Raw genomic sequence first — 224145 nt, 5'->3', positions numbered from 1 at the left:
GCTCGGGCACCGGATAGATCAGGTGCGAGAACGGCACCCGGCCCGCGTAGCTGAAATACACGCCGCGGGCAAAATGCGCCTGCGGCAGACCGCGTGACGACGCCGGCAGTTGGCCGGCAAGGCGGACCGCGTCGAGTCCCGCCGCGTTCACGACGCAGCGCGCCTGCAAGGTCATCGGTGCCTCGCCGCCCGTCTGCAGCACGATGCCGCCAGCCTCGGCCCGGCCGCCGAGCACCGGCGTGTCCAGCACCAGCGTCGCGCCATGGCGCTCCGCGTCGCCGAGCAGCGCAAGCATCAGCCCATGGCTGTCCACGATGCCGGTGGCGGGCGAGAACAGCGCCCCGCAGCTGTCGAGCGCGGGTTCGATCTCCTTCACCGCCCCGGGCTCCAGCCACAGCAATTCCTCCACGCCGTTGGCGAGCGCGCGCGCCCGGATGCGCGCAAGCGCCGGCAGCGCCTCGCGCTGCGCCGCGACCACCAGCTTGCCGCAGCGCCGGTGGGCGACGCCGCGCGACTCGCAATAGGCGTAGAGCATGCGGCCGCCGGCAACGCTGAGACGCGCCTTGAGCGAACCCGGCGGGTAGTACAGCCCGGCATGGATGACCTCGCTGTTGCGCGAGCTGATGCCGGTGCCGAACGCGCGTTCGCGCTCCAGGATCAACACCTCGCGGCCGCTCGCCGCAATCGCCCGGGCACAGGCCAGCCCCACCACGCCCGCCCCGACGACCACGCAATCGACTGTCTCCATCGCCACCTCCTCGCTCCGCCGCAGCCTCGCCTTCGCCGCGGGACCGCCGTTTTATCAGATTGCGCGGACGGCGGATATGGTTCCGCACCCACACCGGAGCAGGGGGCAGGGCAACGCAGTGCGAAAGCCCGGAATGCCGCGCCGGCGCCGTTCCGGAATTCCGGAACCCGTTACCCAGGCATCGGGCCGCGCGAAAATATCCACGTTTTTTCCGCTACTTATAAGCGCCTGGCCATTTGCGTACCGCGGGCACGACCCTTGCACAACGAGGAAGCCCACCGGGCACATACATCCAATAATCAGGAGACACGTCATGCCTTCCTTCGTCCGCAAGTGCGCGGTCGGCGCGCTTTTTGCCGTCAGCACGGCCGCCGTTTCGGCCGCCACCTTCGTCAACGTTCTCACCGGCGGCACTAGCGGGGTGTATTACCCGCTCGGCGTCACGCTGTCGCAAATCTATGGCGAGGTGATCCCGGATTCGAAGGTGCAGGTCCAGGCGACCAAGGCCTCGGCCGAAAACCTCAACCTGCTGCAAGGCGGCCGTGGCGAGATCGGCTTCTCGCTGGCCGACTCCGTATCCGACGCATGGAAAGGTGACGCCGACGCGGGCTTCTCCAAACCGCTCGACAAGCTGCGCGCGGTGGCTGCGGTGTATCCCAACTACATCCAGATCGTTGCGCTCGCGGACGCCAACATCAAGTCGCTGGCCGACCTGAAGGGCAAGCGCATCTCCGTCGGCGCGCCGCGCTCGGGCACCGAGATCAATGCTCGCGCCATCCTGAAGGCCGCCGGGTTGTCCTACTCGGACTTCGCCAAGGTGGAATACCTGCCGTTCGGTGAATCGGTGGAGCTGATGAAGAACCGCCAGATCGACGTCACGCTGCAGTCGGCCGGTCTCGGCGTGGCCGCGCTGCGCGACCTCTCCACGGCGGTGAAGGTGAACTTCGTGCCGGTGCCGGCCGACGTGGTCGCCAAGGTGGGCGACTCCGCCTACCGCTCCGCCCCCATTCCGCCCAACACCTACGACGGCCAGACCACCGAAGTGCCGACGGTGGCGATCAACAACCTGCTGGTCACCCACGACAAGGTGCCGGCCGAGGTCGTGTATCAGATGACCAAGGGCATCTTCGAGAACCTGCCGCGGCTGGGCAACTCGCACGCCGCGGCACGCCAGATCAAGCTCGAATCCGCCGTGGACGGGCTGCCGATCCCGCTGCATCCGGGGGCGGAGAAGTATTACCGCGAACGCGGCCTGATCAAGTAAGCGCAACGCGCCGGGGGCGGCCCTGCCGCTCCCGCTTCGGTCCTTCGTGAGCGCCCGCCGCGGTCTTGCCGCGCCGGCGCCCCCCATTCCAGCCGCTCACTTGCAGCGGTATTCCGCGGAGTCTCCATGACTACCTCCGTCTCCGAACCGCTCGCCGCCGGCGGGCGAACGATGCTGCGCGTCGTCTTCTGGGCCGCCATCGCGTTCTCCACCTTCCAGATCGTCACCTCGGCCTTCAGCCCGCTGTCCAGCACGGTGGTGCGCGCGCTGCACGTCGGCTTCCTGCTGCTGCTCACCTTCCTGCTCTATCCGCTGCGCGGCGGCGAGGGCAAGCCCACTCATCTGCTGACCAAGCTGGTCGGCTTCGGCGCACTCGGCCTCGCGTGCTACCACTGGCTGTTCGAAGCCGACCTGGTGCAGCGTGCGGGCGAACTCACCACCGCCGACATGGCCGTCGGCATCGTCACGCTGGTGCTGGTGTTCGAAGCCGCCCGCCGCATCATGGGGCTGGCGCTGCCGCTGATCTGCCTCGGTTTTCTCGCCTACGCGCTGTTCGGCGAACACCTGCCGGGCGCGTTCGCCCATCGCGGCTACGGGCTCGATCAGGTGATCGGCCAACTGGCCTTCGGCACCGAGGGCATCTACGGCACGCCCACCTACGTGTCGTCGAGCTACATCTTCCTGTTCATCCTGTTCGGCGCCTTCCTGGAGCAGGCCGGGATGATCCAGCTGTTCACCGACTTCTCGCTCGGCACCGTGGGCCACACCAAGGGCGGCCCGGCGAAGGTGGCGGTGGTGTCGTCGGGGCTGATGGGGACGATCAACGGCTCGGGCGTCGCCAACGTGGTCACCACCGGGCAGTTCACGATTCCGCTGATGAAGCGCTTCGGCTACCAGCCGGCCTTTGCCGGCGCGGTGGAGGCGACCAGCTCGATGGGCGGCCAGATCATGCCGCCGGTGATGGGCGCAGTGGCCTTCATCATGGCCGAGACCATCAACGTGCCCTACGTCGAGATTGCCAAGGCGGCGGCGATTCCCGCCCTGTTGTACTTCTTCACGGTGTTCTGGATGGTGCACCTCGAAGCCGGCAAGCGCGGCCTGGTCGGCCTGCCGAAGGCGGAGTGCCCCGACCCCTGGGCTGCGCTGAAAGCGCGCTGGTTCCTGCTGCTGCCCTTGATCGCGCTGGTGTACCTGCTGTTTGCCGGCTTTACGCCGATGTTCTCCGGCATGGTCGGCCTTGCGCTCACGGTGGTGCTGATCTTCGGCAGCGCGGTGGCGGGATGGCTCAACGGCACCTCGCTGCGGCTGCTGTTCTGGATCGCGCTCGGGCTGGCGTGCTCCGCATTCGCCAAGGTCGGCATCGTTTCCGTAATGGCGGCCATCGCGGTGCTGGTCGTCCTGCTGCTGCCCCGCCGCGACGGCCGCGCCACGCTGGCCCTCGCGGTGCGCGCGCTGGTCGATGGCGCGCTGCATGCACTGCCGGTCGGGGTGGCGTGCGCGCTGGTCGGCGTCATCATCGGCTCGCTCACGCTCACCGGGGGCGCCACCGCCTTCGCCGGTTACATCATCCAGCTGGGCGGGCACAGCATGTTCCTGTCGCTGGTGCTGACGATGCTGACCTGCCTGGTGCTCGGCATGGGCATTCCGACCATCCCGAACTACATCATCACCAGCTCGATCGCCGCCCCTGCGCTACTGGAGCTGGGCGTGCCGCTGATCGTGTCGCACATGTTCGTGTTCTATTTCGGGATCATGGCCGACCTGACCCCACCGGTGGCGCTGGCCGCCTTCGCCGCCGCGCCGATCGCCAAGACGTCCGGCCTCAGGATCGGCATCCGCGCGGTGCAGATCGCCGCAGCGGGCTTCGTCGTGCCCTACATGGCGGTGTACGCGCCGGAGTTGATGCTGCAAGGCGACAAGGGGCTGGCGGCGACGCTCTACGTGGTATTCAAGGCTGCGCTGGCCGTCCTGCTGTGGGGCAGCACGGTGATCGGCCACTTCCGCTCACCGATGAACGTGGTCGAACGGGCGCTCGCCTTCATCGCCGCGGCGCTGCTGGTGATCGCGGCGCCGATCACCGACGAGCTGGGCTTCCTGCTCGCCGCCGCGGTGATCGGCGGCCACCTGTGGCGGGCGCGCCGCATGGCACCGGTGACGCTCTGATGGCGGTCTGTCTGGCGACGGCCGCGGCGACCGCGGTCGTCGCGGTCCACAGCTTCACGCTCGCCTGGACGCACTCCATCGAAAAGCAGCGCTGGGAGGAAGACTGGGCGGTGCGCGGCGAGGGCGCCGTCGCCGCCCTGGTACTGGAGCGCGTGCGCGTGCGCGGGCACGGCGCCGGCATGGAGCCCCCGGCGGGCGCCCATCTGCGCGACGGCGTATGGGAGTGGCAGCCAGGCACGACGCACGCCGTGCTGCGGCTGACCCGCTCCGGCTTTACCGCCGACTACAGCTGGTGCCCCGACGGCGGGCACTGCGTTCCGCTGGGGGACATCCTGCCCAGCGATGGTGGCGTGACCGAGGTCCGCGCGTGTTCAATGTCGGCCAAGGAGGAGGGCGCTTCCACCGAGTCGCCCTGACAACGATGAACATGCGGCCCCGCCTGCCGTTTCCGACCCTGCCACGCCTCGCCCCCGCCGCGGCGCTGCCCGCGCGCTGGAAGCTGGCGCTCGCGGTACTGCTCGCGGCCCCGCTGCTCGCCGGCATTTACCTGCACCGCTTCCAGACCGGCATCGATGAACTTGCGGCGCAGGCGCAACAGCGGCTGGCGCTGCTGTCGGCCAGCCTCGACGCCGAGCTGCTCCGCAACGAAAGCCTGCCCACGGTGCTCGCGCCGCATCCGCTGCTGAAGGACGTGCTGCTGGGCCACGGCGGGCCGGATGCCCCGGCGCGCGCCAACGCGCTGCTGGCCGAAGTGCGCGAGCGGACCGGCACCGGCGTCATCTACCTGATCGCGCCCTCCGGCATCACGCTGGCCGCCAGCAACTGGCGCGAGCCCGAGAGCTTCGTCGGCGAGAACTACGGTTACCGCCCGTATTTCCGCGACGCCCTGGCCGGCCGCACCGGCATGTTCTTCGCGGTCGGCGCCACCACCCGCATCCCCGGCTTCTTCATTGCCCAGCCCGTGCGCGACGGTGAGCGGGTAATCGGCGTACTCGCGATCAAGGTGGAACTGACCGGGCTGGAGAACACTTGGGCCGAGAGCGGCGAGGCGCTGCTGGTGGTCGACGGCCACGGGGTCGTCGCGCTGTCGTCTCGCCCGCAATGGAAGTTCGCCACCCTCGGACCGCTCGGCGCTCCGTCGCGGACCACGCTCGCCGCCACCCGGCAGTACTACACCGCCAGCCTGCAACCGCTGCCTCTGCGCTGGGACGGCGGCCAGCGCCTGACGCTGGCGGGGCGCGACTACGCGGTCGGCGTGCGCGCGCTGCGCTGGGCAGACTGGCGCATGCTGATGCTGGTGGACACCGCGCCCGCCGCCACGGCCGCGCGCGCGCAGGCGCTGGCGGTGGCGCTCGCGCTGTGTCTGGCCGCCATCGGCGGCCTGTTCTGGGTGCAGCGCGCACGCCGGCTGCGCGAACGGCTGGCGGTACAGGCGATGCTGGAGGACACGGTGGCACGGCGCACCGCCGATCTCGCCGCCGCCAACGCGCGCCTGCGCGAGGAAGTGGCGGAGCGGACTGCCGCCGAGGACAAGCTGCACAGCGCCCAGCGCGCGCTGATCGAAGCCAACCGCCTTGCCGCCCTCGGCCAGATGGCCGCCGGCGTCGCCCACGAACTCAACCAGCCACTGCAGGCGCTGCGCGGCTTTGCCGGCAACAGCCTGGTGTTTCTCGAACGCGGCCGGCTCGAGCCGCTGACCGACAACCTGCGCCAGATCAACGAACTGGTGGAACGCATGGCGCGCCTGACCGCGCAGCTGAAGGTGTTCGCATCGCGCCAGCAGTCGGCCGCCGGTTCCGCCCCGGCCGCCGCCACGCTGGCGCGCGTCGCCGGCTGGTTTGCCCCCCGCCTCGAAGCCGCCGCGATCCGCCTGGTGCAGGAGGTGAATGTGGAACGCCTGCCGCTCGACCCGCAGGCCCTGGAGCAGGTGGCGTCCAACCTGCTGGGCAATGCGATCGACGCACTGGCAGGCCGCGACGGCGGCGGCCAGATCGACGTACGCGCCGGCGAGGACGAACAGGGCTGCTGGCTGGAGGTGGCCGACAACGGACCGGGCATCGCCCCGGCGCTGCGCGAGAAGGTGGCGCAGCCGTTTTTCTCGACCAAGCCGCTGGGGCACGGGTTGGGGCTCGGGCTGGCGATTGTCGGCGATTTGATCGAAGCTTCGGGCGGTAGCCTCGACATCGGCGCATCCGACGCCGGCGGGGCGCGAATCCGCGCGTACTGGGCCCGGCCCGCCACGCGCGCCTAGGAGGAGACGAATGACTGCAATCCCGCTCCGCGTGCTCTACGTGGAGGACGATGAGGCGGTACGCATGGCCGGCTGCCAGACTTTTGCGCTGGCCGATCTAGCGGTCGAAGGCGTCGATCGCGCCGAGGCGGCGCTGCCCAGCCTTGCCTCCGACGCGCGGCTGGTGCTGGTAACCGACGTGCGGCTGCCCGGCATGGACGGCATGGGCCTGCTGCGCCGCGCGATGGAGATCGATCCCGACCTGCCGGTGATCCTGGTCACCGGCCATGGCGACGTGGCGATGGCGGTGGAGGCGATGCGGGCAGGCGCCTACGACTTCATCGAGAAGCCCTTCGCCCCCGAGGCGATGGTGGAGGTGGTGCGGCGCGCCCTGGAAAAACGCCAGCTGGTGCTGGAAAACCGCGCGCTCAAGGCCCGTCTGGCCGAAGACATCGCCATCGAGGGGCTGCTGGGCGACAGCGCGCCGATGCAGCAGGTGCGCACGCTGATCGCCGAACTGGCCGACACCGACGTGGATGTGCTGGTGCTGGGCGAAACCGGAACCGGCAAGGAGAAGGGGCGCGCGGGCTGCACGAGGCCGGCCGCCGCCGCAGCCGGCAACTTCGTCGCGATCAACTGCGCCGCGCTGCCGGAAAGCGTGTTCGAAAGCGAGATGTTCGGCGTGGAGCCGGGAGCCTATACGGGCGCAACCCGCAGCCGCGCCGGGAAGATCGAACACGCCACCGGCGGCACCTTGTTCCTCGACGAGATCGAGGGCATGCCGCTGGCGCTGCAGGCCAAGCTGCTGCGCGTGCTGCAGGAGCGCGTGGTGGAGCGCTTGGGGTCGAACCGGCTGATACCGGTGGACTGCCGCATCGTCGCCGCGACCAAGGTGGACCTGAAGGCCGAGAGCGAAGCCGGACGCTTTCGTGCCGACCTGTACTACCGCCTGAACGTGGTGACCGTGGCGCTGCCGCCGCTGCGCGAGCGGCGCGAAGACATTCCGCGCCTGTTCCAGGCCTTCTGCCTGCGCGCCGCGGAACGCTACCGGCGACCGCCGCCCGTCATCGACACCGTGCTGGCCGACTGGCTGATGAGCGCGGACTGGCCCGGCAATGTGCGCGAGTTGCTGCACGCGGCCGAACGCCACACGCTGGGCCTGTGGCAGCCGCTCGCGGAGACGCCGGCGGAAGCCGGGCGGACGATGCCGCAGCGCATTGCCGCCTTCGAGCAGTTCCTGATCGAAAGCGCGCTGGCCGAAACCGGCGGCGACGTTGCTGCCGCGGCGCTGACGCTGGGGGTGCCGCGCAAGACGCTGTACGACAAGCTCGCGCGCCTGAACCTGCCGCCGCGCCGCTTCCGTCTCGTGCAGTAGGGTTCAGCCGCGGCCGGCGTCGGCCAGCATCTGCTGCGCCACGGCCTCGGCCACGCGGATGCCATCCACGCCGGCCGACAGGATGCCCCCCGCGTAGCCCGCGCCTTCCCCGGCGGGGTAGAGGCCCTTCACGTTGAGGCTCTGGCAATCTTCACCGCGGGTGAGGCGCAGCGGCGACGAGGTGCGGGTCTCGACGCCGGTCAACACCGCATCGTGCATCGAGAAGCCGCGAATCTGCCGCTCGAAGGCCGGAATGGCCTCGCGCATCGCCTCGATCGCATAGGCGGGCAGGGCGGTGGAGAGGTCGCCGAGCGTGACGCCGGGCTTGTACGAGGGTTCGACCGAACCGAGTCGGGTCGACGGCCGGCCGGCGATGAAGTCGCCCACGAGTTGCGCCGGTGCGTTGTAGCCGCCGCCGCCGAGCACGAAGGCGCGCGACTCCAGTTCGCGCTGGAAGGCGATGCCGGCCAGCGGCCCGCCCGGGTAGTCCTCGGGCGTGATGCCGACGACGATGCCCGCATTGGCGTTGCGCTCGTTGCGCGAATACTGGCTCATGCCGTTGGTGACGACGCGGTTGGGCTCGGAGGTGGCCGCCACCACGGTGCCGCCGGGGCACATGCAGAAGCTGTAGACCGAGCGTCCGTTCTTCGCGTGATGCACCAGCTTGTAGTCGGCGGCGCCAAGCAGCGGATTGCCGGCGTACTTCCCGAGCCGCGCCTTGTCGATCAGCGACTGCGGATGCTCGATGCGGAAACCCACCGAGAACGGCTTGGCCTCCATGAACACGCCGCGCGAATGCAGCATCTCGAAGGTATCGCGCGCGCTGTGGCCCAGCGCCAGCACCACGTGGTCGCTACGCAACTGCTCGCCGCTGGCCAGCACGACGCCACGGATGTGGCCGTCCTCGATCAGCACGTCGGTGACGCGCTGCTGGAAGCGGATTTCGCCGCCCAGCGACTCGATCTCGGCGCGCATCTGCTCGACCATGCCCACCAGCCGGAAGGTGCCGATGTGCGGCTTGCTGACGTAGAGGATTTCTTCGGGTGCTCCGGCCTTGACGAACTCGGCGAGCACCTTGCGGCCGTAATGCTTGGGGTCCTTGATCTGGCTATAGAGCTTGCCGTCGGAGAAGGTGCCGGCGCCGCCTTCGCCGAACTGCACATTGGACTCGGGATTGAGTTCGTGCCGCCGCCACAGGCCCCAGGTGTCCTGCGTGCGTTCGCGCACCGCCTTGCCGCGCTCCAGCACGATGGGACGGAAGCCCATCTGCGCCAGCACCAGCGCGGCGAAGATGCCGCAGGGGCCAAAGCCCACCACCAGCGGCCGCGGGCCAAAATCCGCTGGCGCATGGGCGACGAAGTTGTAGCGCACGTCCGGCGCGGGGGCGACGTGCCGGTCACCCGCAAACCGCTTCAACACCGCGGCCTCATCGCGCACGCTGAGGTCGATGGTGTAGATGAAGGTCAGCGCGTCCGACTTGCGTGCATCGTAGCTGCGCTTGAACACGGTGAAATCCAGCAGGTCTGCGACGTCGATGCCAAGGCGGCGGGCGATCGCCGGCGCCAGCGCATCGGCCGGATGTTCGAGGGGAAGCCGGAGTTCGGTCAGTCGCAGCATGGGATGTCCGTTTTTGCCTGCAGGATGCGCCGGCGGCCTGGGAAGATGCCGCCGGACGAAGGCGGGGGATTCTACAGGATGGCCCGGCGACGGCCGAGCCTTGCCGAAGCCCGATACGCCCCTGCGCAATGCGGATGGCGGGGCAGCGCATGTACGGCAAAAGACGCGACCGCCACATCGCCCTTGCATGCTGCATTGCGGCACCGGACCGGCGTAGCGCAGGACGAGGCTGTTACAATCGGCGCCTTCCGAAATCGCCGCGGCGCTGCCGCCCTGTCATGAAACGTCTCGAAACCCTGTTTGAACACGTCCTCTTCAGCAGTCGCTGGCTGATGGCGCCGGTCTATTTCGGGCTGGTGCTGGCGATGCTGGTGTTGCTGGTGAAGTTCGCCAAGGAAATCTTCGGCCTGCTCGGACACATCACCACCGCGTCCGGCGGGGAGATGATCATCGGCGTGCTGTCGCTGGTCGACATCGCGCTGATCATGAATCTGCTGATCATCATCATGCTGAGCGGCTACGAGAACTTCGTCTCCAAGATGGAGGACCTGCACAGCCACCAGGACCGCCCGGACTGGATGGGACACATCGGCTTCTCGGACCTGAAGATCAAGCTGATCGGGTCGATCGTCGCGATCTCCGGGATCGAGCTGCTGAAGGCCTTCATGAACGTGGATAACCTGACCGACCGCCACCTGGCGTGGATGGTCGGCATCCACGTGACCTTCCTGTTCTCGGGCGTGTTCTACGCGCTGACCGACAAGCTGGCCGCCAAGGACCACTGAGCCTCGTCGCACACGGAACGGGGCCGGGCGCGTGAGCGTCCGGCCCCGTTTGCTTTCGTACTAGAGCTGCAGGCGGTCCAGCAGTTCGCGTTCCAGACGCAGCACGTGGGCGTCCTGCGACAGCCCTGCGCCAGTGAGCAGGAAGGTATCCTCCACCCGCTCGCCCAGCGTGGCGATCTTGGCGGTCTGCAGGCTGATGCCGTACTTGGCCAGCACCTCGGCCACGTCGAACAGCAGCCCCGGGCGATCGGCCGCGACCAGCGACAGGATGTAGTGGCGGCCGGCATCGTCGGGACGCAGGCTGACCTCGGGCGTGATCGGGAAATGCTTCACCTGGCGCGACAGCCGGCCGCTGGAAGGCCGTTCGAGGGCGCCGCCCTTCTGCAACCGCAACGCAAGCTCGTGCTCGATCAAGGCGACGACGTCGCGGTAGGGCGCCGCGTTGCCGGGGTCCTGCAGCATGAAGCTGTCGAGCGCGTAGCCGTGCCGCGTGGTGTGCACCTTGGCGTCGAGAATCGTGAACCCGATGCGGCCGAAAAAGCCGGTGATGCGGGCGAAGAGATCCTTTTCGTCGCGGGTGAACACCATCACCTGCACGCCTTCCTCACCTTCGGACACGCGCGCCTTCACAACCGGCTCGTCCACCTCCGGGCGGAAATAGAGCAGGCGGGTGTGCCACGCAATCTCTTCCGGCGAATGCCGCATGAAATAGACGGCATCGAGCTGTGCCCACAGCGCGTCCTCGACTCCCGGCCGCAGGCCGTGGTAGCGCAGCAGCCGGCGCGCGTCCTCCTGGCGGTCGTCCAGACCAAGGGCCTGCTGCGGCGTGGCGCCGCGCAAGAGGCGCTGGGTGGCGAAGAAGAGGTCTTCGAGCAGCTTGCCCTTCCAGCCGTTCCACACCTTGGGGCTGGTGCCGCGGATGTCTGCGTGGGTGAGCAGGTAGAGCGCAGTGAGCTTGCGCTCGCTGCCCACGGTGTCGGCGAAACGGCGCACGACTTCGGGGTCGGAAGTGTCTTCCTTCTGCGCCACGTGCGACATCGTGAGGTGGTGCTCGACCAGCCAGACGACGAGTTCCGTGTCCTCCGCCGACAGGCCATGGTCTTCGCAGAACTCGCGCGCGTCTTCCATGCCGAGCTTGGAATGGTCCCCCCCGCGGCCCTTGGCGATGTCGTGGTACAGCGCGGCCACGTAGAGCAGCCAGTGCCGTTCGAAGCCGAGGATGAGCCGCGTCATCAAGGGGTATTCGTGCGCGTGCTCGCCCATGGTGAAGCGGCGCATGTTGCGCAGCACCATCAGGATGTGCTGATCCACCGTGTAGACGTGGAACAGGTCGTGCTGCATCTGGCACAGGATCTTGCGCCACGGCGGCAGGTAGCGGGACAGCACGCCGTACTGGTTCATGCGCCGGAACTCATGCACGATCCCGCGCTTTTCCTGCAGGATCTGCAGAAACAGCGCGCGGTTGGCGGGATCTGCGCGAAACGCCGCATTGATGCGGTTGCGGTTGAGCCACAGCGCCCGCAGCGTACGCGCGGTCATGCCCTTCAGCTCGGGACGCTGCTGCATCAGCAGGAAGCATTCGAGCAGGGCCGAGGGATGGCGCTCGAACACCGTCTCGTCGCGGATGTCGAGCAGTTCGCGCACTGCCTGGAAGCGGGCGTTGATGACGATCGCGGCGCCGCCGCGGTCGGGGAAGATTTCGGTACCGTAGTTCTGCAGCAGGATGGCGTTGATCTGGGTGACCTTCTTCGCCGTCAGGTAGTAGCGCTGCATGAACACTTCGGACGCGCGTTTGCCCACCGTGGCCTCGACGCCCATGATGCGCGCGAGCTTTTCCTGGTGGTCGAACAGCAGGCGGTCCTCGGCGCGCCCGGTGAGGTAGTGCAGCCGGATGCGCACGTGCTGCAGGAAACGCTCGACGCTGCGCAGGTCACTGGCTTCCTCGCCGGTGATCAGGCGGCGGCGGGCGAGATCGCGCCAGTTGCGCCCCAGCCCGGCCGCCCGCGCGATCCAGCCCAGCATCTGCAGGTCGCGCAGGCCGCCGGGGCTTTCCTTGCAGTTGGGTTCGAGCGAGTAGGGCGTGTCGTTGTAGCGCGTGTAGCGCTGCTCCTGCTCAAGCTGCTTGGCCTTGAAGAAGGCGCGAACATCGAGCGTTTCGTTGTAGCGCGCCTGGAAGTCGGCAAACAGCTCGGCGTCGCCGGTGAGCAGGCGGGCTTCCAGCAGGTTGGTCTGCACGGTGATGTCGGACATTGCCGCGTCGAGGCATTCCTCGACCGTCCGCACGCTGTGGCCGATCTCGAGGCCGGTGTCCCACAGCGCGCCCACCAGGGTCGACAGCCGCGCCTGCAAGGCGCCATCCGCAGGCTGCGCGAGCAGGATCAGCAGATCCACGTCCGAACAGGGATACAGCTCGCCGCGCCCGTACCCACCGACCGCGACGAGTGTGGCCTCCGGCGGGATCGCGCAGGCGCGCCACAGCCGCAGGATGGCCTGATCGACGAGACGGGCGCGCCCCTTCAGCAGCGCGGCGGTCAGAGGATGGGCCTCGTAGGCGCTGCGCAGCGCGGCGCTGCCCTCAGCCAGCTCGCGCCGCGCCTCGCCGATCGCGCCCTGCAGCGCGTCGATGGAGATCACCATGTCGTTCATCGCGGAACCCGGCGGCAAGTCAGGCAAACGACGCCGCGACCAGGGGCGGGGGCGGCGGGCACTTGGCCGACAGGGTCAGCACCTCCACGCCCGTCTCGGTCACCAGAATGGTGTGCTCCCACTGCGCCGACAGGCTGCGGTCCTTGGTCACGATGGTCCAGCCGTCGGGCAGTTCGGAAATCGCCGCCTTGCCGGCATTGATCATCGGCTCGATCGTGAAGATCATGCCGGGCTTCAGTTCCACGCCGGTGCCGGCCTTGCCGTAGTGCAGCACCTGCGGCTCCTCGTGGAACTTGCGTCCGATGCCGTGACCGCAGAATTCGCGCACCACCGAAAAACCATTGCCCTCGGCGTGCTTCTGGATGACCGCGCCGATGTCGCCGAGCCGCGCGCCCGGGCGCACCGCGGCGATGCCCAGCCACAGGCATTCGAACGTCACCTGGCACAGGCGCTTGGCAAGGATGGCGCCGTCACCGCCGACGATGAACATCCGGCTGGTATCGCCGTGAAAACCGTCTTCGGTGATGACGGTGATGTCGAGGTTGACGATGTCGCCTTTCTTGAGCGCCTTGTCGCCGGGAATACCATGGCAGACCTGGTGGTTCACCGAGGTGCAGATCGACTTGGGGTAGGGCGTGTAACCCGGCGGCGCGTAGTTGAGGGGGGCGGGTACCGTGTGCTGGACGTTCACCATGTACTCATGGCAGATCCTGTCCAGTTCGGCCGTGGTCACGCCGGGTTTCACGTAGGGCTCGACGTGGTCGAGCACTTCGGCAGCCAGGCGGCAGGCCAGCCGCATCTTTTCGATTTCTTCTGCGGTCTTGAGGGTAATGCTCATCGGGGTGGGGGCTCAAAAGGTCACAAGGCTAGCGCATGGGCAGTGTTCGGGCAAACGCAGCGGCCGGCCGCCTTGAGCGGCTTAACCCGCGCGTGCTAACATCTCGGGCTTGTCTGCTAGCGCAGGCAAAATCCGCACGCCCACCAGAACAGGGTCCGCGACGCACTGTATTCGCTTTGAACAGGCAGCGCGGCAAAAGTTGGACGCGAGACGTCGCCGAATGGCCGCTCGCCTCCAGCGCTGAGGGGCGGAGGTTCAACCCTAGTACTGGAGTTTCAAATGACTGTCACGATGCGTCAGATGCTCGAAGCGGGCGTCCACTTCGGCCACCAGACCCGTTTCTGGAATCCGCGCATGGCCCCGTACATCTTCGGCCAGCGCAACAAGATCCACATCGTCAACCTCGAAAAGACGATGGTGAAGTACAACGAAGCGATGAACTTCGTGCGCAAGCTCGCCGCCAACCGCGGCACCATCCTGTTCGTCTCCACCAAGCGCCAGGCGCGCGAGATCCTCGCCGAGGAAGCCCGCCGTGCCGGCATGCCCTACGTTGACGAGCGCTGGCTGGGCGGCATGCTGACCAACTTCAAGACGGTCAAGCAGTCGATCAAGCGCCTGAAGGAAGTCGAGGCCATGATCGAGGACGGCTCGATCGAGCGCCTGTCCAAGCGCGAAGCCCTGACCGTGACCCGCGAACTCGAAAAGCTGCAGAAGAGCATCGGCGGCATCAAGGACATGGGCGGCCTGCCGGACGCGATCTTCATCATCGACGTCGGCTACCACAAGATCGCCGTGACCGAAGCCCAGAAGCTGGGCATCCCGGTCGTGGGCGTGGTCGATACCAACCACTCGCCGGAAGGCATCGACTACATCATCCCGGGCAACGACGACTCCTCGCGCGCCATCCGCCTGTACGCCCGTGGCGTGGCCGACGCCGTGCTGGAAGGCCGCAGCCAGGTGCTGCAGGAAATCGTCGCCGCCGGCGGTGACGAATTCGTCGAAGTCGAAGAAGGCAGCCAGGAACAGCAGGGCTGATTCCTGCCCCGGCGCGCTCGCAGTGCGAGCGTGCCGGGCATCACGTGAAATTCCCCGCGCGGCGGCCGCGTCTTGTGACGGGCGGTCGCGCCCAGCAATCCAGGAGCTAACATGGCGGAAATCACCGCAAGCATGGTCAAGGAACTGCGCGAGAAGACCGACGCGCCGATGATGGAATGCAAGAAGGCACTGACCGAAGCCGGCGGCGACATGGCCAAGGCTGAAGAAGTGCTGCGTATCAAGCTCGGCAACAAGGCCTCCAAGGCCGCCGCGCGCGTCACCGCCGAAGGCATCGTCGGCACCTACCTGTCGGCCGACGGCAAGCTGGCCGCGATGGTCGAACTGAACTGCGAAACCGACTTCGTCGCCAAGAACGACGACTTCATCGGCCTCGCCGGCTCGCTCGCGACCCTGGTTGCCACCAAGAACCCGGCCGACGTCGAAGCGCTGTCCGCGCTCGAACTCGACGGCCAGACCGTCGAAGCCTTCCGCACCGCGCTGGTCGGCAAGATCGGCGAAAACATCACCGTCCGCCGCTTCTCCCGCATTGAGGCCAAGGGCCAGGTGGCGAGCTATGTCCACGCCGGCGCCAAGATCGGCGTGCTGGTTGATCTGGTCGGTGGCGACGAGCAACTCGCCAAGGATCTGGCCATGCACATCGCCGCGTCCAAGCCGAAGTCGCTGGATGCCTCCGGCGTGTCGCAGGAACTGATCGAATCCGAGCGCCGCATCGCGGTCGAGAAGGCGCGCGAAGCCGGCAAGCCGGAAGCCATGCTCGAGAAGATCGCCGAAGGCACCGTGCAGAAGTTCCTGAAGGAAGTGACCCTGCTCGGCCAGCCCTTCGTCAAGGACGACAAGCAGACCGTCGAAGCCCTGCTGAAGGCGCGTGGCGCCTCGGTGGCGTCCTTCGTGCTGTACATCGTCGGCGAAGGCATCGAGAAGAAAGTGACCGACTTCGCCGCCGAAGTGGCCGAGCAGGCTGCCGCGGCTGCTGCCAAGAAGTAAGGAGCACTACGTGACCGCTGCCGCTTACAAGCGCATCCTGCTGAAGCTTTCCGGCGAAGCCCTGATGGGGGACGACGCCTACGGAATCAACGAAGATGTGGTGAGCCGCATCGTCTCGGAGATCGCCGAGGTGACGCGTCTGGGCGTGGAAGTGGGTGTGGTAATCGGCGGCGGAAATATCTTCCGTGGCATGAAAGGCGCGGCTTCCGGCATGGACCGCGCCACCGCGGACTACATGGGCATGCTCGCGACGGTCATGAACGCGATGGCACTCGCCGACGCGATGCGCCGCAATGGCGTCGAGGCCCGGGTCCAGTCCGCGCTGCGGATCGACCAGGTGGTCGAACCCTACATCCGCGGCCGCGCCATCCGTCATCTTGAAGAAGGCCGCGTGGTCATCTTCGCTGCCGGCACCGGCAACCCCTTCTTCACCACCGATACCGCGGCTGCACTGCGGGGGTCGGAGATCGCCGCCCAGATCGTCCTGAAGGCGACCAAGGTCGATGGCGTCTATACCGCCGACCCCAAGAAGGACCCGGCCGCCCAGCGCTTCCACCGCATCAGCTTCGACGAAGCGATCGGCCGCAACCTGGCCGTGCTCGACGCCACCGCGTTCGCGCTCTGCCGTGACCAGAAACTGCCGATCAACGTGTTCTCGATCTTCAAGCCGGGCGCGCTCAAGCGTGTCGTGATGGGTGAAGACGAAGGGACGCTGGTCCATTCCTGAGGAGTCGCGCATGATTTCCGATCTCAAGAAGACGACTGAGCAGAAGATGCAGAAGTCGATCGACGCGCTGAAGACCGACCTCGCCAAGATCCGCACCGGCCGTGCCCACACCGGTCTGCTCGATCACGTGATGGTCGAGTACTACGGCTCCATGGTGCCGATCAACCAGGTCGCCAACATCACCCTGATCGACGCCCGCACCATCGGCGTCCAGACCTGGGAAAAGCCCATGCTCGGCAAGGTCGAGAAGGCCATCCGCGACTGCGACCTCGGTCTCAACCCCGCCAACATGGGCGAGATCATCCGCGTGCCGATGCCGGCGCTCACCGAAGAGCGCCGCCGCGACCTCACCAAGGTGGTCCGCCAGGAAGGCGAAACCGCCAAGGTCGCCGTCCGCAACCTGCGCCGCGATGCCAACCAGCATCTGAAAGACGCGGTGAAGGACAAGACCATCTCCGAGGACGACGAGCGTCGCTCCCAGGATGACATCCAGAAGCTGACCGACAAGTACGTCGCCGAAATCGACAAGCTGCTCGCCCAGAAAGAGCAGGAACTGATGCAGATCTGATCTCCGGATCGACTGTTCCCAGAGCGGACGAGGCGAGGAGGCGGACGATGGCCGATATCGGCTTTACCAGTTCGACCCGGGCGATCCCCGAGGTCAGCACCGTACCGCGCCACGTCGCCATCATCATGGACGGCAACGGGCGCTGGGCGCGCAAGCGTTTCATGCCGCGCATTGCCGGCCACACCCGCGGAGTGGAGTCGGTCCGCACCACGATCCGCGCCTGCATGGACCGCGGGGTGGAATACCTGACGCTGTTCGCCTTCAGTTCCGAGAACTGGCGGCGCCCGGCCGACGAAGTCTCCTTCCTGATGCAGCTCTTCATCAAGTCGCTCAAGAAGGAAGTCGGCCGGCTGCACCAGAACGGCATCCGGCTGCGCATCGTCGGCGACCTCGAACGCTTCGACGCGCCCCTGATCGCCGCCATCCGCGAGGCGGAGGCGCTCACCGCGGCCAATGACCGTTTCACGCTGACCATCGCCGCCAACTACGGCGGGCGCTGGGACATCCTCAATGCGCTCAACCGCCTCGTGGCGCGCCACCCGGAACGGCAGGGCGCGTTTTCCGAGGAAGAGCTTGCCAGCGAGCTGTCGATGAGCTTCGCACCGGAGCCGGATCTCTTCATCCGCACCGGGGGCGAGCAGCGCATCAGCAACTTCCTGCTCTGGCAGCTCGCTTACGCGGAACTGTACTTCACCGACACCCTGTGGCCCGACTTCGACGCCGCGGAACTCGACAAGGCCATCGCCTGGTACGGCGCCCGCGAACGTCGCTTCGGCCGCACCAGCGAACAGGTCGCCGGGGCCAGCCCCGCCCAAGCCACCGTCGCGGGTACCGAACCTCATGCTTAAGACGCGGGTCATCACCGCCCTGGTGCTGCTGTGCGGCCTGCTCGGTGCGCTGTTTCTGCTTCCGGCCGCGTTGTGGCTCGCCTTCGCAGCGGTGGTATGCGCGGCTGCAGCGTGGGAGTGGGGCGCGCTCGCCGGTTTCTCGCCCACCCTGCGCACCGCATTCACCGCCTTTGCCGGCCTCGTGAGTGCCCTGATCGGTCTCGCCGCAGGGTTCGGCCACGACACGCCCCAGGCTGCGGCCTTGCTGCCGCTGTATGTCTGCAGCGCCCTGTTCTGGCTGGTGGCGATCCCGCCCTGGCTCGCGCGCAAGTGGCGCATTTCCGGCGCCGGTGCCGGCATCGCCATCGGCCTCGTCGTGCTCGTCCCGGCCACGCTCGCCCTCGCGCATCTGCGTCACCTGGGCCCGTGGGTGCTGCTGGCGGCCATGTCGGTCGCGTGGGTCGCCGACATCGCAGCCTATTTCGCCGGTCGCGCGTTCGGCCGCCACAAGCTGGCGCCGCAGATCAGCCCGGGCAAAACGTGGGAGGGCGCGGTTGGCGCAACGCTGGGCGTCGTGGTGTTCGGCCTGATCCTGGTCGCAAGCACCGGGGCGCTTCCGCTCACCGCCGCCGTGCTCGCAACGCTGGTGCCCATGCTCGTTGCCCTGACCGCGGTCAGCATCGTCGGCGACCTCTTCGAATCACTGCTCAAGCGCCAGGCCGGTCTGAAGGACAGCGGCGCGCTCCTGCCGGGTCATGGCGGAGTCCTGGACCGCATCGACAGCCTCACTTCAACGCTTCCGCTCCTGGGCCTTGCCGCACTGTGGCTGGCCCGCTGAGCCTCCGGCCCGCCCTATGCCCGCATCCCCTGTCCAGCAGATCACCATCCTGGGCGCCACCGGTTCCATTGGCGCCAGCACGCTCGACGTTGTAGCCCGCCACCCCGACCGCTTCGCCGTTTTCGCCGTCAGCGCCCACCGTCAGGTGGAGCGGATGGTGGAGATCTGCCTGCGCCACCGCCCGCGCTACGCGGTCATGGTCGATGCCGATGCAGCCACGCGCCTCCAGCGGCTCCTGGTCCAGCAGGGCTGCCGCACCGAGGTCCTTGCCGGCGCGGCAGCCCTGGAGGACGTCGCCGCACATGGCGACGTTCATGCGGTGATGGCAGCCATCGTCGGCGCCGCCGGACTCAAGCCCACGCTCGCTGCGGCCCGCGCCGGCAAGAAGGTGCTGCTGGCGAACAAGGAAGCGCTGGTGCTGTCGGGCCGCCTGTTCATGGACACGGTGGCGGCCAGCAACGCGGTCCTGCTTCCGATCGACAGCGAACATAACGCCGTCTTCCAGGCGCTGCCGGTCGACTATCGGCGGATTCCCGACGCGGCCGGCGTCCGCCGCATCCTGCTGACGGCGTCCGGCGGTCCGTTCCGCTCGACGCCGCTCGAAGCGCTCGACGCAGTCACGCCGGACCAGGCTTGCGCTCACCCAAACTGGGTCATGGGCCGCAAGATCTCGGTGGATTCCGCGACGATGATGAACAAGGGGCTGGAGGTGATCGAAGCCCATTGGCTCTTCGGCGCACCGGCTTCCATCATCGAGGTGGTGGTGCACCCGCAGAGCGTGATCCACTCGATGGTGGATTACCTCGACGGCTCGGTTCTCGCCCAGCTCGGCAATCCCGACATGCGCACCCCGATCGCCCATGCGCTTGCGTGGCCGGAGCGGATCGACTCGGGCGTCGCGCCGCTCGATCTTTTCGCGATCGGCCAGCTTGCCTTCGAGCGCCCCGACTTCCACCGCTTCCCCTGCCTCGCACTCGCGTACCGCGCCCTGGAAGAGGGCGGTTCTGCAGCGGCCACGCTCAACGCCGCCAACGAAGAGGCCGTCGCCGCCTTCCTGGAAGGACAGCTCGGCTTCCGCGGCATTCCGGCCGTCATCGAAGCAACGATGGAACGTGCGGGGCAACATGCGGTCGATTCGGTCGAAGCCGTGCTTGACGCGGATCGCCACGCCCGCCGGATCGCGCGGGAAGAAATACAGACCCGCCGGATCCCCTGATGAATCTTCTCGATTACCTGATTCCGTTTGCGTTCGCACTCGGTCTGCTGATCCTCGTTCACGAACTCGGCCACTACCTGGTGGCGCGACGCTGCGGCGTGAAGGTATTGCGCTTTTCGATCGGCTTCGGCAAGCCGCTGATCAAATGGCGCGCCGGACGCGACGGCACCGAATGGGCGCTCGGCGCGTTTCCGCTCGGCGGCTACGTCAAGATGCTGGATGAACGCGAAGGGGAGGTGGCACCTGCCGAGTTGCACCGGGCCTTCAACCGCCAGCCGGTCGGCCGCCGGTTTGCAATCGTCGCCGCGGGGCCGCTCGCCAATTTCGCGCTCGCCATCCTGCTCTACTGGGCCATCTTCGTCGCCGGCACCGATGAACTGCGCCCCCGTCTCGCCCTCACCGAGGTGAATACCCCCGCAGCGGCCGCCGGAATCATGGAAGGCGATCTCGTGCTGTCGGTGGATGACGAGGCGGTCCGCAGCTGGCAGGAGCTGCGCTGGGCGCTGTTACGCCACGCGCTCGACAACCGTCGCATCGTCCTCGCGGTCCGCACGATCGACGACCTCACCACCACCCGCGCGCTGGATCTTTCCGGCATCGCAGTCGACGACGGCAAGACCGACCTCATCGCCCGCATCGGGCTCAAGCCCTGGCGGCCACCGGTGCCCGCGGTGCTGGGCAAAGTAGCCCCGGAAGGCGCGGCCGCGCGCGCGGGCCTGCTGAGCGGCGACGAAGTCATCGCGGTGGACGCGCGCGCCGTGGCCGAGTGGTCGGACATGGTTTCTGCGGTACGCGCTTCGCCGGGCAAGCCGCTGTCCTTCACCGTGCGCCGCGACGGCCGCAACCTGACCCTGGAGGTGACGCCCGACGCCGCTACCGACAATGGCGAGCAGATCGGCCGCATCGGCGTCGCGGTGGCTGAACCGCTCGTGGGCGGCGCCTCGATGTTCGCCAAGGTGAGCTACGGCCCCTTCGAAGGATTCGCGAAGGCTGTCCGCCAGGCCTGGGAAACCAGCGTGCTGAGCCTGCAGATGATGGGCCGCATGCTGACCGGCGAGGTATCGTGGAAGAACCTTTCCGGCCCGGTCACGATCGCCGATTACGCCGGCCAGACCGCACAGCTCGGCCTCAGCCACTACCTGAAGTTCGTGGCCCTCATCAGCATCAGCCTGGGGGTGCTGAACCTGCTGCCCATCCCGGTGCTGGATGGCGGGCATTTACTGTATTATCTGGTCGAAATCGTCAAAGGCGGCCCGATTCCGGAACGCATCATGGAGATCGGTCAACAAATCGGTCTCGTCCTCCTCGCAATGCTCATGGCATTCGCCTTCTACAACGACATAACCCGTCTCATTTCCGGCTAGTGACCCGCATGAAACACAAGCTTCTCTCAGGGCTCGTGATGGCCCTCTTTGCCGCTGCGCCGGCATTCGCCTTCGATCCCTTCGTGGTCAAGGACATCCGTGTCGAAGGCATCCAGCGCACCGAGGCGGGCACGGTTTTCAGCTATCTGCCGGTCAAGGTCGGCGACACGTTCAACGAAGCTCAGGCGGCCGAGGCGATCCGGGCGCTGTTCGCCACCGGCTTCTTCCGCGACGTCAAGATCGAAGTCGAAAACCAGGTGCTCGTGGTGCTGGTGGACGAGCGGCCGGCCATCGCCCAGATCGACTTCGTCGGCATCAAGGAATTCGACAAGGACGCGTTGAAGAAGAGCCTGCGCGAGGTCGGTCTTGCCGAGTCGCGCATCTTCGACCGCGCGCTGCTCGACCGCGCCGAACAGGAACTCAAGCGCCAGTACCTCTCGCGCGGCAAGTACTCGGCGACGATCACGACCACCGTCACGCCGCTGGAGCGTAACCGCGTCAGCATCAACTTCAACGTGGATGAAGGCGATGTCGCGCGCATCCGCCAGATCAGCATCGTCGGCGCCAAGGTGTTCGACGAAGACGACCTCCTCGCACGCTTCCAGCTCACCACGCCGGGCTGGCTCACCTGGTACACCAAGAACGACCAGTATTCGCGCCAGAAGCTTTCGGCCGACCTGGAAAACCTGCGTTCCTACTACCTCGACCGCGGCTACCTCGACTTCAACATCGACTCCACCCAGGTGTCGATCACGCCGGACAAGAAGGACATCTACATCACGGTGAACATCACCGAGGGCGAACGCTACACGGTGACCGGGGTACGCTTCACCGGCGACCTGATCCTGCCGGAATCCGAATATCTCGGCCTGACGACGGTAAAGCCGGGCGACACCTTCTCCCGCGAGCGTCTGACCGAAACCACCAAGGCGATCACCGACCGCCTCGGCAACGAGGGCTACGCCTTCGCCAACGTCAATGCTGCCCCCGAAGTCGACAAGGACAAGCGTGAAGTGTCTTTCACCGTGTTCGTCGATCCGGGCCGCCGGGTGTACGTGCGCCGGATCAACGTCGGTGGCAATACCAAGACCCGCGACGAAGTCGTGCGCCGCGAGTTGCGCCAGATGGAAGGTGCCTGGTACGACGCCGCTGCCATCAACCGTTCCCGCACCCGTGTCGACCGCCTCGGCTTCTTCGACGAGGTCAACGTCGAAACGCCGCCGGTGCCCGGCACCACCGACCAGGTGGACGTGAACATGACGGTGAAGGAGCGCGCGACCGGCAACCTGATGCTCGGCGCCGGCTTCTCCAGCTCCGAAAAGGTCGTGCTGTCGGCGTCCATCTCGCAGCAGAACCTGTTCGGCAGCGGCAACGCGATGACGCTCGGCCTCAACACCAGCAGCTCCAGCCGCACCTACGCACTGTCCTTCACCAATCCGTACTACACCGTCGATGGCGTCAGTCTCGGTTGGGATCTCTATCACCGCACTTACGACCCGTCGGAGTCCTACTCGGTGTCGCCGTACAAGACGGTCTCCACCGGCGCCGGCCTGCGCCTGGGTTACCCGATCGGTGAAGACGACAACATCAACTTCGGCCTCACCGTCGACCGCACCAAGATCACCACCTACGAGGAAAGCCCCGAGCAGTACAAGGGCTTCTGCATCGACTACGGCTGCAGCAGCGACGACGGCATCGGCAACGTCACGGTCAACAGCCTTACTGCCAGTGCCGGCTGGGCGCGTGACAGCCGCGACAGCTACCTCTACCCCCGCCAGGGCGTCTATCAGCGCATTCATGGCGAAGTGGCAGTGCCGCCGGGCAAGCTGCGCTACACCAAGCTCAATTACCAGTACCAGCACTGGTTCCCGCTCGGCCGTGACTACGCGCTGATGCTGAATGGCGAAGCCGGCTGGGCCAAGGGTTACGGCGGCAAGGAAGTGCCGTTCTACAAGAACTTCTACGCCGGCGGTATCGGTTCGGTGCGCGGCTTCGAACAGAGCACGCTGGGGCCGAAGGATTCCGAGGGCGACGCGCTCGGCGGCACCCGCAAGCTGATCGGCAACGCGGAGTTCTTCTTCCCGATGCCGGGCGCCGGCACCGACCGCTCGTTCCGGATTTCGGCCTTCGTCGACGCCGGCTATGTATGGGGCGAGGATCAAAAGCTCAAGTTCGGCGACTTGCGCTACAGTACCGGGCTTGCGTTCGCGTGGAGTTCGCCGATCGGCCCGCTGAAGTTCAGCCTCGGCATGCCGATCAAGAAAGACAGCGGCGACGACATCCAGCGGTTCCAGTTCCAGTTGGGCAGCATTTTCTGATTGCGGCCAGTTCGAGATTTGTTGGAGGCATAAGTGAAAGTCAGCACCATTTCCGTGCTCGCGTTGGCCCTGATCGGCATCAGCCAGGCGGCACAGGCAGAGACCAAGATCGGCTTCGTCAATTCGGACCGCGTCATGCGCGAAGCCGCGCCGGCGATGCGGGCCCAGCAGCGGCTGGAGAAGGAGTTCGAAAAGCGCGACCAGGAACTGCAGCGCATGGCGAACGACCTCAAGTCGATGCAGAACGAGCTGGAAAGCGCATCCACCACGCTGGCCGAATCCGACCGCCGCAACAAGGAACGCGCCTTCAACGACCTGAACCGCGATTTCCAGCGCAAGCAGCGCGAGTTCCGTGAAGACCTCAACCAGCGCCGCAACGAAGAACTCGCCTCGGTGCTCGAGAAGGCCAACCGCACCGTCAAGCAGATCGCCGAAGCGGAGAAGTTCGACGTGATCCTGCAGGAAGCGGTCTACGCCAGCCCGCGCATCGACATCACGGACAAGGTCATCAAGTCCCTGTCCGAAGGCAAGTAAGCGCTTCGCCCCGATGTTTCGCCTCGATGAGCTGGCCGCGCGGCTGGGCGGGGATGTCGTCGGCGATCCGGCGACCACGGTGCGGCGCGTCGCCACGCTGGAACAGGCAGGGGAGGGCGACCTCTCCTTCCTCGCCAATCCCAAGTACGTCGGCCGGCTGAAGTCCAGCCACGCCAGCGCCATCATCGTCGCCGACAGCGCGCGCAGCCTGCTCGGTGAAAAGGCCGGCATCGTCACCCGCGACCCCTATCTGTATTTCGCCCGCGTCGCCCAGCTCTTCAACCCGCCCGAAGCGGTCGCACCCGGCGTTCATCCGCTCGCGGACGTGGCGGTCGCGGTTCCCGCCAGCGTATCGGTGGCGGCGGGTGCCAGCATCGGCGCGGGCGTCGAACTGGGCGAAGACGTGGTGATTGGCGCGGGGAGCAGCATCGGTGCGGGCGTGCGCATCGGCGCCGGCACCCGGCTCGCGCCGCGCGTCGTGATCTACCCCGGCTGCGTGATCGGCGCGAACTGCCTGATCCATGCCGGCGCGGTCATCGGCTCGGACGGCTTCGGTTTCGCGCGCGAGAAGAGCGGCGCCTGGGTCAAGATTCCGCAGGTCGGCCGCGTGGTGATCGGGGACGACGTCGAGATCGGCGCCAACACCACCATCGACCGCGGCGCACTCGATGACACGGTGATCGGCAACGGGGTCAAGATCGACAACCAGATCCAGATCGGTCACAACGTGCGGATCGGCGACTACACCGCGATCGCCGGCTGCGTCGGCATCGCCGGCAGCACCCAGATCGGCGCCCGCTGCATGATCGGCGGGCAGGCGGGCATCATCGGCCACCTCACCATCGCCGACGACGTCGTCATCTCGGCGGGCACGCTGGTCACCAAATCCATCCACAAACCGGGCGTCTATACGGCCAACCTGCCTGTCCAGCCCCACGCCGACTGGGTGAAAAACTTCGCCCACCTGCGCCACCTGGACAGCCTCGCCGCTAGAATACGCGCCCTCGAACAATCGCCGGACCACCCGGAATCAGCCTGATCGCCATGGATATCAACGAAATCGTCCAGTACCTCCCGCACCGTTACCCCTTCCTGCTGGTGGATCGGGTGCTGGAGCTGGAAGAGAACAAGCGCATCCTCGCGCTGAAGAACGTGACGATGAACGAACCGTTCTTCCCGGGCCATTTCCCGCATCACCCGGTGATGCCCGGCGTCCTCATCGTCGAGGCAATGGCTCAGGCCGCCGCGGTGCTGTCGTTCAAGAGCATGGGCGTGAAGCCCGACCAGAATTCGGTCGTTTACTTCGCGGGCATCGACGCCGTGCGCTTCAAGCGCCCGGTGGTACCGGGGGACCAGTTGCTGATGGAAGTCGAGATCACCCAGAGCAAGCGCAACATCTACAAGTACAAGGGCGTAGCGCGCGTGAATGGTGAAATCGCGACCGAAGCCGAACTGATGTGCGCACTCAAGACCCTGTCATGATCCACCCGACCGCCATCATTCACCCCGGCGCACGGCTGGGCGCCAATGTTGCCGTCGGTGCGTATTCCATCATCGGCGAACACGTCGAGATCGGCGACGGCACCCGCATCGGGCCCCACGTCGTCGTCGAGGGCCACACCCGCATCGGCCGCGACAACGAGATCTTCCAGTTCTGCTCGATCGGCGCCTCGCCGCAGGACAAGAAGTACGACGACGAAGCGACCCGCCTCGAGATCGGCGACCGCAACACCATCCGCGAGTTCTGCTCCTTCAACGTGGGCACCACGCAGGATGCGCACGTCACCCGCGTCGGCAGCGACAACTGGATCATGGCTTACGTGCACATTGCGCACGACTGCCAGGTGGGCGACCACACCATCTTCGCCAACAACGCCACGCTTGCAGGGCATGTGCATGTCGGCGACTGGGCCATCCTCGGCGGCTTCACCGGCGTGCACCAGTTCTGCCGCGTGGGTGCCCATAGCTTCTGTGGCGTCGGCACGGTACTGCTGCAGGACCTGCCTCCCTTCGTCACGGTTGCCGGCAACCCTGCTGCGCCGCACGGCATCAACAGCGAAGGCCTGAAGCGCCGCGGCTACTCCGCGGACGCGATCGCCGCGATCAAGCGCGCCTACCGCGCCTTGTACCGCTCCGGTCTCAAGCTCGACGAGGCGCGCGAGCGCATTGCGGAAATCGTCGCCGAGCACGCGGACGTGGCGCCGTTCGCCGACTTCATCGCCCAGTCCTCCCGCGGCATCGTCAGGTGACGGCATGGCGCCGCGAATCGCCATGGTCGCCGGAGAAGCCTCCGGCGATCTCCTCGCCAGTCACCTGATCCGCGCGATCCGCGCGCGCGTGCCCGACGCGGAATTCTTCGGCATCGGCGGCCCCAAGATGCAGGCCGAAGGCTTCGATGCCCGCTGGCCCTGCGAACTGCTTGCAGTGCACGGTTATGTCGACGCGCTGAAGCGCTACCGGGAATTGTCGGGCATCCGCAAGAAGCTGCTGAAGCAGGTGCGCCGCGAGCGCCCGGACGCCTTCATCGGCGTCGACGCGCCCGATTTCAACCTGTGGCTCGAAGGCAAGATCAAGGCCGCCGGCATCCCCGCCATCCATTTCGTCAGCCCGTCCATCTGGGCCTGGCGCGGGGGGCGGATCAAACGGATCGCGCGTTCGGTGACACGCATGTTGTGCATGTTCCCGTTCGAGCCGGAACTCTACGAGCGCGCCGGCGTACCGGTCAGCTACGTGGGGCATCCGCTGGCCGACGTGTTTCCGCTCGAACCGGACCGCGCCGCGGCGCGGGAGCGGCTGGACATCGCCCCTGAACGCAAGGTCGTCGCCCTGCTGCCGGGCAGCCGCCAGTCCGAAGTGCGCAATCTCGGCGAACTCTTCATCGAAACCGCGGCGATGCTCGCCCAGCGCCATCCCGACGTGCTCTTCCTGGTCCCGTTGGCCACGCGCGAGACGCGCGAGTTGTTCAGCGCGGCGCTTGCGCGCAACAAGGGCGACGAATTGCCGCTGCGCATGCTGTTCGGCCACGCCGTCGATGCGATGACCGCGGCGGACGCGGTGCTCGTCGCAAGCGGCACGGCCTCGCTGGAGGCGGCGCTGCTCAAGCGGCCGATGGTGATCACCTACCGCATGGGCAAGTGGCAGTACCGGCTGATGAAGCGCATGGCCTATCTGCCCTGGATCGGCTTGCCCAACATCCTGTGCAGGGAAGGGCTGGTGCCGGAACTCGTGCAGGACGACGCGACGCCGCCGAAGCTGGCGGACGCGCTGGAACGCTGGCTCGTCGATCCCGCCGCCTGCGCTGCATTGACCGAACGCTTCACCGCACTCCATCACAGCCTGCGGCAAAACACCGCCGAAAAGGCCGCCGCAGCCGTCCTGCCGTATCTATCGAGTAGCGCATCGTGCCAGCCAGTCAGCGTCTCCGCCTGATCTGCGGTGTCGACGAGGCGGGCCGCGGCCCGCTATGCGGCCCGGTGGTCGCCGCGGCGGTCATCCTCGACCCCGCGCGCCCGATCGACGGCCTGGCCGACTCCAAGAAGCTCACCGAACGCGCGCGCGATCGCCTCGCGCCCTTGATCCGCGAGCGGGCGCTGGCCTGGGCCGTGGCCGAGGCCAGCGTCGAGGAAATCGACCGCCTCAACATCCTCCACGCCACCATGCTCGCCATGCAGCGCGCGGTCAGCGCGCTGTCGGTGCTGCCCGGCGAGGTCCTGATCGACGGCAACCGCTGCCCCACGCTGGCGGTACCGGCTCGCGCGGTAGTGGGCGGGGACGCCAGCGAACCTGCGATCTCCGCCGCGTCCATCCTCGCCAAGACGGTCCGCGACGCCGGCATGAAGGCATTGCACGAGCAGTACCCGCACTACGGCCTGGCCGACCACAAGGGCTACCCGACGGCGGGCCATCTCGCCGCGCTCCGCCGCCACGGCATTGCGGACTTCTATCGCCGCAGCTTTGGCCCGGTGCGCGAACTGCTGCAGAACCCGCCCCTGTGGGTCGAGGAAGAAAGCGCATGACCTTCCACCACCTCATGCTTTTCCTGCATCTGCTCGGCGTCACCGTATGGGTGGGCGGCATGGCTTTCGCGTGGGGCTGCCTGCGGCCCGCCGCCATGGCGCTGCCTCCCGCGCAACGGCTGGCCTTGTGGGCCGCGGTACTGCGAACCTTCTTCGCCCTGGTGTGGGCCGCGATCGGGCTGATCCTGCTGTCCGGCGTCTCGATGCTGCTGGAAGTGGGCATGGCGGGTGCGCCGAAGGCCTGGCACCTGATGGCGCTGACCGGCGCGGTGATGATCGCGGTGTTTGTGTCGATCTGGTTCGGCCCCTGGCGCGCCCTGCGCGCGGCGGTCGCACGCGAAGACTGGGCGCAGGGTGCGATCGCCATGCAACGCATCCGCGCACGCGTTGCCTTCAATCTCGCGCTCGGCATCGCCACCATCGCGCTGGCCACACTCGGCCTCGGCTGGTAGGCGCACGCAGGCATGAAATCGATCACCTCGCGCGACAATCCGGCGGTCAAGCACCTGCACGGACTCGCCCATAACGCGCGTGACCGCCGCAAGGCGGGCGAAACCCTGTTCGATGGCCCCCATCTGATCGGCGCGGCACTCGACGCAGGCTGGCCCCTGAAGCGCCTGGTAGTCTCCGAGAGCGGCTACGCCCGCGCGGAAATCCGCAGCCTGCTCGAACGCGCACCGGCCACCATTCCCGCGCTCAAGCTCGACGACAGCCTCGTCGCGCATGTCAGTCCGGTCGATACGCCCACCGGCATCCTTGCGGTTGCGGATATCCCGCCCGCGGCGCCCGCACCGGCCGCCGGTGCTTCGCTGGTGGTGCTCGACGGCGTGCAAGATCCGGGCAACCTCGGCACCATCCTGCGCACTGCGGCCGCGGCGGGCGTGGAAGATGTCGTCCTGACCGGCGGCTGCGCGCAGCCTTGGTCACCGCGCACACTGCGGGCCGGCATGGGCGCGCATTTCCACCTGCGTATCCACGAATGCACCGACCTGGCCGGGCTTCTTGCCACTTACCCGGGGGCGGTGCTTGCGACCGCGCTCGACGCGCGGGCGAAGTCGCTTTACGAAACCGATCTGCGCGGCCCGGTCGCATGGCTGTTCGGGGCCGAAGGGCAGGGCCTGAGCGAAGCGGCGAAGGCGCTCGCAACCGGTACCGTGCTGATTCCGATGGCGGCGGGGATCGAATCCCTCAACGTCGCGGCGGCGGCCGCAGTGTGCCTGTTCGAACAGCGCCGCCAGCGCGCTGCGCGAGGCTGATCCTCAGCCCGGCAGCACCAGCCGGCCGGCAACCGCCGCCGCATCGCGATCCGGCTGGTGAGGCAGCACGCCGAGCAGTGGCGCGGTGATCCCGGCTCGCAGCGCGGCAAGGTTTTCATCCCTGCGCAGCATCTCCGGTGCAATCTCGTTGGCGATCCATCCGGCCAGCGGCAAGCCGCGCGCGGCGATCGCTTCGACCGTCAGCAGGGCATGGTTGATGCAGCCCAGGCGCAGACCGACCACCAGGATCACCGGCAACCCGAGCTGCACCGCGAGGTCGGCCGTGTCGTAACCCTGCGCGAGCGGCACGCGAAAGCCGCCCACGCCTTCGACGAACACACAGTCCGCGAGCGCGCGAAGCTGCGCAAAGGCGTCGATCATCACCGCGGGATTCAAGGTCACGCCTTCCTCGGCCGCAGCGATGTGCGGCGCGACCGGGCTGCGCAGGCAGTAGGGATTGAGCAGCGCGAGGCCGGGGTCGAAGCTGCCCGCCGCACGCAGGCGCGCGGCGTCCTCATTCACCCATTCACCGGCCACCCGCTCCGCGCCGGCGGCAACCGGCTTCATCCCCACGGTGCGCAAGCCCTTTGCACGGGCGGCGTGGATCAGCGCACAGGTGGCGAAGGTCTTGCCGACTTCGGTATCGGTGCCGGTAACGAACCAGGCGTTGGCGTGAGCGGAAGCAGTCATGGGCGGAACAGCGCGAGCAGGATGAGATCGTAGGTGGCGGGCAGGCGGCCGTCGGCGTCGCGGTAGGCCTCGTAGGCGTGCTCCAGCCGCCGCCACGCGCTGCGGCCAAGCGGGGCACGGCGACGATCGCCGGGCACGGTCTGCGCGCCGACCGCCTTGATGTTATGCAGCAGCGTGCGCAAGTCGGGCGCGTGCGCCTGCAGATCAGCGCTTTCGCACGCAAGCACAGCCAGGCCCGCCCCCCGCGCCGCGGCGCACCACACCGCGGCGTCGTGCATGTCGAGCACATGGGCGGCACCATCCACTTCGGCGAAAGCCGCCCGCAACTCGTACAGGGTGCGCGGACCCAGCGTCGCAATCCAGCCTGCGCCACCGGGCCGCAGCACCCGCGCGCACTCGGCCAGCACCCGCGCCGGCGTACACCACTGCATCGCCAGGCTCGACCACAGCGCGTCCGCACAGCCGGTGGCCAGCGGGAGCGCCTCGATATCCGCGCACACCGGCGCAACCGCCCCGGCAACCCGCCTCATCCGCTGCAGCATCGCCGGCGCAAAGTCCACGCCGATCCGGCTGGCGGCGGGGCACAACGCCGCGAGCGCAGCCGCGCCGTAGCCCGTGCCGCAGCCGGCGTCGATCACGCGCGTAGCACCGTCGGCAGGCGGATGACGGTGTGCCAGCACGGCCAAGCGGTCGCAGGCTGCGCGCTGGATGTCCGCGGCGCGATCGTACCCGTCGGCCGCGCGGTCGAACGCGCGCCTGACCGCCGCTTTGCGTGCCGTGGGTTCAAGCATCGCCAAGCGCCCCCAGCAGGGCGACGAAGCGCTCGGGATCGGACAAGAAAGGCGCGTGGCCGCTGTCGGCGAAAACCTCCAGGCGCGCGTGCGGCAAGGCTTCAGCCAACCAGTGCGCGGCGTCGAGCGGCATCAGGGCGTCGCCGTCGCCGTGGACCAGCAGGGTCGGCGCGGTAATGCGGCCAGCCAGCGCGCGCAGGTCGGTCGAAACCAGCACGTCGAGCGCGGCCGCGAGCGCTGCGGCGTCTCCCGCCTCCAACGCATCCGCCGCGACGGCGGTGGCGCCCAGCGCCTGCAGCACCGGCTTGCGCCTTGCCTCGCCCTGCACCTGCAGGCTCAGGAAACGCCGTAGCGTCGGCGCGGGCGACGCGCGAAACCCTTCAACGAAGGCGGTCACCGTGGCGGCATCCAGCGCGGCCCCCCAGCCGGGCGCGGCGACGAAGCAGGGCGTTGCACCCACCAGCAGCAACCGTCTTACCTTGTGCGGATGGCGCAGCGCCAGCGTCATCGCCAGTTGCGCCCCGAGCGACCAGCCGCACACCAGCGCGTCATCCGGCAAGCCGCCGGCGATCGCATCGGCCCATGCAGGCAGCGCTCCCGTCGTGACTTCACTGCCGAGGTGACAGGGCAGGGGCGGGGCGGATACGGCGAAGCGCTCCCGCAGCGCCGGTGCGAGCCCGTCCCAGACCGCCGGCGTCATGCCCCAGCCGTGCAGCAGCACCAGCGGCGGCAGGCTGGACATCCCGATCTCAACCATGCGCGGCGTGCTCCAGGCGGTTCAGCGTCCGCGCAAGGCGAAGCACGTCGGCTTCGGTATGGGCAGCGGTCAGCGACACCCGCAGGCGGGCACTGCCTGCCGGAACCGTGGGCGGACGAATCGCGGGCACCCACAACCCTTCATCCCACAGCGCGCGGGCGACCGCCAGGGCTTCCTCGTTGCCACCGATGCGGATCGGCTGGATCGGCGTGCGCGAGGGCAGGCGCTGCCAGCGGCTCAGCGTCAGTTCTGCGCCAAAGCGTTCGATGAGGCCGGCGAGATGCGTGCGACGGTCGTCGGCGGCCTCGATCAGGTCAAGGCTGACCAGCAGCGCTTCCGCCAGCGCCGGCGGTGCGCCGGTCGTGAAGATGTAGGTGCGCGCCTTCTGCAACAGCCATTCCACGAGTTCGCCGTGACCGGCGGCAAACGCGCCGGAAACGCCCGCGGCCTTGCCCAGCGTGCCGACGTAGATCAGCCGCCAGTGCTGCAACCCCGCGTCCGCCAGGGCACCGCGCCCCTGCGGCCCCAGCACGCCGAAGCCGTGCGCGTCATCCACCATCAGCCAGGCGTCGTGGCGCTCGGCGAGTTCGAGCAGATCGGCGAGCGGTGCCACGTCGCCGTCCATGCTGAACACGGCATCGGTGACGATGAGCTTGCGGGCCGCGCTGCTGCCGGCGAGCTGACGTGCCAGCACCGCCAGATCGCCGTGCGGGTAGCGGTGCATGTCGCCACGCGACAGCAGCACGCCATCGACCAGCGAAGCGTGGTTGAGACGGTCTGCGAACACCGCGTCCCCCCGCCCCACGAGCGCCGGGACGATGCCGGCGTTGGCCATGTAGCCGGTGGAAAAATAGAGCGCGCGCTCGGCGCCGACGAAGGCCGCCAGGCGGTGCTCCAGCGCGTCGTGCACTGCATAGTGGCCGCTGACGAGGTGCGATGCGCCCGAGCCCGCGCCCCACCGGCTGCTCGCCTGCGCCAGCGCCGTCGCCAGGGCGGGTTCGGCGGCGAGGCCAAGGTAGTCGTTGGAACAGAAGGCGAGCATCTCCCGTCCGTCGACCAGGGCGCGCGGCGCGCAGGGCACGGCGTTGCTGCGGCGCACCCGCCGCAGGCCCTGGCCGGCAAGCGCGGAGAGGTCGGTGCGCAGGCGGTCCAGCAGGGCGGACATCAGCGCAGCGCCCGCTCTAGCGCGGCGGCCGCGCCGTCGACGAGGTGACGCAGTTCGTCCTCGCCCAGCACGTAGGGCGGCATGAAGTAGACCGTGTTGCCGATCGGCCGCAGCAGCAGGCCATGGTCCAGCGCCGCGGCGAAGAAGCGGCGCGCAAACTCGCCCGCACCGAGCGTGCCGGTATCGACATCGAAGGCCAGGATCATCCCCTGCTGGCGCAGGTGACGGACCGCCGGATGGTTGGCGAAACGCTCGTCCGCCTGTCGCCGCATGCGCTCGGCGCGGCCCCGGTTCTCGGCCACGACGTCGTCCTCGCGGAAGATGTCCAGCGTTGCCAGCGCGGCGCGGCAGGCCAGCGGATTACCCGTGTAGGAGTGCGAATGCAGGAAGGCGCGCGTGCTGCTGTCGTCGTAGAACGCGGCGTAGATATCGTCGCTGGAGAGCACCAGCGACAGCGGCAGATAGCCGCCCGAAATGCCTTTGGAGAGGCAGATGAAATCCGGCCAGCCCGCCGCGTCATCCGCCGCGACCTGCTCCCACGCGAAGAAGGTGCCGGTGCGCCCGCAGCCCACGGCGATCTCGTCGGCAATCAGGTGCACCCGGTAGCGGTCGCACAGCGCACGGGCCTGGCGCAGGTACTCGGCGTCGTACATCACCATGCCGGAGGCCCCCTGCACCAGCGGCTCCACGATCAGTGCGGCGGTTTCGGCGTGGTGCTCGGCCAGGTGCGCTTCCAGCGCTTGCGCCGCGCGCCGGGCCAGGCTGGATGCCGATTCGCCCGCCACCGCCAGGCGGATGTCGGGCGTGGGCACGGTCGCGCCCGGCCGCACCAGCGGCGCATAGGCGTCGCGGAACAAGGCCACATCGGTCACGGCCAGCGCGCCGGCGGTTTCGCCGTGATAGCTGCCGGCGAGGCTGATGAAACGGTTCTTGCCGGCTTCGCCCCGATTGCGCCAGTAATGCACGCTCATCTTCAGCGCGATCTCGGTCGCCGAGGCGCCGTCGGAAGCATAGAAGGCGTGGCCCAGACGGTGGCCGGTCAGCGCGGCCAGCCGTTCGGCCAGTTCTACCGCGGGCGGATGGGTGAAGCCGGCCAGCATCACGTGCTCCAGCGTTTCCAGCTGTTCGCGCAGCGCGGCGTTGATGCGGCGGTTGCAGTGTCCGAAGAGATTGACCCACCACGAGCTGATGCCGTCGAGCAGGCGGCGTCCGTCGGCGTCGATCAGCCAGGCGCCTTCACCGCGGACGATGGGCACCAGCGGCAGCGTTTCGTGGTGCTTCATCTGGGTGCACGGGTGCCAGACTGCGGCGAGCGAGCGCTGCAGAAGGTCGGAACTGGACTGGAAGGGCATCGGATGCAGGGTCTGGGGCAGGGCGAAACCGGCCAATGGTGCGCAATCGGGAAGGGGCTGTCAAACCGCCGACTTTGCTAACATCGCCCCATCCATCCAGATTTCCTTCCGTCCATGATCTTCGTCATCTCGCCCGCCAAGGCGCTCGACTACGAGACGCCGCCTGTCACCGCACGCTTCACCACGCCGGACTTCCTCGACGACGCCGCCGAACTCATCGACATCCTGCGCACCTGCACGCCGGCCGACATCGCCGGCCTGATGAGCCTCTCCGACAAGCTCGCCAGCCTCAACGTTGCGCGTTATGCGACCTGGTCACGCCCGTTTGCGCCGGACAACGCCAAGCAGGCCATCCTTGCCTTCAACGGCGACGTCTACGAGGGTCTTGCCGCCACCACGCTGGGCGAGGACGGTCTGGCCTGGGCGCAGGATCATCTGCGCATCCTGTCCGGGCTGTATGGTGTGTTGCGTCCGCTCGACCTGATGCAGCCCTATCGGCTGGAGATGGGCACGCGACTCTCCAACCCCCGCGGCAAGGACCTCTACGCCTTCTGGGGCGAACGCATCACCACCGAACTCAATCGCCTGCTCGATCTCGAGCGCGCCGCTGGCCGCGAAGCGGTGCTGGTGAATCTGGCCTCCGAGGAGTACTTCAAGTCGGTCAAGCCCAAGCTGCTCAAGGGCCGCCTGGTGACCCCGACCTTCGAAGACTGGAAGGACGGCCGCTACAAGATCATCAGCTTCTACGCCAAGCGCGCGCGGGGCCTGATGAGCCGCTACGCGATCGAGCGGCAACTGGACGAGGTCGAGGACCTGAAGGCATTCGACAGCGACGGCTACACCTTTGTGGCCGAAGCGTCGGACGAGCACAGCTGGGTATTCCGCCGGCGGCAGAACTGAGCGCGGGCGGGGGACGGGGGGGCGGCACCATGAAGATCAGTTCCAATTTCGACGCCGGCGCGATCGAGGTCGTCAGCCTGGCCGACCCGCAGGACATTCGCCTGCGCCTGCGCGCGGACAACGCCGCGGCCTTCTGCCAGTGGTTCCATTTCCGGCTTCAGGATGCGGCGGGCACGCCGGTCCGGCTGGTGTTCGAGAACGCCGATCGCGCCGCGTATCCGGACGGCTGGACCGATTACCGCTGCGTGGCGTCCTACGATCGCCGCAACTGGTTCCGCATTCCCACCACGCATTACCAGGACGGCCGCCTCGTCGTCGAGCACACGCCCGAGCGCAACAGCATCTACTACGCGTATTTCGAGCCCTACTCGTACGAGCGCCATCTCGACCTGATCGCCTGGGCCGACGCCTCGCCGTTTGCCGAATGTCGTAGCCTCGGCGCCACGGTGGAAGAACGCGACCTCGACCTCGTCACGGTGGGGCGCGCACTACCCGGGCGCCCCGTGGTGTGGATCGTCGGCCGCCAGCACCCCGGCGAAACGATGGCCGAGTGGTTCATCGAAGGCCTGCTCGAACGCCTGCTGGACGCGGCCGACCCCGTGGCACGCCGGCTGCGCGAGCACGCCACCTTCCACATCGTGCCCAATGCGAATCCGGACGGCGCGGTCCATGGCAACCTGCGCACCAATGCCGCGGGGCGCAACCTCAACCGCGAATGGCTGGCCCCGGACGAAACCAGCAGCCCCGAGGTGTTCCATCTGCGCGCGGCGATGGAAGCGAGCGGCTGCGACCTGTTCCTGGACATCCATGGCGACGAGGCGCTGCCCTACGTGTTCTTCTCCACCGCCGAGGAGGTACCGGGCTTCACCGCTGCCACCGCAGCCCGGCAGGCCGCCTTCGTCGAGGCTTTCGCCGCCGCCAGCCCGGACTTCCAACGGCAGCACGGCTACCAGCCCGGCCGTTTCGGCGAGGAATTGCTGACCCTGGCAAGCAAGTGGGTGGCGCATCGCTTCGGCTGCGTCTCGCTGACGCTGGAAATGCCGTTCAAGGACAACGCCAACCTGCCGGATGGACTGGTCGGCTGGAACGGTGCGCGCAGCAAGCGGCTCGGCGCCGCGATGCTCAACGCCATCCTCCGCCATGTCGGCGGCTGAAGGGGCGGGCCTCAGCGCTCCAGGCGGGCGAGGATGCCGGTGGCGCAGGCCACGCCCGAGCGCACGGCCGTTTCCAGCGTGGCCGGATAGGGCGACTCGACGTAATCGCCCGCAAGCCACAGGCCGGGCAGCGGGGTACGGATGTCGGGTCGAAAAAGGCCCGGCCGGCACGCGAAGGTGGCCCGCTTCTCGACGATCACCTGCGACCAGCTCAGCGCCGGCAGACGGCGGCCAAGCGCGGTTTCCAGCTGGCGGTGGGTTGCAAGGATCAGTTCGTCGCGGGGCATCGCCTCGTGCGGGCCGCTGGCACTGATGACGCAGGCCAGCAGACCTTCGCGCCCGCCAAGCTGGCCGCGGTCGAACGCCCACTGCGCGGGACCGCCCGCCAGGCCGATCATCGCCTCGGGCAGACGCACGCCTTCGCCGAACGCGAGATAGACGGTGACGATGGGCTCGTGCGGCAAGGCCTCGATCTGCGCCGCCAGCCGCTCGCACGCGCCGGTGGAGGCCAGCAGCGCGGCGGCGTGGTAGGGCGCGGTCGCCACCACCACCTGGCTCCACGGGCGCCGCCCGGGGTCGCCTTCCAGCATGAAGCCCGCGTCGCCAGGCGTGATCGCGTCGATCGCGTTGCCGGTACGCAGCGTGCCGCGCCGGGTGGCGAGAAAGCGCGCCGCAGGAACCGGGAACAGCTCCGACAGATCGACCCGCGGGATCAGCAGCTCGCTTGCCGCGGCGCCAGAGGCAAGGCTGTCACGCAGTACCGCGGCGAACACCCGCGCGGAAGCGGATTCGGCCGGCGTGTTGAGCGCGGCTACGCACAGCGGCACCCACACCAGCTCGGTCAGTTTCGGCGTCTGGGCAGTGGCGAGCAGCATGTCCGCCACCGTCATCGAGGGGTCCGGGGCGAAGGACTGCGCCTTCAGCCAGCGCATCAGCCGCAACATCGCGAGCCGGTCGGCGCCGCTCAATCCGCGTGCCAGCAGCAAACCCACCGCGAGATGCAGCGGCGCCGGCAGGCTGGCCGCGCGCAGGTGCAGGTGGCCGGGCACGTGCAGCGTCAGCGGCAGGCGCTCGAGCTGCTTGGGCGAGCCGCCCGTGAGGCGCAACAGGCGCGTGAGTTCGGTGTAGGCACCAATCAGGATGTGCTGGCCGTTGTCGACCTCCCAACCGTCCTTGCGCACCACCCGCGCCCGACCGCCCAGCGTGTGAGAGCGCTCGAACACGGACACATGCACGCCCCGGCGCGCCAACTCCACTGCGCACGCAAGCCCGGCGTAACCGGCGCCGATGACGGCGACCGCGGGAACGGACGCGCTCATCGGCTCAGCCCTTGACCCACGTCCAGCCGGCCAGCCACACCTTGCGCAGCGGCGTCAGCGAGGTCCGGCGGTCGAGCACTTTGAAGCCGTCGCGGCGGATTTCATCGAGCAGCGCGCGGTAGATCGCGGCCATCACCAGACCAGGGCGCTGGCTCTTGCGGTCGGCCGCGGGCAGCTTTGCGAATGCGCTGTGGTAGTAGCCCTCGGCGCGTTCGGCCTGAAAGGCCATCAAGGCCACGAAGCGGTCGGAATGGCGCGCTTCGAGGATCTCGTTGGCCGGCACCTGGAAACGTTGCAGGTCTTCGATGGGCAGATAGATGCGGCCGCGGCGGGCATCCTCGCCCACGTCGCGGATGATGTTGGTGAGCTGGAAAGCCAGCCCGAGGTCGTGCGCGTAGTCGAGCGTGCGGGGGTCGGTGTAGCCGAAGATCTCGGCCGCGAGCAGCCCCACCACGCTGGCGACGCGGTAGCAGTAGAGCTGCAGCCCCTTGAAATCGAGGTAACGGGACTGGCTGAGATCCATCGCCATCCCGTCGATGATCTCCAGCAGGCGCGCCTGCGGCAGCCGGAAGCGGGCGGTCACGTCCTGCAACGCCAGCCCTACCGGATGAGTGGGCGTGCCGCCGAACACGCGGCCGACCTCCTGCCGCCACCAATCGAGCTTGATGTGCGCAAGCGAGACGTCGTGGCATTCGTCCACGACGTCGTCCACTTCACGGCAGAAGGCGTACAGCGCGGTGATCGCCTGGCGCCGCTCCGGCGGCAGGAACATGAAGCTGTAGTAGAAGCTGGAGCCGCTCTTGGCGGCCTTGTCCTGGCAATAGTCGTGCGGATTCAAGCCGCCACTCCGAAAAGAAGGGAACCGCTGGCGGCAGCGGCGGGGGAGGTGGATGAGGGGCGCGCGGAGCACGGGGCCGGCGCGCCCACCGAGGCGGCGCTCACTGACCGACCCGGAAGCGCAGGCTGCGCAGTGCGAGCATGGCCCAGTCGCGCTTGCCCAGCACCGGACGCGCGCGGAACACGTCGTAGCCGGCGGCTTCGATGCGTTCGAGGATGCGCAGCCCGCCGAGCACCACGAGCCGCAGTTCCCAGCCGAGGCGACCGGGCAGGCGGCGGGCCAGTGGCGCGCCGCTCAGCATCAGCCGGCGCGCCCGATCGACCTCGAACGCGAGCAGCGCGCGCCAGCGTTCGTCGCAACAGGCGGCGGCGATGTCCGCCTCGGTCACGCCGAAGCGGCTGAGGCTGTCCTGCGGCAGGTAGATGCGCGCCTTGCGCCAATCCACCGCAACGTCCTGCCAGAAATTGATCAGCTGCAGGCTGGAGCAGACCGCGTCGGACATCCGCAGATTGTCCGGCGTGGCCGCGCCATACAGATGCAGCAGCAGGCGACCGACCGGATTGGCGGAGCGGCGGCAGTAATCCAGCAACTCGTCGAAGTCGGCGTAGCGCGTCTTGCCGACGTCCTGGCTGAAGGCATCGAGCAGATCGCGAAACAACTGCAGCGGCAGGCCGAACTGGCGCACGTTGCGCGCGAGGCGCTCGAACAAGGGCCGCAGTTCGCCGTCCACCGCGCTGCGGGCGATGTCCTCACCGCGCCCGATCGCGTTGAGGGCGAGGCGGTAGTCGTTGAGCCGCGCCAGGCGCGCCACCGCGGGCGCATCACCTTCATCGGCCACGTCGTCGGCACCGCGCGCGAACGCATAGATCGCCTCCACCGGCTCGCGCAGGCGGGCGGGCAGCAACAGGGAGGCGACGGGGAAATTCTCGTAGTGTTCGACAGGCATCGGCACGGCTTGGCGCGGCGGGAGCGCCCGGAGTATAAGCGAATGTCGCTGCCCCCAAACCGCACAGCCACCCGCCGCCGCCACGCTCGCCGATGATCGCCGTCTCCCAGCTCAACAAGTCCCTGCCGGGCACGCCGCCGCGGCGGCTGTTTGCCGCGCTCGATCTGCAGGTGCGCGCGGGCGAATGCGTCGCCATCGTCGGCGAGTCGGGCAGCGGCAAGTCGACGCTGCTCAACTGCATCGCCGGCCTTGAAGATCATGACGGCGGAGAAATCGTCGTGGCCGGCCAGCGCCTGGAAGGGCTGGACGACGACCGCCGCGCCCGCCTGCGCCGTGCGCACGTCGGCTTCGTGTTCCAGGCTTTCCACGTGCTGCCGCATCTACGGCTCGCCGACAACGTGGCGGTTCCGCTGTGGCTGCAGGGGGTGGAGGCTCGAGCCGCGGCACAGCGCGCGGCGGCGATGCTGGAGCGCGTGGGCCTCGGCGATCGCAGCGAGGCCTGGCCGCGCCAGCTGTCGGGCGGCGAATTGCAGCGGGTCGCAATCGCGCGCGCCCTGGTCCATCGCCCCCGCGTGCTGCTGGCGGACGAGCCCACCGGCAACCTGGACCCGGCCCACGCCAGCGAAGTGCTGGAACTGCTGCTGGCGGCCAGCCGCGAGGCCGGGGCGGCCTGCGTGGTCGTCACGCACTCCCACACCGCCGCCGACCGCGCCGACCGCATCCTGGAATTGCGCGACGGACGGCTGGCCGCGGTTGATCGCCGACGATGACGCTGCCCCCGACCTTTCTGCCGCTGTTCCTGGCAAGCCTGCTGCGGCGGCGCCTCGCCAGCGCGCTATCTCTGCTCGCGATCGCGCTTGGCGTCGCGCTCGGGCTGGCGGTGCAACTGATCCATGACGCAGCGCTCGACGAGTTCGGACGCGGCAGCCGCCAGCTCGCCGGCGAAGCCGACCTGCAGGTGGAGGGCGGGGCGGATGGCTTCGATGACGCGCTCTATGTCGAACTCGCGCAGCGCCCCGAGATCTCCGCGGCCAGTCCGGTGCTGACCGTGCGCGCCAAGCTGCCGGGTCACAGCGAGACCCTCGAGATCCACGGCATCGACATCTTCCGCGCGGCCGAGGTCCAGCCCCGTCTGCTGCCGCGCGCAGCCGGGGAGGGCGAGCGCTTCGCCGCTTTCGAGGAGGACGCGCTGTTTCTCAGCGCCGCCGCCCGCCACTGGCTCGCGCCCCTGATGGCGCAGGAGCGCATCACCGTGCAGGTCGGCCTGCAGACGCGCACGCTGCACTGGCGCGGCGACGTGCCGGGCGCGGAGGGTGGCCAACGCTGGGCCGTGATGGACATCGCCGCCGCGCAGCGGACCTTCGACCGTATCGGCCGCCTGAGCCGGATCGACCTGCGGCTGGCTCCGGGGCAGGACCGTGCGCGCGCCGAAGCGGCACTGCGCCCGCTGCTGCCCGCCGGCGTGCAGTTGCGCAGTCCGGAGGCCGCCAGCGGCGAACTCGGTGCGCTGTCGCGCGCCTACCGGGTAAATCTGACCATGCTGGCGGCGATCGCGTTGCTGACCGGCGGCTTCCTGGTGTTCTCCACCCAGTTCCTGGCGGTGTCCCGGCGCCGGCGCGAATTCGCCCTGCTGCGCGCGCTCGGGCTGGTGCGGGGCGAGCTGTTCCGCGGCCTGATCCTGGAGGGGGCGATGCTCGGCGCGCTCGGCGGCCTGCTCGGCGTGGCGCTCGGCTACGCACTGACCGCGCTCGCATTCCGCCACCTCGGGGGCGACCTCGGCGCGGGCTACTTCCGCGGTGTGGTGCCGGAACTGCGCTGGCAGGGCGCGCTGGTGCTCGGGTATCTGTTGCTCGGTGTGCTGGCCGGTGTCGCCGGCACGCTGTTCCCGGCACGGGCCGCGGCGCGCATTGCGCCGGCGCGGGCGCTGCACGCGGGCGAGAGCGAAGCCGCCTTGAGCCTGCAGGCGCAGCCGCGCGCCCGGTGGATCCTGGGGCTGGTGGCCGCCGCCGTGGCGGCCAGCCTGCTGCCCCCTGCCAACGACATTCCGCTCGGCGGCTATACCGCCGTGTTCGCGGCACTGTGCGCCGCGGTTCTGCTGTTGCCGGCCAGCGCGCGGCGGCTGCCCGCGCTGCTTGGCACCGCGGCCAGCGTGCCGGCGCGGCTGGCGCGGGCGCGCCTTGCCGCGGCGCCCGGGCAGGCGGTGGTGGCAGGGGCGGGCGTCGTGGCCAGCGTCGCTTTGGCCGCCGCGATGGCGATCATGGTCAGCTCCTTTCGCGCTTCGGTGGACGACTGGCTGACCCAGGTGCTGCCGGCGGACCTCTACGTGCGCGCATCCGGGGCAAACGCCAGCGGTCACATCGACGACGCCGCGCTTGAGCGCATCGCCGCCACCCCCGGGGTGGCCGCGGTCGACGCCGCGCGCGTGGTGGAGCTTCGACTCGAAGCCGACCGCACCCCGGTGGTGCTGATGGCCCGCGCGGTTGAAGGCGGCTGGCGTCTGCCCCTGGTGGCGGGCAGCACGGCGAACGCGGGCGCAATGCCGGTCGCGTGGCTGTCCGAGGCGGTGGCGGATCGCTACGGCAAGCGTCCGGGCGATCACATGGTGCTGCCGCTCGCTGGCGCGGATCACGACTTCGTGGTGGGCGGCATCTGGCGCGACTACGCCCGCCAGCAAGGCGCGATCGTCATCGAGCGCAGCGCCTACCTTGCACTGACCGGCGATAGTCGGATCAATGACCTCGCCTTGCGTCTCACGCCGGGCCACGACCCCGAGGCCGTCGCCGGGGCCTTGCAGGCGCAGTTCGGAACAGGCGCGCTGGAGATCGCGCTGCCGGCGGAGCTGCGGCGCATCACGCTGGCGGTGTTCGACCGCACCTTCCTCGTCACCTACCTGATGGAAGCGGTGGCGGTCGTCATCGGCCTGTTCGGCGTCGCCACCACCTTCGCCGCCCTCACCACCTCGCGCCGCGGAGAATTCGGCATGCTGCGCCACCTGGGCCTTACACGCGCCGAAGTCGGCCGCATGATCGCGCTGGAAGGCACGCTGACCGCCTGCTGCGGGGTGCTCGTGGGGCTGGTCGCCGGCGCAGGGATCGCGTGGATCCTGATCGAGGTGGTGAACCGCCAGAGCTTTCACTGGAGCATGGACCTCCACCTGCCGCTGGCCCCGCTCGCGGGTTTTGCGCTTGCGCTGGTCATGCTTGCCGCGCTGGTGGCCCGGATCGCGGCGGCACGGGCAATGGAGAACTCCGCGGTGCAGGCGGTGAAGGAGGACTGGTGATGGCGGTCCGTGCGGGCCTTTTCGGCATGGCGATCTGCGCCGCGCTTGCCACGGTGGTGGCCAACGGGCCGAGCCGGGCGGAGCCGGCGCCGCCGCACGCCACCGCTGCGCCTTTTACCCCGGTCGTGCCCGGCCGGGCACTCAGTTTTCCGCGCGACCACGGCGCCCACCCCGACTATCGTACCGAGTGGTGGTACATCACCGGCTGGTTGCGCGGCGAAGACGGTGTCGAGCGCGGTTTCCAGGTGACCTTCTTCCGCGTGGGCACCGGCCTTGCGGCGGACAACCCGAGTCGATTCGCGCCGCGCCAGTTGATCCTCGCCCATGCCGCGATTGCCGACCCGGCCCACGGCCGGCTTCGCCACGCCGAGCGCTCCGCGCGCGCGCTGCCGCCACTGGCCGGCGCCAGCCTCGAACACACCCATGCCTGGATCGGCAATTGGTCGCTCGCGTGGCGCAACGGGCGCTACCACGCGCAGGTCGACGACGCCGACTTCGCCTTCGACCTCGACTTCTCGCCGGGGGGGCCGCCGCTGCTCAATGGCGACCAGGGCTACAGCCGGAAGGCGCCGCAAGCGGGCCACGCAAGCTACTACTACAGCCGGCCGCAGATGCGGACGAGCGGACAGCTCCGTCTGGCGGGCCAGACGCAGCGCGTCGAGGGCCATGCCTGGCTCGACCACGAATGGTCCAGCACGCTGATGCCGCCGGAAGCGCGCGGCTGGGACTGGATCGGCATCAACCTTGCCGACGGCGGCAGCCTGATGGCGTTTCGCATGCGCGACGCGGAGGGCCGCGACCTGTGGGCGGCGGCGACGCTGATCAATGCCCAAGGAAGAACGCGGACGTTGCCGCCCGACGCCGTGCGCTTCCAGCCGCTGCGGCGCTGGCGTTCGCCGCGCACCGGGGCGGACTACGCGGTGAGCTGGTCACTGGTGCTCGCGCTGCCGGAAGGCGAGCGCCGCTTCCGGCTGGAACCGCTGCTGGACGACCAGGAACTCGACAGCCGCCGCTCGACCGGCGCGGTGTACTGGGAAGGCGCGGTGCGTCTGTTGGATGAAGACCGCGACCATACCGAGGCGGGGCGCGGTTACCTGGAAATGACGGGCTACGCGGAACGTCTGCGCATGTAGGGTTCGTCAGCGTTCCAGCGGGGTGGTGGCGGCGATGAGGGCGCCCTGCGCAAAATCGAAACCGAAGTCGCGCAGCGAGTCGCGCAACAGGTCGTCTTCCACCTCGGACGCCACGCTCCGGATCGACAGCGCCGCAGCCATGCCGCACAAGGCCTGAGCCAGATTGCAGCCGGCCTCCAGCCCGTAGGTTTCGACCAACTGCTTGAGGCTGATCTTGACGTAGTCCGGGTGCAGGGTCTTCAGCAGCGCGACGGCGCCACCATCCATGCGCTCGAGCGCGATCCGGCAGCCGACGCGGCGTGCCTCGCGGGCGAGATGGCGCGACTCCTCCGGCGCCTGCTCCACCATCGAGGCGGGGAATTCCAGCACCACCAGGTCCGGATCCAGCGTATGGCGCTTGAGCTGGGTTTCGAGATGGGCGACGTAACGTCCGGATGCGAGCACCGCACTGCGACTGAGATTGAGGCTGACCCGCTGCAAGGGGGCGCCCGCCGCGCCCCGAGCCAGCACGGCGCATACCTGCGCCGCTACCCACTCGTCCAGTTCGATCAGGTGCCGGCCGGGCTCCAGCCGGGCGAGCAGGTCGGAGGCCGAACCGACTTCTCCAGTGGGGCCGACCACGCGCAGCAGAATCTCGCTCCAGCTCTCGGTGGCGGCATCGCCCACCGGCACCACCGCCTGAGTGTAGAGCAGCAACTGATCGTAGGGGATGGCGGCCGGTTGCACCGCTTGCACGGCGGCATCCCCGCTGTCGCCCGCACCGCCGACCGGACCGTCGTCGTGCTCCACCACCCGGTTGCGGCCGCTCTTCTTGGCGGCGTAGCAGGCCAGGTCCGCCGCCACGAGAACGTCGGAAGCGGTGGCGAGCGAGCCATCGATGCGGACCAGCCCGATGCTCGCGCCGACGGAGAAGCGCCGCCCCTCCCAGGTAAAGCGGAAGGCCGCGACGGCTTCGCGGATGTTCTCGGCAATCCGGTGCGCGTCCTCCGGCCCGCAGCCATGCAGGATCAGCGCGAATTCGTCACCGCCGATGCGGCAGATCAGGTCCTCGGCCCGGACGCGCTGGCGGATCAGGCGCGCAATGCGCCGCAGCAGTTCATCGCCGGCGGCGTGGCCGCAGGTGTCGTTGACGATCTTGAAGCGGTCCAGGTCGATGAAACACAGCACGCCGCTGTCACCGGCACGCCGCGAGGCCGTCACCGCGTCTTCCAGCGCCTGCTCGAAGGCGCGGCGATTGGGGAGGCCGGTCAAGGGGTCGTGCAGCGCCTGATGCGCGAGGAGTTCCGTCGCCTCGTCCACCCTCGCCTGCAGCGTCTTGTGGGCGTCGGCCATGGTGCGCGCCATCGCGTTGAAGCCGGTTTCCAGTGCCTGCAGTTCCGCGCCGGCCCCGCTGTCCGGCACCGACACTTCGAGGTTGCCGGCGGCCATCTGCTTGACGGCCTCGACCAGCCGGGCCAGGGGCTCTGCGACCGACCGCGCGAGACGCAGCGCGAAGGCCGCGGTGAGGGCGAGGCCCAGCACGACGATGGCCAGCGTGCCAAGCACCAGGTCGCGCTTGCGCTCGATCAGCGAACGGGTATCGACCTCCACGTACACCCATCCCAGCGGTCCGCCGCCCGCGGCCGCCGTCCCATCGACATCGCCGCCGGGCAGGTCGTCGATCACGAGCGGGGTGGGCTGCACTGGCGCCGCAAAGGAAATACGGTCGTCGCCGCGTTCGAGCGTGGTGGGTCCGTGCGTCCGCCGCATCGTCGACACATCGTCCAGCCGCGGTTTGCCACTGACGGCAAGCACGCTGCCGTCCGGGTTGTAGATCGCCACCGCCGCCACGTCCCGCTGGCCCAGCACGGCCTGGAGGAGGGCGGTGAGGTTGGTGCGGTTGCCTGAAATGACGCCGTACTCCGCCGCGGGAGCGAGAAAGCTGACGATGGCGATGCCACGCTCGGTGGCCGCGTCGTCCAGCGCCTGCGTGTCGCGGATCAACAGCAGGCCGGAGATCGTCGCCGCCAGCACGGCGGCCGGCACCAGCACCACCATCAGCAGGCGCTGCTTGAGCGACAGCGCGGTGAATACCTTCATCGCCCACCTCCCGAGCCAATCGCGCGCACAAGCGCAAGATCTTCCGCCACGGTGAGCCCGAGCGAACGTGCAACCTGGCGGTTCACCGCCACCCCGAAGCGCGAGGGCGACCGCGCCGCGGGCAGCGAAACGCTGCCACCGCCCTGCGTCGCCAGCCAGTCGGCGACGTCGAGCGCGACGTCGGACGGGCTGCTGAACACGGCCGCGAGCGCGCCGGCTTCAACATAGGCCTGCGAATACGCCAGCATCGGCCGGCGGAAGCGGTAGCTGCTCAGCAGCACCGCGCGCGCAGAAGCCGGATTGGTCGCGACCGGATCGGGAATCGCCAGCAAGGCATCACTGGCGTCGAGCAGCCGTTCGGCGGCGGCCAGTACGTCGCCCGACTGCAACACCTGCTGGCTGCGCAACTGAAGGCCTTCACCCGCGGCGGCGTCGGTCAACTCGGTTTCGAGCGCGCCGCTTTCCGGCCCCAGCAGCACGCCGACGCGGGTGGCGTTGGGCAGCACCGCGCGCACCAGCTTGAGTTGGCGCCGCAAGGGCTGGTCCAGCACGATGGCGGACATCGGGGCAGTGGGGTAGCGGGCGCGGAGATTGGCAAACTGCTGCCGACTGAGGAGTACGGCAAGCATGGGGCGCCGGGTGCGGCTGGCGACCGCCTCGGCGGCGGCCACGCCTGCTGCCAGCACCACATCGGCCCGTGCGAGTGCGGCTTCGTTAAGACCCGCGTCCACGGCGCCTGCCAGCGTAAGACGGTGTTGGCTCTCCGGCAGCACGCTGCGCAAGGCATCCGCGAAAGCCCGCGGCGTTCCCTCCGACTGCGCAAGCACCACGGCGACGTCGAGCGCGAGCGCGGGCAACGACACCAGCCCGCTCAGGGCGGTGCACAGCAGCAAGGCGAAACGGAGAAGGCCGGTCGTCATAAAGGTCCGAGCGCCCCCGGGGATGACGGCGGCTTGGCGACATTATCTGTTACACGTGGGCGGGAGGCTAGGTATAGATGGCCGGATTGACAAGGGCGGTGCACGTTTGCCTCCCACTTCGCGGGCTTAGAACACCGCCGCTCCCCGAACCCGTCTGTCTGACGGGAGAGTTTCCACGATTCGATATAATCGCCGCTTGCCGCTGCGCGGCCCCTCTGGACCTCCCACATGATTCTCGTCACAGGTGGCGCCGGCTTCATCGGCGGAAATTTCGTGCTCGACTGGATCGCCGAAACCGGCGAGCCGGTTCTCAACCTCGACGCGCTCACCTATGCCGGCAACCTTGAAACCCTGGCTTCGCTGGCGGACGACGAGCGGCACGTGTTCAAGCGCGGCGACATCTGCGATCGCGAGTTGGTCGATGGCCTGCTGCAGACCTACCGCCCGCGCGCCATCGTGCACTTTGCCGCCGAGAGCCATGTCGACCGGTCGATTCACGGTCCCGGGGAATTCATCCGCACCAACGTCCAGGGCACCTTCACCCTGCTCGAAGCCGCGCGCGCCTACTGGAACGGGCTGAACCCGGACGCGCGCGCCGGATTCCGTTTCCTGCACGTCAGCACCGACGAGGTCTACGGGTCGCTCGGACCGCAAGCGCCTGCGTTCACCGAACGTCATCCCTTCGAACCCAACAGCCCGTATTCCGCGAGCAAAGCGGCGTCCGACCACCTCGTACGCGCCTGGTATCACACCTACGGGCTTCCGGTGCTCACCACCAACTGCTCCAACAACTACGGCCCGTTCCACTTCCCGGAGAAGCTGATCCCCCTGATGATCGTCAACGCGCTCGCCGGGCGGCCGCTGCCGGTGTATGGCGACGGCCTCAACGTGCGCGACTGGCTGTACGTGAAGGACCACTGCAGCGCCATCCGGCGCGTGCTGGCCCAAGGGCGGTTGGGTGAAACCTATAACGTCGGCGGCTGGAACGAAAAGCGCAACATCGACATCGTGCATACCGTCTGCGCGCTGCTCGACGAAATGCGCCCCGACCCCGCGGGTAGCTATGCACGACTGATCACCTTCGTGCAGGACCGTCCCGGCCACGATCGCCGCTACGCGATCGACGCCAGCAAGATCGAAAACGAACTCGGCTGGCGGCCCGCCGAGACGTTCGAAACGGGTATCCGCAAGACGATCGCCTGGTACCTCGAAAACCCCGGATGGGTGGAACACGTCCAGAGCGGTGCGTACCGCAACTGGATCGACACAAACTACGCGTCGCGGCAAAACGGCGGAACGGCATGAAGATCCTGCTGTTGGGCAAGAACGGGCAGGTTGGATGGGAACTGCAGCGCGCGCTGGCGCCCTTGGGCGAAGTTCTGGCGTTGGACCGGCACGGTAGCGACGGTTTGTGTGGCGACCTTTCCCGCCCCGAAGAACTGGGCGACACGGTGCGCGCAGTAGCGCCGCAGGTCATCGTTAACGCGGCGGCATACACCGCGGTGGACAAGGCCGAGTCGGACGCCGCGCTCGCGCAGCGGATCAATGCGGATGCCGTCGCGGAACTCGCGCGCCAGGCGACGCAACTCGGCGCGCTGCTGGTTCATTACTCCACCGATTACGTCTTCGATGGCAGCGGCAGCACCCCCTGGCGCGAAGATGCGCCGGTCGCCCCCTTGTCGGTCTACGGCACCACCAAGCTGGCGGGCGAAACGGCGATTCGCGCCTCGGGCTGCCGCCACCTCATTTTCCGCACGTCCTGGGTGTATGCGGCCCGCGGCGGCAACTTCGCCAAGACGATGCTGCGGCTTGCGGCCGAACGGGACACCTTGAAGGTGGTCGCGGACCAGATCGGCGCGCCCACGGGTGCCGATCTCATCGCCGATGTGACCGCCCACACGATCCGCGCCTGCATCCCGTCCGCCAACGACCTTTCCGGCACGTATCACCTCGCCGCGGCGGGCGAGACCAGTTGGCATGGCTACGCCTGCCACGTCATCGACACGGCGCGCCGGTTGGGACACCCGCTGAAGGTCGGCCTCATCGAACCGCTCGCAAGCGCAGACTACCCAACCCCCGCCCGCCGGCCGGCCAACTCCCGGCTCGACACTGCGTTGCTGCGCACGACGTTCGCCCTCAACCTGCCTGACTGGCGCAGCGGGGTCGACCGCATGCTTCAGGAAACCCTTTAAGGACCACTCAATTGGCACGCCGCAAGGGCATCATCCTCGCCGGAGGCTCCGGCACACGCCTGCATCCCGCAACGCTCGCGGTTTCAAAGCAGCTGCTGCCGGTTTATGACAAACCGATGATCTACTACCCGCTCTCCACGCTGATGCTGGCGGGCATACGGGAAATCCTGATCATCTCCACGCCCCAGGACGTACCGCGCTTCGAGCAACTGCTCGGTGACGGGAGTCGCTGGGGCCTGGAGTTGTCCTACGCCACGCAACCCAGCCCGGATGGGCTGGCGCAAGCCTTCATCATCGGCAAGGACTTCCTCGCCGGCGGTCCCTCCGCGCTGGTGCTGGGCGACAACCTCTTCCACGGCCATGAATTTGCCGATGATCTGCGCAGGGCAGGGGAGCACAGCACAGGCGCCGTTGTCTTCGCCTACCCGGTCCAGGATCCCGAACGCTATGGCGTCGTGGAATTCGACGGGGCGGGGCGCGCCATCAGCCTGGAAGAAAAGCCCCTGCGCCCCAAGAGCCGCTACGCGGTCACCGGTCTCTATTTCTACGACGAACGGGTCGTCGATGTTGCAAGCGCATTGAAGCCCAGCGTCCGCGGCGAACTCGAGATCACCGACGTCAACAAGCAGTACCTCGCCTGGGGCGAACTGGATGTGCAGGTCATGGGCCGGGGCCACGCCTGGCTCGACACCGGTACCCACGAGAGCTTGCTGGAAGCCAGCCTGTTCATCCAGACCATCGAGAAGCGGCAGGGGCTGAAGATCGCCTGTCCCGAGGAAATCGCCTGGCGGCTCGGCTGGATCGACTCGGCGGCACTGGAAGCACTGGCAGCGCCGCTGGCCAAGAACGGCTACGGCCAATACCTGAAACGTTTGCTCGAAGACAAGGTGTTCTGATGCGCGTGATTCCCACCGCGATTCCCGAGGTGCTGCTGCTCGAACCTCAAGTGTTTGGCGACAGCCGCGGCTTTTTCCTTGAAAGCTTCAACGCCAACCGGTTCGAGACGCTCACCGGCCTCTCGCTGACCTTCGTCCAGGACAACCACTCCCGCTCCAGCCGTGGCGTGCTGCGTGGAATCCATTACCAGATCCGCCAACCCCAGGGAAAACTCGTCCGCGTCGCCCGGGGCAGGGTGTTTGATGTGGCCGTGGACCTGCGTCGGAGTTCGCCGACGTTTGGCAAGTGGATCGGCGCGGAACTGAGCGACGAAAATCAACGGCAATTATGGGTTCCACCCGGATTCGGGCACGGATTCGTCGTGCTGAGCGATACCGCGGACTTTCTCTACAAGACCACCGATTACTATGCCCCGGAAGCAGAACGTTGCGTCCTGTGGAACGACCCTGCGCTGGGCATCGAGTGGCCGATCTCGGAACCGCCGCTGCTGTCAGCGAAGGATCAATCGAGCAAGCTTCTGGCCGAAGCAGAGTGTTTTCCCTGATCAGGAAGCCGCCAGTAGCGGCGACCATGCCCTCGCAGCCGCCGCTACCTGCAATTCCGGCACGAGAGATAGACGCGCCGTGACGAAGACGCAATGAAGCCAGTGGTGCGAGGGAAGAGAGAATCGACCTGATGCGCTGCGCCGCCTCTTCCGTTGGCGCAGCACGAGCGGCGGCCTCGCCCGCCTTCTCCAACCGCATCCGCATGGCGGACTTGGTCAGGGGGTGACCGGTTTCCGGGACCAGCAATGAGAGGCTGCGCAAGCCCGGCATGGAGCTCTTCCTCTGTCGAATTCGGTCCAGGAGGTCGGAAAGCGCACCAACGACCTCGATTCGGCGTTTGACAGCCGTCTTCTGCTGCGTGACGTGGAGACGGTTGTCGCACACGTCGGTTTCCCTGAACGCGCGCAGATCGCAAGGCCGCTGGCCGACGAGATGGGCGAGTTCGATCCCCTCTTGCATCGGCGCGCCGGCGTGCTCGATGAGCAGCCGCATCTCGTCATCTTCCACGTAGATGTCCCGGCCGGACTCCTTGTTCCGCTTCACCCCGGCGCACGGATTCATGGCGCGCGTGAGGCCGTTAGAACGCCCCCAGTTCCACCCGGCGGATAGCCCCGCAACCTTGCGATTCGCGCGCACCGCCCCGGCATTGTGCGGAACGGCCAGCGGCTTCCTCCCCTCCTTGATCCGCTTCTCGTTCGCTTCGGCCTTCGCGGCTCTCGTCGTCTTTAAACGCCACGCCAAGTATTGCGTTATGTGCACGGGCTCGACCTGGTCCAGCGGAGCGGCGGCCGGCGCGCTGAAGAACTTGATCAGGTTGGGGAGGGCATAGGCGATATCGTCGAGCGTCACCACACTGGAACGAACATGCAAACCCATCTCGTCGGGCGGGACACCTACGTCCGTACCACGCAGGCCTGCGGCAAGTCGGCCAGGTTCGGTAACTCGGCCGGGATCGTCGAAGGCGTCGCCGCGGCGCTGCAGATCCCGATCACGCTGGTGCCGCCGGCGGCCTGGAAGAAGTCCCAAGGGCTGGTGGGCAAGGGCAAGGACGCGGCGCACACCCGGGCGGCGCAGATTTACCCGGGCGAGCGCAGGTTCGATCTGAAGGGGAAAGGCCAAGCGCTGGCCGACGCAGTATTCATCGCACGGCACGGAGCAGGAATCCGGCATGCACAGTGACAAGTCGGCCCTCGAACGCCTCTCGGCCGCCATGACCCCCGACGACCTTTCCCACAAGCCGCGGGCATGCGACGTGGACTACGTGGGCGCGCTCGGGATGGCCGGCACGCATAACCGCCAAGGTGCGGGGGCGGCCTACGAGGCATTCAAGGCAACGGTCGAGTTGGTCCGCCACATCGGCCAGCGCCGCGCGTGGGTGCTCACCCCGATCAAGGTGCGTCGCATCGCCGAGGGCGCGCTGCGGCACTACCTCAAGCCGGCGTGCGGGTGCTGCAAGGGGAGAGGGATGCTCGGACTCGACCGCGACCAGGTCGGGAAGGCGGAGCGCGTGCGCCCGTGCGACAAGTGCGGCGGCACAGGGCGCGCTCCGCTGCCGGTCAAGAACCAGCGCGAGATCCGGGAGGTGCTGTACCTGATGGAGCAGCGCCGGCAGACGGTCGGGCAGCGGGTGCGCCGGAAGATGCGGGTGAGGGCGGAGGTGGAGTAGAAAGAGGAAATTCCTGTCGGTTATGCCACCCGGAAAATAGTTCTTGAAGCAAAGGGGCTGCCCGTCTAATACCTCAAATACAAGGCCATAACCACAGAGGGAGGATGTCATGAAGGTGCTTGCTTTGGGTGCTGCATTAGCGGTTGCCGTGGGGTCTAGCGGGTGCGCGCAATGGAATACCGCCTATCGTTCCATGGATTTCAGAGACAACTCGGGGGTAATGGTGGATGTGAAGCAGCGCGCCATCATTCAGGGAAAACGAAGTGGTAACGGGCACGCTGACGACGGGAATGGCGCTACCGTGATATGTGCTGAGCCCAGCCCGGACGCCATGTCCGCAGCCGCGGTCGAGATTGCAGCAGAAGGACAGTCACCAACTGGAAGTGGCGGGGGGCTTGGAATTGCAACCCAGGAGGGTGCCGCCTTTATCGGACTGCGAACTCAGAGTATCCAGGCGATGCGGGACCAAATGTATCGCTTGTGCGAGGCGTACCTGAACGGAGCAATCTCCAAGGGCCAGTTTGAACTTCATAGCCGTCGGCATCAGCGCTACATGGTAGCGATCATGGCAATCGAGCAGCTTACGGGAACGATCCGCTCCCCGGGTGCAGTGATCTCGACGGAAGCAAAGCTGTCCCTATCTAAGTCGATTGAGGCGTACCGCGCAGAACTGGGCAGAGTTGAAACGGACATTGCTGGACTCTCCGCCGCGCCATCTGGGGAAACCGCGGCCGAAAAGGATCTGCGCGAGGGAAAGCTAAAGCGTCTGGAAGCGGACAAGGGGCTCCTCGAAGCAGCGATTCGTGAAGCAAGGGGGGTGATGTTGGGTGGCAGCGCGGCAGGAGCGCTTTACCAGACGACAGGAGGGGCGCAAGGCGACCCTGGAGTAGCCGTTTCAAGCGCGGTAGAAGGAATCGTGCTCTCGATATTGAATGTCGACGATATGGGGGCGATGTGCCTTGAGTTCTACAATCGCTGGGGAAAACCGGGGGACGGTAGCGCAGAGGTCTTCGCTGCCTGCAACTATCATTTCCAGCGGACTAGAGACCATGATCGTCGATATGACCAGCTATTCGCTCTTGCACTGACAAAGCTGAACGCCGGCGGGCTCTCCGACGCCGAAAGAGAATCATGGCTAAGCGTCGTCGGGGGCACTGCCGGCGTGACGGCAGCGGCCGCTCAAGCTGGCGGAGCAGGGCCAGCGCTTGGGGTGCGTAACAGGCAGGTCCAAGGGGGCACCCCCCTGCAGCCGCCAGGGCTGTTCAATCTGCCCATCCCCCTGAAAGCATTGCCGCCGCCTGTCCCGGGCTCATGATTTACCGGCAACTGATCCATTAGGCAAAAGGCATAACGCCGGTATTGTAGGATTCATCTGTCCGCTTAGGCGACCTCTCTTTAAGACGACCGGCCATCGAATAACAACAATCTGCACCCTCCGGCGAGGATCATTCGCCCGGATTTTCGGTGGCTTCGCTCGCCCTCAGTTTTCGCAACGCCCGTCATGGTTCGCCCAGGCGGGCGTTTGCTTTTCGGTGCCCGCTTCGCCGCGGCGCCCTCGGATGCGTCACCCTGAGAGGAGGTGATTCCGTCCGGTTGGGATGAGAGGCCCGACAGCGCCGAGAGGCGAGTTCATCCCGCAGCCGGATCCCGACTCGACGAAGGGCATTGCCATGATCGAAGCCGACGACGACAACTGCGGCGGTTGCCGCTTCTTCAGCCGGGACGACCAGGATGGAGGCGAGTGCCGTCGCAACCCGCCTACGCCGATGTCCGATTAGGACGGCTGCTTAGCGCCTTTCCGGCTGTTCCGGTGTCGTGGTGGGGCGGGGAGTTCGCCCGGCGCTTGAACTGGGGCATCACCGTGCCGGCGCGGTTGGTACGAGACCGGGTGCTCAACTGCATCCTTATGGCGATATGGTTGTGGTTCGCGCGGTCGCGCGACTTCTTCGCCGTCCGCCGATCCCGCTGGTTCGCCGGTCCGATCCCGCACACCGCGGACGCGCGCTTTCGCCGCCGCTACGCCTGGTGCATGGTAACGGAACCTCGGTGAGGCGATCCGCCAGCGGGCCAAGTCGAAGATTGCTGCAATCGACGTTCAAGAGCGGGTCGCGCATCAGCGCACGAATCACCGCAGAAACCGGCGGCGCTGATTCAGGAGGCGATTGAACAAGCGTCCGACGTTGCGGCCGGCGTGATCGTCCGCCACCGCGCGGATACCAGTGCCAGAGCTTCGCCGTCTTCAGCGGTTGGTGCTCGGCATTCCCCACGACCCAGCCGTCAATGATCAAGGTTCCGAACACCCCGGGGTCCGAGCGGCACTCGTCGCGTGAGCGACGAACGCCGTCGATGTTCAGGCGGACCAGACGGACCTTCATACCCGCGCATTACTGTATAAAATTACAGGTTAGCGCAGTCGGTGTAGGCAGGCTAGGGGTGTTGTGCCCAACGGGCGCTCTGAATTTTGTAGAGCAAGCTGAGAATTGTAGAGCGCGGGCGAGTGTGGATAACCGGCTGAAAGCCAGTGGTGCGAGGGAAGAGACTCGAACTCTCACGCCTTGCGGCGCTGGAACCTAAATCCAGTGCGTCTACCAATTCCGCCACCCTCGCGGTTCGACGCGCGCCGCGCGCCGAGCGCGTGATTATAGCCGTGGAAGACATCAAACGGCTGTCGCACGGCGCGCCTTGACCGACTAGAACGGGGCTGGACATTCGCACGCCACGCGTTCGCCCGAGTGAGGATGCCCAAACGCCAGGAATTCGGCATGCAGCAGCAAGCGTTCCGCCTGGGCCTGCGCTGAGGGCGGCGCGTAGAGCGCATCTCCCAGGATGGGGTGGCCCAGGGCGAGCATGTGGACGCGCAGTTGATGCGAACGTCCGGTCTCCGGCATCAGCGCGATGCGCGACACCCCGCGATCCCCGTACCGCGCAATCACCTCAAAACGCGTTAGCGACGGTTTTCCAGCGTCGAAGTCAATCTTTTGCCGGGGCCGGTTGGGCCAATCGGTGAGCAGTGGCAGGTCAATCTGCCCGCTGTCGGACGTCGGCAAGCCGTCGATCATCGCGACGTAACGCTTTTCCACCAACCGATCCTGAAACAAACCGCTCAAGCGCCGGTGCGTATCCGCGTCTCGCGCGAGCACCATCAGCCCGGACGTCTCCATATCCAGCCGATGCACGATCAGCGCATCGGGAAAGTCGTGGACGACGCGACGCCACAGACAATCCTGTTTCTCTGCGCCACGCCCCGGCACGGACAGCAAACCGGACGGCTTGCTTACGACCACGAAGTGCGGATCGATGTGCAAATACTGAAGGGGATGCTCAGGCGGAGGGAGATAGACCGGATTCGACATCGGGGTGGGAATGGTTGAAGACGGGCAAGGATAGCCGTTCCGGGACATTTCGCGATTTGCTGATCAAAACCCGATACTGCCATAATTTGTATTATGTAAACTTCGACGTGCGCGCGAGTGGTTCAGGAGGCACGTCGCAATCGCGGTGGCAACGACCCCAGCTTAGGATTGCGCAGATACCTGCAAACCGCGTGAAGGTCGAACGGATCAACGCCCGCCGCTCTCAGGCGGGCTTTTTCTTTTCTGATCCGACGATACCAGGTGGAAGCAGTTGGCCGAGATGCCGGGCGCGTCATCCGCAACCGCCAGTACAGATGACGCAGATTGACAGACCATTCAGGCATCACGAAGCCCTGTCACGGTAGAGACGTTCAAGCGCACGGCGGCGGGCCTCGGGCTCCGAAATGCTCGGGGCGCGCTCCCGCTCAAAAGCTACAAGCCGGGAAACCAAAGGTGCGTCGTGGTAACAAGCGCGGTCGAGTTCATCGGGTTCGCGACAAGGCGTAGAAGATGAAGCGGGCTTGAAACCCTTTGGGATGTCCCAAGGACCGGGCTTCGGCGTGCGATTACGGGTGAAGAAATGGAGCAGACCCACACCGGCTGCGATCACCAAAAAAATAAGAAGCATCTCCATTGCATACCCCGGAACAAAGAGATGGATTCTATGGAGTGCGGAGAAAGGCGCCGTGTGATGACCGTCACAAAGCGGCCGCTGGCCGTGAAAAGATGAAAGGAACTGGACCATCTACACCATTCGGCCAAGTCGCCGGGAAAGTGATCGAACAGAGGGAACGGGCTGGATGCTGGCCCGGAAAAGCGACCGGACCAGCCCCGGCTAAATCACCCTTTGCCCGTCCCCTCCGGGGCCAGCCAAACGGCTCAAGCCGGCCCTGCCGGGTCCATCCTATGATTGCTGCCCTGCCGGATTTGGTCTGCAGCAGGCAGGTGATTGATGTGATCCGATCAATCCCGAATAGCGTTGATGCTCATTCGACAGCAGCAAGGAGAGACGCATTCGACGGCCCCGCCGGCGTGCCCGGCGCCGTGGCCGTCGAATGTCCGGGATCGTGCCAAGGGTTGAAGGGCGGGTTACGGATCAACTCCCTGCATGCTGCCGGCTCGATAAACGCATCGGTGCCCTGCTGGGTGTAGCACTTGCACTGATCACGCATCGAAACGCAGCCGGCCACGACGGGCATTGCCTTCACCTGTCTGATCGGATCATAGATCGGTGCCGTTTCCGGGCGAGTGCGAATCCTCGGCTCGAAGTCCGCCGGCGTGACGGCCCCTACCCCGGTGCCTTGCACCGTCGAACGTGTCACCGATGACGACTCTTGGCTTTTCGCCTTCGGGTACTGCTCGACCTGCGGGGGCGCGACATTACCACCGATCGCATCCGTGACGCGGCTATAGGCATTCGACCCCAGCCACGCGACAAGGCCCAAAGCTCCGACGACCAATCCCAGCTGCCAAGGCATCCGCCGAGACTGCTTGACGTGAAGCGAAGCCGACTTATAGAGGCCGAACACGTGCTTCGGGAGTTTGTAACTGCGAGTCGTCGCGGCGTCCCTGTTGGTCCGGCTGCTAGCATCCGTGGTTTCCGGCCACTCGTAGAGCTTGCGACCCGACCACATCGAACGAAGATGAATATGCTTCCCGACTAGCTCGCGGACATTCTTATCGATCAGAGTCTCCGACTGGGTGACAAGCCAGAAATCCAAACCCTTGTGACGGTGCTTTTCGAAAGCGGCCACGTGCGGCGGAACCTTGCTGCCCGAGGCCCGAGGGCGATAGACCTTCTGGGCCTCGTCTATGAAAACCAACGCGCCATCCGGGAAGGTGAAAACCGCCTCCTCAAGCTCCGGGTCCTCCTCCGAAGGCACAAGCGTAGCCCACTGAGACACGGGAGGAGCGACCTCGTGCTCGATCATCAGGTCCGGAACCCCCATGACGAACACCGGCCGAGGCGGCTCGCCAGTGCGCTCAGCCCTCGCCTTCTCGGATTGGACGAACTCATAAAGCTGGGCAATGGCGTACGCCGTCTTGCCCGCGCCGGGAGTCCCGGTAATGAGCGTGATCATGACTGCAAAACTCCGAGGCGCTTAATGGTAACCAGCGATATCGCGGTAGTAACGGCGCCGAGCCAGATGCCGACGCCATCGACAAATCCCCCGAGGGCGAGGACTGCATACACGTCGCCGGGAAGGCCACCCCACGCGTTTTGAATCAGGTTCGAGAGCTGATCCTTGACGGCCTGAAAACCCACGAAGGTAACGAACCCCACCCCGAGAGACACGGCGGCTTTTTTGGCCCAAATGCCAACACCCGCACTGATGAATGAAGCCCAACTCATGAGGCTTTCCCCGAAACGTAGAAGATGAACAGCAAAGCACCGAGAGAGGCGAGAATAAGAACGATAGGCCGCATTGAGGTAGCCAGCTGGCAAACCGGGTCCCAAGTCAAAGTGAAGGTCTGACCCGCGTGTGAAAACGTCTTTGGAGACGGACAGCTTCCGCTTGCACCGCCCTCTTGCGACCACGAAACTTCCCGCTCGTCACTGCCCAACTCCGCATCGTCTTGCGGATCGCCAAGCTCTTCACAAGCAGACGCGTCCGGATTTTCCTCGCAAGGATTCTTTTCCTCTTCCGGCTCCGCCGGAACCTGACCCGGCGCTGGCGCCGTCGTCGTCGTCGTGGTCTCGGTCGAGCCGTCCGGATTCGTCTTCGTCTGCGTATCCGTCTGAGTGATCGTTACCGTGTTCTGGCTGTAGGTAATGTTGTATGTCGTGTTATTGACAACCGTCGTGACACCGGACGGAGACGAATTCGTGGTGGTCGTGGATGGACCCGGTACGGATGCGGGACCCGAAGCAACCGGGGCTGTCTCCTCGATCACGCCGCCCCCGTCCCACGTCCTCCGAGCAACGTCAGGAGCGCCCTGCGGCGTCGATAGCAGACCGTCCCGAATCGACGTTTCAATCTCCGAGTCCGTCGCCGTGCGCGTCTCCGGAATGCACGTGCCTTGAGACCGGATATAGCCTGCAGGACAACTCAAATCGCCAGAGGACCAGTTCGTACCGACCCCGACCGATATCGTGTAAGGGTCCGGCGATCGCGTAAATACCGCCGTCACAGAACAGGACGGCGCAGGAGCGGACCCCGACGTCCTCGCCCCACAAAAAGCGCCAGCAGGCGTAGGGCCGGACACCTGCGAGGTCCATGTGTAATTCACCCCGTTCAGAGATGAATAGAGAGTCGGCCCCGGACCCGAAACCATCGCGGTAATCGTTGCCGTCTGCTCATTGACGTTATCGACTGAAATCACCGTTCCGGTAAGCCGCGCAACCGTGTAATCCCGCAAAGCGCGCTGGTACTTATCCGTCTCCGAGATGGTTCCAACGCCCGTAAAGGCGAGATCGTATTTCTTGTCCGCGTCCGCCTCTTGCGGCACCAACCAACGTTTCGAAACTTCGTCCCAAACCAGATCGATGACAATCGCAGAAACAACGCCTGGCCCCAACGCCTTGGCGACGCCCACGGCGCCCTTAGCAATCTTGCCGGCCGTCATCTGACTTTTCGAATTGATCGGAATCTCTATACCACCGAGCTTGAACCCGCTAGAACCCGTACGATCAACCCCACCGAAATTCGCAGGATCGCCTGGCCGCCACGGCTGCTCAAGAAACGGACCTAGAGCGCCCGCCGTCGCACTCCCGTTTGTCACAGTCGGAGCGAGAGACTGAGGCGCCCCGAACGCCACCGCAGAAGCAGAAGCAGACCAGAGCACCAACGTGGCGCCGAGCATCCACCCTAGCAACAGATAAACGACCGCCCGCACAGTCACATCCTGTTAGAAAGAATCCAGCAGGCCCCAGCCACCGAGGCGAAGCCAAGCCAGAAGAAAGGATCGACGAAAGAGCTCATCGAGCAGCCCTCCGCAGTGCAACGAATGTCCAGACCGTGAGCCAGACCAAACCGACCATGCCGCCCAACTCCATCCCGTCCCGAACAACCGAAGCTGGATCGCAGGCGAGAAAAGAAACATCCGGGACCGGTTGGACCTGAACGACAGCCACCCCCTGACGAGTGACCAGCTGCCAAGCCGTGTCGAATTCCACCGTCGTAATAAAAGGGGGTGACCCCGGCGTAACAACCGGAGCCACCCCGGACCACATGACAGACGCCGCATCGGTGGCGCTGCTGTAGCAGATACCGTCGAGGCGGGCGCCCATCGTGTTACTTGACCGCCCGACGCATCCAAGCGAAACCGACGATCGCGATCAGGATCGCAAACGCCAGCCCGGCGATGGTCAGCGCATCAGCCTTGGCATCGGTAAGCGCGGTCGTGACGCCCGCCGGAACTTCCGCGAAGGCGTTGCCCATGGCAACACCGAGAACAGCCGGAACGGCAGCGATGCGGGCGCCGTACTTGCGGCAGATATTGCGAGTGCTGTGCAGCATGGTGTTTCTCCGAAGGCCCAAGGAAAGGGGGCGCGATGGTCGGGCCAGCCCCGTCGCGACCGGATTGGTTGGCCGTCGTCGGCACCGCGTGCCGCCGCCGGCCCCGAATCAGGCGGCTTGCGGGGCGGACTTCTCCGCGACTTTCACCGGCAGGATCGAACGGACTTCCGCCACGATCCGACGCTCCCGATTGACGCGGATATCGAGTTCCATGGCGTAGGGACCGGGCTGGTAATGCAATTCGCCTTGGAGGAACGCTTCGGTGTAGGTCCGGTTACCATCCGGCAGCGTGACGATGCCCTCGGCGATGGTGTATTTCTTGGTACGGTCCTGTTTGCCGCTAATGATCTTGTAGGACATGAGTTCGAAAGGAAGGCGCATTTGTCATACTCCGGTGGCCGCAAGGTTAGGAACCCAAGGCGGTGCGGCTGCGTCGCTTCGGGTGATTCGGCCGTTGGTGCCAAAGCCGACTTGGAAAGGGGCGCGCTGCAGGCGCATCGCGAGGTAAAGCTCTTCGATTTCGTCGCCCGTCGCGGGCCTCGCCCATGCAGGGGCGATGACTTCGGTATAGGTACGTTCGGACTCGTCCAGCGCAAGAAAGGCCCGAATCGGTGCCACCAGCTTTTTCGGTAGCTGAGGAACGTGAATAGCCGCTAGGGCTTCTTCGACCGAGTGCCCAAGGGTCAGCAGCGCATGCACTGCCCTGCCCGCCTGCTTACGAGCGTGTTCGACGGTACGACGGATATGCGCCTCCGCGACGTGGCGGACGGTCTTAATCTGGCGCTGTTCGAGGTCATGATGTTCGAGACAGGCATAAGCACCCGCGAAGTACGGCCCGGGGTCCCTGATAGCGTCGGTCGGAATAGGTTCTCGGTTGCGGTTGCGCGTTTCGACTTCCAACCGAAACCAATTCGAATCCGGGTCGCCCTGCTCTTTCCCCTTCTCGTACCCGCGAAAAAGCCGACCCGATTCACGGCTCCCAACATAAAACGTCTTGCCCTTCCCGGAACCCATGTCATCCCACAGATGCGCCTTCGGCTCCGGGCCGCGCTTCGGCTTAAAGCCGCCGTCGCTGTACTGCTGTTTGCACCAATCGATGCTGTAGTACTGACCGTCGAAGTCATCCACAGCCAAATCAAGACGAGTGATACGGCCTTCGAGCAAATCAAGGGAATCAGCCACCTCGTCCCACGACTTGACCTGCATACAACCGGCGCCCGTCAATTCGATATGAACCGTATTGCTGTTCCCGCCGAAAGCGACAAGCCCGACCCCTTCAACGTCCATGCGGTGGGCATACCCGTTCCAGCCCTTGCCCGTTTCGATGATCCGGGTTTCAACGCCGAGCCAGCCCCGCAAAAGAATCTCGATGGTTGCTTTGACGTTACTCGGGTCCATGTGAAAGGTGACGCCGAGGAAATCAATGAAGGCGGTACTCATAACGCCAACCAACCCATATCCGACGCCACGCCGAGCAACCCGACAGCCATCCCGAACATTGCAATACCGACACCCAGCGAGAGCTCTTCAAAGACCTCAGCACAGACAAACGCGACAATCAAAGCCACCAACATGAAGAAAAAGGCACTCATTTCGCGGCCCTCGTGCGCGCATCCTGATCTTCACGCTCAATCGCATCCGCGAGATCGGAGAGCCATTGCGCATCACGGCGCAACTCATCGACCCGAATTCGCAGCTGACGAACGCTGTAGTTGATGCCCCCCGCGACCGCTTTCGCGGCCGGGAGGTGCGGGGGGCGTTGATCGTCTTGAGGCTTGCTCATGGTTCAGTTCTCCCAAACTGGTTTGAATTGGAACCGCCGCGCTACCGTCGAATCGATCGCGGCAGTGCAAGCGCAGCGCTACCGAATCAGGCCCGTATTACTAGACGGGCCTTCACGCTTGCGAGCCCTCCCCCAAATCACCTACCCCTAGGGGCGGGGGGTTTTGTTGCCGTTCTGGCAACGGTTCGCAAGTTGCCACGATGGCAACTTGTTGTCAAGCCGGCAACTGCGATCTATCGTGCGAGTCGTGCCGAAATGCCTAGGAGGTCTGAATGATCCCGATACGCCGATACTTAGACGAAGCCATCGACAAAGGCATCGTCAAGAACGACGCAGAACTTGCCGCCAAGCTGGGAGTGGCGCGCTCGACCGTGTCCAGGTGGAGAGACGGCGACCGCGCGCCGGATGAAGATCAGGCCGCAGGGCTGGCCGCTCTGTTGGATAAACCGGAAATCCTCGCAGCTTGCATGGCAACCCGCGCGAAGGTTCCAGAACACCGCGCGATGTGGGAGAGAGCCGCAAAAACCTTGAGTATGGCGGCGTCATTTACTGCCGTCATCGCTGCCAATTTGTTATTGGCACCCTCGCCCGCCAAAGCCGCGCCGTTGCTGGAAACGCAGGTACAACAGTTTGTATTATGTAAACTTCAGGATCACGCCACGGAACTCGATCAGCTCCTCGGTCAGAGTTCCCCTCGACCCCACTTCTCGGATCAGCGCCCATAGCCGCCGACCAGACACCGAACTCCTGCCTGCTATGCTGTCGGCCCCTGATTCAACGGCGGCCACATCTTGAAGAGCGCTCTCTTCGTCGACTTCGACAACGTCTATTCCGGTCTGCGCAAACTCGATCCCAGACTTGCCGATCTGTTCGCCCAGCGGCCTCAGGACTGGTTGCAGTGGCTGATCTCGTCGCTGGGGCTGCCCGACGATGCGCCGGTTGATGCCAAGCGCCGGGTGCTGGTGCGGCGCTGCTACCTTAATCCGCAGGCCTATCAGCGCTTTCGCTGGTCGTTCAACCTGGCCGGGTTCGAGATCATCGATTGCCCGGCGCTTACCAGCGAAGGCAAGACCAGCACCGACATCCACATGGTGCTCGACACCATCGACCTGCTGCAGCACGAAGCCCACTACGACGAATTCATCATCTTCTCGGCCGATGCGGACTTCACGCCGGTGCTGCGCAAGTTGCGGCGGTGGGACCGCAGGACGACCGTGCTCGCCATTGGCTTTCCGTCGGCCGCCTACCGCGCGTCGGCGGATCTGCTGATCGATGTCGACACCTTCGTGCGTGATGCGCTTGGTTATCGCGCCGAAGAAGCCGCTCCCGCCACCGCGCCGGAACCGGCGCCCACCCGCCCCAGCCAGCAGGACCTTACCCAAGGTGCCCTCACCGTCACCCTGCGCATGCTGGCCGAATCCGACGGCGCGGTGCCGCTCGCGCGCGTCGCCGCCACCATCCTTGCCCAGGTGCGGGGCATCGATGCCGAGTCGTGGGCGGGCTACGGCAGTTTCCGCAAGCTGGTCGAAAGCTGGGGGGCAGATGCGGTGTCGGCCGACTGGCGCAGCGACGGCGTCCTCTTCGATCCCAAGCGCCACCATCCCGCCAAAATGGACCCGGAACCCGTCGCCGCCGGTCTGGCGGAACTGCCCGAACTGATCAAGCAGGAGGTGGCCCGCTCGCCGGAACCGGTGCCCTGCGCGCGTCTCGCCCAGGTGCTGATGACCCGCAGCGCCGGCATCACCGCGGACTGGAACGGCATGGGCTCGTTCCGGCGCTTCATCGAATCCCTCGATTTGTCGCCGCTGCGCTTCAACTGGAGCGGCTCGGGCGGGCACTGCTACGACCCCGCGCGCCACGGCAATGCGCCCGGCACCGGCGCCGAGCGGGAATCCGCCCCCACGCCCTGGAGCAACGACACCGACCTGCTGCCGATCGCAACCCAGATCCACGATGCCACCGGCGCACCGCTGTTGCCCCCGCAAACCTACAAGGCGCTGTTCCAGCACATTGCCAGCGATGTCGCCGCGTCCGCGTTCGAACTCAACGAGACCGGCAAGCGCGTGCGCGACCAGATGCGCGCCGACGGCTACGTCATCGCCCGCTCGGACGTCACCTGGGTGTTGCGCGGCCTGCTGTTCCGCAGTCATGTTTTCGGCCGGGACGACGACGCGCCCGAAAACCTCGCGAAGAAGACCGCCAACAACATCCGCTCACTCTGTCTGCGCGAGCAGCTGGTGCTCGATCAGACGGTCGAAGGCGCGATCGTGCGCTGGATCCGCAACGGCGCCAGCGTCTAGCGCGTCCACGCAAAAAATCCCATCCGGCACCAAAGCCGGATGGGCAGAAAACCGACGGTCACAGTGAGAGGAGAGGGAGAGAAGCGTCCGCCGGTCGATAAGCCAGTTGTGTCAAGGCGCCTGTCGGGCGCGCGCCGCAACCTCCGCCTGCCGCATCACACTGCCCGGCACGCCGCCGATGGCCCAGTTCTCCGGCGTCACCGGCACGATGCCGCCGCGCACCAGCGCGCGGTCAACACCGAGCAGCCGCTCGACGATGTCGGTAAAGCCGGTCAGCAGGCGCTGGCGATCCGCCAGCGAGCGCCCTTCCATGACGATGAAGCTGAAGTACGGTGCCCGGCGGTCCTCGCGGCACAGCGGCACACCGCCCACCGCCACGAGTTCCGGCCGGTACAGCTGGATGAATACCCGCACGCGGTCGATCGGGCAGGCGAGCACTTCGGCGAAGAAGCGGCTGGATTCCGCCAGCAGCGCCTCGTGCTGTTCCACCGTGTACTGCCCTTCGGCAAGATGAAAATGCAGGATGGGCATCGCCGCCTCCTCAGGGCAGGCCGCGGCGACGGCCGGCGTCCAGCATCAGCGTGGAACCGGTCATCGCGTCGGCTTCGGGCGCCAGCAGCAGCGATACCGCCCAGGCCACCTGCTCCGGCGTGGTCAGCGCGCCGATCGAGGATTCACTGCGCATTTCATCCAGCACCGCATCCACGCTGATGCCGCGCAGCGCGGCCCGGTCGGCGGCAACACGGTGCAGGCGCTCGGTGTCGGCCGGGCCGGGGGCGATGGTGTGGGCGGTGATGCCGCGCTCGCCGTAGGCCAGGCTCAACTGGCGCACCACGTTCATCAGCGCCGCGTTGGCCACCCCGGCGGCCGCCGCATAGGCGGTTGGCTCCAGGCCATAGTGCCCGCCGATGGCGACGATGCGCCCTCCCCTCGCCAGCCGGTCATCGACCGCCCGCACCAGGCGCAGCAACCCGCCCACCTTGATGTTCACCGCCTCGGTCATCGATGCCGTCGGTGCGCTGAGGATGCCGCCCGCCACCGCCACCCCGGGGCCGTGCACCACCATCCGCACCGGCCCATCGACCGCGGCGCCGATCGCCGCGATGGCGCTGTCCGACGCGATGTCGGCGGCGCACGCCCGCAGGCCCGGGCAGCGCTCGCGCAGTGCGTCCAGCGCATCCACCGAGCGCGCCACCGCCACCACCGCCAGCCCCTGCCCCACCAGCCGCGAGACGATGGCCTGGCCGAAAGCGCCGGTGGCGCCGACGACAACCGCCGTTTCCTGTTGTGATTTCATGCGTTTTCGTCCTTCCGGTGGCAACTCAGGTGAGCACGGTCAGGAAGCTTTCGCGCGGGATGTTGTCCTGCGCAAAGGTCGCCGCCCCCAGCTCGCTGGTGTCCCAGGTCAGCGTCGGCGTGTCCGGGTAATGCACATAGCCGCCGGAGAAAACCTCGTTGCGATTGCCCGAGGGGTCGAAGAAATAGATGGTCGCGCCGCGGGTCACGCCGTGGCGATTCGGGCCCACGTCGACCGGAATGCGGTACTTGCCGATGAGGTCTGCGGCGTGGATCACGTCGTAGGTCGATTCCAGCAGGAAGGACACATGATGGAAGCGCGCCTCCTCCGGCTGCAGCACGAAGGCGACGTCGTGCGGCTTGGTGGAACAGCTGAGGAAGAGCGCGAGCGAGGCCTCGCTATCGACGTCGATCAGGCGCTCGCTCAGGTCGAACTCGAACACCTCGCGGAACAGCCGCGCGTTCTGGTCGATGTTGGGCCCGCCCAGCAGGCAGTGGTCCAGCCGGTTGATGCGGAAGCCACGGATCACGCCTTCGTCCGGCATCACGCCCGGATTGCGTGTGCCCAGCGTGTTGCCGATCTGCTCCTTGTGGGCGTAGAGCTGCATCAGGTGCCCGCTCGGCAGGCGGAACTGCAGCCGGCGCCCGGAGTACGGATACACGCCCGCGGCGATGTGCTCCACCTTCAACCCGAAGGCCTCGATCTTGGGCGCCAGTTCGGTGAGCGTGGCGTCGTCATAGACCTTGAAGGCGAAGTAGTCCATGCCCGCGGAATCGGCCTCGCGCAGCACCAGGCAGTGGTGATCGTGCTCGTCCCACGCCTTGTAATAGACCCGCCCGCCCTCGCCCTGCATGACTTCGTGCAGTCCCAGGCGGCGACCGTAGTGTTCGCGTGCGGCGGCCAGGTCGAGTACGCGGATCGCGACTTCGCCGAGCCGCAGCAGACCTCGTAGTGCCATGTTGTTGTCTCCTCTGTTGTTGGTTTGGATGCGCAATGCGTCCCGGCACCGCCGGTTGCCTTTCCCCCTCCCCTTCAAGGGGGCGTAGGCGGGGTTTCGCAGAGCACCGCTCTGCGCCGCCGGAGCGAAGCGGAGACTCCTGGCTGGGGTGGGGATGGGGTTAATCAGCGCCTGTTAGAACCCCATCCCCATCCCAACCTTCCCCTTGAAGGGGAAGGGGCTACACCCGTGGCCCGCTGAAGTTCATCCTCAATCCAGCCAGCGCTTCCGGCTGTGTCAGGCCGCACTCACCCCGCGCTCCCGCGCCATCGTCATCGCGGTGTCCTGGATCATGTCTTCCTGCCCGCCGATCATCTTCTTTCTGCCCAGCTCGACCAGGATGTCCCGCGCCGGCACCCCAAAGCGCTCCGCCGCACGCTTCGCATGCAACAGGAAGGTGGAATACACCCCCGCAAACCCCAGCGTCAGCGATTCCCGATCCACGCGGACCATGTGGTCCATCATCGGCACGATCACGTCCTCGGCCACGTCCATCAGCTTGAAGAGATCGACGCCGGTTTCGATGCCCATGCGCTCGCACACCGCGGCGAACACTTCCAGCGGCGTGTTGCCGGCGCCGGCGCCCAGGCCGGCCACCGAGCCATCGATGCGAGTCGCGCCGGCCTCGATCGCGGCGATCGAATTGGCGATGCCCATGCCCAGGTTGTGATGGCCGTGGAAGCCGATCTCGGTTTCCGGGTTCAGCACCTCGCGCAGCGCGCGCACGCGGGCGGTGACGTCGGCGGGCAGCATGTAGCCGGCGGAGTCGGTCACATACACCGTGTTCGCGCCGTAGGACTCCATCAGCTTGCCCTGCTGGGCGATGCCGGCGGCGTCGTTGAGGTGGGACATCATCAGGAAGCCGGTGGTGTCCATGCCCAGCTTGCGGGCGAAGGCGATGTGCTGGGGCGCGGTATCGGCCTCAGTGCAGTGGGTGGCCACGTGCACGCTGCGGGCGCCGGCGTCATAGGCGGCCTGCAGCTCGCGCATGGTGCCCAGGCCGGGAATCAGCAGCACCGACACCTTGGCCTGCTTCATCCGCGACGCCACCGCGGCGATGTATTCCTCGTTGCTCGCCAGCGCAAAGCCGTGCTGCAGCGAATTGCCGCCCAGGCCGGCCCCGTGGGTCACCTGCAGGTAGGGAATGCCGGCGTCGTCCAGCGCGGTGGCCACCTTCACCATCTGCTCCACGCTGATCTGCTCGCGCTTGGCGTGCATGCCGTCGCGCAGACACATGTCGTGCAGGACGACCTTGCGCCCCTTCAGGTTCGATTCGCTCATCACGCCACCTCCACGGTCTTCAGCTTGATCTTTCCGGCGAGGATCTCCTCGGCGAACATCTCGGCGGTGCGGGTCGCGGCCGCGGTCATGATGTCCAGATTGCCGGCGTACTTCGGCAGGTAGTCGCCCAGGCCGGCGACCTCCATGAACACCGAGACCTTGTTGCCGTCGTAGCTCGGCCCGTTCACCAGCCGGTAGCCGGGCACGTATTTCTGCACTTCACCGATCATCTGCAGGATGGATTCGGTGATGCGCGCCTGGTCGGGCGCCGACTCGGTGAGGCAGTAGATGGTGTTGCGCATGATCAGCGGCGGCTCGGCCGGGTTGATGATGGCCAGCGCCTTGCCCTTCTTCGCGCCGCCGACCTTCTCGATGGCCGACGAGGTGGTGTAGGTGAATTCGTCCAGATTGGCGCGGGTACCGGGCCCCACCGACTTCGACGCCAGGCTGGCAACGATTTCGGCGTATTCCACGCCCTGCACGCGCGACACCGCATTGACGATGGGAATCGTCGCCTGCCCGGCGCAGGAGATCATGTTCACGTTCATCTCCACGCGGTCGGCATGCTGGCGCAGGTTCACCGGCGGCACGCACAGCGGGCCGATGGCGGCGGGCGTCAGGTCGATCATCATCACGCCCAGCTCGTTGAGCTTGCGCGAGTTCTCCGCATGCACATAGGCGCTGGTGGCGTCGAAGGCGATCTGGATGCCATCTTCCAGCACATGCGGCAGCAGGCCGTCCACGCCCTCGGCGGTAGTCTTGAGGCCGAGTTCGCGGGCGCGGGCCAGTCCCTCGGACGCCGGGTCGATGCCCACCATCCACACCGGCTCCAGCACCGGGCTGCGCTTCACCTTGTAGATCAGGTCGGTGCCGATGTTGCCCGAGCCGATCAGGGCGCACTTGATCTTCTTCATTGCTGTTCCTCCGCGGCGGCGCGCTGTGCCGCTGCGCGCTGGGCCATGTTCATGCCGCCGACGAAGAACTCCTCGTCGCCGTGTTCGGTAATCAGGATCCGCACGCTGTCGTGCTTCACCCCCAGGCTGCGCGTCACCGCCTCGGTAACGGCCTGCGCCACCGCCCGCTTCTGCTCGACGGTGCGCCCCTCCATCAGGTGCATCTCGATGATTGGCATGTCTCCCCCTTGAAATCGCTCAGGCCACGAAGCGCATCGACACGCTGCCCAGTTCCTGGAAGCGCGCGACCACGCTGTCGCCCGGCTGCACCGCAATCGCCTCGGTAATGCCGCCGCTCATCACGAAGCTGCCGGCGGGCAGCGTCTCGCCCAGGTCGGCGAGGATGTTCACCAGCATCGCGATCGCCTCCGCCGGATGGCCGAGCACCGCCGCCGAGGCGCCCATCGCGACGATCTCGCCGTTCTTTTCCAGCACCACCCCGAGCGTGCGCAGGTCCAGTTCCTCGACATAGCGCGCCCGCCCGCCGCCGACGAAGCGCGCCGACGAACCGTTGTCGGCGATCACGCTGGGCAGGTCGAACTTGAAGCCGGCAAAGCGCGAATCGATGATCTCCACCGCCGGCAGCACGTAGTCGGTGGCCGCCAGCACGTCCGCCGCGGTGCAGCCGGGGCCGCGCAGTTCGCGCTTCATCACGAAGGCCACCTCGCACTCGACGCGGGGATGCACCAGGTCGGCGGTGGAAATCGCGGCGTTCTCCGGGCGCGCCATGCGGTCGGTCAGGAAGCCGATGGAGGGCACATCCACGCCCATCTGCTTCATCTTCGCCTTCGAGGTCAGCCCCGCCTTCCAGCCCACCAGCCGATGGCCCTGGGCGAGGTAGCGGCGGCGCAGTTCGCTCTGCACCGCGTAGCCGTCGGCGATGGTCATCGCCGGGTATTCGTCGGTGAGTTTGGGGATGGCGTAGGCGCGGGTCTGCGCACCTTCCACGCGTTCGCACAGGCGCACGATGTCCTCGCGCGACAGGGTCAGGTTCTGGCTCATACCGCGCTCCTCCCCGCGAACTTCACCCGGCAGCTACCGAGCCCGCCCACGGTGCACACCAGTTCGTCGCCATCGGCCACCGGCACCAGCGCCGACTGCGAACCGGACAAAATCACCTCGCCGGCCTTGAACGGAATCCCCAACTCGCCCAGCGTGTTGGCCAACCAGGCCACCGCATTGGCCGGCGAACCCTGCACCGCGGCGCCGACGCCGGTGGAGAACAGCTCGCCGTTCTTCTCCAGCACCATCCCGGCCAGCGTGATGTCCAGCTTGCGCGGGTCGCCCTTGGTCTTGCCGAGCACATACACCCCGCAGGAGGCGTTGTCCGCCACCGTGTCCTGGATGCGGATCTTCCAGTCGGTGATGCGCGAATCGACGATCTCGAAGCAAGGCACCACGTAGTCGGTGGCGCGGATCACGTCCATCGCGGTCACGCCCGGCCCCTGCAGGTCCTCCTTCAGCACAAAGGCCAGCTCGGCCTCCGCCTTGGGCTGGATCAGCGTATCCAGCGGCAGCGTGTCACCTTCCTGATAGACCATGCCCGAGGTGAGCTGGCCGAAGTCCGGCTGGAACACGCCCAGGAAGTCCTGCACCGGCTTGCTGGTCACGCCGATCTTCTTGCCGACGATGGTCTCGCCGGCCTGCACCCGCCGCGCCACGTAGCGCTGCTGGATGCGGTAGGCATCGTCCAGGGTAATGTCCGGCTCCTGCTCGAGCAGCGGCGGAATGGTGCGGCGCGCCCGCCACGCTTCGTAGAGCGCGTCGCCGTAGTGCTGGATCTTTTCCTCGTTCATGAGTCCCTCTGTGGGTGGGGGATGGAAGTGGTGTGGGTTTTCCCCTCCCCCTTCAAGGGGGGCGGAGCAGGGGTTTCGGCAAGCACTGCTTGCCGCCTGCGGAGCGGCGAGGCGTAGCCGAGACTCCTGGTTGGGAGGGGGACGGGGTTGGGCGGACTAGGCTGATCCGTGGCGTCGGGCGAGAGGTCGGTTTTGCTCCTCCCCTTTCAAGGGGGAGGTTGGGAGGGGGATGGGGTTGGGTTGGCGCCCGTCTAACCCCATCCCCACCCCAACCCGGGAGCCTTCGCTTCGCTTCGTCGTTCAGCAGGCGGCAAACGATGTTTGCCGAAACCCCTGCTTCACCCCCTTGAAGGGGAGGGAGCTGTCTTCACCCCACGCCTTTGGGAATTGCTCGAAAGCAGTGCCCAAGCCCACCCGAAACCCTAGCGCCCCAAATCAACCGCCCCCACCCGCCCCTACAACTTCACGCAAACATTCCGCGTCTCCGTATAGAACTCCAGCGAATGCACCCCGCCCTCGCGCCCTATACCGGACTGTTTCGAACCACCAAACGCCGTCCGCAAATCACGCAGGAACCAGCTATTGATCCAGGTAACTCCCACCTCCACCCGCGCCGCAACACGGTGGGCACGGGCAAGATTGGTCGTCCAGATCGTGGTCGAAAGCCCGTAGTCGGTGGCATTCGCCAGCGCCACTACTTCCTGTTCGCTGTCGAACGGGCGGATGTGGCAGCAGGGGCCGAAGATTTCCTCGCGCACCACCGCGGCGGTTTCGGGCAGGCCGGTCCAGATCGTCGGCTGCACCCAGGCGCCTTCGGCCAGTTCGCCCGGCATCTCGGGCACACCGCCGCCGGTCACCACGGTGGCGCCCTCCTCCACCGCCTTGGCGTAGTAGGAGAGCACCTTGCGCTTGTGCTCCTGGCTGATCAGCGGGCCGTAGTTGGCTGCGTGGTCCTCCGGGCGGCCGTACTTCACCGCCTCGGCCTTCAGCTTCAGCGCGTGCACGAAGCGCTCGAAGATCGGCCGCTCCACATACACCCGCTCGGTGCCGAGGCAGACCTGCCCGGTGTTGAGGAAGGCGGAGCGGAAGATGCCATCCACCGCGGCGTCGAAATCCGCATCCGCGAACACGATGCCGGCGTTCTTGCCGCCGAGCTCGAAGGACACATCGCGCATGCCCTCGGATGCCGCCTTCATGATCGCCGCGCCAGTGCGGGTCTCGCCGGTGAAAGTGATCGCATCCACGCCCGGATGCTGGGTGAGGAATGCGCCGGCCGAATCCGGCCCGAAACCATTCACCACGTTGTACACACCCTTGGGCACGCCCACCGCGTTCATCACCTCGCCCAGCAAGGCGGCGGTGTTGGGGGTTTCCTCGGAAGGCTTCACCACCACGGTGTTGCCGCAGGCCAGCGCCGGGCCCAGCTTCCAGGTCATCAACAGGAAGGGCGCGTTCCACGGGCAGATCACGCCGATCACGCCCTTGGGCACGCGGATCGCGTAGTTCAGCGCCCCCGCGCCATCCGGCGTCGCCATCTGGAAAGCCTCGGTCGGCACGTTCTTCACCACGTCGGCGAAGACCTTGAAATTGGCCGCGCCGCGCGGAATGAACACATGGCGCATCACATGCGAAGGCTGGCCCGTGTCGGCCATCTCGGCCTCGACGAAGTCCTCGAAGCGGCGGGTAATCTCGTTGGCCACGCCATACAGCAGATCGACGCGCTGGTCGGTGGTCAGCCCGCCCCATTCGCCTTGCAGCGCCGCGCGCGCCGCCTGCACCGCCGCATCCACCTCGGGCCGGCCGGCCTCGCTGATCGAGGCGATCACCCTGTTATCCACCGGCGACCGCTTCTCGAAGCGCCGCCCGCTGGCCGCGGCCACGTACTCGCCGGCGATGAAGTTCTCGATCTGACGCATCTGCTCCTCCGTTATCCGCCCCGCCGCCGCGCTGCCTTGGCAAGCGGCGGGATGGCGTTGGGTTCTATTCGAAACGGAGTCTAAGAAGCGTGAGAAATACCGTCCAATACCTTATTTTTGGAAAATTGATACCTTAAGAGTATCGGAATGCACCGCCCTGCCCTGGGGGCGGCGGCTGCGCTTCCGGGGCGTTCATCGCCAGCCCCTGCCCCGGCAAGCGGCCCGGCCCCGCCGCCCCTAAAAGGCGTCCACTACGCAACCCGAGTGTCGTCCCCACATGCGCGCAGAACAGACGCGCAATGGCGCTCACATACTGGTAGCAAACCCGGTTGGCCACCGCGTCCACTGTCGCGCGCCACCGCAGCTATAACCGTAGCCGCCTCGCCGGCAAGCGCGCAATTCACGCCTTCTTCCTGGGCGCCCACGAGCAAAACCCGCCGCATCTGCTTGCGCTGGACGGCCATACGCCGCAGGTTTTGCCATACGTCGAGCACTTCGATGAGCAGCAAAGGCCGAGAGCAGGTGTCTGAGCGCTGCTACAACATTCCTGCAACACCCTAAGTCGGCAATCAAGTCGCCCTTAAGCCGACAGCCGGCCCACGCCAAGCGAATGGCCGAGGCCAGCCACGAGCAATACGTCACAGTTAAACTTCATACGTTCGACATAGAGTGTTGCCGACGCCTCGCCGGGTTTGGGCACCCATTTAGGACTTTCTATAACCGGCGACACAGACAAAAGTCCTTATGAGTCAGTTTGTTACTACTGCGGGATTTCTCGATTTATACCGCAGCGTCCGAGATGAGTCCGCGGATTTGCGGGCTAGAACACGTTATACATTCCCGGAGACAAGCCAATGTGGCTTCCAGATACAGACGCAGTAATTTCAGTGCATGAAGGCTTGGTGCAGTTGTTTGTAGATGAGGCGGATCCAATCTCACCGGCCGGTGTGAAGTCACAAGGGATGCTTGAGTCGGCCTGCTCTCGTCCGCATACAGGGCTGGGAAGCGTGCAGAAGTACGAAACACTTGAGGCCAAGTTGGCAGCGCTCTTTCACTCACTCACGAAAAATCATCCATTTCATAACGGCAATAAAAGAACAGCTCTGGTGTCACTACTCACGGCCCTTCATCGCAATGACCGCAGGCTCAACACCTCGGTCACAGACGATCAGATTTTTGATTTCGTTGTGGCGGTTACGGCTGATCAATTCCCAACTCATGAACATGACTTGGATGCAGACGATGTGGTGAGTGAAATAGCAGTTTGGATTAGGAAGTTTAGCGTTTCTACCGTTAGTGCCGTTCCAACAATGAAGACGCGGCACTTTCTCGAAAAATGCACAGCAGCCGGTGCCGCAGTGAAACCAAGTAAAGGCGGATCACACGTTATTTCTCATGCCGGCGCCAGCATTCGTATCAGCAAGAGCACTCGCCAATTGAGTGGCCCAGCCATAAAGCAGTATTTGCGAAAGTTGCACCTAAACGAATCACAAAGTGGCATTTCCACTGACGAGTTTCAAGATGGCGCATCTGACGAAAAAGCACAAATTTATCGGTTCATTGCAGCCCTTAAGCGCCTAGCCAAGACTTGAACTGTATAACACTACAATGCACCGGACCGCCAAAAGCTGCGCTTTTGCCGTCCGCTGATTTCCACGTTAGGCATCAGGGGTGTTGAGCCGTGGCAAGAGCTGAGGAAATCCGTTCGCGGCTGGCTGGACTCCTCTCGGAGCTTTACGCCACGCCTCCTGATCCGATACCAACCTACTTGCATGTTTGCGAGTGGATTGGATTTGCAAAGCATTACAGCGAAGCCGCTAGCTTCCTCGCGTCAAAAGAGCTTGGGCAGCCAAGCCTCCCGCGAGTCCTTGTCGCGGGGCATGCCGTAGAGTGCGCCTTAAAGGCTTTTCTACTTGCTAGGGGCGCGAGTGCCCCACACATCCATGATCTTGTTGACTTGGCAGATCGCGCCATTGACGTCGGCGCCAGATTGCAAGAGCCTGAACTTGTCGCAATCGTCCATCTAAACAATGTCTTTTCTCGAGATATTGTTTCGCTCCATAAGTTTCCTGTGCGATACCCAGCTAAGACCGTCGGAGCTAGCGTCAAGACTCATGCCCCGCAGCTTCTGCTTGCGAGAATTGTCGACTCCCTAGTTGAGCAGGCAAGATCAGCCAATGATACTCACAATAGGCATCAGTGGTCTGGAATAGGACCTGATGCCTAACATTTCGTCAAGCGGACCAATCAATCGCTTCGCGATTGATGTGGCCGCTTAGCTCAGGCGATGTGCTCTGGAGAGCGTAATGGAAGTGTCGGCAGAAGAAGAAGTTAGACAAGTCGAAATGCAAAGGCCGCACCTGGTCATTCTTGGTGCTGGGGCTAGCTATGCTGCATTTCCGAAAGGCGATCGGCATGGCAGAAAGTTGCCATTGATGAACAACCTAGTAGAGACATTAGGTCTGGAGCACCTGCTGGCGGAAACAAGGGTAGAGTTCTCATCGCGCAACTTCGAAGACATTTATGCGCAAATACATGAACGCTCCGACTTGACCGATATCAGGGAGAGACTGGAGCGTGAGGTATACCGCTATTTTGAGGAAATGGAGCTTCCAGATCACCCCACCATATATGACCACTTAGTGTTGTCGTTAAGAGAAAAGGACGTCATCGCAACGTTCAATTGGGATCCTTTTCTTGCTCAAGCCATAAAGCGCAACCTTCACAGATGCAAGCCGCCAATGGCGATTTTCTTGCACGGCAATGTCCAAATTGGCGCATGCCCACAAGGGCACATGATGGGCATAAACGGCGTGATTTGCATGAGTTGCGGTGAGCACTTTGTGCCGTCGCGACTGCTCTATCCGATAACCGAGAAGAACTATGAAAAGGATCCATTCATCTCGAAACAGTGGAAGGTCATGGGGATGGTGCTAAAGAATGCCTTTATGGTCACCATCTTCGGGTATGGCGCTCCTGTGTCCGATGTGGGCGCCATAAAGCTGCTTAAGGATGCCTGGGGAACTGTCGACGCACGCAACATGGAAGAGATTGAAATCATAGATATTCGAGATGAAGGTGATCTGCGAGAGATTTGGTCGCCCTTCATTCATACCCACCACTACGAGGTCTCGAAGAATTTCTATCAGTCATGGCTAGCCAATCATCCGAGGCGCACCGGGGAAGCGTACATTAATCAGTTTCTGCGCGCGAAGTTCATTGAGGGCAATCCACTACCGAAAGATGCTGGCTTCCAAGAGCTTTGGAGTTGGTTTGACAAGTTCCACACAGCAGAAGCAGAAGCCAATGCGAAGCGCACATAACCAGTCGCTCCATCGGACGCCAAAAAGGCTAGCGCCTTTTCGGCGCCGCTGAGCTTCGCGTTGGGCCCTATCGACCTTGCTCATGCAACCGTATGCATTCATTCGAACGTAAATCTCTGGCGCCTGATTGGAGGATGTTCGGCCTTGACTCCATTCAAGGGTATCTTGAACTACCGGAGTGGTACGCCAAAGGCGGCGTGATTCTGTGCTGCGATCCCGTCGATGAGAACCAATTTTGTTCTATGTACTACCAGCTCTTACAGCTTGAGAAGGGCGAATTGATCCGTGTCGAATGGGAGTCCACGACGGGGCACGACGAAAAGCTCCTGCTCGTGCTAAAGCAGATCGGACTAACAACGGCCGGACACAAGCTTCTCGGCGAGCTTAGGGCGAAGAGCCGATTTGGTAAACTGAAGGAGAGGCTCGGCACGCTGGCATGGGCCATTATTGCGTCCGTAGCCACGACGCTAACGGTGCTTGCCATAAAGGGAGCATAGCTGTGCCCAACCCTGCAATACACCGAACCGTCAAAAAGCTGAGCTTTTTGCCGTCCTGTAATTATCAACGTTAGGCATAAGAACCCATGCCCCGCAAACCGTCGCTAGAAGAACGTAAGCTAATTCTCATGCGGGATCAGAGACGAAAATACGGTGCTCGTCTCGTGTTTCAGGTTCAGCGCGCTCACCACATTGGTGAACTTGAGAACGTCACATTGCTCATCGATGACGGGACACTGGCCACAATCGGCCCGGAACGAGTTCTCGAATGGGAAGGAGGAAAGCGCTACCACGTTGAGGTCAACGGGTTTCCCACAGCAAGCGAGGCAGAAGATGCAGGAATGCGAACAGCCCAAGCTTTGCTTTTGACGGCGGTTAGTTTGAACTTCGGCCTGCGTCTCAATTACCACTCACACGAACCTCCGACTGTATTCGATAGGACAATTAGCACAGGACTTAGCGGTTGGGGTGAAGGCTTTGCATCCTGGCCACAAAATGTAGTTCTCGACGAACTGACAAAGGCACTCAAGGTGCCCTTGAAAGATCGACGGCTTCTACTGTGCATGGAACTCTTCGTTGCAGCGGCTCTTGAGTCCAATGATCGGGCCAGATTTGTCATGGCGGTCTCTGCATTAGAACCTCTTGCAGCGCAAGCAGACCTTGGCCCCGAAGTCGCACGCATCATTGACGGTCTTTCAGAACAGCTTAGTCGCGAGGTAAACCTTCCTGCCGATCTGAGGAATTCATTACAGGGCCGCCTTCTTCAACTAAAACGAGAGTCCGTGCGTCAGGCACTAAAGCGCCTTTGTGCTCAGTGGTTACCGAATGATCGTGAGGCATGGCGGAGGATCGATAAAGCCTATGCTCTGCGAAGCGAAATGTTGCACGAGGGGCGTCCGAGTGATCTCGACATTCTGTTGAGGGAAGAGACAAACACAGTTTCAAGTCTGCTTCGTCGCATCTATCAGAAAACCTTTGACTTCCCACTCCGAGCAGCGATTGCCGCCTAACATGGCGTATATGGACTCCCCCGTAAATCAAGACAGACCGTGCTTCTGACTTTCCGGGATGAATCACCTGCAGTCGTATATCCGGCATCTGTGGTGGGTTCTGAATGACCCGTGCCGACATGGAATCTGCCCGCGATACCCAATCGGCACAAGCAGGTGCAGGTGAACCGGAGGTGTGATCGACATCGAAGGCAGCGCGTTCGAGCTTCCTGTCCGCGTGCGGCGACCGGTCGCCATAGGCGAACGGCCCTAAGCCCCTCAAATCGCCTTAAACAACGGACTCCTCACCTGCTGCGCATCCGCCGCGGAAATGAACTTCTCCATATAGATATCCCGCTCGAACAGCCGCCCCTGCATCAGCGTCGTAATACACGCATCGATCATCAACGGCGGCCCGCACAGGTAAGCCTTGTGCCCGCGGAAGTCGTTGTCGAACGCGGCCTTGGCCGCGTCATGCACGAAGCCGCGGAAGCCGTTCCAGTCCGATCCTTGCGGCTCGTGCGACAGCGCCGGCACGTAGCGGAAGTTGGGGTGGCGCTCCGCGAGCGCCAGGAATTCGTCGTGGTAGTACAGCTCGGCGCGGCTGCGCTGGCCGTACACCAGGGTGATCGGTAGGTCGAAGCCTTCTTCCAGCAGATCGAGAATCATCGAGCGCGGGCTGGATAGTCCGGAGCCGCCCGCCATGAACACCACCGGCAGCTTGGCCGATTTCTTGACGAAGAAGCGTCCGTAGGGGCCGGTGATGCGGATCGGGTCGCCGGCCTTCAGGTGTTCGTGCACATAGCCGGTGCCCTGCCCGCCCGCGACGATGCGGATGTTGAGTTCGATTTCGTTGGCTGCCGAGGGTGCGCTGGCGATGGAGAAGGCGCGGGTGCCGATGCCGTCCGGCAGGTGCAGGTTGATGTACTGGCCGGCCTGGAAGCGCATGCCTTCCGGCGCGTCCAGCTTGATCCACACGCCCTTGATGGTGGGCGTGAGGCTTTCGATGCGGCTCACCGTGCCGTCGAAGTCACGCACCGGCAGGTTGAGCGCATCCGGGTCGTCTTCGATTTCGGCTTCGATCACCAGGTCGCTTTCGGCGGTGGCGCAGCAGGCGAGGCATTTCTGTTCGTCGCGCTCGAAGTCCATCAGCGCAAAGCTGGAGGCGGCGCCGTGTTCGACTTCGCCGTCGACCACCTGCACCTTGCAGGTGGCGCACAGACCGTGGCAGCAGGCGTGAGGCAGGTAGATGCCGGCGCGCAGCGCGGCGTCCAGGATGGTTTGCCCCTCTTCGATTTCGATGGTCTGGCCGAGGGGTTCTATCGTCAGTTCGTAACTCATGGTTCCTCCGTGGGGTGCTGCCGGCGGGCGCGCGGCTCGCGGCCCGCCGCGGTGCTCAGGCGGCCGGGGCCAGGCTGTTGAGGCCGGCGGTGCACATGCGCAGCTGGTCCTTGTGGCCGATGCCGTTGGCGGCGAGGCTGGCGTCGAAGTCCGGCGTCCACGGCTGGTTGGACTTCAGCCATTCGACGCGCTGCCAGTCGATGGCGGCGGCATCCGGGTCGGGCGAGACCAGCGCCTTCAGCGGGCCTTCGACGAGCTCGCGGAACGGGGTTTCCGGCGGCAGGCAGATCAGGAACGGCGCGGCGAACAGCAGGTGGCGGTCCCAGCTCACATACACGAGCTGTTTGCCGTGGAAGTTGGCGACCTGGTCGCGCGGCACGGCGACGTATTCCTTGATGGCGGTGACGGGCATTTCGATTCTCCGGGCGTGAGTGCTCCCACCCGGGGCACCGGCCCCGGGGCGGAAGCTGCGATTCGTGGGATGGGCGGCTTACTGGTTGGAGGTCGCCAGCCCGCGCCATTGCTGGAAGTTGCGCTGGTCGGCGGAGCCGGCGTAGTCGCCGTTATCGACGCCGTCGCCCAGGCTCACCCACGCCATCCAGGCGCCGATGTCGCCCTGCTGTTCCTGGAACAGCGCCGGCATCGGCAGCCAGGCCTGGATGTACTTCTCCGGCTCGCGCTCGAATACGTCCCGGCAGCCGTCGGAGCAGAAGTGGTACTTCTCGCCCTTGTAGGTGGTTTCGCGGTTGCAGAGCATGGTCGGGTCGTCCGGCTCGGTGAACACGATGGGCAGCTGGCAGCACTGGCAGAGCTTGGCGAGGCCGAAGTTCTTGTACGGCGTGCCGGCGGCGGCGAGCTTCTTGATGTGGTTCCAGCGCGGGCGGTAGTGCTTGTCGAAGGTGGCCGGGTACTTGGCGGACAGCCAGTCCATGTCCTCGTCGGACGGAATCCAGCTGTGGAAGGCGGTGCCGAAGCTCCACTGGTACAGGCCCAGCATCAGCTGGTGCGACATGTGGTCGATGGCCTTTTCGGCGTCGTCCCAGCCCTTGGGCGGGCGGATGCCGTAGCGCGCCAGGTCGCGGAACAGCGCGCCGCCGTTCTCCACGCCGTAGATTTCCCAGGCCTCGCGCCAGGACATCACGCGCTTGGGCAGCATGTAATCCATCATCGTGCTCACCAGCCCGAGCACGCGGAAGCCGCGCCAGAACCACTTGTCGATCCATTCCTGCACGATGGGCAGGTTGTCCGGGTCCTGCTCCAGCATGAACTTGATGCACTCCAGGCCCAGCGTCATGTGGCGCGCTTCGTCGGATTGCGCCGAGAAGCCGAAGGTCACCGTGGCCATGTCGCCGTTGTAGGCGGCGCCGGACATGAAGGGCACGAACAGCAGGTTGGTCAGCACGTATTCGAAGCTGAAGCCGATCGCGATCATGAATTCGAACGGGCCGGCCGCCATCGCGTCGTCGAAAAAGGAGCGCGCCACCGAGGTGTACCAGATGCGGTCGCGGGCGTCCGCGAAGGCGTGGAAACCGTTGTAGTAGCGGTTGTAGTTGGACATCGCGTGGATCTGCGTCTGCGCGTGGCGGATCTCGTCGATCGCCTGCATCTGGCAGGCCACCTGGGTGCCGACCCCGGCGAACTCGCGGCCGACGCGGGCGAAGCCGCGGTGCGCGGCGTATTCGCCCGGGCTGATCGCCTGCAGGAAGATCTTCAGCGCGGTGAGGTAGCGCGCGTCGGTGATGTTGAGGTGGCCGTTGTTCTGGGTGTGGGCGTCGATGATCGCGTAGAACTTGCGCTCCTTCTCGGCCTGGTACTTCCAGTAGGCGTCCATGGTGAGGCGGAAGGGGTCTTCCCACTTGTCCCAGTCGTGGACCTTCAGGCCCTCGTACTTCACATACGGGTAGATCTCGTCCTTGCTGTGGTAGCTCGGCTCCCAGCCCAGGTCGCGGGTCAGCAGCTTGTACTTGTCCTTGAGGTTGAGCTTTTTCTTGTCGACTTTCATGTCCATGGCGGGTCTCCGGGGTCAGCTGTTCCAGCGCAGGGTCAGGGTTTCGTCGTCTTCATCGACGTTGCCCGAGAGGGTGATCAGGTTGATCTGCAGTTCCTGCAGGTCGAAGGCGCGGCCGAGCTGCTCTTCGATGGTCTGCTTGCGGATCACCAGTTCGTCGGGGGCGTCGATCTTCACCATCGCCGGCTGGCGATGGACCACCGCCTTGGGGTTGTCGAGTTCGATGGCGTCGATGATCGGGCGGGTTTCTTCGTTGGCTTGCAGGGCAATGAATACGGTGGACATGGCGTGCCTCAGAGCGTGATGCCGATCTTGTCGAGCCGCTGCTTCAGGCCCGCGAGCTGTTCGCAGACGGCCTCGTCCGCTTGGGCGCCAAGCGCAAGCTCAACCACCGGCAGCAGCGCCGCCGCCGCGCGGCTGCTCCATGCCTGCACCCATTCATTGATCTGCGCCTGGTTGTGGGCAGATTCGGCAGCGGCGACCTTCACCACCGCATCCACCCACTTGCGCGTTTCGGCAAACCAGTCGGTCATGAACTGGGTGAGCATCGCTACCGCCGAGCCGCCGCGCACCGAGAGTTCGTCATCGACGATGCGTTCGTAGATCAGCGGATACAGCAGGCCGTCCAGCGCCAGGTTCTGCGCGATGAAGAGTTCGAAGGGGTCGCGCACCACCAGGCAGTCCTCGACATAGCGGCGCAGCGGCTGCCAGGCGGCGCCGTCCATCCACGCGCGCTTGCCGGCTTCCAGCGCTTCGGTGCCGCCCAGCAGCAGGCCGAGGCGCGACAGGTACTGGGCGATGCCGAGGTTGTCCATCGCGTGGTACATGCAGGGCTGGGTGAAGGCGGCGCCGTAGCCGTAGCCGCAGATGAAGCTGTTGTGCTGGTTCGCCCCCCAGGCGGCGTGGCGCAGCGGCACCAGCACCGCCAGCGCGGTATTGCGTAGCGCCTCGGGCAGCATGTCGGCCAGGCCGCGGCTGTCGACGAACTCGAAGTTGGCCTCGGCGGTGTCCTGCTGGCGGGCGCGGGCCAGGGTGTAGGTGTTGTAGTAGTACTGGCGCGGATCCTTCAGCGCATACCAGTCCTGCATCACGATCCTGGTGATGGAAGCGTCGTAGAGCTGCTGCTCCGGCGCCCAGGTGGGGCGGTAGTGCAGGTTCTCGGCGGCCTGGATGTCGTAGCTCGCCTCCTGGTAGCGCGACGCGGGCTTGTCGCCGAAGCGGCGCGCGAGGTGGTCGAAGGTGTTCCGCAACGGCTGGATGCTGACCGTGCGCAGGTCGATCTGCATGGATGTCTCCTTGGCGGACGCGCTGTGGCGGCGTCCTGTTGTGGGTTACTGCGGCTTGAAGCGGGTGCGGGTGGCGTCGGCGAGGCGCCAGTTCCAGTCGTCGGCACCGCCCTCGCCCGCCGCGGCGTCCAAGTGCTCGACGCGGTTGGCGTGGCAGAACTCGGCGAAGGCGGCCGGCGGCAGGATCATCTCGACGAAGATCTCCGGCTCGCCGACGGCGAAGTCGAACTCGACAAAGCCGTCGGGGCGCTCGCCGGTGACGCGGACGTAGCGGCGGGTGGTGTCGAAGGAAAGGGGTCGTTCCATCTCAGGTCACCACGCTCAGGAAGCTCTCGTGCAGCTTGCGCTGCGGGTAGTCCAGCCCGCCGCCGGCGCCCAGCCCGTCGAAGGTCCAGGTGGTGGGCTCGTAGTCCGGGTAGGGCTGGTAGCCGCCCATGAAGGTCTCGAAGCGGTTGCCGGACGGGTCCCAGGCGTAGATCGTGCAGCCGCGGGTGACGCCGTGGCGGGTCGGGCCGATATCCACCTGCACGTTGTTCATCGCCATGATGTCGGCCGCGCGCAGCACCTCTTCCCAGCTTTCGAGCAGGAAGGACAGGTGGTGCAGCTTGCCCGGCTCCGGGTGCTCGACGAAGGCGATGTCGTGCACCTTGTGCGAGCACGACATCCAGATCGCCGCGTTGCCGGCGCCGTCCGGGGTCAGCACCCGCTCCACCAGGTAGAAGCCGAGCACGTCGCAGAAGATCTTCTGCACCTCGGCGATGTTGGGGCCGTAGAGCAGACAGTGGTCGAGGCGCACCGGCGCGATGCCGTTCTCGGAGGCCTTGGTCCACGGCGCCGGGTTGAGCACCTGCAGGCCGTTGCCCACCGCCTGCTTCTCGGCATAAAGCTCGATGTCGTGCCCGGACGGCAGCCGGAAGCGCACCCGCTCGCCGGTGGCCAGCAGCTCGCCGGCGGGGATGCGCTCGGTGGCGAGGCCGTAGGCGCGCAGGTCGCCTTCCAGCTTGTCGAGCGTCGCCTTGTCCAGCACCTTGAAGCCGACGAAGTCGATTCCGGCCCGGTCGGCCTCGCGCAGCACCAGGCTGTTGTGGTCGCGTTCGTCCCAGCACTTCAGATACACCCGGCCTTGTTCGTCGCGGCCGGTTTCCACCATGCCGAGCACGTCGCGGTAGTGGTGCACACCTTCTTCCAGGTTCAGCACGCGCAATTGCGCGTGACCCGGGCGCAGTACGCCAGTCAATGCCATCTGGTACTCCTCCTCGTTATTGGAATGAAACGCCGCTCAGCCCTTGGCGGCCGGGCGGCAGACGCTCTTGTGCATGCGGCCGAGCACACGCAATGAAACGTCGGAAAGCGGATAGGCCTTGCAGGCGAGCAGGCAGCCGCGCGCCTCTTCGTCGGCGCTGACATGGGCGCGGCTCATCACCCCGGTGGTCACCGCGCCGCGGGTGATCTCCACCTTGCAGACCCCGCAGCCGCCGCCGTGGCAGCCGGATGGAATCCCCCGCCGCCCGAGCCGCAGCATCGCCTTCAGCAGGGATTCACCCGGCACGCAGTCGTAGCGCTCGCCGGTGTCCTCGATATGCACGCTCACACCCATGTAGGCCTCCTTTGTCTGCCCTGCCCTTTTTGTCACGCCGGGCTTTTGATTAGCTCCGCTGATGGACAGGTAAGCATTGCTAATGCAGAGGGCGTGCCATGGAGATCAAGTTGTTGTTTTTATTGGGGGTGAGGGAAGAGGCGGGAAACGGGGCGGGGAATGGGACGAGGATCGGCCTTACAAATTGGTAAGGCGGGGGTTTTGGTGGACAAAAACGTCGAGGTGCACTGCAGCAGGGGTGAAGGGCTTTGCCCCCTCCCCTTCAAGGGGAGGGTTGGGGTGGGGATGGGGTCCGCGGCGCCGATTAACCCCATCCCCACCCTAGCCCTCCCCTTGAAGGGGAGGGAACAAAACAAAAACGCCCCATCGGCTCTGAACCGATGGGGCGTATCCAAATGCGCCAAGACCCTCGAGAAACCCTGTACCTGATTCCCGCGCCCGCGCCCTCCCCTACTCCGCCGCGGCCGTGTTCTGCTTCAACCGATAGGCCAGCTGCCGCCGCGTTATCCCCAGCGCCCTGGCCGCATGCGTGAGATTCCCCTTGGCCTGCTGCACGGCCAGTTCGATCAGCCGCGCCTCGTGCGCTTCGAGGTTGAAACCCTCCTTCAGCAGCGCCTCGCACAGCTTGTTGTGCGAACTCTCTCTCGCATCGCACAGATGCCCGCCGGTATCGAGTTCCACGCCGGCAGGCACCACCGACTCCGCGCCGGCGAACAGGTGCTGTTCCTCCAGCCGTCCGCCGGGCGGTGCCAGCAGCACGCCGCGTTCGATCACGTTTTCCAGTTCGCGCACGTTGCCCGGCCAGGGGTAATCGACCAGCGCGCGGATGGCGCGGTCGGTGATGCCCTGCAGCTTCTTGTGATAGACCGCCTCGTACTTGCCGAGCAGGGCCTGGGCGAGCAGCGGGATGTCGCTGCGGCGGTCGCGCAGCGGCGGAATGGCCACCGGGTAGGTGGCCAACCGGTAGTAGAGGTCGGCGCGGAAGCTGCCCTGGCGGATCGCCTGCGGCAGATTGACGTTGGTGGCCGCCACCAGGCGCACGTTCACCTTGCGCGTCTGGTCGTCGCCGAGGCGTTCCACCTCGCCGGACTGCAGCACCCGCAGCAGCTTCACCTGCGCCGCCGGCGACAGGTCGCCCACTTCGTCGAGGAACAGCGTGCCGCCGTCGGCGCGTTCGAAGCGGCCGGCGCGGGATTGCTGGGCGCCGGTGTAGGCGCCCTTCTGCACGCCGAAGAGTTCGGCTTCGATCAGGTCGTGCGGGATCGCCGCGCAGTTGATCGCGATGAAGGGCTTGTCGGCGCGGTCGCTGTGAGCATGCAGCCAGCGCGCGAACACCTCCTTGCCGACGCCGGTTTCGCCGAGCAGCAGCACGTTGATGGTGCTGCCCGCGGCCTTGCGGACCAGGTCGAAGGCCGCCTCGAAGGCGGGGGAATTGCCGATCAGGTCGTCGCGCCGGCAGGCGCCGCCGAGCGAGGCCCGCAGGCGCGCGAGTTCTTCGCGCAGTTCGGCGAGTTCGCCCTCGATGTTGCCGGGGCGGAAGTAGTCGAGGTAGCCGTCGGCGTTGTCCCAATCCTCGGCGGGCTTGCCGACCAGTACGCACTGTTCGTCGCCCTTGCCGACGCAGTGCGTCTCGCGGAACACCACGAAGCGGTTGAAGAAGCGGGTGACATAACCGGAGGCATAGCCGATCAGGCTCCAGCACACCGGGTCGTCGCCGACGCCGAATTCGCGGATGTGGGACTCCGCCTCCCAGGAGTTCTCCCAGGTGACGTCGCCGACGAAGCTGCCTTTTTCCCAGTCCAGCTTCGCGTCGCGGATACGCGCCCGCACCAGGCCTTCGAAGGCGTGCAGTTCCGGCCCGAGGCGGAACACGTCGTAGGGTTCGCCGTTGCCGAACAGCTTGCGCGCGAGGTCGGCGTCCTGCTGCCCGGAGACAAAGCCCATGCGCACCAGCAGGCCGCGGGCGCGCTCCACGCCCAGCGAGCGGAACAGCTCGGTGCGCAGGGCGCCCATCGCCTGCGCGTGCAGCAGCAGCATGCGGCTCTCATCCAGCCAGATGTTGCCGCCGTCGATATCGAAGCGCAGCCGCGAACGCAGGTTGAACTGCTCGACCAGCCCGTGTTTTTCAGTCCCCATCACGCCTCCGGGTCGCGCCCCTCTGCCGGGGGCCTGACCGTGTTCTTCCATAGGCCTCGCACTTTACCGCGATCGTAATAGCCTCGCGCTGCCCGCCACGGTCTTTCGGGATCACGCGGCGGCCGCGGCGAGCGCGGCGTAGGCCTCCTTCACCGCCTGATAGGCGGGCCGCACCTGGGCCGGCGCCAGCTTGCGCGTTTGCTCCAGATCGCCGCTGCGGGCATGGGCGAGCGCGTCGTCACGCACCCGGCGGTAGGCGGCCAGCCTGTCGCGCAGCGTGCGCAGCGGCAGCGCCAAGGCCGCCGCATCCAGGCGGGCGAGCTGGGTGTCCATCTCGCGGTCGAGCGCTTCGATGCGTTCGATATGCGGCAGCGCCTGCGCGGTCGTGCGCGCGTTGAGCACCATGATGTTGTTCACCCGGGTTTCCTCGATCGCGTCGAGCACCGCGCCGAGCGCGTCGTGCTGCACCTCCAGCCGCCCGGCCAGCGCCTTCATGTCGACCAGCTTGAGCATCAGCCCGCGCAGGCCGTCGTTGCAGAGGTTGATGCGGTCGTCGAGCATGCGCGCCAGCGTGTCGACGCCGGTCATCGCCTCCACCACCGCGCCGCCGGTCTGCGCCCCGGCGGTGGCGCGCGCGGCGATCTCGGCCACCGCGCTTTCACTGTCGCGCGCGGCGGCGGCGATGCCTTCCAGCGTCGCCATCGCCTCGCCGCTGCGCGCGACGCCGTCGTGCGCCATGCCGGTCACCGCGTCGATGCCGTGCTTGAGATGGTCGAAACCGCGGCCGATGCCGTCGATGATCTCGTCCACGCTGACGGTCGCCGTCGCGGTGCGTTCGGCGAGCTTGCGCACCTCGTCCGCCACCACCGCGAAGCCGCGCCCCTGCTCGCCGGCGCGGGCCGCCTCGATGGCGGCATTCAAGGCCAGCAGATTGGTCTGCCCGGCGATCTCCTGGATGATGCGGACGATCTCGCCGATGCGCGCCACCTGGCCGCGCAGGCCGTCAAACTCGCGGCCGACACCGGCGATCACCTCGGCGAGTTCCTTCACCCCGGCGGCCACCCGCGCCACCCGCTCGCCGCCGTTGGCGGCATGGCTGCTGACCTGGGTAGCGAGGCCCACCAGATGCGCCGCGCCCGCCGCCACGTCGTCGGCCGCGCCCGCCATCGCCACCACGCTGCCGACCGCCTCGCGCGCCAGCGCGGCCTGGCGGTCGGTGGCGTCCACCACCTCGGTGAAGGTCGACACCTGGCTGCCGCTGAAGGCGGCGAGTTCGCGCGCCAGCCCGCCCATGCGGGTGGCGTAGCCCACCTTGTCCGCCAGCAGTTCGTTCAGGCGGGCCACCGAGGCGGCCGGATCGGCAATCGCCTGCGGGTCTTCCAGCAGCGCGCGGATCGCGTCCACCGCCCCGCCCACCCGCCGGTGCGCGTTCCACGCAATCCACAGCGCCGCCAGCGCGCAGACGACGCCGACCGCGACTGCCGCCCAGCCCGCGCTGCCGCCCACGGCGCCACCCAGGCCGGTCACCGTCAACCCGGCCAGCAACAGCGACGCCTGCGCCGCGCGGCCGCCCGTTCCGCCCGTCACGGCGCTAGTCCTGTGCAACGCGGGCGACCAGCACCGGCAGCCGGGCTTCCGCCAGCAGCCGCGCCGTTACCGAGCCGAGCATCAGCCGCTGCAGCCCGCTGCGGCCGTGCGAGGCGATGAAGATCAGGTCGGCGCCGAGCTTTTCCGCCTGTTGCAGGATGGCCTGGTGCGGATGGTCGGAGACCGCCCACAGTGCCTCCCACACGACACCGGCGGCGGCGCCGGCCTGCTCCGCCGGCTCCAGCACCGCGCGCGCCTCGTCGGCCAGGCGCTGGGCGAAGGCGGCCGGGTCCAGGCTGCGCTCCAGCGCGCCGGCATCGGTGGCGCCGAAGTCGGCCACCGCGTGGAAGAAGGTGACGCGGGCGCCGACCGCGGCGGCGAAATCCAGCGCCTGGCGCGTCAGCGCGGCGGAGATCGCGGAACCGTCCAGCGGGACGAAGAGGTGTTGGTACATGGTTGATCCTCGCGTGGGTCAGGCGGCCTTGGGGCGCAGCAGGAAATGGCCGAGCGCGGGCAGCAGGATCAGCGCGCCGAGCATGTTCCAGATGAACATGAAGGCGAGCAGGATGCCCATGTCGGCCTGGAACTTGATCGGCGAAAACGCCCAGGTCGCCACCGCGATGCCCAGCGTGACGCCGGTCAGCACCACCACCTTGCCGGTGAAGGTGAGCGCCTTGTAGTAGGCCTCGGACAGACTCATGCCGTCGCGCATGCGCGCCAGCGTCACCGTCATCACGTACAGCGCGTAATCCACGCCGATGCCGACGCCGAGCGCGATCACCGGCAGCGTCGCCACCTTCACGCCGATGTTGAGCCACACCATCAGCGCCTCGCACAGCACCGAGGTCAGCGCCAGCGGCAGCACCGCGCACAGCACCGCCCGCCACGAGCGGAAGGTGATGAAGGCAAGCACCGTGACCGCCGCATACACCAGCAGCAGCATCTCGCGGTTGGCCTGGCGCACCACGATGTTGGTCGCGGCCTCGATGCCGGCGTTTCCGGCGGCATTCAGATAGCGCACTTCGCCGTTGCCGTACTGCGCGGCGAAGGCCTCCACCGCGTCGACCACGCTCGCCAGCGTGTCCGCCTTGTGGTCCTTGAGGTAGGCGTAGACCGTGAGCAGGTCGCAGTTCTGGTTGAACATCTCGCGCGGCGCGCGGGTGATGATGGCGTTGAGCACGCCCTGCGAGCGCGGCACTTCGTACCACTTCAGGCTGCCTTCGTTCATGCCGGCGGCCGACACCTTGGCCAGCCCGGCGAGCGACTTGGTCGATTCCACCCCCGGCAGCTGCTGCAGCGCCAGTTCCAGCGCATCCACGCCCATCAGCGTGTCGTAGGCGGCGCAGCCGTACTGGGGCGTCTTCACCATGACGATGTACACATCGCTGCCGGCGGCGTAGTTGGCGACGATGTAGCTGTTGTCGCGGTTGTAGCGGGAATCCGCCCGCAGCTCCGGCGCGCCGGGGTCGGTGTCGCCGATCTTGAGCTGGAAGCTGAGCACCAGACCCGCAACGCCCATCACCGCCGCCACGGCCACCGCAATGCCCGCCCACTTGCGCTGGGTGAAGAGGTCGAGGAAGGCCCAGAACGGATGCTTGCGATGCGCGCTGTCCGCCGCCTCCATCAGCTCCGCCTTCAGGCTGCGGCGCGCGGCTTCCGGGCTGACCCCGGTGTAGGACAGCAGGATGGGCAGCAGCACCAGGTTGGTGAAGATCAGCACCGCCACGCCGATGCTGGCGGTGACCGCGAGGTCCTGGATCACCTGGATGCGGATCACCATCAGCACCGCGAAACCGACCGCGTCCGCCAGCAGCGCGGTGACGCCGGCGAGGATCAGGCGGCGGAAGGTGAAGCGGGCGGCGACCAGCTTGTGGGTGCCGCGGCCGATGTCCTGCATGATGCCGTTCATCTTCTGCGCGCCGTGGCTCATGCCGATGGCGAACACCAGGAAAGGCACCAGCACCGAATACGGATCCAGCTCATAGCCCAGCGTCGGCAGCAGCCCGAGCAGCCACACCACCGCCACCACCGAGCACGCCACCACCAGCACGGTGCTGCGCACGCAGCGGGTGTACCAGTACAGCACCGCGGTGCAGATGCCGATGGCGAGCAGGAAGAACAGCGCCACCTGGCGCAGGCCGTCGATCAGGTCGCCGACCACCTTGGCGAAGCCGGTGATGTGGATGCGCACATGCTGGCCGTCGTAGCGCTGGCGCAGCTCTTCCAGGCGCTGGCCGAGGTCGCCGTAGTCGATGCGGCCCGTGCCGTCGGCGCGCGCTTCCTGCAGCGGCACCAGGATGATGCTGGAGGCGAAGTTGCCCGCCACCAGCTGGCCGATCTCGCCGGAGCGTTCGACATTGAGCCGCACCTGCTCGACGCTTTCGGCCGAGCCGTCGTAGTCGTCCGGGATCACCGGCCCGCCGTCCAGCCCGTCTTCGGTGACGCCGGTCCAGCGCACGGCCGGCGTCCACAGCGACTTCATGAAGGGCCGGTCCACCTCCGGGAACAGGAACAGCTCGTCGGTGATCTTGCGCAGGGTGTCGAGGTATTCCGGCGTGAAGATGCTGCCGTCGGTGCTTTCCACCGCAATCCGCAGCGTGTTGCCGACGCCGGCCAACTGGGCGCGGTTGTCGAGGAAATTGGCGATGTAGGCGTGCTGCGTCGGAATCATCTTCTCGAACGCGGCGTTGAGCCGCAGGCCGCCGATCTGCCACGCCAGCAGCAGCGTCGCCAGCGCGCACAGCGCGACGACCACCAGGCGATGGTTGAACAGCAGGCGCTCGATGCGCGAACCGGACTCGCGGTCGAAGTCTTCGAGGCGCATCACCACGGCATCGGCCGCGCCGGTATGACTGGGGTTCATCACTTGCCTTCCGTACTGGAATCAATCGGGGCGAGGCGCAGCGGGCCGCGCACGCTGGCCATCACCAGGGTTTTGTCGGCGCCCTCGGCGAGCGCGGTGAAGCGCGGCCCGGCGCTGGCCGGCAGTTCGTCGAAGCGGGCGCCGCCGTCGCTGCTGCGCAGCAGGCGGCCGGCCTCGTCCACCAGCACCAGCGCGCCGTCGGCGAGCCGCGTGCCGGCGACCACCGATTCGCCGCGGCCGGTGTTCACCTTGGTCCACGTGGCGCCGGGCGCCGGCTGGTGGAAAAGGTTGCCGCGCAGGCCGAACACCACCGCGCCGTCGCCGGCAAGCAGCGCGCCGAAGAAGGTGCCGTTGTAGGGCGAGGCGAGCGGCGCGAAGCTGGCGCCGCCGTCTTCCGACGCGAACATCGCGCCCTGCTCGCCCACCACCAGCAGGCGCGCACCCTGGCGGGCGATGGCGTAAAGATGGCGGCCGCGCGGGTCGCCGATGCGGTCCATGATCGAGTGCCAGCTGCGGCCGCCGTCCTCGGTCGCCAGCGCCAGGCCGTAGGCGCCGACCACGAAGCCGCGCTGCGCATCGACGAAATGCACGTCGAGCAGCGGCTTGTCGGGGCCGTCGTCGACGAGGCGCTGCGCATCCGCCAGCCGGCGCGCGCTGGCGGCATCGCCCGCGGCGGCGGCCTGCGCCGCTTCCAGCACGCGCTGCGCCGCCTGGCGGCCGTCGAGCTGGCGCGCCCAGGTCTTGCCGCCGTCGGCGCTATGCAGCACCACCCCGCCGTGCCCCACCGCCCAGCCGTGCTGCGCATCGGCGAAGTGCACATTCGTCAGCGCCACGCTCACCGGCACCGCGTCGGCCTGGCGCCAGCGCGCGCCGTTGTCGTCGGACAGCAGCACGGTGCCGCGCTCGCCCACCGCCACCAGGCGGTCGCCGGCGCGGGTGATCGCCAGCAGCAGCGCGGTGTTGGCGCGCGGCGAGCTGGCCGCCGGCCGTTCGAGCAGATCGAAGCGCGCGGCGGATGGCGCTTCCGGGGCGGCCGCGTGCAGCGGCGGCAGCGTCAGGCCGAGGGCGAGCAAGACCGCCCCGACCCGCCGCCCGGTAGAGATTCTGGTGTTCATGATGTCGTGTTCCCTGGCGCCGGCGATGGCCGGCTCAGCGCGGCGTCCGCGGCCGCCGACGGGCCGCGGAGGGACCGCTGAAGCAGACAGGATCAGCGCACGGCCTCGGCCGCGACCGCATCCCCGGTGAAGTAGTTTTCGCTCTTGCGCGGCACCACGCGGAAGTCCTCGCCGTTGAGCGCCTGGATCACGCTCATGGTGCCGGCCTGCAGGTTGAACACGGTGGCGGTCTTGATCAGCGTGGCCGGCACGCTCGGCACCACGAAGGGCGTTACCTGGGTGGTGCGCCACAGCTTGCCCTCGGCGTCGTAGCCGTCCATCAGCAGCAGCAGCCAGCTGTCCTCGTCGAAGTAGAAGCGGCGCTTGGGCACGGCGTGGCGCTTGCCGGAAGCGACCGTGGCTTCCACCTCCCACACCCGGTGCAGCTCCCAGCGCACGTGGTCGGGGTTGAGGTGGTGCTTGGCGATGGCGTCGTCCAGCTTCGCGCCGATCAGGCCGTTGGTGTTGTACGGCACGTACATCTCTTTCTTGCCGACGATCTTCCAGTCGTAGCGGTCCATCGCGCCGAAGAAGCCCTGCACCTCGTCGAAGTAGTTGGCGCCGGAGGCGACGAAGTCGGGCGTGTCGTAGGCCACCGTGGGCGCACGCCGCACGCGGCGCTGGCCGACCAGGTACTGCCAGGCCTGGCGGGGGTTGGCCGGGTCGATGGTGTCGCGGATGACCAGCGACTCGCCGGCCTTGAACGGAGGCTCCAGCGTGTTGAAGCGGAACATCGCGTACTCGCCCGACCAGCGCTCCGGCGCGCCGTCCTTGTAATAGAACGGGTACTGGAAGGCGATGTCGTTGCGCGTCGCCAGCGTGTGGCTGCCGTCGGCGTTGCCGACGATGTTCTTGAAGCGGTACTCGATGGACTCCGCCTCGACCCGCATCAGGTAGTTCCAGATGACCTCGGCGCCGTCCTTGGGAATCGGAAACGGCGTGCCGCCGAAGCAGCCTTCCAGCGAGCGCTTCTCGTCCTTCAGCGAACAGCGGGTGGCGTTCTTGAAGGCGTTGTCATACACATGCTGGGGCGCGGCGGCGGTGCGCTGGGTCGGGTAGACGTCGACGCGGAAGCTGTCCGGGTACTTGGCGAGCAGCAACCGGGTGCCCTCGCTGAGCTTGTCGGCGTACTGGGCGGCGTTCTTCGCGCTGATCTGCAGCAGCGGCTTCTCGTTGGCGAGGAACTGCGTCGGGATGTCGCCGAGCTTGTTGCCGGCCACCGGCTTGGTCTGGCCGCCGTTCCAGGCGGGAATGCTGCCGTCCTTGTTGCCGGCGCGCTCTCCGCCCAGCGGCGTCAGCGTGGTCTTGAGGGCGGCGGCCTCGGCCTCGGTCACCGCGGCCTGGGCCTGCGGTGCGATTGCGAGCAGTCCGCCAATGGCGATGCACAGCATCTTTATGCGCAACATGGTCGTGTCTCCAGTCGTTGTAGTCGTGTTCAGAACGTGCGCTGCACGGAGAGCGAGATGAAGTCGCGGTCGCCGTGGAAGTTCTGGTAGGAAAGCTCCGGCACCGCGGTGTTGTAGCGGATCACCGAACCGGCGGAGCCGATGTAGTGCGTGTAGTTCACGCTGGCCTGCCAGGTCTTCTGGTAGTCGCCCTTCACCCCGATGGAGATGTTGCCGCCGTGCTCCGAGGGGAACAGCGCGCCGTTGACCGAGCTGCGCCCGGAGATGCCGTAGCTCACGCCGATCGGCACCTGCAGGTCCAGCCCCGGCACCACCTGGAAGTACTCCGGCTGGAAGATGAACTGCACCGCGCTGGCGTCGCGGGTGGCGCGCGGATCGAGCTGGTCGGCGTTCTTGCTGATCGACAGCCGGCGGTTGAAGGCGAACTCGCCGATGAAGGAGGCGCCGTCCCACAGCGGGCTGGCACTGAGCACGCTGAGTGCCGACAGGTTGAGGTGCATGGTTTTGCCGACCGGGTAGGCGGCGCGGCTGTCGCCGTTTGCGGTGGCGTTGCCCGGCATGATCACCGTGTTGCCGCTCGCCACCAGCGGCATGTTGTCGCGGAAGGAGAGTTCGCCCGCCACATTGGTGTCGCCCAGCAGGGTGCTGAAGCTCGCACCCACCATGCGGATGTTCTCGCCGAAGACCTGCACGTAGTCGCCGATGCTGCCGGCGCGCGCATTCACGCCGGGGCGCACGTAGAACTGGGGCATCTTGTCGTGGTAGCGCGCGGCGTAGAAGCCGAACTCGGTGTCGTCCAGCTTCAAGCGCAGCTGCACGCCGCCCTGCCCCGAATCCCGCGCCTCGATGTCCTTGCCGCGGAAGGCGGCGACGCCCGGCCCGAGGATCAGCGATTCGCCGCCCTCGTCGACGAAGTCGGCAAAGCTGAAGTAGCTGCCCGCCGCCGGCAGGCGCGTCTTGCGCCATTCGAACTGGTAGTAGGCGCCAAGGGTGACGTTCGGGTTGATCTGCACCTGGCCGGAGATCTGCCCGATCGGCCGCAGGATCTCCTTGAACTGCGAATTGGGCACCGACAGCGCCTTGATGAGGTCGAGCGAGGTCTGCGCCGCGGCGATGCCGTTGGAACCGAAGAACAGGCTCTCGCCGTAAAGCTGGGTGAAGCGCCCGGCCTTGACGTTCACATTCATGTCGCCCGGGCTGAGGTTGGCGTAGGCGAAGGCGTCCAGCACCTCGGCCTTCTGACCGTGCAGCTTGCGGGTGGAACGGGTGAATTCGTCGTAGTCGGCCGAGCGCGAGTTCACCAGCGCGCCGCCGAGGGCGCCGGGGTTGTCGTTGCTGCGGTGATAGACGCTGTCGTACCAGCCGGCGCCACTCAGGCGAAAGCCGTAATCGCGCTTGTAGCGGAAGTCGAGTTCGGTCAGCAGGTCGAGCCGGTTGGAGATCAGCCCGCGCCCGAAGTTGAGATCGCCGTCGTTGGTGTTGGCCTGGGTGCCGATCGAGTTGTCGGCCACGTTGCGATCGGCGCCGGTCACCCGCCACGCGGCGCTGTACTTCACCGTGTTGTCCCAGCGCAGCACCACGTCCGGATTGCCGGTATCGATGGTCGCGGCCCCCGCGGCCGCCGGCAGCAGCCCGCCGAACGCGACGGCCAGGGCCTGGACCAGACGGCTGCAACGGACCACGCCCGGACGGACGGCCTGCCTTGATTCAAACGCCATGTCTTCCTCCTGTAGTTTTTTTGCTGATGGCGACGAGGACGGAGAGCCGCGTGGACTTTCTCCTTCCCCTTCAAGGGGAAGGCGGGGATGGGGATGGGGTTGGAGCACTCGCGGCGCCTGACCCCATCCCCACCCCAACCCTCCCCTTGAAGGGGAGGGAGTCAAAACCGCAGCCAAACCACTTCACCCCAACCTTCATCACCATCAGTTCGTTCTTGCCGACCGGGCCCCGCCTTTCCCGCGAGCCCCGGCCGCCATGAGGAAAAATTACCGGCGTGCCTCATTACCGTCCAATACCAATTCAAGGCTCGCGTAATACCTTCGCGGTATGATCAATCTCCACGCCCCACCCAACCGGAACCCCGCTCATGGATATCCGCCAGCTCCGCTACTTCATCGCCGTCGCTGAGGAGGCGAACATCGGGCGGGCCGCCACCCGGCTGCACATGTCGCAGCCGCCGCTGACGCGCCAGATCCAGCAACTGGAAGAAGAACTCGATACCCAGCTCTTCGTGCGCACGCCGCGCGGCATGGAGCTGACCCAGGCGGGCACGCTGTTCCTGGCCGAGGCGCGCAACATCCGCGCGCTCATCGAACAGGCCACCGAGCGCACCCAGCGCGCCGGGCAGGGCAAGCTCGGGCGGCTGGACGTGGCGATCTTCGGCTCGGCCATCCTCGACCGCATCCCCAAGCTGATCCTGAATTTCCGCAACGAATACCCGGACGTGAACGTGGTGCTGCACACCATGACCAAGGCCGAGCAGATCTCGGCCTTGCGGCAGAACCGCATCACCGTCGGCTTCAACCGCATGCTCGCGCCGCTGCCGGACATCCGCAGCGAGGTGATCGCCACCGAGTCGCTGCTGCTCGCGGTGAACCTCAACGATCCGCTGGCGGCGCAGCCCGCGCTGCCCTTCGAAGTGCTCGCGCGGCGCCCGGTCATCCTGTTCCCCTCCGGCGCGCGGCCCAACTTCGTCGACAAGGTGCTGGCGCTGTGCGAAGCGCGCGGCTTCCTCCCCGAAGTCGCGCAGGAGGTGGGTGACGCGGTCACCGGCGTGGCGCTGGTGGCCAGCGGCTTTGGCGTGTGCATGGTTCCGGAATCGGCAACGACGCTGCAGTACCCGGGCGTGGTCTATCTCCCCTTCGAGGACGCGCCCGCCGAGGCCCGGGTGGACCTCAGCTGCATCTACCGCGCGGACGACCATTCGCCGATCCTGTCGACCTTCCTCGCATCCATCCGCGCTACCTCGGCGGCATTGCAGGACGCGGCGGCGGCCTGATGCGGCCGATGCTGCAACCCTGCCACCCCTCCCCTGCACCGGCCGCCCGGGCGGCACGCCGCAGGCGTATTCACCCCTCGCGGATTAGGGTTTGCGGCAGTGCAGCAATTTTGCCCGCCTGCTGTACACTCGCGCGCTGCCGCCGGAGGCGCCTCCCTCGTTCGCCAACGGTGACATATCCCAAACCAGCAGCCTGGCTGCGCATAACAAGGATGCCCCTATGCATTTCGACATCGTGATCGTCGGCGGTGGTGCCGGTGGCCTGGAACTCGCCGCGAAGCTCGGCCGTAAACTCGGCCCGCGTCTTGGCCGCGAACGGGTACTGCTGGTGGACCGCGCGGTATTCCACATCTGGAAACCGACCTTGCACGAAGTCGCCGCGGGCACGCTGGATGCGCACCAGGAAGGGCTGTCCTACACGGTGCTGGCGCGCCGCAACCACTTCAGCTTTGCGCTGGGCGAACTCAGTGCGCTCGATACGGAACGGCGCCTGATCACGCTGGGCGAGACCCGCGACGAGCGCGGCGAAGTGCTGGTGCCGACGCGCACCGTCAGCTTCACCCGGCTGGTGCTGGCGATGGGCAGCGGCTCCAACTCCTTCGGCACGCCGGGCGCGGACAACGCCTACGTGCTGGAACACGCCAGCGACGCCCAGCGCTTCCACGCCAAGCTGCTGGCCGCGTTTGCGCGCGCCTCCTTCTCCGCCGAGAAGACGCTGGCGGTGGCGATCGTCGGCGGCGGCGCCACCGGCGTGGAGTTGTCGGCCGAACTGATCGAAGCGCACAACGAACTGCTCGAAGGCCTGGGCAGCGAACAGCGCTTCCGCCTCGACATCGCGCTGGTGGAAGCCGGCGACCGCATCCTTGCCGGCCTGCCGCCGCAGATTTCGGCGCAGGCGCGCCTGGCGCTGGAGCGCAAGAACGTGCGCGTGCTCACCGGCACCCGCGTCACCGAAGTGCAGCGCGACCGGCTGGTGACCACCGCGGGCGAGATTCCCGCCTCCATCATCGTGTGGGCCGCGGGCATCAAGGCCGCCGACGCCAACCGCGGCTTCGGGCTGGAAACCAACCGCATCAACCAGTTCGTGGTGAACGACCGGCTGGAGACCTCGGTGTCGGGCGTCTATGCGCTGGGCGACTGTGCCGCCTGCAAATGGGAAGGCGACAAGCTGGTGCCGGCGCGCGCCCAGGCCGCGCACCAGCAGGCCGACTACCTCACCGCGGTGCTGCTGGCCGCGCTCAACGAAGGCCGGGTGGATGCGCCCTTCGTCTATCGCGACTTCGGCTCGCTGGTGTCGCTGGGCGAGAACAAGGGCATCGGCAACCTGATGGGCGGGCTGTCGGGCCGCAACTTCTTCGTCGAGGGCCTGATCGCGAAGTGGATGTACATGTCGCTGCACCTGATGCACCACCGCGCCATCCTCGGCATCGGCAAGACCGCGGTGCTGGCGCTGGCGCGGCTGCTGCAGCAGCGCGTGTCCGGCCGGCTCAAGCTGCACTGAGAGCGGCCGCCACGCTCGCCGCGTTGGCGAAGGGTCGGCTCGGCACGGCCGACCCGCTCAGCGGCTCCGGGCGGCCGGGCGCCACCGCGGTTGCACAGGCTCAGGCCGCGCCCGGTTTGCCGGCGCGCCGCCGGCGGTAGTCCGGCAGCGCCAGCGACCGCCACAGATACCACGCGGCCACCGTGCGATACGGGCTGCATACCAGCCCGGCGCGCGCCATCTCCTTGCGGCCCGGCATCTCGTCCAGCGACTTCAGGTGGCGGTAGCCCTCGCGCACGCCGAAGTCGTCCACCGGCAGCACGTCGATCCGTTCCAGCGTGAAGATCAGCAGCATCTCCACCGTCCAGCGGCCAATGCCGCGCAGTTCCACCAGGCGGGCGATCAGCGCCTCGTCGTCCATCGACACCGCATCCGCCCGGCTCGGCACCAGGCCGCTCAGCGTGCCCTGCGCGATGCCGTGGATGGTTTCGATCTTGCGGGCGGAAAAGCCGCAGCCGCGCAGCGCGTCGAAGCCGGTCGCGAGCAGTTGTTCCGGTTGGGGAAACGCGCTGTCTGGATAGAGCGCCAGCAGGCGGCCGATGATGCGGTCGCCCACGCTGGTGGCGAGCTGCTGGTAGGCGACAGCGCGCACCAGCGCCTCGTAAGGTTCGCGGGCCGGCTTGGGTTGCAGCAGGCAGGGGCCGACCGCGGCCACCAGGCGCGCCCAGTCAGCGTCGATGCCGGCCAGGTGCGCGGTGGCCTGCTGGTACAGCTCGGCCTTCGCGCGCGGTAGGGTGTCGGGTGTATCCATCAGCCGGGATGCGAACTCGGGCCTTCATGATGCCCGCTGCTTGCCGGAGCGGGCATCCCGTTTCCTGCTGTCGAATCCGGATTCGGCTGCAACGGCTTCCCCGCCGCCTCGCCGCTTCAGCGCCTGCCCTCGCCCGCGCCCATCGGCATCGTCGCCAGGCCTTGCGGCGGGGCGCCGGTGGTTTCGGCCATCAGCGTCTGCACCTGGCGCAGGTGTTCCAGCACGGCCGGCAAGGTGTCCTTGGCGAGATGCTGGACCGCGGCGTCCTGCCCGGAGCCGATTTCCCATTCCAGCAGCTGCACCGTCTTCTGGTGGTCGACCAGTTGCGTCTCCAGGTAGGCGGCATCGAAGGCGCGGCCCGACAGCGACTCCAGCCGCTGGCGCGCGGCCTGCTGGTCGGGCTGGGGCGTGGTCGGCGCCGGCAGCCGGCGGTCGCGGGCCAGCCGGTCCAGCTTTTCGCGGGTGGCGGAGTGGTCCTCCGTCATCTGCCGCGCGAAGGCCTGCACGCGCGGGTTGGAGGACTTGGTCAGCGCGAGGTGGCCGGCCTCCACTTCGCCCAGGTTGCCCATTGCGGCGAGCTTGAGGAAGAGGCGGTCCTGCGGATTGGTTTCCCCTGGCGCGGGCGTGCCGGGGCGGGCTTCGGCGGTGGCGGGATCGGTCATACCGGGGTTGCCAAGCTGCGCGCGGGCCGGCAGCGCCACGAGCGCAAGCGCGGCCAGCGCGAGGATGGAGCGGGTGTGCATGGTGGTCTCCTCAGAGCGTCAGCATGTAGGCGACGAGGGCGTCCTTTTCCTGCTGCGTGAGCTTGAGGCCGAGCACCAGGTTGAAGAACTCCACGGTATCGGCCAGCGTGGGCAGGCGGCCGTCGTGCAGGTAGGGCGGCGAATCCTTGATGCCGCGCAGCGTGAAGGTCTTGATCGGGCCGTCGGGCAGCGCGACCTGGTCATTCACCGTCTTGCCCACCTTGTAGAAACGTTCCAGCTTGAGGTCATGCATGCGGTCGTCCAGGAAGTGCGGCGGGGTGTGGCACTCGGCGCAGCGGCCCTTGCCGTTGAAGATGCGCTCGCCGGCCAGTTCCTGCGCGGTGGCCTTTTCCGGAATCAGGCGGCCGGTCACGTCCAGCTTGGGCGCGGGCGGAAAGTCGATGATGTTCTGCATCTGCGCCATCATCGCCACCTGGTTGGGGCGGTCGGGCAGATGCACGCCCTTGCGCGTGGCGCTGACGTGGTCGCCGTTGAAGTAGGCGGTGCGCTGCTCGAACTCGGTGAAATCCTCCACCGAGCGCAGCGAGCGTTTGGAACCGTGGATCTGCTGGTTGAACATGCCGCGCAGGCTGGTCGTGTCCAGCCGGAAGCGGGCGGACTGCGGGCGCACGTCGGGCGTCAGGTGGAACGCCGCGTTCGTGTGGAAGTTGGTGTGGCAATCCAGACAGGCCACGCCCATGCTCGGCTCGGCCACCTTGCGGTCCTCGGTCTGGTTGAACTCTTCCTGCGGGAAGGGCGTGAGCAAGAGGCGCAGCCCCTCCATCTGCACCGGCGTGATGATGCCGTTCATGATTTCGTAGAAGTTGCGCAGCGACAGCACCTGCCCGCGCGACACGTCGCCCAGTTCCGGATGCGTGGTCAGGAAGATCGGCGGCGGAAACTCCGGCGTCAGGTGGTCCGGCAGGTCCAGATCGACATCGAAGCGGCGCAGGTCGCGCTGCTCCAGGCGGGCGATGGCGTCGATCTGGCCTTGCGGAAACACCTGGCCGCCGGTGGCCTGCTTCACGTGCGGCAGCGGGCGGAAGCCCTGCGGCAGCAGATCGCGGTCACGGATCTCCTCGGCGCTGAGGCCGGCGAGGCGATCCCAGCTCATGCCGCCGCCCAGCTTCACCCGCGCCCCGCCCTGCACCGCCTTGCGCCCGCCGGACATCATCGCGCCCGGCTGCGGACGGTCGGACAGGTCGTAGCGTTCGTTCAGCAACGCGGCCTGGCGCTTCATCACCTCGGCCTTCTGCTGCTCGTCCATCCGCTTCACTTCGGAAAACGGCTGGGTCGGCAGCGGCCGATAGGTGGCGTCGGGCGGCAAGGGATCTGCCTGCGCGCCCGTGGTGAACGCAACGACGGAAAGAACGAGCAATGTCGGTCTGTACATGATGGAAGCCTCCCTGAGAACCCGCTGAGCCGCAGGCGCAATGCCCGGCCTGCGCCGCGGATGCGCTTCCTGCAAGCGGTGTTCCCGTCCGCCATATGTCGTTGGCGTCGATGCCGGTGTACTTCCATTGCAGAAACAGGAAATCCCGTTACGTCGGATGCAGATATTGCGCGCCTGGCCATCGCCCGACTCGCGCATCGGGCGGGCGCGGACCCAACCGCCCGGGCTCGCCGAAGGTCATACGAAGCCCTTGCCTTTCGTATGGTCATGGATAGAATGCGAATAATTCGCAATATCACTACAATTCGTTACAGCCAGCAAGGCATCGACAGCCCAGCCAGCCAACAACTGACTTCCGGACGCTGTCATCGTGCCTTCCTTTCGCCTGAAATCCCTCTGCCTGCTCGTCGCGGGCGCCTGCTCCCCTGCCCTGGCCCAGACCACCACGGCCGATTCCACTGCGCTTTCCGAGGTACTCGTGGTCGGCCAGCGCGATGCCCAGATCGAACGCAAGCACTCGGAGATCCAGAAGATCGTCATCTCCGAGACCGAGATCGAACGCTACGGCGACGCCACCGTCGGCGAGGTGCTGCGGCGCCTGCCCGGCATGACCTTCACCGGGCCGGCCGGCGTCACCAAGGACATCCGCATGCGCGGGCTGGACAAGGGCTATACCCAGTTCCTGATCAACGGCGAACCGGTGCCCGCGGCCAAGAAGGAGCGCCAGATCCAGGTGGACCGGCTGCCGGCGGACATGATCGAGCGCATCGAGATCATCCGTAACCCGAGCGCGCTGTACGACGCCAACGGCATCGGCGGCACGGTGAACATCGTGCTCAAGAACCGCGCCGACGGAATCACCCGCCTGCGCGCGGCCTACGGCCGCAATGGCGACATGGAGGTGGGCGACGTGGTGGCGCAGTGGTCGCGCCGCTTCGACGACCTCGACGTGTTGCTCGCCGTTTCGCACACCGTCGGCGCCGAGGATGTGGACGAAGACAAGATCGCCTACAACCCCAACGGCACCGTGAAGCAGGTCGACCTCAAGGAGAAGCCGGTACGCAAGGACGAAACCCTGTTCGCACCGCGCTTCGTATGGCATTTCGGCGACGACCGGCTGACGCTGGAACCCTTCGTTTCCAAGGGCAGCGAGCGCAAGGACGAGCCGACCACCACCTACAACGCCAGCGGCGCGGTCACCAAATCCACCGACAAGGACGAGGACAAGACCGACACCATCAGCCGCATGGCGATGCGCTACGACGGCAAGACCGGCTGGGGCGACTGGTTCGTGAAGGCCGGCGTGCAGGAAGCGGAAGAAAAGAAGGACGCCACCACCTACGAGTACCGGGCCAACGGCACCCTCAGCAAGACCACGCTGGAAGACGAAACCCTGCGCGAACGGGGCGTCTATGCCGGCACCGGGCTCAGCCTCGCCCTCGGCGGCGGCCACCGCCTCTCCGCGGGCCTCGAGTGGCGCGACGGCGACTACCGCAACCGCAAGACCAAGACCGAGAACGGCGCCGACAAGTCCGACGCCAAGGACCGCTTCGACATCGACGAAACCCGGCTGATCGCCTATCTGCAGGACGACTGGCGCATCAACGCCGACCATGCGCTGACGCCCGGCGTCCGAGTCGAACGCATCTCGCGCGAATCGACCGACAGCAACGGCGTCAGCCGCAAGAACGATCTCACCGGCACCAATCCCTCGCTGCACTACCGCTGGGGGGTGGTGGAAGACCTCAACCTGCGCGCCAGCGTCGCGCGGACCGTCAAGCTGCCCAAGTTCGACGAACTCAACCCCTTCCTCAAACTCGAGAGCGGCGTCTACAAGGGAGGCAACCCCGACCTCAAACCGGAAACCGCGCTCGGCTACGAACTCGGTCTGGAGCACTACTTCTGGGGCAACCGCGGCGTGGTGGGGCTGAATTTCTACCGCCGCGATGTGGACGATTTCATCCAGAAGGAAGAACGGCTGGAAGGGGCACTCCGGGTGGAACGTCCCTACAACGTCGGCGAAGCCCGCTTCTGGGGCGCCGAACTCGACTGGCGCATCCCTCTGCTGCGCAGCGGCGCCCACGAGCTGACGATCACCGGCAACCACAGCGAAATGCGCGGCCGGGTGAAGGTGGCCGGCGTGCCGGGCACCAGCGAGGTCAAGGACATGCCGCCGCGCGTCACCAACCTCGGGCTCGACTGGCTGCATCGGCCGACGATGTGGGCCGCGGGCTTCAGCGTGAATTACCAGCCGAACTTCACCACCGACGGCGTCAATGCCGACGGCGTGCGCGAGATCAAGCGCCGCGAGGCCGCTACCCAGCTCGACCTCTACCTGGGCAAGACCATCAGCGCGGAGGCCGAACTGCGGCTGATCGCCAAGAACGTGCTCGCGGTCGACAAGGAAGAGGAAACCACCAAGTACACGAGGGCCGGCGCCCTCAGCAGCCACGAGTGGAAGGTGGAGCATTCCCGGCCGATGCTGATGGTCACCCTGGAAAGCCGCTTCTGACCCACCGACGCTAAAGGAGTCTTCGATGAAGCTTCGTTTCGACAGCCGCAAGTGGCATATCTGGGTCAGCGTCATGCTCGCGCTGCCCATCCTCGTCGTCGCCGTCACCGCGGTGTTCATCGCCCACAGCAAATCGCTGCGCCTCGCCGAAATCCCGGTGGCGGCCGGCTGGCTGCCCGGTTATGGCGGCGGCGAGGCGGCCAAGGTGCAGAACGAAGCACGCGCCACCCTGTTCACCCGTGGCGGCACGCACTACGTCGGCACCACCGGCGGGCTCTACCGGCTCGAGCAGGGACGTCTGGTGGCCGAACCGGGCTTCGCCGGCAACCAGATCCGCGGCCTCGCCGAGGCGGACTGGGGCCTCGTCGCCGCCACCAGGCAGGGCGTGTGGGTGGCGCGCGACGGCCAGTGGCAGCGGATGCGTGGCGGCGACGCCTGGAGTGCGGCCACCCGCGCCGACGGCAGCGTCGTGGTGGCGGTCAGGGACGAAGGCCTGCTGGTCAGCGCCGATGGCAGCCAGTGGCAGGCGGACACCGCTGTCATGCCGGCACTGGCGGCACTCCAGGGCGAGGGCGGCACCGATACGGTCACGCTGGCCCGGCTGGTGATGGATCTGCACACCGGCAAGGCCCTGCTCGGCAAGAACCTCGAATGGCTGTGGATCGACCTCGTCGGCCTGGCGATGACGCTGCTGTCGCTGACCGGCGTCTACATGTGGTGGCGCGGAGAGCGCCGCAAACGCGCGTTGCAGGCCAACCGCGGCGCGGCCCCTTCGCCCGCAGCCGCCGCCGCGCAGGCATGAAAGCGGTTGCGCTGGCGCTCGCGGCGCTTGGTCTCGCGGGCCTCGCCTTCATCGCCTTTCTGCTGGTGGACGGACTGCGCGCGGTGTACCAGCGGCGGCGGGAAGAACGGCGCCAGCGCCCGCTCCGGCTGGTGGTCCGCAGCCGCGAGGAAGTCGGCGGGGAACTGCTCCGGCTCACGCTCGCCCATCCGCGCCGGCGCCCCCTGCCGGTCTTCGAAGCCGGCCAGCACCTGATGATGACGGCCCCCGCCGGCCGCGGTGGCGGCGCGATACGACGGGCCTACTCGCTGGCCGCATGGCATCCGCGGCCCACTTGGTACGAACTCGGCATCAAGCGCGAAGCGCAGGGCGCGATGTCGTCGTGGGCCTGGAATGCGCTGCTGCCGGGTGCAGTTGTGGATGTGTCGCCGCCGCGCGGCGACTTCGTGGTCGCCGATGACGAGCTCGATCTGGTGCTGATCGCCGGCGGCATCGGCATCACGCCGATGCGCGCCATGCTGCATGCCAGCCTCGCGCGCCCGCGCGCTCGCCGCATCGTGCTGCTGCACGCCGCGCGCCACGCCGGCACGCTGCTCTACCGCGGCGAGTTCGAGAGCCTGGCCTCGCTGAATCCGCACTTCAGCTACCTGCCGATCGTCTCCCGTCCCGATGGGTTCTGGCGCGGCGAGCGCGGCCGGCTGGACGCGCACCGGGTGCTCGCCGCCGTGCCCACGCCGCAACAGGCGCGCTTCTACCTGTGCGCCGGGCAGGCGCTGATGGAAGACCTGGGCGGCGGCCTCATCGCCGCCGGCATCGACCCCGCGCGCATCCACAGCGAAGCCTTCGGCGCCGCCAGCGCGGCCGGCGGCCACGGCCAGGTGATCACGCTCGAGGACGGCCGCCGCATCGACACCGCCGGCGAGCCCAGCCTGCTCGCCACGCTGGAAGCCCACGGCTGCGCACCGCCCTCCGATTGCCGCGCCGGCAGTTGCGGCGAATGCCGGATGCGGCTGGACGCCGGCGCGGTGCGCTGGCTGATGGCCCCGGCCTGCGCGGTAGCGGACGGCGAGATACTGCCCTGCATCTGTCGGGCCGCGGGCGACCTGCGGCTACGTGCCGCGTGACTGCCGGCACCTACACCGGCTTCGCCACCATCAGCCAGAAGATCGCGACGAAGGCGAAAAAGGCCGGCACGCCGAGCGCGAACCAGCCGCGAAACACGCGCCAGTAGGCAGGCGGCAGCGGATCGCCGGCTGCCGCGGCGGCGTGGGCGATGTCGCGCAGGCGCATCTGCAGATGCACCACCGGCAGCCAGCACGCGATTGCGAGCCCGTACAGCCAGTAGGACTTCACCAGCCAGCCGCTGTCGGGCGGAAAGCCCGCGGCGCGGATCAGCAGGTAGCCGGTCAGCGGTTGCAGCAGCGCAGTGGTGGCGGTGAACAGCCAGTCCGCCAGCACCACGTGGCGCGCCACGGTGGCGACCACCGCGGGGTCGCGCTCCAGCGTGGCGCGCAGCAGGTAGTACGCGCTGCCGATGCCGGTGCCGAACAGCAGCGTCGAGGACAGGATGTGGGCCCACTTCAGCAGTTGATAGTCCATCGCGACCTCAATCCGGCTCGGTCTCGTACAGCAGCCACAGCGCCGCCAGCAGCGGCAGGTTCTTGGTCAGCGGGCCGTAGGGGTGGAGCCAGAACTCCGGCAGCTTCCAGCTGATGATCAGCGTGTAGGCGGCGATCAGCGCGGCTTGCGCCGCCCACACCCGGCGCCGCTGCCACGAGGTGAAGCACAGCACGCCCAGCACCAGATCCAGCACCGCCGCGCCGTACAACGCCAGCAGCCGCAGGCCCTCGGGCACGCCGGCGCGCGCCAGCAGTTCCAGGCTGGCAGCCACCGGGTAGAGGCCGAAGGAAACGAGCGCGGTCGCGATCCACATCACGCCGATCGTCGCCCGTAGCAGCGGCAGCAGCCACGCCAGCCGGGCGCGCTGGGCGAATCCCCCGGCCCACGGGCGCGGCACGAACTCGCTCACCGCGCGCGGCGCCTCGCCCAGCAGCGCGGTGAGCGGTGCGGGGTCGCCGACATTGCCGCGCTCCAGCATGTCCAGCGCGTCCTCGTCCAGCGGCGCCTTGGGCCACCAGCGCGCCAGCACCGCAACCCGGCGCGCGAGCGCGATGGGCACCGGCAGCACGCGCAGCGGCCGGCGGATGCCCATCGCCCGGCGCAGGCTGGCAAGGTAGCTGCGCAGGCACAGGGGCGCCGGCCCCACCACCGCCAGACGGCGCGGCGGCGCCGCCGCCGCCACCAGGCGCGCGACCGCTTCCACCAGATCATCCACATGCACCGGCTGGATGCGCTGCCGTCCGCCGCCCGGCAGCGCCACCACGGGCATGCTGGCGAGCGAGGCGAACAGCGCGGTGCTGGCCCCGGCCCCACCGAACACCAGCGAAGGCTGCACCACGGTGGCTTCCAGCGGCAGCGCCAGCAGATGGTCGTCGGCCGCGCGCTTGCTCAGGTGATAGGCGCTGGCGGCACCGGCGTCGGCGCCCAGGGCGGAAATCTGCAGCACGCGCCGCACGCCGGCCTCGACACAGGCATCGAACAGCGCACGGGGCGCCGCGCGGTGCAGCAGGTCGAAGCGCTGGTCGCCCTGTTCGCGCAGGATGCCCACCGCGTTGATCACGACCTCCACCCCGACCAGCATCTCGCGCCACGCATCGGCGGTGGTCGCGTGCCGGTAATCCAGCGGAAAGTAGGCCGGCCCCGGCCGGCGAGCCACCGCGGCCACCGGATCGCGCACGGCGCAGCGCAACTGGTGGCCCTCGCGCAGCAGGCGGTCGACGATGCTGCCGCCGAGAAACCCGGTGGCGCCGGTCACGAGCACGTTCACGGTACGCACCCCGCCGTGCTGCACTTTCTTACAGACCGCGCGCGGCGCCGGAGGCATCGTTGAGGCAGCCCTGATGACCCGGGAGAATCCCCATGATGCCGATTGCCGAGACACTGGCCCGTGCCGCGGTTTCCGGAAGCTGCGCGAGCGTCGCCTCCGCGGTGGCCCTGGTGGCCGGCGGACAGCGCGACTGCGCGAGCTGCCTCGCCCCGATCAACGCCGTCAGCCACTGGGTGTGGCGCGAGCGCGCGCTGTACCAGCAGGACGGCTCGCTGCGCTACACCGTGCCGGGTTATCTCATCCATCATTCCATGTCCGTGTTCTGGGCCGTCACCTACGAAGCCCTGCCCCGCCCAGCGGAACGTCCGCGCCCGGCGCTGTGGGAAATCGCCGCGGGGCTCGGCGTCGCCGCCCTCGCCTGCCTGGTCGACCTGCGCCTGACGCCGCAGCGCCTCACCCCCGGCTTCGAACGCCGCCTGGGCGCAGGTTCGTTGCTGGCGGTGTATGCATTGTTCGGCCTCGGCCTTGCGCTGCCGCGCCTGCTCGGCCGCCGCCGCGCCGGCGGCACGCCGATTGCAGCCCGCCCTGCTGAATCCACACAGCCCACGGGGGAGGACGCATGGACACGCTGGACGAACTCGCCGACTTCATGAAGCGCCACCACCTGCTGCTGGTCACCGCCGAATCGTGTACCGCGGGGCTGATTGCCGCCCACCTGGCCGACGTGCCCGGGGCGGGCGAACTGCTCGACTGCGCCTTCGTCACCTATTCCACCGAAGCCAAGGCGCGCTGCCTCGAGGTCGATTTCGGCACCATCGCCCGCCACGGCCTCAGCAGCGAGGCGGTGGCCGCCGAAATGGCGCGCGGCGCACTGCGCCACAGCCGGGCCAACGTCGCCATCGCCAACACCGGCGTGGCGGACAACGCCGGCGACGGCAGCACGCCGCCGGGAACCCAGTGCTTTGCCTGGGCCTATCGCCGCGCCGACGGCGGCGACCAGGCCGAAGTGTTTACCGAAACCCGTCGTTTTCACGGGGACCGCAACGCCGTTCGCGAGGCCGCGGCCGAGTACGCGCTGCTGCGCATCCCGCATTACTGCGCCCCGCGCGGCGGCGCCTGAACGCTGTCCTGACGGCGCCACCGCGACGGCCCCGGCTCAAGGCCGCGACTCCTTCGCCGGCGGGGATTCCACCGGCGCCTTGCGCGGCGTCACCGCGGGCGGATCGCTCGCGGGAAAGCTCTCTTCCATCGATTCGTCGATCAGGTCTTCCTCGTGCGCGGGCGTGGGCTTCGGCGTGCTGACATCGGTGCCGGGGTCGATCTTCTTCGGTGTGGGTTGGGTATTCATCCTCGTCTCCTTGCGCTTCTTGCGCTCCATGCGGGCGCGCCGGCTGCGGATTGCCGCCATGCGTCGCGCCCAGTCTTCGTCCGGGCCGTTGGCCGCCACCTCCAGCCGGTACAGCGCCGCCAGCACCAGCCACGCCAGCGCGGCGGCGGTGACCGCGGTGGCGAAACGGCCGAGGCCGGCGGCCACGCCGATCGCCGCGGTCATCCAGATGCCCGCCGCGGTGGTGAGGCCGAAAATGCTGTGCTCATGCGCCTGCTTCAGGATGGCGCCGGCACCCAGAAAACCGATGCCGGTGACCAGCCCCTGCACCACCCGCGACAGCGCGTCCGGGTCCATGCCCGCCTCGGCCGAGGCGGTCACCACCAGCGCCGACCCCATCGCCACCAGGATGTGGGTGCGCAAGCCCGCGGCCTTGCCGGCGCGCTCGCGCTGGTAGCCGATCAAGGCGCCACAGGCCAGCGCCACCAGCAGCCGCACCAGCGAGCGCAGGCTGCGCCCGCCGTCGCCGAAGCCCGCCGCCAGTTCGGTGGCAATCGCGTCCATGGCGCGCCTCTCACCCCGGGTCGCGCGCCGCCTCGCTCAGGGCGATGCCGGCCGGCTCGGCCTGGCGGGCGTGGCGCGCCAGGGCACGCAGCGCGAACGCCACCGCCCCCGCGAACGCCTCGTCGAAGGCCGGAAACGCGCCACTGACGCCGACCACGATCCCGTCCACGCACACCCCGCCCGCGAGCACCGTGTCGCCGGTGCGCAGCAGATGGGGATAGCACTCCTGCATCACCCGCCCATCGCGCCCGGTGCGCCAGCTCAGGTGCGCCTTGGCGCGCGCGAACGCGGCGTAGTCGGCGTCCCAGCGCTCGCGGTCGCCGAAGGCGCGCTCGTACAGCACCGCGTCCTCGAAGCTCGCGCTGGCGGGCGGTTTGCCCGGGTCCATCACCACCACGTAGAGGAAGCCGCTGCCCACCACCTCGGGATCGGCCCTCGCGGCCTCGACCATCGGCGCCACCAGCGCCACCGCGCGCTCGGCCACCGCCGGAGTGAGGTAGTGGCTGCCCGCGCCGCCCGCCGCAGGCCCGTTGCCGGCGCTTTCGCGCACTTCGTCTTCAACCATCTTCATCGCCCTCTCCCGTCAGAATCCTTCAGGCCCGCCCCTCGCCAGCGCCCGGGCGCTGCAGGGGCGGCGGACGCGGCTGGCCCAGCTGCGGCGGCGCGCGGTGGCCGAGCACGCTGGCGATCACCGCGACCAGCTCGTCGGGCGCCACCGGCTTGGCCACATGCACCTGGAAACCGGCCAGCAGCGCGCGCATGCGGTGCTCGCTGCGGTCGTACGCGCTCAGCGCAATCGCCGGCAGGCGTTCGCCCAGCCCGAAACCCTGCTCCGCCTCGTAGCGGCGCAACTGCTGGATGACGTCGTAGCCGTCCTCCTCGCCGAGCGCGACATCGCAGATCAATGCGTCCGGCCACTCCGCCCGCGGCAGTGCGAACAGCCAGGCCAGCGCCTCGGCGCCGGAGGCGCAGGTGCGTGACAAGGCGCCGTGTGCGTGCAGCGTGGCTTCCACCTGCGCGCGCGCCTCGGCGTTGTCGTCCACCACCAGGATGCAGGCGCCGGATATCGACGCTTCCGGCGTCGGCGCCACGGCGGGCGTGCCCGCAGGCGTGGCGGCCAGCGCCGCGGGTTCGCCCACCGCGCGCAGCGGAAACTCGACGATGGCCTCGGTCACCACGCCCTCGGTGCGCTGCTCGAAGTGACCGCCGTGCTGCTCGACCACGCTGCGGATGCGTTCGCTGTCCACCACCGCCTCGGCCTGCGGCGCCGCGCCATGGCGGAAGCTGACGCGCACATAGCCTTCCTTGCGCTCGATGCGCCATTCCACCCGCCCGCCCGGCGGACTGGCGGCGATCGCGCGCTCGGCGAGCGTCCACATCACCTGCTGCAGCTGCCCCGGGTCGCCGGTGATGCGGGCGGATTCGATCGCGATCGTGCTGTAGAAGCCGACGCCGCGCGCGTCGATCTGCTCCTTCAGCCCGTCCACCACGCCGGCCAGCAGCGCGATCAGGTTCACCGGCTGCATCGCCATGCCCTGCTCGGCCTGCTCCACCTCCTGCTGTTGGCGCTGCAGGCGCCACAGTTGCGCGTAAAGGCCATCGCGCCGCAGCAGGGCGTCGTGCGAACCGCGCTCCACCACGCGGCCGTGTTCCAGCACCAGGATCTCGTCCGCGTCCACAACCGTGGACAGGCGGTGGGCGATGATCAGGGTGGTGCGCGACCTGGCGAGGCGATCCAGCTCTTCCTGGATCGCGCGCTCCGAGCGCGTGTCGAGCGCCGAGGTGGCCTCGTCGAACACCATGATCGGCGGGTTCTTGAGGATGGCGCGCGCGATCGCGATGCGCTGCTTCTCGCCGCCGGACAGCATCACCCCGCGCTCGCCCACCTGGGTGTCGTACTGCTCTGGCAGCGCGGCGATGAATTCATGCACATGGGCGGCCTTCGCGGCCTCGATCACATCCGCCAGGTTGGCCCCGGGGCGGCCGTAGGCGATGTTGTAGGCGATGGTGTCGTTGAACATGATCGTGTCCTGCGGCACCACGCCTAGCGCCGCGCGCAGGCTGCGCTGCGAGATGTTGCGGATGTCCACCCCGTCGATGGTGATGCGGCCGGCGTTGGCCTCGTAGAAGCGGAACAGCAGCCGCGCCAGCGTCGATTTGCCGGAGCCGCTGCCGCCCACCACCGCCACGGTGCCGCCCGGCGCGATCGTGAAGCTCACGTCCCACAGGATCTGGCGGCTGGAGTCGTAGCCGAAATCGACGTGCTCGAAGCGCACCTCGCCGCGCGGCACCACCAGGTCCGGCGCCGACGGCGCATCCTCGATCTCCGGCTTCTGCTCCAGAAGGCGCAGCATCTTCTCGGCGTTCACCACCGCATCGCGCGCCTGGCGGAACACGAAGCCGAGCGAATTGAGCGGCAGACAGATCTGGATCACGTAGGCATTGACCAGCACCAGATCGCCCACCGACATCGCGCCCTGCAGCACGAAGTTGGTCGCCAGCAGCATCACGCTCGCCACCCCCACCGCGATGATGCTGCTCTGGCCGATGTGCAGCGCGGACAGCGCCTTCTGGTTCTGCACGCCCACTTCCAGCCACTGGTCGAGGATGGTGCGAAAGCGCCGGTCCTCGAAACTCTCGTTGGTGTAGTACTTCACCGTCTCGTGGTTCAGCAGGCTGTCGACCAGCCGCCCGTTGGCGGTGGAATCCAGCTCGTTGAGCGCGCGCTGGTAGATCGCGCGGCGCTCGGTGAACACCACCGTGAAGGTGGTGTAGAACACGAAGGTGCCGAGGATGATCAGCGTGAACCAGTCGCTGTAGTTGAACGACATGATCAGGATCACCGCCCCGATCTCCACCATGGTCGGCAGGATGGTAAACAGGCCGACCCCGAGCAGGAAGCCGATGCCGGCGGTGCCGCGCTCCACGTCGCGGGTCACGCCGCCCATGTGGCGGCGGGCGTGAAAGCGCGCGCTCAGCCGATGCAGGTGGTTGAACACCCGCAGCAGGAAGCCCGCCACGGTGCTCTGCGTCACCCGCACGAACACCACGTCGCGCACTTCCGAGAAAAAGGTGTTGAAGAAGCGCAGCAGCGCGTAGGCCAGCACCAGAAACACCGGCAGCACCACCGAAGCGGGCACCGAGCCGAGCTGGTCGATGATGGCCTTCAGCGCCAGCGGCACACCTACGGCCGCCAGCTTGGCGAGGATCACCAGGCCAAGCGCCACCAGCGTGCGCTTGCGGTAGCGCGATAGCGCCGACCCCAGCAGCCGCAGCACGAAGGCGGTGGTGGAAGCTCCCTTGGGGTGGTCGTCCATGACGGGCGGCAACAAAACGGGGCCGGCGAACCGGCCCCGCGTCGACGGGCGGGCGGCTTACAGATCGCCGCCAGGCTGCCAGTAGTTGCGCTGCCCGTAATAGGCATGCACCTCGCTGGCCCAAGTGGTATCGGCCATGCTCGGCCAATGGTCCTTGTCGAAGCCCGGCGCGTTCTTCAGCCGGTCCGCGTCCACGTCGAGAACGAAGCACTTGCGGGCCACGTCCAGCGTCAGCGCCGACCACGGGATGGCGAACAGCTTGTCGCCCATGCCGAGGAAGCCGCCCGAGGACAATACGGCGTAGGCCACGCGCCCGCTGGGCACGTCGATCATGATCTCCTTGATCTTGCCGAGATCCTGGTCAAGGCGGTTCACCACATCGTCGCCTTCGAGCGTGCTCGCGGCCATGATCTCGGGCCCCGGTCCTTCCGGAATGTCCCGGGTGGCGCCTACGATGGGCGTGGTCTTGCCGGTGGTGGTTCCGGTGTTCGGGTATTGACTAGCCATTTCCTTTCCTCCTGGATACACGTTTCACCGAACGGGCTGCCGCGGCCGGGGGAGGCCGGCGGCGACGCTTCACCCGTTGTTTTGCCCGCGACCGCTGGTACTGCTGACTGCCTGCGGATCGGCCGCCGAGGCCCTGCGGCCCTGGGTACCCTGCTCTTCCTGCCGTGCCTCGGTTATCTGCATGGCAGGCGAGCCGACGCTACCCGGCGCGCTCGTGGAACCCCCGGCGTCAGCGCCGGAGGTTGAACCCTGTTGCACTCCCTCGCGGGTTGCCACCCCGCTTTCACCCGACTCGCGGTTGCGCGCGCCCTGGGCCTCGGCCGTGGCTTCCGGCCCGGTGCTGCCGCCCACGGCGCCCTGAAAGCCGTGTTCGCCGCGGCCCTGGTTGCCCTGCGCGTGCGTACCCTGGGCAGCGCGACCGGCCTCGTAGTCCGGGTTCTCGGCCCCGGCCCCGCCGCTGTGCACGCCCTGGTAGCCCTGCGAACTCATGCCGCGAAAACCTTGCTGGACGGTGGACTGCTGGCCCTGCATGCCCTGCGCGGCGACCCGTATGTGGTTCTCCACGTCCTTCACGCCCCAGCAGTTGTCGGCGGTGTCCTCGATGGCGTGCTTCATGTAGCGCTCGGGCACGGTGCCTTCCAGCACCACGGTGCCGTCGCGCACCTCCACGCTCACGTCGGACACTTCAAGCTGGTGGTGCTGGGCGAGGCGCTCACAGATGAACTCGCGGATGCGCTCGTCCGAGCGCGTGTAGCCGCGCGGGCCCTGGCGATTGCGCGCCACGTCGCTCCATTCACGGCCGCCGGCACCCAGGCCGTAGCCGCGCGAGGTCGGCGAACCGAGCGTGGAGCGCAGGTCGCCCTGGTCCGACCCCCAGTGGCCCCGCTGCGACATCTCCGCCATGCCACGGCCGAAGCCGCGGCGCAGGGCGTAGCTCTGGTCGAAGGACGACTCGTCCAGTTCCTGCCCGCCCGAACCCCAGCTGCCCTGCTCGCGGCCGAAAGGGTCACGGTCGTATTCGGCGCCGCCGTAGGAACCGTTTTCATCCTGATAGCCGCGCCGCCCCACCGGCTCGGGCCCGCGCCAGTTGCCGCGATGCTGGCGCGGCTCTCCGCGCCCGCCGTCGCGCCGGCCGGCCACGTCGCGGCCGCCGCCCTGACTGCCGGGGCGCTGGCCGGCGCCATACTCGCGGCCGAGATAGTCATGTCCTTCTTCCCCGCGGCCCGCCTCTGGCCCGCGGTCGCGCCCCCCGCCGGGATGACCGAACTCCCCGTCGCGGATCGCGTCGTTGTCCTGCCAGTAGCCGCCGAACGTCCGTTCGTCCTCGTCTTCCTGCGACCAGTTGCGCCGCGGCGCCTGCTCACGGCGGCTGTCGTCGCCGCGCGGCCCGCCGCGCCCGCCCTCGTCGCGGTACTGCGGCCGGCGGTCCTGCGGATAAGGCTGCGTATGCTGTCTTCTCATCGTCTCCACTCCTCGTGCGTCGGCCGCTGCAGCCGGCCGCGATGACGGGAATGCGGAGCGCGCCGCGCCCCACGGTTGTCAGGGGTGCAATCGCCGTGCCGCGCCCCTGGCGGGAGGATGCGCCGCGCGGCGCCCCGGCCTGGGCAGAAGCGTCGGCAAGAATTACAGCCCGGGTGTAATTCGCGCGTCCGGGCGGCCGCCGCCGGCACGCGCGGCAAGCTCGGCGCCAAGCAGGAAAACGGCCGCGGAGAAGAACAGCCACATCATCAGCACCGCCAGCGAACCCGCGGCGCCAAACGCGTTGGCGGTGCCGGCGTAGGCGAGATAGCGCGCGAACAGTTGCTTGCCGAGACTGAACAAGGCGGCGGTGGCAATGCCGCCCACCAGCGCCGCGCCCCACGGCACGTGCACATCCGGCAGCAGCTTCAGCAGCAGTGAAAAGGCGATGCACAGGAAGGCGAAGGACACCGCCTGCTCCAGCAGGCCGAGCACGAGCGCGAGGTCCAGATCCATCGCGCCGAGCAGCATGCGGCTGCCGTAGGCGAGGCCCGCGTCGGCGATCAGCAGCACCACAACGAGAAAGCCGGTGCCGACCACCATGCCGAAGGACACCAGCCGCACGCGCAGCAGGCTGGCGATGACGCGCGGATTCTCCGGCGCGCGCCAGACGATGTTGAGCGAGCGGTTGAGTTCGGCGAAGGTGGCGGTGGCGCCGATCACCGTGCCGGCCAGCGACAGGCCGCCCATCCAGCCGCCACCGCCGGCCTTCCAGGCACTCGCGACCATGGCCTGCACCACCACCGCGCCCTCGTCGCCCACCACCGCCTGAATGCCGCTGAAGAGCCGCCCCTGCACGGCCTCCGCGCCGACGAAGAGGCTGGCCACTGCAATCGCCACCACCAGCACCGGCGCCAGCGAAAAGGCGGCGTAGAACGCGACCGCGGCCGACATCGACGGGCCGCCGTCAGCCAGCCAGTCGCCCAGCGCGGCGCCGACGAAACGGCCGGCGCGGCGCGGCCACGAGGGGCGCCGACGGGCGCCGGCACGAGGTTCCCGCTGCGGCGGGAGAGCTTGATCCACCATGCGCGGACCGAGCAATCGCGATTCCGGGGCCGCGCCGAAGCGCTGCCCGCGCGCTCAGGCCCGTTCCTGACCCCGCTGTGCGGTGCCGGCGGCGCTGCGCCCCAGCACGCCGGCAATCGCCTGGATCAGCACGGCTTCCTCGACCGGCTTGCCGACCCGGCCGCGGAAGCCGGCGGTGGAGAACTGGCTCTCGTCCAGATGGGTCAGCGCGCTCACCGCGATCGCCGGCACCGGGTCGCGCCCGATCAGCCGCAGCCTGCGCAGCACCTCGAAGCCGCTGTCGCCCGGCATCGCGATGTCGAGCAGCAGCACCGCCGGGCTGGGCAGCGGGGCGGGATCACGCCAGGTTTCGAGCAAGGCCTCGCTGGTGTCGAAGGCGCGCACGGTGGCACCGGCACGATCCAGCATCAGCCGCATCACCTCGCGCGCATCCGGGTCGTCGTCCAGCACGAAGGCGGTGACGCCGGCGAGCAGGCGATCCGGTGTCCAGCGCGGTTCGTTGGCGGCCGAGCCGCGCCCGAGCTGCTTGCGCGCACGCGGCAGGATCACGGTGAACATCGCGCCCTGGTTGCTGCCGGCGCTACTCGCCTGCACCGTGCCGCCATGCAGTTCCACCAGGTTGCGCACCAGTGCCAGCCCGATGCCGAGCCCGAGATAGCGCCGGGTCATCGAGGTGTCGGCCTGGCTGAAGCGGTCGAACACATGGGGCAGGAAGTCCGGCTCGATGCCGATGCCGTTGTCGGTAACGGACAGCTCGGCCGAGCGTTCGGTGCACAACAAGCGCACCTGCACCCGGCCGCCCTCCGGCGTGAACTTGATCGCGTTCGACAGCAGGTTGCTCAGCACCTGCTGCAGGCGGTCGAAATCGCCATCCACGTAGAGTTCTTCCACATCGCACGCAAAGCGCAGCTCGATGTGCTTGTCCTGCGCGCTGTCGGTGGAGAGGTCGAGCACCGCATTGACCACATCCACCAGATTCACCCGGTGCAGGGCGAGGTCGAGCTTGCCGCTGATGATGCGCGAGGAATCGAGCAGGTCGTCGATCAGGCGCGTCTGGTGGTCGATGTTGCGCTTGATCGCCTCGGCGGCGCGCGCCACCAGCGCTGCGTCCGGCTCGCGGCTGCCGATCAGCACCTGGCTCCAGCCCTTCAGCGCGTTCAGCGGCGAGCGCAGCTCGTGCGACACGATCGCGAGGAACTCGTCCTTGGCCCGGTTGGCGCGCTCCGCCTCGCCGCGCAGGCGGTGCTCGGCGGCGAGCAACTGTTCGAGGTCCTGCTGGGCGCGCTTGCGTTCGGTGATGTCCTTGGCGACGCCGACCAGGCCGAACACCTGCCCCTGAGCGTCGCGCAGCGGAGACTTGGTGACCAGGTAGGTGCGCGCGCCCTCCTGCACCGTGCGGCGCTCCTCCACCACCACCGGCCGCCCGGTTTCGATCACGCGGCGGTCGTTCTCCGCCGAGCGGCGGATGTCCTCGGCGTCGCCGAAGAGTTCTTCTTCCTTGCGCCCCACCACCTGCGCGCGACTCATGCCCATCGCCTGCAGCGCGGCCGGGTTGATCATCATGATGCGGCCGTCGCGGCTCTTGGCCACGATCAGCTCGGGCGTGCTCGCGGCGATCGTGCGCAGCAGCGTGGTGCTCTCGCGCAGCACCGACATCGTGCGGTCGAGCGCCCGCGTGCGTTCGGCGACGCGGCGGTCGAGCGCGGCGTAAGCCTCGCGCTCGGCATGTTCGCGCGCACGGCCCACGCTCACGTCGCGCAGCACCATCACGCCGCCGACCACGCGCTCGCGGTGGTCCTTGATCGGCGTCGCGGTGACTTCCACCGCCTGCAGGGTGCCGTCGCGATGGCGCACCGCGGGTTCGCCTTCCACCGCAACGGTACGCGCGAGCGAGAATGCGGCGTGCAGCGGGCAGGCGAGCGGCTCGCTGGAGCTACCGTCCACCAGCGTCAGCAGTTCGGCCACCGGCTGGCCGATCGCGGCCGCTGCGCGCACGTCGAGCAGGGCTTCCGCGGCCGCGTTCATGAAGCTGACGCGGACTTCGTCGTTCACCGTCACCACGGCGTCGCCGATGTTGGCCAGCGTCACCTCCAGCCACTGGCGCTGGGTATCGGCGCGCCGCTCGGCCTGCGAGCGCGACAGATTCATCTCGTCGAGCCGGCTCGACATCTGCAGGATCAGGCCGACGCCGGCCACGATCGCCGCCACGGTCAGCACGCCCTCGCTTTCGGTGCTCTCGAACCAGCCGGCACGCAGGCCGAGCGCCTGCAGCCAGGCCACCAGCAGCGGCAGGCCCACCGCCATCGGCACCAGCCGGCGGAAGATCAGCGCCCCCGGCGAGTCGTGCTCGAGCAACTGCACCAGGCGCGACGCCGGGCGCATCACCAGCAAGCTGAAGCTGGCCGCGGCGAGCGCGGTCGCGACCGGCAGCGCCATGCCGAGCGAGGGCACGGCGACGTCGAGCCGCACCATGCGGAAGGTCAGCCCGATCAGCGCAACAAGAATGACGCCGCCTACTGCAATCGCGAGGAACTGCGACCATTCCCACGCGCTGCGCGAATCGACCGCAGCGAGCCACAGCGCACCCGCCAGCAGCAGGTAGCAGCAGGCGGTACCGACCGAGGTGGGATAAGGCTCGAACAATGCGGAGAGCAGGAAGATCACCGCATCGTGCTTCTGGAGCAGGCCGAAATCGAGCACCAGCGCGGCCACCGCGACGATGACGATGCCGCCGACGCACACGCCGACAACGACGCGCCTGGGCATGCCCTCCAGGTGGCGCAGGCTCCACAACGCAAGCGCCATGAAGCCCAGCACCGCAACGCTGCTGGGCAGGATCGGCGGCGAGCTGTCGCCGAACGAGGTGAGTTGCGGCAGGCCGGTCACCCAGCCGATCGCGCCGATCAGCGCGATGAAGGCCACCAGCCAGCCGGCCCAACTCGCGGCCCGCCGCAGGCGGCCTTCCCAGCCGCCTTCCGTTACCGGAAAGTCGATCGTAGCCATGGACGCGACGCGAGCCGCTTCCCTCCCCTGCTCCGCCCGTGGCGCCGGCTGCTGTCCGCGCCGGCGCCCGGAACTCAAGTCGTACTCCGCGCCCATCACATCGGCCACGTTGGTCTACTCGCTTACGTCAAGGTGGAACACTCCCCGCGCCTCCTCCGGGGCGGGACGGCATCCGCGCACGCGACGCGGTGTAAGGAGCTGCCGTAGGCGGCACGGGACGCGCCCCCGCCGCCGCCGCGCGCGCCATGCGGGCCTGGCGCTGGCGCTGCCACAGCATCGCGGCGATCTTCCACGGATCTCCGTAGCGCGAGCGCAGCATGCTGGCGGCCAGGCCGAGCAACGCGGTAAACATGCCGCCGCCGGCCACCGCGCCGACTGCGGCCGCCCCGGCGGCGTTGGACGCAGCGGGCTTGGGCCGGCGCCTGCGCATCAAGCCGCCGACCACGAAGCCGGCGGCCACCGCGCCGAGCAGTCCGCGGCCGGATACCGCGGTCTCGCGCCGGCGCTGCAGCCACAGCGACGTGGCCCGCGACAGCTCGGCGCGATCCTCGGCCACCCGGCGTTCGGCCGCGTGCAGCTCGCGTTCGTAGCCGAATTCCTTCATGGCGCCTCCCCGCCCACCGGCGGCTCGCCGCGCAACTGGCGCAGCGTGGCCGCAAAGGGCAGATCGTGCAGGCGGCGCTTGAGCCACACCGCGGCCGCGCCCGCCGCCACCACGTTGAGCAGCGCTGCGATCGCCAGCACTCCCGGCCAGGAGGTGCCGGCGCCGAGCAGCCATACCGTCACGCTGACGACCAAGGCAAGCCAGGCCGTGACGAGCAACACCGAAGTGACGATGACGACGCCCACGATCTCGATCGCGCGCCGTGCCGAGCAGCGGGCGTCGAGAACGGCGAGCAGCGCGAAGTCGGCGGCCAGCCGGCGCGCGCGCGCGACCAGCCCCGACAAGCGCTCCGCGCCCGGCTCGCCTTGTATCGCCGCCACGCCAGCCTCAGTGCGAAGTGAGGCGACTGAGCAGCATGCCCACGCCGACCGCGATGGCAACCGACGCGATCGGATGGGTGCGCACGCATTCGCGCGCGCTGCCAACCCAGTAATCCTGGGTCTCCATCCAGTGCTGGCGCATTTCCTCGCCCTTGGCGCCGAGATCCCGCACGGTGGAGGCGGTCTTTTCCGCCATCCGGTTCACCGCCTCGTGGGCATCGCCGGAGAGCCGCTCGATGCGGGCCGCCCCTTGTTCGGAAGCGCCGGTGAGGGTGGTGGGTCCTGTCGTTGTCGACTGCATGGTCATTCCTCCATTCTCATGTCCGCCCGCTGCCGGGGACGGGGGGAAATCACGGCTGGCAGCGCGACGCCACCTGCAATGCGCATGCCCGGCGCCCATGGGCCGCGGGTGAAACCGCTGTCATTGCGCGCGCCGCGCACTGCGCCCACGGCCCTTCGACACGCAGGCGGCGCCGCGAGGTTCCGCCGCCCGGCCACCGCGCTACGCCTTGTGGTCCGGCCGCCGGCTGCGGCTGTGCCCGGCCACATCGACGCCTTCTTCCGGCACGGAGGCGCCGGGCGAATGTTCGGGCGGCGGCGCGGACGCCGGCACATCGGTCGGAATGCCGCGCCGTTCGGTATCCACCAGGCCGCGCGCGACATCGCTTGCGGCCTGCTCGATCACTTGCCGCGGGCGGCCTTCCTCGCGCGCATCGGGCGGGGTATCGGGCGCCTCGTCGCGTTCGAACGGCAAGGGCAGTTCGTCCTCGCGCGGCGGGCGCGTCACATTGGTGTCTTCGGTGTCGGCCACGGGGAAACGGCCGGTTTCGTCCTTTTTCGGCGGCGATTTCATGACGGGCTCCTTACTGGCACAGAGCCGTATGTCGTGCACCTTGCGTTCCCGCCGGTTTCGCCGGCCCCGGCTCCGCTTCCGGCCCCCGCTGCGCCCGGCGGCGGTAAGGCCTACCCGCGATGTGTAGGACTTACATGGCGCGCGCTCAGGCGCGCTTGCCGCGGTATTCCTCGGCCGCGCCGTCCTCGTACTCTTCCTCGATGTCCTCGCCGTCGAACCCCTCTGCATCGCCCTCGACCTTGCCGGCGTTGTAGGCGGCGAGCCGGTTGTAGAGGGTCTTGAGGCTGATGCCGAGAATCTCGGCCGCCTTGCGCTTGACGTTGCCGCATTCGAGCAGCGTCGCCTCCATCACCCGCCGGTTGACCTCGTCCAGCGGCGTGCCGATGCGGATCGTCAGCACCGGGCTGTGCGCCGGCTGCAGGAAGCCTTCCGGCGCCATGTCGGCTTCGATGACCTCGTCGGCCAGGATGAAGGCGCGGTGCACATAGTTCTTCAGCTCGCGCACGTTGCCGGGCCACGAATGGGCGTACAGCGCGGCGATCGCCTCCGGCGAGAAGCGCTTGGCGGTCTGTTCCTGCTCGTTCAGTTCGGCGAGGAAATGCTCGGCGAGCAGCTCGATGTCGGTGCCGCGTTCGCGCAGCGGCGGCAGGTGGATCGGAAACACGTTGAGGCGGTGATACAGGTCTTCGCGCAGCCGGCCTTCGGATACCGCCTTTTCCGGCGAGCGGTTGGTGGCGGCGATCAGGCGCACGTCGGTGGCGATCGGATCGTTGGTGCCCACGCGCATGAAGCTGCCGGTTTCCAGCACGCGCAGCAGCTTCACCTGCAGGTCGGGCCGCATCTCGGTGACTTCGTCGAGGAACAGCGTGCCGCGGTTGGCGCGCTCGAAGAAACCCTGGTGCTGGCGGTCGGCGCCGGTGAAGCTGCCCTTTTCGTGACCGAAGAGTTCGCTTTCCACCAGTTGCGGGGATACCGCGCCGCAGTTGAGCGGCAGGAAGGGCTGGCGCTTGCGGCGGCTGAGTTCGTGGATGGTCTGCGCGCAGACTTCCTTGCCGGTGCCGCTTTCACCGATCAGCAGTACCGAGGCCGAGGTGGGGGCCACCCGCGCGAGCTGGTCGTACAGCCGTCGCATCACCGGCGAATTGCCCAGGATGTGGCCGAAGCGGCCGAGCCGCAGCAGCTCGTTGCGCAACTCGCCGATCTCGGCGCGGAAGTGCTCCGCCTTCGGAATGCGCTGCAGGATGCCTCGCAGGCGCTCGACATCGACCGGCTTGACCAGGTAGTCGGTCGCGCCCGCGCGCAGCGCCTCGATCGCGCTCTCCACGCTTGCGTGGCCGGTAATCACCACCAGCTCGGGCGCCTCGCCCGCGGGAAATTCATTGACGAGTTCGATACCCTGCCCGTCCGGCAGCATCAGGTCGGTCAGGATCACCTCGGGGCGCGAACGCGTCAGATGTATCCGCGCCGCGCGCAAGGAATCGACCGAACCGACGGTGTAACCCTCGGCCTTGATGAACTCGCTCAACCATCCGATGGATTCCGGATCGTCATCTACCAACAGTACCTGCGGCATCTGGCCTCCCTCAGGACGTCGCGTCCTCGACGCCGATCGGGACGATGTTAGCGTCCTGAACTCGGCGCCCGGTTTTCATTTTTTGTAATTATTTCGGTCGCGCTGGCGGTGATCCTGGGCAGGGAACTTGCACAGGACCCTTCGTCCCATCCCATGGCGGAGGTCCGCGATGTCCATCGACTGGCACGAGATGTTCGCCTTCAGTCTGAACCCGCTGGAGCTGATGATCCGCGGCACGGCGATCTACTGGTTCCTGCTGTTCGTGTTCCGCACCTTCCTGCAGCGCGACATGGGTGCGGTCGGCGTCGCCGACGTGCTGGTGCTGGTTCTGGTGGCCGATGCGGCGCAGAACGCGATGGCCGGCGAGTACCGTTCGATCGGGGACGGCATCGTGCTTGTCTCTACCATCCTAGGCTGGAATGTCCTGTTCGACTATCTCGCGTTCCGCTCGCCGCGGCTGCGCAAGCTGCTGCAGCCGCCGGTGCTGCGCCTGGTGCATGAGGGCCGGCTGCTGCCGCGCAACCTCAGGCGCGAATACCTCACCGTGGACGAACTGATGGCGAAGCTGCGCGAGCACGGCATCACCGACCTCGCCGATGTGCATGCCGCGTTCATGGAGAGCGACGGCAACATCACCGTGATCAAGAAGGAGCAGGACACCGAGACTGCGCCAGGTTCCGGCGGCTACCGCGACCGGATACGCTGAAAGCGCAGCCCGCGGCACGCCGGACGGATGCGCTCCTGCCCGGGCGCGGGCGGCAGCACCGGGTCTTCCGGCAGCACGGCGGTACTGGTGAACAGCAGCAGTCCGATGACGCTGCCGATGCAGAAGCCCGCCATCGCCATCCCCACCATGCCGGCGGCCGGAAACTCCAGCGCGATCAACGCGGCGGCAACGCATCCGACGATGGCGCCACGGCTCATCTCGGCATAGAGATCGACCTCCGTGTCCGCGCCACGGCGCATCAGGAGGGCGGCGCGCCACAGCGCGCGACGCAGGATGGATAGGCAATCGGCGGGCTTCATGGTGGCGATCCTGCAGTCCGCGTTCCCGCCCCTGTCGGCGCTGCCGAAGCCGTCCTTCCGACGCCCCCCGGGCCGCCGCGGCCAGCCGGTGCGGGCGGCCCGCGTTGCGGCGCAGTAAGTTTTTCCGCGCGCCGGACGAACTTACACGAGCCACTGCGCAAAAAAGCAGCAGCGCCATCGCCACCCGCCCCCCCAATCCGGGCACAGCGTTTGCCGAAGCAGCGATCACCCATTCCTGCGACATAGGCGCTCCCATGAATATTGCATTGATCAGCGAACACGCGTCGCCCCTCGCCGTTCAAGGGGGAACGGACAGTGGCGGGCAGAACGTGTATGTCGCCTACGTCGCCCGCGAACTCGGCCGCGCCGGCCATACCGTCGATGTGTTCACCCGCCGCGACGACCCCGCGCTGCCGGCGGTCATCGACTTCGCCCCCAACGTGCGCGTGATGCCGGTGCCCGCCGGACCGCCGCACTTCGTCCCCAAGGAACAGCTGCTGCCCTACATGAGCGCCTTCGGCGACGGCATCGCCGCGCGCTGCCTGGCGCCGGGGCGGCCCTACGACATCGTGCACGCCAACTTCTTCATGTCGGGGCTGGTGGGCATGCGCCTGCGCGAGGACTTCGGCCTGCCGCTGGTGGTCACCTTCCACGCGCTCGGCAAGGTGCGCCGTCGCCATCAGGGCAGCGCCGACGGCTTTCCGGAAGAGCGGCTGCAGATCGAGGAGGCCCTCGTCGCCAGTGCCGACCGCATCATCGCCGAGTGCCCGCAGGACCGCGACGACCTGATCCGCCTGTACGGCGCCGAGCGCGAGCGCATCGACATCGTGCCCTGCGGGGTGGATACCGCCGAGCTGGGCCCGAGCGAAGGCGCGCGCGCCCGGCTGGGGCTGGCCGAGGACGAGTTCGTGGTACTGCAGCTCGGCCGCATGGTGCCGCGCAAGGGCATCGACAATGTGATCCGCGCGGTGGGCGAACTGCGCCGCCGGCACGGCGTGGCCGCGCGCCTGCTGGTGGTGGGCGGCGAAACAGCGGAACCCGATCCGCTGCGCACGCCGGAAATCGGCCGCCTGCAGCAGATCGCCGAGGACGAAGGTGTGAGCGCGCAGGTGGTGTTCACCGGGCGCCGCGAACGGCATTGCCTGCGCGACTACTACTGCGCCGCCGACGTCTTCGTGACCACCCCCTGGTACGAGCCCTTCGGCATCACCCCGCTGGAGGCCATGGCCTGCGGCTGCCCGGTCATCGGCGCCGCGGTCGGCGGCATCCGCCACACCGTGGTCAATGGCACCACCGGCTTCCTGGTGCCGCCGCACGACCCGGTGCAACTGGCCGACCGCCTCGCCCGCCTGCAGGCCGACCCGGAGCGGGCACGCACCTTCGGACGCGCCGGCATCCGCCGCGTCCGCAGCAAATTCACCTGGCAGCGCGTTGCCGCCTCGCTTGCGTCGGTGTACGGCGCGCTGCACCAACCGCGTGCAGTCCAACTTACGGAAAGGATGATGGGCCTATGAGAACAACATCGACGATACCGCTCGACAACAAGACCGCCCTCGTGACGGGGGGCGCCCGCGGCCTTGGCAAGGCCTTGTGCGAGGCCTTGTGCGAAGCCGGCTGCCGGGTCGTGCTGGTGGATGTGCGCGCCGACCTGGCCGAAGCCACCAGCCGCGCCTTGATCGAACGCGGTCACCAGACCATGCATTGCGCCGTGGACATCGGCGACGAACGCCAGGTGATCGACTGCCTGGCCGCCGCGCGCGAACGCTTCGGCGCCATCGACATCCTCATCAACAACGCCGGCGTGGATTACACCCAGCCGATCGACGAGCTGGAAACCGCGCAGTGGGACCACGTGATGGCGGTGAACCTGCGTGCGCCCTTCCTGTTCTGCAAGCAGATCGTCACCCAGATGAAGCCGCTCGGCGGCGGCCACATCGTCAACATCACCTCCACCGCGGCCAAGCGCGCGTGGCCCAACGCCTGCGCCTACCACGCCAGCAAATGGGCGCTGCTCGGCTTTTCGCACGCGCTGCACGCCGAGCTGCGCCCGCACGGCATCAAGGTCACCGCGGTGGTGGCCGGCGGCATGCGCACGCCCTTCCTGCTCGACCGCTTCCCCGATATCGACGTCAACACCCTGCAGCCGCCGGAGTCGGTGGCCAATGCGGTGCTGCAGGTGCTGCAGATGCCGGCGGGCAGCGTCGTGCCGGAGATCTCGGTGCTGCCGATGGGAGAGACCTCGTGGCCCTGAGCCGCGCATGCGACCCGCCCGCCGCCGCGGGCGGGCGGGGTGCGCCGGCCGTCTTCCTCGACAAGGACGGCACGCTGCTGCATGACGTGCCCTACAACGTCGACCCGGCCCGCCTGCGCCTGCGCGCGGACGCCGGGCCGGCGCTGGCGCTGCTGCGGCGCAACGGCTATCGCCTGGTGCTGGTCTCCAACCAGGCCGGCGTCGCGCTCGGGCGTTTCGACGAGGCGGCGCTGCCGCCGCTGTGGCGTGCGCTGGGCGAAGCGCTGGCCCCCTGGGGTGTGACGCTGGACGGCATCTATTACTGCCCGCATCACCCCAAGGGCTGCGTGCCGGCCTATACGCGCCACTGCGACTGCCGCAAACCCGCGCCCGGCCTGCTGCAGCGCGCGGCGCTGGAACTCGGGCTGGACCTCGCCCGCAGCTGGTTCATCGGCGACATCCTCGATGACGTCGAGGCTGGCCGCCGCGCCGGCTGCCGCACCGTGCTGCTCGACGTGGGCTCGGAAACCGAGTGGATCAGCACGCCGATGCGCCATCCGGACCACGTTGTCGCCAGCCTCACCGAGGCGGCGTTTACCCTCCTTGCCGATGAAGCCTTGCGGGTCGCGCCGGAAGGCGTCGCGGAGCAGCCGCAATGGACCGGGTGAGCTTGCTGCGGCGCCAGCCCGCGCGGGGACACGCCGCGGCGGACGGCGCGCCGCTCACCGTGGTGCCGCCGCTGCCGGAAGCCGCGCCCGCCACCGCGGCCTGGGCCGCCGCCCGCCGCATCCTCGCGATCCGGCTCGACAACCTCGGCGACGTGCTGATGACGACCCCGGCGCTGCGCGCGCTGCGCGACGCCGCGCCGGATCGCCACATCACGCTGCTGGCGTCGGGTGCGGGCGCGGCGCTCGCGCCCCACCTGCCCGAGGTCGACGCGGTCATCACCGCCACCGGCCCGTGGATGCCCGGCGGCGACATCACGCCCGCAGCCTTGCAGGCCACGCTGGAGCGTCTGCGCGCGGGCGCCTTCGATGCCGCGGTGATCTTCACCGTGTACAGCCAGAACCCGCTGCCGGCGGCGATGCTGTGCTGGCAGGCCGGCATCCCGCTGCGGCTCGCGCACTGCCGCGAGAACCCTTACCACCTGCTGAGCGACTGGCTGCCCGACCCCGAGCCGCACGCGCTGCTGCGCCACGAGGTGCGCCGCCAGCTCGACCTCGTCGGCCACGTCGGCGCGCACACCGCGGATACGCGCATGTCCTTCCGCGTGCTCGCCGCCGACCGCGAGCGCGCGCTGCGCGAACTTGCCGCCGCCGGCATCGACCCCGGCCGCCCCTACATGGTGGTGCATCCCGGCGCCAGCGCGCTGTCGCGGCGCTATCCGCCGGAACGCTTTGCCGCCGCGCTGCGCCGGCTGGCGGCGCTGTCGGGCGCGGCGATGCCGCAGGTCGTGTTCACCGGCGACGCGAGCGAGGCGGAGCTGGTCGACAGCGTGCGCGCCACCGCACCCGCGGCCACCCTCGCCGGCCGGCTCAGCCTGGGCGAACTCGCGGCGGTGCTGGAAGGCGCCGCGCTGCTGCTTGCCAACAACACCGGCCCGGTGCATCTGGCGGCCGCGCTCGGCCGCCCGGTGGTCGATCTCTACGCGCTCACCAACCCCCAGCACGCGCCGTGGAAGACCCCATGCCGCGTGCTGTACGAAGACGTGCCCTGCCGCTACTGCTACCGCAGTGTGTGCCCGCAGGGTCATCACGCCTGCCTCCATCTGCTCGATCCGGAACGGGTGGCCACCGCCGCCCGCGAACTGCTCGACCTCGGCGCGGAAACCGCCGCGCCGCGCCCCCTGATATCACCCGCTGGAGGCTGAGGCCATGTACACGCTCGGAATCAATGCCGCCTTCCACGACAGCGCCGCGTGCCTGGTGCGCGACGGCACCGTGGTTGCCGCGGCCGAGGAGGAACGCTTCACCCGCATCAAGCACGCCAAGCGGCCGCTGCCGTTTTCCACCTGGGAGCTGCCGTTCGCGGCCATCGACTACTGTCTGGCCGAGGCCGACATCCGGCTGGACGACGTCGACCACGTCGCCTACTCCTTCGACCCCGCGCAGTTTCCCGGCCGCAGCGAAACCAGCCTGCTGACGCTGCCGCTGGAACCATCGGCGGTCGGCGTGGAAGGCGAATGGAACAGCCCGTGGGACCCGCTCTTCCTCAGCTACGTGGTCAATGCCCCGCGCCAGCTGATGGACGGCGCGCCCCACCACCTGCGCGCGCGCTTCGACAAGCTTGCCGCCCACGGCGCCTTCCGCTGGCACTACGTGGAGCATCACCTCGCACACGAAGCGAGCGCCTTTCTCGCCGCGCCGTTCGACAGCGCCGCGGTGCTCACGCTCGACGGCCGCGGAGAACGCGCCACCACCACGCTCGGCCACTGGCGCGAGGGCCAGCTCCACCGCCTGCGCCAGATCGACTTTCCGCACTCGCTCGGGCTGCTGTACGAGGAAGTCACCCGCTACCTCGGCTTCCTGCACGCCAGCGACGAATACAAGGTGATGGCGCTCGCCTCCTACGGCAAGCCGCGCCACCTCGACCTGTTCCGCGACATGCTGGTGTGGGACGGCGACGGCGGCTTCACGCTCGGGGCCGGCTATCCGCTGCTCGAAAGCCAGTTCGGCCCGCCGCGCCAGCGCGGCACGCCGCTCGAAGACCGCCACTACGACATCGCCGCCTCGCTGCAGGTGGCGCTGGAAGAAACCGTGCTCCACCTCGCCGGCTGGCTGCACCAGCAGACCGGCGAGAAAGCGCTGTGCATGGCCGGCGGCGTGGCGCTCAACTGCGTGATGAACGCCAAGCTGCGCGACCAGGGGCCGTTCGAGCAGGTGTGGGTGCAGCCCGCCGCGGGCGATGCCGGCACCGCGCTCGGCGCCGCGCTGTGGGTGGATTACAAGGAGCGCGGCGCCGGGCGGCGGTGGACCATGACCGACGCCCGCCTCGGCCCCGCCTACGACGACGACACCATCGAAGCCGCGCTGCAGCGCGCCCGCCTGCCCTACCGGCGGGCCGGCGACGTGGCCGAGGACACCGCCGCGCTGCTGGCCGAAGGCAAGGTGGTCGGCTGGTTCCAGGGCCGCATGGAGTTCGGCCCGCGCGCGCTCGGTGCCCGCTCCATCCTGGCTTCGCCGGTGGACGCGGCGATGCAGGCGCGGCTCAATGAACTCAAGGACCGCGAGGACTTCCGCCCGGTGGCCCCGGCGGTGCCGGAAGAATGCTGCGCGGAGTGGTTTTCCAGCGCGCGCGACAACGGCGGGCGCTCGCCCTTCATGCTGTTTACCTACGCGGTGGCGCCGGGCAAGGCCGCGCGCATCCCGGCCGCGGTGCATGTCGACGGCACCGCGCGGGTGCAGACGGTATCGGCGGACGTCGACCCGCTGTACCACCGCCTGCTGCACGCCTTCGGCCGGCGCAGCGGGGTGCCGGTGCTGATCAACACCTCGTTCAACGTGCGCGGCGAACCCATCGTCTGCACGCCGCGCGATGCGCTCGCCGCCTTCTTCACCTCGCCGATCGACGTGCTGGTGATCGGCGGCTTCATCGTGGAGAAATCTCCTTGAAGGCGCCGGTTGTCTCGGTGGTGGTGCCGACCTATCAGCGGCCGCGCCAGCTGCTGCGCTGCCTGCACGCGCTGTTCACCCAGCAGGGCGTGCCCGGCCGCGTCGAGATCCTGGTGGTGGACGATGCGCGTTCGCCGCAGCAGCGCAGCGCGGTGGAAACCTATGCGCGCCGCAGCGGCACCCGCGCGACGGTGCGCTACCTGCAGCCGCCCGAGGGCGCGCGCGGCCCCGCGGCGGCGCGTAACGCCGGCTGGCGCGCGGCGCGCGGCGAGATCATCGCCTTTACCGACGACGACACCATCCCCGCGCACGACTGGCTGCGCGAAGGCTTGCGCGCGATGCGCCCCGGCGTGACCGCCGTGTGGGGCGACGTGATCGTGCCGCTGCCCGACTACCCCACCGACGCCGAGCGCAACACCGCGGGGCTGGACGGGGCCGAATTCGTCACCGCCAACTGCTTCGTGCGCCGCGCCGCGCTGCTTGCCGCGGGCGGCTTCGACGAGCGCTTCAAGCGCCCCTGGCGGGAGGATTCGGACCTCTACTTCACCTTGCTCGAAGCCCACCACGCCGTGATCCCGGCGCCCGCCGCCATCGTCATCCACCCGGCGCGCCAGGCACCGCCGGGCACCTCAATCCGCCAGCACCGCAATCTGGTGTTCGATGCCCTGCTGTACAAGAAGCACCGCCGCCTGTACCGGCAGAAGATCGCCGCGCGCCCGCCGCTCAGCTACTACCTCACCGTGGTGGCGGCATTCACCGCCTTCGGCGCGCTCCTCGGCGGCGCCAGCACCGTGGCCGCCACCGCGGTCGGCGCGTGGTGCGCGCTCACGCTCGGCCTGGCGCTGCGCCGGCTGCGCGGCACCTCGCTCGCGTGGCACAACGTGGCCGACATCGTCGTCAGCTCCACGGTGATCCCGCTGGTGGCGGTGTTCTGGCGGCTGGCCGGCGCGGTGCGCTACCGGGTGCTGTTCGCCTGAGGACCATCGCCGCGAGGAGATCCGGATGTCCCGCCTTTTTCACAACGCGCTGCCGCTGCGGGTGCTGACCTGGCATGTGCACGGCAACTACCTCTACTACCTCACGCAGGTGCCGCACACCTTCATCCTGCCGGTGGACGCGGCGCGCTCGCCCGGCTACAGCGGCCGCAGCGGCACCCTGCCGTGGGGCGACAACGTTCAGGAAGTGCCGGTCGAGGCGCTCAAGGACACGGAGTTCGACTGCATCCTGTTCCAGTCCGCCAGCGCCTATCTGGACGACCAGCACCGGCTGCTGAGCGAGGCGCAGCGCCGGCTGCCGCGCATCTACCTGGAACACGACCCGCCCCAGCGCCACCCCACCGATACCGCGCACCCGGTGGACGACCCCTCGATGCTGCTGGTGCACGTCACCGCCTTCAACGCGCTGATGTGGGACAACGGCCGCACCCCGGTGCGGGTCGTGGAGCACGGCGTGATGGTGCCCGAGGGCCTGCGCTACCGCGGCGACATCGAACGCGGCATCGCCGTGGTGAACAACCTCGCGCGGCGCGGCCGGCGGCTGGGAGCGGACGTGTTCGAGGCCGCGCGCGCGCAGGTGCCGCTCGACCTCGTCGGCATGGATTCGGTACGCAGCGGCGGGCTGGGCGAAATCGCCAACCTCGACCTGCCCGGCCATCTGGCGCGCTACCGCTTCTATTTCCACCCGATCCGCTGGACCAGCCTGGGCCTCGCCGCGATCGAGGCGATGATGGTGGGCGTGCCGCTGGTGGGGCTGGCGACCACCGAGCTGGTCAGCGTGATCCGCAACGGCGAGAACGGCTACATCGACACCGACCCGCGCCGGCTGGTCGAGGCCATGCGCCGCCTGCTCGACAACCGCGGCGAGGCGATGCGGATCGGCGCCGCCGGCCGCCAGACCGCGCTGGAGCGCTTCAACATCGAACGCTTCGTCGCGGACTGGCTCGCGGTGTTCGCCGAGGTCGCGCGCTGAAATGGGCGCGCGGCCCTCACCCTTGCGCGTGCTGGTGGCCGGCGGAGCCGGCTTTCTCGGCTCGCATTTGTGCGAACGCCTGCTGCGCGACGGCTGCCGCGTGCTCTGCGTCGACAACTTCCAGACCGGCTGCGCCGCCAACGTCGCCCCGCTGCTGCAGCGCGAGGGCTTCACGCTGCGCGAGCACGACATCACCGCGCCGCTGGAGGCGGACGTCGACCAGATCTACAACCTCGCCTGCCCCGCGTCGCCGCTGCACTACCGCGAAGACCCGGTGCGCACCGTGCGCACCAGCGTGGTGGGCGCGATGAACCTGCTGGAGCTGGCGACCCGCAAGGGCGCGCGCATCCTGCAGGCCTCCACCAGCGAAATCTACGGCGATCCGGCCGAACATCCGCAGCAGGAGGCCTACCACGGCAACGTCAACCCGATCGGCCCGCGCGCCTGCTACGACGAGGGCAAGCGCTGCGCGGAAACCCTGTTCTTCGACTACCACCGCCAGCACGGGCTGCGCACCAAGGTCGCGCGCATCTTCAACACCTACGGCCCGCGCATGCGGCCGGACGACGGCCGCGTGATCTCCAACTTCGTCGTGCAGGCGCTGCGCGGCCAGCCGCTGACCTTGTACGGCGACGGCAGCCAGAGCCGTTCGTTCTGCTACGTGGACGACCTGATCGACGGCCTGCTGCGGCTGATGAACAGCGCGGACGACTTCTGCGGCCCGGTCAATCTGGGCAACCCGGTGGAATCCACCGTGCGCGAGCTGGCCGACGAGGTGATCCGGCTCACCGGCTCGCGCTCCACGCTGCGCTACCTGCCGCTGCCGGAGGACGACCCGGTGCGGCGCCGGCCCGACATCACGCTGGCGCGCGCGGAACTCGGCTGGCGGCCCACGACCGCGCTCGAAGACGGCCTGCGCCGCACGATCGATTATTTCGCCCGGGTGGCGACATGAGCGGCGGAGTCGTCTCCGCCCGCTCCGCCGGGCTGCTCGCGGCGGCCGCGGCGGCGCTCGGCGAGCGGCGGCGCATCCACCGACCTACCCGCCTGCAGCACGTGCTCGCGCAGCGTTGCGCTGTCGGCGCCGTGGCCGGGCACCGGCGCCGCGGGCTGGCTGCCGGCCTTGGCCGCGCGCCCCGGCCGCGGCGAGCTGCGCCCGGTCATCAGGTCGTACAGGTAGCGGTAGCGATGGGCGCTGGCGGTCCACGAAAAGTCGCGCCCCATCGCGCTGCGGCACAGCCGCTGCCAGGCGGGCCGGTCTTGCCATACCGCCAGCGCGCGCTCCACGGTGGCCACCAGCGCGGCCGCGGTGGGCTCGACGAAGGCGAAGCCGGTGGCGTGTTCCGCCGCGGCGTCATAGTCATCCACCGAATCCGCCAGCCCGCCGGTGGCACGCACGATCGGCGGCGTGCCATAGCGCTGGCTGTACATCTGGTTGAGTCCGCAAGGCTCGAACAGCGAGGGCATCAGGAAGGCGTCGGCGCCGGCCTCGATGCGGTGCGCCAGCCCTTCGTCGAAACCGATCACCGCCGCCATGCGTTGCGGCCAGCGGCCCTCGGCCTCGCGCAGTGCCGCCTCCAGCGCCGGGTCGCCATTGCCGAGCAGGGCGAGCTGCAGCGGGCGCTCGAAGAGCTGGGGCAGCGCCTCCAGCACCAGGTCCACGCCCTTCTGGTCGGTCAGGCGCGTCACCATGCCGAGCAGCAGCGCGTCATCGTCCTCGGCCAGCCGCAGCTCGGCCTGCAGCGCACGCTTGTTGGCGCGTTTGTCGTCCAGCGTGTCCACCCCGTAGGGCGTGGGCAGATAGGGATCGCTGCGCGGGTCCCAGGTTTCGGTGTCGATGCCGTTGAGGATGCCGGACAGCGTCTCGCGGCGCGCGCGCAGCAGGCCCTGCATGCCGCAGCCCAGGTGTTCGTCGAGGATTTCCTGGGCATAGGTGGGGCTGACCGTGACGATGCGGTCGGCGTAGAACAGGCCCGCCTTCAGGAAGGACAGCCGGCCCCAGTATTCGGCCCCGTCCATGGTCAGGCAGTGTGCCGGCAGGCCCAGCGCGGTGCCGGTTTCGAGCGGAAAGATGCCCTGGAACGCGAGGTTGTGGATCGTCACCACGCTCGGCGCGGGTTCCGGCAGCCCGGCCTTCAGGTAAGCCGGCGCGAGGCCGGTGGGCCAGTCGTTGCAGTGGAGCACGTCGGCCCGCCATTTCAATGGACTGGCCGCGGACGACAGCAGCGCCGCCACGCGCGACAGCAGGCCGAAGCGCAGCGCGTTGTCGTCGTAATCCACCCCGCGGTCGTCCTGGTAGGGGCCGCCGGCGCGGGCGTAGAGGTCCGCGCTGTCGATCAGCATCGCCCGCACGCCGCTCGGCAGCCGGCCGCCCAGCAGCGTGGCCGGCGGCAGGCCGGAGCCCGCCGGCAGCGCAGCGATGCGGCGCAGGCCCCCGGCCTGCTCCAGCACCGAGCGATAGGCCGGCATCAGCACCCGCACATCCACGCCCAGCCCGGCCAGCGCCGCCGGCAGGCCGGCGCTGACTTCGCCCAGGCCGCCGGTCTTGGCCCAGGGCGCGCATTCCGGGGTGGCGAACAGCACCCGCAACGGACCGCTCTTCTTCATTTCTGCTACCTCCCGCAGCCGGCGCGCATCACGCCGCCGCTGCCTGTGACAACCCAAGGACGGACACCATGATCCTGTGCGGAGACATCGGCGCCACCAAGAGCCTGCTCGGCCTCGCCGAGGCACGCGGCGGCGCGATCCACATCAAGCTGGTACGACGTTACGAAAACCGCGAGTGGCCGGGCTTCGGCGAACTGGTCGACGACTTCCTGGCCAAAGCGGCGGCCGCGCGCGGCGAAGCGGTGGAGCTCACCGTCGCCGGGTTCGGCATCGCCGGCCCGGTGGGGCCGGACGGCGTGCATATGACCAATCTCGACTGGTACATCGGCCCGGGCCCACTGCGCAGCGTACTGGGCGGCGCGCCGGTGCGGCTGCTCAACGACTTCGAGGCGAGCGCGCTCGGCATCGGCGACCTCGGCGGCGACGGTTGCCTGCCGCTGCAGCCCGCGCCCGCACTTTCCACGGCGCCACAGCTGGTGATCGGCGCCGGCTCGGGGCTGGGCGTGGCGCTGCGGGTGCCGACGGCGAACGGCGTGGTGGTGGTGCCAGGCGAAGGCGGCCACGTCGGCTACGCGCCGCGCAACGAGGAGCAGCTCGCGCTGTGGCGCCAGCTGCGCGCCGGAAGCGGCCGGCTGAGCGTGGAGCACGTGGTTTCCGGTCCCGGCCTCGGGCGCATCTACGAGTGGCTGGCCGAGACCCGCGCGAGTACCGGCCCCTGCGGCGAACTCGTATGGGAGCGGGCGGTGGAAGGCAACCTGCACGCGCGCCACGCGATCGACCTGTTCCTCGACAGCTATGGCGCGGTGGCGGGCGACTTCGCCCTCGCGACGCTGGCGCGCGGCGGGGTGTATCTGACCGGCGGCATCGGCCCGCGGCTGCTCCCCGCGCCAGCCGCGGCGGCACGCTTTCTCGCTGCCTTCCGCGACAAGGCGCCGCACGGCGCGCTGATGACGCAGATGCCGGTGCACCTGGTGGTGGACGACAAGCTGCCGCTGCTCGGCGCAGCGCGCGCGGCCACGGATCTGCTGCCGACCGCCTGACATCTAGCGCTCGCCTCCGCCTTCAGCCACCAGCAGCGCGAACGGCAGCGGGTCGAACACGGTGCCGAGGTCGATGCCGTGGCCGGGGCCACCTTCCCCGCCGCCGTGGCCGACCCACAGCTCACGCCCGCACAGCGCGTCGCGCAGATGCAGGCCGTGCCAGGGCAGCACCACGGTGTTGCCCGCCCAGGCTTCGGGCATCAGCACCCGCCCGGCGTCGCCGCCGGCAAAGCCATACAGCAGCCGGGTGGCGATCACCACCACGCGCTCTTCGCCGCGCACCCGCGCAAACGCCACCACATGGCGCGCCGCCGGGCCTTCCACGTCCAGCGGCACATAACGTCCGCCGCGTAGCGTGCGTTCAAAGGCCTGGCGCAGCATCAGCCCGCGCCACAGCAGGTAGAGCTTGATGCGGCCATCCTCGGCGTTGTCGAGCAGGTTCAGCAGCTCGGCCGGCCCCGCGCCGTCGGGAAACTCGTCGCGCAGGGCCTCGAAACGGGCCGCCGCGGCGGCGAAATCCACCGGACGGCGGTTGTCCGGGTCCACCAGGCTGAAGTTCCAGTCCTCGCAGCCCTGGTAGATGTCGGGCACGCCGGGCGCGGCGAGCTTGAGCAGCAGCATGTTCAGGCTGTTGTAGATGCCGAAGCGCGCAACCGTGGCCTGGAAGGGCAGGAAATCCGCGAGAAAGCCGCCGTCGGGAACGAACAGCCGCCGCACGAAGGCGGTCAGCGCGGCCTCGTAGCCGGCGTCCGGGTTCATCCAGCTGGTGTGACGCTTGGCTTCGCGCGCGGCCTTCAGCATGTAGGCCTCCACCCGTTCGGCGAGCTGCGCGGTCGCGGACGTGTCCATCGCCCCCAGCGGCCACACCCCGAGCAGGGTCTGGTACAGCAGGTATTCGTCGTTGGCCGAGGGCGCCGGCTCGTCGTTCACCCGCTGCTTGCGGCGCGCGTTGAGCCGCCCCCAGCGCCGCAGCGCCAGCCGCCACGCGCCGGGCATCTCGGAGAGCACGCTGATGCGCGCGCGCACGTCCTCCGAGCGTTTGCTGTCGTGCGTGGAGGTGGCGAGCAGGCCGAACGGATGGCCGCAGGCGAGCGCCTCGTTGGCGAGGTGGAAGTCCTCCACGCCCACGCCGAAGGTGCGCGGATCGCCGCCGACGTCGTTGAGCGACACCAGCCGGTTGTAGCGGTAGAAGGCGGTGTCTTCCATCGCCTTCGCCATCACCGGCGCGGTGAATTGCTGGAAGCGGCGCACGAAGCGCAGCTTCAGCCGGCGCAGCTCGGGGCGCGGTTCGATCGGCGCCGACAGCAGCACCTCGCGCACGAAATGCAGCACCGACGCATCGCCCGCCAGCCCGCGCGCCACCGCCGCCTCCACCGCCCGCTCCACGTAGCGGCGGTCGTCCTCGCCCACGCCGCGCGGGCCGATGTAGCTGCGATAGACCGGAAACGCCGCAATCACCTCGGCCAGCGCGCCACGCAGGCGGCTGCGGGTGAAGTCGCGCGTGCGGCGGTCGTGCTGCGCGATGTCGTACAGCATGTAGGCGAGGCTGCCGAGTTCGCCCGGCAGCGAATGGGTCATGATCAGCTGCTTGGATTCGACCAGCACCTCGGCGAAATCCCGCATCTCGCCGGTAAAGGCGCGGTAGATGCGCGTGAAGCGCGACTCCTGCGCCGGATCGACGAAGAGGTTGTTCACCAGGTTGGCGAAGCGGTAGCCGGTGCCGCCGTGCACCGGCCAGTCCGCCGGCAGCCCTTCGAACTCGCCGAGGATCTTTTCCACCACCACGTACAGCGCGCGCGGCGGCGCGAGACCGCCGCCGGCCACCTCGCCGTAGCGGGTCTGCAGGCGCTCGAAGTAGGCCGCGGGGTCGGCCAGCCCGTCCGGGTGGTCGATGCGCAGGCCGGACACGCGGCCCTGCGCAACCCAGTCGAAGATGCGCGCGTGCGTGGCCTCGAACACCGCGTCGTTTTCCATCCGCAGCGCGGCAAGGTCGTTCACGTCGAAGAAGCGGCGGTAGTTGATGTCGTCCGCCGCCACCCGCCACGAGGCCAGCCGGTAGGCCTGGCGTTGCAGCAGGTGATCGAGCGCATCGAAGCTCTCGGGCTCGCCGACGTGTCCGCGATAGGCCGCCAGCCCCGCCGCCACCTGGGCCTGCAACGCCGGCAGGCGGGCGTACAGCTCGGCGAGGTGGCGCTTGAAGGTCTCCTTGTCGCGTCGCCGCTCGGCGAGCGCTTCCGGATCGGCGGTGTCGCGCGGCGGCAGCCGCCGCAGCGCGGCAAGCAGGGTGGCGAGTTCGAGACTGGGTTCGGATGTACTTGAGGCGCCCGCGCTAGCCCCCTCCCCGCCCCGGCTCTCTCCTTGCAGGGGAGGGAGCGGATCGGCGGCGCCCGCGGCGAGGATTTCCGGGTAGTCGCACGGGTCGATCGGGAAGCGGTGCTCGTAGTAGCGCACGCAGAAGCTGCCGCGTTCCGGCGAGAAGCTGAGCTCCAGTTCGCCCGCCTCCAGCACCAGCCCGTACTGGTCGCCCAGCACCGGCAGCAGCACCTTGCCGCGCAGTTCGGCGAAAGGGGGCTCCCAGTCGATGTCGAAGTGGTCGGCAAAGTGCGACGCCGGGCCGTTCTCCAGGACGTCCAGCCACCATTCGTTGTCGCCGCCGAGCACGCCGACGTGGTTGGGCACCACGTCCAGCACCTGCCCGAGGCCGAGTTCGGCCAGCCGCGCGCAGTAGCGATCGAAGTCCTCGTCGCTGCCGATCTCGGGGTTCACCGCCTGGTGATCGACGATGTCGTAGCCATGGCGGCTGCCGGGCCGCGCCTTCAGGAAGGGCGCGGCGTACACATGGCTGATGCCGAGCGCGGCGAGATAGGGCAGCACGTCGGTGGCGGCGGCGAAGCCGAAGTCGCCGTTGAACTGCAGCCGGTAGGTGGCGCGCGGCACGTCGGCCAGCTCGGGACGGAAGTCGGGCGGGCCGCCGCTGACCGGCAGCGGCGCGCTCGGGCGCTCGGTGTTGATCGCGCTGCTCACCGCCAGCCAGCGCGCGTCGGCGGCAAGGTCCGCCAGCGCCGCGTCGAGCCGGCGCCGCCAGTTGGGCTGGGTGGTCTCGCTGGTGCCCGGCAGGTTGGTGGCCTCCAGCTGCGCCAGCACGTCTTCCAGCTGAACCGCCACCATCGCCGACGGCGTGCGCGCGATGTAGCGATACACCGCCGGTGCGAGGCCGCCGCCTTCATCGCCGCCGGGCGGCTCGTCGCCCGGCGCGAGCAGCGCCTCGCCGCCCAGCGCATCGAGCAGCGCGCGGCAGTCGGCGCGACGCTGTTCGGCCTGGCGCTCGCGCAGGCCGGGCTCGCGGTACATGCCCAGCGCCTCGCGCAGGTCGATGTCGTGGCCGGCCCAGTAGCCGCGCAGCGTGGGCAGGTCGTGGGTGCCGACCACCGCGAGCGCGTCCTGCGGCCACGCATCGGGACGGCGGAAGCCGCCGCCGTCGGCATGCTGGAAATACAGCGGCCGGTAGGACAGCAGGCCGTGCCGCGCCATCGCCTCGCGGATCGCCTGCGGCACGATGCCCAGGTCCTCGCCGATCACCACGCAGCGCTCGCGCCGGCTTTCCAGGCACAGCAGGCGGAACAGGTCGTGCATCGGGTAGGCGACGTAGGCGCCGCGCTGGCGCGCTTCCTCGCCCTCCTCGCCCGGCCGGTTGCGCGCCACCGGCAGCCAGAACAGCCGCATCAGGCTCATCACATGGTCGATGCGCAGCGCGCCCGCGTGGCGCATGTTGGCCCGCAGCACCGCGAGAAACGGTGCGTAGCCCTGGTCCGCCAGCTGCTGCGGAATCTGCGGCGGAAAGCCCCAGTCCTGGCCGTTGGCGTTGAGTTCGTCCGGCGGCGCGCCGGCGTGGGCGCCGAAGGCGTGCAGGCTGCGGCGGGCCCAGGTTTCGGAGCCGCCCTCGTTCACGCCCACGGCGAGGTCGCGGTACAGGCCCACGCGCATGCCGCGCGCCCGCGCCCGCGAGGCCACCGCCTGCAACTGCAGCGCGGCCTGCCATTGCAGGTATTCGAAGAATTCGATGCGCTGCTCGTTATCGGCGGCGAAGGTCTCCACCGCGGCGCCGTCGGGGTCGCGATAGGCCTCGGGCCAGGTCGTCCAGCCCCAGATCGCCGGGTCGCCGGCGTGGAAGTGCGTCTGCAGCGCGTCGAACAAGGCATGCAGGCGCAGGCTGCGCCCGCCCTCGCGCTGGAAGTCGCGGAACTGGCCGGCGCGCTGGGTATCGCGCTCCAGGTGCATCGCGCGGAAATGGCGGTACAGCAGTTCCAGCACCTCGAACTTGGCCTGCGCCACGCCGTTGTAGTCGATCAGGGTGCGCGCGCGCAGCGCGTCGAGCCGCGCGCGGAACGCCGCCGCCCCCACCTTTTCGCCCGCGGCGGCGCACTCGCCGAAGTCGCGCATCGCTTCGATGTCGAGGTACAGCACGTTGAGCCATTCGCGGCTCGAAGGGCTGTACGGGCTGGCGCGTTCCGGCTCGTGCGGGAACAGCGCATGCAGCGGATTGACGCCGACGAAGTGGGCGCCGGCATCGGCGGCGATATCCACCAGCCGGCGCAGGTCGCCGAAGTCGCCCATGCCCCAGTCGCGCGCCGAGCGCAGCGCATACACCTGCACCGATGGCCCCCACAGCCGGCCCGAGGGCGCCGGGTGGCAGGTGGGCGGGCAGACCGCCAGCCCGACCTCGGCAAAGGCGTGGGACGAGGTGGCGTGCTCGAAGAGGCTGAGGCGGTGATAACCCTGCCCCAGCTCGATGCCGATGGTCAGCTCGGCCTCGACCCGTTCGCCGTCCGCTCCCGCCTCGCCGGCGCCTTCACGCGTCCGTGCGGCGACACGGCCGCGCCGCTCGCCGCCGCCTTCCAGCGCGATGCGCCACCACAGTGTCTGGCCGACCAGCGCCGCCGGCAGCCGCGGATGCAGCACCAGCGGCGCTGCCACCCCTTCCAGCACCAGCAGTGGCGGCAGCACGCGTGCCGCGGCCACCTCGCGCAGGCGCTCCAGCTCGCAGGCGGCGTGCTGTTCGGCGCGCCCTTCCTCCAGCGGATGGCCGAGCGCGGCGAGCAACGCGCGCCGCGTGTCCTCATCCACCTCGTGACGGCGGCCCCAGGCGTCCTCGTAGGCCAGGTCGATGCCGAGATGGCCGCACAAGGCCTCGATCGCGCTGTTGCTCATCGCTCTCCTCCGCGCCGCATCCGCTTCAGCCCTGCCCCGCGCCCGGCAGCAGGTAGCACTGCACCGCCCACGGCCCCAGGCGGTCGGGGCCGGAATCGCTGCCCACCGCGGCAAACGGCGCCGCTTCCAGCGCCGGCAGCAGCGGCGAGGTGAGATCGTCGAGGTTGGCGCGCATCACCAGCGCGCCGCCGTCCACCCCCACCCAGCGCACCTCGAAAGTGCGCTCGCCGAACAGGTGCCAGGTGCTGCGGCCGGGCACCACGCCCGCCACCCGCGGCACCACCACCGCGTGGCGCTGCGCCAGCAGTTCGCGATACAGCGCCAGCCACTCGCGCGCAGGCGGGTCGCCCCGCGCGCCCCAGTCGAGCTTGCTGCGCGCGAAGCTCTCTTCGCCACACGGATCGGGCAGTTGCGCCCCATCCTCGCCGTGGAACTGCATGAAGGCCGCGAACTCGCGCTGGCGGCCTTCGCGCACCGCCTTCGCCAGCTCGCCGGGGTAGTCGCAGAAGAACAGGAAGGGCGTGGTGGCGCCGGCCTCCTCGCCCATGAAGATCAGCGGCGGCGAAGGCGCCAGCAGCTGGATTGCGACCAGCGCGCGCAGGCGGCGCGAATCGGTCAGTGTCGTCAGCCGCTCGCCGAGCGCGCGGTTGCCGATCTGGTCGTGGTTCTGCAGGAAATTGACGAACGCGGTGGCGGGCAGCGCGCTGCTCGGTTCGCCGCGCGGGGCGTCGTGGAAGGCGGAGTGCTCGCCCTGGAACGCGAACCCCTCGGCGAGGCAGCGCACCAGCAACTGCACCGGACGCTCGGCAAAGTCGGCGTAATAGCCGTCGTGCTCGCCGGTCAGCAGCACGTGGGCGGCGTGGTGGAAGTCGTCGTTCCACTGCGCTTCGTAATGCCCCCCAAGCCCGGGGCGGCCGAGGCGGCTGGCGGTGTTGTCGACGTTCTCCACCACCAGGTGGATGCGGCGATCGGCCAGGCGCATGCGCGCACGTGAGGACAGCTCTTCCAGGATGTGCGGGTTGGAGCGGTCGAAGATGCCGTGCACCGCATCCAGGCGCAGGCCGTCGAAGCGGTATTCCTCCAGCCAGTACAGGGCGTTGTGGATGAAGAATTCGCGCACGTGGGCCGAATACGGGCTCTCGAAGTCGATCGCCGCGCCCCACGGCGTCTCGTAGTGTTGGCTGAAGAACTGCGGTGCATACACATGCAGGTAGTTGCCGTCGGGGCCGAAGTGGTTGTAGACCACGTCCAGCATCACCATCAGCCCGCGGCGGTGGGCCGCCTGGATGAAGTGCTTGAGCGCATCGGGCGTGCCGTAGGCGGCCTTGGGCGCATACGGCAGCACGCCGTCGTAGCCCCAGCCGCGCGCGCCGGAAAACTCCGCCAGCGGCATCAGCTCGATCGCGGTGATGCCGAGCGCGGCGAGTTCGTCCAGCCGCGCCTCGGCGGCGGCATAGGTGCCTTCCGCGGTGAAGGTGCCCACGTGCAGCTCGTAGATCACCGCCGCCTCCCACGGCCGCCCGCTCCAGCCCGCATCCCACGCGAAGGTGGTGGGATCGACCAGCACGCTGGGGCCGTGCACGCCGTCCGGGTTGTAGCGCGAGGCGGGGTCCGGCACCTCGAGCTGGCCGTCGAGGCGGAAGCTGTAGCGGTCGCCCGGGCGCGCGGTGGGTATCTTGCAGCTGTGCCAGCCGTCTGACTTCGCGCAGGGGTGGTAACTGCATTCGCCGTCGGGCTGGTGCAGCACCACCTCCACGGCCTTTTCGGCCGGAGCCCACAGGCGGAAGCGGTAGCCGGCGTGGATGTTGTGTTCTTCCACCAGGCGCGGGCCGAAGGGCATGCGGTGCATCCAGTGCACCGTGGCCGCGCCGCTGGCCGCGTCGCGCCCGTGCCCGGCCTCGTTGGGCCGCCAGCCGCTCTTGCCGAACTGGCTGCGGCCATGGGCGCCACCACTGCCGCGGCGCGGCTGGGTGCCCGGCGCGCGCGCATCGGGCATGCGCGCCTGCGGGGCGTTGGCGAGTGGATCCGGCCCCCGGCGCGACGCGGCGTTGAGGTGGGGCGGCGTGCTGCGGGTGGGGCTTCTCATGGCTTCAACTGTCCTTTTGCAACCACCACGATGCCGCTGTCAGTGACATGGAAGCGGGCGCGGTCGGCCTCGCGGTCGTAGCCGATGCGCATGCCGGGCGGGATGAAGTTGTTCTGGTCGATGATGGCGCGGCGGATCTTCGCCCCGGCCCCGATCACCGTGCGGTCCATGACGATGGAGTCGGCCACCTCGGCGCCCTCCTCCACTACCACTTCGCGGCGGATCAGCGAGCGTTCGATGGTGGCGCGACGGACCAGCACGCCGGCGCCGAGCGAGGCGCTGCGGATGTGGCCGTCATGCACCTGGGCGGCCTCGGTCTGGTCCGGCGCAGCGTAGATCGGCCAGCGCGGATTGGACATGCAGAACGCCGGGCACTCGCCCAGGGTGTCGAAATGCGCCGCGTAATAGGCATCGATGGTGCCGACGTCGCGCCAGTAGCTCGCGTCCTCGAAGTCGCGGATGCCGGGCACGCGGTTGCTGGAGAAGTCGTAGGCCATCAGCCGGTGCGACTCGCACATCGCCGGCAGCAGGTTCTTGCCGAAGTCGTGCCCGCCCTTCGAGTGGGCACGGGTCAGCGCGTCGACCAGCACGTCGGTGGAGAAAACGTAATTGCCCATCGAGGCCAGCGCCACCCCGGGACGGTTGGGCATCGGCTCGGCGCTCTGCGGCTTTTCCTGGAAGTCGCGGATGCGGCCGGCGGAGTCGGTGCGGATGATGCCGAACGAGCTGACCTGCTCGAGCGGAATCGGAATTGCCGCCACGGTCGCGTCGGCATGGGTATCGACGTGGTACTGCACCATCTGACGGATATCCATCCGGTACACATGGTCGGCGCCGAACACCACCACCAGGTCGGGCTTGATCAGGTCGATCAGGTGCAGGTTCTGGTACACCGAATCGGCGGTGCCCTGGAACCACTCCGGCCCGCACTGCATCTGCGGCGGCACCACGGTGATGAAGTGGTGCGGAATCAGCGGCGTCAGCACCCACGAACGGCGGATGTGCTCGATCAGCGACTGCGACTTGTACTGCACCAGCAGGTAGATGGAGTAGATCTCGGAATTGACGAGGTTGGACAGCACGAAGTCCACGATACGGTGGCGGCCATTGAACGGCACCGAGGGCTTGGAGCGCTCGGCGGTCAGCGGGTGAAGGCGGCTGCCCTCCCCACCGGCCATGACGAATGCGAGTACGGACTTGCCGGCAATCATGTTTCACCTCCAGAAAACGCCCCGGCGCGGCGGACGCCGCGCGCGGAGGAATCGTCGAACGCCGCGCGTCCCTGAACCGGAATCGGGGCTTCCCTCTCCGCCGGGTTCATCGCGGGCTCTCCAGAAACACCACCGACAGCGGTGGAAGGGTCAGCGCGAGGGCGTGGCGCTGGCCGTGCCAATCCACCTCCTGGGCAGCCAGCCCGCCCTGATTGCCGAGTCCGCTGCCGCCGTAGGCTCCGGCGTCGCTGTTCAGCAACTCGGTCCACCAGCCCCCGCGCGACACGCCGAGCGCGTGGTCGAAGCGCGGCAGCAGGGTCAGGTTGCAGGCCACCAGCAGCGTCGGCTCCTCTTCGCGCGCCGGCCGGCGCAGGAAGGCGAGCACGCTGTCGCTGGCGTCGTTCGCCGCCACCCACTCCAGCCCGCCGGGCGCGGCATCACCGGCATGCAGCGCGGGGTGAGCGCGGTAGTGATGGTTGAGGTCGGCCACCCAGCGCTGGATGGCGGCGTTGGCCGGCGTGTTTTCCAGCGACCAGTCGAGGCAGCCGCGCGGGTCCCACTCGCAGGCAACGCCGAGTTCGCCGCCCATGAACAGCAGCTTGCGGCCCGGAAAAGCCCACATCAGGCCGAACAGCGCGCGCAGGCTGGCGCGTTTCTGCCACGAGTCGCCGCGCTGCTTTTCCAGCAGCGCGCGGCGTCCATACACCACCTCGGCGTGCGCCAGCGGCAGCACCGAGCGCGCCGCGGCCGCGCCGGCCGCGGCGTCCATCAGCTTGCCCTGGTGGTAGTGGCGCTGGCCGGGGTCGCGCACGAAGTAGTCGAGCGCGTCGTGCACCCACGCCAGGTTCCAGGCGAGGTCGCAGCCATAGCCGCCCACGGCCTCGGGGCGGGTCAGCGCGGTGCGCAAGGCCTCGTCGGCCTCGTCCGCCTCGGCGATCACCATCACGCCCGGGTGTTCGGCATGGATGCAGCGCGTCAGCCAGCGCAGGAAGTCGTCGGCGCCCGGCTGCCCGCGCAGCAGGCGATCCACGCCGGACAGCCGCAGGCCGTCGATGTGGTAGGTGTCCAGCCAGTACAGCGCGCTGTCGATCAGGAAGGCGGCGACCGCGTCATCGGTGAGGTCGAAAGCGATCTCGTCGCCCTCGGCGCGGGCGCGACCGCCCTCGTACAGCGGCGTGCCGTCGAAGCGCACCAGCCCGTGCGACTCCGCCGGAAAACTCGCCGGCACCCAGTCGAGGATCACGCCCAGCCCGGCCTGATGCAGGCGGTCGACCAGGTACATCAGGTCCTGCGGCGTGCCGTAGCGCGCACTCGGCGCAAAGCGGCTGCCGCTGCGGTAGCCCCAGTCGCCATAGTCGCCGTGCTCCACCAGCGGCATCAGCTCCACATGGGTGAAACCCAGCCGCATCAGGTAGGGCGCCAGTTCGTCGGCGCTGCGGCGGTAGCCGGCGAAGCGCTCGCCCGCCTCGGCCGCGCGCCAGGAGCCGAGATGCACCTCGTAGATCGACAGCGGCGCGTCGGCCGCCCGTCGCCCGGCGCGGGCGCGCATCCACTCGGCGTCCCACCAGCGGTAGGCGAGGTCCCACACCCGCGAGCCGATGCCGGGCGGCAGTTCGCAAGCGCTGGCATAGGGGTCGGCCTTGGCGAGCACCTCGCCGCGCGCGCTCTCGATGCGGAAGGCGTAGCTGACGCCGTGGCCGACGCCGGGCACGAAGCCTTCCCACAGGCCGTCGGCGCCTGCATACAGCGCGGCGCGCTCGTTGCCAGGCGCCAGCGCCACCGCCACCGCACGCGCGTGCGGCGCCCATACGCGAAAGCGCGTGCCGGCCAGCCCGTCCACCGTCACCGGGCGCGCGCCCATGCCGGCGTAGTGGCGGCCGCCGGTGGGCGCTGGGCCGGGGGGCGCGAAGTCGGGGCCGTTCATAGGTACAGCCCCACGGCCGCAACCGGCATCGGCGCACGCGCGACGCGCGGCGGGGCCGGCTCGGCCTCCGCCTGCGGGCGGCGGCGCTGGCGCACCGACAGCGCGCGCGACAGCATGCGCCGCAGCGCCGCCTCGCCAGCGGACAGGCCGCTCTCCTCGTCGCTGGCCGCGCCGTAGTCGTCGAGCACGCTGCCGGCAAGGTAGAGGTCGAAGATCACCGGGCAGATGTAGCTGGAGCGCGTCACCGCGGCGGTGTTGCCGAGTTCGGCCGCCACCGCGCGCACGCACTTGGCGAGCATCCGCCCCGCCAGCCGCTCGTTCTCCACCGGCCCCGCCGCGGCGAGGTATTCGGCCGCCTTCAACGTGCCGCCCCAGGTGCGGAAATCCTTGGCGGTAAAGGGCCCCATCGCCTCGCGCAGGTAGGCGTTGAGGTCTTCGGCGCGCACCGGATGGCGGCCGCCCTCGTCGTCCAGGTACTGGAACAGGGCCTGCCCCGGCAGCTCCAGCAGCCGCGCCAGCGCGTTGGCGATGCCGCGGTCGCGCAGCGTCTGCTGCTGCTCCACGCCGTGCTTGCCGCGGTAATGGAACACCACGCGGCTGCCCTCCACCCGCACGTGGCGCTTGCGCAGCGTGGTAAGGCCGTAGCTGCGGTAGCGGCGCGCATAGCTCGCGTTGCCCACGCGCAGATAGATGCGGTCGAGCAGCCGCACCAGCAGCGCCAGCACCTTCTGCCGCGGCAGCCCGGCGCGGCGCAGGTCGGCGCCGATGCGCTCGCGCAGGCGCGGCAGCGCGCCCGCGAAGCGCGCCAGCCGGCGCCACTTGCGCATCGCGTTCTCGAGCACGAAGTCCGGGTGGTAGCGGTATTGCAGGCGGCCGCTGGCGTCGCGGCCGAAGGCCTGCAGCGCAGCTTCCGGGTCGGGGCTGACATAGACCTCGGTGTAGGCCGGCGGCACCGCCAGCGCGGCGATGCGCGCGAGCCCGGCGCGGTTGCGGTAGGGCCGGCCGTCCGGGCGCAGATAGCGGAAGCCGCCTTCGGCCAGCGGTTCGCGGCGCAGGTAGCGGCTTTGCAGTTCTGCGGTGGAGACGGTGGCCATGGCCTAGCCCTCGCCCAGCCGCGCGGTCAGGCGCGCAACGCATTCGGCCGCCTGCGGCGTGGGTGCGGCGACGAAAAGCTGCAGCGAGCGCCCGGCGGCGCTGTAGCCCTCGCCGGGCGCGGACTCGGCGAAATCCGCCACCTCTGCCTGCGCGGTATCCACCAGCCGCACCCAGCGGGTGACGCCGGCCGCCTGCGGCAAGGTGCACTCGACCGCCTCGTGCGCGGCGTTCAGCACCACCAGCACGACCGCGTCGGCGGCGGGTTCCGGCCCGGTGCCGAGGTGGGCGCGGCCGTCGGCCAGCATCGCGAAGCAGCGCATCTGCGCGTCCGCCCAGCCCTCGGGCGTCAGCTCGATGCCGTTGGGCGCCAGCCAGATCACGTCGCGCAGCACGTGGCCGGGGTCGCCGCCGGTGGCGAAGCGCGCCGGGCGCAGCACCGGCAGCGCGCGGCGGATCAGCAGCAGGCTGCGCACGAAGGCGCGCAGGCGCTCGCCGTCGGCATCCACGCCGGCCCAGTGCACCCAGCTGATCTCGTTGTCCTGGCAATAGGCGTTGTTGTTGCCCTGCTGGCTGCGGCCGATCTCGTCGCCGGCCAGCAGCATCGGCGTGCCCTGCGCGAGCAGCAGCGTGGCGAGCAGGTTGCGCTTCTGGCGCTCGCGCAGCGCCAGCACCTCGGGGTCGTCGGTGGGGCCTTCCGCGCCGCAGTTCCACGACCGGTTGTCGTCGTGGCCGTCGCGGTTGTCCTCGCCGTTGGCCTCGTTGTGCTTGTCGTTGTACGAGACGAGGTCGTGCAGCGTGAACCCGTCGTGCGCGGTGATGAAGTTGATGCTGGCCCACGGCCGCCGGCCGTGGTGGTTGAAGCGGTCGGCCGAGCCGGCGAGCCGGGTCGCGAGGCCCGGCGCCTGGCCTTCGTCACCGCGCCAGAAGGCGCGCACGGTGTCGCGGAAGCCGTCGTTCCATTCCGCCCAGCCGGGCGGGAAATTGCCCGGCTGGTAGCCGCCGGGGCCGCAGTCCCAGGGCTCGGCGATCAGCTTGACGCGGTTGAGCACCGGGTCCTGCCGCACGGCGTCGAAGAAGCCGCAGCCGGGGTCGAAGCCTGCCGCCTCGCGCCCGAGGATGGTGGCGAGGTCGAAACGGAAGCCGTCCACCTCCATCTGCGTCACCCAGTAGCGCAGGCTGTCCATCACCAGCTGCAGCACGCGCGGATGGCTGAGATTCACCGTGTTGCCGGTGCCGGTGTCGTTGATGTAGTAGCGCCGGTCGTCCGGGTTGAGGCGGTAGTAGGAGGCGTTGTCCAGGCCCTTGAAGCTGAGCGTGGGGCCCAGCTCGTTGCCCTCGGCGGTGTGGTTGTAGACCACGTCCAGGATCACCTCGAGGCCGGCGTCGTGCAGCCGCGCGACGGTGTCGCGGAATTCCGCCGCGCCCTCGCCGGCGAGGTAGCGCGGCTCCAGCGCGAAGAAGCCGATCGAGTTGTAGCCCCAGTAGTTGCGCAGGCCCTTGTCGGTCAGATACGCGTCATCCACGTAGGCGTGCACCGGCAGCAGTTCCACCGAGGTCACGCCCAGCGCCTTGAGGTGGTCGATGACCGCCGCGCTGCCCAGCCCGGCGATGGTGCCGCGGTGCTCCGCGCCCACCGCCGGATGCTGGCGGGTGAGACCGCGTACATGCGCCTCATAGATCACCATGCATTCCCACGGCACGCGCTGACCGCGCCGCGCCGGGCGGCTGGCGCTCGGCCAGGGCGCGGCGACGCGCGCCTTGAGCGTGCAGGCGGCGCTGTCGCGCTTGTCGAAGCCGTGCCCCGGGCGCTTGTTGCGCAGCTCGTAGCCGAAGATCGGCGGCCCCCAGCGCAGGCGGCCGACCAGCTCGGTGGCGTAGGGGTCGAGCAGCAGCTTGTGCGGGTTGAAGCGGTGGCCTTCCTCGGGCACGTAGGGCCCGTGCGCGCGGTAGCCGTACACCAGCCCCGGCCCCGCGCCCGGCAGAAAGCCGTGCCAGACCTCGTCGGTGAGTTCGGGCAGGTCCATGCGCGCGATCTCGTTGCGCCCGGCCTCGTCGAACAGGCACAGCTCCATGCGGCTGGCGTGGGCCGAGAACACGGCGAAGTTGACCCCGTCGCCGGTCCAGGTTGCCCCCAGCGGATAGGCCTGGCCGGCTTCGAGCGTCATCTGCAGCGCGGCCGTCATGCGTCCGTCCCGCGGCGCCGGGCGGCCGCGGCCTCGGTGACGACGCGGTGCACGAAGCCGAGCTTGTCGAGCACCGTGGTGGCCATCACGAAGGGATAGGCGTCGCCCTGCCCCAGGCTGCGGCCCATGCTGTTGAGGAACTGCGCCAGCGGCAGCCACTGCTCCAGCAGCACCTTGCGGAAGGGCTGATCCTCCACCTCGACCCCTGGCACGTCGGCCGGGCCGCCGTCCGCCTGGTCGGAATGCAGGGCGAAGCCCCAGTGGGCGGCGGTATCGAGCGCATCCGAAATGTGCAGGTAGTGGGCCCAGGTCTCGGCCCAGTCCTCCCACGGATGCATCGCTGCATAGGCGCTGATGTGGCGCTCGGCCCAGTCGGCCGGCGGCGAGGCGTAGTAGGCCGCCAGCGCCTCGGCGTAGTCGCGGCGCTCGTCGCCGAAGTGTTTGCGGAAGGCTTCGAGGCGGCCGCCGTGGGCGATCAGGCGGTCCCAGTAGTAGTGGCCGATCTCGTGGCGGAAGTGGCCGAGCAGCGTGCGATACGGCTCGCGCAGGTCCACCCGCCGCTGCTCGCGGCGGGCGTCGTCGGCCTCGCCGATATCGAGCGTGATGGTGCCGCCGGCATGCCCGGTGGTGGCGGTTTCGCCTTCGCCGCCGAGGAAGCGGAACTCCGGCGGCGGATGGGTGCCGTCACCCTCCACCGGCAGGCCCAGCCGGTACAGCGAATAGAACAGCCGCCGCTTGGCACCTTCGAGCTTGAACCACGCATCCTTGTTGGCCGGATCCTCCAGCGCCGCGGTGTGCTCGGTGCGGCGGCAGCAGCGGCACAACGCCTCGTCGTCGCCCGGCGCCACCATCCAGTTGCAGATCTGCTCGCTGGAATAGTTGCGGCACTGGCGCCAGGAGGACACCCGCGCCGGCGCGCGGTCGCCGTCGGCCTCGCCCGCTTGCGCGGCGGCGTCGCCGGGCACCGCGGCCAGCGCCGGGCTGGACGGCGGTGCGTTGGCGTAGCCGGCATCGTTGGCGGCCGGCGCGCCGCGCGCAATGCTGGCGGTCGCATCGGCACCGCGGGCCACTTTTTCCGCCCCGGCGCTTTCGGCGAAGGCGCTGCCGGCGGCCACATCCTCGCTGCCCTCGTCCGCCGCCCCGAGCCGGCGCCAGCCGCCGTCGCCATCGGGTTCGAACGCCGCCATGTCCATGGTGTCGGGCGAAAAACCCAGCAGCGCGCCGCAGTTGCCGCAGGCGAAGTTCTCGAAGAAGCAGACGAAGCCGCAGTTGGTGCAGTAGAAGGTTTTCATGGCGCCGGCGCGGTCGCGCCCTCCGGAATGTGTTGGGGCGGCAGCGGGCGCGTTTCGCGCTGGGCCTCGTCGCCCGGGTGGCGTTCCATGCTGGCCCGCAGTTGCGGCAGCCACGCCGGGTGGTGTTCCTGCATGTAGGCGATCAGCTGCTCGCGCACCTTGCAGCGCAGGTCCCAGCCGGTGCCGGCGTCGCGCGTGCTGACCAGCGCGCGCAGCTGCATCGCGCGCTCGGTGAAGTCGGTGACCTGCAGCACGCACACGCGGCCGTCCCACTCGGGCGCCGCCTCCAGCACCTTGCGCAGCGCGTCGCGCAGGGGCTGCACCGGCATGCGGTAATCCACCCAGAAGAACACCGAGCCGATCAGGTCGGAGGTCTGCCGCGTCCAGTTCTGGAAGGGTTTCTGGATGAAGTACTCCAGCGGCACGATCAGGCGGCGGTCATCCCAGATGCGCACCACCACGTAGGTGGAGGTGATCTCCTCCACCCGCCCCCATTCGTTCTCGACGATCAGCACATCATCGACGCGGATCGGCTGGGTCAGCGCGATCTGCAGCCCGGCGATGAGGTTGCCCAGCACCGGGCGCGCGGCAAGGCCGGCGATGATGCCGGCGAGGCCCGCCGAGGCGAGCAGGCTGGCGCCGATCTGGCGGACGTTGGGAAAGGTCATCAGCACGGAGCCGACACCGAGCAGGCCGACCACGAACATCGCGGTACGCGCGAGCACCCGGACCTGGGTCTGGACGCTGCGCGCGCGCCAGTTGTCCGGCCCGTCGGTGGGATGGCGGCGGACCACGACGTCGGCGAAGGCGGCGATCAGCCGCACCACGAACAGCGTCACCAGCAGGATCACCGCGATCGACATCAGCTGGCGCAGCATCGTCAGCGCCGCGGCGGGAATCGCGGCGTCGGCGAGCGCAACGTGGATCAGCAGCAGCGGCACCAGCGCCTGCATCGGCCGCCGGGTGTACCAGACCACCCGTTCGGCGAGCACGTAGTGCTTGGCCGCGCGCCGGGCGATCGCATCCAGCACCGCGTGCAGCACCAGGCCGATGGCCGCCGCGGCGCCGCATTGCACCAGCAGCGCCAGCCAGGGATGACGCTGGAGCAGGTCGGTGGCGGCCTCCATTCAGCGCGCCCCCGTCGCCAGTTTCTGCTGCAGCCCGCGCGCGGTCTCCACGTGGCGGCGCAGGATCGCCAGCGTGTCCTGCGCGAACGCGCGGATCTCCGGATCGGCGCCTTCGCGCGCCTGCCGCTCGAAGGCCTCGATCACCTGGGCGTGGGCGGCGCCGCTGAAGCGGGCAAGGAACAGCTGGTCGAGCTGGGTGCCGCTCAGCTTGCGCATTTCGGCCAGATCGGCGCGGGCGTGCTCGGGCATCGCCTCGGCCGCCGTCAGCTTCTTGGCGCTGGCAAGGCGCGCGAGCTGCACGTTGATCGCCTCGTGGTCGTGGCGCAGCTGCTCGGCGAAGGCCTTCACGTCGGCGTTGCCGCCGCCCTCGGCCACCAGCCGGCCCGCCTCCATCTGCGCCAGGCCGTGGCCGGTGGCGGCGGCAATGAAGTTGCGGTCGGCCTCCGACACCGGGCCCGGCTCGACGTTGGAGATGCTGGAAACCGGCGCCTGGGTGCTGCCCGCAGTGCCGCCGGCGGGCGGCAGCGGCGGTGTTTCCGGCGGCACGCTGGGCGCCACCTGGGTGCTGGTGGGCGGCTGCGGCGGCGCGGTGTTGGGTTTGCGGTCGCAGGCGGCGATCAGGCTGGCCAGCGCGAGCAGCGCGGTGGCACGGCGTAGTCGAATGGCATCCATCGGGCGTCCTCCTGTATTCCGGTGCGGCGCCCGCAGACGGTGCGTCGCCCGCAGCCCGCATGCATTTGGCGTGCCCGGCGCGGCAACACAGGAAGCGGCCCGCGCTGCGCCCGGCGATGGCATGTGTTGCAGTGCAGTGACAACCGCGTGGAAAACCGGAAACAGGGGGCAATTCTTACTGGCCGGGTGTAAAACATTCCCGCAAATATTTAAAGGGGATAGCCCCAATCCCAGCATTGGCGCGCTTCAACGCGATGGCATGGACCTTGCGCGCAGGTGGTCGACCCGCCTTTTCCCCAGCGGAGCAGACGAATGTCACTCGACCAGAACACGAAGGAGACACCATGAGCCTCGGAATGGAGCTTCGCCTGCGTCAGCACCTGGCCATCACGCCGCAGATCCAGCAAGCCTTGCGCCTGCTGCAACTGTCGTCGCAGGAGTTCACCCAGGAAGTCGAACAAGCGGTCACCAGCAACCCCTTCCTGGAGGAAGATCCAGACGCCCCGCCCCCCGGCCCCGCGGCCGCGATGCCGCTGGCCCCGGCGGCGTCTTCCAGCGAGCCGCGCGCGGAAACCGTCGATGGCGGCGACAGTGAAGGCAGCGACGCGCCGGTGTCGCCCGCGCTGCACGAAATCGGCCGCAGCGGCGGCGGCGGGGGCGGCGACGAGGAGCACGACTGGACCGAATGGACCGAGGCGCCGATCAGCCTGCGCGACAACCTGCGCAACCAGCTGCTGCTGTCGCCGATGAGCGACCGCGACCGCACGCTGGCCCACATGGTGATCGACGAACTGACCGACGCCGGCTACCTGGAAACACCGCTGGAAGAACTGGCGGACCTGATCTCGCCCGAGGAAGAGGTGGACGTGCACGAGCTGAGCGCCGCGCTGAAGCTGGTGCAGCAGCTCGACCCGCCCGGCATCGCCGCGCGCTCGCTGCAGGAATGCCTGCTGCTGCAATTGCAGGCGCTGCCCGCCTCCACCCCCAACCTGCCGCTGGCGCTGGAACTCGTCGGTCAGCACTTCGAACTGCTGGCGCGGCGCGAATTCACCCGTCTGCAGCAGCTGCTGAGTTGCGACGAGAACGCGCTGCACGGCGCCCGCGCGCTGATCCGCACGCTGGACCCGCGCCCGGGGCGCAGCTTCGCCCCGGACAACACCCGCTACGTGGTGCCCGACATCATCGTCACCAACCAGCGCGGACGCTGGGTGGCGACGCTGAACCCGGCGGTGCAGCCGCAGGTGCGGATCAACCGCGCCTATGCCGAAATCGCCGCCAGCCGCAGCGGCTGCGGCGCCTCGTTCTCGCGCCTGCTGCAGGAAGCGCGCTGGCTGCTGCGCAACGTGGAGCAGCGTTTCAACACCATCCAGCGCGTGGCCGACGCCATCGTCGCGCGCCAGCGGGTGTTCTTCAGCTACGGCGAGGCGGCGATGAAGCCGATGGCGCTGAAGGACATCGCCACCGAGCTGGGCCTGCACGAATCGACCGTGTGCCGCGTCACCAACGGCAAGTACATGGCCACCCCGCGCGGGCTGTTCGAGTTCAAGTATTTCTTTTCGCGCCAGCTTGCCACCGACGATGGCGGCAGCTGCTCGGCGACCGCGATCCGCGCCCTCCTCAAAGAGCTGATCGCCGCCGAGGACCCCCAGGCCCCGCTGTCGGACGCCCAGCTCGCGCGCATGCTCGCCGAGCAAGGGCTGCGTCTGGCGCGCCGCACCGTCACCAAGTACCGCACCCTGATGCGCGTACCGAGCGTGGAGCTGCGTCGCGTTGCGGGTCGCGCACCCAACGCGGCCGAAGCGGGGGCCTGAGCGCCCCCGCCGCGTCGCCTATTTGCCGGAGGCTGCCATGGCAACGATCATCGCCGGTCATTTCGACCACGTCGAACATCTGAACGAAGCGATCAGGCTGCTGGAAGGCCAGGGTTTCGGCCCTGGCGACTACGCCAGCTTCTACCTCAACCCGCCCGGCCAGCACGGGCTTTACATGCTGGGCGGTGATGCCGCGGCGGACCAGGGGTCCGACGGCGCCGGCAAGGGCGCCGCGGCCGGCGCGGCGATCGGCGGCGGCGTGGGCATGGTGGTGGGCGCGATCGGCGGACCGATCGGCGCGCTGGCGGGCAGCGGCGTGGGCGCCTACCTGGGCGCGCTGGCCGGGGCGCTGAGCCAGACCACCGACCCCGAGCCCGCCGCCGCCACCAAGGAGCTGCCGGCCGAACCGCCCGGCGGGCCGATGCTCGCGATCCATGTCGACCAACCCGGCCAGGAAGCCACCGCGATCGCAATCCTCGGCCACTCGATGGCCCGCCAGATCGACCGCGCCAACGGCACTTGGGCCGACGGCACCTGGACCGATTTCGACCCGCGCGAGCCGGTGGTGACCCTGCTCAAACGCCAACCCTGAACACCAGGAGCACGCCCCGGCCATTCCCGCCCCGCCCTTTCCCGCTTCCTGCGCTCGCTCCCCGCGCGAGCCAGGCGCCGCACGCCAAGAGGACAACAACCATGCACGTCTGCGACGCCACCATGTTCTACAGCACCCGCAGTGGCGGCATCCGCCGCTACCTGCAGGAAAAGCGGCGCTGGCTGCAGGCCCGCCCCGGCTACCGTCATTCGCTGGTGCTGCCGCGGCTGGCCGCGGGCGCGGCGGAATGCGCGATCGAGGTGCCGAGCGTGCCGCTGCCCTTCTCGCAGGGCTACCGGCTGCCGCTGATGCGCGAGTCCGCGGTGCGCGCGCTGGCCGAACTACGCCCGCATGTGATCGAGGCCGGCGACCCCTACCAGTTCGCCTGGGCGGCGCTCGATGCCGGACAGCGGCTGGGCGTGCCGGTGGTCGGCTTCTATCACTCCGACGTGCCGCGCCTGTTCGGGCGCGTGGGCGGCGCGCAGGTGGAACGGCTCGCCGAGTCCTACCTGCGCCGCCTCTACAGCCGCTTCGACCTGGTGATGGCGCCCAGCGCCTGCATGACCCAACGCCTGCGCGAGCTGGGGCTGGAGCACGTGGTGCGCCAGCCGCTGGGGGTGGATACCCGTTTGTTCCGGCCGCGGCCGGCGCGCAACCGCAAGCTGTGGCGCGGCCGCCTGGACGCCGGTGACGAGGACCGCCTGCTGCTCTTCGTCGGCCGCTTCGCGCACGAGAAGAACCTGCCGGTGCTGCAGGCGATGATGGACCGGCTGGGGCCGGGCTACCTGCTGGTGCTGGTCGGCAACGGCACCCCGCCCGAGGCGCGCGAGGACACCCGCGTGGTGCCCTACATCGCCGAACCGGCGCGCCTCGCCAGCCTGATCGCCGCCTGCGACCTGTTCGTGCATGCCGGCGACCAGGAGACCTTCGGCATCGCGCCACTCGAGGCCATGGCCTGTGGCCTGCCGGTGGTGGCCGCACGCGCCGGCGGGCTGGCGGAGACCGTGGATGCGCAGGTGGGCCGCGCGGTGCCGGTGGAGGTGCCGCCGGCCGACAACCCGGAGCCGCTCGCCGCCGCCATGGCCGACGCGGTGCGCGAACTCTTCGACTACGGGCTGCAGCCCCTGCGCAGCGCCGCCCGCAAACGCGCCGAAAGCTACGACTGGGAACGCATCCTGCCGGACATCGTCGGCCGTTACGCGGCGCTGGCGGGCACGCCGGCCCTGCCGCAATGAAGCCCCGCCCCAGCCTGGAGCGCCCCGCGGCGCTGTGCGTCGCCATCCATGATGTGGCGCCGGCCACCTGGGCGCGCTGCGAGCGCCTGCTGGCGGTGGTGGAGGAAGTCGCGCCGCTGCCGCTGACCCTGCTGGTGGTGCCGGACTACCACCGCCGCGGCGACGGCACGCCGGGTTGGTATCTGGAAGCGCTGGAAGCCCGGCGTGCGCGCGGCGACGAGCTGGCGCTGCACGGCTGGGTGCATCTGGACGAATCCGGCCGCTGCCACGGGCCGCGCGAGTGGTGGCGGCGCCGGGTGATGACCGCGAGCGAAGGCGAGTTCTCCGCGCTGACCGCCCGCGCCGCGCGTTTTCGCCTGGGCGTGGGGCAGACCTGGTTCCGCAACCACGGCTGGCCGCTGTACGGCTTCGTTGCGCCGGCCTGGCTGCTGAGCCCCGGCAGCTGGGAGACGCTGGACGATTCGCCGCTGCGCTACACCACCACCGCGGACGCCTTCTACCTGCTCCACCCACGGCGGCGCCATGCCAGCCCCTGTTTTGCATGGAGCACGCGCAGCCCGTGGCGGGAGGCGCTGTCGCTGCGCTGGAACGGCCGCCCCGCGCGGCTGGCGGCGCGCGGCCCGATGCGGCTGGCGCTGCATCCGGACGATGCGCTGCACCCGCGCGTGCTGAACCAGATCCAGTACCTGGTCGACGCCCTGCTGCGCGACCACGAACCGATGACCAAGGCGCGCCTTGCGATGCGGCTGGGCGGCGAACCGCTCGGTGGCTTGAGCGCGCCACCGCCTGCGCGCGGAGATCCGATCACGCTGGTGGCGCCGCCCTACACCGCCGGCGCCACCACCGCGAGCGACAATAGGGCCACGCCGCCGCCGATGGCGACCCCGGCGAGCACGTCGCTGGGGTAATGCAACCCCAGCACCACGCGCACCACGCCGGTCAGCACCGCAAACACGGCCAGCGCCGCGCCCAGCAGCGGGAAATACGCCGAGGTGACCACCGCGAAGGCCACCGCGTGCAGCGTGTGGCCGGACGGAAAGCTGTATTCGTCCAGCGGGCGCGGGCAGTCACGCAGCTCCTGCAGGCGGTTGCACGGGCGCGGCCGCCCGGTGCGGCGCTTGGCGAACAGGTACAGCAGCAGCCCCGCCAACGCCACCGCGCCCAGGTGCAGGGCGCAGCGCAGGCCGGCCGGGCCGGGCAGCAGCGCCAGCACCAGGATCAGCACGCCCCACAGCTCGCCGTCACCCATCCGGCTGATGGCGCGCGCCAACCACTTGCACGGGCGATAGACCAGCACGCGGTTGAGCTTGACGACGCACAGGCCGTCGAACGCGATCAGGCGCGCGAGGCGTTCAAGCGGCAGGTGCGACATGGCCGACCGGGCTGTGGCGCGCCGCGCACGTCGCCAGCTCCGCTTCAAAGCGCTCCAGGACCTGCGGCCAGGTGAGCCGCCGCGTGGTGTCACGCGCCACCGCGCCCAGAAAACGCTGCTGCGCGCTGTGCAGCGCGAGCGAGCGCGCCGCGTCGATGAAGCCGGCCTCCCCCGCCGCCACCGGCACCACCCGCGCGCTGATGCAGTCGATCAGGTGTTCGCCGGCGGCGCCGTTGTCGAAGGCCACGATGGGCAGTGCGCTCGCCATCGCTTCCAGCACCACGTTGCCGAAGGTTTCCGACAGGCTGGGGAACAGGAAGATGTCGGCCGAGGCGTAATGGCGCGCGAGGTCTTCGCCGCGGCGGGTGCCGACGAAGATCTCGCCCTCCGCATCGCGCTCCAGCCGCGCCCGCATCGGCCCGTCGCCCACCCACACCAGCAGCGCATCCGGGCGCTCGGCCCGTACCGCGCGAAACGCCGCGCGGACCAGCAGCGGGTTCTTTTCCGGCGCCAGCCGGCCGACGTGCATCAGCACCGGCTGCCACTCGCTCGCGCCCCAGCGCGCGCGCAGCATCGGACTGCGGCGGAAGGGCGAGAACAGGTCCGCATCCACGCCCCGCCCCACGCACACCAGGCGGCGGTAGCCCTGTGCCTCCATCTCCGCGGCCAGCGCGCGGGTGGGCACGAAGGTGGCGTCGCAGCGGTTGTGGAAGGTGCGCAGCGCCGCGGCGATCGGCCACGACAGCACGCCCAGCCGGTAGTAGCCGCTGTATTTCTGGAAGTGGGTGCGGTAATCGCTGGTGACCGCGATGCCAAGGTGGCGCGCCACCGCCAGCGCCGACCAGCCGAGCGGACCTTCGGTGACGATGTGCACCACGTCGGGCCGCTCTGCCTGCCACAGCCGCAGCAGGCGCCGTGGCGCCGGCAGGCCGAACTGCAGGCCCGGGTAGCGCGGCAGCGGCAGCCCGTGCACCAGGGTTTCGCCGGTGCCTTCGGCCGCGTCGCCGTCCGCCTGCTGGCGCGGCCGCACCAGGCTGACGCGATGTCCGGCGGCACGCAGGTGGCGCAGCGTGCGCTCCACCGTAAGCGATACGCCGTTGAGTTCCGGCGGATAGGTCTCGGTGACGAGGGCGATCGACAGCGTGTTGTTCATGCGGGGCCTCCTGCCGGCGGCACCCGCGCCATGGGGCGCGGAGCGGCGGCGTGTGCGGTGGCCTCGCACCGCAAGCCGCGTTCCCGCCGCGTGGGCGGCGCCCGCATCGCCACGCCGCTGTGACATGGGCATGGCCCGCGCGCAAAAACTACATGCGGCTGTCGAATTTGCAGCCGCGGGGCTGGCAGCGCCGACGCCACCGCCCCGCCGGCCCGGCCACCATGCGCGGCACGCCGATTGCAACCGTGGGGGGCGTTCCCGCTGACCAGGAGTCTTCCATGCAGCCCAATACCACGCTGTCCGATGTCCGCACCCTGCGCGAACGCGCCCGTCGCCACATCGAAGGGGGTGCGCTGACCGAGAATTACAACGCCGACCGCGAGACCATCCTGCGCCTGCTCAACGAAGCGCTCGCCACCGAAATCGTCTGCAGCCTGCGCTACAAGCGCCACTACTACACGGCGCGCGGGCTGGCGTCTTCCGCGGTGGCGGCGGAATTCCTCGAGCACGCGCACGAGGAAGAGGACCACGCCGGCCGCTTCGCCGAGCGCATCACCCAGTTGGGCGGCGAGCCGGACTTCTCGCCCGACACGCTCACCGCGCGCAGCCACGCCGAATACGTGGAAGGCCAGACCCTGCAGGACATGATCCGCGAGGACCTGGTGGCCGAGCGCATCGCGATCGAGAGCTATCGCGAGACGATCCAGTACATCGGGTCCACCGATCCCACCACGCGGCGCCTGTTCGAAGAGGTGCTGGCGGTGGAAGAAGAGCATGCCGACGAGTTGCTGAGCCTGATCCAGCAACTCGGCGAGCCGCTGGCCGCGGGCTGAGCGGAGCCCGCGGTGCGGCCGGCGGCGATCGTGTTGCGGGACCATCGCGGTGTGGCGGACTCCCCCGCCGCCCCCGCGACGGCGGCGCGTCCGGGCAGCCTGTTCGAGGCCGGGCGCAACTGCTGCACGATCGCACGCGCGCACCGCGCGGGCCTCGTCGTCGATGGCGAGGCCTATTTCCGCACCTTTGCCCGGGCGGCCGAGCGCGCCGAGCGCTCGATCGCCATCCTGGCCTGGGATTTCAACAGCAACACCCGGCTGCGCTTCGACGGTGAAGGCGAGGCGCCCGAGCGGCTGGGCGACTTCCTGAACTGGCTGGTGCGCCGGCGCCGCAGCCTCCGGGTCTACATCCTCGACTGGGACTACCCGATGGTGTTCGGCACCGACCGCGAGTTTCCGCCGCTGTACGGCTTTGGCTGGCATCCGCACCGGCGGGTGCACCTGACCTACGACGACACCCACCCGGTTACCGCCTCGCACCACCAGAAGATCGTGGTGATCGACGACGCGCTCGCCTTCATCGGCGGCTTCGACCTGACGGTGCGGCGCTGGGATACCTGCAAGCACTCGCCCGACGAGATCCGGCGCGACTGCGACGGCAAGCCCTACCCGCCCTTTCACGACATGATGATGGTGGTCGATGGCGACGCCGCGCTCGCGCTTGGCCGCGTTGCCCGCGCGCGCTGGCTGGCCGCTACCGGCCACCCGCTGCCGGCGGCCCCGCGCAAGCCGCCCGACCTGTGGCCAGAAGGGCTGCCGGTGCGCTTTCGCGACGTCGACATCGCCATCGCCCGCACCCTGCCGCCGCGCGACGACGCGCCCGCGGTGGCCGAGGTGGAGGCGCTGTATTACGACATGATCCGCGCCGCGCGCCGGCGCATCTACATCGAAAACCAGTACTTCACTGCGGGCGGCCTCGGCGAGGCGCTGGCCGAGCGCCTGCAGGCCGACGACGGCCCCGAGGTTGTGGTGGTGGTGCGCCTCTTCAGCCACGGCTGGCTGGAAGAGCACACGATGAACGCGCTGCGGACCAAGCTGGTGCAGCGCCTGCGCGCGGCCGACCGCCACGGCCGCTTCCACATCTACTACCCCCACGTGGATGGCCTGGGCGAGAAGATCTGCATCGACCTGCACTCCAAGCTGATGATCGTGGACGACGAGATCCTGCGCGTCGGCTCGGCCAACTGGTGCAACCGGTCGATGGGGCTGGACAGCGAATGCGATGCCGCGCTGGAAGCGCGCGGCGACGCTCGGGTGGCCAGGGCAATCGCGGATTTCCGCAGCGAGCTGCTGGCCGAACACCTGGACCGCAGCCCGGAAGAGGTGGACGCCGCGGTGCGCCGGCACGGCACGCTGGCCGGCGCCATCGAGGAACTGGGCGGCCAGTGCCGCACGCTGCGCCGGCTGGAAGAACCCGAGACCTTGCCGGCGCCGCTGCTCGACTTCGCCAGCGTGGGCGATCCCGCGCAGCCGGTGTCGCTGGAGCGCATCGCCGAAGAATTCAGCCCCGAGGCAGTCTTCCGCGACGACAGCGCGCCGGCGGCCCCGGGCGGCCCGCAGGACATCACCGCCCCCGGCCCCGCCAATCCGCCGCTGCGGCGCGCGGCGATGCGGATCGTCGGCGTGGTGCTGGTGCTGATCGCGCTGGCCGCGGTGTGGAAATACACCCCGCTATCGCAATGGGGCGACCCTGAACGCATCAGCGCACTGGCGCGCGAGTTCGCCCATCGCCCGTGGGCGCCGCTGGTGATCCTGCTGGCCTATACGCCGGCCTGCGTGCTGATGTTTCCGCGTCCGCTGATCACGCTGGCCGCGGTCGTGGCCTTCGGCCCCTACATGGGTTTCGGCTTCGCGCTGGGCGGCATCCTGATCGCCGCCTTCTTCACCTATGTAGCCGGGCTGGGCCTGCCGGAAGAAACGGTGAGCAACCTTGCCGGGCGCAAGTTGCGCCACATCGCCGAAACGCTGCGCCGGCGCGGCCTCATCGCCGTCACCGCGCTACGGCTGGTGCCGATTGCACCGTTCGCGGTGGAAGGCGTGGTCGCCGCGGCGATCGGCATCCGCCTCGCCCCGTTCATGGCCGGCACCGCCATCGGCATGCTCCCCGGCACGCTGGCCACCACGGTGTTCGGCAACCAGTTGCAGGAAGCCCTGCGCGACCCGGGACGCGTCAACTACGGATTGGTGGCCGCGGCAATCGCCGGGGTGGCACTGCTGACGCTCGCGGTGCGGCGCTGGCTGGTCGCGGACCACCGTCACCATCATGGCAACGGCAACCAACGGCCTCGCTAGCTGGCGCAACCTCGACCACGCCCTGGGCGAGGACTGCCTGCGCATCTCGTCGTACAACGTCCACCGCTGCGTGGGGCGCGATGGCCGCATGGATGTCGCCCGCGTCGCCCGCGTGATCGACGAACTGGGCTGCGACATCGTCGGCCTGCAGGAGGTCGACAACCTCGCCAACGGCAGCCACGAATCGATGCAGCTCGACTTCCTCGCCAGCGCCACCGGCATGGAGGCGATCGCGGGCCACACCATCGTCAATCACGAAGGCAGCTTCGGCAACGCACTGCTGACGCGGCGCCCGGTGCTCGCAGTGCGCCGCCACGACCTGAGCTATCACCGGCGCGAGCCGCGCGGCGCAATCGACGTCGATCTGGAAGTGGAAGACGAAGTGGTCCGCGTCATCGTCACCCACCTGGGCCTGCGCCCGGCCGAGCGCCGCTTTCAGGTAAGGCAGATGCTGAAGCTGCTGCACGACATCCCGCCCGAGCGCAACGTGGTGGTGCTGGGCGACATCAACGAATGGCTGCCGCTCGGCCGGCCGCTGCGCTGGCTGCACGGCCTGCTCGGCCGCGCCCCCGCCGAACGCTCCTTCCCGTCCGGCCTGCCGCTGTTCGCGCTCGACCGCGTCTGGGTGCGCCCCCGCCACACCCTGCTCGCCTTCGAAACCCACCGCAGCCCCACCGCCCGCATCGCGTCCGACCACCTGCCGGTCAAGGCCATCATCGCCCCCGGCATGCCCGCCGCGCGCAGCCAGGTACCCCACGTCAAACGCCCGCCCCGCTCGGCCGCGCTACGCGCCGTCTCCAGCGGCCGCCCCTGACCAGGAGACCACCATGCCCCGCCAATCCCCCCAACTCCCCGCCACCCTGCGCCGCTCCCCCGCCAAAGCCCAGCGCACGTACGCCAAAACCCTGGAAAGCGCCGAACGCGAATACGGCCCCGGCGAACGCGCCAGCCGCACCGCCATCGCCGCGCTGAAACACAGCTTCGAAAAAGTGGGCGACCACTGGGAAGCCAAGAAAACCCCCGGCCCCTCCGACCCGCGCGCCGAACAAAGCCCCGAAGACAAACGCCGCGGCAAGGGGGAAACCTTTGGCGGCGTGGATTACTACGGGCATACGAAGAAGGAGTTGTATGAGCGCGCGCGGGAAATGGGGATAAAGGGGCGGGGGCGGATGAGTAAGGAGGAGTTGGCGCGGGCGATTGGGGGGCGGGGGTAAGACTGACTTAGATATCAGCCCGGAACGTCGACTCGTCGAACAACCAGAAACTTAACCACCATTCCAAGTGAGTCACATTGGCATGATGCCATTAAGCCCCGCATCTGAATTTCCCTGCCGTTTCATATGAGTCCCCATGCTCAAACGTGCGACGGAACGAAAGTCACGATTGTATATCGGCCGGTAGTACCAAGCCTCTTTGGTAAACCGTCAGATCAAGACCACAAACAGAACAGTCATCCACCGCAAGAGCACGCCGCAGCTCCGCCAGCTCTTGATAGGACTGTCCCATAGGAATTGAGCGTCTATGCCCTTCAATCAACGCGGCGGGAACTTGGAGTATGTTCTCGATGGCGGCTAGCCCCGCACTGTCGCTTATCGATTGAACATACTGAAAAATATCTCGAACCCCGTTTCTCCGTAGCGCCGCGAGTTTATCATCTTCAAACAGCAAGCAGAGTTTAGCTTGCGCAATCCAATCAATAATCAAATTCAAAGAAAACGATGTTTTCACCCAAATCACCATTGGATTATCGTGCGCCAGCTTTTGACAATTATCGATATTCAACTCCATGAGACGATCAATTTTATCTACAACCATCCCTTGAATCATTAAGAGACTCAGATTCGAAGGCAAGTTCTCCTTTCGGGGCCAAGACTGAGACGGTATCTTGCTCCTTACCAAGTCCGCCAGCTTTACCAACAATTCATTTATCCAAAGGGTCGGATTCCACCCAATTAAGAACCCGAGAATCGCAAGACGCACAGGCGCGGCATTCAATGCTCCCTGCACATCGCCCTCTGCAGTAGTGAAGAGGCCGGAAGCGCCCTCCACAATGTGTCTTGCAATACCCGCAACAATACAAGCGGTAATAATTCTCACGGACAGAAAGTAGCAGGAAACCGGACTCATGTCGTCGTTGTTCATCCGATTCATAAGCTGAGCAATTACCCAACAATAGGCGCCCAGAAACGCCATGGTTCCTATAAATACCGTTCCGGACTGATAGTTTCGAAGTGCGTTCGTAGCGACATCTCCGCCGTCAACGGAGGCGTACGCTCCTCCAAGGACGTAGCTCCGAACCAATTGTGAATCAGCGTAGATCAGACCAGCGCCAAAATACGAAACCATAGAACAGGAAAACACCACCAATATAAGAAACCAAACAGGAATCCAATGAGCCTTATTCGTAAATAGATTAACAACCTCGCGCCGCTTAAAATAACGATCTGCACTCTTGTAGGATGAGGTTTCCTTTACTGGCTCGGACACCTTATCCAATATATCTTTTATACGCTCACTTGAACGCTGCTGCACCAAAGTTGTAGCGACCAGAAACCCGACCAGAAGACCGACGCTGCCAATAGCGTGGAGATAGACAAAATCGAACTTCATCGAAGGTATCCTTTTTGAACCGATCAAATTCGCAACGCGACTCACGGAGGCATCCAATGGGGAGCTCCATCAACCGGCGTCCCCCCTACAGACGGTGTAAATCCTCTGGTGTAACTACCGCCGCGCCAACCGCTCCATCGCATCCTCAAACGTCCTCCCAGACAGCAGCGCTTCAACCACCACACTCACAAAGAAGCCCGTGATCTTTCCTTCAACCTCTTCGGACAACAGCGGTACGTTCACCTTGGCATTGATTGAATCGGTGAGGCGCTTCTTCAAAGCAGTCAAGTCGTGACCTTCAAGACCCTTGGACAGGTCCTGGATGAGCGCTCGTACTCCAGGCGGCAGGTGGTTGGCCAGGAAGTCGTCGAGTTTGGAGATCAGCCACGAAATGGCTGGGCCGTCGAAAAATTCGAATGGTCCGGCGGGAATAAACCCGTCGATGATCTCGGCAAGGCGCTTGCGCTGATCGTCTGTCAACACGTGACCGGCGGGAATCTGCACCGCTGGCACAGGTAACGCGAGCGCGGCCGCTGTTCGGTGCCCGACCAGACCATCCGGCGTGAGCCCGTGCGCCGTCTGATAGCCGATCACTGCATCTTGTGTGATGCGGCCAAACTGGCCATCGATATTCGAATGTCCTTGAACGTCTTCCGGCGGCAGGGCTTCCGCTTCCACCAAGCGCTGCTGCAACAGCCGAACGAGATCGCCCGTAGAGCCCAGCTTCAGAACGTAACTCATGATTCCTCCCCCTCGTGAATGGCGACGGGGGAATTCCCGTCGCACAACTGATGCGGGCCGCGGTTCTCTTCTGGATCCGCGTTCCCGGATTGAAAAACCCAAGGCTGGCGCGGACCGTCAGCCATCTCCCTGCAGCGGCGAGCTGCGGGTGTATTCACCCCACACCCACCCCTTTACCTGTCCGGGCCCGTCCACCTCCACGTTGATCCAGCCACCGCTGCGCTGGATCACAACCAGCCGGGTGTGCTTGGTCAGCGGTTCGCGAACCGGGCGGTAGCCTGTTCCAGCGCCCTCGCGAATATTCAGTCGCGGCACGGCGACGTACACCGCCTCCACCATCTCGATATCGGAATCCCGTCCGACGGCACGACTCTTGATTCGATCCATCGGAAATGCCGGGCCGGGGTCGACCTTTCGGGTGGGGGCGATGTCGTCGTGGCCGAGGACATCGCTCAGCGCATACGCATCGAACAACACCTCGACCAGCGCTTCGCAGGTTTCCAGTTGTTCGGGCGTGAAGGCGTGCCAGTACTGGTGGCGGACCGCCTCTTTGCGGTGCCGAGCTTCGACAACTTCCGCCGGGGTGAACGGGCTGCTCCTCCCGTTGGACAGGGTGAAACCTCCGGCAGAATTCTTCAGCAGATAGCCGTAATTGACGATTTCCACTCCGATGGAGTGCGAATTGAGATCGCGGTAGTCCTCCCACTCACTGACGCCCGCGTGCCAGGCCCGCAGATTGAAATCGACGAATTGCGTGATGCTGCCATCGCTGTCCACCAGCAGATGGGCTGACACCCGCCGATTGCCCGATGCGTTCATGAATGCCGCGGACGCGTCGGCATGGGAGCAGGCGGTATAGTGAAAGACGACGAATTTGGGATTGATGATTCCGTTGTGGTTGGGTGAAGCGCTGAAGCCAATGCTCTTGCCTTTCACTTTTCCGGCCAAGCGGTGATTTGCAACACTCAGATCGCCCATGTTGTCCTCGCGGGTTACCGATTTACGTGGATCAACCAACCGCATCCGGCGCGGGAGCGGCTGGGGCTGCCTGCTGGCGGTCTCCCGGGGCCGGTTCGGGCTTACCGTCAGCGCGGTTCTGCGGCGCTTCCGGTGTCGTCTGCGTCACCGCAAAGTGCTTGCCGGCAAATCCCGAGATGAAATCGGCGCCGACATAACCGGCGCCCAACAGGCCGAGGATGGTCTGGCTCGGCACGCCACCGGACACGAGGGTGTCGGAGAGCGCGATCGCGGCCAATGCTCCGGCCGTTCCGCCGATGATCACGCTGAGCACCATCGTCGATAGCTGGAATTCGTTATCCCCGGCGGCGCCTTCCAACTGTTCGCGCTTCAGTTTCGCCAACCCTGAAATTGCCCGCACCAGCTGCCCGACTGCGCCTGCGACGAAGCCGATCGAGAGCACCTCCAACCACTGCGTAACTGTCATGGCCACACTCCTTTTCCTGCTTGAAGGGGCTGCGCGACTTCACAGAATCGGTAAGGCCACGCAGCTGGAATACATGCGACCCCGATAGCATTTTGCAGACCAGTTTTCGCTTTCCTTTATTAATCAAAAGGCTTAACGAACGCAGCGAGAATCGGCGCCGTTTCAACAGGCGTTGCTGTTTCTGCAGCCGACTCATCAATACTGACGAAGTGCTCCGGCAGCACTGACGAACGCGCGCGGTTGAAGCCTCAACGGCGCTGACTCAACACCGCCAGTTTCGCCTTCAGGACGCCGATTTCGGCACTCCCTGTTTTCCGAAGCAGGTGGCGGATATGCGTACGCACCGTCGCCTCCGATACCCCCGCCTGCTCCGCAATCTTCTTCGGCCTCAACCCAGCACACAGCGCCTGGGCCACCCGTGATTCCGCCGCCGTGAATCCAAATGTGCTTTGCAGGATTTCCATCGATGGCACGGCGGCTTCGAAGGGTCTATCCAGAATCAGGACAACCGCAGCGCGGGGCACGCTAGCGAACCACCCCGGGCTTTTCAGTGCGGGGCACACCGACACCCGTACCGCCGTCGCGTCGGATTCGCCGTGCAGCGTCAGCGCATGCCCTCCCCCGCTTGGCGCACGCCCCGATTCGACCTCGATTGCCGTCGCAATGGCGTGCTGCAGAGCGGCGTCTTCACGGCGTAGCGATGCCCGCATGACGTAGGACGTTTCCCCGTCGCGCGCCAGTTTCAGCCCGGCGCCCGGGCCGCAGCATTGGCGGGCGCGTTCGTTGATCATGACCACCCGGCCCGCGCGGTCGAGCAGCACCACGCCGACGCGCAGCGCGTCGATTGCGCTTCCCAGGCCGGTACAGCGTGATTCGTGGGTTTCGAATGTGTGTGCCAGCCGCAGTGCCTGTCGCAGATGCGGGGACAGGATCGCGAGCGCGCGGCGCTCTTCTTCGTTGAAGGATTCGGCGCCCAGCCCGCGAAAGACGCTGAGCATGGTCAGCGGCAGCCCTTGCCCTGCATCCGCATTTATCACGGTCGTACAGATCCGTTCGAGGCATAGCGGAACCATGACGTCGCGAAAAAAGGTGCGCCGGTGCAAGGCTTCGCGCGGCAACAGCATTTCGTCGGTCAGCGTGGCGCCGGTGGTGATGAAGCCTTTGCGAAATGCCGCATCCAGCCAAGGGTCGGGATCGTCCGGATGATCGCTGCAGCCATGCAGAAAAAACATGGCGTCGAAATTGTCGCCCACGCAAAAGCCATTCAGCGGCAAGTCCTCGGTGGGCGTCAGCAGCACCGCTTTCGATCCATTGACGAGCGCGCGTATCCGCCCCACTGCCTCCTCAATTCGGGCAGTGTCGCCAACAATGGAATAGATGAACGCAATTGCGCTGTTCAGCGCTTCGAGCGGAATGGCAATGGCAATCTCCCGGCGGTGATGAAGGGCCGGGAGAGCATCGGCTATGCCAGCAACGCTTTCCTTTCCATGTCAAAGGCTTGTCGGACAATTGCGGAAAGATCAGGATGACGGTGTAAAGCAGGCCGACGCGCAATAGCATCGAACGCACCCCCGCGCTGCGGGGGCGGATATGGGCTATGACGAGTAGTCAATCGCGGCGCCAACGCCCACTGCCCGAATTGAGTACCGCAGGAAATCGCACAGGAGGTCGACATGGCCGTGGATTGGAGCCAATCGTGCATGTTCGTGCCACTCGGGCTTACACCGAGCGAATGCGCTTCCTGGGTTCAGGCCTGGGGCACCATTGCGGCCATCATTGGCGCCTTTCTCGTGGCCCGCTACCAGTTCAACAGCACCCGGCGCCATGAAGAAGCAGCACGTCGACTGGATGACCTGACGAGGCTGGAGGCGGTGCGCGCCATCGCCACCCAGATCGAGGGCTATTGCGAAGTGCTCTCCTCGGTATGGGATGAAATTCCGCCGGGGGAAGAACGGAAGATATTCGATAACTATCGGTTTCTGGAATTCGAGAATTTCCAGAAGCTGGTGCAGGGATTTGTGCACGCGGGCATTCCCGCCGAACTGATGACGCCGTTCGCCATCCTTGCTTCGCATCTGGCGGGGTCAAACGGCCTGCTGCTGATGATTCACGAACAGACGCGCAATGGCATGCCGCTGGAACCGGACCACTACGCGGCATTTCGCGGCCGCGTCGATAACGCGCAAAACGCGGCCGCGGTGCTTGTTCGACGGTGTGATGACTGCGAAGCGCACTGGGCGCCAGGCAGGGTTTGAAGCTTGATCCGGAAATCGCGATCCACGCCTTGCGGCATCGTCCGCGCTGCAGCACCGCTGTGTTCTCGCCCGCCCCGCCGTGCTCACAAATACGCCCCCGCATACCCCCGATACGGATTGCCATACACCTCCCGCCCTGCCTGCTGGTGTTCGGCCATGAAGCGTTCGATGTGCTCGGGCTCGGCGCCCTTCAGCATTTCCTTGAGGTCGTGGGTGGGCAGCAACTGGCGGTAGCGCACCGGGCGGCCCGCGTAGGCGGCGCCTTCGGCGAGGTCGGGCGGGATTTCGGTGGGGTCGAGGAACAGCGCTTCGCCGAATTCGGAATCGAAGTTGCGCTCCACCTGGCGGGCTGCGCCCAGGATGCCGTCGACCACGTCGCCCAGGCTGCGCCCGCTCATCTTTGCCTGCCACGCCGCGCGCTGGAACAGCAACTCGCCGGGATCCACGCCGGGGCACTCGCCCCGGTAGGCGGCCGTCAGGCAGTGGTCGGCGGCGGCCAGCAGACGTTGGGTGGTGTCGGGCTCCATTTCCAGCAGTTGCAGCACCTGGCCGAGCGAGGAGCCCTGCAGGTAAGCCTCGGCGCGCTTGTCGTAGCCGGGGTCGCCGGGATTGTGGTGGTCCACCCGCAACGCGGCCGGGTGGCCGGGCAGGCTGCATTCCACGAAAACCGCAGGCGCGCGCGGCAGCAGCACCGCCGGCATCGGCTGGCCCGAGCGCGACATCCGCACCACGCCGTTGGCTTCATACGCGGTGCGCGGCACGCAGCGCTGGCCGTTGCGCGCGGCATGGATGTAGGGCCGCCCGGCGCGGCGCAGCATGCGTTCGATCTCGCGCATCTCCGGATCCTGCGCACCGAGTACGAAGATCCAGTCCTTGTCCACCATGAAACCGGGTTCTCCCGAAAGCGCCGCGGGGGGCTGTCCTGCAAGGATACCGCGAGGTGCGCCCCCTGCCCGCCGGGACCACGGCCTGAAGCCACCAAGACGGTGCCGACACGCGGCGCTGGCATGCGGTCTCAGCCGTACTCCAGATCCGTCGCCTTGCCCCAGAACACCCGGTAAGCAAACACCGTGTAGGCGATGATCATCGGCAGCACGGTGACCACGCCGACCAGGATGAACATCAGCGAGCCGGGCGCGGCGGCGGCCTGCCACAGGTCCATGCGCTGCGGCACGATCCACGGGAACAGGCTGTAGGCAAGGCCGTGGAAGGCGAGGATGAAGACGCCCACTGCGGCGGCGAAGGGCACCCAGGTCCAGGCCTGATTCCCGCGTTCCAGTTGCGCCGGCAAACGGGCCAGCGCCAGCGCGGAAAGGCCGAACAGCGTGGCGGTGATCAGCGGGATCGGCGCCAGCAGGAAGAGGTTGGGAATCGCGAACCACTTGTCGAAGATCGCGCGGCTGAGCAGCGGCGTCGCCACCGACACCGCGGCGATGCCGAAGGCGGTGAACCACAGCGCGGCGCCTGCCCAGCGCGCGGCGCGCTGCTGCAGGGCGCCTTCGGTCTTGATCAACAGCCAGCCGGCGCCCAGCAGCACGTAGCCGGCAGCAAGGCACAGGCCGATGAAGGCGGCGAACAGCACATGGATGGTGGTGCGCTCGAAGCCCACCACCAGCAACCCCAGCATGTAGCCCTGCGACAGCGCCGCCAGCAGCGAGCCGGCGCAGAACGCGCGGTTCCACCACGGCTTGTGGTGCGCCTCGGCCTTCACCCGGAAATCGAACGCGACCCCGCGCAGGATCAGCCCGGCGAGCATCGCAGCCACCGGCAGGTAGAGCGCGCCCATGATGACGCCGTGCGCGAGCGGGAAAGCGGTCAGCAGCACGCCGATGCCGAGCACCAGCCAGGTTTCGTTGGCGTCCCAGAAGGGGCCGATCGACGCCACCATGATGTCCTTCTCGGCGTCGTCGGCGAAGCCGAGCAGGATGCCGAGGCCAAGGTCGTAGCCGTCCAGCACCACGTACACCAGGATCGCCAGCCCCATCACCAGCAGGAACACCAGCGGCAGCCAGCCGGCAGGTTGGGAGAGATCAGGCATGGCCGCCCCTGTCTTCGATATCCGGCCCCGCCGGTTCAGGCGCCAGCACGCCAACCCCGGCGCGGAAAGGATCGTTGACCGGGTTCATGTCCTTGGCGCGCTCGCCCTCGCCCGCCTTGCGCGCCAGGTGGAACACCACCGAGATGAAGGCGGTCAGCAGCGCCGCGTACAGCGTCAGGTACATCGCCAGCGTCAGCCCGATGCGCCCGGCCGGCACGGTGGACGCAGCCTCGGCGGTGCTCAGCACGCCGTACACCAGCCACGGCTGGCGGCCGATCTCGGTGACGTACCAACCGGCCACCAGCGCAACCCAGCCCGAAAAGGTCATCAGCACCAGCGCGCGGCTGGCGAGCGGGCCGGGTTCGCCGCGGCGGCGCATGTCCCACAGGGCGTACCACGACACCGCCAGCATCAGCAGACCCACCCCCACCATGATGCGGAAGGCCCAGAACACCGGCGCCACCGGCGGATGCGCGCCGGGAAAGTCCTTCAGCCCGCGAATTTCCGCATCCCAGGAATGGCCGAGGTAGAGCGAGGCCAGGCCGGGAATCGCCACCTCGTAGCGGTTGCGCTGCGCGGCCTCGTCCGGCAGGCCGAACAGCACCGCCGCCGCGCCGCGCTGGGTCTCCCAGATGCCTTCCATCGCGGCCAGCTTGGCGGGCTGGTGGTGGAAGGTGTTGAGGCCGTGCAGGTCGCCCACCACGATCTGCAGCGGAATCAGCGTCGCCGCCATCACCACCCCGGTGCGCAGCGCGGCGCGCACGTCGCCGCCGCGTTCGCCGCGACGCCAGCGCCACGCCGAAACCCCCGCCACCAGAAAGGCCGCGGTCAGGCCGGAAGCGATCAGCATGTGGGTGAAGCGGTACGGAAACGACGGATTGAACAGGATCGCCAGCCAGTCGGTGGCGTAGGCGCGGCCCTCGATCATCTCGAAGCCCACCGGCGTCTGCATCCACGAGTTGAGCGCCAGGATCCAGAACGCCGACAGCGTGGTGCCGGCCGCCACCAGAAAGGTGGCCAGCGTATGCACCCGCCGGCTGACGCGGCCCACGCCGAACAGCATGATCCCGAGAAAGCTCGCCTCCAGAAAGAACGCGGTGAGCACCTCGTAGGCGAGCAGCGGGCCGGCGATGTTGCCCACGGTTTCCATGTAGCCCGGCCAGTTGGTGCCGAACTGGAAGCTCATCGTCACCCCGCTGACGATGCCGATGGCGAACGTGAGCGCGAACACTTTGACCCAGAAGCGGTAGGCATCCAGCCAGGCGTCGCCGCCGCCGCGGTTGTAACGCACGCGGAAGTACAGCAGCACCCAGGCGAGCGCGATGGTGATCGCGGGGAACAGGATGTGGAACGTGATGTTGGCGGCAAACTGCACCCGCGCCAGCATCACCGCATCGCCCACGGCCTCCATCGCGCCGGTCCGCCTAGTCTTCCCGCGCCGGCGACACCTCCGGCAGCGCGGCGTGGGTGCGCTCGTACAGCGACTGGCAGCGCACGCAGCGCGTCGCGGTCGGCTGGGCCTCCAGCCGCGCAAAGGGAATCTCCTCGCCGCAATCCACGCAGATGCCGGCTTCGCCCTCGGCGATCCGCTCGCGCGCGGCCTCGATGTCGCGCAGCTCGCGCACGTCGCGCACCACGGCCAGGTTCTCGTGCTCGCGCGTCAATCCCACTTCGGCCTGGTCGGCGGCATCTCCGGCCGGGGTCGTCAGGCCCGGCTGCCCGCCTTCCAGCAGGCGCGAAACGTGTTCGTGCACACCGGATTTCAACGCCCGTTCGCGTTCGTCCAGCAGGGCGCCGAGGGCGGCGATCTCGTCGTCGTTCAGGTGGTTCATGCTTGTCTCCAGTGGCGGTTGAAGGCGGCGCCCGCGGGGCTGTGCCCGCTTTGGGCACGGCGAAGCGCGGCCTTCGCCCCCCGTGAGCAAAGCGGGTGCCCAGCGCCCCCGCCCCGGCGCGGCCTTGCACCGCAGCCGCAAACCCTGCCCTGCCGGGATTCGAACGCGCCGCCGGGTGGCTCCGGCGCCGCCGCGTTCCTGCCGGCGCGGTATGCGAAGCGGTAGTTTTTTCTTCTTCGTTGAATTTTCTTCCGCCGCCCGAAACGGGCCGCGACGGTCCTCATTCCGTGCGTTTCCGCGCTGCGGCGGGAGCCTGCGGCACGCCCTCCTGGGGTTTCCGGCCGACACCATGCAGGCCCGCCGTTTGCGGTGCACCAAAAGCAGTCCGACCCAGCATGCCGAGGACTGTGGCTCCGGCAACCGTCGGCGCCGTTGAATCACCCGACCAAGGAGATGCGACATGGCTCAATCCCGATCCGCCAATGAAGACCTGAAGGCGCGCGACGACGGCGGCCAGCAGGACAGTGGCAACAGCGGCAACGGCGGTCGTCCCGCGGCGGCCACCGCGGCGTCCAACCTTGCCGCCACCACCTTGCGCAGCATGGGCCAACTCTACGACCTGCACGCGGCCACCGCGCGCATCGTCATGCGCGCGCAGCTGCGCGCGGCGGCTGCCTTCGGCCTGCCGGACTACTCGCGCATGTTCACCATCGAGGACGACCGCGCCCTGCGGCTGTTCTCCACCAGCACCGAAAACGCGGTGCGCTTCACCGACCATGCCGAGGAAACCAGCGCCGAGATCCAGAACCACGTCTCGCGCATCCTCGAACAGCAGGCGATCGACTTTGCCGAGCGCTGGCAGTACGGGCTGGAGGAACTGCAGCAGCAGGCATCCGAAAGCCTGGAGGAGTTGAAGGCGCTGACCCGCCAGCAGGCCGAGGAAATGGCCCGCGCAACGGAGTCGCTGACCGACGTCACGCGTGAAACCCTGCGCGAAGGCGGCGAGCAGTTCCGCGCCACGGTGCGTCAGAACATGGAGCGCACCCGCGAGATCGCCAACCGGCAGGTGGAAGCGGTAAATGAAGAAGGAGAACGCATCGGCGAAGCGATGCGCAGCGCCACGCGCAAGGCCGGCAGCGAGATGTCCGAAGCGGGCAACAGCGAGCGCGAACGCACCCAGCGCAGCCGCAGCGCCTAAGGCGCTACCGCCGCAGCTGCCGCGGTCGCCCCGCGACCGCATTGCAGCGCAACAAAGGCGGCGCTGCGCCGCCTGCCTCATCGGGGCACCGCCCCTCGTTAAAACGGCCCCATCCGGGGCCGTCTCTGTTTGTGCCGCCGCCGTAACCTCAATCCCGCGACAGCAAGGCGAAACGCGGGCGGCGGCCCGCCAGCGCGCTGCGCCGTTGCGGCGGGCGGTAGCCGGGCACCTCGGCCGCACCCCCTGCGAACCAGGCCGCGTTGCCCAGAAACCACCACCACACGGCGGGTACCAGAAACACCCCCCACGCCGACATCGCGGCGCGCGACACCTGCGCCGCCGCGCTCTCGGCCGGGGGCCGCCACACGATCTGCACGGCGTCATTGGCGATGCCGGCGGCGGCGATTCGCTCCATCAGCGGTTGAAGCTCGTCCTCGGCCGATACGAGGCAGTGAACAGTGCAGTGCATCGGGGGCCTCCTGCCATCACATTCGTGAAATGAAACGCATGACCTGTACCAGCAGGATTCTTGCCACCCCCCCTGTGAAATATGCCGGGGCGCCACCCGAAAGGAATTCCGGCGGATTCACCTGACATGGGCGCGGGCATGCAACCCAGCGCCGGACTGGCTTCCACGGACACCGGCCTTGTGTCGTGGCCACCGCCCGGAGTGGGGAATTGAAAAAAATACCCTTGCGGGAATGCCGCTTGCACAGGCGGTGAAAGCGGAATCTTTTTCAATGGAGGCAGCTCATGATCCGCCGCGCACGCCCTTCGCCCTTTCGTTTCGCCACCGCCCACGCGAGGACCCAGATCCGATTGCGCAAACGCCCCTCTCCAATGCGGGGCTCACTGTGCCGCCCGGTGCATAGGCCCCGCGGCGCAAGAACAGGGGGGCCGCCATGAGTAGCATCGGCAAGACGCGCTGGGCGATCGCGGAAGGCTACCTTCCGCCACAGAACGGCGAGCGCGGACGCCGGATGGTGAGCCACGAAACCGCCTGCCTGCTGAACACCGGCCGCTATGACGCGCATGTGCGGATCACGGTGTATTTCTCCGACCGCGAGCCTGCCGGGCCCTACCTGATCACGGTGCCGGCGCAACGCACCGTGCATCTGCGCTTCAACGACCTGCGCGACCCAGAACCGATTCCACTCGATACCGATTACGCCAGCGTGATCGAGTCCGACCGCCCGATCGTGGTCCAGCACAGCCGGCTCGATTCACGCCACGCCGAGTTGTCGCTGGTGACCACGCTTGCCTATGCGGACCGCTGACGCGGACGCCACGGAGAACATAATGCCTGCCCTCCCCCTGCGCTTTCCCCTGCTTGCGGCGGCCCTGCCCCACGGCGCGCGGCCGCTGTCGCCGGCGCCGCATGCGGACCCCGCGTCCACGCCCGGCAGCAGCCGTTTTTCCGGCGAAGCCGACTTTCTGGATGCCATCGGTCAGCCCCGCCGCAGCCGCAGCGCGGCCGATCTCGCCTCGCGCGAGACGGCCATCGCCCGCCACCGCATCGTCATCGTCGGCGGTGGCGCCGGCGGGCTGGAGCTGGCGGCGCGCCTGGGCGACAGCGTGGGGCGCGACGGCGCGGCGGAGATCATCCTGGTCGATGCGGCGCTGACCCACGTATGGAAGCCGCTGCTGCACGAGGTGGCGGCGGGCACGCTCGGGTCGCAGGAAAACGAACTGGACTTCCTGCAGCAGGCGCGCGACCACCACTTCCGCTTCCACCTCGGCCGGCTGGAATCGCTGGAGCGCGCGCACCGTTCGATCTGGCTCGCGCCGCTGGTGGACGACGACGGCATGGAAGTGGCGCCGCGCCGGCCGCTGGCCTACGACACGCTGGTGATCGCGGTGGGCGCGGTCGATAACGACTTCGGCACGCCGGGCGCGCGCGAACACGCGATCTCGCTCAACAACGCGGACGAGGCGCGGCGCTTCCACCGCCGCCTACTGGCACTGTGCGCGCGCGCCGAGATGACCACCGGCGAGCCGGTGCACATCGCCATTGTCGGCGGCGGCGCCACCGGGGTGGAACTGGCGGCCGAACTCACCGGCGCCGCCGGCGAGATTGCCTCTTACGGGCGCGAGCTGCGCCGCCTCGGGCTGCCGTTGCGGATCTCGCTGATCGAAGCCGGCGACCGCCTGCTGGCCTCGGTACCCCAGGGCCTCGGGCGCAAGGCGGGCGAAGACCTCGCCGCGCGCGGAGTCGACATCCGCGTGCAGGCCAAGGTGGCCGAGGTGTGCGCGGACTCCGTGCTGCTGAAAGGCGGCGAGCGCATCGCCGCCGACCTGGTGGTGTGGGCCGCCGGCGTGCAAGGCCCGGAAGTGCTGGAAAAGCTCGACGGCCTGGTCACCAACGACCGCCGCCAGTTGCTGGTGCGCCCCACGCTGCAGACCACGGTGGATGACGACATCTTCGCCTTCGGCGACTGCGCGAGCTGCACGCCCGGCCCGGACGACAAGCCGGTGCCGCCCAAGGCGCAGGCTGCGCAGCAGCAGGCGCTGCTGCTCACCCGCTCGCTGCAGCGCCGGCTGGCCGGCAAGCCGCCGCTGCGCTTCAGCTACCGCGACCACGGCACCATCGTCTCGATGGGGCCGGAGCAGGCGCTGGGCGAGGTCCGCACCGCGCACGGGCGGCGCTACGTCCTGCGCGGCATCCGCGCGCGCTTCGGCTACTGGCTGCTGTACCGCCGCCACCTCGCGGTGCTGGTGGGCGCCGCGCGCACGGTGCTCGTCACCGTGGGCCACTGGCTCACGCGGCGCGCGCACCCGCGCGTCAAGCTGCACTGAAGGCGCCGGCGCCGTCCGGCGCCGTGCGCGTCAGAACACCAGCATGCCGAGGCCCACGCCGAAGATCAGCACGATCAGGAAGATCGCCAGTGCAATGAAGAACAGCACCTTGGCGATGCCCGCGGCGCCGGCGGAAATGTTGGTAAAGCCGAACAGGCCGGCCACTAACGAAATGATGAAGAAGATGATGGCCCACTTGATCATGCGACGGCTCCTCTGAACAGGCCGGGATCGGCCGGCGGTGCGCGATCACGCGGATCGCGCGCGGGCGGGGGTGCTGCTGCATGCCGGGCGGTTGCCGCCGCGAACGTTGAAAAATTTACAACGTCGGGTAAGACATTCCGCGCGGCCGGGCCGGCGCAGCACGCCGGCACCGCCCCCGCGGGCAACGCTCAGTCCTTGGCCACCCTCAGGTTGCTATTGACCGTCTTCACGCCCGAAACGCTTTTCGCCTTGGTCACCGCCAGTTCGGCCTCGGCCGAGGAATGCACGGTGCCGCCCAGGGTGACAACCCCGTTGCGGGCCTGCACCTCGATGTTGCGCGCCTTGACCTCTTCGGTCGCGATCAGCGTGGACTTCACTTTGGTTTCAAGGGTCTTGTCGTCGACATACTCGCCGGCGCTGCGATCGCCGTCGCGCGCCTTGGTGCCCTCTGCGAGTGCGGTGCCACCCACGGTGGCCAGGGTGGTCGCGGCCAGGACCGCGCCAAGGAAGGAACGTCTGCTGTTCATCTTGAAATCCTCCGTAGATTCGCCCCCGTCGGGCGTCATGCCGATGAGCAGGGGCCGGAAAGCCGCTCGACGAGCGGTGCCCCCGTTTCGCAATCGGCGTACCCGGACGTCCTAGCTTCCTGGCACCGCGTTTGCTTACTCCGCTGTCGTCGGCCCTCCACGGAGTCATCGTCATGTTCTCCCCCGGCACCCGCGTCATCCGCGCAGCAGGCACCGCCCGCAGCCGCCTCGCCGCGCTCGCGCTGTGCGCCGCCTGTACGCTGGCGGGCTGCCGCCCGGCCGGCGAGGCGCCGGACTTCGGCGCGCTGATGCAGACCCAGGGCCCGGCGGTGGTCAACATCGTCGCGCTGCGCCCGGCGGCCGCCACCGTGCGGGACAGCCGGCCGCCCTCGCCCGCCGACCCCGCCTACGCGGTGTCGCCGCAGATCGCCGCCGGCCCCGAGCAGCCCGTGGAAGACCTCGGCTCCGGCTTCATCATCGACGCCGACGGACTCATCCTCACCAATGCCCACGTGGTGGCGGGCGCCACCTCGATCACGGTGCGGCTGGCCGACGGCCAGCGCGAATACCCCGCGCGGCTGGTCGGCGCGGACAGCCACAGCGACGTGGCGCTGCTGCGCATCGACGCCAGCGGCCTGCCGGTGGCCCGCATGGGCAGCTCGGCCTCCGTCAGCGCCGGCGAATGGGTGGCTGCGATCGGCTCGCCGTTCGGCTTCAGCAACACCATCACCGCCGGCATCGTCAGCGCCACCGGGCGCAACCTCGGCGAAGGCGGCCAGGTGCCCTTCATCCAGAGCGACGTGGCGGTGAACCCGGGCAGCTCCGGCGGGCCGCTGATCAACCGCCGCGGCGAGGTCGTCGGCGTCAATTCGATGATCTTCAGCCCCACCGGCGGCTATCTGGGGCTGTCGTTTGCGATTCCGATCGAGGTCGCGCTCGATGTGGCCCGTCATCTGCAACGCGACGGCGAAATCCGGCGCGGGCGCCTCGGCATCTCGGTGCAGCCGCTCAGCGACGGGCTCGCGCGCGCGTTCGGCTTCGACGGCCAGGGCGTGCTGATCAGCATGGTGGAACCGGGCAGCGCGGCCGAGGCGGCGGGGCTGCGCGCGGGCGACGTGATCCTGGGCTTCGGCGGCAAGGCCGCCACGCCCGCGGCGCTGCCGCGCATGATCGCGGATTCGGCGCCCGGCAGCCGGCAGGAGGTGGCGCTGTGGCGCGACCGCCACCCCGAGCGCGTCACGGTGACGATGGGCGAGCACGCCGTGCAGCGCGCGGCCCCGCCCGCCGCGGCGGCCCCCGCCCACCCGGATCACGGGCTGGTGCTGAGCGCGCTGCCGGCAGAGGTGTGCCGCCAGTACGGCGCCGGCTTCGCGCTGCGGGTGGACCGCGCGCCGGCCGCGCGCCATGAGGACGAACTGCGCTACGGCGACGTGATCCTCGCCGTCGGCGGACGGTCCTTCACCAGCCGGGGCGAGTTCGACCGGCTGCTGCAGGAGGCGCCCGGCGACCGCGCCGCGCTGCTGGTACGGCGCGGTTCGGCCGCCCTCTTCGTCGCGGTGGAGGTGCCCGGGCGGCTGCAGGAGGCGGGTTGATCCCGCGCCGCGCCCCCTCGCCGCAGCCGCGCCGGCGGCGTGCGCGCGCCGTCGCGCCGCCCACCCCGGGCAGCGCCGCGGACGCGCGCCGCGCCGACCGCTCTATGGTGCTGGTCGCCGTCGTCGTGCTGCTCGGCAGCATCGGGCTGTTGCTGTGGGCGATCGCTGACGTGGTGCTGCTGGTGTTTGCCGGGGCGCTGTTCGGCCTCTTCCTGCGCGGGCTGGTGGAGCCGGTGGCGCGCGGCGCACGCGTCACCGACACCACCGCGCTGATCCTGGTGCTCGGCGCGCTCGGCGGCCTCGTGGTGCTCGGCGGCGTTTTCCTCGGCGGCGAGACCGCCACCCAGCTCGACGAACTCGGCCCCCGCCTGCATGAGGCCTGGACCCAGATGCAGCGCGGCATGCGCGAATACCAGATTGGGCGCGCACTGCTCGCGGAGCGCGACCTGACCGCGCTGGTGCCGCAGAACGCGGAATGGGTGGAGCGCATCGGCGGCCTGTTCTCGACCACGCTGGGCGCCATCGCCGGCTTCTTCATCGTGATGTTCATCGGCCTCTACGGCGCAGTCAGCCCGCAGACCTACCGCGACGGCCTGCTCTACCTCGTGCCGCGCGACAACCGCGAGCGCGCCGCCGAAGTCATGGACGAAGTGGTCGATACCCTGCGTAACTGGCTGCTCGGCACCTTCATCAAGATGGTGGTGGTGGGAACCGCGGTCACGATCGGGCTGTGGCTGCTCGACATACCGCTGGCGCTGGCGCTCGGGCTGATCGCGTTCGCGCTCGAATTCGCGCCCTATGTGGGGCCGGTGCTGGCCGCGCTGCCGGCGGTGCTGGTGGCGCTGGCGCTGGGGCCGCAGCAGGCGCTGTCTGTGGTGCTGCTCTACCTGGGCGTGCAGGCGGCGGAGAACTACGTGCTGTCGCCGCTGGTGGATCTGCGCAGCGTCAAGCTGCCGCCGGCGCTGACGATCGCGGCGCAGGTGTTGCTGGGCGCCCTGCTCGGCGCGCTCGGGGTGATGTTCGCCACCCCGCTGACCGCCACCGGGGTGGTGCTGGTGCGCATGCTCTACGTCGAACCGGACGAGCCCGCGCCGGAAGCCGCGGCGGCGGCCGAGGACGCCAAATGAGCGCCGCGCGCCGGCGCCGGATCGCGGTATGGACCGCCGCGGTGGCGGTGTCCCTGCTCGCCCTCTACACCGCGGCGGGTTTTCTGCTGCTGCCCTGGCTGGTGTCACGCAAGCTGCCCGAACTGGTGTCGCAGCGCTTCGGCCTGCAGCTGACGCTCGACGCGCTGCGGATCAACCCCTTTCTGCTCACCCTGGAAGCCGGCCCCGCCACGCTGACGCAGCCCGACGGCAACCCGCTGCTGGTCGCGCAGTCCGCGCGCTTCGATCTCGACTGGGCCGGGGTGCCCTACCGCCACTGGACGCTGGACCAGGTGAGCTTCGACGGCGTGAAGGTCCAGCTGGTGCGCGATCAGGACGGGCGCTGGCTGCTGCCGCGCGCACCCGCGCCGGCTGCTGCCGCAGAGGCCGCCCCCGCGCGGCAGGACGCCGCCGGCACCATCGGCGCCACCGCCCCCGACGCTGCCCCGCCCCCGGCCGAGACGCCGGTGGCCGATGTCCTCATCCGCCACCTCGCGCTGCGCAATGCCACGCTCACCCTGATCGACCGCGCCAGCCCGGACGCGGCGCTCGCGGTCGCCGCGCTCGACGCGGAGATCGACGGCCTCGCCACCGCGCCTTCCGCGCGCCCGGCGAGCTACCGGGTGGGCGCCACGCTGCCCGGCGACGGCCGCATCGCTGCCGAGGGCGAATTCGCGCTCGCCGGGCGCCACAGCAGCGGCACGCTACGCCTCGACGCCGCGCCGCTCGCGCCCTGGTGGCCGCTGGTGCAGCGCGACTGGCGGCTCGCCGCGCCCGGCGGACGCATCGACAGCGCCAGCGCACGCTACTGGGTGGCGCTGGCGGGCGACCAGCCCGAGGTCACGGTCGAGCAGCTTGCGCTGCAGGCAAGCGCCCTGACGCTGCAGCCGGAAAACGCGCGCGAACCCCTGCTCGCGCTCGACACACTCTCCATCGCCGAAGGCCGGCTGGACCTCGCCGGCCGCCAGCTCGTGCTGCGCGGCCTGCGGCTGGCCGGTGGCAGCGTGGGCGTCAGCGCGGACGCCGACGGCACGCTGGACTGGGCGCGCCTTCGCCGCCAGCCCGCGGCCTCGGCCACCGAAGAGGCGCCGTGGCAGATCGAGCTGCCGCAGGCCGAACTGAGCGCGCTCGCGGTCCGCTACCGCGAACTTGCCGGCGCCGGCCGGCGCATCGAGAGCGCGCGGGTCGATGCACGCGCGGACCTCGTCCTCGGCGGCAGCGAAGGCGGCGCCGCGATCCACGCGCTGCACGGCACGCTCGCCGCGCCGCGCTACACCGCCGCCGATGCGCCGCCGCTCGCCGCGGGCCGCATCGAGATTGCCGACGGCCATCTGGACACCGCACAGCGCAGCGTCGGGGCGGCGAGGCTGGCACTGGTCGACATCCGCTTCGACATCGCCGTGGACGCCGACGGCCGGGTTGTACTGCCCGCGGCGCTGGGCCGCAGCGCGCCCGCCGCCGCCCCGCGCGCGGACACTGCCGGCAGCGCGGCGCGCCCCGCGTGGCGCTACAACGCGGATGAAGTCGTCGCCGACGGCATCGACCTCGGCGTGGAAGACCGGCGCGCGGACAGCCCGATCGCGCTGCGGCTGGCGGGCCGCGCGCGCCTGACCGGCGTGGACAGCCGCGCCGACAGCCTCGGCTTCGACGCCGAGCTGCGCGTCGACAGCGGCGGCACCCTGCGCGCCGAAGGCCGCGCCGCCGGCGACGGCAGCCGCGCCGAGGCGCGCCTGCGGGTGGAGGGCCTGGCACTCGCTCCCGCCGCGCCGATGCTGGAACGCCACGCCACCGTGCGCCTGAAGGACGGCCGCGTCGGCGGCGACGTGCAATTGCGCTACAGCGCAGCCGAAAGCCCGCGCCTGCGCGCCGAGGGCAGCGTGGCGCTGGCGGCGCTGCGGGTGGTCGAAGCGGAGAACGACCGCCCGCTGTTCAGCGCGGGCGAGGTGGCCGCCCACGGCGCGCTGCAGCTCGCCCCCGGTAGCCTGCATCTGGACAAGGTGGTGCTCGGTCGCCCGGAGGCGCGCCTGATCATCGACCGCGATCGCAAGCTCAACCTCGCCAACCTCAAGCGCGGCGACAAGGGCACACCCGATACCGGCGTGGAGGAGGCAGCGCGCCGCGCGGGGCGCGAGGTGGCGCGCGCCACCACGCCCGGAACGCCGCGCGGCGCACCGGAGTTCCCGCTGCGCGTGGAGCGCGTGGAACTGCGCGACGGCATCGTGGAGTTCGCCGATTTCAGCCTGGTACTGCCCTTTTCCACCCGCGTCGAACAGCTCGCCGGGCAGATGCTGGGCATCGACAACCGGCCCGGCAGCGAGGCGGTGGTCGATGCCCGCGGCCGCATCCAGCCGCATGGGGAAGCGCGCGCCGAAGGCCGTATCCGCCCGTTTGCCCCGGACGAGCTGACCGACCTGGAAGTGCGCTTCGACAATGTCGCGATGCCGCAGCTATCGCCCTACAGCGCCACCTTCGCCGGCCGCAAGATCGCCTCCGGCCGGCTGTGGCTGGGCGTGCGCTACCGCGTGTTCGACCGCGAGCTGGACGGCAACAACGCGATCACGCTGGAGGACTTCCGTCTCGGCGAAAGGGTGGACGCGCCCAACGCGCTCGACCTGCCGCTGGAGCTGGCGCTTGCGCTGCTGAAGGACCCGGACGGCCGCGTCCATCTGGAAGTGCCGGTGCGCGGCCGGGTGGATGACGCGCGTTTCGAATACGGCCAGGTGGTGCGCGACGCCATCGGCAACGTGCTGCGCCGCGTGGTTACCGCGCCCTTCCGCTTCCTCGGCCGGCTCGCCGGCGGCGGCGAGGCCGAGGACGACGAGGCGGTCGCCTTCGAAGCCGGTTCGGCGCGGCTGGCGGCGCAGGAGGAAGAACGCCTCGGCCGCCTTGCCGAAGCGCTCGCGCAGCGGCCGCAACTGCGCCTGGCGGTGCACGGCACCTGGGCGGCGGAGGACGAAGCTGCGCTGCGCGAGCAGGCCCTGCGGCGCGAGATCGCCCGCGCGGCCGGCCAGCCGGTGGATGCAGCCGGCCCCGCGGTGCTCGACTTCGGCGACCCCGCGGTGCAACGGGCGGTGGCCCGCCACGCCGACACGTCGGGAGAAGAGAGCGTGGCCGGGGCCGCGGCCGGCAGTGAAACCGCGCCGTCCCCGGCGCGCAAGCGCGGCGGCGGCGCTGCGCGCGCGCTCGCCACCGCGGACGACTGCGACCCCCAACACCCCGCGCAGGACTACGGCGTCGCCAGCCTGCCTTCGCGACGCGGTCAGGACTGCCGGCGCGGACAGGCCGGGCCCCACGGCGTCGACGACTTCTCCGCGACTGCGCCGGCCGCCCGCGGGACGGCGGAATCCGGCGAACCCGTCACCGACGCGGTGACCAACCCCACCGCCCGCTACCGTCAGCGCTTCGAAGCCCTGGCCGCACGCCAGCCGCTGCCGGAGGATGCCTTGCGCCAGTTGGCCGAACGGCGCGCGCAGGCGGTTCGCGAGTTTCTCGCCGCGCGCGGCGTGGCGGCGGAGCGGATCACGCTGCGCGACGCGAGCGCCGCCGGGGGCAAGCCGGGTACCGAGCTGGCGCTGGAAGCCGAGGCGCGTTGAGCCGGCACCGACGCCCTCATCCGCCGCCGTCGCGCTGCCGGGCCGTCCGCGCCAGCAGCCGGCTCGCCCCCACCAGCAGCGCGCCGAGCGCCAGCAGGCGCCCCGCCACCAGCCGGGCCCGCGTCGCCTGCGCCTCGCGGCCGAATCGACCCTCCGCGCGCTGGCACCCGGGTGCAGGCGCGAAGAGGTTGTCGGGCGCCTGCTGTGCCGCGCCGCGTGCCCCCTCCTCCTCAAGCTGGCCGTGCCAGGTCTGTTCGGCCAGCGTGTGCTTGAACCAGCCGGGCGCAAAACGCGCGCCGACGATGGCCAAGGCCGCCGGCAGACCCACCCAGCGTTCGCGCCGGCTTCCCGCCGCGGCGCGATAGATGGCGCGCGCGACCCAGTCCGGCGGATAGACCCAGCCCAGCGGGCGCGGGCGCCCGTCCATGTAGTTGCGGCTCCAGTCGAACTGCGGCGTGTTGCAGGCCGGCAGGTGCACCATCGTCACCCGCACCGCGCTGCGCGCATGCAGCAGTTCCAGCCGCAGCGCATCGGTGAAGCCGCGCAACGCCGACTTGGCGCCGCAATAGGCGGACTGCAGCGCGATCGAGCGGTAGGCCAGCGCCGACCCGACCTGCACGATGCAACCTTGGTTGCGGGGCCGCATGTGGCGCAGTGCGGCCTGCGTCCCCCATACCGCGCCGAGGTAGGTCACTTCGGTCGCGCGCCGGAAGTCCGCCGCCGGCACGCGCGCAAGGTCGCCGAACACCGTGGCCATTGCGTTGTTCACCCACACCGCGATCGGCCCCCAGCGGCGCTCCACCTCGTCGGCGGCCGCTTCCACCTGCGCGGGGTCGGCGACGTCGGCCACCAGCTTCATGGCCTCGGCGCCCAGCGCGCGGATCTGCGCGCAGGCGTCGTCCAGGCGCGCCTCGCCGCGCGCCAGCACCGCCACGCGCCAGCCATGGCGCGCAAACGTCAGTGCCACGGCACGCCCGACGCCGGCCGATCCCCCTGTCACCACCACGATCGGCGCTGTCATCGCCCCTCTCCTGCTTGCGGCGACACCGCCGCCGTCGCTTCCGCCGTGCGCGCAAACCGCCGCCACACCAGCCAGCCGCCCGCCGCAAGGTAGAACAGCGAGCCCGGCACCCACATGATCAGCCCCGCCAGTTGCTGCGCCTCCACGCTGCGCCCGGCGCCGTAGAAGGACTGCGTCGCGAAAGTCAGCAGCGCGCCGAGCAGGCCGGTGTGCATCAGCGTCACGCCCACGGCCAGCAGCGCGGCACCCAGGTCGCGCGGGCTGGCGCGCAGCACCGCCCACCAGAACAGCCACGCGGTAAACAGGAAGGCGACGTGCTCCACCGCGTGCCACCAGGGGGATTCCAGCGCCAGCACGTACAGCGCGGGCATGTGCCACAGCCAGATCGTCACCCCGTGCAGCAGCGCCGCCGCGCGCGGATGGGCCGCCACCCGGGCTAGATGGCGCCACAGCGGACGCAGCAGCTCGGCGCCGGCCGCGCGCCACTGCGGTAGTGGCGCCGCAAAGGCCCACAGCGGCGCCACCACCACCATGAAGGCCATGTGCTGCACCATGTGCCAGGCCGCATCGGTTTCGGCCCAGTCATCCAGCGGACCGAAAGCGGAAAACGCCGCCACCACCATGCCCGCATGAAAGCACGCGGCGGCGCCCGGGCGCGGCGCCACCCGGCGCGCGCCGCGGCAATAGCGCAGCCAGCCGGTCGCCATCGCCACCGCGCCGATCAACAGCGGCACCCGGTCCCAGGGCAACAGGTCCGCGGCGAAGGGCGTGTGCGCCAGCGCAGACGGCGCGGCCAGCAGCAGGATCAACGCAGCGCTCAGCGACATGCCGGCAGCTCCAGCAGCGGCAGGCCGACGAACAGCATCGCCAGCAAGGCCGCGAGATGGAGCGCGGCTCCCACGCGGGCGAGAAAGCGCCCGCCGGCCGGTTCCTGGTCGGCGCGGCGCGCGGCGCGCCAGCAGCCGCGTGCGTACAGCGCCGGCAGCAGCGCCGCGCCCACGGTGAACAGCAGGAAGGCGGTGTTGAGCCCGCCGCCGCCCGCCTCGCCCGGCGCGCGCGCGCAGGCCAGCGCCAGCCCGCCGTACAGCGCCACGAACCACAGCGCCCACCAGCCCAGCCCGAGCGCGAGATGCAGCGGATGGAAGGGCGGCGGCCTCACGCCCCGCCTCCCATGCCCCACACGGCGGGAAACCACACCAGCGCGGCGTAGCTGGCCCACAGCGTCACCGCGCTGTAGTGCCACCACTGGCTCACCACCAGCGGCTCGTAAGGCGCTTCGATGCCGACATAGCCAAAGCGCACGCGTAGTGCCTGCAAGGCTGCCAGCAGCGCCGCGAGCGCACCGTGGACGAGCGCGTAGCCCAGCATCACCGCACTGACCGCGTCGTGGGCGGTCTTGGTTGGCGCCAGCCCGGCCGCGGAGAACACGCCCGCGAGCAACCCGCAATGGACGAGGCCGAACAGTGCCGCCAGCGCCAGCAGCGCGCCCAGGCCGCGGCCGATGCCGGCGCGCAGCCGCGCCACCGCGCGGCGCAGCACCAGCGTGCCGGCGCTGAGCGCGAGCGCGGCCGCCAGCAACAGCCCCGCGCCCTTGCCCGCCGCAAGCCCGTGGTCCGGCGGCGGCGCCTGCCATGCGGGCGCCACGGTCCACAAGTACAGCCAGCCGAACAGCAGCGACAGGTAGAGCGCGCCGTTGGCAAGCAGCGTCAGCGCCATGCCCCATAGCCCGGGGCCGTCGAAGGTGCGCGAATGCAGCGGCGGGTCGCCCGGCGCCGTGCGCGCGTCGGGCGAGGCGAGCGGATGCGTGCCGTTTTCCCACGACCAGCGCAGCAGCACCGCCAGCGACCCGACCGTAAACGCCGCCGCGAGCGGATAGGCGCGCAGCAGCAGGCAGATGCAGACGCCGCCGATCAGCAGCGCGGCCGCAAAGGGCAGCCAGCTGTTGCCAGGCAGGTGGATGATCTCGCGCACCGCGCCGCTCGCCGGGTCGGTGCCCCAGGTTTCGCGCCGGCCATGGTCGATCAGCGCCAGCCCGCCGCGCCCGCGGGCAAGGTCGTCGCCCAGGCTGGGGTTGGACCACAGCGGGTGGCGGTCCTGCACCGCCGGCAGGCTGACGAAGTTGTACGGGCTGGGCGGGGTCGCGGTGGCCCACTCCAGGGTGCCCGCATTCCACGGATTGGGCCGCGCGCGCGCGCCGTAGCGGAAGTGCAGCACGATGTCGCACAGCACCGCGACGATGCCGGCCGCCATCACGAAGCTGCCGATCGACGACAGCAGGTTGGGGCCATCCCAGCCCAGCCCGGTTTCGTAGGTGTGCACCCGGCGCGGCATGCCCAGCAGGCCCGTCCAGTGCATCACCAGGAAGGTGAGGTTGAAGCCGATGAACACCAGCCAGAAGCCGGTGCGCCCGAGCGCCGCCGACGGCAGCCGGCCGGAGAAATGCGGCAGCCAGTAATACAGCCCCGCCACCAGCGGAAACAGCATGCCGCCCACCAGCACGTAATGCAGGTGGGCGACCACGAACTGGCTGTCGTGCACCTGCCAGTCGAAGGGCACCAGCGCCAGCATCACGCCGGTGAGCCCGCCGGCGACGAAGATGACCAGAAAGCCGGTGAGCCACAGCATGGGCACGTGGAACACCGGCCGCCCCAGCCACAGCGTGGCGATCCACGAGAACACCTGCACGCCGGTGGGCACCGCCACCAGCATGCTGGCGGCCGAAAAGAAGGCCTGCGCGAGCTGCGGGATACCGACGGTGAACATGTGGTGCACCCACAGCCCGAAGCTGATGAAGCCGGTGCTGACCACCGCGACCACCACCCAGGCGTGCCCCACCGCCGGCCGCCGCGCGAACACCGGCAGCAGCGTGGACACGATGCCCGCCGCCGGCAGGAAGATGATGTACACCTCCGGATGGCCGAACAGCCAGAACAGGTGCTGCCATAGCACCGGGTCGCCACCGCGCGCGACCTCGAAGAAGGGCATGCCGGCGGCGCGTTCCAGTTCCAGCAGGATGCTGCCGAGGATCAGCGGCGGAAAGCCGACCACGATCATCAGCGCCATCACCAGGATGTACCAGGCGTAGAGCGGCATCTTCTCCAGCGACATGCCGGGCGCGCGGGCGCGCAGGATGGACACCGCCAGCTCCACCCCGGCCGATACCGCGGAGATTTCGACGAAGGTGATGCCGAGCAGCCAGAAGTCCGAATTCGGGCCCGGCGTGTAGGTGCTGCCGGCCAGCGGCACGTACATGAACCAGCCCGCGTCCGGCGCGAGGCCGAGAAAGAGGCTGGAGACCAGGATCAGCCCGCCGAACAGGTAGCACCAGTAGCCGAGCGCGGACAGGCGCGGAAACACCAGGTCGCGCGCACCCAGCATCTTGGGCAGCAGATAGACCGCCAGCCCCTCCATCATCGGCACCGCGAACAGGAACATCATCACCGTGCCGTGCATGGTGAACACCTGCGCATACACCTCGGGCGTCATAAAGGCATGGCCAGGCAGCGCAAGCTGGCTGCGCACCAGCATCGCGAGGATGCCGCCGACCACGTAGAAGCCGAGCCCGGTCAGCAGGAAGCGCAAGCCCACGGTGGTGTGATTGACGATGGTGAGCGCGCGCCAGCCGCCGGGGTTGCCCCATACCGCGTTGAAGGCGTCGTGCAGGCGTTCGGCCTCGGCCACCGCGTCGGCGGCAGAGGCCGGGCCGGCGCCGGCCGCCGGAAGCGGCTCGGTGCTCACCGCCCAGCCTCCGCCGCCAGCCAGGCGGCAAAGGCCGCTTCGGGCTGGGCCTCGACCGCCAGCGCCATGCCTGCATGCCCGCTGCCGCAGTATTCGGCGCACTGGCCGCGGAACACGCCCGGCTCATCGGCGCGCAGGCGCAGCACATTGGTGCGCCCGGGGATCAGGTCCAGCTTGCCGGCCAGCCGTGGCACCCAGAAGGAGTGGATGACGTCCTCGCTGCGCAGTTGCAGCTCAACGGTACGGCCCACCGGCAGCTGCAGGCGGTCGCGCAGGCGCACTCCGGCTTCGGGGTAATGCACGTCCCAGCCCCATTGGCGGCCGGTCACCTCAATGCGCAGCGCGGGCGCGCCGGCCTCGCCCGCGAGCAGCATGCGCTGGCCGGCCGGCACGCCAAACGCGAGCAGCGCCGCGATGCTGGCGCCCGGCAGCAGCAGGCCCCCCAGTATCAGCCAGCGCCGCGCGATCCGCCGCTCGTGCGCGGGGTCCGGGTCGGATGCAGGGCTGCGCCGCAGCGCGTGCAGCCACAGCCCGACCACGCCCACCAGCACCACGGTGGCGACGATCAGCATCCCCCACCACAGCCGCGCGGCCTCGTATGCCGCCGGCCCCGCCGGCTCCAGCGCGGACTGCACGCCGGTGCAGCCGGCAAGCACGGGAACGAGCATTGCGAGGCCCCCCTGCAAACGCGCACCCCAGCGCCCGCCCAGGAGACCGCGATGCCCGATCCCGCCGAAACCGCCCCGCCCGCAGCCGCCGCACCGCCCACCGAGGCCCCCCCGCACGACGGCACGCCGGTGGGTCCGCTGCCGCCCGCGCCGCAGGGGCCGGTATCGGCCGACCCCGCCGCGGACCACCCGCCCCCGCTGCCCGAACCCATCGTCAGCCGCGCCGCGCTGGGCGGCCACCCGCTGCATCCGATGCTGATCCACTTTCCGGTCGCGGCGCTGATCGCGCTGGTGGGCGCCGATCTCGCGTGGTGGATGTCCGCCGACCCCTTCTGGGCGCGCGCCGGCCTGTGGCTGGCGGGGGTGGGCGCCTTCGGCGGCTGGATCGCGAGCGTCACCGGGCTGATCGACCTGCTCACGGTGGCGCGCATCCGCGCCAAGATCACCGCGTGGTGCCATGCGGTGATGGCGGTGATGATGCTCGCGCTCGCATCGCTGAACTGGCTGCTGCGCTACCGCTCGCCCGGGCCGGACGCCGGTGTCGCGCCCGGCACCGCGCTGGACACCGGCCCGGCGCTCGCCGCGCTCGCGCTGACGCTGCTGACCGCGCTGCTGATCGCGCTGGCGAGCTGGCTGGGCGGACGTCTCGTGTACGAGCATGCGGTGGGCGTGCAACACCATCCGGGCAGCGCGCCCTAGAACGGTTTGGCCAGCACCAGCCACAGCGCCAGCCCGATGAAGCCGGCCGCGGCGGCCGTGACCGCGTGGCACGCCGCCGGTGCCGACCACGCGCGCGGTGTCGTCTGTTCGCTGTTGAGCACCAGCGCGCCGCACAGCACGTGGCACACCGCCATGCCGGCCACCGCACCCAGCTTGGCCACCAGCCACAGCGCGGTGTTGCCTTGGGCAAGAAACAGCCCGGTGCCGCTCATGATCGCGACCAGCGCCGCGGGCGTCAGGCCGACGACGAAGAGTTGGCGCGCGCAGCGGCGGTAGCCGTCGCGTTCCAGCGCCGCGGGGGCCGCGCGCGCCGCCGCCACCAGCGCCGGCAGGTACAACAGGCTGCCGCACCAGCAGATCAGCGCGCCGAGGTGCAAGGCTTTCAGCAAGGTCATCGCGCCCGCCTCCGGTCATCCGCGCGCGGCCGTCGCGGCCCGCACGCCTCACAGCAGGTACTCCCAGCGCCGCGCGAACCACTCCAGCATCCGGGTGCCGATGTCGCGCCGTTTCCATTCGCGCGCGCTCACCTCGTGCGAGGCGTCCATGTCCATGCGGAAAAGCTGCTCCAGCTCGTCGGCGAAGTCGCCGTCGAGCACCAGCAGATCCACCTCGAAGTTGTGCACGAAGCTGCGCCAGTCGAGGTTGGTGGAGCCCACGCTGGACCACACCCCGTCGATGACCGCGGTCTTGGCATGCAGCAGCGCGTCGCGGCGCTCGTAGATGCGCACCCCGGCTTCAAGCAGCGCACTGTAGTGCGAGCGCCCGGCATGGAAGGGCGCCCAGAAATCGCTGAAGCCCGGCAGCACCATGCGCACATCCACGCCGCGGCCGGCGGCCGACTGCAGCGCCGCCACGGTGCGCTCGTCCGGCACGAAATAGCCGTAGGTCAGCCACACCCGCCGGCGCGCGTGGTCGATCGCCGACAGCAGCGCCACGTAGAGTTCGCTGCGTTCCATCAGCGGATCGGCCGCCACCGTGCGCATCGCCATGTTCCCGGCGCGGGCAGGTGCGGCGGCTTCGCGCAGGCCGGAGTCCGCCGGGTGGCAGCCCTGGGTGCGCCATGCGTCGTCGAACAGCTGCTGGAACTGCATCGCGACCGGGCCGCGCGCCATCACGTGGGTGTCGCGCCAGCCGGCCTTGGGATCGGGCGGCGCGCGCTTCTTGCGGCTGAAGGAGCCGGAGCTGTACACCGCGCTGATGTTGATGCCGCCGGTGAAAGCGGTGCTACCGTCCACCACCATCAGCTTTCGATGGTCGCGGTTGTTGATGTTGAGCCGGCTGTGGCGCTGCAGTTGCAGCGGATTGACCGGGTTGAATTCGCACACCGCGACACCGACGGCGCGCAGGCGGTCGAAGTACTCGCGCGGGGTCGCCAGCGACCCGACGCTGTCGTACAGCACCCGCACCCGGATGCCCTCGGCGCGGCGTTTTTCGAGCAGCGCGGCAAGTCTCGCGCCCGCGCCCTCCGCTTCCAGGATGTAGGTTTCGATGTCCACCGAGCGGCGTGCCGCGCCGATCGCGGCGAACATGGCGGCCTCGGTCTGCGGGCCGTCGATCAGGAGATGGGCGTCGTTGCCGAGCACCAGCGGCTGGGTCACGGCGCCTTCGACATGGGTGAGGTGATGGCGCAGCAGGCCGGACGCATCCTCGCGCGCGATGCGCTGGATGGCGGCCTGTGCGCGCGCAGCGCCCAAGGGGCCACGTTCGTCCTCCACCCGCACCGCCGCCAGCGGCACCGCGGCGCCGGCGTCCGGCAGATCGACCGCCGGACCGCTGACGCAGGCCGCCAGCAGCACCGCGAGGCAGAGGACGAGGCGCGGCGTCTTACGGCGCCGTCTTGATCCTGATGTCATTCTGCACGGCCTGCACGCCCTTGACGGAACGCGCCGCCTCCACCGCGGCCCGCGATTCGGCCTGGGTGGCTACGAAGCCGCTGAGCTGCACGGTGCCGCGGAAGGTTTCCACGTTCACCTCGCGCGCTTTCACATTGGGGTTGTCGGCGAGCGCGGCCTTCACCTTGGCGGTGATGGTCGCGTCGTCGATGTATTCGCCTGCCGACTGTTGCGAGCGTGTCGGCGTGCAGGCCGCTACCAGCGGCAGGGCGAACGCCGCAAACGCGGCACCGAGCATGGATCGTCTGTTCATCATGGTTATGGTCCTCCGGTCGGTGAAAAAATCGGCGCGGCGCGTGTTTCCCCTGGGAAGCGCTCCGCACACCCTCTGCAGCGACGGCCGTCCTCAGGAGGAGGGCTGGGCCGGACGCAATGCATTGATGACTACCTGGACGCCGCTGATGTCGCGGGCGATGGCGTCGGCGCGGGTGATCTGGTCGGCGGGCACGACCCCGTCCAGCTTCACCTCGCCGCGATTGACGGTGACGGTGATGGCTTTGGCCTCGACCTTTTCGTCCGCCGCCAGCGCCGCATTGACGCGGGCCTTCAGTGCCGCATCGTCGGCACGCACGGTCAGCGGCGAACCGCCGTTCTCGGCAGCCGTCGTCACCCCGCGTTCGACGCCACTCGGCTCGCCGCAAGCGGCGAGCACGAGGGTCGCGGCGCAGGCAAGGGCAAGGGGGATGCGCGTGGGTTTCATCGGCTTGCCCCCGTCATCGCCTGATCATTCCCAGCACCAGCGACACCAGGAAAATCACCAGGAAGAGATAGAAGAGGATCTTTGCGATCTCGGCCGCCCCGGCGGCGATGCCACCGAAGCCAAACACGGCGGCGATGATCGCGATGATCAGGAAAATCACTGAATAGCGCAGCATGTGGCACCTCCTGTATGGGCCATCGCCCGTTCTGGGTGACCACAAGGGCAGCAATCTGCGTGCCGCATCCCGATTTGCGCCGATTTTTCCGCGATCAGCCTGCTTTGAAGCGCGTTTTTGGCGTTTTTTCCGCGCTGCGGCATGACTTGCACCGGCTGAAAAAACTGCTATGGGCGCGGTAACAATTACAGCCGTCCGCGCCCCGCCCGCCTTGGCGGAATTCGCCGGGCCGGGCACGAAAGCTGCGCTTTCCCCGCCATCGCGGCCGTCCGGCCGCTTTGGCAAGGGGACTACCGTGACCGTCTCGACCATTCTTCTGATCGTCCTGGTGCTGCTGCTGATCGGCGCACTGCCTTCCTGGCCCTACAGCAGCGGCTGGGGCTACGGCCCGAGCGGCCTGCTCGGGGTGATCCTCGTGATCGTGCTGGTGCTGTTCCTGATGGGCAGGATCTAGCGCCCCGTGAACGCAAACCGCCCCTGCAGCACCGGGCGCAGGGGCGGCTTTCATCGGGCGGATCAGGACATGGAGCGCGAGGCGGCCCCATGGGTGGGTTCCGAGATGCCGCACACCGCGGCGCCGGCCGGCTCGGCGCCCTCGCACTGCGCGATGTCCGCCAGCGCGACGATGCCCACCATGCGCTTGTCGTGGTCCAGCACCACCAGCCGGTGCAACTGCACCTCGCCCATGTTGTGGGCCACGCTTTCCACCTCGTCGTCGTCGAAACAGTACTTCACGTCGCGGCTCATCACCTCGCGCACAGGCGTCTCGGGCGAGCGCCCCGCCGCCACCGCGCGGATGGTGATGTCGCGGTCGGTGAGCATGCCGACCAGGCGGTCGTCCTCGCCGACGGGCAAGGAGCCGACGTCCCACTCCGCCATCAGGCGGGCGGCATCGTGAATGCTCTGGTTCGGGGTCACCATCCGTACATCCGGGGTCATTGCGTCGCGTACCAGCATGATTTGTCCTCCTTCGGCAGGGTCGTCCTGCTCTGCAAGTGGGCTGCAAACCCCGTACCCGTGGCGCGCCGGGCCAGGGCACGCGATTTGCGGAAGGCGGGAACGACCTTGAGTGGAGAACGACGATGAACCAGCCTCTCGCCACGCTCGGTGCGCTCGCGCTGGGCGCCACCGCGATGTACTACCTCGATCCCGACCGTGGCCGGGCGCGCCGCGCCGAAATCGGCCAGCGCGGCTCCCGCCTGCGGCGCGAAGCCCGCCACCGCATCGACACCGGACGCCGCCGCACGCGCGACGGCATGCGCGGGCTGTATGCCGAAACCGCGGCACTCGGGCGCGGCACGCCGCCGGACGAACATCTGGCCACCCGGCTGCGCGCGCGGCTGGGCCGCAGTTGCACCCACCCGGGCGCCATCCATATCGAAGTGCACGGCGGCGCGGTCGTGCTGCGCGGCCATGTGCTGGCGCACGAGGCCAACGGCGTGATCGAGGACATCGCGCTGATGCCGGGCGTCAGCACCGTGGAAGACAAGCTGCAACGCCACCTCGAAGCGGGCCAGGTGCCGCAGCTGCAGGGCGAAGGGCGGCTGCGCCGCAGCCATCGTCTGCCGGCGCCGTTGATGGCGGCGCTGTGGAGCGTCGGCACGGTCACCGCGCTGGCGCTGTCGCCGCGGCTGCGCGCGCTGTGGGTGGCGCTGTCGCTGCTGTCGCTCGCATCCGGCGCGCGCGCCCACCGGCCCGACCCGCAGCCCAACCCCGCGCCCGACCCGGTGCCGGAACACGAGCCGAACGATCCCGAGGACATTCCGCTGCGCGAGCCGGAGCCGGAACCGGAGCCCGCAACCGCCGAAGAGATCGCGGGCGGCGCCGCCACCTCGCCCACCGGGAGCTGACGCATGGCCCGGCTGCCGCCCGCGCTGCATCTGCCGCTGCACATGCTGCCCCAGCCCACCGAGACCACCTGCGGGCCCACCTGCCTGCACGCGGTGTATCGCTACTGGGGCAGCGACGTGGCGCTGGAGGACGTGATCGGCCGCACCCGCGCGCTGGAGCACGGCGGCACCTTCGCGGTGTTCCTGGCGTGCGACGCGCTGACCCACGGCTTCGAAGCCACCATCTACACCTACAACCTCACCGTGTTCGACCCCACCTGGTTCCGCCGCCGGCTCGACATTGCCGAGCGCCTGCGCGCGCAACTGGCGGTGAAGGACGACCCGCGCATCGCCCACGTCACCGAGGGCTATCTGGAATTCCTGCGGCTGGGCGGCAAGCTGCGCTTTACCGACCTGTCGCCGCCGCTGATCCGCGGCATGCTGCGCCGCCGCCACCCGATCATCACCGGGCTGAGTTCCACCTTCCTGTACCGGGTCGCGCGCGAGTACGGTCCCACCGACATCGTCGACGACCTGCGCGGCACCCCCTCCGGCCACTTCGTGGTGCTGGCGGGCTACGACCGCGGCGAACGCAAGCTGCTGGTCGCCGACCCCTACGGTCCCCACCCCTACGGCGGCACACGCGACTACTGGATCCGCATGGACCGCGTGTTCAACGCCATCCTGCTCGGCATCGTCACCCACGATGCCAACCTGCTGGTGCTGGCGCCGCGCCGCCGGCCCGAGGAGACCGCTCCATGAGCCTGCATCCGCACGCCCGCGACAGCGCCGCGAGGACCGCATCGTGACTACGCTGATCGTCGTCGATGACCCCGGGGACTGGCCCCCGGGCGGGGGCAGCATCAACGTGGTCCCCGCCCGCAGCTACCTCACCGACCCCGCCTTCGCCGAGGAACGCCCGGCGCGGGTGTTCAACCTGTGCCGTTCCTACCGCTACCAGAGCCTGGGCTACTACGTCTCGCTGCTGGCCGAAGCGCGCGGCCACAAGCCGTGGCCGCGCGCCGGCACCATCGAGGACCTGCAGTCGCAGAACCTGGTGCAGGTGCTCACCGCGCGGCTCAACCAGCTGGTCGAACAGACCCTGGCGCCGTTGAAGGCGGACCGCTTCGAACTGAGCGTGTATTTCGGTCGCAACCTGGCGCAGCGTTACAACGTGCTCGCGGACCAGTTGTTCCAGCTGCTGCAGGCGCCGCTGCTGCGGGTGCGCTTCGAACGCGCGGGCGGGCACTGGCACACGCGCAGCATCCGCCTGGTGGGCATCGGCGAGCTTTCGGAGACGCACCGCAACTTCGTCTATGAAGCTGCGGCCACCCACTTCGCCGCGCGCGCGCGGCTGGCCGACCGCCGCCCTCAGGAGGAATACGCCCTGGCGATCCTGCACAACCCGGAGGGGCGCAACCTGCCCTCCAACCCGGCGGCGCTGGCCAAGTTCGCCGAAACCGGCGCCGCGCTCGGGATGCGGGTGGAGTTCATCACGCCGGGCGATTTCGGCCGGCTGCCCGAGTTCGACGCGCTCTTCATCCGCGACACCACCTTCGTGCACCACTACACCTACCGCTTCGCGCGCCGCGCCCAGGGTGAAGGGCTGGTGGTGATCGACGACCCCGACTCGATCCTGAAGTGCAACAACAAGGTCTACCTCGCCGAAATGCTCGCGCACCACAACCTGCCCGCGCCGCGCACGCTGCTGATCCACCGCGACAACATCGACCAGGTGGCGCCGCTGCTGGCGCTGCCCTGCGTGCTGAAGCAGCCCGACAGCTCGTTCTCGTCCGGCGTGGACAAGGTGGAAACCGAGGCCGAGCTGCGCGAGAAGGTGGGTGCGCTGCTGGACAAGTCGGACCTGATCGTGGCGCAGGAATGGCTGCCCACCGAGTTCGACTGGCGCGTGGGCGTGCTCGACCGCCGGGTGGTCTTCGTGTGCAAGTACTACATGGCCAAGGACCACTGGCAGATCATGAACCACAGCGCCGCGCCGGAGCACCGCGAGGGCCGCACCGAAGCGCTGGCGGTGGGCGAGGCGCCGGAGGACGTGGTGGAACTCGCGCTGACCGCGGCCAATCTGATCGGCGACGGCTTCTACGGCGTGGACATCAAGCAGATCGGCAACCGCTGCTGCATCATCGAGATCAACGACAACCCCAACGTGGATGCGGGCAACGAGGACGGCGTGCTGCGCGACGCGCTCTACCGCGAGGTGATGGGGGTATTCCTGCGCCGGCTGGAGCGCCGGCGCGAAGGAGGCGACGCATGAAGAACGACGCGGCCCCCGCGGCGCTGCCGGCCTTCGCCGGCTACGGCCTCGAAATCGAATACATGATCGTCGACCGGCTCCACCTCGACGTGAAGCCGATCGCCGACCGCCTGCTGTACGCCGGCGCCGGCGAGGCGGTGGCCGACGTGGTGCGCGGCGAGATGGGGTGGTCCAACGAGCTGGCGCTGCACGTGTTCGAAATCAAGAACCGGGCGCCCTCGCCCACGCTGGCGCCGCTTGTCGACGCCTTCCATCGCGAGGTGCGCGCCGCCGCCGAGCTGCTGGCCGGCATGGACGCGCGCTTGATGCCCGGCGGCATGCACCCGTGGATGGAGCCCTCCACCGAAACCCGGCTGTGGACGCAGGACCGCGCCGCGCTCTACGCCTGCTACGACCGCATCTTCGACTGCCGCCGCCACGGCTGGGGCAATCTGCAGAGCGTGCATCTGAACCTGCCCTTCTCCGGCGACGAGGAATTCGGCCGCCTGCATGCCGCGGTGCGGCTGGCGCTGCCGATACTGCCGGCGCTGGCGGCGAGTTCGCCGTGGGCGGACAAGCGCCCGAGCGGCGTACTCGACACCCGGCTGCTGATGTACCGCGACCATCAGCGCCTGGTGCCGGCCTCGATGGGCGACTGCATCCCCGAGCCGATCGCCACCGCGGCGGACTACCACGCACTGGTGCTGGCGCCGATGTACCGCCAGGTGGCGGAATACGGCGCGGTGCGCTGCAAGGGCGACGCCAGCGAGCTGCGCCACGAATGGCTCAACGCGCGCGCCGCGGTGCCGCGCTTCGAACGCAGCGCCATCGAGATCCGCGTGCTCGACACGCAGGAATGCCCGCTGGCGGACGTCGCCGTGGCCGCGGCCTCCGCCGGGTTGGTGCGCCACCTCTACGACCACCGTTGCGCCAACGCCGACGCGCTGGTCGACACGCCGGTGCTGGTGGATATCTTCGAGCGCTGCATCCGCGACGCCGATCAGGCGCGGATCGAACATCCGGACTATCTCGCGCTGTTCGGCCTCGGCAACGGCGGCGGGCTGAGCGCGGGCGAACTCTGGGGCCGGCTGCTCGACCGGCTCGACGCCTCCGGCCAGCTGCCCGCGCCGCTCCATCCACCGCTGCAGCTGTTCCTGCAGCGCGGGCCGCTCGCGCGCCGGCTGGCGAGCGCCCTCGACGACGATCCCGGCCGCCTGCGCGCCGTCTACGGGGAACTGTGCGAATGCCTGCTCGACAACCGCCTCTTCACCGGCCCGCGCGTGGTCTGAACGCGCCGGCCCCGATCCCGCCGACCTCCGCCTTCCTGGTCACCTGCGAACACGGCGGACGCGAGATCCCGGAGCCCTACCGCGAATACTTCGCCCAGCACGACGGCCTGCTCGCCGGCCACCGCGGCTACGACCCCGGCGCGCTGGCGCTGGCACGCGAACTGGCCGACGCGCTGCATGCGCCACTGCTGTGGTCCGCCACCAGCCGGCTGCTGGTGGACCTCAACCGTTCCCCCACCAACCCGGCGCGCTTCTCGGCGATCAGCCGCACGATGCCGCCCGCGCTGCGCGCCGAAGTGCAGGCCCACCATTACCAGCCCTACCGGCTGGATGTGGAACAGAGCGTGGACAACGGCGTGCGCCAGCACGGCCAGGTGGTGCACATCTCCAGCCACAGCTTCACCCCGGTGCTGGACGGCCGGGTGCGCAACGCGGATGTCGGCTTCCTGTACGACCCGCGCCGCCCCGCCGAGGCGGCGCTGTGCGAGCGCTGGCTGGAAGCCCTGCAACTGCGCAACCCGGCGCTGCGGCTAAGGCGCAACTACCCCTACGCCGGCCGCTCCGACGGCTTCTGCACCTGGCTGCGCCGCCATCACGACGGCAGCCGCTACCTCGGCGTGGAACTGGAAGTGAACCAGCGCCACGCCACCGCCGGCGGGCCGCAGTGGACCGCGCTGCGCGCGGACATCGTCGCGGCGCTGTTGCAGGCGGTGGGGCGGACTACGGGTGAGATGCGGGCGGCGGGCGCTTCCCGTCCGGGCGTCAACCAGATGTCCTGAATCTGAGCGCGAGACCGGCAAGACCGAGACCGATGAGCAGCAGGCTCTCCGGTTCGGGAACCGGGTTCGCCTGCTCCAGCGGGCGGATCGAGAAGCTGACGGCCTGCGACTCGGCAAACGCGTCGTCGTAAAAGAAGGCAATGTCGGATCTCAAGGCGCAATCGTTCGGAGCGAAACACACCGGGGCGCCGACTTCGAAAATATCGCCGCCCGAAATCCCCCGGAACAGCAGCGCGGACGCGTTTCCAACATCCGGTGCGAACCAGATACTCGCCGTTTGACCGCCGCTGACGAAGTGATAGGAGACGAGGTCATTCAGACCCCACGTCCTGGTGCCGAACGACGCCTGGAAGTTGGAAATTCTCGAAGCGTCCACGCCGTAGACGTCCGTTGAGAACGCAACATCGAAACCGAGCGACTGGCCGCCGGGAATGAAGGTAGCCCCTGTCGTGTCGACGTCGAACGAGAACGTAAAGGTGTAGAAGCCCGGCGTGTCGTAACCGAAAAATCTGCTCGTTATCGACGAGCCGATAACCTCGTCGGTCACGTTGACCCCGACCGAGCCGGAGTAGTGATACGCGCCGGGTGCAATCACATTTGCTGCTGCCGGGAGCGCAGTCAATCCTGCGGCGCTGGCAAGGAGGAGCGACGCAATTCTGAGGTTGGTTGTCATTGTTCGGGCTCCAGAAGAAATGGAGTCAGCCGTAGCAATTACTGCACCAACGTCATGAAACCAAAGGCGGCACCAGCAATGGCGCTTCGCCCGAAAAACGTTTGATAACTCGATGTAAAAAGCCCCGACGCCGCCCGAGGCTGAACCTGTCGCCATATCCCATTTTGGGTAGATGATGAACGCAGCCCGAAAGAGCCCCACGGGCCCGGCACGCACGATCGGTCGCGGGCCGGCCGGACGCCCTTCAAGGCGGCGGCTGTCCAACCCCAACCGTCAGTCCGCCGCCACCGCGGCCCGCATCGCGGCGCTGATCACCTGGCGGTTGGCGTAGCCCTCCCACGGGTCGCGGGTGAGCCGCGCCAGCCGCTGGTGCAGGTTGCGCACCGTCCATTGGTCGGCACCGTCGATGCGCTCCAGCTCCTGGCGGGTGATCGGCACCGACACCGCCAGCCCGGGGCGCGCACGGACCGAATAGGCCGACACCGTGCTCGCCGCGCGCTGGTTGCGCAGGTAGTCAACGAAGATGCGCCCTACCCGGTTCTGCGGCCCCATGCGGTCCGCAAAGCGCTGCGGCAGGATGCGCGCGAGATGCCGGGTGACCGCGCGCGAGAACTGCTTCAGCGCCTCCCAGTCGTGCCGCCGCGCGAGCGGCACCACCACGTGGATGCCCTTGCCGCCGCTGGTCTTCAGGAAGGCATCCAGCCCGATTTCGTCCAGCAGCGTCAGCACCAGCCGGGTCGCCTCCACCATGCGCGACCACGGCAGCGCGGGGTCGGGGTCGAGGTCGAACACGATGCGGTCGGGGCGCTCGATGCGGTCGGCGGTGGCATTCCAGGTGTGGAACTCGATCGTGCCCATCTGCGCCGCGCCGACCACGCCCTCCAGCGTATCCACCATCATCAGGCGCTCGCCGTCCGGGTCGAGGTCGGGCGGCAGCAGATGCACACCCGCCATCGACATCTTGTCGGCATGACGCTGGAAGAAGCGTTCGCCGTCGATGCCGGTGGGCGCGCGCAGGATGGACAGCGGCCGCCCCGCCAGATGGGGCAGCAGCTGCGCGCCGATGCGGCAGTAGAAGGTGGCGAGTTCGCCCTTGGTCACGCCGCTGGCGGCGTCGATGACGCGGTCCGGGTTGCTGATCGCAACGCCCGCGAGCGTGCCGGGACTGCGCCTCGCGCCGGCGCGGACGCCGTTCGACGGCACCTTGGCGGTCGGCGCCGGCGCGTCTTCGTCATCGCGTCCGTCACCTTGAATGCGCGCCACGGCGGTGGCGGGCAATGCGCGCTCGCGCACCGCGTCGGCGGCGGGTTTGTCGTCGCGCAGGCCCTGGAACACCGCATGGCGCACCAGCCCGTCGCGGGTCCACATCGCAAACGCCACCTCGCACAGCAGGCGCGGCTCCAGCCAGGTGGCGCCGCGGGTGACGCTGCTATCGACCGGCAGCGCCAGCGCCGGGGTCGGGCGGCGCAGTGGCTGCATGCGCTGGTGCAAGGCCTTCAGGCTGGCGCCGCTGAAACCGCTGCCGACCTTGCCGGCGTAGCGCAGGCGCCCGCCCGCGGCTTCGTCGTGCACCGCCAGCAGCAAGGCGCCAAACCCCTGGCGCCCGCCCTGCGGTGCGCTGTAGCCGACGATCACGAACTCCTGCCGCTGGCGGCATTTGAGCTTGATCCAGTCGGTGCTGCGGACCGAACGGTAGGGGCTGCCGGCGCGCTTGCCGATGACGCCCTCGATGCGCAATTCGCAGGCGCTGGCGAGGATGTCCTGCGGCGGCACCGGAAAGTCCTCCGAATACGCCAGCCGCGGATGGTCGTGCGCGCCCAGCAGTGCGCGCAGGCGGGCTCGGCGCGCTTCCAGCGGCAGCTTGCGCAGGTCCTCGCCGTCCAGGTAGGGCAGGTCGAACAGGAAATAGCGCAGGTCCACGTCACGCCCCAGCTCCAGCGCGTTCTGCAGGGCCTGGAAATCGGGCACGCCGTGGGCGTCGGTCACCACCACCTCGCCGTCCAGCCAGGCGCTGTCCGCGCCCAGGCTTTCCACCGCCTCGCGCAGCGGTGCCAGTTTTGCGGTCCAGTCGTGATGGTTGCGGGTGTAGAGCCGCGCGCGGCCGTTTTCCACCCGTGCCAGCATGCGGTAGCCATCGAACTTGAGTTCGTAGCGCCATTCGCCCGGCGGTGGCGCCTCCACCGCGGTGGCGAGTTCCGGCGCGATCCAGGCCGGATTGCGCGCGGCGTCGCCGCGCAACGCTGCCACGCGGGCCTTCTTCGCGCCCTCGCCGCCCGCCGCGCCGGCGGCATCGCGCCGCGCTGGCAGTTGGGCGTGGGTCAATACGCTCTCGGGCCGTGCGACGACCACGTCGTAGTCCGACTGCGGCCGCGCAGCGCCGTCCGCATCCTTGATCAGCAGCCACTGCGCCTTGTCGCCGCTGCCGCCGTCGCGGGTGCGAACCAGGGTCCAGCCGCCGGAGAGCTTTTCGCCAAGCAGGTGGAAGCTGAGCTTGCCGGCGCGGTAGGCCGCCGCGGGATCGGGGTCGCGCGGCTGCCACAACCCGCGGTCCCACACGATGACGTCGCCGCCGCCGTACTGGCCCTGCGGAATGCGGCCCTCGAAGTCGGCGTAGTCGAGCGGATGGTCTTCGACGTGCACCGCCAGGCGCTTGACCCGCGGATCCAGGCTCGGCCCCTTGGGGATCGCCCAGCTCTTCAGCGTGCCGTCGAGTTCCAGGCGGAAGTCGTAGTGCAGCCGGCGCGCGGCATGCTTCTGCACGACGAAGCCGAGCGCGCCCTCGGCGCGCGGCCGCGCGCCGCGCACCGGCGGCTCCGCGGTGATCGAGAAGTCGCGCTTGCGGGCGTATTCCGCCAAAGCGGCGATCGCGCCCGGCTTCATGCCGCGCGCTTCGTCGCGGCGTTTGTCGTGTGCCTTCATCTCGTCTCCCTCGCGGCCGCATTGCGGCCGGCGCGCTTACCCTGTTTTCTTTCGTGCCGGGGCGCGGCGGGTGCGCGGACCCGCGGCCGGCGCCTCGCTCTCCGCCGCCTTCGCCGCGCCACGACCGCGGGCCGGGCGCGCCGGGGGTTCGGGTTCGCCGCGCCGCGCGAGGCTGCGCTTGAGGAGTTCGGCCAGGTCGATCACGTCGGCGCCGCCGGTCTCCTCGGCGGTCTCCACGGTGCCCACGGTTTCCAGCTTGCCGGCCGCCGCCTTGCGCTCCACCAGCTCCATGATCCGGGCCTCGAAGCTGTCGGTGTATCGCGCCGGCTCCCAGTCCTCGCTCATGTCCTCCACCAGCCGCCGCGCCATCTCCATCTCGCGCGCGGCCGGCTTGGCGGTTACGGCTTCCGGCTTCAGGCCGATTTCCTCCACGGCGCGCACTTCGTCGGCCCAGCGCAGGGTGTTGAGCACCAGCGCCGGCCCCAGCGGCATCAGCATCGCCAGGCGCTGGCGGGTATGCAGCACCACCTGGGCCAGCCCCGCCCTGCCGGTGGCCACCAGCACCTCGCGCAGCAGCGCATAAACCTTCTCGCCGCGGCGGTCGGGGGTGAGGTAGTAGGGCGTGTCGAGGTAGAGCGGCGACACCTGCGCGGCCTCGACAAAAGCCACGATGTCCACCGTCTGGGTGGCTTCCGGATAGGCGGCGCGGATCTCGTCGTCGTCCAGCACCACGTACTGATGCTTCTGGTATTGCACACCGCGCACGATGTGCTCGCTGGCGATCTCCTTGCCCGTCGCCTTGTTGATGCGCTTGTAGCCCACCGGGTCCATGGTGCGGCTGTCCAGCCAGTCGAAGTCGATGCCGCGGCGGGTGGTGGCCGGCACCAGCGACACCGGGATATGCACCAGCCCGAAGCTCACTGCCCCCTTCCAGATCACCCGCGCCATGGCGTCCTCCAACCGCGGCCGGCGTGGCCGCCCGGCGCATTCCGTGCAAGCCGCGTTCCCGCGCGCCGGCACGGTGGGCACCCCGCTTGCAGGACAAGAGGATTGCGGCGGCCCTTCGCCGCGCTCAGCTCATAGGAGGCGACCGCGATGCGGCTCCATCTCAAACCCGTTTCCGATCAGACCATTGTCGTCACCGGCGCCACCAGCGGCATCGGCCTTGCCACGGTACGCATGGCGGTGGCACAGGGCGCCCGCGTGGTGATGGCGGCGCGCAACGCGCAGGCGCTGGCGACGCTGGCCGAAGGCTTCCACCACCTGGGCCGCAGCGCCGTGGCAGTGCCGGCGGACGTGGCGAATGTGCAGGACGTGCAACGCATCCGCGACGCCGCGCTGGAAGCCTTCGGCGGCTTCGACACCTGGGTGAACAACGCCGGCGTCTCGATCTTCGGCCGCTACGAAGACGTGCCGCTGCAGGACATGCGGCGGCTGTTCGAAACCAACTTCTGGGGCGTGGTGCATGGTTCGATGATCGCGCTCGAGATCCTGCGCGAACGCGGCGGCGCGCTGATCAACCTCGGCAGCGAGGTGTCGGACATCGCCTTGCCCCTGCAGGGGATGTACTCGGCCTCGAAGCACGCGGTGAAAGGCTTCACCGATTCGCTCCGCATGGAGGTGGAAGCCGCGGGCTATCCGGTATCGGTCACGCTGATCAAGCCGGCCGCCATCGACACCCCCTTCGTGCCGCACGCGGCCAACTACATGGATGTGCAGCCGCGCCTTCCGTCGCCGCTGTACGCCCCCGAGGTCGTGGCGGACGCCATCCTGTATGCGGCGCATCAGCCCAAGCGCGACATCTACGTGGGCGGCGCGGCGAAGGCGTTCTCGGCCAGCAACCGGATGATGCCGCGCGTGATGGACAAGGTGAGCGAGCGCTTCATGATCGACCAGCAGCGCAGCGAGCGCCCGGTGGCCCATCCCACGCAGGCGACGCTGTACCACCCGGGCGGCGGGCTGAGAGAGATGCGCGGCGATTCGCGCCCGGTGCATCACAGAAGCCTCTACACCCGGCTCACGACGAGTATCGGCCGCTAGAAGAAAAAAGCCCGCGCCGGACGGCGCGGGCTGCAGATGTATGGAGTACGACCGCCGCGGCGCGGTTAGCTGCCCGCAGTGTTCCAGTGCGGCGGCGCGGCAAAGAAGCGATACACCGCCTGCAGCCATTCCGGATCACCCAGTGCCGGCCACTGATCGGTGCGGAAGGTGGGCGCGCGGCCGAGATCTTCGAGCGTGTAGGCGAGCACCATGCCGAGCCGGTTTGGTTCGGGCCCGAACGCCGCCCAAGGCACCGCGCACAACAAGCGGCTGCCTTCGAGTTCGATCACCAGGAAGGCGATGCGGCCCGCGGCGAGATCGAGCAGCACGTGCCGGACGCGACCCACCAGTTCCCCCGCCGGGTCGCGCACCGCCTTCCCTTCCAGCCGGGAGGCAACGGTGACATCGCTCTCGACCTCCGCTTGCCGCGGCGTGGTCTGCGCGGGCCACGCGCACGCTGCGTCGCGTAATGTCTGCGGCTTATGCATATGGGCAGCCCCCGCCCCCATCCAGCTATCGGTCAAGCCATATTGAAGCCGCCGCGGTCGCGTGTCGCTCATCGCTTTTTCTCCTCGGATGGTGCACTGCGGAGAGGATATCACCCTGCAGTGGGCACACGGTGTACCGTGCGGGCGTGCACCACGCGGCGTTCGCCATAGCGACCCGGGAGGGAGCGCAGCCGCGCGCCGCGCGCACCCAGCATGCCGCCGCCGGCGCCCGCCAGCAGGGAGAGCAGGATCGCCGCGCTCAGCCACGTGCTGGCGATCGACGCCGCCTGCGCCGCATCGGTCACGCCTTCACGCCGCGCCACGTCGTTGCCCGCCTGGCCACGCAGCGCCATCGCCTGGTCGACCGCGATCGCCGCCTGCTCCTCGCTCATGCCCAGCCGCTCGCGCAGCACCGCGGTGGCCGCTGCGCGGTCGCCGCGCTGGATGCTGGCGAACAGCTCGGCCATCGCGGCGTCGTTGTTGGGACTGGCTGCGGTGCTCTGCGCGGTGGTGGCGGCCATGCCGAACATGCCGCTGAGCGCGTTGCCGGTCACCGAGCCGGTGACGATGGCGAAGAACAGCACGGTAGCGCCCCACGAGACGACGCCGTGCAGCACGCCGTCGGAAGTGCGCCGCAGCCCCGACCCGCGGGCCGCCACGTAGCCGCCGACGAAGGCGGCGATCAGCATGCTGACCGTGTTCCAGGTGACGGCGGCGATCGACATGCTCTCGCCTTCGGGCCGCGCGCCCGTGCCATAGACCGCGAACCCCGCAGCGACACCGATCAGCATCAGCAGCAGATGGATGCCGACACCGACGGCAAAGCCCGCAATGACGGAACCCCAGCGGATGCCGCTGTAGATGGTGTGTTCGGGTTCGATGCCCGTTTCCTCGATGGTTCTGGTTTCCATGGCTCGTCCTCACAAGTTGGGTATAGGCCGGGCCCGCTTGGGCCGCTGGAGGGCATGGTGCAAATGCCGTTCCAATGCCCGGGGGCCCGCAGGCCGCGCCAGACCGGGAATTCTTACCCGCAAGATGTAATTCCTACCGCGCCCGGCGCTGACCAAACGCAGTGCCGGCGCGGGCGCCGGCAGCGCGGCACGGGCCTTGCAGACGACCGCTGCAGGCGATGTGGAGCGCGCATGTGCGCCCTTCCCCGCCGTTTCATTTCTGCCGCCCAGGAGGCCCGCATGGAAACCGCCACCACCCGAACGGACGCCCTGACGCTGCTGGAGCAGGAGCACGCCCGCCTGCGCACGCTGGTGTCCACCGCCCGCCGCCGCACCGAAGCCGCCGACACGCCCCCGCCCGAGGGCGACTTTCCACTGCGCAGCGCGCTGCCGCGGCTCAAGCAGCAGGTGCTGCGCTATCTGCGCATCGAAAGCGAAATCCTCCATACGCCGCTCGGCATGACCGAACCGCCGGCCGACGCCGTGGGCGACGCCAAGACGCGCTGCGACGTCACCCGCCAGTTGCTCGAGCGGGTCGACGCCACCTGCCCCGAGCAGGGCGAGAACACCGATTTCCGCGAGGCCTTCGAGGCGCTTGCCGACCATCTGCTGGCCCACCTCGACGCCACCGCCGAAACCCTGTTTCCGCTGGCGGAGGAACGCGGCCTGGACCTGGAAGCCCTCGGCCGCCGGATGCAGGAGGAAGACATCGACGAAATGCCGGCGGCTACCCGTACGGAAGACGGCCGCCTCGACATCGGCACCGGCGAGGATCGCAGCCCCACGCTGTAAGGCCCACGATGCGGCGGGATGCGCGCCCGCCGCGCTCACATGTCGGTCATCGCCTCGCAGCTGTTCTTGCAGCGTTCGCAGGCGTCGATGCAGGCGTCCATCTCGTCGAGATCGCGGCAGCTGCTGATGCAGGCGTCGCAGATGTCGGCGCACACCGCGCACACCTGGCGGTGCAGCGACGAGCCGGTGGCCATCACCTCCGCCGCCAGTGCGCAGACACGGGCGCACACCAGCATCGTGCGCAGGTGGTCGGGCTCGGTGTGGCGGCCGCCCTTCTCCAGGCAGTGGCCGGTGGCCATGCTCAGGCAGACCAGTTCGCAGGCGCGGCAGTCTTCGATACAGGTGCTCATCTCGGGGCTGAGGGCGGTCGGGTCCATCGGACGTCTCCTGTGAATCGCGGCGGATTTGCCGCCGCTGCTGCGCTGCAAACCGCGTTCCGCCCGCAACGCGGGCCGCGCCGGTTACGCGGGTGAAGCCGGTTGCTCGCCCAGCGTCTCGCGGAACTGTTCCATCGCCGCCTGCAGCTGCGGCCGCGCCAGCGCGGTTGCGGGCAGCACCGCGCGCAGCACCCGCAGCGCATCGGCGCGCAACTCCGGCGTGGGCAGCAGCGCGGGCAGGGTTTCGAGCGCGCGGGCGGGGTCGTAGGCGACGATGGTGCTCTGCATCACCAGCAGCGCCCGCAGCGCCTCGGCATCGAGTTCCTGGAAGACGTGGGCTTCGCGCAGTTGCGACTGCACATAGGCCAGGGTTTCGCGCCGCACCGAACCGCCCGCCTTCATCAACAGCAGCAGCATGCGCACGACCGCCTCGCGCACGCCGCCTTCGGTCATCGCCGCCAGCGCCAGCGCGGCGACGTCCTCCGCCCCGCCGGCGGAAAACAGCCGCGCCTTCGCCAACCGGTCGCCGGCACCCAGCGCATCGAGCGCACCGTATATCGAATGGAAGAGCGTCTCCAGCATCGCATCGCGCACATCGCGCACGGTGTCGAAACCGGCCTCGACGACGTCCGACAGCGCCGTTTCCCAACTGAGCCAGGGGTTGGCCTCGCCCACCTCGGGGCCCTCCCCCATCCGCTCGCGCGCCACCGGCACCCACCACAGCCAGGGGTTGAGGTCGCTCCAGGCGCGGCGCTGCACCCGCAGCGGATGCAGCTCCTTCATCCACCAGGCGGAAAGCGCGCTGGCGCCCTGCCGCACCCAGGGCGACACGAAGAGGTCGTAGACGCGCCCGTTCAGCTCGGACACCGCGGCGACGATGTGGAACGCGCGCTCGTCCTCGCGGCTGTCGTCGTGCGCCAGGATGTCCTCGATCTCGCGCTCGTGCAGGCTCACGTCGTACTGCTGCACGCCGTGCTCGTCGATGTGGGTGTCGGTGATGGTCAGCTCGTACAGGCCGGGCGGCAGCGCCTCTATGTTGGCCAGCGTGCCGGCGATCTGGCTGAACTCGCGCCGCACCACCGAGCCGGATACGAAGATGCCGAGATGGCCGGCATCGGCGTGGATGATGTAGACGATGGTCTGGCCATGGGCCTTGATCTCGCGCGTGCAGCTATAGGTGTCGGCAATCCAGTTGAGCGCCTGCTGCGGCGGCGTGATGTTGTCGCCCTGCGAGCAGAACACCACCACCGGCGAGCGCACGCGGCGCAGGTCCAGCGTCTGCCCGCGCCCGAGCGGAATGCCGCCGGTGGCAAGCTTGTTGCCGACGAAGAGGTCATCGACGATGCCGCGCATCTCGTCGGCGGTGAGCTGCACGAAGCCGCCCCACCATTTCTCGAAATCGAGGAAGCGGCGGGCCTCCTCCTCGCCGCCGCGGAACACGCGGTAGTACTTGGTCCACACCGTGTTCGCGGGATTGAGGCCCTCGAAGTTCTGGACCAGCCAGGCGCCGTCGAAATGGCCGTGGCCGAGGTCGCCAAGCAGGTAGGACGGCCACGAGCCACCGGCCAGCCCGCCCAGGTAGCGCATCGGGTCGCGGCCGCGCACCCCCGCCCAGTACGACAGCGGCGCGCCGTTCAGCACCACCGGCCCGGCGATGCCCGGGTCCACCGCCGCCAGCGCCATCACCGCCCAGCCGCCCTGGCAGTTGCCGACCAGCGCCGGCTTGGGGCTGCGCGGATGGCGCGCCGCCACCTCGCGCACGAAGCGCAGCTGCGCCGCGGCCACGCAGGCGAGCGTCTGGCCCGGTTCGGGCTCCGGATAGAACACGGCGAAATAGACCGGGTTGCCCGCCTGCAGCGCCACACCCACCTGCGACTCCTGCTTGAAGCCGCCGATGCCGGCGCCGTGGCCGGCGCGCGGGTCGATGATCAGGTAGGGCCGCTTGGTCTCATCCACCTCAACGCCCTCGGGCGGCACGATCCGCACCAGGCAGTAATTGACCGGCCTTGGCAGCTGGCGGCCGTCGATCAGCACCTCGTAGTCGAACGCGAGCAGCGGCGGCTGGCCGGTGGCCTCGTAGTCGAGAAAGTCGTTGCCGCGCTGGCGCAGGGTGTCGGCCAGCAGCACCGCGCGGCGGGTGCAGTCCAGCGCGTACGCCAGGGTTTCCGCGGGGGACGGCGGACGCTGGCTGGACTGGCGCGCCCAGCGCTGGCTCAGCCGGCGCGCGCGGGCGAACAGGCGCACCCGCAGATCGTCCAGATGGTCGTGACGGGCAAGGACCGAGGTGGCAAGCCGGCGCCGGCCTGCGCGGGTGGCGGGGCGTCGGGCCGGAACAACGGAAAGGAAGGCGGGACCGGAACCAGCGGATAGCGGCATGACGGATCTCCTGGCGGGTTGGGCAGGCGGGTGCGGCCGGCGGCCTCGCGCCCTTCAGGGCGGAGCCGGCCGGAACGGCGATTGCTGCATCAGGGCCATGTCATCGTGATAGCGCAAGGAGCGGGCACATGCACCGGGAACACATCGGCGGCCTCCACGAACTGTGGTTGAAGAACGGCTACCAGCACGCGGGCAGCGGCGTGCGCTACCAGGATCCCGATGGGCTGGTGCACGCGATCGGCGTGGAGCTGTGCCGCGCGGCGCACCGGCTGGCGCCGGATGGCGTGCACTTCCTGCGCCGCTTGATCGAGCGCACGCAGGACGAACTCGACGCGCTGCTCGACCTGCCGCCGGGCACTGTCGCCGCCTGCGAGGCGGGCCTGGAGACGCTGCCCACGGGCGCCTCGGCCCGGCTGCGCGCAGAGGCGCTGGCGGCGCTCGGGGTGCCGGCGCTGGCCGTGCCGGACCAGACCCTGGCGCCCGCGCAGAAGTTGATCTTCGCCCACGATGATCGCGGCTGGCACTGCGTGGAACGGGTGGTGCTGCCCGCGCTGCTGTGCGGTGCGCCCCCAGGGCAGGCGGCGCCGTGGCCGCGCCGCGCTAGCCGTTGACGATCTCGCCGCCGTTGGGATGCAGCACCTGGCCGGTCATGTAGCTGGCATCCTGGCTGGCGAGAAAGACGAAACTCGGCGCCACCTCGTCGGGCTGGCCAGGGCGCCCGAGGGGTTCCTTGGCGCCGAATTTTTCCACCTCCTCGGCCTTGAACGTGGCGGGAATCAGCGGCGTCCAGATCGGCCCCGGCGCCACCGCGTTCACCCGGATGCGCTTGGCCGCCAGCGCCTGCGCCAGCGAGCGGGTGAAGGACACGATGGCGCCCTTGGTGGCGGAATAGTCGATCAGGTGCGCGCTGCCGCGGTAGGCGGTGACCGAGGTGGTGTTGATGATGCATGCGCCCTGCTGCAGGTGCGGCAGTGCGTGGCGGCAGAGGTCGAACATCGAGAACAGGTTGGTGCGGAAGGTGCGCTCCAGCTGTTCGCGGCTGATGTCCTCGAAGTTTTCCTGCGGGTGCTGCTCGGCGGCGTTGTTCACCACGATGTCGAGCCGGCCAAAGGCGCTCAACGTCTGCTCCACCAGCTTGGCGGTGAAGGACTCGTCGCCGATGTCGCCCGCCATCAGCAGGCAGCGCCTGCCCTGCAGTTCGACCTCGCGCCGGGTCTGCTCCGCGTCCTCGTGCTCTTCGAGGTAGGCCACCGCCACGTCGGCGCCTTCCTTGGCGAAGGCGATCGCTACCGCGCGGCCGATGCCGCTGTCGCCGCCGGTGATGATGGCCACCTTGCCCGCCAGCTTGTCGCTGCCGCGGTAGCCGTGCATGCGGTCCTCGGGCTGCGGCCGCATCTCGTTCTCGCGCCCCGGCTGCTCGTCCTGGTGCTGCGGCGGCAGGCGGTGGCCGGAATCCTTGTCGCTCATGTCTGTCTCCCCACGCCGCGGGGCGCGCCGGCCGGGCGCGCCCCGGCCGCGTTCAGCGATGCCGCCCGCGGGCGACGAAACCTGCCAGCGCGCCGAGCGCGCCGCCCGCCAGCGAGGCCATCGCCAGCGCGGTCCACGGGTGGATGGCGATCTGCTCGCGGCAGCGGGCGTCGATATCGGCGAAGCGACGGCGCGCATGCACGTGCTCGTCCTCCTCGCGGCTCAGGTCCTCCACCGGCTCTTCCACGCGGTGGCCGGGGTCGCTCGAGTAGATCTTGATCTCGTCGTCGCCGGGTTTGTCCGCTTCGTTCATGGTCTGCCCTCCGGGTTGAAAAGTGGGCGCTCAACCGAGTTCGTTGAGCATCAGGGTCTCCAGCCAGCCCCGCACGCGCACGAGGTGTTCCTCTTCGTGGCGGAGCGCCCGCTGGAAGTGGGGAATCAGCACATCCTGACCGGCCTCCTCGGCCAGCCGGATCAGCAGCGACCAGCACGCCTCATCGAGCAATTCGGCCGACAGCAGCGCCTCCAGGCACTGGCTCATCGTGGTTCGCGGGTCGGTCAGCACCTGCATCACGCCGCTGCTGGCCACGCCCGCCACATCGGCCGACGGGGTCTGCGCGGAGGAGTCGGCGCCGAGCGAATCGAGCGCCGAGGCGACGATATGCATGTGCTCCAGCTCCTCGTCGCGCAGGTGGCGCAAGGCCTCGGCCGAAAACGGCAGCTGCATCGACGTGCTCGCCAGCGCCTCGGTCTTGTCGATCAGCGCCTGGTAGAGGCGCACACCGCTGCGTTCGAAGGCGAGCCGTTCGCCGAGCTTGTCGACCAGCACTTCGGGCCGCATCCCGGTGAGGCGTGAGGCGGCGGTGGTGAAGGCGCCGGTGAGCGTGCCGGGCATCGGCACCGAGCCGACGCGGTCGGCGTCGAGCACGTAGGCAGAACGCAGCGGCGCGAGCGCCTTGCCGTCCGGCTCGCCCTCGGCGGTGGGCGGGGCGGTCGGCGTCTGCAGGTCGGCGTACGACTGCATGCTGTGCAGCGCCAGCGGCGAAGTCTGTGCGCCGGTACGGTTGAAACCGGTTTCCAGATAGGTCGGCATGGGAATCCCTCCTTGTGATCCGATTGATTGCAGCGTTTCGAAATCCGGGGCCGCCTCAGTTGCGCATCTGCGGACGGTTGAGTTCGGTGCCCGAGGTCCAGTGGTAGGACATCGCCACCTGGGTCGAGGGCGAACCGGCGGCATTGATGCGCCGGCGGTACTCGATCGAGGCCGGGCTTTCGGCGTTGCGCACGACGAACTCCGAGCCGTTGGCGCGCAGATCCACCTCTTCGGCCAGCACGTCGCGGACGAAGTCGCGCTGGCTGCGGAATTCCAGCGGCGCCGGCAGGCTGCGCGCCAGCACCTCGGCGGGGTCGCGCCCTTCGTGGCGGCGCAGCAGGTCGCACACCAGGTGCAGATGGCCGAGTTCGTAGTCGCAGAAGCGCTCCCATAGCGCCTTCAGGCGCGGGTTGGTCTCGGACTCGGCGCAGGAGTAGTAGCCGTACACCTCGGCGGCCTCGTGCAGCAGCCACATCTCCAGAAAGCTCTGCTGCGGGTCGAGCAACGAGCCGTACTGGGTGACGTGCTGTTCCTCGATCGAAGCGATCTCGGCGTACAGCTGGCGGGCGACCGGATCGGCGAAGGTGGGGCCGATGTTCATGTAGTAGTCGTGGGTCTGGAACTCGGCCGCGGTGATCAAGGTGGCATGCAGCTTGGAGACCAGCTGCGCGCGCGGACCGTAGGCGCGGCGCACGTCGTCCTGCGGGGCGCGGTGCTCCTCGGCGGTCGGTCGGCCGGGCACGATGTCGGTGTGGCCCTGCAGGATGTTGTTGGCGTCCTTGCCTTCCAGCCGGTCGAGCAGCGCGGAATAACGGTACAGGTGGTCGAAGTCCTCCAGCAGGCCGAAGCGATACACCTGCGCGAGGTAGGGATCGGGCTCGCGCTGGGCCACCGCGGCGGTGACCTCGATCGCGAGCTGTTCATACGCGATGGTGGTTTCCAGCGGCGAGTGGTCGGCGGACATCAGCCAGTTCACCGCGGTGGCCTGGTGCTGTTCGATGCGGCGCACCTGCGCCAGCGGCACCCTCAACTCGCCATTGAGGCGGGCGGCGATGTGGCTCAGACGCAGGGCATCGGTTTCCAGCCCGTTCATCAGGATCACGCGGAGGCGGGTAAAGGCGTCGTCGTCGAGCTTGCTGATCGGCTTGCCGACCATGTCCTTCCAGGTCATGCATTGTTTGTCGAGCGGTACCCCCGCGTTGTCGAACAGGTTCATCGGTGTCTCCTCGGGCGCGATGACGCATGGGCTGGCGCACGTCACATGATTGCGGCGGTGCAAAAGCCGTTCCCGCGGTGGCGTTCCGCGTCGGCGCGGTCATCCCCGCCGTCATGCACGTAGGAATTACAGCTGCGGGGTAATTCATGCGAGCGGGCGTGGCGAGCGTTGTGACAGCGGCGTTAAACTCGGCCGCAACGGGGCCCCGGATCGGGCACCCCGCTTGCAAAGCGAATGCGTCGCCGCGCCGCCGGCATATACCAAGGAGAATCCGTCATGGACACGAACGCTTCCTCGCGCCCTCCCCACCCCCTGACCCGCCGGCTGCACGCCGGCCTTGCGCTGCTCATGCTCGCCGCCACGCCGGCGTGTTTCGCGCAGCACGGCGTGGCGCTGCTGGGCGGCACCCGCAACGATGTCGACAGCTTCGGCCTGCAATGGACGCTGCCGCCGGTGTACGAAGCCCATCCGGGCGGCTGGCGCATCACCGCCTCCCCCGAACTGCAGATCAACCAGCACCGCCACGAGGGCGACAAGCTGGTGCAGGGCGGCGCCTTCGCCACCTTCCGCTTCGAACCGCCGATGCAGACGATCCGCCCCTATCTCGAACTCGGCCTGGGCGCCCACGTGTTCTCGCGCAACGACCTCGGCTCGAAAGAGTTTTCCACCCGCTTCCAGTTCGGCGAACTGGTCGGCGCGGGTTTTTCCTGGGGCGGCGAAGCGCCCGGCGGGCGGGGCGAAACCTGGCTGGGGGCGCGCCTGATGCACTACTCCAACGCCGGCATCAAGCACCCCAACCCGGGACTGGAAACCTTCCAGGTCATCCTCGGCCACCGCTTCTGAGCGGCGCGGCAAGCCGCCGGATCTAGCCGGCGGCGCCGCTTTCGGCCAGCGCGGCGAGCGGAATGCGGACCCAGTCGGGGCGGTTGTCCAGTTCGTAGCGCAGCTCGTACAACAGCTTCTCGACCACGAACAGCGTCAGGAAGTCGGCGGCCGCCGCGGGCGGTGGCACCACCTCGTGATAGGCGGTGATGAAGGCGTCGGTGGCATTGCGCTGCCAGCCCGCCAGCGCGCGGGCGAGCGCGCCGTCGCGCGCCGGCTGCGCCAGCGCGATACGCAGCTCGATCGAGCGCACCGCGTAATCCAGTGAGCGCAGCATGCCGGCGACGTCGCGCAGGGCGAGGTGCTTGTCGCGCCGCTGCGCCATGGGCCGCGCGGGTTCGCCCTCGAAATCCACGATCACGAAGTCGTTCTGCACCACCAGCACCTGGCCGAGGTGGAGGTCGCCGTGGTAGCGCGTCTTGAACAGGTGGTGGGCATCCAGGTCGAGGTCGCGCACGCGCGCCGCAAGCTCCTCGCCCATCCCCAGCACGCGGGTGGCGAGCGCGCCTGCCTCGCCGTCCAGCGCCGGCGCGCGCGCCGCGAGTTGCGCCAGCGTATGCCCGATGTCGCGCAGCACGCTGGCGCGCCAGTTTTCCACTTCAGCCCCATCCACCGGCTCGGGGCGGAAGGCGGGATCGCCGCGGTCGTCGGCCAGCGCAAGGTGAAGCTCGCCGACCCGCCGCCCGAGCGTCGCCATCTGCAGCAGATACACCCGGTTCATGCCGTCGGTGTCGCGCTCGCCGTCGGCGCCGGGCCAGGTGTCGGCCGAGAACAGCCGGCCGAGGTGGTCCAGCGTGTAGTCCCAGGCATTGCCCTGGCTGTCGACATAGGCCTGCATCATCGCCAGCGCCGAGGCGCTGCCGTCGGCGGTAACGAATTCCGCCGAACCGACCACGGTGGCGATCCGCTCGAAGCCGGCGCGGGCAAGGAAATAGCCCATCTCCAGCTCGGGGTTGATGCCCGCTTGCAGGCGCCGGTAGCCCTTCAGGTACAGCCGCTGGCCGAAGAACACGCCGGTGTTGGTCTGCTCGGTGGCCGGCAGGCGGAAGTCCTCCTGGATGGCATCGGCCAGCGTCTGCCAGGCCGGCGTGGTGACGAAGCGCAGTTCGCCGCTACCGAAGGCCATCGCGCCGCCGCCCCCCACCGCGCGGGCGAGCGCACGGCAGAACTGCGGGTCGACGAAGGCGTCGTAGAGCAGGCCCATGCGCGCCTTCTCGCGCACGCGGGCCAGTGCAGCGGCGCCGAAGCGGTCGCCCGGGTGTTCGCCGCCCTCCTCCCAGGCGATCGCCAGCGGCAGGAAATAGGTCTGCGGCATCGCGTCCGCGATGACCACCTCCAGCAACACCAGCAGCCAGCTGGCGCCCTCGGCGACCCACTCCTGCTCCTCCACCACCTCGACGCGCACGATGCTGTCGCCCTTGGCGGCGAACCAGCGGCGCTGGCGCAGGTAGGGCAGCAGCACTTCGTCCTGCAGTTGCGCGCGGCTGCGGCTGGAGATGGCGCGGCGCACGCGGTTGCTCTCGTCGCTGCTGCGCACGAAGGTGCGCCAGCCCTCGGTGAGCACCAGCACCGGCAGGTCGGAGGCCGGCAGCCGTTCTTCATGCCACTGCGGCGCGGGCGCCTGCGCGGAAAGCTCGAAGGCGTAGAAGCCGTGGCCCGGCAGCGTCAGCAGATAGGGCAGCCGGCCGATCGGCGGGAAGGCGGTGCGGCCGGAGATTTCCACCGGCACCCTGCCCTCGTGGCGCGCGAGGTCCAGTTCCACCGCCTGCGGCGTGCGCGCGAGGTTGGCGACGCACAGCACGCGCTGCTCGCCCGCCACCGGGTCCACGTATTCGCGCAGATAGGCCAGCACCTTGCGGTTGCCCGGTTCCAGGAACACCAGGTTGCCGCGGCCGAACGCGCGGTAGCCCTTGCGCATCTGGATCAGGCGGCGGTTGAAGTTGAGCAGCGAATGCGGATTGCGCGCCTGCGATTCGACGTTGATCGTCTGGTAGCCGTAGATCGGGTCCATGATCGGCGGCAGGTAGAGCTGCTGCGGATCGGCGCGCGAAAAGCCGGCATTGCGGTCGGAGGTCCATTGCATCGGCGTGCGCACGCCGTTGCGGTCGCCCAGGTAGACGTTGTCGCCCATGCCCAGCTCGTCGCCGTAGTACAGCGTGGGCGAGCCCGGCATCGTGAGCAGCAGGAAGCTCATCAGCTCGATGCGGTCGCGGCTGTTTTCCAGCAGCGGCGCCAGCCGGCGGCGGATGCCGACGTTGAGCCGCATGCGCGGGTCGTTGGCGAAGAACTCCCACATGTAGTCGCGCTCGCGGTCGGTGACCATCTCCAGCGTCAGCTCGTCGTGGTTGCGCAGGAAGATCGCCCACTGGCAGTTGTCGGGGATCTCCGGCGTCTGCCGCATGATGTCCACTACCGGAAAGCGGTCCTCCTGCGCCAGCGCCATGAACAGCCGCGGCATCAGCGGGAAGTGGTAGGCCATGTGGCATTCGTCGCCCTCGCCGCGCTCGTTGCCGCCGAAGTATTCGCGCACGTCCTCCGGCCACTGGTTGGCCTCGGCCAGCAGCACGCGGCCGCGGTAGTTCTCGTCGATGACGCGACGGATCTCGCGGATCGTGGCGTGGGTTTCGGGCAGGTTCTCGTTGCTGGTGCCTTCGCGCTCGCGCAGGTAGGGCACCGCGTCGAGGCGGAAGCCATCCACTCCCATGTCCAGCCAGAAGCGCATCGTGCGCAGCACCGCCTTCAGCACGTTGGGGTTCTCGTAGTTGAGGTCCGGCTGGTGGCTGAAGAAGCGGTGCCAGTAGTAGGACTGCGCCACCGGGTCCCACGCCCAGTTGGAGGTTTCGGTGTCGGTGAAGATGATGCGGGTGCCGGCGTAGCGCTTGGGGTCGTCGCTCCACACGTAGTAGTTGCGCTTGGATGAACCCGGCGGAGCGCGCCGTGCGGCCTGGAACCAGGCGTGCTGGTCCGAGGTGTGGTTCACCACCAGCTCGGTGATCACGCGCAGCCCGCGGCGATGGGCCTCGCGCACGAAGACGCGGAAGTCGTTGCGGGTGCCGTAGGCCGGCAGCACGCCGTGGTAGTCGGCCACGTCGTAGCCGTCGTCCTTCAGCGGCGAGGGGTAGAAGGGCAGCAGCCACAGCGTGTCGACGCCGAGGTCGTGGATGTAGTCGAGCTTGCGCGTGAGGCCGGCGAAGTCGCCGATGCCGTCGTCGTTGCCGTCGAAGAAGGCCTTGACGTGCAGTTCGTAGAGGACGGCGTCCTTGTACCAGAGGCCGTCGTCACCGGGCGGGGGGTTCAGCGGCATATCCAAGGCGGGCCCTCACAGGAAGTAGTCGAAGTCGCGCTCGCTGCGCAGGCGGCGGCGCACCCGCAGGATGTGGGCGGGCATGCGCTGCGGGTCGAGGCGCACGAAGTTGCGCGCCCCGCTCCACAGGTAGCGCGCGCCGGACAGCAGGTCGTGGGCCTGGAAAGGCGTGCCCGGGGCGATGCCGAGCGCGGCGAGATCCAGCTCCAGCCAACCGGCGTGCGGGTTGTGCGGATCGAGGTTGGCCACCACGATCACCAGGTTGTCGGATTCACCGCGCCCGTCCGCGCCGGGCGCGCGCTTGGCGTAGGCGATCATCTGTTCGTTGTCGATGTCGAGGAAACGCAGCGAGGCATTGGAATGCAGCGCCGGGTTGTCGCGCCGGATGCGGTTCACCCGCCCGATCAGTTCGGCCAGGCTCTGCGTCGGGTCCGGATCGTTGGGCCACTCGCGCAGCTGGTATTTCTCGGAGTTCAGGTATTCCTCGCTGCCCGGCTCGCGCGGCTCGTACTCCATCAGCTCGAACGCGGGGCCGTAGATGCCGTAGGCCGAGGCCAGCGTGGCCGCCAGCACCAGCCGCACCACGAAGGCCGCGCGGCCGCCGGTCTGCAGGTATTCCGGCAGGATGTCCGGCGTGTTGGGCCACACGTTGGGGCGGAAATAGTCGCGCCCGGGCCCGTGCGCCAGTTCCTCGAAGTAGGCGGTGAGTTCGGCGCGGGTATTGCGCCAGGTGAAGTAGGTGTACGACTGGTTGTAGCCGAGCTTGGCCAGCCGGTGCATCACCCGTGGCCGGGTGAAGGCCTCGGCGAGGAAGATCGTGTCCGGGTGCTCGCGGCGGATCGAGGCGATCGCCCACTCCCAGAACGCGAAGGACTTGGTGTGCGGGTTGTCCACCCGGAACACGCGCACGCCCTCGCGTATCCAGTGGTGGAAGATGCCCGCCAGCGCCTGCCACATCGCGCGCCAGTCCTCGCTTTCGAAATCGAAGGGATAGATGTCCTGGTACTTCTTGGGCGGGTTCTCGGCGTACTGCACGCTGCCGTCGGGCCGGCGGCGGAACCAGGACGGATGCTCGCGCACCCAGGGGTGGTCGGGCGCGCACTGCAGCGCGATGTCGAGCGCGATCTCCAGCCCGTGATCGCGCGCGGCGGCCACCAGCGTGCGCAGGTCGTCCAGCGTGCCGAGCGCCGGGTGCACCGCGAGGTGGCCGCCCTCGGCGGCGCCGATCGCCCACGGGCTGCCGACGTCGTCCGGCCCGGCTTCGAGCGCGTTGTTGGGGCCCTTGCGCCGCTCGCGCCCGATCGGGTGGATCGGCGGCAGGTACACCACGTCGAAGCCCATCGCGGCAATTGCCGGCAGGCGCCGCACGCAGTCGGCCAGCGTGCCGTGCGAGGCGCCGGTGCCGGCCGAGCGCGGAAAGAACTCGTACCAGGCGCCGAAGCGGGCGCGCGCGCGGTCCACATCCACCGGCAGCGCGGCGTGGGTGGCGGCGAAGCGGCGGTCGGGGTAGCGGGTGGCGAGTTCGGCAAACGCCGGATCGAGCGCGAGCAGCTTCATCACCTCCGCGTCCTCGCCGGTGCTCGCGGCCTGCAGCCGCCGGCCCCAGTCGACCAGGCGCTGGCGGTCGTCGCCCTCGGCGCGGGCCGCGGCGTCCGCGGCCAGTCCGGCGCCCACCAGCAGCGCGATGCGCACGTCGCCGGCATCGATGCGGCGCGCGAGTTCACCGCGCCACGACAGGAAGCCATCCACCCAGGCCGACACGGTGTACCACCAGCGCCCGAGTTCCGGCAGGCGGATGCTGGCGCGCCAGCGGTCGTTGCCCAGCGGCTGCATCGGCACTGCGTGCCAGCGCTCCGGAGCCTCGCCGTCGCCCTCGTCGTCGCGCCGCCAGGCCAGCACCGCCACCACCGCGTCATGGCCGTCGGCGAAGCAGTCGGCCTCCACCACCAGGTCTTCACCCAGGCTGCGCTTGACCGCGAAGCGGCCGCCATCCACCTGCGGCGTCACCCCTTCGACAACCGCGCGGACGCGGCCCTCGGCCGGTAATTCAATGCCCGCCGCCATCGCCCGACTCCTGCACGAAATACATCACCCCGAGCGGCGGCAGCGTCAGCGCCAGCGACCACGGCAGGCCGTGCGCCGGCGCGGGCGCCGCCTCCATGCCGCCGAAGTTGCCGACGCCGCTGCCGCCGTAGGCCATGCCGTCGCTGTTGAGCGCCTCGCGCCAGAAGCCCCCCGCCGGCACGCCGACCACGTAGTTGTGCCGCACGAGCGGCGTGAAGTTGCACACCACCAGCACCGCGCGCCCGTCGCCGGCGAGGCGCAGGAAGGCGAGCACGCTGTCGTCGGCGTTCTCGCTATCCACCCAGCGGAAGCCGGCGGGGTCGAAGTCGAGCGCGTGCAGCGCCGGGTGTTCGCGGTAGAGGCGGTTGAGATCGCCCACCCACAGCCGCAGCGCGGCCTGCAGCGGGTTGTCGAGCGCCGCCCAGTCGAGTTCGCCCTCGTGCGTCCATTCGGCGCGCTGGCCGAATTCGCCGCCCATGAACAGCAGCTTCTTGCCCGGATGCGCCCACATGTAGCCGAACAGGCTGCGCAGCCCGGCAAAGCGCTGCCAGTCGTCGCCGGGCATGCGGGCGATCAGCGAGCCCTTGCCGTACACCACCTCGTCGTGCGAGAGCGGCAGCACGAAGTTCTCCTGAAAGGCGTACCAGATCGAGAACGTGAGCCGGCCATGGTGGAACTTGCGGTAGATCGGGTCGTGCTTGAGGTAGTCCAGGGTGTCGTGCATCCAGCCCATGTTCCACTTCATGCCGAAGCCGAGCCCGCCCAGGTAGGTGGGCCGCGACACCATCGGCCACGCGGTCGATTCCTCGGCGATGGTGTGCACGTCGGGATGGTCGCGGTACACCGCCTCGTTGAGCCGGCGCAGGAAGGCGACCGCCTCCAGGTTCTCCTTGCCGCCGTGGCGGTTGGGAATCCACTCGCCGGCGCGGCGGCCGTAGTCGAGATAGAGCATCGAAGCCACCGCATCCACCCGCAGCGCGTCGATGTGGTAACGGTCGAGCCAGTTCAGCGCGCTGGAAAGCAGGAAGGCGCAGACCTCGTGACGGCCGTAGTTGAAGATGCAGGAATGCCACTCCGGGTGGTAGCCCTGGCGCGGATCGGCGTGCTCGTAGAGATGCGTGCCGTCGAATTCGGCCAGGCCGTGGGCATCGCTCGGAAAATGCGACGGCACCCAGTCGAGGATCACGCCGACGCCGGCCTGGTGCAGCGTATCGACCAGGAACATGAAGTCTTCCGGCGGGCCGTAGCGCGCACTCGGGGCGAAATAGCCGGTGCTCTGGTAACCCCAGGAGCCGTAGAACGGATGCTCCGCCACCGGCAGCAATTCGACGTGGGTGAAGCCCATCCCGCGCACGTATTCCGCCAGCAGCGGCGCGATCTCGCGGTAGCCGGGCAGCTGGCCGGCGCGCGGCCGCCGCCAGGAGCCGAGGTGCACCTCGTAGATGCTCATCGCGCGGTCGGCCGCCTGCAGCCGGCCGCGCGCGGCCATCCAGTCGCCATCGCCCCAGGCGTAGTCCAGCCGCCATGCCCGCGACGCGGTGGCCGGGGGCGCCTCGGCGTACACCGCGTAGGGGTCGGCCTTGTCGATCAGGCTGCCGTCGGCGCGCTCGACGCGGAACTTGTAGAGGTCGCCGTGCGCCACCCCGGCCAGCTCGCCTTCCCACAGCCCCGAGTCGTCGGCACGCAGCACCAGCGGGGCACCTTCGCCCCAGCCGTCGAAACTGCCCACCACGCGCACCGAACGCGCGTTGGGCGCCCACAACGCGAAACGCGCGCCGCCTTCGCCAAGCACGCAGCCCATGCGGTCGTACAGGCGGGCGTGCGAACCCTCGCGAAAGAGATAGACGTCGTGCGCGTCGAGCAGCGCGGCACGCTGGTCGGAACGGTCGCCGCCCATCAGCGCACGTAGCCGCTGCCGACCACGCTGCGGCTGGTGGCAAGATCGGCCCGCACCGCGCGCAGCGCGCGGCGCTCGTCCTCGATCTCGGCCGCGGTGCGCACCCCCATGCGGCGGAACAGCGGCAGCGGCGGGCACCAGCCCTGCAGCGCATGCTGCAGCAGGAAGGCGCCGACCAGCGCCGGCATCACGTAGAAGCGCCGGTCGACGAAGGCGCCCAGCACGCAGCCCACCAGCGCCACCGACGCCGCATTGGCCTCCAGCGTGCGCTCGATGTCCCATTCGCGCTCCAGCTCGGCCAGGCGCTGGTCCACCGCCGGCAGCCCGCCGAGCGAGGCCTTCTCCACCGCCTCCCAGGTGTGGCGGCGGATGCGGCGGTTGACGTGGTCCGCGGTGTGCAGCGGCACCCGCTCTGAGGTTGATGGCAGCATCGTTTGTTTCCTCCTCGAAGTGGCGCCCGCGCGGGGCGCCCTGCGGTCAGGCCGGCACCGCCAGCCAGTGCAGGCTGAAGCGCCGTTCCGCGTCCACCCACACCTCGCGCGGCAGATAGCCGGCCTGCGCCGCCAGCGACTGGAAGCCGCTGACGGTGTACTTGTAGGAATCCTCGGTGTGGATGGTCTCGCCAGCAGCGAAGCCGATGGCGTGCCCAGCGATCTGCACCTCCTGGTCGGCGAGGCTGGTGAGGTGCATTTCGATACGGCGCGCGCCCGGGTGGTAGAAGGCGTAGTGGGCGAACAGCTCGGGCCGGAAACCGGCGCCGAGTTCGCGATTGGCGCGCAGCAGCAGGTTCTGGTTGAAGGCCGCGGTCACGCCCGCGCTGTCGTTGTAGGCGGCGTGCAGCACCGCCGGGTCCTTCACCAGATCCACCCCCACCAGCAGCCCGCCGCCGCGCAGCAGCACCGCCAGGCGGCGCAGGAAGGCGAGCGCTTCGTCGGGCGCGAAGTTGCCGATGGTGGAACCGGGGAAGAAGCCCACCCGGCGCCCCGCGGGCGCGGGCAGCCGCAAGGCCCGGGTGTAGTCCGCCACCAGTGGCTTTACCGCCACCGCCGGAAACGCCTCGGCCACCGCGCGCGCACCGGCCGCCAATGCCTCCGGCGCGATGTCGATCGGCAGATAGGCGCGCGGGCGTTGCAGCGCGGACAGCAGCAGGCTGACCTTGCGCCCGGCGCCGGCGCCGAACTCGATCAGCTCGGCGTCCGCGCCCATCGCCGCCGCGATCGCTTCGCGGTGCGCGCCCAGCAAGGCCAGCTCGGTGCGCGTCGGGTAGTACTCGGGCAGGTCGCAGATGCGTTCGAACAGTTCGGCGCCGGCGGCGTCGTACAGGTATTTGCACGGCACCCGCTTGGGGTAGGCGCGCAGCCCGGCGAGCAGGGCCGCGCCGAACTCGCTTTCCGTGGCGGTTTCGGCAACGGCGGGCGGATAGGCCAGCCGCAGCGTGGCGAGTCCCCTCGCCCCCGGTTCAAGCGCACGCATGGCCGCCCTCCCTATGTGCAAAGAATACAGCGCGATGTAATAAGCACTCGGCCGCGGCGGTCGCCCGCGCCGCCGCCCTCATGCGGTCACCTGCGCGGCGCGGGCCCCTTCGCACGCGTCGAGCTGGCTGCCGCGCTGCAGGCGGAGGCAGCGCGCCCCGTTGCCGCACGCGGCCTGCAACTGCAGGCGTTCTCCCCGACTGTAGGTGTGGCAACCGCCCAGCGCCAGAAAGCGCGCCGCCGCTTCTTCACCGCGGAACACCGTCACGCGGCCCCCGCTGTCGTGCACCACCCGCTCGTCAAGCGACAGCGCCACGCAGCCGCCATCGCTGCCGCACAGCGGATGGATGCGCACCCGCTCCGCGCCGCCGCTCACCACGGTGTTCACCAGGTCCAGCCAGGTCGCCACCTTTTTCCTTGCCGTCATCGTTTGTCTCCCGTGTTTTTGGTATGGCGGGCGGAAAGCCGCCCCTCGCGGGGAGAGCAATCGGCGCGCCCGGCCCGCCGCTTGCTGGAGAGCGCCACGCCCGACCCGAGGAGACGCCCCGATGACACGTGCAAACCCTGCCCCCGCTACACCGGCGCCTTCGCTGCTGGCGCGCCTGCGCCCCGCGCGCATCGTCGTGCTGCGCGCGCTGCAGCTGGGCGACATGCTGTGCGCGGTGCCCGCCCTGCGCGCGCTGCGCGGCGCCTGCGCGGATGCCCACATCACGCTGGTCGGCTTGCCGTGGGCCGCGGCCTTTGCGCGCCGCTACCGCCGCTATGTGGACGACTTCGTCGCCTTTCCCGGTTTTCCGGGGTTTCCGGAACGCGAGGCAGACATCGCCGCCTTCCCCGCCTTCCTGACGGCCCTGCAGGCGCGCCGCTTCGACCTTGCGCTGCAACTGCACGGCGACGGCCGGCTCTCCAACGCGGTGACGCAGCTGTTCGGCGCCCGCGTGACCGCCGGCTTCGGCACGGGCATGGACGAACACACGCTGCCCTACCCCGCCGCCGGCAGCGAGATCCACCGCCTGCTGGCGCTCACCGACTTCATCGGCGCGGCGCGCGCCGGCGATGCGCTGGAGTTCCCGCTCGATCCCGCCGACGAGGCCGAACTCGCGGCGAGCGGGGTCGCGCGCGGACTGGCCCCGGGGCGCTACATCTGCCTGCACGCCGGGGCGCGCCAGGCCGACAAGCGCTGGGCGCCGGAGCGCTTCGCCGCGGTGGGCGATGCGCTGCACGCCGCCACCGGCTTGCCGCTGGTGCTGACCGGCTCGGAAGCGGAAACCGATATCACGCGCGCGGTGCGCGCCGCGCTGCGCACGCCGGCGGTGGATGCGGCGGCGCCGATCAGCGCCGGCGCGCTGGCCGCATTGCTGGCGGGGTCACGCCTGCTGGTGTGCAACGACACCGGCGTCGCGCACATCGCCGCGGGCCTGCGCCTGCCCAGCGTGGTGGTGTTCCGCGCCACCGAGATGGCGCGCTGGGCGCCGCTCGACCGTCGCCTGCACCGTGCGGTATGGACGCCCGACCACCCGGATGACGGACTTAGCGCGGTGCTGGATGAGGCGCATGCGCTGCTGGCCGCGCCGCCTCCTGCTGCCACAGCGCCAGCGCCGGCGTAAGCACGTCGTCGAGCGCGACGTCGTCCACGAAGGAGACGTCGTGCTCGCAGCGCTGATGGCGGTTGTCGCGTCCGCAGACCGGGCAGCTCTGGCGCAGCGACAGCGCGTAGCGCCGCCGGGTGACGGTGGGCGGGCCGGAGACGAAGAGGTTGATCAGCCAGTAGATGCCGACGGTGGCGGTGCCGACCGCCTGCGCCAGGTGCAGCGGGCCGCTGTCGTTGGCCACCAGCAGGCGCGCACGCGCGAGCAAGGCCGCCAGCCCGTCGAGCGACAAGCGGCCGCCGAGGTCGAGCGCGGGGCTGCGCATCGCGGCGACCACCGCCGCGGTGAGGCCGCGCTCGCTGTCGTCGCCCTGCACCGCCACCGCCGCCCCGGCCTCGACCAGCGCGTCGCCCACCGCGGCAAAGCGCGCCACTGACCAGCGCCGGCGCGGATCGGTGGCGCCGGGGCTGAGCACCGCGAGCGGCTGCGGCGGCAGCTCGACGCGTTCGCCGAGTTCGCGCCGATCGCGCGGCAGCACCGGCAGCAGCGGCTCCAGCTCCACCGGGCGCGCATCCGCCAGAGCCGCGACCTCGAGCAGCCGCAGGCGTTCGTTCTGCCAAAGCTCGTAAGGCACGCAGTGCGGCAACGGGGTCGCCCCCGGCGCGAGCAGGCCGAAGCTGTGGCGTGCGCCGAGCCGCAGCAGGAAAGGGTTGGAATAGCGGCCACCGCCGTGGAACTGGAACGCGAGGTCGAAGGCACGCGCGCGCAACGCTTCCACGCAGGCGTCGATCGCTGCCTCGTCGGCCGCGTACCCGGGCGGTGCGCCGACGCCGGGAATCGGCGGCAGCGCGACCACCTCGTCCACCAGGCGCGTTCGCCCCTTCAGGAAGCTGCGATGCCAGCCTTTGGCGAGCAGGGTGATGCGTGCATGCGGGTAGCGTTCGCGCAGGGCTTCCAGCGCGGGCAGCGCGAAGATGAAGTCGCCCAGCCCGCTGGGGCGCAGCACCGCGATCTCGTCCACCTCGCCGAAGGGCCGGGCCGCAGCCCGCGCCGCGACGAAGCCCTCCGGCCGCACGTTCAGCCCTCCGCCAGGTTGAGCACGCGCGGGGCATCCACCTCGCGCCGCGCCACCGTCGTCGGCAGTTCCTGGTGAAACGCGCCGGACGGGATGATGCCGCAGCCGCCGTAGCGCGCCATCACGCGCAGCTGGGCATAGACATCCTCGCCGCAATGCTCGGCCGGCAGCCGGCGCCAGAAGCCGAAGCCGCCGGCGTCGCGCAGCTTGGCGGTGTCGAACATCACGCAGCCGCCCACCCACGCCACCTTGTAGAGCCGCTGACGCTCGCGCGTGAGGCCGAGGCGGGTCTGCACGTGGTACAGGTTGGCGGCGCTGTGCAGGCGATGGCGCGCCCACTCGGGGCTGTCCGGCTGCACCGCCTCGGGCACCACCTGCCCTTCCCAGAACTCGATCGCCTGCTGCTCGGGGCGGTCGTCGCCGGCATGGCTCATGCCGATGACCGCGCTGCCGACGAAACCGCAGCCCTGCTCGCGCAGCGTGCGCAGCAGCCGGTCGACCAGATCGGGTTCGATCACCACGTCGTCGTCGAGAAAGAGCACGTAGGGCGCGCGCGCCTGGCGCAGCAGGAAGTCGCGCTGTTCGGCCAGCCCGCGCCGTGGCAGATGGCGGTGCACCTCCACCGCATGCCCGCGGCTGCCGAGCAGGCGCAGCACCGCCTGCACCTCTTCGGCCCCCAGCGCCTTGTGGCGCTTGCCCTGGTCGGAGATGACGATGCGCAGCGGCGCGCGCGTCTGCGCGAACAGGGCCGTCAGCGTCACCGCCAGCGCGCCCGGGCGGTCGCAGGTGGGAATCAGCACATCCACCTGCGCCTCCCGGCCGCTATCCGCGCGCTGGCGGTACAACTCCGGGTTCAACGTGGGGTCGTTGTACATCTTGAACTGGCGGTAGCTCTTGAACACCGCGGCACCGCAGCGGGCCTCCCACAGCAGGCGGTCCAGGCAGCCGGCGAGGTCCGCGCGCTGTTCGATCAGCACCGACAGCTTGTCGCGGCAGCGGCGCAGATGGGCTTCGTCGGCGTCGTCGCGCTCGGTCTGCAGGCGCATGTGGTGGATCTTGAGCGCGAGGATGGACAGCCGGTCGGTCATCGCGCCTGCGGTTTCGCTGGACAGGCGCGCGTCGGGCGCGGGCACGGTGGTGTCGAGCGCGGCGAGCAGCCGCTGGTCGAGCATCTCCACCGCGTCGTTGCGGCGCTGGTTGTAGCGGTCGATGGCGCGCTTGCAGCGCACGATCTCGGACTCGGGCACGTCGGTACGGCGCGCGCGATCC

Annotated in this window: 207 protein-coding genes and 1 tRNA gene (2 of these 208 only partly in view); 87 read left to right on the top strand and 121 right to left on the bottom strand. The window is 68.6% G+C overall.

What is annotated here, in order from left to right; genetic code table 11:
* Positions 1–748, bottom strand: partial view of an NAD(P)/FAD-dependent oxidoreductase gene (locus dqs_RS10185; RefSeq protein WP_011765652.1) — the 5' portion only. The gene continues 362 nt to the left of window position 1, outside the view; 748 of the gene's 1110 nt are visible here — the first part of the coding sequence; the start codon lies at positions 746–748; its stop codon lies beyond the left edge, outside the window.
* Positions 749–1061: 313 nt separating this feature from the next.
* Here dqs_RS10185 and dqs_RS10180 point away from each other — a divergent pair, with 313 nt between their 5' ends.
* The 5 genes from dqs_RS10180 (at position 1062) to dqs_RS10160 (ending at position 7780) form a co-directional block, all read left to right on the top strand.
* Positions 1062–2012: a TAXI family TRAP transporter solute-binding subunit gene (locus dqs_RS10180; protein WP_065340399.1), complete on the top strand. Its 951-nt coding sequence runs from the start codon at positions 1062–1064 to the stop codon at positions 2010–2012.
* Between the two features lie 126 nt (positions 2013–2138).
* On the top strand, positions 2139–4175 hold the full coding sequence (locus tag dqs_RS10175; RefSeq protein WP_065340398.1) for a TRAP transporter permease: 2037 nt from the start codon (positions 2139–2141) through the stop codon (positions 4173–4175).
* Positions 4175–4591: a DUF1850 domain-containing protein gene (locus tag dqs_RS10170; RefSeq protein WP_065341698.1), complete on the top strand. Its 417-nt coding sequence runs from the start codon at positions 4175–4177 to the stop codon at positions 4589–4591. The genes dqs_RS10175 and dqs_RS10170 overlap by 1 nt, the downstream gene beginning before the upstream one ends.
* A 5-nt stretch (positions 4592–4596) precedes the next feature.
* Complete coding sequence (locus dqs_RS10165; protein WP_084018412.1) at positions 4597–6426, top strand: sensor histidine kinase; 1830 nt, start codon at positions 4597–4599, stop codon at positions 6424–6426.
* A 10-nt stretch (positions 6427–6436) separates the two neighbouring features.
* On the top strand, positions 6437–7780 hold the full coding sequence (locus dqs_RS10160; protein WP_065340397.1) for a sigma-54-dependent transcriptional regulator: 1344 nt from the start codon (positions 6437–6439) through the stop codon (positions 7778–7780).
* Between the two features lie 3 nt (positions 7781–7783).
* On the opposite strand, the gene dqs_RS10155 is transcribed toward dqs_RS10160, so the two are convergent.
* A complete protein-coding gene (locus dqs_RS10155; protein ID WP_065340396.1) occupies positions 7784–9397 on the bottom strand; it encodes an NAD(P)/FAD-dependent oxidoreductase in 1614 nt (537 codons plus the stop codon).
* Between the two features lie 278 nt (positions 9398–9675).
* On the opposite strand from dqs_RS10155, the gene dqs_RS10150 reads away from it, so the two are divergent.
* Positions 9676–10182, top strand: coding sequence for a TIGR00645 family protein (locus tag dqs_RS10150; RefSeq protein WP_041642510.1), 507 nt, complete (start codon positions 9676–9678; stop codon positions 10180–10182).
* 60 nt (positions 10183–10242) lie between these two features.
* On the opposite strand, the gene dqs_RS10145 is transcribed toward dqs_RS10150, so the two are convergent.
* A complete protein-coding gene (locus dqs_RS10145) occupies positions 10243–12828 on the bottom strand; it encodes a [protein-PII] uridylyltransferase (protein WP_065340395.1) in 2586 nt (861 codons plus the stop codon).
* Positions 12829–12847: 19 nt separating this feature from the next.
* Positions 12848–13666 (bottom strand): type I methionyl aminopeptidase, encoded by an 819-nt coding sequence (gene map, locus dqs_RS10140; protein ID WP_011765643.1) that lies wholly within the window; start codon positions 13664–13666, stop codon positions 12848–12850.
* A gap of 279 nt (positions 13667–13945) precedes the next feature.
* Between map and rpsB the strand changes: the two genes are divergently transcribed.
* From rpsB to dqs_RS10055, 17 genes are all read left to right on the top strand, one after another.
* Positions 13946–14701 (top strand): 30S ribosomal protein S2, encoded by a 756-nt coding sequence (gene rpsB, locus dqs_RS10135; RefSeq protein ID WP_011765642.1) that lies wholly within the window; start codon positions 13946–13948, stop codon positions 14699–14701.
* Positions 14702–14812: 111 nt separating this feature from the next.
* Positions 14813–15706 (top strand): translation elongation factor Ts, encoded by an 894-nt coding sequence (gene tsf / locus dqs_RS10130; protein ID WP_011765641.1) that lies wholly within the window; start codon positions 14813–14815, stop codon positions 15704–15706.
* A gap of 10 nt (positions 15707–15716) precedes the next feature.
* On the top strand, positions 15717–16433 hold the full coding sequence (gene pyrH / locus dqs_RS10125; RefSeq protein WP_011765640.1) for a UMP kinase: 717 nt from the start codon (positions 15717–15719) through the stop codon (positions 16431–16433).
* A gap of 10 nt (positions 16434–16443) precedes the next feature.
* Positions 16444–17001, top strand: coding sequence for a ribosome recycling factor (gene frr / locus dqs_RS10120; protein ID WP_011765639.1), 558 nt, complete (start codon positions 16444–16446; stop codon positions 16999–17001).
* A gap of 47 nt (positions 17002–17048) precedes the next feature.
* Entirely contained in the window at positions 17049–17849 is an 801-nt protein-coding gene (gene uppS, locus dqs_RS10115) for a polyprenyl diphosphate synthase (protein WP_011765638.1), read from the top strand.
* Positions 17842–18666, top strand: a complete 825-nt coding sequence (locus dqs_RS10110; protein ID WP_065340394.1) for a phosphatidate cytidylyltransferase — start codon at positions 17842–17844, stop codon at positions 18664–18666. The genes uppS and dqs_RS10110 overlap by 8 nt, the downstream gene beginning before the upstream one ends.
* A gap of 16 nt (positions 18667–18682) precedes the next feature.
* Positions 18683–19882 (top strand): 1-deoxy-D-xylulose-5-phosphate reductoisomerase, encoded by a 1200-nt coding sequence (gene ispC, locus dqs_RS10105; RefSeq protein WP_065340393.1) that lies wholly within the window; start codon positions 18683–18685, stop codon positions 19880–19882.
* Entirely contained in the window at positions 19882–21246 is a 1365-nt protein-coding gene (rseP, locus tag dqs_RS10100) for an RIP metalloprotease RseP (RefSeq protein ID WP_065340392.1), read from the top strand. The genes ispC and rseP overlap by 1 nt, the downstream gene beginning before the upstream one ends.
* 8 nt (positions 21247–21254) lie before the next feature.
* On the top strand, positions 21255–23564 hold the full coding sequence (gene bamA, locus dqs_RS10095) for an outer membrane protein assembly factor BamA (protein ID WP_041642506.1): 2310 nt from the start codon (positions 21255–21257) through the stop codon (positions 23562–23564).
* Between the two features lie 33 nt (positions 23565–23597).
* Positions 23598–24098 carry an OmpH/Skp family outer membrane protein gene (locus dqs_RS10090; protein ID WP_011765633.1) on the top strand — a complete coding sequence of 167 codons (501 nt, stop codon included), beginning with the start codon at positions 23598–23600 and terminating at the stop codon, positions 24096–24098.
* Between the two features lie 13 nt (positions 24099–24111).
* Positions 24112–25137, top strand: a complete 1026-nt coding sequence (gene lpxD / locus dqs_RS10085) for a UDP-3-O-(3-hydroxymyristoyl)glucosamine N-acyltransferase (protein WP_065340391.1) — start codon at positions 24112–24114, stop codon at positions 25135–25137.
* A 5-nt stretch (positions 25138–25142) separates the two neighbouring features.
* A complete protein-coding gene (gene fabZ, locus dqs_RS10080) occupies positions 25143–25580 on the top strand; it encodes a 3-hydroxyacyl-ACP dehydratase FabZ (protein WP_011765631.1) in 438 nt (145 codons plus the stop codon).
* Positions 25577–26347: an acyl-ACP--UDP-N-acetylglucosamine O-acyltransferase gene (gene lpxA, locus dqs_RS10075; RefSeq protein ID WP_011765630.1), complete on the top strand. Its 771-nt coding sequence runs from the start codon at positions 25577–25579 to the stop codon at positions 26345–26347. Before fabZ ends, lpxA begins: the two co-directional genes overlap by 4 nt.
* Before the next feature lie 4 nt (positions 26348–26351).
* On the top strand, positions 26352–27527 hold the full coding sequence (gene lpxB, locus dqs_RS10070) for a lipid-A-disaccharide synthase (RefSeq protein WP_011765629.1): 1176 nt from the start codon (positions 26352–26354) through the stop codon (positions 27525–27527).
* The gene (gene rnhB / locus dqs_RS10065; protein ID WP_011765628.1) at positions 27500–28114 is read left to right on the top strand and encodes a ribonuclease HII; all 615 of its coding nucleotides are present in this window, start codon (positions 27500–27502) and stop codon (positions 28112–28114) included. The genes lpxB and rnhB overlap by 28 nt, the downstream gene beginning before the upstream one ends.
* Positions 28111–28566 carry a CopD family protein gene (locus tag dqs_RS10060; RefSeq protein WP_065340390.1) on the top strand — a complete coding sequence of 152 codons (456 nt, stop codon included), beginning with the start codon at positions 28111–28113 and terminating at the stop codon, positions 28564–28566. Before rnhB ends, dqs_RS10060 begins: the two co-directional genes overlap by 4 nt.
* Before the next feature lie 12 nt (positions 28567–28578).
* Positions 28579–29370 (top strand): TrmH family RNA methyltransferase, encoded by a 792-nt coding sequence (locus tag dqs_RS10055; protein WP_011765626.1) that lies wholly within the window; start codon positions 28579–28581, stop codon positions 29368–29370.
* 3 nt (positions 29371–29373) lie between these two features.
* Here dqs_RS10055 and bioD read toward each other — a convergent pair whose 3' ends face one another.
* From bioD to bioA, 5 genes are read right to left on the bottom strand one after another with little or no spacing between them, the layout of a single operon-like run.
* On the bottom strand, positions 29374–30060 hold the full coding sequence (gene bioD / locus dqs_RS10050) for a dethiobiotin synthase (RefSeq protein WP_011765625.1): 687 nt from the start codon (positions 30058–30060) through the stop codon (positions 29374–29376).
* Positions 30057–30851 carry a methyltransferase domain-containing protein gene (locus dqs_RS10045; protein ID WP_065340389.1) on the bottom strand — a complete coding sequence of 265 codons (795 nt, stop codon included), beginning with the start codon at positions 30849–30851 and terminating at the stop codon, positions 30057–30059. Before dqs_RS10045 ends, bioD begins: the two co-directional genes overlap by 4 nt.
* Positions 30844–31608: an alpha/beta fold hydrolase gene (locus tag dqs_RS10040; RefSeq protein ID WP_236778748.1), complete on the bottom strand. Its 765-nt coding sequence runs from the start codon at positions 31606–31608 to the stop codon at positions 30844–30846. Before dqs_RS10040 ends, dqs_RS10045 begins: the two co-directional genes overlap by 8 nt.
* The gene (bioF, locus tag dqs_RS10035; protein WP_065340388.1) at positions 31601–32773 is read right to left on the bottom strand and encodes an 8-amino-7-oxononanoate synthase; all 1173 of its coding nucleotides are present in this window, start codon (positions 32771–32773) and stop codon (positions 31601–31603) included. Before bioF ends, dqs_RS10040 begins: the two co-directional genes overlap by 8 nt.
* Positions 32773–34125, bottom strand: coding sequence for an adenosylmethionine--8-amino-7-oxononanoate transaminase (gene bioA / locus dqs_RS10030; protein WP_065341695.1), 1353 nt, complete (start codon positions 34123–34125; stop codon positions 32773–32775). The genes bioF and bioA overlap by 1 nt, the downstream gene beginning before the upstream one ends.
* Before the next feature lie 114 nt (positions 34126–34239).
* Here bioA and yaaA point away from each other — a divergent pair, with 114 nt between their 5' ends.
* Positions 34240–35025, top strand: a complete 786-nt coding sequence (gene yaaA, locus dqs_RS10025) for a peroxide stress protein YaaA (protein WP_065340387.1) — start codon at positions 34240–34242, stop codon at positions 35023–35025.
* A gap of 29 nt (positions 35026–35054) precedes the next feature.
* Positions 35055–36179 carry a M14 family metallopeptidase gene (locus tag dqs_RS10020; protein ID WP_065340386.1) on the top strand — a complete coding sequence of 375 codons (1125 nt, stop codon included), beginning with the start codon at positions 35055–35057 and terminating at the stop codon, positions 36177–36179.
* Between the two features lie 11 nt (positions 36180–36190).
* On the opposite strand, the gene hpnE is transcribed toward dqs_RS10020, so the two are convergent.
* The 3 genes from hpnE to hpnC all read right to left on the bottom strand — a co-directional run bounded on the left by hpnE (position 36191) and on the right by hpnC (position 39282).
* A complete protein-coding gene (hpnE, locus tag dqs_RS10015) occupies positions 36191–37498 on the bottom strand; it encodes a hydroxysqualene dehydroxylase HpnE (protein ID WP_065340385.1) in 1308 nt (435 codons plus the stop codon).
* 4 nt (positions 37499–37502) lie between these two features.
* Positions 37503–38336, bottom strand: coding sequence for a presqualene diphosphate synthase HpnD (gene hpnD, locus dqs_RS10010; RefSeq protein WP_011765617.1), 834 nt, complete (start codon positions 38334–38336; stop codon positions 37503–37505).
* Positions 38337–38436: 100 nt separating this feature from the next.
* A complete protein-coding gene (gene hpnC, locus dqs_RS10005) occupies positions 38437–39282 on the bottom strand; it encodes a squalene synthase HpnC (protein WP_065340384.1) in 846 nt (281 codons plus the stop codon).
* 92 nt (positions 39283–39374) lie between these two features.
* Here hpnC and dqs_RS10000 point away from each other — a divergent pair, with 92 nt between their 5' ends.
* From dqs_RS10000 to dqs_RS09990, 3 genes are read left to right on the top strand one after another with little or no spacing between them, the layout of a single operon-like run.
* Positions 39375–40052 (top strand): ABC transporter ATP-binding protein, encoded by a 678-nt coding sequence (locus tag dqs_RS10000; protein ID WP_065340383.1) that lies wholly within the window; start codon positions 39375–39377, stop codon positions 40050–40052.
* Positions 40049–42562, top strand: a complete 2514-nt coding sequence (locus tag dqs_RS09995) for an ABC transporter permease (RefSeq protein WP_065340382.1) — start codon at positions 40049–40051, stop codon at positions 42560–42562. The genes dqs_RS10000 and dqs_RS09995 overlap by 4 nt, the downstream gene beginning before the upstream one ends.
* The gene (locus dqs_RS09990) at positions 42562–43695 is read left to right on the top strand and encodes a lipocalin-like domain-containing protein (protein ID WP_065340381.1); all 1134 of its coding nucleotides are present in this window, start codon (positions 42562–42564) and stop codon (positions 43693–43695) included. Before dqs_RS09995 ends, dqs_RS09990 begins: the two co-directional genes overlap by 1 nt.
* Before the next feature lie 6 nt (positions 43696–43701).
* Here dqs_RS09990 and dqs_RS20935 read toward each other — a convergent pair whose 3' ends face one another.
* On the bottom strand, positions 43702–45774 hold the full coding sequence (locus tag dqs_RS20935) for a diguanylate cyclase (protein WP_011765612.1): 2073 nt from the start codon (positions 45772–45774) through the stop codon (positions 43702–43704).
* Entirely contained in the window at positions 45771–46694 is a 924-nt protein-coding gene (locus tag dqs_RS09980) for an ABC transporter substrate-binding protein (protein ID WP_084018410.1), read from the bottom strand. The genes dqs_RS20935 and dqs_RS09980 overlap by 4 nt, the downstream gene beginning before the upstream one ends.
* Before the next feature lie 228 nt (positions 46695–46922).
* Between dqs_RS09980 and rfbB the strand changes: the two genes are divergently transcribed.
* The 7 genes from rfbB (at position 46923) to dqs_RS20775 (ending at position 53309) form a co-directional block, all read left to right on the top strand.
* Complete coding sequence (rfbB, locus tag dqs_RS09975) at positions 46923–47999, top strand: dTDP-glucose 4,6-dehydratase (RefSeq protein ID WP_065340379.1); 1077 nt, start codon at positions 46923–46925, stop codon at positions 47997–47999.
* Positions 47996–48886 (top strand): dTDP-4-dehydrorhamnose reductase, encoded by an 891-nt coding sequence (gene rfbD / locus dqs_RS09970; protein WP_065340378.1) that lies wholly within the window; start codon positions 47996–47998, stop codon positions 48884–48886. Before rfbB ends, rfbD begins: the two co-directional genes overlap by 4 nt.
* Positions 48887–48897: 11 nt before the next feature.
* Complete coding sequence (gene rfbA / locus dqs_RS09965; protein WP_065340377.1) at positions 48898–49782, top strand: glucose-1-phosphate thymidylyltransferase RfbA; 885 nt, start codon at positions 48898–48900, stop codon at positions 49780–49782.
* Positions 49782–50327: a dTDP-4-dehydrorhamnose 3,5-epimerase gene (gene rfbC, locus dqs_RS09960; protein ID WP_065340376.1), complete on the top strand. Its 546-nt coding sequence runs from the start codon at positions 49782–49784 to the stop codon at positions 50325–50327. Before rfbA ends, rfbC begins: the two co-directional genes overlap by 1 nt.
* Positions 50328–51192: 865 nt before the next feature.
* Positions 51193–51507 (top strand): RuvC family protein, encoded by a 315-nt coding sequence (locus dqs_RS09950; protein WP_065340374.1) that lies wholly within the window; start codon positions 51193–51195, stop codon positions 51505–51507.
* Entirely contained in the window at positions 51497–51994 is a 498-nt protein-coding gene (locus dqs_RS09945; RefSeq protein WP_065340373.1) for a hypothetical protein, read from the top strand. The genes dqs_RS09950 and dqs_RS09945 overlap by 11 nt, the downstream gene beginning before the upstream one ends.
* A gap of 109 nt (positions 51995–52103) precedes the next feature.
* Positions 52104–53309, top strand: a complete 1206-nt coding sequence (locus dqs_RS20775; RefSeq protein ID WP_157108177.1) for a hypothetical protein — start codon at positions 52104–52106, stop codon at positions 53307–53309.
* 1207 nt (positions 53310–54516) lie between these two features.
* Here dqs_RS20775 and dqs_RS09935 read toward each other — a convergent pair.
* The 11 genes from dqs_RS09935 to dqs_RS09895 form a co-directional block, all read right to left on the bottom strand.
* Positions 54517–54601, bottom strand: a tRNA-Leu gene (locus tag dqs_RS09935).
* A gap of 83 nt (positions 54602–54684) precedes the next feature.
* Positions 54685–55347 carry a pseudouridine synthase gene (locus tag dqs_RS09930; RefSeq protein WP_065340371.1) on the bottom strand — a complete coding sequence of 221 codons (663 nt, stop codon included), beginning with the start codon at positions 55345–55347 and terminating at the stop codon, positions 54685–54687.
* Between the two features lie 343 nt (positions 55348–55690).
* Positions 55691–55981, bottom strand: coding sequence for a hypothetical protein (locus tag dqs_RS20770; RefSeq protein WP_157108176.1), 291 nt, complete (start codon positions 55979–55981; stop codon positions 55691–55693).
* A gap of 352 nt (positions 55982–56333) precedes the next feature.
* Positions 56334–57428: a zonular occludens toxin family protein gene (locus dqs_RS09925; protein ID WP_065340370.1), complete on the bottom strand. Its 1095-nt coding sequence runs from the start codon at positions 57426–57428 to the stop codon at positions 56334–56336.
* Positions 57425–57700 carry a DUF2523 family protein gene (locus dqs_RS09920; RefSeq protein WP_065340369.1) on the bottom strand — a complete coding sequence of 92 codons (276 nt, stop codon included), beginning with the start codon at positions 57698–57700 and terminating at the stop codon, positions 57425–57427. Before dqs_RS09920 ends, dqs_RS09925 begins: the two co-directional genes overlap by 4 nt.
* Positions 57697–58914, bottom strand: a complete 1218-nt coding sequence (locus dqs_RS20765; RefSeq protein ID WP_169823513.1) for a virulence factor TspB C-terminal domain-related protein — start codon at positions 58912–58914, stop codon at positions 57697–57699. The genes dqs_RS09920 and dqs_RS20765 overlap by 4 nt, the downstream gene beginning before the upstream one ends.
* Positions 58915–59582: 668 nt before the next feature.
* On the bottom strand, positions 59583–59807 hold the full coding sequence (locus dqs_RS09910) for a major capsid protein (protein WP_065340367.1): 225 nt from the start codon (positions 59805–59807) through the stop codon (positions 59583–59585).
* Between the two features lie 108 nt (positions 59808–59915).
* Positions 59916–60167 (bottom strand): hypothetical protein, encoded by a 252-nt coding sequence (locus dqs_RS09905; protein WP_169823512.1) that lies wholly within the window; start codon positions 60165–60167, stop codon positions 59916–59918.
* A gap of 24 nt (positions 60168–60191) precedes the next feature.
* On the bottom strand, positions 60192–61247 hold the full coding sequence (locus tag dqs_RS09900; protein WP_065340365.1) for a replication initiation factor domain-containing protein: 1056 nt from the start codon (positions 61245–61247) through the stop codon (positions 60192–60194).
* Positions 61244–61399: a hypothetical protein gene (locus dqs_RS20760; protein WP_157108174.1), complete on the bottom strand. Its 156-nt coding sequence runs from the start codon at positions 61397–61399 to the stop codon at positions 61244–61246. The genes dqs_RS09900 and dqs_RS20760 overlap by 4 nt, the downstream gene beginning before the upstream one ends.
* The gene (locus tag dqs_RS09895; RefSeq protein WP_065340364.1) at positions 61396–61590 is read right to left on the bottom strand and encodes a hypothetical protein; all 195 of its coding nucleotides are present in this window, start codon (positions 61588–61590) and stop codon (positions 61396–61398) included. The genes dqs_RS20760 and dqs_RS09895 overlap by 4 nt, the downstream gene beginning before the upstream one ends.
* Before the next feature lie 272 nt (positions 61591–61862).
* Here dqs_RS09895 and dqs_RS09890 point away from each other — a divergent pair, with 272 nt between their 5' ends.
* Together dqs_RS09890 and dqs_RS09885 are read left to right on the top strand one after the other, a co-directional pair.
* Positions 61863–62315, top strand: coding sequence for a DUF3693 domain-containing protein (locus dqs_RS09890; protein ID WP_065340363.1), 453 nt, complete (start codon positions 61863–61865; stop codon positions 62313–62315).
* Between the two features lie 66 nt (positions 62316–62381).
* Entirely contained in the window at positions 62382–63890 is a 1509-nt protein-coding gene (locus tag dqs_RS09885) for an NYN domain-containing protein (RefSeq protein WP_065340362.1), read from the top strand.
* 111 nt (positions 63891–64001) lie between these two features.
* On the opposite strand, the gene dqs_RS09880 is transcribed toward dqs_RS09885, so the two are convergent.
* The 9 genes from dqs_RS09880 to dqs_RS09840 form a co-directional block, all read right to left on the bottom strand.
* Positions 64002–64421 (bottom strand): tautomerase family protein, encoded by a 420-nt coding sequence (locus dqs_RS09880; protein WP_065340361.1) that lies wholly within the window; start codon positions 64419–64421, stop codon positions 64002–64004.
* Between the two features lie 10 nt (positions 64422–64431).
* Complete coding sequence (locus dqs_RS09875; protein ID WP_065340360.1) at positions 64432–65187, bottom strand: SDR family NAD(P)-dependent oxidoreductase; 756 nt, start codon at positions 65185–65187, stop codon at positions 64432–64434.
* A gap of 25 nt (positions 65188–65212) precedes the next feature.
* The gene (locus dqs_RS09870; RefSeq protein ID WP_065340359.1) at positions 65213–66145 is read right to left on the bottom strand and encodes a catechol 2,3-dioxygenase; all 933 of its coding nucleotides are present in this window, start codon (positions 66143–66145) and stop codon (positions 65213–65215) included.
* Positions 66146–66421: 276 nt separating this feature from the next.
* Positions 66422–67465: a 4-hydroxy-2-oxovalerate aldolase gene (gene dmpG, locus dqs_RS09865; RefSeq protein ID WP_065340358.1), complete on the bottom strand. Its 1044-nt coding sequence runs from the start codon at positions 67463–67465 to the stop codon at positions 66422–66424.
* A complete protein-coding gene (locus dqs_RS09860) occupies positions 67465–68379 on the bottom strand; it encodes an acetaldehyde dehydrogenase (acetylating) (protein ID WP_065340357.1) in 915 nt (304 codons plus the stop codon). Before dqs_RS09860 ends, dmpG begins: the two co-directional genes overlap by 1 nt.
* Positions 68376–68597 carry a tautomerase family protein gene (locus dqs_RS09855; RefSeq protein WP_011765588.1) on the bottom strand — a complete coding sequence of 74 codons (222 nt, stop codon included), beginning with the start codon at positions 68595–68597 and terminating at the stop codon, positions 68376–68378. The genes dqs_RS09860 and dqs_RS09855 overlap by 4 nt, the downstream gene beginning before the upstream one ends.
* A gap of 19 nt (positions 68598–68616) precedes the next feature.
* The gene (gene dmpH, locus dqs_RS09850; RefSeq protein ID WP_065340356.1) at positions 68617–69420 is read right to left on the bottom strand and encodes a 2-oxo-3-hexenedioate decarboxylase; all 804 of its coding nucleotides are present in this window, start codon (positions 69418–69420) and stop codon (positions 68617–68619) included.
* Positions 69417–70214: a 2-oxopent-4-enoate hydratase gene (dmpE, locus tag dqs_RS09845; RefSeq protein ID WP_065340355.1), complete on the bottom strand. Its 798-nt coding sequence runs from the start codon at positions 70212–70214 to the stop codon at positions 69417–69419. Before dmpE ends, dmpH begins: the two co-directional genes overlap by 4 nt.
* Before the next feature lie 455 nt (positions 70215–70669).
* The gene (locus tag dqs_RS09840; protein WP_065340354.1) at positions 70670–72130 is read right to left on the bottom strand and encodes a 2-hydroxymuconic semialdehyde dehydrogenase; all 1461 of its coding nucleotides are present in this window, start codon (positions 72128–72130) and stop codon (positions 70670–70672) included.
* 329 nt (positions 72131–72459) lie between these two features.
* Here dqs_RS09840 and dqs_RS20755 point away from each other — a divergent pair, with 329 nt between their 5' ends.
* The 6 genes from dqs_RS20755 to dqs_RS20750 all read left to right on the top strand — a co-directional run bounded on the left by dqs_RS20755 (position 72460) and on the right by dqs_RS20750 (position 76960).
* Positions 72460–72660, top strand: a complete 201-nt coding sequence (locus tag dqs_RS20755) for a hypothetical protein (protein ID WP_157108173.1) — start codon at positions 72460–72462, stop codon at positions 72658–72660.
* Between the two features lie 324 nt (positions 72661–72984).
* Entirely contained in the window at positions 72985–73722 is a 738-nt protein-coding gene (locus dqs_RS20515; protein WP_084018404.1) for a type II toxin-antitoxin system death-on-curing family toxin, read from the top strand.
* 89 nt (positions 73723–73811) lie between these two features.
* Entirely contained in the window at positions 73812–74357 is a 546-nt protein-coding gene (locus dqs_RS21275; RefSeq protein WP_084018400.1) for a HEPN domain-containing protein, read from the top strand.
* 79 nt (positions 74358–74436) lie between these two features.
* Positions 74437–75453 carry an SIR2 family protein gene (locus dqs_RS09835; protein WP_157108172.1) on the top strand — a complete coding sequence of 339 codons (1017 nt, stop codon included), beginning with the start codon at positions 74437–74439 and terminating at the stop codon, positions 75451–75453.
* A 134-nt stretch (positions 75454–75587) separates the two neighbouring features.
* A complete protein-coding gene (locus dqs_RS09830; protein WP_065340352.1) occupies positions 75588–75950 on the top strand; it encodes a hypothetical protein in 363 nt (120 codons plus the stop codon).
* 86 nt (positions 75951–76036) lie between these two features.
* The gene (locus dqs_RS20750) at positions 76037–76960 is read left to right on the top strand and encodes a hypothetical protein (protein WP_157108171.1); all 924 of its coding nucleotides are present in this window, start codon (positions 76037–76039) and stop codon (positions 76958–76960) included.
* 258 nt (positions 76961–77218) lie between these two features.
* Here the strand turns inward: dqs_RS20750 and dqs_RS09825 are convergent, their stop codons facing one another.
* The 15 genes from dqs_RS09825 to dqs_RS09755 all read right to left on the bottom strand — a co-directional run bounded on the left by dqs_RS09825 (position 77219) and on the right by dqs_RS09755 (position 94035).
* Positions 77219–78280, bottom strand: coding sequence for an NADH:ubiquinone reductase (Na(+)-transporting) subunit F (locus tag dqs_RS09825; protein WP_065340351.1), 1062 nt, complete (start codon positions 78278–78280; stop codon positions 77219–77221).
* A 55-nt stretch (positions 78281–78335) separates the two neighbouring features.
* Positions 78336–78692, bottom strand: a complete 357-nt coding sequence (locus dqs_RS09820) for a phenol hydroxylase subunit P4 (protein WP_065340350.1) — start codon at positions 78690–78692, stop codon at positions 78336–78338.
* A 78-nt stretch (positions 78693–78770) separates the two neighbouring features.
* Positions 78771–80288, bottom strand: a complete 1518-nt coding sequence (locus dqs_RS09815; protein ID WP_065340349.1) for a YHS domain-containing protein — start codon at positions 80286–80288, stop codon at positions 78771–78773.
* A 15-nt stretch (positions 80289–80303) separates the two neighbouring features.
* Positions 80304–80573, bottom strand: a complete 270-nt coding sequence (locus dqs_RS09810; protein WP_011765580.1) for an MmoB/DmpM family protein — start codon at positions 80571–80573, stop codon at positions 80304–80306.
* A gap of 8 nt (positions 80574–80581) precedes the next feature.
* Positions 80582–81574, bottom strand: a complete 993-nt coding sequence (locus dqs_RS09805) for a ferritin family protein (protein WP_065340348.1) — start codon at positions 81572–81574, stop codon at positions 80582–80584.
* Positions 81575–81619: 45 nt separating this feature from the next.
* Positions 81620–81880: a phenol hydroxylase subunit gene (locus dqs_RS09800; RefSeq protein WP_065340347.1), complete on the bottom strand. Its 261-nt coding sequence runs from the start codon at positions 81878–81880 to the stop codon at positions 81620–81622.
* Position 81881: 1 nt separating this feature from the next.
* Positions 81882–82817 (bottom strand): catechol 2,3-dioxygenase, encoded by a 936-nt coding sequence (locus dqs_RS09795; RefSeq protein WP_065340346.1) that lies wholly within the window; start codon positions 82815–82817, stop codon positions 81882–81884.
* Positions 82818–82853: 36 nt separating this feature from the next.
* Positions 82854–83171: a 2Fe-2S iron-sulfur cluster-binding protein gene (locus tag dqs_RS09790; protein ID WP_065340345.1), complete on the bottom strand. Its 318-nt coding sequence runs from the start codon at positions 83169–83171 to the stop codon at positions 82854–82856.
* Between the two features lie 450 nt (positions 83172–83621).
* Positions 83622–85307, bottom strand: a complete 1686-nt coding sequence (locus dqs_RS09785; protein ID WP_011765575.1) for a sigma-54-dependent Fis family transcriptional regulator — start codon at positions 85305–85307, stop codon at positions 83622–83624.
* 111 nt (positions 85308–85418) lie between these two features.
* Positions 85419–86894, bottom strand: a complete 1476-nt coding sequence (locus tag dqs_RS21035; RefSeq protein WP_065340344.1) for a methyl-accepting chemotaxis protein — start codon at positions 86892–86894, stop codon at positions 85419–85421.
* A 4-nt stretch (positions 86895–86898) separates the two neighbouring features.
* Complete coding sequence (locus tag dqs_RS09775) at positions 86899–87348, bottom strand: universal stress protein (RefSeq protein ID WP_065340343.1); 450 nt, start codon at positions 87346–87348, stop codon at positions 86899–86901.
* 18 nt (positions 87349–87366) lie between these two features.
* Positions 87367–89757 (bottom strand): efflux RND transporter permease subunit, encoded by a 2391-nt coding sequence (locus tag dqs_RS09770; RefSeq protein ID WP_065340342.1) that lies wholly within the window; start codon positions 89755–89757, stop codon positions 87367–87369.
* Positions 89757–90872, bottom strand: a complete 1116-nt coding sequence (locus dqs_RS09765) for a WD40/YVTN/BNR-like repeat-containing protein (RefSeq protein WP_065340341.1) — start codon at positions 90870–90872, stop codon at positions 89757–89759. The genes dqs_RS09770 and dqs_RS09765 overlap by 1 nt, the downstream gene beginning before the upstream one ends.
* 92 nt (positions 90873–90964) lie before the next feature.
* Positions 90965–92317, bottom strand: a complete 1353-nt coding sequence (locus dqs_RS09760) for a DUF1329 domain-containing protein (protein ID WP_065340340.1) — start codon at positions 92315–92317, stop codon at positions 90965–90967.
* 29 nt (positions 92318–92346) lie between these two features.
* Positions 92347–94035: a DUF1302 domain-containing protein gene (locus dqs_RS09755; RefSeq protein ID WP_065340339.1), complete on the bottom strand. Its 1689-nt coding sequence runs from the start codon at positions 94033–94035 to the stop codon at positions 92347–92349.
* Between the two features lie 368 nt (positions 94036–94403).
* On the opposite strand from dqs_RS09755, the gene dqs_RS09750 reads away from it, so the two are divergent.
* Both dqs_RS09750 and dqs_RS09745 read left to right on the top strand, forming a co-directional pair.
* A complete protein-coding gene (locus tag dqs_RS09750) occupies positions 94404–95315 on the top strand; it encodes a LysR family transcriptional regulator (protein ID WP_065340338.1) in 912 nt (303 codons plus the stop codon).
* A gap of 220 nt (positions 95316–95535) precedes the next feature.
* Positions 95536–96816 carry an NAD(P)/FAD-dependent oxidoreductase gene (locus tag dqs_RS09745; protein WP_065340337.1) on the top strand — a complete coding sequence of 427 codons (1281 nt, stop codon included), beginning with the start codon at positions 95536–95538 and terminating at the stop codon, positions 96814–96816.
* Between the two features lie 100 nt (positions 96817–96916).
* Here dqs_RS09745 and dqs_RS09740 read toward each other — a convergent pair whose 3' ends face one another.
* The 3 genes from dqs_RS09740 to dqs_RS09730 all read right to left on the bottom strand — a co-directional run bounded on the left by dqs_RS09740 (position 96917) and on the right by dqs_RS09730 (position 99742).
* Positions 96917–97606: a DNA-3-methyladenine glycosylase family protein gene (locus dqs_RS09740; RefSeq protein WP_065340336.1), complete on the bottom strand. Its 690-nt coding sequence runs from the start codon at positions 97604–97606 to the stop codon at positions 96917–96919.
* A 116-nt stretch (positions 97607–97722) separates the two neighbouring features.
* Positions 97723–98349: a DUF4142 domain-containing protein gene (locus dqs_RS09735; protein ID WP_065340335.1), complete on the bottom strand. Its 627-nt coding sequence runs from the start codon at positions 98347–98349 to the stop codon at positions 97723–97725.
* Positions 98350–98359: 10 nt separating this feature from the next.
* Positions 98360–99742 (bottom strand): cytochrome B6, encoded by a 1383-nt coding sequence (locus dqs_RS09730; protein ID WP_065340334.1) that lies wholly within the window; start codon positions 99740–99742, stop codon positions 98360–98362.
* Positions 99743–100112: 370 nt separating this feature from the next.
* Here dqs_RS09730 and dqs_RS09725 point away from each other — a divergent pair, with 370 nt between their 5' ends.
* From dqs_RS09725 to dqs_RS21230, 3 genes are read left to right on the top strand one after another with little or no spacing between them, the layout of a single operon-like run.
* On the top strand, positions 100113–102254 hold the full coding sequence (locus tag dqs_RS09725; RefSeq protein ID WP_065340333.1) for a TonB-dependent receptor plug domain-containing protein: 2142 nt from the start codon (positions 100113–100115) through the stop codon (positions 102252–102254).
* A 25-nt stretch (positions 102255–102279) separates the two neighbouring features.
* Entirely contained in the window at positions 102280–103056 is a 777-nt protein-coding gene (locus dqs_RS09720; RefSeq protein WP_011765562.1) for a PepSY domain-containing protein, read from the top strand.
* Positions 103053–104159 (top strand): 2Fe-2S iron-sulfur cluster-binding protein, encoded by a 1107-nt coding sequence (locus dqs_RS21230; protein ID WP_065340332.1) that lies wholly within the window; start codon positions 103053–103055, stop codon positions 104157–104159. Before dqs_RS09720 ends, dqs_RS21230 begins: the two co-directional genes overlap by 4 nt.
* A 10-nt stretch (positions 104160–104169) precedes the next feature.
* Here the strand turns inward: dqs_RS21230 and dqs_RS09710 are convergent, their stop codons facing one another.
* On the bottom strand, positions 104170–104634 hold the full coding sequence (locus dqs_RS09710; RefSeq protein ID WP_011765560.1) for a DUF2269 family protein: 465 nt from the start codon (positions 104632–104634) through the stop codon (positions 104170–104172).
* A gap of 7 nt (positions 104635–104641) precedes the next feature.
* Positions 104642–105922 carry an SDR family oxidoreductase gene (locus dqs_RS09705; RefSeq protein WP_236778747.1) on the bottom strand — a complete coding sequence of 427 codons (1281 nt, stop codon included), beginning with the start codon at positions 105920–105922 and terminating at the stop codon, positions 104642–104644.
* 92 nt (positions 105923–106014) lie between these two features.
* On the opposite strand from dqs_RS09705, the gene dqs_RS09700 reads away from it, so the two are divergent.
* Together dqs_RS09700 and dqs_RS09695 are read left to right on the top strand one after the other, a co-directional pair.
* On the top strand, positions 106015–106575 hold the full coding sequence (locus tag dqs_RS09700; RefSeq protein WP_065340330.1) for a hypothetical protein: 561 nt from the start codon (positions 106015–106017) through the stop codon (positions 106573–106575).
* Positions 106542–107042, top strand: coding sequence for a CinA family protein (locus dqs_RS09695; protein WP_065340329.1), 501 nt, complete (start codon positions 106542–106544; stop codon positions 107040–107042). The genes dqs_RS09700 and dqs_RS09695 overlap by 34 nt, the downstream gene beginning before the upstream one ends.
* Positions 107043–107078: 36 nt before the next feature.
* Here dqs_RS09695 and dqs_RS20975 read toward each other — a convergent pair whose 3' ends face one another.
* The 12 genes from dqs_RS20975 to dqs_RS09635 form a co-directional block, all read right to left on the bottom strand.
* The gene (locus tag dqs_RS20975) at positions 107079–107813 is read right to left on the bottom strand and encodes an MgtC/SapB family protein (RefSeq protein WP_011765556.1); all 735 of its coding nucleotides are present in this window, start codon (positions 107811–107813) and stop codon (positions 107079–107081) included.
* A gap of 10 nt (positions 107814–107823) precedes the next feature.
* Positions 107824–108384, bottom strand: coding sequence for a hypothetical protein (locus dqs_RS09685; protein ID WP_011765555.1), 561 nt, complete (start codon positions 108382–108384; stop codon positions 107824–107826).
* A gap of 22 nt (positions 108385–108406) precedes the next feature.
* On the bottom strand, positions 108407–111130 hold the full coding sequence (locus dqs_RS09680; RefSeq protein WP_065340328.1) for an ATP-binding cassette domain-containing protein: 2724 nt from the start codon (positions 111128–111130) through the stop codon (positions 108407–108409).
* 57 nt (positions 111131–111187) lie between these two features.
* A complete protein-coding gene (locus tag dqs_RS09675; protein ID WP_011765553.1) occupies positions 111188–111637 on the bottom strand; it encodes a PRC-barrel domain-containing protein in 450 nt (149 codons plus the stop codon).
* Between the two features lie 69 nt (positions 111638–111706).
* Positions 111707–113098 carry a BON domain-containing protein gene (locus dqs_RS20970; RefSeq protein ID WP_065340327.1) on the bottom strand — a complete coding sequence of 464 codons (1392 nt, stop codon included), beginning with the start codon at positions 113096–113098 and terminating at the stop codon, positions 111707–111709.
* A gap of 162 nt (positions 113099–113260) precedes the next feature.
* Positions 113261–114181 (bottom strand): YihY/virulence factor BrkB family protein, encoded by a 921-nt coding sequence (locus dqs_RS09665; RefSeq protein WP_084018776.1) that lies wholly within the window; start codon positions 114179–114181, stop codon positions 113261–113263.
* A 54-nt stretch (positions 114182–114235) separates the two neighbouring features.
* A complete protein-coding gene (locus dqs_RS09660; RefSeq protein ID WP_236778746.1) occupies positions 114236–117184 on the bottom strand; it encodes a hybrid sensor histidine kinase/response regulator in 2949 nt (982 codons plus the stop codon).
* Between the two features lie 127 nt (positions 117185–117311).
* Entirely contained in the window at positions 117312–117788 is a 477-nt protein-coding gene (locus dqs_RS09655; protein WP_065340324.1) for a hypothetical protein, read from the bottom strand.
* Positions 117785–118168, bottom strand: coding sequence for a phage holin family protein (locus tag dqs_RS09650; protein WP_011765548.1), 384 nt, complete (start codon positions 118166–118168; stop codon positions 117785–117787). Before dqs_RS09650 ends, dqs_RS09655 begins: the two co-directional genes overlap by 4 nt.
* 7 nt (positions 118169–118175) lie before the next feature.
* Positions 118176–118469, bottom strand: coding sequence for a hypothetical protein (locus tag dqs_RS09645; protein ID WP_011765547.1), 294 nt, complete (start codon positions 118467–118469; stop codon positions 118176–118178).
* 201 nt (positions 118470–118670) lie between these two features.
* Positions 118671–119021, bottom strand: a complete 351-nt coding sequence (locus tag dqs_RS09640; protein ID WP_065340323.1) for a hypothetical protein — start codon at positions 119019–119021, stop codon at positions 118671–118673.
* Positions 119022–119166: 145 nt separating this feature from the next.
* Positions 119167–120594 carry a sigma-54-dependent transcriptional regulator gene (locus tag dqs_RS09635; RefSeq protein ID WP_011765545.1) on the bottom strand — a complete coding sequence of 476 codons (1428 nt, stop codon included), beginning with the start codon at positions 120592–120594 and terminating at the stop codon, positions 119167–119169.
* A gap of 169 nt (positions 120595–120763) precedes the next feature.
* Between dqs_RS09635 and dqs_RS09630 the strand changes: the two genes are divergently transcribed.
* Positions 120764–121300, top strand: a complete 537-nt coding sequence (locus dqs_RS09630; protein ID WP_065340322.1) for a DUF421 domain-containing protein — start codon at positions 120764–120766, stop codon at positions 121298–121300.
* On the opposite strand, the gene dqs_RS09625 is transcribed toward dqs_RS09630, so the two are convergent.
* On the bottom strand, positions 121279–121620 hold the full coding sequence (locus dqs_RS09625; protein WP_065340321.1) for a hypothetical protein: 342 nt from the start codon (positions 121618–121620) through the stop codon (positions 121279–121281). The genes dqs_RS09630 and dqs_RS09625 overlap by 22 nt on opposite strands.
* A 254-nt stretch (positions 121621–121874) precedes the next feature.
* Here dqs_RS09625 and dqs_RS09620 point away from each other — a divergent pair, with 254 nt between their 5' ends.
* The 8 genes from dqs_RS09620 to dqs_RS09585 are packed head-to-tail and all read left to right on the top strand — an operon-like array spanning position 121875 to position 130384.
* Entirely contained in the window at positions 121875–123134 is a 1260-nt protein-coding gene (locus dqs_RS09620) for a glycosyltransferase family 4 protein (protein ID WP_011765542.1), read from the top strand.
* A complete protein-coding gene (locus tag dqs_RS09615; RefSeq protein ID WP_011765541.1) occupies positions 123131–123871 on the top strand; it encodes an SDR family oxidoreductase in 741 nt (246 codons plus the stop codon). The genes dqs_RS09620 and dqs_RS09615 overlap by 4 nt, the downstream gene beginning before the upstream one ends.
* On the top strand, positions 123862–124518 hold the full coding sequence (locus dqs_RS09610) for a D-glycero-alpha-D-manno-heptose-1,7-bisphosphate 7-phosphatase (protein ID WP_065340320.1): 657 nt from the start codon (positions 123862–123864) through the stop codon (positions 124516–124518). The genes dqs_RS09615 and dqs_RS09610 overlap by 10 nt, the downstream gene beginning before the upstream one ends.
* Positions 124506–125720, top strand: coding sequence for a glycosyltransferase family 9 protein (locus tag dqs_RS09605; protein ID WP_065340319.1), 1215 nt, complete (start codon positions 124506–124508; stop codon positions 125718–125720). Before dqs_RS09610 ends, dqs_RS09605 begins: the two co-directional genes overlap by 13 nt.
* 4 nt (positions 125721–125724) lie before the next feature.
* Positions 125725–127461 carry a carbamoyltransferase family protein gene (locus dqs_RS21030; protein ID WP_011765538.1) on the top strand — a complete coding sequence of 579 codons (1737 nt, stop codon included), beginning with the start codon at positions 125725–125727 and terminating at the stop codon, positions 127459–127461.
* Positions 127458–128438, top strand: coding sequence for a glycosyltransferase family 2 protein (locus tag dqs_RS09595; protein WP_011765537.1), 981 nt, complete (start codon positions 127458–127460; stop codon positions 128436–128438). The genes dqs_RS21030 and dqs_RS09595 overlap by 4 nt, the downstream gene beginning before the upstream one ends.
* Before the next feature lie 25 nt (positions 128439–128463).
* Entirely contained in the window at positions 128464–129429 is a 966-nt protein-coding gene (locus dqs_RS09590; protein ID WP_011765536.1) for a glycosyltransferase, read from the top strand.
* A 1-nt stretch (position 129430) separates the two neighbouring features.
* Positions 129431–130384, top strand: coding sequence for a UDP-glucuronic acid decarboxylase family protein (locus dqs_RS09585; RefSeq protein ID WP_065340318.1), 954 nt, complete (start codon positions 129431–129433; stop codon positions 130382–130384).
* Here the strand turns inward: dqs_RS09585 and glgA are convergent.
* Positions 130360–132036, bottom strand: coding sequence for a glycogen synthase GlgA (gene glgA / locus dqs_RS09580; RefSeq protein ID WP_011765534.1), 1677 nt, complete (start codon positions 132034–132036; stop codon positions 130360–130362). The two genes, dqs_RS09585 and glgA, sit on opposite strands and share 25 nt — an antisense overlap.
* 68 nt (positions 132037–132104) lie before the next feature.
* Here glgA and dqs_RS09575 point away from each other — a divergent pair, with 68 nt between their 5' ends.
* Positions 132105–133076, top strand: a complete 972-nt coding sequence (locus dqs_RS09575) for a glucokinase (protein ID WP_065340317.1) — start codon at positions 132105–132107, stop codon at positions 133074–133076.
* Positions 133077–133079: 3 nt separating this feature from the next.
* Here dqs_RS09575 and dqs_RS09570 read toward each other — a convergent pair whose 3' ends face one another.
* The 9 genes from dqs_RS09570 to dqs_RS09530 all read right to left on the bottom strand — a co-directional run bounded on the left by dqs_RS09570 (position 133080) and on the right by dqs_RS09530 (position 149874).
* Positions 133080–138284: a malto-oligosyltrehalose synthase gene (locus dqs_RS09570; RefSeq protein ID WP_065340316.1), complete on the bottom strand. Its 5205-nt coding sequence runs from the start codon at positions 138282–138284 to the stop codon at positions 133080–133082.
* A 25-nt stretch (positions 138285–138309) separates the two neighbouring features.
* A complete protein-coding gene (gene treZ / locus dqs_RS09565) occupies positions 138310–140370 on the bottom strand; it encodes a malto-oligosyltrehalose trehalohydrolase (RefSeq protein WP_179948024.1) in 2061 nt (686 codons plus the stop codon).
* Positions 140367–141581: a glucose-1-phosphate adenylyltransferase gene (locus dqs_RS09560; protein ID WP_011765530.1), complete on the bottom strand. Its 1215-nt coding sequence runs from the start codon at positions 141579–141581 to the stop codon at positions 140367–140369. Before dqs_RS09560 ends, treZ begins: the two co-directional genes overlap by 4 nt.
* A 106-nt stretch (positions 141582–141687) precedes the next feature.
* Positions 141688–143505 carry a 1,4-alpha-glucan branching enzyme gene (glgB, locus tag dqs_RS09555; RefSeq protein WP_065340315.1) on the bottom strand — a complete coding sequence of 606 codons (1818 nt, stop codon included), beginning with the start codon at positions 143503–143505 and terminating at the stop codon, positions 141688–141690.
* A complete protein-coding gene (locus tag dqs_RS09550; protein WP_011765528.1) occupies positions 143502–144599 on the bottom strand; it encodes a DNA topoisomerase IB in 1098 nt (365 codons plus the stop codon). Before dqs_RS09550 ends, glgB (dqs_RS09555) begins: the two co-directional genes overlap by 4 nt.
* A gap of 3 nt (positions 144600–144602) precedes the next feature.
* The gene (glgX, locus tag dqs_RS09545) at positions 144603–146783 is read right to left on the bottom strand and encodes a glycogen debranching protein GlgX (protein ID WP_065340314.1); all 2181 of its coding nucleotides are present in this window, start codon (positions 146781–146783) and stop codon (positions 144603–144605) included.
* Positions 146780–148075 carry a zinc-binding metallopeptidase family protein gene (locus dqs_RS09540; protein WP_065340313.1) on the bottom strand — a complete coding sequence of 432 codons (1296 nt, stop codon included), beginning with the start codon at positions 148073–148075 and terminating at the stop codon, positions 146780–146782. The genes glgX and dqs_RS09540 overlap by 4 nt, the downstream gene beginning before the upstream one ends.
* On the bottom strand, positions 148072–149202 hold the full coding sequence (locus tag dqs_RS09535; protein ID WP_011765525.1) for a mechanosensitive ion channel family protein: 1131 nt from the start codon (positions 149200–149202) through the stop codon (positions 148072–148074). Before dqs_RS09535 ends, dqs_RS09540 begins: the two co-directional genes overlap by 4 nt.
* Positions 149203–149874, bottom strand: coding sequence for a DUF4142 domain-containing protein (locus dqs_RS09530; protein WP_011765524.1), 672 nt, complete (start codon positions 149872–149874; stop codon positions 149203–149205).
* A gap of 344 nt (positions 149875–150218) precedes the next feature.
* Between dqs_RS09530 and dqs_RS09525 the strand changes: the two genes are divergently transcribed.
* The 4 genes from dqs_RS09525 to dqs_RS09510 all read left to right on the top strand — a co-directional run bounded on the left by dqs_RS09525 (position 150219) and on the right by dqs_RS09510 (position 154420).
* Positions 150219–151685: an RNA polymerase factor sigma-54 gene (locus dqs_RS09525; RefSeq protein WP_065340312.1), complete on the top strand. Its 1467-nt coding sequence runs from the start codon at positions 150219–150221 to the stop codon at positions 151683–151685.
* A gap of 37 nt (positions 151686–151722) precedes the next feature.
* Entirely contained in the window at positions 151723–152277 is a 555-nt protein-coding gene (locus tag dqs_RS09520) for a type III secretion system effector protein (RefSeq protein ID WP_065340311.1), read from the top strand.
* Between the two features lie 101 nt (positions 152278–152378).
* The gene (locus tag dqs_RS09515) at positions 152379–153512 is read left to right on the top strand and encodes a glycosyltransferase (RefSeq protein WP_065340310.1); all 1134 of its coding nucleotides are present in this window, start codon (positions 152379–152381) and stop codon (positions 153510–153512) included.
* Positions 153509–154420, top strand: a complete 912-nt coding sequence (locus tag dqs_RS09510; RefSeq protein ID WP_065340309.1) for a DUF2334 domain-containing protein — start codon at positions 153509–153511, stop codon at positions 154418–154420. Before dqs_RS09515 ends, dqs_RS09510 begins: the two co-directional genes overlap by 4 nt.
* Here the strand turns inward: dqs_RS09510 and dqs_RS09505 are convergent.
* Positions 154336–154884, bottom strand: a complete 549-nt coding sequence (locus dqs_RS09505) for a phosphatase PAP2 family protein (RefSeq protein ID WP_011765519.1) — start codon at positions 154882–154884, stop codon at positions 154336–154338. The two genes, dqs_RS09510 and dqs_RS09505, sit on opposite strands and share 85 nt — an antisense overlap.
* The gene (locus dqs_RS09500; protein WP_084018391.1) at positions 154865–156037 is read right to left on the bottom strand and encodes a glycosyltransferase family 4 protein; all 1173 of its coding nucleotides are present in this window, start codon (positions 156035–156037) and stop codon (positions 154865–154867) included. The genes dqs_RS09505 and dqs_RS09500 overlap by 20 nt, the downstream gene beginning before the upstream one ends.
* A 278-nt stretch (positions 156038–156315) precedes the next feature.
* Between dqs_RS09500 and dqs_RS09495 the strand changes: the two genes are divergently transcribed.
* The 4 genes from dqs_RS09495 to dqs_RS09480 are packed head-to-tail and all read left to right on the top strand — an operon-like array spanning position 156316 to position 160376.
* Entirely contained in the window at positions 156316–156870 is a 555-nt protein-coding gene (locus tag dqs_RS09495; protein WP_065340308.1) for a ferritin-like domain-containing protein, read from the top strand.
* Positions 156871–156921: 51 nt separating this feature from the next.
* Positions 156922–159162 carry a VTT domain-containing protein gene (locus dqs_RS09490; protein WP_065341692.1) on the top strand — a complete coding sequence of 747 codons (2241 nt, stop codon included), beginning with the start codon at positions 156922–156924 and terminating at the stop codon, positions 159160–159162.
* Complete coding sequence (locus dqs_RS09485) at positions 159134–159976, top strand: endonuclease/exonuclease/phosphatase family protein (protein ID WP_065340307.1); 843 nt, start codon at positions 159134–159136, stop codon at positions 159974–159976. Before dqs_RS09490 ends, dqs_RS09485 begins: the two co-directional genes overlap by 29 nt.
* A gap of 13 nt (positions 159977–159989) precedes the next feature.
* Positions 159990–160376 (top strand): ChaB family protein, encoded by a 387-nt coding sequence (locus tag dqs_RS09480; RefSeq protein WP_011765514.1) that lies wholly within the window; start codon positions 159990–159992, stop codon positions 160374–160376.
* Between the two features lie 163 nt (positions 160377–160539).
* Here dqs_RS09480 and dqs_RS20735 read toward each other — a convergent pair whose 3' ends face one another.
* The 5 genes from dqs_RS20735 to dqs_RS09460 all read right to left on the bottom strand — a co-directional run bounded on the left by dqs_RS20735 (position 160540) and on the right by dqs_RS09460 (position 165255).
* Positions 160540–161772 (bottom strand): hypothetical protein, encoded by a 1233-nt coding sequence (locus dqs_RS20735; protein WP_157108170.1) that lies wholly within the window; start codon positions 161770–161772, stop codon positions 160540–160542.
* A 114-nt stretch (positions 161773–161886) separates the two neighbouring features.
* On the bottom strand, positions 161887–162513 hold the full coding sequence (locus tag dqs_RS09475; protein ID WP_065340306.1) for a peptidoglycan-binding domain-containing protein: 627 nt from the start codon (positions 162511–162513) through the stop codon (positions 161887–161889).
* A 117-nt stretch (positions 162514–162630) separates the two neighbouring features.
* Positions 162631–163491: an N-acetylmuramoyl-L-alanine amidase gene (locus tag dqs_RS09470; protein WP_011765512.1), complete on the bottom strand. Its 861-nt coding sequence runs from the start codon at positions 163489–163491 to the stop codon at positions 162631–162633.
* Between the two features lie 31 nt (positions 163492–163522).
* On the bottom strand, positions 163523–163957 hold the full coding sequence (locus dqs_RS09465; RefSeq protein WP_065340305.1) for a hypothetical protein: 435 nt from the start codon (positions 163955–163957) through the stop codon (positions 163523–163525).
* Positions 163958–164205: 248 nt separating this feature from the next.
* The gene (locus tag dqs_RS09460; RefSeq protein WP_065340304.1) at positions 164206–165255 is read right to left on the bottom strand and encodes a helix-turn-helix transcriptional regulator; all 1050 of its coding nucleotides are present in this window, start codon (positions 165253–165255) and stop codon (positions 164206–164208) included.
* A 375-nt stretch (positions 165256–165630) separates the two neighbouring features.
* Here dqs_RS09460 and dqs_RS09455 point away from each other — a divergent pair, with 375 nt between their 5' ends.
* Positions 165631–166212 carry a hypothetical protein gene (locus dqs_RS09455; RefSeq protein ID WP_157108169.1) on the top strand — a complete coding sequence of 194 codons (582 nt, stop codon included), beginning with the start codon at positions 165631–165633 and terminating at the stop codon, positions 166210–166212.
* Positions 166213–166295: 83 nt separating this feature from the next.
* Here dqs_RS09455 and dqs_RS09450 read toward each other — a convergent pair whose 3' ends face one another.
* The 4 genes from dqs_RS09450 to dqs_RS20730 all read right to left on the bottom strand — a co-directional run bounded on the left by dqs_RS09450 (position 166296) and on the right by dqs_RS20730 (position 170082).
* Complete coding sequence (locus tag dqs_RS09450) at positions 166296–167096, bottom strand: TetR family transcriptional regulator (protein ID WP_065340302.1); 801 nt, start codon at positions 167094–167096, stop codon at positions 166296–166298.
* A 131-nt stretch (positions 167097–167227) separates the two neighbouring features.
* Positions 167228–168250 (bottom strand): cytochrome d ubiquinol oxidase subunit II, encoded by a 1023-nt coding sequence (locus dqs_RS09445; protein ID WP_065340301.1) that lies wholly within the window; start codon positions 168248–168250, stop codon positions 167228–167230.
* Positions 168243–169661, bottom strand: a complete 1419-nt coding sequence (locus tag dqs_RS09440) for a cytochrome ubiquinol oxidase subunit I (RefSeq protein WP_065340300.1) — start codon at positions 169659–169661, stop codon at positions 168243–168245. The genes dqs_RS09445 and dqs_RS09440 overlap by 8 nt, the downstream gene beginning before the upstream one ends.
* Before the next feature lie 13 nt (positions 169662–169674).
* Positions 169675–170082 (bottom strand): TraR/DksA family transcriptional regulator, encoded by a 408-nt coding sequence (locus tag dqs_RS20730; RefSeq protein ID WP_011765503.1) that lies wholly within the window; start codon positions 170080–170082, stop codon positions 169675–169677.
* 460 nt (positions 170083–170542) lie between these two features.
* Between dqs_RS20730 and dqs_RS09430 the strand changes: the two genes are divergently transcribed.
* The gene (locus tag dqs_RS09430) at positions 170543–171280 is read left to right on the top strand and encodes a hypothetical protein (protein ID WP_065340299.1); all 738 of its coding nucleotides are present in this window, start codon (positions 170543–170545) and stop codon (positions 171278–171280) included.
* Between the two features lie 148 nt (positions 171281–171428).
* On the opposite strand, the gene dqs_RS09425 is transcribed toward dqs_RS09430, so the two are convergent.
* Positions 171429–171749, bottom strand: a complete 321-nt coding sequence (locus dqs_RS09425) for a hypothetical protein (RefSeq protein WP_065340298.1) — start codon at positions 171747–171749, stop codon at positions 171429–171431.
* Positions 171750–172182: 433 nt separating this feature from the next.
* On the opposite strand from dqs_RS09425, the gene dqs_RS09420 reads away from it, so the two are divergent.
* Together dqs_RS09420 and dqs_RS09415 are read left to right on the top strand one after the other, a co-directional pair.
* Entirely contained in the window at positions 172183–172557 is a 375-nt protein-coding gene (locus tag dqs_RS09420; protein ID WP_011765500.1) for a sensory rhodopsin transducer, read from the top strand.
* A 22-nt stretch (positions 172558–172579) separates the two neighbouring features.
* A complete protein-coding gene (locus dqs_RS09415; RefSeq protein ID WP_084018379.1) occupies positions 172580–174076 on the top strand; it encodes an NAD(P)/FAD-dependent oxidoreductase in 1497 nt (498 codons plus the stop codon).
* A gap of 30 nt (positions 174077–174106) precedes the next feature.
* On the opposite strand, the gene dqs_RS09410 is transcribed toward dqs_RS09415, so the two are convergent.
* Both dqs_RS09410 and dqs_RS09405 read right to left on the bottom strand, forming a co-directional pair.
* Positions 174107–174280, bottom strand: coding sequence for a DUF1328 domain-containing protein (locus dqs_RS09410; protein ID WP_011765498.1), 174 nt, complete (start codon positions 174278–174280; stop codon positions 174107–174109).
* A 188-nt stretch (positions 174281–174468) separates the two neighbouring features.
* Positions 174469–174807, bottom strand: a complete 339-nt coding sequence (locus dqs_RS09405) for a BON domain-containing protein (protein WP_011765497.1) — start codon at positions 174805–174807, stop codon at positions 174469–174471.
* Positions 174808–174980: 173 nt separating this feature from the next.
* Between dqs_RS09405 and dqs_RS09400 the strand changes: the two genes are divergently transcribed.
* From dqs_RS09400 to dqs_RS09390, 3 genes are all read left to right on the top strand, one after another.
* Positions 174981–176399 carry a trypsin-like peptidase domain-containing protein gene (locus dqs_RS09400; protein ID WP_065340297.1) on the top strand — a complete coding sequence of 473 codons (1419 nt, stop codon included), beginning with the start codon at positions 174981–174983 and terminating at the stop codon, positions 176397–176399.
* Between the two features lie 104 nt (positions 176400–176503).
* Positions 176504–177526, top strand: a complete 1023-nt coding sequence (locus dqs_RS09395) for an AI-2E family transporter (protein WP_065341690.1) — start codon at positions 176504–176506, stop codon at positions 177524–177526.
* Positions 177523–181137, top strand: coding sequence for a DUF748 domain-containing protein (locus dqs_RS09390; protein ID WP_065340296.1), 3615 nt, complete (start codon positions 177523–177525; stop codon positions 181135–181137). The genes dqs_RS09395 and dqs_RS09390 overlap by 4 nt, the downstream gene beginning before the upstream one ends.
* A 16-nt stretch (positions 181138–181153) precedes the next feature.
* On the opposite strand, the gene dqs_RS09385 is transcribed toward dqs_RS09390, so the two are convergent.
* The 5 genes from dqs_RS09385 to coxB are packed head-to-tail and all read right to left on the bottom strand — an operon-like array spanning position 181154 to position 186564.
* Positions 181154–182158 carry an SDR family oxidoreductase gene (locus dqs_RS09385; RefSeq protein WP_065340295.1) on the bottom strand — a complete coding sequence of 335 codons (1005 nt, stop codon included), beginning with the start codon at positions 182156–182158 and terminating at the stop codon, positions 181154–181156.
* Entirely contained in the window at positions 182155–182985 is an 831-nt protein-coding gene (locus tag dqs_RS09380; protein ID WP_065340294.1) for a cytochrome c oxidase assembly protein, read from the bottom strand. The genes dqs_RS09385 and dqs_RS09380 overlap by 4 nt, the downstream gene beginning before the upstream one ends.
* Positions 182976–183317 (bottom strand): hypothetical protein, encoded by a 342-nt coding sequence (locus dqs_RS09375; protein ID WP_011765491.1) that lies wholly within the window; start codon positions 183315–183317, stop codon positions 182976–182978. The genes dqs_RS09380 and dqs_RS09375 overlap by 10 nt, the downstream gene beginning before the upstream one ends.
* Complete coding sequence (gene ctaD / locus dqs_RS09370; RefSeq protein ID WP_065340293.1) at positions 183314–185896, bottom strand: cytochrome c oxidase subunit I; 2583 nt, start codon at positions 185894–185896, stop codon at positions 183314–183316. Before ctaD ends, dqs_RS09375 begins: the two co-directional genes overlap by 4 nt.
* Positions 185893–186564, bottom strand: coding sequence for a cytochrome c oxidase subunit II (gene coxB, locus dqs_RS09365; protein ID WP_065340292.1), 672 nt, complete (start codon positions 186562–186564; stop codon positions 185893–185895). Before coxB ends, ctaD begins: the two co-directional genes overlap by 4 nt.
* 51 nt (positions 186565–186615) lie before the next feature.
* Here coxB and dqs_RS09360 point away from each other — a divergent pair, with 51 nt between their 5' ends.
* The gene (locus dqs_RS09360) at positions 186616–187263 is read left to right on the top strand and encodes a DUF2231 domain-containing protein (RefSeq protein WP_084018373.1); all 648 of its coding nucleotides are present in this window, start codon (positions 186616–186618) and stop codon (positions 187261–187263) included.
* On the opposite strand, the gene dqs_RS09355 is transcribed toward dqs_RS09360, so the two are convergent.
* From dqs_RS09355 to dqs_RS09335, 5 genes are all read right to left on the bottom strand, one after another.
* The gene (locus dqs_RS09355; protein ID WP_011765487.1) at positions 187260–187679 is read right to left on the bottom strand and encodes a CopD family protein; all 420 of its coding nucleotides are present in this window, start codon (positions 187677–187679) and stop codon (positions 187260–187262) included. The genes dqs_RS09360 and dqs_RS09355 overlap by 4 nt on opposite strands.
* A 48-nt stretch (positions 187680–187727) precedes the next feature.
* Positions 187728–189137: a phospholipase D-like domain-containing protein gene (locus tag dqs_RS09350; RefSeq protein WP_065340291.1), complete on the bottom strand. Its 1410-nt coding sequence runs from the start codon at positions 189135–189137 to the stop codon at positions 187728–187730.
* Positions 189109–189432, bottom strand: coding sequence for a BON domain-containing protein (locus tag dqs_RS09345; RefSeq protein ID WP_011765485.1), 324 nt, complete (start codon positions 189430–189432; stop codon positions 189109–189111). Before dqs_RS09345 ends, dqs_RS09350 begins: the two co-directional genes overlap by 29 nt.
* 90 nt (positions 189433–189522) lie before the next feature.
* Positions 189523–189876, bottom strand: a complete 354-nt coding sequence (locus dqs_RS09340) for a BON domain-containing protein (protein WP_011765484.1) — start codon at positions 189874–189876, stop codon at positions 189523–189525.
* A 13-nt stretch (positions 189877–189889) separates the two neighbouring features.
* The gene (locus dqs_RS09335; protein ID WP_041642488.1) at positions 189890–190051 is read right to left on the bottom strand and encodes a DUF1328 family protein; all 162 of its coding nucleotides are present in this window, start codon (positions 190049–190051) and stop codon (positions 189890–189892) included.
* Positions 190052–190346: 295 nt separating this feature from the next.
* On the opposite strand from dqs_RS09335, the gene dqs_RS21025 reads away from it, so the two are divergent.
* Entirely contained in the window at positions 190347–190505 is a 159-nt protein-coding gene (locus tag dqs_RS21025; protein WP_011765482.1) for a DUF3309 domain-containing protein, read from the top strand.
* 62 nt (positions 190506–190567) lie between these two features.
* Here dqs_RS21025 and dqs_RS09325 read toward each other — a convergent pair whose 3' ends face one another.
* Complete coding sequence (locus tag dqs_RS09325; RefSeq protein ID WP_065340290.1) at positions 190568–191008, bottom strand: CBS domain-containing protein; 441 nt, start codon at positions 191006–191008, stop codon at positions 190568–190570.
* A 125-nt stretch (positions 191009–191133) separates the two neighbouring features.
* On the opposite strand from dqs_RS09325, the gene dqs_RS09320 reads away from it, so the two are divergent.
* The 5 genes from dqs_RS09320 to dqs_RS09300 are packed head-to-tail and all read left to right on the top strand — an operon-like array spanning position 191134 to position 196202.
* The gene (locus dqs_RS09320) at positions 191134–191901 is read left to right on the top strand and encodes a BON domain-containing protein (RefSeq protein ID WP_065340289.1); all 768 of its coding nucleotides are present in this window, start codon (positions 191134–191136) and stop codon (positions 191899–191901) included.
* A 3-nt stretch (positions 191902–191904) separates the two neighbouring features.
* Positions 191905–192642, top strand: a complete 738-nt coding sequence (locus tag dqs_RS09315) for a cysteine peptidase family C39 domain-containing protein (RefSeq protein ID WP_065340288.1) — start codon at positions 191905–191907, stop codon at positions 192640–192642.
* 43 nt (positions 192643–192685) lie between these two features.
* Entirely contained in the window at positions 192686–194155 is a 1470-nt protein-coding gene (locus dqs_RS09310; protein ID WP_011765478.1) for a RimK family alpha-L-glutamate ligase, read from the top strand.
* Entirely contained in the window at positions 194152–195423 is a 1272-nt protein-coding gene (locus tag dqs_RS09305) for a carboxylate-amine ligase (protein WP_065340287.1), read from the top strand. The genes dqs_RS09310 and dqs_RS09305 overlap by 4 nt, the downstream gene beginning before the upstream one ends.
* Positions 195378–196202: an N-formylglutamate amidohydrolase gene (locus tag dqs_RS09300; protein ID WP_065340286.1), complete on the top strand. Its 825-nt coding sequence runs from the start codon at positions 195378–195380 to the stop codon at positions 196200–196202. The genes dqs_RS09305 and dqs_RS09300 overlap by 46 nt, the downstream gene beginning before the upstream one ends.
* On the opposite strand, the gene dqs_RS09295 is transcribed toward dqs_RS09300, so the two are convergent.
* The 3 genes from dqs_RS09295 to ku all read right to left on the bottom strand — a co-directional run bounded on the left by dqs_RS09295 (position 196186) and on the right by ku (position 200742).
* The gene (locus dqs_RS09295) at positions 196186–196875 is read right to left on the bottom strand and encodes a PEP-CTERM sorting domain-containing protein (protein ID WP_065340285.1); all 690 of its coding nucleotides are present in this window, start codon (positions 196873–196875) and stop codon (positions 196186–196188) included. The genes dqs_RS09300 and dqs_RS09295 overlap by 17 nt on opposite strands.
* Positions 196876–197148: 273 nt before the next feature.
* A complete protein-coding gene (gene ligD / locus dqs_RS09290) occupies positions 197149–199794 on the bottom strand; it encodes a DNA ligase D (RefSeq protein WP_084018368.1) in 2646 nt (881 codons plus the stop codon).
* 36 nt (positions 199795–199830) lie between these two features.
* On the bottom strand, positions 199831–200742 hold the full coding sequence (gene ku, locus dqs_RS09285) for a non-homologous end joining protein Ku (RefSeq protein ID WP_065340284.1): 912 nt from the start codon (positions 200740–200742) through the stop codon (positions 199831–199833).
* 147 nt (positions 200743–200889) lie between these two features.
* On the opposite strand from ku, the gene dqs_RS09280 reads away from it, so the two are divergent.
* Positions 200890–201834 carry an SDR family oxidoreductase gene (locus tag dqs_RS09280; RefSeq protein ID WP_011765472.1) on the top strand — a complete coding sequence of 315 codons (945 nt, stop codon included), beginning with the start codon at positions 200890–200892 and terminating at the stop codon, positions 201832–201834.
* Between the two features lie 65 nt (positions 201835–201899).
* Here the strand turns inward: dqs_RS09280 and dqs_RS09275 are convergent, their stop codons facing one another.
* Positions 201900–202394, bottom strand: coding sequence for a PRC-barrel domain-containing protein (locus dqs_RS09275; protein WP_084018365.1), 495 nt, complete (start codon positions 202392–202394; stop codon positions 201900–201902).
* A 38-nt stretch (positions 202395–202432) separates the two neighbouring features.
* Positions 202433–203233, bottom strand: coding sequence for a hypothetical protein (locus dqs_RS09270; RefSeq protein ID WP_065340282.1), 801 nt, complete (start codon positions 203231–203233; stop codon positions 202433–202435).
* A 279-nt stretch (positions 203234–203512) separates the two neighbouring features.
* Here dqs_RS09270 and dqs_RS20925 point away from each other — a divergent pair, with 279 nt between their 5' ends.
* Entirely contained in the window at positions 203513–204064 is a 552-nt protein-coding gene (locus tag dqs_RS20925) for a hemerythrin domain-containing protein (RefSeq protein ID WP_011765469.1), read from the top strand.
* A gap of 35 nt (positions 204065–204099) precedes the next feature.
* On the opposite strand, the gene dqs_RS09260 is transcribed toward dqs_RS20925, so the two are convergent.
* Together dqs_RS09260 and dqs_RS09255 are read right to left on the bottom strand one after the other, a co-directional pair.
* The gene (locus dqs_RS09260) at positions 204100–204441 is read right to left on the bottom strand and encodes a four-helix bundle copper-binding protein (protein ID WP_011765468.1); all 342 of its coding nucleotides are present in this window, start codon (positions 204439–204441) and stop codon (positions 204100–204102) included.
* Between the two features lie 84 nt (positions 204442–204525).
* The gene (locus dqs_RS09255) at positions 204526–206817 is read right to left on the bottom strand and encodes a DUF3141 domain-containing protein (RefSeq protein WP_065340281.1); all 2292 of its coding nucleotides are present in this window, start codon (positions 206815–206817) and stop codon (positions 204526–204528) included.
* Between the two features lie 128 nt (positions 206818–206945).
* Here dqs_RS09255 and dqs_RS09250 point away from each other — a divergent pair, with 128 nt between their 5' ends.
* Entirely contained in the window at positions 206946–207428 is a 483-nt protein-coding gene (locus dqs_RS09250; RefSeq protein WP_065340280.1) for a hypothetical protein, read from the top strand.
* Here the strand turns inward: dqs_RS09250 and dqs_RS09245 are convergent.
* From dqs_RS09245 to dqs_RS09230, 4 genes are read right to left on the bottom strand one after another with little or no spacing between them, the layout of a single operon-like run.
* Positions 207418–208284 carry an SDR family oxidoreductase gene (locus dqs_RS09245; protein WP_065340279.1) on the bottom strand — a complete coding sequence of 289 codons (867 nt, stop codon included), beginning with the start codon at positions 208282–208284 and terminating at the stop codon, positions 207418–207420. The two genes, dqs_RS09250 and dqs_RS09245, sit on opposite strands and share 11 nt — an antisense overlap.
* A 52-nt stretch (positions 208285–208336) precedes the next feature.
* Entirely contained in the window at positions 208337–208597 is a 261-nt protein-coding gene (locus tag dqs_RS09240; RefSeq protein ID WP_011765464.1) for a hypothetical protein, read from the bottom strand.
* Positions 208598–208627: 30 nt separating this feature from the next.
* Positions 208628–209377 (bottom strand): ferritin-like domain-containing protein, encoded by a 750-nt coding sequence (locus dqs_RS09235; protein ID WP_065340278.1) that lies wholly within the window; start codon positions 209375–209377, stop codon positions 208628–208630.
* Between the two features lie 55 nt (positions 209378–209432).
* Complete coding sequence (locus dqs_RS09230; protein ID WP_065340277.1) at positions 209433–210593, bottom strand: hypothetical protein; 1161 nt, start codon at positions 210591–210593, stop codon at positions 209433–209435.
* Positions 210594–210869: 276 nt separating this feature from the next.
* Here dqs_RS09230 and dqs_RS09225 point away from each other — a divergent pair, with 276 nt between their 5' ends.
* On the top strand, positions 210870–211436 hold the full coding sequence (locus dqs_RS09225) for an acyloxyacyl hydrolase (RefSeq protein ID WP_065340276.1): 567 nt from the start codon (positions 210870–210872) through the stop codon (positions 211434–211436).
* A gap of 22 nt (positions 211437–211458) precedes the next feature.
* Here the strand turns inward: dqs_RS09225 and treS are convergent, their stop codons facing one another.
* The 6 genes from treS to dqs_RS09195 form a co-directional block, all read right to left on the bottom strand.
* Positions 211459–214779, bottom strand: coding sequence for a maltose alpha-D-glucosyltransferase (gene treS / locus dqs_RS09220; RefSeq protein ID WP_065340275.1), 3321 nt, complete (start codon positions 214777–214779; stop codon positions 211459–211461).
* Between the two features lie 15 nt (positions 214780–214794).
* Entirely contained in the window at positions 214795–216843 is a 2049-nt protein-coding gene (locus dqs_RS09215; RefSeq protein WP_065340274.1) for an alpha-1,4-glucan--maltose-1-phosphate maltosyltransferase, read from the bottom strand.
* A complete protein-coding gene (gene glgB, locus dqs_RS09210; protein ID WP_065340273.1) occupies positions 216827–218740 on the bottom strand; it encodes a 1,4-alpha-glucan branching protein GlgB in 1914 nt (637 codons plus the stop codon). The genes dqs_RS09215 and glgB (dqs_RS09210) overlap by 17 nt, the downstream gene beginning before the upstream one ends.
* Positions 218740–219171: a YgaP family membrane protein gene (locus dqs_RS09205; protein WP_011765457.1), complete on the bottom strand. Its 432-nt coding sequence runs from the start codon at positions 219169–219171 to the stop codon at positions 218740–218742. Before dqs_RS09205 ends, glgB (dqs_RS09210) begins: the two co-directional genes overlap by 1 nt.
* 46 nt (positions 219172–219217) lie before the next feature.
* Positions 219218–220213 carry an L-histidine N(alpha)-methyltransferase gene (egtD, locus tag dqs_RS09200; RefSeq protein WP_084018362.1) on the bottom strand — a complete coding sequence of 332 codons (996 nt, stop codon included), beginning with the start codon at positions 220211–220213 and terminating at the stop codon, positions 219218–219220.
* A gap of 78 nt (positions 220214–220291) precedes the next feature.
* Positions 220292–220639 carry a hypothetical protein gene (locus dqs_RS09195; RefSeq protein ID WP_011765455.1) on the bottom strand — a complete coding sequence of 116 codons (348 nt, stop codon included), beginning with the start codon at positions 220637–220639 and terminating at the stop codon, positions 220292–220294.
* Between the two features lie 121 nt (positions 220640–220760).
* On the opposite strand from dqs_RS09195, the gene dqs_RS09190 reads away from it, so the two are divergent.
* Entirely contained in the window at positions 220761–221819 is a 1059-nt protein-coding gene (locus dqs_RS09190; RefSeq protein WP_065340272.1) for a glycosyltransferase family 9 protein, read from the top strand.
* Here the strand turns inward: dqs_RS09190 and dqs_RS09185 are convergent.
* Positions 221743–222876: a glycosyltransferase family 9 protein gene (locus dqs_RS09185; RefSeq protein ID WP_065340271.1), complete on the bottom strand. Its 1134-nt coding sequence runs from the start codon at positions 222874–222876 to the stop codon at positions 221743–221745. The genes dqs_RS09190 and dqs_RS09185 overlap by 77 nt on opposite strands.
* A gap of 2 nt (positions 222877–222878) precedes the next feature.
* Positions 222879–224145, bottom strand: the 3' portion of a protein-coding gene (locus tag dqs_RS20495) for a DUF4254 domain-containing protein (protein WP_236778745.1). It continues 239 nt past the right edge of the window; only the last 1267 of its 1506 coding nucleotides appear in the window; its start codon lies off the right edge, out of view — the gene reads right to left on this strand; the stop codon is at positions 222879–222881.

Source organism: Azoarcus olearius (genome assembly GCF_001682385.1).
GTDB classification, from domain to species: domain Bacteria; phylum Pseudomonadota; class Gammaproteobacteria; order Burkholderiales; family Rhodocyclaceae; genus Azoarcus; species Azoarcus olearius.
Note: the sequence above shows the minus strand (reverse complement) of the source record. Positions and strands in the feature narration are given on the sequence as shown.

What these genes read in the sequence shown, in the direction of transcription:
- dqs_RS10180 (WP_065340399.1), top strand. Translation starts at nt 1,062, where the DNA reads ATGCCTTCCTTCGTCCGCAAGTGCGCGGTCGGCGCGCTTTTTGCCGTC.
- dqs_RS10175 (WP_065340398.1), top strand. Translation starts at nt 2,139, where the DNA reads ATGACTACCTCCGTCTCCGAACCGCTCGCCGCCGGCGGGCGAACGATG.
- dqs_RS10170 (WP_065341698.1), top strand. Translation starts at nt 4,175, where the DNA reads ATGGCGGTCTGTCTGGCGACGGCCGCGGCGACCGCGGTCGTCGCGGTC.
- dqs_RS10165 (WP_084018412.1), top strand. Translation starts at nt 4,597, where the DNA reads ATGAACATGCGGCCCCGCCTGCCGTTTCCGACCCTGCCACGCCTCGCC.
- dqs_RS10160 (WP_065340397.1), top strand. Translation starts at nt 6,437, where the DNA reads ATGACTGCAATCCCGCTCCGCGTGCTCTACGTGGAGGACGATGAGGCG.
- dqs_RS10155 (WP_065340396.1), bottom strand. Translation starts at nt 9,397, where the DNA reads ATGCTGCGACTGACCGAACTCCGGCTTCCCCTCGAACATCCGGCCGAT.
- dqs_RS10150 (WP_041642510.1), top strand. Translation starts at nt 9,676, where the DNA reads ATGAAACGTCTCGAAACCCTGTTTGAACACGTCCTCTTCAGCAGTCGC.
- dqs_RS10145 (WP_065340395.1), bottom strand. Translation starts at nt 12,828, where the DNA reads ATGAACGACATGGTGATCTCCATCGACGCGCTGCAGGGCGCGATCGGC.
- map (WP_011765643.1), bottom strand. Translation starts at nt 13,666, where the DNA reads ATGAGCATTACCCTCAAGACCGCAGAAGAAATCGAAAAGATGCGGCTG.
- rpsB (WP_011765642.1), top strand. Translation starts at nt 13,946, where the DNA reads ATGACTGTCACGATGCGTCAGATGCTCGAAGCGGGCGTCCACTTCGGC.
- tsf (WP_011765641.1), top strand. Translation starts at nt 14,813, where the DNA reads ATGGCGGAAATCACCGCAAGCATGGTCAAGGAACTGCGCGAGAAGACC.
- frr (WP_011765639.1), top strand. Translation starts at nt 16,444, where the DNA reads ATGATTTCCGATCTCAAGAAGACGACTGAGCAGAAGATGCAGAAGTCG.
- uppS (WP_011765638.1), top strand. Translation starts at nt 17,049, where the DNA reads ATGGCCGATATCGGCTTTACCAGTTCGACCCGGGCGATCCCCGAGGTC.
- dqs_RS10110 (WP_065340394.1), top strand. Translation starts at nt 17,842, where the DNA reads ATGCTTAAGACGCGGGTCATCACCGCCCTGGTGCTGCTGTGCGGCCTG.
- ispC (WP_065340393.1), top strand. Translation starts at nt 18,683, where the DNA reads ATGCCCGCATCCCCTGTCCAGCAGATCACCATCCTGGGCGCCACCGGT.
- rseP (WP_065340392.1), top strand. Translation starts at nt 19,882, where the DNA reads ATGAATCTTCTCGATTACCTGATTCCGTTTGCGTTCGCACTCGGTCTG.
- bamA (WP_041642506.1), top strand. Translation starts at nt 21,255, where the DNA reads ATGAAACACAAGCTTCTCTCAGGGCTCGTGATGGCCCTCTTTGCCGCT.
- lpxD (WP_065340391.1), top strand. Translation starts at nt 24,112, where the DNA reads ATGTTTCGCCTCGATGAGCTGGCCGCGCGGCTGGGCGGGGATGTCGTC.
- fabZ (WP_011765631.1), top strand. Translation starts at nt 25,143, where the DNA reads ATGGATATCAACGAAATCGTCCAGTACCTCCCGCACCGTTACCCCTTC.
- lpxA (WP_011765630.1), top strand. Translation starts at nt 25,577, where the DNA reads ATGATCCACCCGACCGCCATCATTCACCCCGGCGCACGGCTGGGCGCC.
- lpxB (WP_011765629.1), top strand. Translation starts at nt 26,352, where the DNA reads ATGGCGCCGCGAATCGCCATGGTCGCCGGAGAAGCCTCCGGCGATCTC.
- dqs_RS10060 (WP_065340390.1), top strand. Translation starts at nt 28,111, where the DNA reads ATGACCTTCCACCACCTCATGCTTTTCCTGCATCTGCTCGGCGTCACC.
- dqs_RS10055 (WP_011765626.1), top strand. Translation starts at nt 28,579, where the DNA reads ATGAAATCGATCACCTCGCGCGACAATCCGGCGGTCAAGCACCTGCAC.
- bioD (WP_011765625.1), bottom strand. Translation starts at nt 30,060, where the DNA reads ATGACTGCTTCCGCTCACGCCAACGCCTGGTTCGTTACCGGCACCGAT.
- dqs_RS10045 (WP_065340389.1), bottom strand. Translation starts at nt 30,851, where the DNA reads ATGCTTGAACCCACGGCACGCAAAGCGGCGGTCAGGCGCGCGTTCGAC.
- dqs_RS10040 (WP_236778748.1), bottom strand. Translation starts at nt 31,608, where the DNA reads ATGGTTGAGATCGGGATGTCCAGCCTGCCGCCGCTGGTGCTGCTGCAC.
- bioF (WP_065340388.1), bottom strand. Translation starts at nt 32,773, where the DNA reads ATGTCCGCCCTGCTGGACCGCCTGCGCACCGACCTCTCCGCGCTTGCC.
- bioA (WP_065341695.1), bottom strand. Translation starts at nt 34,125, where the DNA reads ATGCCCTTCCAGTCCAGTTCCGACCTTCTGCAGCGCTCGCTCGCCGCA.
- yaaA (WP_065340387.1), top strand. Translation starts at nt 34,240, where the DNA reads ATGATCTTCGTCATCTCGCCCGCCAAGGCGCTCGACTACGAGACGCCG.
- dqs_RS10020 (WP_065340386.1), top strand. Translation starts at nt 35,055, where the DNA reads ATGAAGATCAGTTCCAATTTCGACGCCGGCGCGATCGAGGTCGTCAGC.
- hpnE (WP_065340385.1), bottom strand. Translation starts at nt 37,498, where the DNA reads ATGAGCGCGTCCGTTCCCGCGGTCGCCGTCATCGGCGCCGGTTACGCC.
- hpnC (WP_065340384.1), bottom strand. Translation starts at nt 39,282, where the DNA reads ATGCCTGTCGAACACTACGAGAATTTCCCCGTCGCCTCCCTGTTGCTG.
- dqs_RS10000 (WP_065340383.1), top strand. Translation starts at nt 39,375, where the DNA reads ATGATCGCCGTCTCCCAGCTCAACAAGTCCCTGCCGGGCACGCCGCCG.
- dqs_RS09995 (WP_065340382.1), top strand. Translation starts at nt 40,049, where the DNA reads ATGACGCTGCCCCCGACCTTTCTGCCGCTGTTCCTGGCAAGCCTGCTG.
- dqs_RS09990 (WP_065340381.1), top strand. Translation starts at nt 42,562, where the DNA reads ATGGCGGTCCGTGCGGGCCTTTTCGGCATGGCGATCTGCGCCGCGCTT.
- dqs_RS20935 (WP_011765612.1), bottom strand. Translation starts at nt 45,774, where the DNA reads ATGAAGGTATTCACCGCGCTGTCGCTCAAGCAGCGCCTGCTGATGGTG.
- dqs_RS09980 (WP_084018410.1), bottom strand. Translation starts at nt 46,694, where the DNA reads ATGACGACCGGCCTTCTCCGTTTCGCCTTGCTGCTGTGCACCGCCCTG.
- rfbB (WP_065340379.1), top strand. Translation starts at nt 46,923, where the DNA reads ATGATTCTCGTCACAGGTGGCGCCGGCTTCATCGGCGGAAATTTCGTG.
- rfbD (WP_065340378.1), top strand. Translation starts at nt 47,996, where the DNA reads ATGAAGATCCTGCTGTTGGGCAAGAACGGGCAGGTTGGATGGGAACTG.
- rfbC (WP_065340376.1), top strand. Translation starts at nt 49,782, where the DNA reads ATGCGCGTGATTCCCACCGCGATTCCCGAGGTGCTGCTGCTCGAACCT.
- dqs_RS09950 (WP_065340374.1), top strand. Translation starts at nt 51,193, where the DNA reads ATGCAAACCCATCTCGTCGGGCGGGACACCTACGTCCGTACCACGCAG.
- dqs_RS09945 (WP_065340373.1), top strand. Translation starts at nt 51,497, where the DNA reads ATGCACAGTGACAAGTCGGCCCTCGAACGCCTCTCGGCCGCCATGACC.
- dqs_RS20775 (WP_157108177.1), top strand. Translation starts at nt 52,104, where the DNA reads ATGAAGGTGCTTGCTTTGGGTGCTGCATTAGCGGTTGCCGTGGGGTCT.
- dqs_RS09930 (WP_065340371.1), bottom strand. Translation starts at nt 55,347, where the DNA reads ATGTCGAATCCGGTCTATCTCCCTCCGCCTGAGCATCCCCTTCAGTAT.
- dqs_RS20770 (WP_157108176.1), bottom strand. Translation starts at nt 55,981, where the DNA reads ATGGAGATGCTTCTTATTTTTTTGGTGATCGCAGCCGGTGTGGGTCTG.
- dqs_RS09925 (WP_065340370.1), bottom strand. Translation starts at nt 57,428, where the DNA reads ATGATCACGCTCATTACCGGGACTCCCGGCGCGGGCAAGACGGCGTAC.
- dqs_RS09920 (WP_065340369.1), bottom strand. Translation starts at nt 57,700, where the DNA reads ATGAGTTGGGCTTCATTCATCAGTGCGGGTGTTGGCATTTGGGCCAAA.
- dqs_RS20765 (WP_169823513.1), bottom strand. Translation starts at nt 58,914, where the DNA reads ATGACGGCCGGCAAGATTGCTAAGGGCGCCGTGGGCGTCGCCAAGGCG.
- dqs_RS09910 (WP_065340367.1), bottom strand. Translation starts at nt 59,807, where the DNA reads ATGCTGCACAGCACTCGCAATATCTGCCGCAAGTACGGCGCCCGCATC.
- dqs_RS09905 (WP_169823512.1), bottom strand. Translation starts at nt 60,167, where the DNA reads ATGTCCTACAAGATCATTAGCGGCAAACAGGACCGTACCAAGAAATAC.
- dqs_RS09900 (WP_065340365.1), bottom strand. Translation starts at nt 61,247, where the DNA reads ATGAGTACCGCCTTCATTGATTTCCTCGGCGTCACCTTTCACATGGAC.
- dqs_RS20760 (WP_157108174.1), bottom strand. Translation starts at nt 61,399, where the DNA reads ATGAGTGCCTTTTTCTTCATGTTGGTGGCTTTGATTGTCGCGTTTGTC.
- dqs_RS09895 (WP_065340364.1), bottom strand. Translation starts at nt 61,590, where the DNA reads ATGAGCAAGCCTCAAGACGATCAACGCCCCCCGCACCTCCCGGCCGCG.
- dqs_RS09890 (WP_065340363.1), top strand. Translation starts at nt 61,863, where the DNA reads ATGATCCCGATACGCCGATACTTAGACGAAGCCATCGACAAAGGCATC.
- dqs_RS09880 (WP_065340361.1), bottom strand. Translation starts at nt 64,421, where the DNA reads ATGCCCATCCTGCATTTTCATCTTGCCGAAGGGCAGTACACGGTGGAA.
- dqs_RS09875 (WP_065340360.1), bottom strand. Translation starts at nt 65,187, where the DNA reads ATGAAATCACAACAGGAAACGGCGGTTGTCGTCGGCGCCACCGGCGCT.
- dqs_RS09870 (WP_065340359.1), bottom strand. Translation starts at nt 66,145, where the DNA reads ATGGCACTACGAGGTCTGCTGCGGCTCGGCGAAGTCGCGATCCGCGTA.
- dmpG (WP_065340358.1), bottom strand. Translation starts at nt 67,465, where the DNA reads ATGAGCGAATCGAACCTGAAGGGGCGCAAGGTCGTCCTGCACGACATG.
- dqs_RS09860 (WP_065340357.1), bottom strand. Translation starts at nt 68,379, where the DNA reads ATGAAGAAGATCAAGTGCGCCCTGATCGGCTCGGGCAACATCGGCACC.
- dqs_RS09855 (WP_011765588.1), bottom strand. Translation starts at nt 68,597, where the DNA reads ATGCCAATCATCGAGATGCACCTGATGGAGGGGCGCACCGTCGAGCAG.
- dmpH (WP_065340356.1), bottom strand. Translation starts at nt 69,420, where the DNA reads ATGAGCCAGAACCTGACCCTGTCGCGCGAGGACATCGTGCGCCTGTGC.
- dmpE (WP_065340355.1), bottom strand. Translation starts at nt 70,214, where the DNA reads ATGAACGAGGAAAAGATCCAGCACTACGGCGACGCGCTCTACGAAGCG.
- dqs_RS09840 (WP_065340354.1), bottom strand. Translation starts at nt 72,130, where the DNA reads ATGCGTCAGATCGAGAACTTCATCGCCGGCGAGTACGTGGCCGCGGCC.
- dqs_RS20515 (WP_084018404.1), top strand. Translation starts at nt 72,985, where the DNA reads ATGTGGCTTCCAGATACAGACGCAGTAATTTCAGTGCATGAAGGCTTG.
- dqs_RS09835 (WP_157108172.1), top strand. Translation starts at nt 74,437, where the DNA reads ATGGAAGTGTCGGCAGAAGAAGAAGTTAGACAAGTCGAAATGCAAAGG.
- dqs_RS09830 (WP_065340352.1), top strand. Translation starts at nt 75,588, where the DNA reads ATGTTCGGCCTTGACTCCATTCAAGGGTATCTTGAACTACCGGAGTGG.
- dqs_RS20750 (WP_157108171.1), top strand. Translation starts at nt 76,037, where the DNA reads ATGCCCCGCAAACCGTCGCTAGAAGAACGTAAGCTAATTCTCATGCGG.
- dqs_RS09825 (WP_065340351.1), bottom strand. Translation starts at nt 78,280, where the DNA reads ATGAGTTACGAACTGACGATAGAACCCCTCGGCCAGACCATCGAAATC.
- dqs_RS09820 (WP_065340350.1), bottom strand. Translation starts at nt 78,692, where the DNA reads ATGCCCGTCACCGCCATCAAGGAATACGTCGCCGTGCCGCGCGACCAG.
- dqs_RS09815 (WP_065340349.1), bottom strand. Translation starts at nt 80,288, where the DNA reads ATGGACATGAAAGTCGACAAGAAAAAGCTCAACCTCAAGGACAAGTAC.
- dqs_RS09810 (WP_011765580.1), bottom strand. Translation starts at nt 80,573, where the DNA reads ATGTCCACCGTATTCATTGCCCTGCAAGCCAACGAAGAAACCCGCCCG.
- dqs_RS09805 (WP_065340348.1), bottom strand. Translation starts at nt 81,574, where the DNA reads ATGCAGATCGACCTGCGCACGGTCAGCATCCAGCCGTTGCGGAACACC.
- dqs_RS09800 (WP_065340347.1), bottom strand. Translation starts at nt 81,880, where the DNA reads ATGGAACGACCCCTTTCCTTCGACACCACCCGCCGCTACGTCCGCGTC.
- dqs_RS09795 (WP_065340346.1), bottom strand. Translation starts at nt 82,817, where the DNA reads ATGGCATTGACTGGCGTACTGCGCCCGGGTCACGCGCAATTGCGCGTG.
- dqs_RS09790 (WP_065340345.1), bottom strand. Translation starts at nt 83,171, where the DNA reads ATGGGTGTGAGCGTGCATATCGAGGACACCGGCGAGCGCTACGACTGC.
- dqs_RS09785 (WP_011765575.1), bottom strand. Translation starts at nt 85,307, where the DNA reads ATGGGGACTGAAAAACACGGGCTGGTCGAGCAGTTCAACCTGCGTTCG.
- dqs_RS09775 (WP_065340343.1), bottom strand. Translation starts at nt 87,348, where the DNA reads ATGTACCAACACCTCTTCGTCCCGCTGGACGGTTCCGCGATCTCCGCC.
- dqs_RS09770 (WP_065340342.1), bottom strand. Translation starts at nt 89,757, where the DNA reads ATGAACCCCAGTCATACCGGCGCGGCCGATGCCGTGGTGATGCGCCTC.
- dqs_RS09765 (WP_065340341.1), bottom strand. Translation starts at nt 90,872, where the DNA reads ATGAACACCAGAATCTCTACCGGGCGGCGGGTCGGGGCGGTCTTGCTC.
- dqs_RS09760 (WP_065340340.1), bottom strand. Translation starts at nt 92,317, where the DNA reads ATGTTGCGCATAAAGATGCTGTGCATCGCCATTGGCGGACTGCTCGCA.
- dqs_RS09755 (WP_065340339.1), bottom strand. Translation starts at nt 94,035, where the DNA reads ATGGCGTTTGAATCAAGGCAGGCCGTCCGTCCGGGCGTGGTCCGTTGC.
- dqs_RS09750 (WP_065340338.1), top strand. Translation starts at nt 94,404, where the DNA reads ATGGATATCCGCCAGCTCCGCTACTTCATCGCCGTCGCTGAGGAGGCG.
- dqs_RS09745 (WP_065340337.1), top strand. Translation starts at nt 95,536, where the DNA reads ATGCATTTCGACATCGTGATCGTCGGCGGTGGTGCCGGTGGCCTGGAA.
- dqs_RS09740 (WP_065340336.1), bottom strand. Translation starts at nt 97,606, where the DNA reads ATGGATACACCCGACACCCTACCGCGCGCGAAGGCCGAGCTGTACCAG.
- dqs_RS09735 (WP_065340335.1), bottom strand. Translation starts at nt 98,349, where the DNA reads ATGCACACCCGCTCCATCCTCGCGCTGGCCGCGCTTGCGCTCGTGGCG.
- dqs_RS09730 (WP_065340334.1), bottom strand. Translation starts at nt 99,742, where the DNA reads ATGTACAGACCGACATTGCTCGTTCTTTCCGTCGTTGCGTTCACCACG.
- dqs_RS09720 (WP_011765562.1), top strand. Translation starts at nt 102,280, where the DNA reads ATGAAGCTTCGTTTCGACAGCCGCAAGTGGCATATCTGGGTCAGCGTC.
- dqs_RS21230 (WP_065340332.1), top strand. Translation starts at nt 103,053, where the DNA reads ATGAAAGCGGTTGCGCTGGCGCTCGCGGCGCTTGGTCTCGCGGGCCTC.
- dqs_RS09710 (WP_011765560.1), bottom strand. Translation starts at nt 104,634, where the DNA reads ATGGACTATCAACTGCTGAAGTGGGCCCACATCCTGTCCTCGACGCTG.
- dqs_RS09700 (WP_065340330.1), top strand. Translation starts at nt 106,015, where the DNA reads ATGATGCCGATTGCCGAGACACTGGCCCGTGCCGCGGTTTCCGGAAGC.
- dqs_RS09695 (WP_065340329.1), top strand. Translation starts at nt 106,542, where the DNA reads ATGGACACGCTGGACGAACTCGCCGACTTCATGAAGCGCCACCACCTG.
- dqs_RS20975 (WP_011765556.1), bottom strand. Translation starts at nt 107,813, where the DNA reads ATGGACGCGATTGCCACCGAACTGGCGGCGGGCTTCGGCGACGGCGGG.
- dqs_RS09685 (WP_011765555.1), bottom strand. Translation starts at nt 108,384, where the DNA reads ATGAAGATGGTTGAAGACGAAGTGCGCGAAAGCGCCGGCAACGGGCCT.
- dqs_RS09680 (WP_065340328.1), bottom strand. Translation starts at nt 111,130, where the DNA reads ATGGACGACCACCCCAAGGGAGCTTCCACCACCGCCTTCGTGCTGCGG.
- dqs_RS09675 (WP_011765553.1), bottom strand. Translation starts at nt 111,637, where the DNA reads ATGGCTAGTCAATACCCGAACACCGGAACCACCACCGGCAAGACCACG.
- dqs_RS20970 (WP_065340327.1), bottom strand. Translation starts at nt 113,098, where the DNA reads ATGAGAAGACAGCATACGCAGCCTTATCCGCAGGACCGCCGGCCGCAG.
- dqs_RS09665 (WP_084018776.1), bottom strand. Translation starts at nt 114,181, where the DNA reads ATGGTGGATCAAGCTCTCCCGCCGCAGCGGGAACCTCGTGCCGGCGCC.
- dqs_RS09660 (WP_236778746.1), bottom strand. Translation starts at nt 117,184, where the DNA reads ATGGCTACGATCGACTTTCCGGTAACGGAAGGCGGCTGGGAAGGCCGC.
- dqs_RS09655 (WP_065340324.1), bottom strand. Translation starts at nt 117,788, where the DNA reads ATGAAGGAATTCGGCTACGAACGCGAGCTGCACGCGGCCGAACGCCGG.
- dqs_RS09645 (WP_011765547.1), bottom strand. Translation starts at nt 118,469, where the DNA reads ATGCAGTCGACAACGACAGGACCCACCACCCTCACCGGCGCTTCCGAA.
- dqs_RS09640 (WP_065340323.1), bottom strand. Translation starts at nt 119,021, where the DNA reads ATGAAATCGCCGCCGAAAAAGGACGAAACCGGCCGTTTCCCCGTGGCC.
- dqs_RS09635 (WP_011765545.1), bottom strand. Translation starts at nt 120,594, where the DNA reads ATGCCGCAGGTACTGTTGGTAGATGACGATCCGGAATCCATCGGATGG.
- dqs_RS09630 (WP_065340322.1), top strand. Translation starts at nt 120,764, where the DNA reads ATGTCCATCGACTGGCACGAGATGTTCGCCTTCAGTCTGAACCCGCTG.
- dqs_RS09625 (WP_065340321.1), bottom strand. Translation starts at nt 121,620, where the DNA reads ATGAAGCCCGCCGATTGCCTATCCATCCTGCGTCGCGCGCTGTGGCGC.
- dqs_RS09620 (WP_011765542.1), top strand. Translation starts at nt 121,875, where the DNA reads ATGAATATTGCATTGATCAGCGAACACGCGTCGCCCCTCGCCGTTCAA.
- dqs_RS09615 (WP_011765541.1), top strand. Translation starts at nt 123,131, where the DNA reads ATGAGAACAACATCGACGATACCGCTCGACAACAAGACCGCCCTCGTG.
- dqs_RS09605 (WP_065340319.1), top strand. Translation starts at nt 124,506, where the DNA reads ATGGACCGGGTGAGCTTGCTGCGGCGCCAGCCCGCGCGGGGACACGCC.
- dqs_RS21030 (WP_011765538.1), top strand. Translation starts at nt 125,725, where the DNA reads ATGTACACGCTCGGAATCAATGCCGCCTTCCACGACAGCGCCGCGTGC.
- dqs_RS09590 (WP_011765536.1), top strand. Translation starts at nt 128,464, where the DNA reads ATGTCCCGCCTTTTTCACAACGCGCTGCCGCTGCGGGTGCTGACCTGG.
- dqs_RS09585 (WP_065340318.1), top strand. Translation starts at nt 129,431, where the DNA reads ATGGGCGCGCGGCCCTCACCCTTGCGCGTGCTGGTGGCCGGCGGAGCC.
- glgA (WP_011765534.1), bottom strand. Translation starts at nt 132,036, where the DNA reads ATGAAGAAGAGCGGTCCGTTGCGGGTGCTGTTCGCCACCCCGGAATGC.
- dqs_RS09575 (WP_065340317.1), top strand. Translation starts at nt 132,105, where the DNA reads ATGATCCTGTGCGGAGACATCGGCGCCACCAAGAGCCTGCTCGGCCTC.
- dqs_RS09570 (WP_065340316.1), bottom strand. Translation starts at nt 138,284, where the DNA reads ATGAGCAACAGCGCGATCGAGGCCTTGTGCGGCCATCTCGGCATCGAC.
- treZ (WP_179948024.1), bottom strand. Translation starts at nt 140,370, where the DNA reads ATGAGAAGCCCCACCCGCAGCACGCCGCCCCACCTCAACGCCGCGTCG.
- dqs_RS09560 (WP_011765530.1), bottom strand. Translation starts at nt 141,581, where the DNA reads ATGATTGCCGGCAAGTCCGTACTCGCATTCGTCATGGCCGGTGGGGAG.
- glgB (WP_065340315.1), bottom strand. Translation starts at nt 143,505, where the DNA reads ATGAACGGCCCCGACTTCGCGCCCCCCGGCCCAGCGCCCACCGGCGGC.
- dqs_RS09550 (WP_011765528.1), bottom strand. Translation starts at nt 144,599, where the DNA reads ATGGCCACCGTCTCCACCGCAGAACTGCAAAGCCGCTACCTGCGCCGC.
- glgX (WP_065340314.1), bottom strand. Translation starts at nt 146,783, where the DNA reads ATGACGGCCGCGCTGCAGATGACGCTCGAAGCCGGCCAGGCCTATCCG.
- dqs_RS09540 (WP_065340313.1), bottom strand. Translation starts at nt 148,075, where the DNA reads ATGAAAACCTTCTACTGCACCAACTGCGGCTTCGTCTGCTTCTTCGAG.
- dqs_RS09535 (WP_011765525.1), bottom strand. Translation starts at nt 149,202, where the DNA reads ATGGAGGCCGCCACCGACCTGCTCCAGCGTCATCCCTGGCTGGCGCTG.
- dqs_RS09530 (WP_011765524.1), bottom strand. Translation starts at nt 149,874, where the DNA reads ATGGATGCCATTCGACTACGCCGTGCCACCGCGCTGCTCGCGCTGGCC.
- dqs_RS09525 (WP_065340312.1), top strand. Translation starts at nt 150,219, where the DNA reads ATGAGCCTCGGAATGGAGCTTCGCCTGCGTCAGCACCTGGCCATCACG.
- dqs_RS09520 (WP_065340311.1), top strand. Translation starts at nt 151,723, where the DNA reads ATGGCAACGATCATCGCCGGTCATTTCGACCACGTCGAACATCTGAAC.
- dqs_RS09515 (WP_065340310.1), top strand. Translation starts at nt 152,379, where the DNA reads ATGCACGTCTGCGACGCCACCATGTTCTACAGCACCCGCAGTGGCGGC.
- dqs_RS09510 (WP_065340309.1), top strand. Translation starts at nt 153,509, where the DNA reads ATGAAGCCCCGCCCCAGCCTGGAGCGCCCCGCGGCGCTGTGCGTCGCC.
- dqs_RS09505 (WP_011765519.1), bottom strand. Translation starts at nt 154,884, where the DNA reads ATGTCGCACCTGCCGCTTGAACGCCTCGCGCGCCTGATCGCGTTCGAC.
- dqs_RS09500 (WP_084018391.1), bottom strand. Translation starts at nt 156,037, where the DNA reads ATGAACAACACGCTGTCGATCGCCCTCGTCACCGAGACCTATCCGCCG.
- dqs_RS09495 (WP_065340308.1), top strand. Translation starts at nt 156,316, where the DNA reads ATGCAGCCCAATACCACGCTGTCCGATGTCCGCACCCTGCGCGAACGC.
- dqs_RS09485 (WP_065340307.1), top strand. Translation starts at nt 159,134, where the DNA reads ATGGCAACGGCAACCAACGGCCTCGCTAGCTGGCGCAACCTCGACCAC.
- dqs_RS09480 (WP_011765514.1), top strand. Translation starts at nt 159,990, where the DNA reads ATGCCCCGCCAATCCCCCCAACTCCCCGCCACCCTGCGCCGCTCCCCC.
- dqs_RS20735 (WP_157108170.1), bottom strand. Translation starts at nt 161,772, where the DNA reads ATGAAGTTCGATTTTGTCTATCTCCACGCTATTGGCAGCGTCGGTCTT.
- dqs_RS09475 (WP_065340306.1), bottom strand. Translation starts at nt 162,513, where the DNA reads ATGAGTTACGTTCTGAAGCTGGGCTCTACGGGCGATCTCGTTCGGCTG.
- dqs_RS09470 (WP_011765512.1), bottom strand. Translation starts at nt 163,491, where the DNA reads ATGGGCGATCTGAGTGTTGCAAATCACCGCTTGGCCGGAAAAGTGAAA.
- dqs_RS09465 (WP_065340305.1), bottom strand. Translation starts at nt 163,957, where the DNA reads ATGACAGTTACGCAGTGGTTGGAGGTGCTCTCGATCGGCTTCGTCGCA.
- dqs_RS09455 (WP_157108169.1), top strand. Translation starts at nt 165,631, where the DNA reads ATGGCCGTGGATTGGAGCCAATCGTGCATGTTCGTGCCACTCGGGCTT.
- dqs_RS09450 (WP_065340302.1), bottom strand. Translation starts at nt 167,096, where the DNA reads ATGGTGGACAAGGACTGGATCTTCGTACTCGGTGCGCAGGATCCGGAG.
- dqs_RS09445 (WP_065340301.1), bottom strand. Translation starts at nt 168,250, where the DNA reads ATGCCTGATCTCTCCCAACCTGCCGGCTGGCTGCCGCTGGTGTTCCTG.
- dqs_RS09440 (WP_065340300.1), bottom strand. Translation starts at nt 169,661, where the DNA reads ATGGAGGCCGTGGGCGATGCGGTGATGCTGGCGCGGGTGCAGTTTGCC.
- dqs_RS20730 (WP_011765503.1), bottom strand. Translation starts at nt 170,082, where the DNA reads ATGAACCACCTGAACGACGACGAGATCGCCGCCCTCGGCGCCCTGCTG.
- dqs_RS09430 (WP_065340299.1), top strand. Translation starts at nt 170,543, where the DNA reads ATGGCTCAATCCCGATCCGCCAATGAAGACCTGAAGGCGCGCGACGAC.
- dqs_RS09425 (WP_065340298.1), bottom strand. Translation starts at nt 171,749, where the DNA reads ATGCACTGCACTGTTCACTGCCTCGTATCGGCCGAGGACGAGCTTCAA.
- dqs_RS09420 (WP_011765500.1), top strand. Translation starts at nt 172,183, where the DNA reads ATGAGTAGCATCGGCAAGACGCGCTGGGCGATCGCGGAAGGCTACCTT.
- dqs_RS09415 (WP_084018379.1), top strand. Translation starts at nt 172,580, where the DNA reads ATGCCTGCCCTCCCCCTGCGCTTTCCCCTGCTTGCGGCGGCCCTGCCC.
- dqs_RS09410 (WP_011765498.1), bottom strand. Translation starts at nt 174,280, where the DNA reads ATGATCAAGTGGGCCATCATCTTCTTCATCATTTCGTTAGTGGCCGGC.
- dqs_RS09405 (WP_011765497.1), bottom strand. Translation starts at nt 174,807, where the DNA reads ATGAACAGCAGACGTTCCTTCCTTGGCGCGGTCCTGGCCGCGACCACC.
- dqs_RS09400 (WP_065340297.1), top strand. Translation starts at nt 174,981, where the DNA reads ATGTTCTCCCCCGGCACCCGCGTCATCCGCGCAGCAGGCACCGCCCGC.
- dqs_RS09395 (WP_065341690.1), top strand. Translation starts at nt 176,504, where the DNA reads ATGGTGCTGGTCGCCGTCGTCGTGCTGCTCGGCAGCATCGGGCTGTTG.
- dqs_RS09390 (WP_065340296.1), top strand. Translation starts at nt 177,523, where the DNA reads ATGAGCGCCGCGCGCCGGCGCCGGATCGCGGTATGGACCGCCGCGGTG.
- dqs_RS09385 (WP_065340295.1), bottom strand. Translation starts at nt 182,158, where the DNA reads ATGACAGCGCCGATCGTGGTGGTGACAGGGGGATCGGCCGGCGTCGGG.
- dqs_RS09380 (WP_065340294.1), bottom strand. Translation starts at nt 182,985, where the DNA reads ATGTCGCTGAGCGCTGCGTTGATCCTGCTGCTGGCCGCGCCGTCTGCG.
- coxB (WP_065340292.1), bottom strand. Translation starts at nt 186,564, where the DNA reads ATGCTCGTTCCCGTGCTTGCCGGCTGCACCGGCGTGCAGTCCGCGCTG.
- dqs_RS09360 (WP_084018373.1), top strand. Translation starts at nt 186,616, where the DNA reads ATGCCCGATCCCGCCGAAACCGCCCCGCCCGCAGCCGCCGCACCGCCC.
- dqs_RS09355 (WP_011765487.1), bottom strand. Translation starts at nt 187,679, where the DNA reads ATGACCTTGCTGAAAGCCTTGCACCTCGGCGCGCTGATCTGCTGGTGC.
- dqs_RS09350 (WP_065340291.1), bottom strand. Translation starts at nt 189,137, where the DNA reads ATGACATCAGGATCAAGACGGCGCCGTAAGACGCCGCGCCTCGTCCTC.
- dqs_RS09345 (WP_011765485.1), bottom strand. Translation starts at nt 189,432, where the DNA reads ATGATGAACAGACGATCCATGCTCGGTGCCGCGTTTGCGGCGTTCGCC.
- dqs_RS09340 (WP_011765484.1), bottom strand. Translation starts at nt 189,876, where the DNA reads ATGAAACCCACGCGCATCCCCCTTGCCCTTGCCTGCGCCGCGACCCTC.
- dqs_RS09335 (WP_041642488.1), bottom strand. Translation starts at nt 190,051, where the DNA reads ATGCTGCGCTATTCAGTGATTTTCCTGATCATCGCGATCATCGCCGCC.
- dqs_RS09325 (WP_065340290.1), bottom strand. Translation starts at nt 191,008, where the DNA reads ATGCTGGTACGCGACGCAATGACCCCGGATGTACGGATGGTGACCCCG.
- dqs_RS09320 (WP_065340289.1), top strand. Translation starts at nt 191,134, where the DNA reads ATGAACCAGCCTCTCGCCACGCTCGGTGCGCTCGCGCTGGGCGCCACC.
- dqs_RS09315 (WP_065340288.1), top strand. Translation starts at nt 191,905, where the DNA reads ATGGCCCGGCTGCCGCCCGCGCTGCATCTGCCGCTGCACATGCTGCCC.
- dqs_RS09305 (WP_065340287.1), top strand. Translation starts at nt 194,152, where the DNA reads ATGAAGAACGACGCGGCCCCCGCGGCGCTGCCGGCCTTCGCCGGCTAC.
- dqs_RS09300 (WP_065340286.1), top strand. Translation starts at nt 195,378, where the DNA reads ATGCCTGCTCGACAACCGCCTCTTCACCGGCCCGCGCGTGGTCTGAAC.
- dqs_RS09295 (WP_065340285.1), bottom strand. Translation starts at nt 196,875, where the DNA reads ATGACAACCAACCTCAGAATTGCGTCGCTCCTCCTTGCCAGCGCCGCA.
- ligD (WP_084018368.1), bottom strand. Translation starts at nt 199,794, where the DNA reads ATGAAGGCACACGACAAACGCCGCGACGAAGCGCGCGGCATGAAGCCG.
- ku (WP_065340284.1), bottom strand. Translation starts at nt 200,742, where the DNA reads ATGGCGCGGGTGATCTGGAAGGGGGCAGTGAGCTTCGGGCTGGTGCAT.
- dqs_RS09280 (WP_011765472.1), top strand. Translation starts at nt 200,890, where the DNA reads ATGCGGCTCCATCTCAAACCCGTTTCCGATCAGACCATTGTCGTCACC.
- dqs_RS09275 (WP_084018365.1), bottom strand. Translation starts at nt 202,394, where the DNA reads ATGAGCGACACGCGACCGCGGCGGCTTCAATATGGCTTGACCGATAGC.
- dqs_RS09270 (WP_065340282.1), bottom strand. Translation starts at nt 203,233, where the DNA reads ATGGAAACCAGAACCATCGAGGAAACGGGCATCGAACCCGAACACACC.
- dqs_RS20925 (WP_011765469.1), top strand. Translation starts at nt 203,513, where the DNA reads ATGGAAACCGCCACCACCCGAACGGACGCCCTGACGCTGCTGGAGCAG.
- dqs_RS09260 (WP_011765468.1), bottom strand. Translation starts at nt 204,441, where the DNA reads ATGGACCCGACCGCCCTCAGCCCCGAGATGAGCACCTGTATCGAAGAC.
- dqs_RS09255 (WP_065340281.1), bottom strand. Translation starts at nt 206,817, where the DNA reads ATGCCGCTATCCGCTGGTTCCGGTCCCGCCTTCCTTTCCGTTGTTCCG.
- dqs_RS09250 (WP_065340280.1), top strand. Translation starts at nt 206,946, where the DNA reads ATGCACCGGGAACACATCGGCGGCCTCCACGAACTGTGGTTGAAGAAC.
- dqs_RS09245 (WP_065340279.1), bottom strand. Translation starts at nt 208,284, where the DNA reads ATGAGCGACAAGGATTCCGGCCACCGCCTGCCGCCGCAGCACCAGGAC.
- dqs_RS09240 (WP_011765464.1), bottom strand. Translation starts at nt 208,597, where the DNA reads ATGAACGAAGCGGACAAACCCGGCGACGACGAGATCAAGATCTACTCG.
- dqs_RS09235 (WP_065340278.1), bottom strand. Translation starts at nt 209,377, where the DNA reads ATGCCGACCTATCTGGAAACCGGTTTCAACCGTACCGGCGCACAGACT.
- dqs_RS09230 (WP_065340277.1), bottom strand. Translation starts at nt 210,593, where the DNA reads ATGAACCTGTTCGACAACGCGGGGGTACCGCTCGACAAACAATGCATG.
- dqs_RS09225 (WP_065340276.1), top strand. Translation starts at nt 210,870, where the DNA reads ATGGACACGAACGCTTCCTCGCGCCCTCCCCACCCCCTGACCCGCCGG.
- treS (WP_065340275.1), bottom strand. Translation starts at nt 214,779, where the DNA reads ATGCCGCTGAACCCCCCGCCCGGTGACGACGGCCTCTGGTACAAGGAC.
- dqs_RS09215 (WP_065340274.1), bottom strand. Translation starts at nt 216,843, where the DNA reads ATGGCGGCGGGCATTGAATTACCGGCCGAGGGCCGCGTCCGCGCGGTT.
- glgB (WP_065340273.1), bottom strand. Translation starts at nt 218,740, where the DNA reads ATGGGCGGCGACCGTTCCGACCAGCGTGCCGCGCTGCTCGACGCGCAC.
- dqs_RS09205 (WP_011765457.1), bottom strand. Translation starts at nt 219,171, where the DNA reads ATGCTGCCATCAACCTCAGAGCGGGTGCCGCTGCACACCGCGGACCAC.
- egtD (WP_084018362.1), bottom strand. Translation starts at nt 220,213, where the DNA reads ATGCGTGCGCTTGAACCGGGGGCGAGGGGACTCGCCACGCTGCGGCTG.
- dqs_RS09195 (WP_011765455.1), bottom strand. Translation starts at nt 220,639, where the DNA reads ATGACGGCAAGGAAAAAGGTGGCGACCTGGCTGGACCTGGTGAACACC.
- dqs_RS09190 (WP_065340272.1), top strand. Translation starts at nt 220,761, where the DNA reads ATGACACGTGCAAACCCTGCCCCCGCTACACCGGCGCCTTCGCTGCTG.